The sequence below is a fragment of the Wolbachia endosymbiont of Zygogramma bicolorata genome, from assembly GCF_051130665.1.
In the GTDB taxonomy this organism is placed as follows: Bacteria; Pseudomonadota; Alphaproteobacteria; order Rickettsiales; family Anaplasmataceae; genus Wolbachia.
On sequence record NZ_CP149530.1, the window covers coordinates 1 to 230,686 of the forward strand.

The 230,686-nt window shown below is 35.7% G+C and carries 194 protein-coding genes, 4 tRNA genes and 8 pseudogenes; 94 read left to right on the forward strand and 112 right to left on the reverse strand.

Annotated elements, in window-relative coordinates; translation table 11 throughout:
* Positions 1 to 77: 77 nt before the first annotated feature.
* Positions 78 to 1,092, forward strand: a protein-coding gene (locus WKH12_RS00005; RefSeq protein WP_434732009.1) for an IS630 family transposase whose coding sequence is annotated in 2 segments (ribosomal slippage) — positions 78 to 542 and positions 544 to 1,092 — 1,014 coding nt in all. Because the reading frame shifts where the segments join, the coding sequence is not laid out codon by codon here.
* Between the two features lie 414 nt (positions 1,093 to 1,506).
* Here WKH12_RS00005 and ltrA (WKH12_RS00010) read toward each other — a convergent pair.
* The 4 genes from ltrA (WKH12_RS00010) to WKH12_RS00025 form a co-directional block, all read right to left on the reverse strand.
* Positions 1,507 to 2,850 (reverse strand): group II intron reverse transcriptase/maturase, encoded by a 1,344-nt coding sequence (ltrA, locus tag WKH12_RS00010; RefSeq protein WP_434732173.1) that lies wholly within the window; start codon positions 2,848 to 2,850, stop codon positions 1,507 to 1,509.
* Positions 2,851 to 3,287: 437 nt separating this feature from the next.
* On the reverse strand, positions 3,288 to 3,695 hold the full coding sequence (locus WKH12_RS00015; protein WP_434732314.1) for an Asp-tRNA(Asn)/Glu-tRNA(Gln) amidotransferase subunit GatC: 408 nt from the start codon (positions 3,693 to 3,695) through the stop codon (positions 3,288 to 3,290).
* Positions 3,685 to 4,611 (reverse strand): ribose-phosphate diphosphokinase, encoded by a 927-nt coding sequence (locus WKH12_RS00020; RefSeq protein WP_253309402.1) that lies wholly within the window; start codon positions 4,609 to 4,611, stop codon positions 3,685 to 3,687. Before WKH12_RS00020 ends, WKH12_RS00015 begins: the two co-directional genes overlap by 11 nt.
* Before the next feature lie 351 nt (positions 4,612 to 4,962).
* Positions 4,963 to 5,160, reverse strand: coding sequence for a hypothetical protein (locus WKH12_RS00025; protein ID WP_434732315.1), 198 nt, complete (start codon positions 5,158 to 5,160; stop codon positions 4,963 to 4,965).
* Between the two features lie 180 nt (positions 5,161 to 5,340).
* Between WKH12_RS00025 and sdhA the strand changes: the two genes are divergently transcribed.
* Positions 5,341 to 7,146, forward strand: coding sequence for a succinate dehydrogenase flavoprotein subunit (sdhA, locus tag WKH12_RS00030; protein ID WP_434732316.1), 1,806 nt, complete (start codon positions 5,341 to 5,343; stop codon positions 7,144 to 7,146).
* Here the strand turns inward: sdhA and WKH12_RS00035 are convergent, their stop codons facing one another.
* The 6 genes from WKH12_RS00035 to WKH12_RS00060 form a co-directional block, all read right to left on the reverse strand.
* On the reverse strand, positions 7,147 to 9,006 hold the full coding sequence (locus tag WKH12_RS00035) for an ankyrin repeat domain-containing protein (RefSeq protein WP_434732317.1): 1,860 nt from the start codon (positions 9,004 to 9,006) through the stop codon (positions 7,147 to 7,149).
* A 170-nt stretch (positions 9,007 to 9,176) separates the two neighbouring features.
* A complete protein-coding gene (locus WKH12_RS00040) occupies positions 9,177 to 9,395 on the reverse strand; it encodes a hypothetical protein (RefSeq protein WP_434732318.1) in 219 nt (72 codons plus the stop codon).
* Between the two features lie 313 nt (positions 9,396 to 9,708).
* A complete protein-coding gene (locus tag WKH12_RS00045; protein ID WP_434732319.1) occupies positions 9,709 to 12,255 on the reverse strand; it encodes an ankyrin repeat domain-containing protein in 2,547 nt (848 codons plus the stop codon).
* 444 nt (positions 12,256 to 12,699) lie between these two features.
* On the reverse strand, positions 12,700 to 13,308 hold the full coding sequence (gmk, locus tag WKH12_RS00050) for a guanylate kinase (protein ID WP_253308926.1): 609 nt from the start codon (positions 13,306 to 13,308) through the stop codon (positions 12,700 to 12,702).
* The gene (locus tag WKH12_RS00055) at positions 13,292 to 15,097 is read right to left on the reverse strand and encodes a pentapeptide repeat-containing protein (protein WP_264736380.1); all 1,806 of its coding nucleotides are present in this window, start codon (positions 15,095 to 15,097) and stop codon (positions 13,292 to 13,294) included. The genes gmk and WKH12_RS00055 overlap by 17 nt, the downstream gene beginning before the upstream one ends.
* Positions 15,090 to 16,298 (reverse strand): ankyrin repeat domain-containing protein, encoded by a 1,209-nt coding sequence (locus tag WKH12_RS00060; RefSeq protein ID WP_434732320.1) that lies wholly within the window; start codon positions 16,296 to 16,298, stop codon positions 15,090 to 15,092. The genes WKH12_RS00055 and WKH12_RS00060 overlap by 8 nt, the downstream gene beginning before the upstream one ends.
* Positions 16,299 to 16,612: 314 nt before the next feature.
* On the opposite strand from WKH12_RS00060, the gene WKH12_RS00065 reads away from it, so the two are divergent.
* The 3 genes from WKH12_RS00065 to WKH12_RS00075 all read left to right on the forward strand — a co-directional run bounded on the left by WKH12_RS00065 (position 16,613) and on the right by WKH12_RS00075 (position 18,089).
* Positions 16,613 to 17,272, forward strand: a complete 660-nt coding sequence (locus WKH12_RS00065; protein ID WP_434732321.1) for a JAB domain-containing protein — start codon at positions 16,613 to 16,615, stop codon at positions 17,270 to 17,272.
* 102 nt (positions 17,273 to 17,374) lie between these two features.
* Complete coding sequence (locus tag WKH12_RS00070; protein WP_006012370.1) at positions 17,375 to 17,704, forward strand: helix-turn-helix domain-containing protein; 330 nt, start codon at positions 17,375 to 17,377, stop codon at positions 17,702 to 17,704.
* Between the two features lie 22 nt (positions 17,705 to 17,726).
* Positions 17,727 to 18,089, forward strand: coding sequence for a helix-turn-helix domain-containing protein (locus tag WKH12_RS00075; protein WP_264736091.1), 363 nt, complete (start codon positions 17,727 to 17,729; stop codon positions 18,087 to 18,089).
* Between the two features lie 180 nt (positions 18,090 to 18,269).
* Here the strand turns inward: WKH12_RS00075 and WKH12_RS00080 are convergent, their stop codons facing one another.
* The gene (locus tag WKH12_RS00080) at positions 18,270 to 19,316 is read right to left on the reverse strand and encodes a hypothetical protein (protein WP_434732322.1); all 1,047 of its coding nucleotides are present in this window, start codon (positions 19,314 to 19,316) and stop codon (positions 18,270 to 18,272) included.
* Positions 19,317 to 19,396: 80 nt separating this feature from the next.
* Here WKH12_RS00080 and WKH12_RS00085 point away from each other — a divergent pair.
* A protein-coding gene (locus WKH12_RS00085) for an IS630 family transposase (protein ID WP_434732323.1) occupies positions 19,397 to 20,411 on the forward strand; the annotation gives its coding sequence in 2 pieces (ribosomal slippage) (positions 19,397 to 19,861 and positions 19,863 to 20,411; 1,014 coding nt in all).
* On the opposite strand, the gene WKH12_RS00090 is transcribed toward WKH12_RS00085, so the two are convergent.
* On the reverse strand, positions 20,406 to 22,961 hold the full coding sequence (locus tag WKH12_RS00090) for a glycoside hydrolase/phage tail family protein (RefSeq protein WP_434732324.1): 2,556 nt from the start codon (positions 22,959 to 22,961) through the stop codon (positions 20,406 to 20,408). The genes WKH12_RS00085 and WKH12_RS00090 overlap by 6 nt on opposite strands.
* Positions 22,962 to 23,366: 405 nt before the next feature.
* Here WKH12_RS00090 and WKH12_RS00095 point away from each other — a divergent pair, with 405 nt between their 5' ends.
* A complete protein-coding gene (locus WKH12_RS00095) occupies positions 23,367 to 24,407 on the forward strand; it encodes a hypothetical protein (RefSeq protein ID WP_434732325.1) in 1,041 nt (346 codons plus the stop codon).
* Between the two features lie 5 nt (positions 24,408 to 24,412).
* Here the strand turns inward: WKH12_RS00095 and dcd are convergent, their stop codons facing one another.
* Positions 24,413 to 24,970 carry a dCTP deaminase gene (gene dcd / locus WKH12_RS00100; RefSeq protein ID WP_434732326.1) on the reverse strand — a complete coding sequence of 186 codons (558 nt, stop codon included), beginning with the start codon at positions 24,968 to 24,970 and terminating at the stop codon, positions 24,413 to 24,415.
* A 468-nt stretch (positions 24,971 to 25,438) separates the two neighbouring features.
* Between dcd and WKH12_RS00105 the strand changes: the two genes are divergently transcribed.
* Positions 25,439 to 26,455 carry a substrate-binding domain-containing protein gene (locus WKH12_RS00105; protein WP_434732327.1) on the forward strand — a complete coding sequence of 339 codons (1,017 nt, stop codon included), beginning with the start codon at positions 25,439 to 25,441 and terminating at the stop codon, positions 26,453 to 26,455.
* Between the two features lie 290 nt (positions 26,456 to 26,745).
* Here the strand turns inward: WKH12_RS00105 and WKH12_RS00110 are convergent, their stop codons facing one another.
* Positions 26,746 to 27,693 carry an ankyrin repeat domain-containing protein gene (locus tag WKH12_RS00110; RefSeq protein WP_434732328.1) on the reverse strand — a complete coding sequence of 316 codons (948 nt, stop codon included), beginning with the start codon at positions 27,691 to 27,693 and terminating at the stop codon, positions 26,746 to 26,748.
* A gap of 82 nt (positions 27,694 to 27,775) precedes the next feature.
* Here WKH12_RS00110 and WKH12_RS00115 point away from each other — a divergent pair, with 82 nt between their 5' ends.
* Positions 27,776 to 28,114, forward strand: coding sequence for a helix-turn-helix domain-containing protein (locus WKH12_RS00115; protein WP_434732329.1), 339 nt, complete (start codon positions 27,776 to 27,778; stop codon positions 28,112 to 28,114).
* Here WKH12_RS00115 and WKH12_RS00120 read toward each other — a convergent pair.
* Positions 28,105 to 28,380 (reverse strand): annotated as a pseudogene (locus WKH12_RS00120) (transposase); the annotation flags it as partial. The gene WKH12_RS00115 and the pseudogene WKH12_RS00120 overlap by 10 nt on opposite strands.
* An 84-nt stretch (positions 28,381 to 28,464) precedes the next feature.
* Between WKH12_RS00120 and tnpC (WKH12_RS00125) the strand changes: the two are divergent.
* Positions 28,465 to 29,820, forward strand: a complete 1,356-nt coding sequence (gene tnpC / locus WKH12_RS00125) for an IS66 family transposase (RefSeq protein ID WP_434732010.1) — start codon at positions 28,465 to 28,467, stop codon at positions 29,818 to 29,820.
* Between the two features lie 114 nt (positions 29,821 to 29,934).
* Here the strand turns inward: tnpC (WKH12_RS00125) and mgtE are convergent, their stop codons facing one another.
* On the reverse strand, positions 29,935 to 31,305 hold the full coding sequence (gene mgtE, locus WKH12_RS00130; RefSeq protein WP_434732330.1) for a magnesium transporter: 1,371 nt from the start codon (positions 31,303 to 31,305) through the stop codon (positions 29,935 to 29,937).
* Between the two features lie 154 nt (positions 31,306 to 31,459).
* On the opposite strand from mgtE, the gene prfB reads away from it, so the two are divergent.
* From prfB to WKH12_RS00145, 3 genes are all read left to right on the forward strand, one after another.
* A protein-coding gene (gene prfB, locus WKH12_RS00135) for a peptide chain release factor 2 (RefSeq protein ID WP_434732331.1) occupies positions 31,460 to 32,564 on the forward strand; the annotation gives its coding sequence in 2 pieces (ribosomal slippage) (positions 31,460 to 31,534 and positions 31,536 to 32,564; 1,104 coding nt in all).
* 64 nt (positions 32,565 to 32,628) lie between these two features.
* The gene (locus tag WKH12_RS00140; RefSeq protein WP_434732332.1) at positions 32,629 to 32,799 is read left to right on the forward strand and encodes a hypothetical protein; all 171 of its coding nucleotides are present in this window, start codon (positions 32,629 to 32,631) and stop codon (positions 32,797 to 32,799) included.
* Between the two features lie 11 nt (positions 32,800 to 32,810).
* The gene (locus tag WKH12_RS00145; protein ID WP_434732333.1) at positions 32,811 to 33,164 is read left to right on the forward strand and encodes an ankyrin repeat domain-containing protein; all 354 of its coding nucleotides are present in this window, start codon (positions 32,811 to 32,813) and stop codon (positions 33,162 to 33,164) included.
* 91 nt (positions 33,165 to 33,255) lie between these two features.
* On the opposite strand, the gene ltrA (WKH12_RS00150) is transcribed toward WKH12_RS00145, so the two are convergent.
* A complete protein-coding gene (gene ltrA, locus WKH12_RS00150; protein ID WP_434732173.1) occupies positions 33,256 to 34,599 on the reverse strand; it encodes a group II intron reverse transcriptase/maturase in 1,344 nt (447 codons plus the stop codon).
* 336 nt (positions 34,600 to 34,935) lie between these two features.
* Between ltrA (WKH12_RS00150) and WKH12_RS00155 the strand changes: the two genes are divergently transcribed.
* The 6 genes from WKH12_RS00155 to WKH12_RS00180 are packed head-to-tail and all read left to right on the forward strand — an operon-like array spanning position 34,936 to position 38,607.
* The gene (locus WKH12_RS00155) at positions 34,936 to 35,208 is read left to right on the forward strand and encodes a hypothetical protein (protein ID WP_434732334.1); all 273 of its coding nucleotides are present in this window, start codon (positions 34,936 to 34,938) and stop codon (positions 35,206 to 35,208) included.
* Complete coding sequence (locus WKH12_RS00160; protein WP_434732335.1) at positions 35,178 to 35,519, forward strand: DciA family protein; 342 nt, start codon at positions 35,178 to 35,180, stop codon at positions 35,517 to 35,519. The genes WKH12_RS00155 and WKH12_RS00160 overlap by 31 nt, the downstream gene beginning before the upstream one ends.
* 37 nt (positions 35,520 to 35,556) lie before the next feature.
* Positions 35,557 to 35,871 (forward strand): 50S ribosomal protein L28, encoded by a 315-nt coding sequence (gene rpmB, locus WKH12_RS00165; RefSeq protein WP_434732336.1) that lies wholly within the window; start codon positions 35,557 to 35,559, stop codon positions 35,869 to 35,871.
* Positions 35,864 to 36,727, forward strand: a complete 864-nt coding sequence (gene lipA / locus WKH12_RS00170) for a lipoyl synthase (RefSeq protein WP_264732375.1) — start codon at positions 35,864 to 35,866, stop codon at positions 36,725 to 36,727. Before rpmB ends, lipA begins: the two co-directional genes overlap by 8 nt.
* Before the next feature lie 60 nt (positions 36,728 to 36,787).
* Complete coding sequence (ubiE, locus tag WKH12_RS00175; protein WP_253308943.1) at positions 36,788 to 37,504, forward strand: bifunctional demethylmenaquinone methyltransferase/2-methoxy-6-polyprenyl-1,4-benzoquinol methylase UbiE; 717 nt, start codon at positions 36,788 to 36,790, stop codon at positions 37,502 to 37,504.
* Positions 37,501 to 38,607 carry an FtsW/RodA/SpoVE family cell cycle protein gene (locus WKH12_RS00180; RefSeq protein ID WP_434732337.1) on the forward strand — a complete coding sequence of 369 codons (1,107 nt, stop codon included), beginning with the start codon at positions 37,501 to 37,503 and terminating at the stop codon, positions 38,605 to 38,607. Before ubiE ends, WKH12_RS00180 begins: the two co-directional genes overlap by 4 nt.
* 587 nt (positions 38,608 to 39,194) lie before the next feature.
* Here WKH12_RS00180 and WKH12_RS00185 read toward each other — a convergent pair.
* Positions 39,195 to 39,737: an ankyrin repeat domain-containing protein gene (locus WKH12_RS00185; RefSeq protein WP_434732338.1), complete on the reverse strand. Its 543-nt coding sequence runs from the start codon at positions 39,735 to 39,737 to the stop codon at positions 39,195 to 39,197.
* A complete protein-coding gene (locus WKH12_RS00190; RefSeq protein ID WP_264732366.1) occupies positions 39,718 to 39,942 on the reverse strand; it encodes a hypothetical protein in 225 nt (74 codons plus the stop codon). The genes WKH12_RS00185 and WKH12_RS00190 overlap by 20 nt, the downstream gene beginning before the upstream one ends.
* A gap of 135 nt (positions 39,943 to 40,077) precedes the next feature.
* On the opposite strand from WKH12_RS00190, the gene tnpC (WKH12_RS00195) reads away from it, so the two are divergent.
* Positions 40,078 to 41,433 (forward strand): IS66 family transposase, encoded by a 1,356-nt coding sequence (tnpC, locus tag WKH12_RS00195; protein ID WP_434732010.1) that lies wholly within the window; start codon positions 40,078 to 40,080, stop codon positions 41,431 to 41,433.
* A gap of 333 nt (positions 41,434 to 41,766) precedes the next feature.
* On the opposite strand, the gene WKH12_RS00200 is transcribed toward tnpC (WKH12_RS00195), so the two are convergent.
* Positions 41,767 to 41,913 (reverse strand): GIY-YIG nuclease family protein, encoded by a 147-nt coding sequence (locus tag WKH12_RS00200; protein WP_410529922.1) that lies wholly within the window; start codon positions 41,911 to 41,913, stop codon positions 41,767 to 41,769.
* Between the two features lie 169 nt (positions 41,914 to 42,082).
* Between WKH12_RS00200 and rmuC the strand changes: the two genes are divergently transcribed.
* The gene (rmuC, locus tag WKH12_RS00205; protein WP_434732339.1) at positions 42,083 to 43,414 is read left to right on the forward strand and encodes a DNA recombination protein RmuC; all 1,332 of its coding nucleotides are present in this window, start codon (positions 42,083 to 42,085) and stop codon (positions 43,412 to 43,414) included.
* 379 nt (positions 43,415 to 43,793) lie between these two features.
* On the opposite strand, the gene pstB is transcribed toward rmuC, so the two are convergent.
* The 3 genes from pstB to WKH12_RS00220 all read right to left on the reverse strand — a co-directional run bounded on the left by pstB (position 43,794) and on the right by WKH12_RS00220 (position 46,704).
* Positions 43,794 to 44,552: a phosphate ABC transporter ATP-binding protein PstB gene (gene pstB / locus WKH12_RS00210; RefSeq protein WP_264735555.1), complete on the reverse strand. Its 759-nt coding sequence runs from the start codon at positions 44,550 to 44,552 to the stop codon at positions 43,794 to 43,796.
* Positions 44,549 to 45,343: a 4-hydroxy-tetrahydrodipicolinate reductase gene (dapB, locus tag WKH12_RS00215; RefSeq protein WP_434732340.1), complete on the reverse strand. Its 795-nt coding sequence runs from the start codon at positions 45,341 to 45,343 to the stop codon at positions 44,549 to 44,551. Before dapB ends, pstB begins: the two co-directional genes overlap by 4 nt.
* A 470-nt stretch (positions 45,344 to 45,813) precedes the next feature.
* Positions 45,814 to 46,704, reverse strand: coding sequence for an Rpn family recombination-promoting nuclease/putative transposase (locus WKH12_RS00220; protein WP_434732671.1), 891 nt, complete (start codon positions 46,702 to 46,704; stop codon positions 45,814 to 45,816).
* 456 nt (positions 46,705 to 47,160) lie between these two features.
* Here WKH12_RS00220 and ltrA (WKH12_RS00225) point away from each other — a divergent pair, with 456 nt between their 5' ends.
* Positions 47,161 to 48,504: a group II intron reverse transcriptase/maturase gene (gene ltrA, locus WKH12_RS00225; protein WP_434732173.1), complete on the forward strand. Its 1,344-nt coding sequence runs from the start codon at positions 47,161 to 47,163 to the stop codon at positions 48,502 to 48,504.
* Between the two features lie 91 nt (positions 48,505 to 48,595).
* On the opposite strand, the gene WKH12_RS00230 is transcribed toward ltrA (WKH12_RS00225), so the two are convergent.
* The 4 genes from WKH12_RS00230 to WKH12_RS00245 form a co-directional block, all read right to left on the reverse strand.
* Positions 48,596 to 50,497 (reverse strand): ankyrin repeat domain-containing protein, encoded by a 1,902-nt coding sequence (locus tag WKH12_RS00230; RefSeq protein ID WP_434732341.1) that lies wholly within the window; start codon positions 50,495 to 50,497, stop codon positions 48,596 to 48,598.
* Complete coding sequence (locus WKH12_RS00235) at positions 50,467 to 51,033, reverse strand: ankyrin repeat domain-containing protein (protein ID WP_434732342.1); 567 nt, start codon at positions 51,031 to 51,033, stop codon at positions 50,467 to 50,469. Before WKH12_RS00235 ends, WKH12_RS00230 begins: the two co-directional genes overlap by 31 nt.
* A 58-nt stretch (positions 51,034 to 51,091) precedes the next feature.
* Positions 51,092 to 52,276: a multidrug effflux MFS transporter gene (locus tag WKH12_RS00240; protein ID WP_434732672.1), complete on the reverse strand. Its 1,185-nt coding sequence runs from the start codon at positions 52,274 to 52,276 to the stop codon at positions 51,092 to 51,094.
* 418 nt (positions 52,277 to 52,694) lie between these two features.
* On the reverse strand, positions 52,695 to 53,300 hold the full coding sequence (locus tag WKH12_RS00245) for a GTA baseplate fiber-binding domain-containing protein (RefSeq protein WP_434732343.1): 606 nt from the start codon (positions 53,298 to 53,300) through the stop codon (positions 52,695 to 52,697).
* Positions 53,301 to 53,430: 130 nt separating this feature from the next.
* Here WKH12_RS00245 and WKH12_RS00250 point away from each other — a divergent pair.
* Positions 53,431 to 54,445, forward strand: a protein-coding gene (locus WKH12_RS00250; RefSeq protein WP_434732009.1) for an IS630 family transposase whose coding sequence is annotated in 2 segments (ribosomal slippage) — positions 53,431 to 53,895 and positions 53,897 to 54,445 — 1,014 coding nt in all. Because the reading frame shifts where the segments join, the coding sequence is not laid out codon by codon here.
* Positions 54,446 to 54,928: 483 nt separating this feature from the next.
* Here WKH12_RS00250 and WKH12_RS00255 read toward each other — a convergent pair.
* Positions 54,929 to 56,026, reverse strand: coding sequence for a leucine-rich repeat domain-containing protein (locus tag WKH12_RS00255; RefSeq protein ID WP_434732344.1), 1,098 nt, complete (start codon positions 56,024 to 56,026; stop codon positions 54,929 to 54,931).
* Between the two features lie 285 nt (positions 56,027 to 56,311).
* On the opposite strand from WKH12_RS00255, the gene WKH12_RS00260 reads away from it, so the two are divergent.
* On the forward strand, positions 56,312 to 62,392 hold the full coding sequence (locus tag WKH12_RS00260) for a tetratricopeptide repeat protein (RefSeq protein ID WP_434732345.1): 6,081 nt from the start codon (positions 56,312 to 56,314) through the stop codon (positions 62,390 to 62,392).
* A 428-nt stretch (positions 62,393 to 62,820) separates the two neighbouring features.
* The gene (locus tag WKH12_RS00265; protein ID WP_434732346.1) at positions 62,821 to 63,354 is read left to right on the forward strand and encodes a latrotoxin-related protein; all 534 of its coding nucleotides are present in this window, start codon (positions 62,821 to 62,823) and stop codon (positions 63,352 to 63,354) included.
* 4 nt (positions 63,355 to 63,358) lie between these two features.
* On the opposite strand, the pseudogene WKH12_RS00270 reads toward WKH12_RS00265, so the two are convergent.
* A pseudogene (locus WKH12_RS00270) lies at positions 63,359 to 63,955 on the reverse strand (Rpn family recombination-promoting nuclease/putative transposase); the annotation flags it as partial.
* Between the two features lie 121 nt (positions 63,956 to 64,076).
* On the opposite strand from WKH12_RS00270, the gene WKH12_RS00275 reads away from it, so the two are divergent.
* Positions 64,077 to 65,099, forward strand: coding sequence for an IS110 family RNA-guided transposase (locus WKH12_RS00275; RefSeq protein ID WP_264735342.1), 1,023 nt, complete (start codon positions 64,077 to 64,079; stop codon positions 65,097 to 65,099).
* A 271-nt stretch (positions 65,100 to 65,370) separates the two neighbouring features.
* Here the strand turns inward: WKH12_RS00275 and WKH12_RS00280 are convergent.
* From WKH12_RS00280 to WKH12_RS00290, 3 genes and pseudogenes are all read right to left on the reverse strand, one after another.
* Positions 65,371 to 65,529 (reverse strand): annotated as a pseudogene (locus tag WKH12_RS00280) (Rpn family recombination-promoting nuclease/putative transposase); the annotation flags it as partial.
* Positions 65,526 to 67,073 (reverse strand): group II intron reverse transcriptase/maturase, encoded by a 1,548-nt coding sequence (gene ltrA, locus WKH12_RS00285; protein WP_434732347.1) that lies wholly within the window; start codon positions 67,071 to 67,073, stop codon positions 65,526 to 65,528. The gene ltrA (WKH12_RS00285) and the pseudogene WKH12_RS00280, both read right to left, overlap by 4 nt.
* 634 nt (positions 67,074 to 67,707) lie before the next feature.
* Positions 67,708 to 67,950, reverse strand: a pseudogene (locus tag WKH12_RS00290) (PD-(D/E)XK nuclease family transposase); the annotation flags it as partial.
* 456 nt (positions 67,951 to 68,406) lie between these two features.
* Between WKH12_RS00290 and ltrA (WKH12_RS00295) the strand changes: the two are divergent.
* Entirely contained in the window at positions 68,407 to 69,750 is a 1,344-nt protein-coding gene (gene ltrA / locus WKH12_RS00295; protein ID WP_434732173.1) for a group II intron reverse transcriptase/maturase, read from the forward strand.
* Between the two features lie 165 nt (positions 69,751 to 69,915).
* Positions 69,916 to 70,674, forward strand: a complete 759-nt coding sequence (locus WKH12_RS00300) for a recombinase zinc ribbon domain-containing protein (RefSeq protein ID WP_434732348.1) — start codon at positions 69,916 to 69,918, stop codon at positions 70,672 to 70,674.
* Between the two features lie 26 nt (positions 70,675 to 70,700).
* Here WKH12_RS00300 and ychF read toward each other — a convergent pair whose 3' ends face one another.
* The gene (ychF, locus tag WKH12_RS00305) at positions 70,701 to 71,795 is read right to left on the reverse strand and encodes a redox-regulated ATPase YchF (protein ID WP_434732349.1); all 1,095 of its coding nucleotides are present in this window, start codon (positions 71,793 to 71,795) and stop codon (positions 70,701 to 70,703) included.
* 118 nt (positions 71,796 to 71,913) lie between these two features.
* Here ychF and WKH12_RS00310 point away from each other — a divergent pair, with 118 nt between their 5' ends.
* Both WKH12_RS00310 and WKH12_RS00315 read left to right on the forward strand, forming a co-directional pair.
* Positions 71,914 to 72,867 carry an OTU domain-containing protein gene (locus WKH12_RS00310; protein ID WP_434732350.1) on the forward strand — a complete coding sequence of 318 codons (954 nt, stop codon included), beginning with the start codon at positions 71,914 to 71,916 and terminating at the stop codon, positions 72,865 to 72,867.
* A gap of 82 nt (positions 72,868 to 72,949) precedes the next feature.
* On the forward strand, positions 72,950 to 74,122 hold the full coding sequence (locus WKH12_RS00315; protein WP_434732351.1) for a CCA tRNA nucleotidyltransferase: 1,173 nt from the start codon (positions 72,950 to 72,952) through the stop codon (positions 74,120 to 74,122).
* On the opposite strand, the gene WKH12_RS00320 is transcribed toward WKH12_RS00315, so the two are convergent.
* The 7 genes from WKH12_RS00320 to WKH12_RS00350 form a co-directional block, all read right to left on the reverse strand.
* Complete coding sequence (locus WKH12_RS00320) at positions 74,106 to 75,053, reverse strand: hypothetical protein (RefSeq protein WP_434732352.1); 948 nt, start codon at positions 75,051 to 75,053, stop codon at positions 74,106 to 74,108. The genes WKH12_RS00315 and WKH12_RS00320 overlap by 17 nt on opposite strands.
* Positions 75,038 to 75,190: a hypothetical protein gene (locus tag WKH12_RS00325; RefSeq protein WP_434732353.1), complete on the reverse strand. Its 153-nt coding sequence runs from the start codon at positions 75,188 to 75,190 to the stop codon at positions 75,038 to 75,040. The genes WKH12_RS00320 and WKH12_RS00325 overlap by 16 nt, the downstream gene beginning before the upstream one ends.
* Before the next feature lie 3 nt (positions 75,191 to 75,193).
* A protein-coding gene (locus WKH12_RS00330; RefSeq protein WP_434732061.1) for an IS630 family transposase occupies positions 75,194 to 76,208 on the reverse strand; the annotation gives its coding sequence in 2 pieces (ribosomal slippage) (positions 75,194 to 75,742 and positions 75,744 to 76,208; 1,014 coding nt in all).
* Positions 76,209 to 77,059: 851 nt separating this feature from the next.
* Positions 77,060 to 77,344, reverse strand: a complete 285-nt coding sequence (locus WKH12_RS00335; protein WP_434732354.1) for a type II toxin-antitoxin system RelE family toxin — start codon at positions 77,342 to 77,344, stop codon at positions 77,060 to 77,062.
* A complete protein-coding gene (locus tag WKH12_RS00340) occupies positions 77,328 to 77,534 on the reverse strand; it encodes a DUF6290 family protein (protein WP_434732355.1) in 207 nt (68 codons plus the stop codon). Before WKH12_RS00340 ends, WKH12_RS00335 begins: the two co-directional genes overlap by 17 nt.
* A 236-nt stretch (positions 77,535 to 77,770) precedes the next feature.
* Entirely contained in the window at positions 77,771 to 78,079 is a 309-nt protein-coding gene (locus tag WKH12_RS00345; protein WP_434732356.1) for a type II toxin-antitoxin system RelE family toxin, read from the reverse strand.
* The gene (locus WKH12_RS00350; protein ID WP_264735863.1) at positions 78,060 to 78,275 is read right to left on the reverse strand and encodes a hypothetical protein; all 216 of its coding nucleotides are present in this window, start codon (positions 78,273 to 78,275) and stop codon (positions 78,060 to 78,062) included. The genes WKH12_RS00345 and WKH12_RS00350 overlap by 20 nt, the downstream gene beginning before the upstream one ends.
* A 176-nt stretch (positions 78,276 to 78,451) precedes the next feature.
* Here WKH12_RS00350 and WKH12_RS00355 point away from each other — a divergent pair.
* A pseudogene (locus WKH12_RS00355) lies at positions 78,452 to 78,880 on the forward strand (Rpn family recombination-promoting nuclease/putative transposase); the annotation flags it as partial.
* Here WKH12_RS00355 and WKH12_RS00360 read toward each other — a convergent pair.
* From WKH12_RS00360 to WKH12_RS00370, 3 genes are all read right to left on the reverse strand, one after another.
* Positions 78,881 to 79,895 (reverse strand): IS630 family transposase gene (locus WKH12_RS00360; protein WP_434732009.1). Its coding sequence is split into 2 segments (ribosomal slippage): positions 78,881 to 79,429 and positions 79,431 to 79,895, totalling 1,014 coding nucleotides; the frame shifts between segments, so codons are not numbered across the junction.
* Between the two features lie 76 nt (positions 79,896 to 79,971).
* Positions 79,972 to 81,303, reverse strand: a complete 1,332-nt coding sequence (locus WKH12_RS00365; protein ID WP_434732357.1) for a coiled-coil domain-containing protein — start codon at positions 81,301 to 81,303, stop codon at positions 79,972 to 79,974.
* 135 nt (positions 81,304 to 81,438) lie between these two features.
* Positions 81,439 to 81,972 (reverse strand): HK97 family phage prohead protease, encoded by a 534-nt coding sequence (locus WKH12_RS00370; protein WP_253309059.1) that lies wholly within the window; start codon positions 81,970 to 81,972, stop codon positions 81,439 to 81,441.
* A gap of 1,041 nt (positions 81,973 to 83,013) precedes the next feature.
* On the opposite strand from WKH12_RS00370, the gene WKH12_RS00375 reads away from it, so the two are divergent.
* The 4 genes from WKH12_RS00375 (at position 83,014) to WKH12_RS00390 (ending at position 88,170) form a co-directional block, all read left to right on the forward strand.
* Entirely contained in the window at positions 83,014 to 84,111 is a 1,098-nt protein-coding gene (locus WKH12_RS00375) for a type I glyceraldehyde-3-phosphate dehydrogenase (protein WP_434732358.1), read from the forward strand.
* Positions 84,108 to 84,866: a twin-arginine translocase subunit TatC gene (tatC, locus tag WKH12_RS00380; RefSeq protein WP_434732359.1), complete on the forward strand. Its 759-nt coding sequence runs from the start codon at positions 84,108 to 84,110 to the stop codon at positions 84,864 to 84,866. Before WKH12_RS00375 ends, tatC begins: the two co-directional genes overlap by 4 nt.
* A 149-nt stretch (positions 84,867 to 85,015) precedes the next feature.
* The gene (locus WKH12_RS00385; protein WP_434732360.1) at positions 85,016 to 85,390 is read left to right on the forward strand and encodes a hypothetical protein; all 375 of its coding nucleotides are present in this window, start codon (positions 85,016 to 85,018) and stop codon (positions 85,388 to 85,390) included.
* Between the two features lie 587 nt (positions 85,391 to 85,977).
* Entirely contained in the window at positions 85,978 to 88,170 is a 2,193-nt protein-coding gene (locus tag WKH12_RS00390; RefSeq protein ID WP_434732361.1) for a hypothetical protein, read from the forward strand.
* 163 nt (positions 88,171 to 88,333) lie between these two features.
* Here the strand turns inward: WKH12_RS00390 and WKH12_RS00395 are convergent, their stop codons facing one another.
* The 8 genes from WKH12_RS00395 to WKH12_RS00430 all read right to left on the reverse strand — a co-directional run bounded on the left by WKH12_RS00395 (position 88,334) and on the right by WKH12_RS00430 (position 101,281).
* On the reverse strand, positions 88,334 to 91,450 hold the full coding sequence (locus WKH12_RS00395) for a YhdP family protein (RefSeq protein WP_434732362.1): 3,117 nt from the start codon (positions 91,448 to 91,450) through the stop codon (positions 88,334 to 88,336).
* Positions 91,443 to 91,880 carry a ribonuclease HI gene (rnhA, locus tag WKH12_RS00400; RefSeq protein ID WP_253309066.1) on the reverse strand — a complete coding sequence of 146 codons (438 nt, stop codon included), beginning with the start codon at positions 91,878 to 91,880 and terminating at the stop codon, positions 91,443 to 91,445. Before rnhA ends, WKH12_RS00395 begins: the two co-directional genes overlap by 8 nt.
* Before the next feature lie 175 nt (positions 91,881 to 92,055).
* Positions 92,056 to 92,943, reverse strand: a complete 888-nt coding sequence (locus tag WKH12_RS00405) for a heme o synthase (protein WP_434732363.1) — start codon at positions 92,941 to 92,943, stop codon at positions 92,056 to 92,058.
* A gap of 1 nt (position 92,944) precedes the next feature.
* On the reverse strand, positions 92,945 to 94,495 hold the full coding sequence (ctaD, locus tag WKH12_RS00410; protein ID WP_434732364.1) for a cytochrome c oxidase subunit I: 1,551 nt from the start codon (positions 94,493 to 94,495) through the stop codon (positions 92,945 to 92,947).
* A 15-nt stretch (positions 94,496 to 94,510) separates the two neighbouring features.
* Positions 94,511 to 95,275: a cytochrome c oxidase subunit II gene (gene coxB / locus WKH12_RS00415; RefSeq protein ID WP_182182743.1), complete on the reverse strand. Its 765-nt coding sequence runs from the start codon at positions 95,273 to 95,275 to the stop codon at positions 94,511 to 94,513.
* Positions 95,276 to 95,818: 543 nt separating this feature from the next.
* Entirely contained in the window at positions 95,819 to 97,339 is a 1,521-nt protein-coding gene (locus tag WKH12_RS00420; protein WP_434732365.1) for an HlyD family type I secretion periplasmic adaptor subunit, read from the reverse strand.
* Between the two features lie 207 nt (positions 97,340 to 97,546).
* Positions 97,547 to 98,561 (reverse strand): IS630 family transposase gene (locus WKH12_RS00425; RefSeq protein WP_434732009.1). Its coding sequence is split into 2 segments (ribosomal slippage): positions 97,547 to 98,095 and positions 98,097 to 98,561, totalling 1,014 coding nucleotides; the frame shifts between segments, so codons are not numbered across the junction.
* A 575-nt stretch (positions 98,562 to 99,136) separates the two neighbouring features.
* Complete coding sequence (locus WKH12_RS00430; protein WP_434732366.1) at positions 99,137 to 101,281, reverse strand: transketolase family protein; 2,145 nt, start codon at positions 101,279 to 101,281, stop codon at positions 99,137 to 99,139.
* A gap of 113 nt (positions 101,282 to 101,394) precedes the next feature.
* Between WKH12_RS00430 and rpsD the strand changes: the two genes are divergently transcribed.
* From rpsD to iscX, 3 genes are all read left to right on the forward strand, one after another.
* The gene (gene rpsD / locus WKH12_RS00435; protein ID WP_096616967.1) at positions 101,395 to 102,009 is read left to right on the forward strand and encodes a 30S ribosomal protein S4; all 615 of its coding nucleotides are present in this window, start codon (positions 101,395 to 101,397) and stop codon (positions 102,007 to 102,009) included.
* Between the two features lie 10 nt (positions 102,010 to 102,019).
* Positions 102,020 to 102,106, forward strand: a tRNA-Leu gene (locus tag WKH12_RS00440).
* 30 nt (positions 102,107 to 102,136) lie between these two features.
* Entirely contained in the window at positions 102,137 to 102,331 is a 195-nt protein-coding gene (gene iscX / locus WKH12_RS00445) for a Fe-S cluster assembly protein IscX (RefSeq protein ID WP_253308941.1), read from the forward strand.
* A gap of 617 nt (positions 102,332 to 102,948) precedes the next feature.
* Here iscX and tnpC (WKH12_RS00450) read toward each other — a convergent pair.
* Positions 102,949 to 104,316 (reverse strand): IS66 family transposase, encoded by a 1,368-nt coding sequence (gene tnpC, locus WKH12_RS00450; RefSeq protein ID WP_434732367.1) that lies wholly within the window; start codon positions 104,314 to 104,316, stop codon positions 102,949 to 102,951.
* A gap of 49 nt (positions 104,317 to 104,365) precedes the next feature.
* On the reverse strand, positions 104,366 to 105,700 hold the full coding sequence (gene ltrA / locus WKH12_RS00455) for a group II intron reverse transcriptase/maturase (protein ID WP_434732368.1): 1,335 nt from the start codon (positions 105,698 to 105,700) through the stop codon (positions 104,366 to 104,368).
* Positions 105,701 to 106,036: 336 nt separating this feature from the next.
* Here ltrA (WKH12_RS00455) and WKH12_RS00460 point away from each other — a divergent pair, with 336 nt between their 5' ends.
* Complete coding sequence (locus WKH12_RS00460) at positions 106,037 to 106,219, forward strand: hypothetical protein (protein WP_434732369.1); 183 nt, start codon at positions 106,037 to 106,039, stop codon at positions 106,217 to 106,219.
* Positions 106,209 to 107,207 carry an ankyrin repeat domain-containing protein gene (locus WKH12_RS00465; protein WP_434732370.1) on the forward strand — a complete coding sequence of 333 codons (999 nt, stop codon included), beginning with the start codon at positions 106,209 to 106,211 and terminating at the stop codon, positions 107,205 to 107,207. Before WKH12_RS00460 ends, WKH12_RS00465 begins: the two co-directional genes overlap by 11 nt.
* Before the next feature lie 23 nt (positions 107,208 to 107,230).
* Here the strand turns inward: WKH12_RS00465 and WKH12_RS00470 are convergent, their stop codons facing one another.
* Positions 107,231 to 107,440, reverse strand: coding sequence for a hypothetical protein (locus tag WKH12_RS00470; protein WP_434732371.1), 210 nt, complete (start codon positions 107,438 to 107,440; stop codon positions 107,231 to 107,233).
* A 336-nt stretch (positions 107,441 to 107,776) separates the two neighbouring features.
* Here WKH12_RS00470 and ltrA (WKH12_RS00475) point away from each other — a divergent pair, with 336 nt between their 5' ends.
* A complete protein-coding gene (gene ltrA, locus WKH12_RS00475; RefSeq protein WP_434732173.1) occupies positions 107,777 to 109,120 on the forward strand; it encodes a group II intron reverse transcriptase/maturase in 1,344 nt (447 codons plus the stop codon).
* A gap of 47 nt (positions 109,121 to 109,167) precedes the next feature.
* Here ltrA (WKH12_RS00475) and WKH12_RS00480 read toward each other — a convergent pair whose 3' ends face one another.
* The 3 genes from WKH12_RS00480 to WKH12_RS00490 all read right to left on the reverse strand — a co-directional run bounded on the left by WKH12_RS00480 (position 109,168) and on the right by WKH12_RS00490 (position 111,109).
* Positions 109,168 to 109,563 (reverse strand): DMT family transporter, encoded by a 396-nt coding sequence (locus tag WKH12_RS00480; RefSeq protein ID WP_434732372.1) that lies wholly within the window; start codon positions 109,561 to 109,563, stop codon positions 109,168 to 109,170.
* 16 nt (positions 109,564 to 109,579) lie between these two features.
* On the reverse strand, positions 109,580 to 109,894 hold the full coding sequence (locus tag WKH12_RS00485) for a DMT family transporter (protein ID WP_434732373.1): 315 nt from the start codon (positions 109,892 to 109,894) through the stop codon (positions 109,580 to 109,582).
* 108 nt (positions 109,895 to 110,002) lie between these two features.
* Positions 110,003 to 111,109, reverse strand: coding sequence for a D-alanyl-D-alanine carboxypeptidase family protein (locus WKH12_RS00490; RefSeq protein ID WP_264732408.1), 1,107 nt, complete (start codon positions 111,107 to 111,109; stop codon positions 110,003 to 110,005).
* Positions 111,110 to 112,191: 1,082 nt separating this feature from the next.
* On the opposite strand from WKH12_RS00490, the gene WKH12_RS00495 reads away from it, so the two are divergent.
* The 3 genes from WKH12_RS00495 (at position 112,192) to WKH12_RS00505 (ending at position 114,068) form a co-directional block, all read left to right on the forward strand.
* The gene (locus WKH12_RS00495) at positions 112,192 to 112,725 is read left to right on the forward strand and encodes a JAB domain-containing protein (RefSeq protein WP_434732374.1); all 534 of its coding nucleotides are present in this window, start codon (positions 112,192 to 112,194) and stop codon (positions 112,723 to 112,725) included.
* Between the two features lie 53 nt (positions 112,726 to 112,778).
* Positions 112,779 to 113,793 (forward strand): IS630 family transposase gene (locus WKH12_RS00500; protein ID WP_434732009.1). Its coding sequence is split into 2 segments (ribosomal slippage): positions 112,779 to 113,243 and positions 113,245 to 113,793, totalling 1,014 coding nucleotides; the frame shifts between segments, so codons are not numbered across the junction.
* Entirely contained in the window at positions 113,790 to 114,068 is a 279-nt protein-coding gene (locus WKH12_RS00505; protein WP_434732375.1) for a GIY-YIG nuclease family protein, read from the forward strand. The genes WKH12_RS00500 and WKH12_RS00505 overlap by 4 nt, the downstream gene beginning before the upstream one ends.
* A gap of 543 nt (positions 114,069 to 114,611) precedes the next feature.
* On the opposite strand, the gene WKH12_RS00510 is transcribed toward WKH12_RS00505, so the two are convergent.
* A complete protein-coding gene (locus tag WKH12_RS00510; RefSeq protein WP_434732673.1) occupies positions 114,612 to 118,205 on the reverse strand; it encodes a UvrD-helicase domain-containing protein in 3,594 nt (1,197 codons plus the stop codon).
* An 81-nt stretch (positions 118,206 to 118,286) separates the two neighbouring features.
* Between WKH12_RS00510 and WKH12_RS00515 the strand changes: the two genes are divergently transcribed.
* The 5 genes from WKH12_RS00515 (at position 118,287) to holA (ending at position 121,667) form a co-directional block, all read left to right on the forward strand.
* Positions 118,287 to 119,153, forward strand: a complete 867-nt coding sequence (locus tag WKH12_RS00515) for a 4-(cytidine 5'-diphospho)-2-C-methyl-D-erythritol kinase (RefSeq protein WP_434732376.1) — start codon at positions 118,287 to 118,289, stop codon at positions 119,151 to 119,153.
* 4 nt (positions 119,154 to 119,157) lie between these two features.
* The gene (locus tag WKH12_RS00520; protein WP_253307338.1) at positions 119,158 to 119,514 is read left to right on the forward strand and encodes an Mth938-like domain-containing protein; all 357 of its coding nucleotides are present in this window, start codon (positions 119,158 to 119,160) and stop codon (positions 119,512 to 119,514) included.
* A gap of 1 nt (position 119,515) precedes the next feature.
* Positions 119,516 to 120,325, forward strand: a complete 810-nt coding sequence (locus tag WKH12_RS00525; RefSeq protein ID WP_253307337.1) for a metal ABC transporter permease — start codon at positions 119,516 to 119,518, stop codon at positions 120,323 to 120,325.
* Positions 120,326 to 120,456: 131 nt separating this feature from the next.
* Positions 120,457 to 120,645, forward strand: coding sequence for a hypothetical protein (locus WKH12_RS00530; protein WP_096618007.1), 189 nt, complete (start codon positions 120,457 to 120,459; stop codon positions 120,643 to 120,645).
* Positions 120,646 to 120,650: 5 nt separating this feature from the next.
* Positions 120,651 to 121,667: a DNA polymerase III subunit delta gene (gene holA / locus WKH12_RS00535; protein WP_253307336.1), complete on the forward strand. Its 1,017-nt coding sequence runs from the start codon at positions 120,651 to 120,653 to the stop codon at positions 121,665 to 121,667.
* A 533-nt stretch (positions 121,668 to 122,200) separates the two neighbouring features.
* On the opposite strand, the gene ltrA (WKH12_RS00540) is transcribed toward holA, so the two are convergent.
* Positions 122,201 to 123,544 carry a group II intron reverse transcriptase/maturase gene (gene ltrA, locus WKH12_RS00540; protein WP_434732173.1) on the reverse strand — a complete coding sequence of 448 codons (1,344 nt, stop codon included), beginning with the start codon at positions 123,542 to 123,544 and terminating at the stop codon, positions 122,201 to 122,203.
* Positions 123,545 to 123,620: 76 nt separating this feature from the next.
* Positions 123,621 to 124,635, reverse strand: a protein-coding gene (locus WKH12_RS00545; RefSeq protein WP_434732009.1) for an IS630 family transposase whose coding sequence is annotated in 2 segments (ribosomal slippage) — positions 123,621 to 124,169 and positions 124,171 to 124,635 — 1,014 coding nt in all. Because the reading frame shifts where the segments join, the coding sequence is not laid out codon by codon here.
* A gap of 75 nt (positions 124,636 to 124,710) precedes the next feature.
* Here WKH12_RS00545 and WKH12_RS00550 point away from each other — a divergent pair.
* On the forward strand, positions 124,711 to 125,628 hold the full coding sequence (locus WKH12_RS00550) for an ankyrin repeat domain-containing protein (protein WP_434732674.1): 918 nt from the start codon (positions 124,711 to 124,713) through the stop codon (positions 125,626 to 125,628).
* Positions 125,629 to 125,631: 3 nt separating this feature from the next.
* Here the strand turns inward: WKH12_RS00550 and secA are convergent, their stop codons facing one another.
* The 3 genes from secA to odhB form a co-directional block, all read right to left on the reverse strand.
* Entirely contained in the window at positions 125,632 to 128,292 is a 2,661-nt protein-coding gene (gene secA / locus WKH12_RS00555) for a preprotein translocase subunit SecA (RefSeq protein ID WP_434732377.1), read from the reverse strand.
* 236 nt (positions 128,293 to 128,528) lie between these two features.
* Complete coding sequence (locus WKH12_RS00560) at positions 128,529 to 129,416, reverse strand: aminoglycoside phosphotransferase family protein (RefSeq protein WP_341822259.1); 888 nt, start codon at positions 129,414 to 129,416, stop codon at positions 128,529 to 128,531.
* Positions 129,417 to 129,519: 103 nt separating this feature from the next.
* Positions 129,520 to 130,692: a 2-oxoglutarate dehydrogenase complex dihydrolipoyllysine-residue succinyltransferase gene (gene odhB / locus WKH12_RS00565; RefSeq protein ID WP_434732378.1), complete on the reverse strand. Its 1,173-nt coding sequence runs from the start codon at positions 130,690 to 130,692 to the stop codon at positions 129,520 to 129,522.
* A gap of 262 nt (positions 130,693 to 130,954) precedes the next feature.
* Between odhB and WKH12_RS00570 the strand changes: the two genes are divergently transcribed.
* Entirely contained in the window at positions 130,955 to 131,662 is a 708-nt protein-coding gene (locus WKH12_RS00570; protein ID WP_434732379.1) for a pyridoxine 5'-phosphate synthase, read from the forward strand.
* Here the strand turns inward: WKH12_RS00570 and WKH12_RS00575 are convergent.
* From WKH12_RS00575 to rplM, 3 genes are all read right to left on the reverse strand, one after another.
* On the reverse strand, positions 131,655 to 131,966 hold the full coding sequence (locus WKH12_RS00575; RefSeq protein WP_264688310.1) for an HU family DNA-binding protein: 312 nt from the start codon (positions 131,964 to 131,966) through the stop codon (positions 131,655 to 131,657). The two genes, WKH12_RS00570 and WKH12_RS00575, sit on opposite strands and share 8 nt — an antisense overlap.
* A gap of 145 nt (positions 131,967 to 132,111) precedes the next feature.
* Positions 132,112 to 132,567, reverse strand: coding sequence for a 30S ribosomal protein S9 (gene rpsI, locus WKH12_RS00580; protein ID WP_341822254.1), 456 nt, complete (start codon positions 132,565 to 132,567; stop codon positions 132,112 to 132,114).
* A 10-nt stretch (positions 132,568 to 132,577) separates the two neighbouring features.
* Entirely contained in the window at positions 132,578 to 133,036 is a 459-nt protein-coding gene (gene rplM, locus WKH12_RS00585; protein WP_253309391.1) for a 50S ribosomal protein L13, read from the reverse strand.
* Positions 133,037 to 133,168: 132 nt separating this feature from the next.
* Here rplM and WKH12_RS00590 point away from each other — a divergent pair, with 132 nt between their 5' ends.
* The 10 genes from WKH12_RS00590 to tnpC (WKH12_RS00635) all read left to right on the forward strand — a co-directional run bounded on the left by WKH12_RS00590 (position 133,169) and on the right by tnpC (WKH12_RS00635) (position 142,129).
* Complete coding sequence (locus tag WKH12_RS00590) at positions 133,169 to 134,404, forward strand: TolC family protein (RefSeq protein WP_434732380.1); 1,236 nt, start codon at positions 133,169 to 133,171, stop codon at positions 134,402 to 134,404.
* A gap of 19 nt (positions 134,405 to 134,423) precedes the next feature.
* A complete protein-coding gene (locus WKH12_RS00595) occupies positions 134,424 to 134,999 on the forward strand; it encodes a PopZ family protein (RefSeq protein ID WP_434732381.1) in 576 nt (191 codons plus the stop codon).
* A 76-nt stretch (positions 135,000 to 135,075) separates the two neighbouring features.
* Positions 135,076 to 135,654 carry an RlmE family RNA methyltransferase gene (locus WKH12_RS00600; RefSeq protein WP_434732382.1) on the forward strand — a complete coding sequence of 193 codons (579 nt, stop codon included), beginning with the start codon at positions 135,076 to 135,078 and terminating at the stop codon, positions 135,652 to 135,654.
* An 869-nt stretch (positions 135,655 to 136,523) separates the two neighbouring features.
* Positions 136,524 to 136,868, forward strand: coding sequence for a hypothetical protein (locus WKH12_RS00605; protein ID WP_434732383.1), 345 nt, complete (start codon positions 136,524 to 136,526; stop codon positions 136,866 to 136,868).
* Between the two features lie 75 nt (positions 136,869 to 136,943).
* Positions 136,944 to 138,002 carry an AAA family ATPase gene (locus tag WKH12_RS00610; protein WP_434732384.1) on the forward strand — a complete coding sequence of 353 codons (1,059 nt, stop codon included), beginning with the start codon at positions 136,944 to 136,946 and terminating at the stop codon, positions 138,000 to 138,002.
* A gap of 439 nt (positions 138,003 to 138,441) precedes the next feature.
* Entirely contained in the window at positions 138,442 to 138,753 is a 312-nt protein-coding gene (locus WKH12_RS00615; protein ID WP_007548422.1) for an ECH_0659 family protein, read from the forward strand.
* A gap of 320 nt (positions 138,754 to 139,073) precedes the next feature.
* Complete coding sequence (locus WKH12_RS00620; RefSeq protein ID WP_264688316.1) at positions 139,074 to 139,622, forward strand: head-tail connector protein; 549 nt, start codon at positions 139,074 to 139,076, stop codon at positions 139,620 to 139,622.
* A 435-nt stretch (positions 139,623 to 140,057) separates the two neighbouring features.
* Positions 140,058 to 140,468 (forward strand): DUF3168 domain-containing protein, encoded by a 411-nt coding sequence (locus tag WKH12_RS00625; protein WP_434732385.1) that lies wholly within the window; start codon positions 140,058 to 140,060, stop codon positions 140,466 to 140,468.
* Complete coding sequence (locus WKH12_RS00630; protein WP_434732386.1) at positions 140,443 to 140,742, forward strand: phage tail tube protein; 300 nt, start codon at positions 140,443 to 140,445, stop codon at positions 140,740 to 140,742. Before WKH12_RS00625 ends, WKH12_RS00630 begins: the two co-directional genes overlap by 26 nt.
* Positions 140,743 to 140,773: 31 nt before the next feature.
* A complete protein-coding gene (tnpC, locus tag WKH12_RS00635; RefSeq protein WP_434732010.1) occupies positions 140,774 to 142,129 on the forward strand; it encodes an IS66 family transposase in 1,356 nt (451 codons plus the stop codon).
* Positions 142,130 to 142,161: 32 nt separating this feature from the next.
* Here the strand turns inward: tnpC (WKH12_RS00635) and nusB are convergent, their stop codons facing one another.
* From nusB to yidC, 3 genes are read right to left on the reverse strand one after another with little or no spacing between them, the layout of a single operon-like run.
* Positions 142,162 to 142,623, reverse strand: coding sequence for a transcription antitermination factor NusB (nusB, locus tag WKH12_RS00640; RefSeq protein ID WP_434732387.1), 462 nt, complete (start codon positions 142,621 to 142,623; stop codon positions 142,162 to 142,164).
* Positions 142,623 to 143,051: a 6,7-dimethyl-8-ribityllumazine synthase gene (locus tag WKH12_RS00645; RefSeq protein ID WP_341822721.1), complete on the reverse strand. Its 429-nt coding sequence runs from the start codon at positions 143,049 to 143,051 to the stop codon at positions 142,623 to 142,625. The genes nusB and WKH12_RS00645 overlap by 1 nt, the downstream gene beginning before the upstream one ends.
* Positions 143,029 to 144,738: a membrane protein insertase YidC gene (yidC, locus tag WKH12_RS00650; protein WP_434732388.1), complete on the reverse strand. Its 1,710-nt coding sequence runs from the start codon at positions 144,736 to 144,738 to the stop codon at positions 143,029 to 143,031. The genes WKH12_RS00645 and yidC overlap by 23 nt, the downstream gene beginning before the upstream one ends.
* Positions 144,739 to 145,169: 431 nt before the next feature.
* Here yidC and WKH12_RS00655 point away from each other — a divergent pair, with 431 nt between their 5' ends.
* The gene (locus tag WKH12_RS00655) at positions 145,170 to 145,685 is read left to right on the forward strand and encodes a TIGR02281 family clan AA aspartic protease (protein WP_182182693.1); all 516 of its coding nucleotides are present in this window, start codon (positions 145,170 to 145,172) and stop codon (positions 145,683 to 145,685) included.
* Between the two features lie 6 nt (positions 145,686 to 145,691).
* On the opposite strand, the gene secF is transcribed toward WKH12_RS00655, so the two are convergent.
* From secF to WKH12_RS00670, 3 genes are all read right to left on the reverse strand, one after another.
* Entirely contained in the window at positions 145,692 to 146,567 is an 876-nt protein-coding gene (gene secF / locus WKH12_RS00660) for a protein translocase subunit SecF (protein ID WP_434732389.1), read from the reverse strand.
* A gap of 1,103 nt (positions 146,568 to 147,670) precedes the next feature.
* A protein-coding gene (locus WKH12_RS00665; RefSeq protein WP_434732009.1) for an IS630 family transposase occupies positions 147,671 to 148,685 on the reverse strand; the annotation gives its coding sequence in 2 pieces (ribosomal slippage) (positions 147,671 to 148,219 and positions 148,221 to 148,685; 1,014 coding nt in all).
* Positions 148,686 to 148,738: 53 nt separating this feature from the next.
* Positions 148,739 to 148,963 carry a hypothetical protein gene (locus WKH12_RS00670; protein ID WP_434732390.1) on the reverse strand — a complete coding sequence of 75 codons (225 nt, stop codon included), beginning with the start codon at positions 148,961 to 148,963 and terminating at the stop codon, positions 148,739 to 148,741.
* Between the two features lie 2 nt (positions 148,964 to 148,965).
* Here WKH12_RS00670 and WKH12_RS00675 point away from each other — a divergent pair, with 2 nt between their 5' ends.
* On the forward strand, positions 148,966 to 149,190 hold the full coding sequence (locus WKH12_RS00675; protein WP_253309672.1) for an ankyrin repeat domain-containing protein: 225 nt from the start codon (positions 148,966 to 148,968) through the stop codon (positions 149,188 to 149,190).
* Between the two features lie 89 nt (positions 149,191 to 149,279).
* On the opposite strand, the gene WKH12_RS00680 is transcribed toward WKH12_RS00675, so the two are convergent.
* From WKH12_RS00680 to WKH12_RS00700, 5 genes and pseudogenes are all read right to left on the reverse strand, one after another.
* The gene (locus tag WKH12_RS00680) at positions 149,280 to 150,458 is read right to left on the reverse strand and encodes a WD_0033/WD_0034 family tandem repeat-containing protein (protein ID WP_434732391.1); all 1,179 of its coding nucleotides are present in this window, start codon (positions 150,456 to 150,458) and stop codon (positions 149,280 to 149,282) included.
* A 375-nt stretch (positions 150,459 to 150,833) separates the two neighbouring features.
* A pseudogene (locus WKH12_RS00685) lies at positions 150,834 to 150,970 on the reverse strand (IS4-like element ISWosp8 family transposase); the annotation flags it as partial.
* 204 nt (positions 150,971 to 151,174) lie between these two features.
* Complete coding sequence (gene glmS / locus WKH12_RS00690) at positions 151,175 to 152,986, reverse strand: glutamine--fructose-6-phosphate transaminase (isomerizing) (RefSeq protein ID WP_434732392.1); 1,812 nt, start codon at positions 152,984 to 152,986, stop codon at positions 151,175 to 151,177.
* A gap of 32 nt (positions 152,987 to 153,018) precedes the next feature.
* Positions 153,019 to 153,465 (reverse strand): preprotein translocase subunit YajC, encoded by a 447-nt coding sequence (yajC, locus tag WKH12_RS00695; protein WP_253302548.1) that lies wholly within the window; start codon positions 153,463 to 153,465, stop codon positions 153,019 to 153,021.
* A 132-nt stretch (positions 153,466 to 153,597) separates the two neighbouring features.
* Positions 153,598 to 153,674 (reverse strand) — tRNA-Asp (locus WKH12_RS00700).
* A gap of 191 nt (positions 153,675 to 153,865) precedes the next feature.
* On the opposite strand from WKH12_RS00700, the gene rpsB reads away from it, so the two are divergent.
* From rpsB to WKH12_RS00730, 6 genes are all read left to right on the forward strand, one after another.
* Positions 153,866 to 154,714 carry a 30S ribosomal protein S2 gene (rpsB, locus tag WKH12_RS00705; protein ID WP_341822394.1) on the forward strand — a complete coding sequence of 283 codons (849 nt, stop codon included), beginning with the start codon at positions 153,866 to 153,868 and terminating at the stop codon, positions 154,712 to 154,714.
* The gene (gene tsf / locus WKH12_RS00710; RefSeq protein ID WP_434732393.1) at positions 154,695 to 155,555 is read left to right on the forward strand and encodes a translation elongation factor Ts; all 861 of its coding nucleotides are present in this window, start codon (positions 154,695 to 154,697) and stop codon (positions 155,553 to 155,555) included. Before rpsB ends, tsf begins: the two co-directional genes overlap by 20 nt.
* A gap of 10 nt (positions 155,556 to 155,565) precedes the next feature.
* A complete protein-coding gene (pyrH, locus tag WKH12_RS00715) occupies positions 155,566 to 156,300 on the forward strand; it encodes a UMP kinase (RefSeq protein ID WP_434732394.1) in 735 nt (244 codons plus the stop codon).
* Positions 156,301 to 156,307: 7 nt separating this feature from the next.
* Entirely contained in the window at positions 156,308 to 156,865 is a 558-nt protein-coding gene (gene frr / locus WKH12_RS00720) for a ribosome recycling factor (RefSeq protein WP_164224746.1), read from the forward strand.
* A 510-nt stretch (positions 156,866 to 157,375) separates the two neighbouring features.
* A complete protein-coding gene (gene uppS / locus WKH12_RS00725) occupies positions 157,376 to 158,071 on the forward strand; it encodes a polyprenyl diphosphate synthase (RefSeq protein ID WP_434732395.1) in 696 nt (231 codons plus the stop codon).
* Positions 158,061 to 158,687 carry a phosphatidate cytidylyltransferase gene (locus tag WKH12_RS00730; RefSeq protein WP_264732170.1) on the forward strand — a complete coding sequence of 209 codons (627 nt, stop codon included), beginning with the start codon at positions 158,061 to 158,063 and terminating at the stop codon, positions 158,685 to 158,687. The genes uppS and WKH12_RS00730 overlap by 11 nt, the downstream gene beginning before the upstream one ends.
* Positions 158,688 to 158,711: 24 nt before the next feature.
* Here the strand turns inward: WKH12_RS00730 and WKH12_RS00735 are convergent, their stop codons facing one another.
* Positions 158,712 to 158,903 (reverse strand): zinc-finger domain-containing protein, encoded by a 192-nt coding sequence (locus tag WKH12_RS00735; RefSeq protein WP_341820626.1) that lies wholly within the window; start codon positions 158,901 to 158,903, stop codon positions 158,712 to 158,714.
* A 68-nt stretch (positions 158,904 to 158,971) separates the two neighbouring features.
* Positions 158,972 to 159,478 carry a pantetheine-phosphate adenylyltransferase gene (gene coaD, locus WKH12_RS00740; protein WP_253309665.1) on the reverse strand — a complete coding sequence of 169 codons (507 nt, stop codon included), beginning with the start codon at positions 159,476 to 159,478 and terminating at the stop codon, positions 158,972 to 158,974.
* Positions 159,479 to 159,559: 81 nt separating this feature from the next.
* Here coaD and WKH12_RS00745 point away from each other — a divergent pair.
* The 3 genes from WKH12_RS00745 (at position 159,560) to WKH12_RS00755 (ending at position 162,169) form a co-directional block, all read left to right on the forward strand.
* Positions 159,560 to 159,632 (forward strand) — tRNA-Phe (locus tag WKH12_RS00745).
* 90 nt (positions 159,633 to 159,722) lie between these two features.
* On the forward strand, positions 159,723 to 160,724 hold the full coding sequence (locus WKH12_RS00750; RefSeq protein ID WP_434732396.1) for a gamma-glutamyl-gamma-aminobutyrate hydrolase family protein: 1,002 nt from the start codon (positions 159,723 to 159,725) through the stop codon (positions 160,722 to 160,724).
* 430 nt (positions 160,725 to 161,154) lie between these two features.
* Positions 161,155 to 162,169 (forward strand): IS630 family transposase gene (locus WKH12_RS00755; RefSeq protein WP_434732397.1). Its coding sequence is split into 2 segments (ribosomal slippage): positions 161,155 to 161,619 and positions 161,621 to 162,169, totalling 1,014 coding nucleotides; the frame shifts between segments, so codons are not numbered across the junction.
* Between the two features lie 122 nt (positions 162,170 to 162,291).
* On the opposite strand, the gene tnpC (WKH12_RS00760) is transcribed toward WKH12_RS00755, so the two are convergent.
* From tnpC (WKH12_RS00760) to WKH12_RS00780, 5 genes are all read right to left on the reverse strand, one after another.
* On the reverse strand, positions 162,292 to 163,647 hold the full coding sequence (tnpC, locus tag WKH12_RS00760; protein ID WP_434732082.1) for an IS66 family transposase: 1,356 nt from the start codon (positions 163,645 to 163,647) through the stop codon (positions 162,292 to 162,294).
* Positions 163,648 to 163,942: 295 nt separating this feature from the next.
* Positions 163,943 to 164,611: an orotidine-5'-phosphate decarboxylase gene (pyrF, locus tag WKH12_RS00765; RefSeq protein WP_434732398.1), complete on the reverse strand. Its 669-nt coding sequence runs from the start codon at positions 164,609 to 164,611 to the stop codon at positions 163,943 to 163,945.
* Positions 164,612 to 164,647: 36 nt separating this feature from the next.
* A complete protein-coding gene (locus WKH12_RS00770) occupies positions 164,648 to 166,009 on the reverse strand; it encodes a coiled-coil domain-containing protein (RefSeq protein ID WP_434732399.1) in 1,362 nt (453 codons plus the stop codon).
* Between the two features lie 90 nt (positions 166,010 to 166,099).
* Entirely contained in the window at positions 166,100 to 167,899 is a 1,800-nt protein-coding gene (locus tag WKH12_RS00775; protein ID WP_434732400.1) for a coiled-coil domain-containing protein, read from the reverse strand.
* A gap of 65 nt (positions 167,900 to 167,964) precedes the next feature.
* Entirely contained in the window at positions 167,965 to 170,613 is a 2,649-nt protein-coding gene (locus WKH12_RS00780) for a valine--tRNA ligase (RefSeq protein WP_434732401.1), read from the reverse strand.
* A 637-nt stretch (positions 170,614 to 171,250) separates the two neighbouring features.
* Here WKH12_RS00780 and WKH12_RS00785 point away from each other — a divergent pair.
* A complete protein-coding gene (locus WKH12_RS00785; RefSeq protein ID WP_434732402.1) occupies positions 171,251 to 172,507 on the forward strand; it encodes a DNA topoisomerase 2-like domain-containing protein in 1,257 nt (418 codons plus the stop codon).
* Positions 172,508 to 172,607: 100 nt separating this feature from the next.
* Here WKH12_RS00785 and tnpC (WKH12_RS00790) read toward each other — a convergent pair whose 3' ends face one another.
* Positions 172,608 to 173,963: an IS66 family transposase gene (gene tnpC, locus WKH12_RS00790; protein ID WP_434732087.1), complete on the reverse strand. Its 1,356-nt coding sequence runs from the start codon at positions 173,961 to 173,963 to the stop codon at positions 172,608 to 172,610.
* Positions 173,964 to 174,407: 444 nt separating this feature from the next.
* Between tnpC (WKH12_RS00790) and WKH12_RS00795 the strand changes: the two genes are divergently transcribed.
* Together WKH12_RS00795 and tnpC (WKH12_RS00800) are read left to right on the forward strand one after the other, a co-directional pair.
* Entirely contained in the window at positions 174,408 to 175,682 is a 1,275-nt protein-coding gene (locus tag WKH12_RS00795; protein WP_434732403.1) for an MFS transporter, read from the forward strand.
* A gap of 232 nt (positions 175,683 to 175,914) precedes the next feature.
* The gene (tnpC, locus tag WKH12_RS00800) at positions 175,915 to 177,270 is read left to right on the forward strand and encodes an IS66 family transposase (RefSeq protein WP_434732010.1); all 1,356 of its coding nucleotides are present in this window, start codon (positions 175,915 to 175,917) and stop codon (positions 177,268 to 177,270) included.
* 136 nt (positions 177,271 to 177,406) lie between these two features.
* Here tnpC (WKH12_RS00800) and WKH12_RS00805 read toward each other — a convergent pair whose 3' ends face one another.
* The 7 genes from WKH12_RS00805 to WKH12_RS00835 all read right to left on the reverse strand — a co-directional run bounded on the left by WKH12_RS00805 (position 177,407) and on the right by WKH12_RS00835 (position 183,988).
* Positions 177,407 to 178,657: a citrate synthase gene (locus tag WKH12_RS00805; RefSeq protein WP_253309349.1), complete on the reverse strand. Its 1,251-nt coding sequence runs from the start codon at positions 178,655 to 178,657 to the stop codon at positions 177,407 to 177,409.
* Between the two features lie 80 nt (positions 178,658 to 178,737).
* Positions 178,738 to 179,007 carry a 30S ribosomal protein S20 gene (gene rpsT, locus WKH12_RS00810; protein ID WP_006279236.1) on the reverse strand — a complete coding sequence of 90 codons (270 nt, stop codon included), beginning with the start codon at positions 179,005 to 179,007 and terminating at the stop codon, positions 178,738 to 178,740.
* 51 nt (positions 179,008 to 179,058) lie between these two features.
* The gene (locus WKH12_RS00815) at positions 179,059 to 179,784 is read right to left on the reverse strand and encodes a lysophospholipid acyltransferase family protein (RefSeq protein ID WP_319604560.1); all 726 of its coding nucleotides are present in this window, start codon (positions 179,782 to 179,784) and stop codon (positions 179,059 to 179,061) included.
* Positions 179,785 to 179,839: 55 nt separating this feature from the next.
* The gene (locus tag WKH12_RS00820; protein WP_434732404.1) at positions 179,840 to 180,826 is read right to left on the reverse strand and encodes a tyrosine-type recombinase/integrase; all 987 of its coding nucleotides are present in this window, start codon (positions 180,824 to 180,826) and stop codon (positions 179,840 to 179,842) included.
* A gap of 365 nt (positions 180,827 to 181,191) precedes the next feature.
* Entirely contained in the window at positions 181,192 to 181,827 is a 636-nt protein-coding gene (locus WKH12_RS00825; RefSeq protein ID WP_253309351.1) for a DnaA ATPase domain-containing protein, read from the reverse strand.
* Between the two features lie 129 nt (positions 181,828 to 181,956).
* Positions 181,957 to 183,030, reverse strand: a complete 1,074-nt coding sequence (locus WKH12_RS00830) for an AI-2E family transporter (protein WP_434732405.1) — start codon at positions 183,028 to 183,030, stop codon at positions 181,957 to 181,959.
* Between the two features lie 49 nt (positions 183,031 to 183,079).
* The gene (locus tag WKH12_RS00835) at positions 183,080 to 183,988 is read right to left on the reverse strand and encodes a PGAP1-like alpha/beta domain-containing protein (protein WP_434732406.1); all 909 of its coding nucleotides are present in this window, start codon (positions 183,986 to 183,988) and stop codon (positions 183,080 to 183,082) included.
* Positions 183,989 to 184,072: 84 nt separating this feature from the next.
* On the opposite strand from WKH12_RS00835, the gene ispF reads away from it, so the two are divergent.
* Together ispF and tnpC (WKH12_RS00845) are read left to right on the forward strand one after the other, a co-directional pair.
* Positions 184,073 to 185,410, forward strand: a complete 1,338-nt coding sequence (gene ispF, locus WKH12_RS00840) for a 2-C-methyl-D-erythritol 2,4-cyclodiphosphate synthase (protein WP_434732407.1) — start codon at positions 184,073 to 184,075, stop codon at positions 185,408 to 185,410.
* A gap of 384 nt (positions 185,411 to 185,794) precedes the next feature.
* Entirely contained in the window at positions 185,795 to 187,150 is a 1,356-nt protein-coding gene (gene tnpC / locus WKH12_RS00845) for an IS66 family transposase (protein WP_434732010.1), read from the forward strand.
* Positions 187,151 to 187,266: 116 nt separating this feature from the next.
* Here the strand turns inward: tnpC (WKH12_RS00845) and ubiH are convergent, their stop codons facing one another.
* From ubiH to WKH12_RS00880, 7 genes are all read right to left on the reverse strand, one after another.
* Positions 187,267 to 188,415, reverse strand: coding sequence for a 2-octaprenyl-6-methoxyphenyl hydroxylase (gene ubiH / locus WKH12_RS00850; protein ID WP_253309980.1), 1,149 nt, complete (start codon positions 188,413 to 188,415; stop codon positions 187,267 to 187,269).
* Between the two features lie 552 nt (positions 188,416 to 188,967).
* A complete protein-coding gene (locus tag WKH12_RS00855; protein ID WP_434732408.1) occupies positions 188,968 to 189,978 on the reverse strand; it encodes an Mrp/NBP35 family ATP-binding protein in 1,011 nt (336 codons plus the stop codon).
* 521 nt (positions 189,979 to 190,499) lie between these two features.
* The gene (typA, locus tag WKH12_RS00860) at positions 190,500 to 192,329 is read right to left on the reverse strand and encodes a translational GTPase TypA (protein ID WP_253309662.1); all 1,830 of its coding nucleotides are present in this window, start codon (positions 192,327 to 192,329) and stop codon (positions 190,500 to 190,502) included.
* A gap of 105 nt (positions 192,330 to 192,434) precedes the next feature.
* Entirely contained in the window at positions 192,435 to 193,031 is a 597-nt protein-coding gene (gene pyrE, locus WKH12_RS00865; protein WP_434732409.1) for an orotate phosphoribosyltransferase, read from the reverse strand.
* 3 nt (positions 193,032 to 193,034) lie between these two features.
* Positions 193,035 to 194,219, reverse strand: coding sequence for a dicarboxylate/amino acid:cation symporter (locus tag WKH12_RS00870; protein WP_264732084.1), 1,185 nt, complete (start codon positions 194,217 to 194,219; stop codon positions 193,035 to 193,037).
* Between the two features lie 208 nt (positions 194,220 to 194,427).
* Complete coding sequence (locus WKH12_RS00875) at positions 194,428 to 195,753, reverse strand: dihydroorotase (RefSeq protein ID WP_264688260.1); 1,326 nt, start codon at positions 195,751 to 195,753, stop codon at positions 194,428 to 194,430.
* Between the two features lie 122 nt (positions 195,754 to 195,875).
* The gene (locus WKH12_RS00880; protein ID WP_434732410.1) at positions 195,876 to 197,117 is read right to left on the reverse strand and encodes a hypothetical protein; all 1,242 of its coding nucleotides are present in this window, start codon (positions 197,115 to 197,117) and stop codon (positions 195,876 to 195,878) included.
* Positions 197,118 to 197,305: 188 nt separating this feature from the next.
* Here WKH12_RS00880 and WKH12_RS00885 point away from each other — a divergent pair, with 188 nt between their 5' ends.
* The gene (locus WKH12_RS00885) at positions 197,306 to 199,249 is read left to right on the forward strand and encodes a heme lyase CcmF/NrfE family subunit (RefSeq protein WP_434732411.1); all 1,944 of its coding nucleotides are present in this window, start codon (positions 197,306 to 197,308) and stop codon (positions 199,247 to 199,249) included.
* Between the two features lie 589 nt (positions 199,250 to 199,838).
* Positions 199,839 to 200,853, forward strand: a protein-coding gene (locus WKH12_RS00890) for an IS630 family transposase (RefSeq protein ID WP_434732061.1) whose coding sequence is annotated in 2 segments (ribosomal slippage) — positions 199,839 to 200,303 and positions 200,305 to 200,853 — 1,014 coding nt in all. Because the reading frame shifts where the segments join, the coding sequence is not laid out codon by codon here.
* On the opposite strand, the gene WKH12_RS00895 is transcribed toward WKH12_RS00890, so the two are convergent.
* Positions 200,810 to 201,358, reverse strand: coding sequence for a hypothetical protein (locus WKH12_RS00895; protein WP_434732412.1), 549 nt, complete (start codon positions 201,356 to 201,358; stop codon positions 200,810 to 200,812). The genes WKH12_RS00890 and WKH12_RS00895 overlap by 44 nt on opposite strands.
* Positions 201,359 to 201,523: 165 nt before the next feature.
* A complete protein-coding gene (gene ltrA / locus WKH12_RS00900) occupies positions 201,524 to 202,867 on the reverse strand; it encodes a group II intron reverse transcriptase/maturase (protein ID WP_434732173.1) in 1,344 nt (447 codons plus the stop codon).
* A gap of 456 nt (positions 202,868 to 203,323) precedes the next feature.
* Here ltrA (WKH12_RS00900) and WKH12_RS00905 point away from each other — a divergent pair.
* The 5 genes and pseudogenes from WKH12_RS00905 to WKH12_RS00925 form a co-directional block, all read left to right on the forward strand.
* Positions 203,324 to 203,566: pseudogene (locus tag WKH12_RS00905) on the forward strand (PD-(D/E)XK nuclease family transposase); the annotation flags it as partial.
* Between the two features lie 634 nt (positions 203,567 to 204,200).
* Entirely contained in the window at positions 204,201 to 205,748 is a 1,548-nt protein-coding gene (ltrA, locus tag WKH12_RS00910; protein WP_434732347.1) for a group II intron reverse transcriptase/maturase, read from the forward strand.
* Positions 205,745 to 206,554, forward strand: a complete 810-nt coding sequence (locus WKH12_RS00915) for an Rpn family recombination-promoting nuclease/putative transposase (protein ID WP_434732413.1) — start codon at positions 205,745 to 205,747, stop codon at positions 206,552 to 206,554. The genes ltrA (WKH12_RS00910) and WKH12_RS00915 overlap by 4 nt, the downstream gene beginning before the upstream one ends.
* Positions 206,551 to 207,075 (forward strand): pyrimidine dimer DNA glycosylase/endonuclease V, encoded by a 525-nt coding sequence (locus WKH12_RS00920; RefSeq protein WP_253309106.1) that lies wholly within the window; start codon positions 206,551 to 206,553, stop codon positions 207,073 to 207,075. Before WKH12_RS00915 ends, WKH12_RS00920 begins: the two co-directional genes overlap by 4 nt.
* The gene (locus WKH12_RS00925) at positions 207,048 to 207,272 is read left to right on the forward strand and encodes a hypothetical protein (protein WP_434732414.1); all 225 of its coding nucleotides are present in this window, start codon (positions 207,048 to 207,050) and stop codon (positions 207,270 to 207,272) included. The genes WKH12_RS00920 and WKH12_RS00925 overlap by 28 nt, the downstream gene beginning before the upstream one ends.
* 81 nt (positions 207,273 to 207,353) lie before the next feature.
* Here WKH12_RS00925 and WKH12_RS00930 read toward each other — a convergent pair whose 3' ends face one another.
* The 5 genes from WKH12_RS00930 to WKH12_RS00950 form a co-directional block, all read right to left on the reverse strand.
* Complete coding sequence (locus WKH12_RS00930; protein WP_434732675.1) at positions 207,354 to 207,734, reverse strand: hypothetical protein; 381 nt, start codon at positions 207,732 to 207,734, stop codon at positions 207,354 to 207,356.
* Between the two features lie 729 nt (positions 207,735 to 208,463).
* Positions 208,464 to 210,227 (reverse strand): hypothetical protein, encoded by a 1,764-nt coding sequence (locus WKH12_RS00935; RefSeq protein ID WP_434732415.1) that lies wholly within the window; start codon positions 210,225 to 210,227, stop codon positions 208,464 to 208,466.
* Between the two features lie 59 nt (positions 210,228 to 210,286).
* Positions 210,287 to 210,979, reverse strand: coding sequence for a hypothetical protein (locus tag WKH12_RS00940; RefSeq protein WP_434732416.1), 693 nt, complete (start codon positions 210,977 to 210,979; stop codon positions 210,287 to 210,289).
* A 16-nt stretch (positions 210,980 to 210,995) separates the two neighbouring features.
* The gene (locus tag WKH12_RS00945) at positions 210,996 to 211,250 is read right to left on the reverse strand and encodes a DUF1016 N-terminal domain-containing protein (protein ID WP_434732417.1); all 255 of its coding nucleotides are present in this window, start codon (positions 211,248 to 211,250) and stop codon (positions 210,996 to 210,998) included.
* A gap of 163 nt (positions 211,251 to 211,413) precedes the next feature.
* The gene (locus tag WKH12_RS00950) at positions 211,414 to 212,100 is read right to left on the reverse strand and encodes a TerC family protein (protein WP_434732418.1); all 687 of its coding nucleotides are present in this window, start codon (positions 212,098 to 212,100) and stop codon (positions 211,414 to 211,416) included.
* 268 nt (positions 212,101 to 212,368) lie between these two features.
* Between WKH12_RS00950 and WKH12_RS00955 the strand changes: the two genes are divergently transcribed.
* The 3 genes from WKH12_RS00955 to mutS all read left to right on the forward strand — a co-directional run bounded on the left by WKH12_RS00955 (position 212,369) and on the right by mutS (position 217,590).
* Positions 212,369 to 213,526, forward strand: a complete 1,158-nt coding sequence (locus tag WKH12_RS00955) for a Fic family protein (RefSeq protein ID WP_264732317.1) — start codon at positions 212,369 to 212,371, stop codon at positions 213,524 to 213,526.
* Between the two features lie 185 nt (positions 213,527 to 213,711).
* The gene (locus WKH12_RS00960) at positions 213,712 to 214,539 is read left to right on the forward strand and encodes an ankyrin repeat domain-containing protein (RefSeq protein ID WP_341822468.1); all 828 of its coding nucleotides are present in this window, start codon (positions 213,712 to 213,714) and stop codon (positions 214,537 to 214,539) included.
* A gap of 537 nt (positions 214,540 to 215,076) precedes the next feature.
* Positions 215,077 to 217,590, forward strand: a complete 2,514-nt coding sequence (gene mutS / locus WKH12_RS00965; protein WP_434732419.1) for a DNA mismatch repair protein MutS — start codon at positions 215,077 to 215,079, stop codon at positions 217,588 to 217,590.
* Between the two features lie 186 nt (positions 217,591 to 217,776).
* Here mutS and WKH12_RS00970 read toward each other — a convergent pair whose 3' ends face one another.
* Together WKH12_RS00970 and WKH12_RS00975 are read right to left on the reverse strand one after the other, a co-directional pair.
* On the reverse strand, positions 217,777 to 218,940 hold the full coding sequence (locus WKH12_RS00970) for a porin (RefSeq protein WP_434732420.1): 1,164 nt from the start codon (positions 218,938 to 218,940) through the stop codon (positions 217,777 to 217,779).
* 62 nt (positions 218,941 to 219,002) lie between these two features.
* Entirely contained in the window at positions 219,003 to 219,818 is an 816-nt protein-coding gene (locus WKH12_RS00975; RefSeq protein WP_434732421.1) for a hypothetical protein, read from the reverse strand.
* 859 nt (positions 219,819 to 220,677) lie between these two features.
* Here WKH12_RS00975 and WKH12_RS00980 point away from each other — a divergent pair.
* From WKH12_RS00980 to WKH12_RS00995, 4 genes are all read left to right on the forward strand, one after another.
* A tRNA-Arg gene (locus WKH12_RS00980) sits at positions 220,678 to 220,755 on the forward strand.
* A gap of 82 nt (positions 220,756 to 220,837) precedes the next feature.
* Positions 220,838 to 221,956 carry a molecular chaperone DnaJ gene (gene dnaJ / locus WKH12_RS00985; protein ID WP_434732422.1) on the forward strand — a complete coding sequence of 373 codons (1,119 nt, stop codon included), beginning with the start codon at positions 220,838 to 220,840 and terminating at the stop codon, positions 221,954 to 221,956.
* A 241-nt stretch (positions 221,957 to 222,197) separates the two neighbouring features.
* Positions 222,198 to 223,832, forward strand: a complete 1,635-nt coding sequence (locus tag WKH12_RS00990; protein ID WP_434732423.1) for a ribonuclease J — start codon at positions 222,198 to 222,200, stop codon at positions 223,830 to 223,832.
* A gap of 9 nt (positions 223,833 to 223,841) precedes the next feature.
* On the forward strand, positions 223,842 to 225,104 hold the full coding sequence (locus WKH12_RS00995) for a Tol-Pal system protein TolB (protein ID WP_253309121.1): 1,263 nt from the start codon (positions 223,842 to 223,844) through the stop codon (positions 225,102 to 225,104).
* On the opposite strand, the gene WKH12_RS01000 is transcribed toward WKH12_RS00995, so the two are convergent.
* Positions 225,095 to 225,259: a hypothetical protein gene (locus tag WKH12_RS01000; protein WP_434732424.1), complete on the reverse strand. Its 165-nt coding sequence runs from the start codon at positions 225,257 to 225,259 to the stop codon at positions 225,095 to 225,097. The genes WKH12_RS00995 and WKH12_RS01000 overlap by 10 nt on opposite strands.
* Before the next feature lie 93 nt (positions 225,260 to 225,352).
* Here WKH12_RS01000 and WKH12_RS01005 point away from each other — a divergent pair.
* Positions 225,353 to 225,631, forward strand: a pseudogene (locus WKH12_RS01005) (IS66 family transposase); the annotation flags it as partial.
* Positions 225,632 to 225,683: 52 nt separating this feature from the next.
* Here WKH12_RS01005 and WKH12_RS01010 read toward each other — a convergent pair.
* Positions 225,684 to 226,277: a Maf family nucleotide pyrophosphatase gene (locus WKH12_RS01010; protein WP_064125248.1), complete on the reverse strand. Its 594-nt coding sequence runs from the start codon at positions 226,275 to 226,277 to the stop codon at positions 225,684 to 225,686.
* Positions 226,255 to 226,518, reverse strand: a complete 264-nt coding sequence (gene infA, locus WKH12_RS01015; protein ID WP_164224845.1) for a translation initiation factor IF-1 — start codon at positions 226,516 to 226,518, stop codon at positions 226,255 to 226,257. Before infA ends, WKH12_RS01010 begins: the two co-directional genes overlap by 23 nt.
* Positions 226,519 to 226,982: 464 nt before the next feature.
* Between infA and WKH12_RS01020 the strand changes: the two genes are divergently transcribed.
* Positions 226,983 to 227,997, forward strand: a protein-coding gene (locus WKH12_RS01020; RefSeq protein WP_434732009.1) for an IS630 family transposase whose coding sequence is annotated in 2 segments (ribosomal slippage) — positions 226,983 to 227,447 and positions 227,449 to 227,997 — 1,014 coding nt in all. Because the reading frame shifts where the segments join, the coding sequence is not laid out codon by codon here.
* Here the strand turns inward: WKH12_RS01020 and WKH12_RS01025 are convergent.
* The gene (locus WKH12_RS01025; protein WP_434732425.1) at positions 227,988 to 229,067 is read right to left on the reverse strand and encodes a hypothetical protein; all 1,080 of its coding nucleotides are present in this window, start codon (positions 229,065 to 229,067) and stop codon (positions 227,988 to 227,990) included. The genes WKH12_RS01020 and WKH12_RS01025 overlap by 10 nt on opposite strands.
* Positions 229,068 to 229,137: 70 nt before the next feature.
* Between WKH12_RS01025 and tnpC (WKH12_RS01030) the strand changes: the two genes are divergently transcribed.
* Positions 229,138 to 230,493, forward strand: a complete 1,356-nt coding sequence (tnpC, locus tag WKH12_RS01030; protein ID WP_434732010.1) for an IS66 family transposase — start codon at positions 229,138 to 229,140, stop codon at positions 230,491 to 230,493.
* Positions 230,494 to 230,686: the final 193 nt, after the last annotated feature.

The window sequence follows — 230,686 nt, forward strand, 5'->3', positions numbered from 1 at the left end:
ATACCAATTCCTAAAAATAAATAGAGGAATAAAGAAAAATTTCTAAAATAGAATAATTTAAGAATTAGTGGGGAGTTATGGCAGGAAAAAGTAAAGCAATAGGAGAAGAATTATATAATAAGTGTAACCTGGAATTAAAGAAGCACGGCATAAGAGGAGAGATAGGAAGAAGATTACAGGCAATAATATCTGCAAAAGAATATGGAATAACAAAAGTTGCTCAAATATACCGAATTACTAGAACTACATTGATGAAGTGGATTACAAGATTTAAGGAAGGAGGAGTCAATGCGTTTAAAATACAACCAGGACGTGGAGTAAAGCCGAAGTTGAGCTACAAGCAGCAAGAAGAAATTAAAAATGTCATAGCAGAAGAAGGAGCCAACCTAACGGCTAAGAAATTAAAAATCATAATTGAGAAAATGTTTTCTATTGAGGTAAGTAAGTCTACAGCACATAGACTGATGCAAAAGTTAGGTTTTTCGTATATTACTCCAAGGCCTGTGCACAATAAACAGGATAAAAATAAACAAGAAGAGTTTAAAAAAAAATCTTAATGAAACTATTGTCACGTATCCCGAAAAAGAGCTATTTTTCTTCGATGAGTCGCGGTTTGGCACACATTCAAAGATTGGACACGGGTGGTTTAAAAAAGGCATTAGGACACAGGTTAAGGTAAAATTAGGTAGGCAAAACTTTTATCTCTATAGTGCAGTTAATCCTAGAAATCGAGAGAGTTCTAGCTTATTCGTACCAAACGTCAATACTGATTGTATGAATATATTCCTTGAGCAGATGTCACAATATTTAGGAACAAGGGAGGCATTTCTTGTTGTGGATTGTGCAGGATGGCATAGATCCAAAGGTTTAAAAATACCACAAAATATTACCTTAATCTATTTACCTCCATATTCACCAGAGTTAAATCCAGTAGAGCGTTTATGGCAATATTTGAAAGACAATCTCATTAAAAATAGAATATATGACTCTGTTAGTTTATTGGAGGATACTGTATGTGCATTCATTCGTAATATTACGGAAAGTTCGATCAAAACCATTTGTTCTGTGAGTTATTTGCCTACTTATTTATGAGATTTGGTATTACCCCTCCATATTATTTAAAGCAATATCTGATAATAAAGAAAATCATGTGGCAAGTAAACTATAGCTAAAGTGACTTAGGTTTACCTACAATTTCAAAAACAACAAATTCGTTATTCCGCTACTTGTTAGCGCCGCGGCGGTATGACGTAGGGAAACCTTCTTGGGTTAGCTATACCTGTTTTGCCACTCTGCTGAACGGATACTTTGAAAGTAGATCTATTATAGAATTGATATGAGCCTTATTTTACTCTAATCGTTTATAACCTGTAGGGTCGAGAACTGGCGCGCCTACTTTAGGGTTTGGTGGCTGATCCATTGTTTTCACAATAGGCCTCAATCCAAATTCCCATGTTAACGTTTCCAGCTCCCGCCTCGTCAAACGCAGCATGCGGTTTTCCCGCACTACGCTTTCCTAGCAGATTCTTTACCAAAGTTTATCACATATTGTACTGGTGATGCTTTCGGTTTGTAATACCTTATTCTGTAGTCTGAATATAGACCCAGCGTTTTGTATATCCATTCGCTACTCCACTTCTTCCACCCAAACCCTTTCTTTGCTTTCCTGGCTCGCATTAAGTTGCGTCTTACCTTCTTTTCCACCCAATGTTTTACGTAATTGAACTTTCGACCAGAGTTCCCTATCCTAAAGTAGTTTACCCACCCTCTCAATATCGGATTGATGTCATGTATCACTCTTTTTATCGGTTGCGATTTATAGCGCCGAAATATTTCCTTCAACTTGCGTAGCAGGTTTGTTCGTGCTTTCATCTGCGGTGTTTTCCTGACATTCCATTTTCCTTGTCTTGTGATATTCTCTTGAAAATCAAACCCTAGGAAGCTAAATGTTTCTCCTTTCTTTAGGTTGATGACTTTTGTCTTTTCTTCATTTACGCTCACTTCTAGTTTTGCTAATTCTTCTTCCAACCTTCTGTATACTGCTCTTTCTAGCCATTCCCGTTTCGGGTGTTCACTAATCAGTATCACTAAATCGTCTGCCCATCTGGCATATTCCATACGTTGGTACTTTCCTTCTTTGGTCACCTCTTTTGCTTTCTCCAACATTTTATCTACCTCATTTAGGTATATATTGCTTAGTAGTGGCGAAAGTGGTGATCCTTGTGCTATTCCTCGTTTTCCTCCTGTTTTGAGGATTAGCTTAATCATGCGCATGATTTCTTTGTCATTTATTCTTTTGGCAATCTTTTCCATCAGAATATGATGTCGCACATTGTCGAAGTAGGATTTCAGATCTACGTCAATTACTTTTGTATTGCCTTTGATTGCTGCTTCCGTTACTTTTTGTACTGCTTCATGCGCATTACGCTTAGGTCTATACCCGTATGATCCTTTTTGGAAGTCTGATTCGAATATCGGTTCAAGTATTAGCTTCAGTGCTGTTTGCACTATTCTATCCCGGATGCAGGGTATGTTCAACTTTCTGAATTTTCCTCCAGATTTTGGTATTTCCTTCCTCCGGTTCCTATTTGGGCTATAGGTCTTGGTTATTAGTTCGTGTCTTATTTGTTGAAGATACTTTTCTAAGCCTTCTGCCTCTATCGATTCGAATGTCATCCCATCTATTCCTGGTGCCCCATTACTCTTCTTTGTTAGCTTATATGCTTCCTCCAGTGTCTCCATCTTACAGACGTGAACATAGATTCCCCAGAATCGCCATTCCGGTTCTGCTTTCGCTTTGATATATATCTTTCTTCTCAGGTCTTGTAATTTTATTGGCATTTTTATCATTTTTACCTTTACCTTCCTTTTGTTAAAAGATTTCTACTAGCAGGGTGCCTTTGCTCCATGAGCGTTACCTCACTTCTTCACTACTACGCACCCATCTGCCACCCTCTCATCTTCAGTTCACTTCCTGTTTTCCAGTTATAGAACCTACCTCTCCAAGGTATTTCTCCTTGGGATGAGGAGGGCTTCTCCAGTTGCTTTGTATGTCCTCATTGCCATGCCGTTACTAACACCCCGCTGAAGTAGACCTATCGTTTCATTCGTTTTTCGTCTGGTCTATTCTGTCTTCGCCAGTACCAAGATGGCTCGACCTTCAGAATATTCCTTTCGAGGCAATCTGTGTATTCGCTTTCGCTACGGCCTGGTAATTCGCCATTATCCTACGATAATGTTGTCGGTAGGCTTCAACATTTTGGTTTCCCTCCATGCTGCTACCCAAGCTACAGGATTCCGACTTTTATCCTGGTAGGTCTATCTCCTACTGAACAATACTTGCCTTCTCTGGACGCACTTGGCACTACGAAATACCCATGCTCAGGTTTTGTATTGGACAATATCTCTTCTTTAATGTTTTGAGAATTTATAACATCATCGCGTACATGAATGTCCTTGTCTATACTGCCATAACGCATAGGAGAAACACCTTCAGTATTAACTTGTAATAAAGTATCATGTATCCAATCCAGCATTGTCAGTTCTTTGGAGTAGTGATCAATCTCGTCATTTGATAACTTAATCCTTACAAGCTGTGCAATTTTAAGCATTTCTTCCTTGGTAATTGTTATTTTTCTCTTATTTGCAAATTCTATTAGTGAAGTAATAACGTCTTCTGTTGACTTAGCTGGCATCTTTACCTCCTTGGATGAAGTGAGTTAAAATATCTACGACCGAAACAACTTCTATTTTACCAGTTTTTTCAAGTTTGTGAAGTATAGTATCCGTAATCACTAATTTATCTAAAGAAGAGGAAGAAATTTTTTCAACTGCACTTCCTGAAAGCACGCCATGTGTGATGCATGAAATTACGGACTTTGCTCCGCAATTTTTTAAAGCAAGGGCTGCATTACACAATGTTCCACCAGAGTCAACTATATCATCAACAATGACACAATTTTTATTCGCAACTTCTCCTATTATGTTCATTACTTGAGATGTGCCTGCTTTCTCCCTATATTTATCTACTACAATAATCTTATCACTTAACCCTATCTTGTACTTTTCCTCTAAAGTCTTTGCAAAAGCACGTGCTCTGCCAATTGCACCAACATCAGGTGCAACAATTGCCAAATTTTCCGTGTGTATACAGTCAACAAATGCTTCAAAGCAGTTCAAATTAGTTATCGGTACATCAAAGAATCCTTCAATTTGACTTGAGTGCAAATCAATCACTGCAACACTACTTGCACCTGCAGTTTGAATAAGATTTGCAACTAATTTGGCATTTAAAGCAGATTGCATATCATTGTTCTTGATAATTCTATCTTGTCTGCTATATCCATAATAAGGAATAATTACTACTATCCTTTTGGCTCCTAATCTATTTACTGCATCAATTATAAGCAGAAGCTCCATGAGGTTATCATTCACAGGGGGAGAAAGAGATTGTACTATGTATACTTCTTGATTATATAGATCATTTGCTACTTCTACATTTACCTCGCCATCGGTAAACTTTGATATCCAAGCAGAGGATGGTTGAACATCTAGCCGGTTAACTACTGATTCCCCTAATTCTTTACTAGCATTACCTATTATTATCTTCATAATATACCAATTGAGCTTGTAAGATTATACAGAAATTATGAAATAATTGAAATGTAAGTTTCTTTATCTAGCATTCTTGTCGGCAAATTAGGTACCTCTTGTACAATGACCTGTCATTTTCACGCATTGTTTCAATATACAGACCCAAATTGAAACAACTATACAAAATCCTGCTTATGTTTCAAGATAAATGACTTTAATGAAATATAATTTACCTTACCACTTCGTTTTGATTCTCCAGTTCAACATAGGATAAATTACTCATACATTCTCCTAGTATTTCCTCCTTTTTATCATTATCTAGTCCACTGCTAAACCCCTGACACTTTTTCTCAAGAGCTAAGCGTGTAGCTATCTTACTGTTTCAGACGATAATTCCGGCAACTCATTACGAATCTTTTCCTGCTCTTCCTCAGAGAAATTGCCAAGGTTTTCCCTGGCCATTTCAGAAAATTTTTGAGTAATCGTTTCTTTTATCATTCCACCAACTTCCTGTTCATTTAGTGTAATAACTACCGATGGATGCAAGCCAGATAAAGACTCAACCATTTTATTGTATGTTCCACCTGAAGTAAGTAAAATAGCGAGGTTTAAATGGCATTAAGATCAAAATTATTGGATGAAAAAGTGGTTCACTAATAATGAGAATTGGTATTAGCTATAGAAAACTTGTATAGATTTTTTCTACTTCTGTGATATCATAAGCCTGTAATGATAAAATAAGCAAATATGGATAAGTCAGCGTATGAGATCATAGAACATGAGTATGATGTGGTAGTAGTGGGTGCAGGTGGAGCAGGGCTCAGAGCAACGCTTGGGATGGCTGCAACTAATTTTTCAGTTGCCTGCACTTCTAAAATTTTCCCTACACGAAGTCATACAGTTGCAGCACAAGGCGGAATTAGTGCAGCTTTAGGTAATATTGGTGAAGACGATTGGCGCTGGCATGCATATGACACAATAAAAGGTTCAGACTGGCTTGGTGATCAAGATGCAATAGAATATATGTGTAAAAACGCTGCTAAAGCTGTTATTGAACTTGAAAATTTTGGCGTACCTTTTTCTCGTACAGAAGATGGCAAAATATACCAGCGCTCTTTTGGTGGAATGACAACTCACTTTGGTAAAGGAAAATCAGCGCAGCGCACTTGTGCGGCAGCAGACAAGACTGGGCACGCAATCCTTCACACTCTATATCAGCAGTGTCTTAAATTCAACGCTGAATTTTTTGTTGAATACTTTGTGATTGATTTAATTATGGATAGCGAAACCGGAGCATGTTGCGGAGTTCTTGCTTGGTCGCTATGCGACGGCACATTACATAAATTTCGTGCGCATAAAGTGGTGCTAGCAACAGGTGGATATGGACGTGTTTATTTCTCTGCAACAAGTGCGCATACCTGCACAGGTGATGGTAATGGCATGGTGGTGAGAGCTGGGTTACCACTTGAAGATATGGAATTTGTACAATTTCATCCAACAGGAATATATGGCTCAGGGTGCTTGATGACAGAAGGGTGCCGTGGAGAAGGGGGGTACCTCGTTAATTCTCAGGGCGAAAAGTTTATGGAACGTTACGCACCAAAAGCAAAAGATTTAGCTTCCCGTGATGTGGTAAGTCGTGCAATAACAATTGAAATTAGAGAGGGAAGGGGAGTTGGACCGAAAAAAGATCACATGTATTTAACTATAGCGCATCTTGATCCGGAAGTAATAAAACTCAGATTGCCGGGCATCAGCGAAACCGCAAGAACTTTTGCTGGAGTTGATGTCACTAAAGATCCAATACCGGTCATTCCGACTGTTCACTATAACATGGGTGGCATTCCAACCAATTATCATGGAGAAGTGATCACGCTGAAGCAAGGTAAGGAAGAAGTGGTAGATGGACTATTTGCAATTGGAGAAGCTGCATGTGTCTCTGTGCACGGTGCAAATCGACTTGGTTCTAACTCACTTCTTGATCTTGTGGTTTTTGGTAGAGCTGCAGCGCTCAGAGCAAAAGAGAAACTAAAATCCGGTACACCACATAAAAAATTGAGCTCAGATTGTACAGATTGGATAATAGATAGGTTTAATAAAATGCGATTTGCTTCTGGGAAGCTCAAAGTAGCAAAAATACGCAGCGAAATGCAGAACACTATGCAAAAGTACGCATCAGTGTTCCGTGTTGCTGAAGTTTTAGAAGAAGGTAAAAAAGCTATAAAAAAGGTAGCAAAAATGATGCCTGATGTTTCACTTGAGGATCGCAGTATGATATGGAACAGTGATTTAGTTGAAGCACTGGAGCTTGCTAACATGATCCCACAAGCGGTTATTACCATGGAATGCGCAGCCAATCGAGAGGAGAGTAGAGGTGCTCATGCTCGTGAAGATTTTCCTGAGCGTGATGATAAAAACTGGATGAAACACACCATAGCGTGGCTTGAAGAAAAGAAAGGTCAAATTAACGTAAAAATTGATTATAAAAAAGTGGCTGAAAAAACTCTGAGCGATGAAATTGACTTCATCGCTCCGGAAAAGAGGGTATACTAGTTATATTGTTAACCCATCTGCGGGAGATTTTGTTGATGTATCTTTCATTTCACTTTTTGGATTTCTTGCACGCTTTGTCTGTCGGTCATTGTCAGTAGAGTTCTTTGTTTTATTAGTTAGTTTTTCAAAACATTTCTTAACACCACTAAACCCTAAAGTGAGAGCAAGACATGTAGCTATAGCAATAGCTGCGAGGAATAAAGCGGCAAGGGCCCCAATGTAACCCTGAGAGACACCATATGCTACAGCTGAAATGAAAATAACCGTTGTTATGGATATTAATGTTTGACGGGTTCTCTTTGCTGGATCTATGTACTTTCCAGCAGCAGATACTGCTTTTCCTGTAGTAGATGCTGTTTTTTCTATAAAAGAACCTGCTTTTTCAATGCCAGACTGACATTTTTTTGAAGCAGTTTTACAGTGGTATTTTTCCTCGAGTTTCTCCTTTAGCTCTCTAACCTTTTTTTGTGCTTCTTGTGTAATTCTTGGATATTCTTTTAAATTAAGTAAAGTTAGATAATACTTTTTAGTATCAAATGTTTGACCTTCCAACTCTAGAGAACAGGGATCAGCGCCCATTTCTAGCAGCATTGCACAAAACTTTGTTGTATTGCTACAACTAACTGTTGAATCAAAAATTGTTCCTTGCTTTAGATATTCAATTTTTTCTTTCCTTGCTTTTGTTTTTAGCACCGCTTGTAGAGGCGTGTCTTCTTTCTGGTTGGTAGCATCTACAGCTTCTCTCAATTTATCTTGAGATATCACTTCTTTTTCTACTAAATTCAAAATTAACTCCAAATATGCAACTTTTTGCTCTCCTTTAAGTAAAGCAACATGATGTAAAGCATTGTTACCATCTGTGTCTTTAAGGCTAATATCCGCCCCTTTTTCCAATAGTTCTTTAAAAAGTTTTTTATCATTATTTTTAATTACTGAATGTAATAGATAATTGTTGTTACTATCTGGAGTATTTATAGTATATGGTATAATTTCTTTGATTTTTGTTTCTGTATTGGTTTTTATTTCTGGCTTTAATTTAGATTTCTTTCCTTGCTCTGCTAATTTTTCTAAGAAGTTAAGATAATATATTTTTTGTTTTTCGCTTAACTCCTGTAATTCTTCTTTAGACAACTGCAAATCATCAATATTTGCTCCTAATTTGAGCAATTGTATAGCAGATACTATTGTATTGTCGTAGTGTGGTATAAGTTTTTTAAAAGGTGTTAAAGTTTTTCTAGGTGTAGTCTCAAAACTATGTTTTTCTTTTGTTACTTTACTAAGTAACAATGCTTGCAGTGGTGTTTGACCGTTGCCATTTTTATCGTTTACAGCTTTTTCAAGTTGTGCTTTAAGTTGCTCTTTTCCTTCCTTCTTACTCACATCTAGTACTGTATTTAAAAAATCAAACTTTTGTTTTTTCTCTAATTGTGTAACTATTAGGTGTAAAATATTATTTTCCTTTTTATCTTTTACACTGCTAATATCCGTGCAACCTTTCAGATATTCTCTAAATTTCCCTTGATCTCCATTTTTGATTACTTTGAATATTGGCTGCTCCTTATCAGTATATTGAACACTGCTGTTCATTATTCCGTTCTCTACTTCTTGGTCTTCATTTGCTGTGTGGAAAATTGGTATACCCGAAATGTGGTCTTTCTCGTCAGCATGATCATCTTCAGCTTCGCTACTGTTGCCGCTTTCAATTCCACTGTCTTCACTTTTACCCGTTATCCCGTTCTCTACTTCTTGATCTTCACTTATTGTGTTAGCACTACTGATTGAATGCTTCTTACTAGCGTCATGATTATCTTCAGCTTCGCCACTGTTGCCGCTTTCGGTTTCACTGTCTTTACTCTCCATACTCCCTCTACGACTTTGAGCAATGTTATCAGGATTGCTGCTCTGGCTAATAATTCCTGAAATTACTTGTTCTATTTCCTTTTTTTTGCTTGGTCTAGTTTATTTGATTGTTTTATTTCTTCATTCAACGCTGGAAGAAAGTGTTGGATATAATACTCATAATATTCTTTTTATTTTTCCGGTAATTCTCCTAATTTGGTCAATACTTCGGTTAATACCTTAGGAGTAGCCCCTTTCTTGAACAATCTCTTGCATTCTCTGAGAGTACTGTCTTTTCCAACTTCTGGGTGTAGGTGTTTGTGCTTTCCTTTTGTTACTTTTTTCGTTATAATGCTCAATAATTCATTGTTGTGTACTAACTCACTAGATGTAGAATTTTCTTTTGTCATACCAAAGCCTCACTAAAAACTAACTATTTGTGTATCTTTGTAGTTGTAAGTGTCAACAATTTGAGGTTGAGAACTAACAACTAAAAAGCTAGATTTAAATTTTAAAATGTTGTATATGTAATTGAAATACAGGCAGAAGAGCGTTTCTGCTAGTATCATAGTTAAACCTCACTTCAACGATTATCTACTATTTTAAATGTTTAGTTTTAAGAAAGGATAAATATTGGTATATAGCTAAAGTGAACAGGTGCAAAATGTGCTATACCGCGGCGCTAACGAGTAGCGGAATGACGGCATATCAAATTGTAGCTAGCTATAGAACGTTCCCTACTAGCTTATTCATGAATTGACGTAGTATTGATACATCGCTCATTTTAGTAGCTGGATTTTCTGTATATTCTGATTGACTTGATGATTTTTGTACCTCTTGCTCTTCTAAATCGTTGGACTTATTTTCTATATCCTTAACAGAGTTATTGCATTGTGTATCATTTTTTGGTGCGTTATCTTGAAGTGTAAGTTGCTTTTCTTCAGTAAACTTTCCTTTAATTTTTCCAAATCCTTCATAAATATTTTCTAAATTCAAGTAAATAAGATAACAAACTCCAATAACTGCTATAATAGATGAGGCAGTTGCAATTGTAATACTTCCTTGAGAAGCGCTGAATATTACCGCACAGGCTAAAGCAGTAAATACAAGCGTTGTCACTACTTTACAAACAACATTATTGACATACTTCACAATATCGCGTGCTTTTAACTTCTTGCCAAAATTGCACTTCAGTTCAGTTCTCATATCATCTGGAATAAGCGCTCTACCCATTGATTTCTCTATTCCTTTTATAATTTTATAATACTCTTTGCTCCATAATCTTTCGGGTAGTATTAACTGCTTTGGGTCAACACCATTTTGCACTAATTTTACACAGAACTTGATCGTGTTATCACGGCTCTTAGGATTGACCAAATTATGTTTATCTTTTGTCGTCTTAGTAATTAGCGCTACTTGTAGTGGTGTGCGTTCTTTTTCGTTAGTGGCGTTTGCAGCTTTACTAAATTTCTCTTTTTCCACCGAATTTAAAATCAACTCTAAACATGTAACTTTTTGTTCTCCTTTGAATGAAGCAATATAGTGCAGAGCATTTTTTTCATCTTTATCTTGCACAGTAATATCTGCACCATTTTGTAAAAATAACTCTAAGGCTTTATATCTATTTGTTTTTTCAAATTTTCTATCTGTACATGATCGATCCTCATTCTTTTCTTTTATATGCTGAAGCAACTGATGAAGAGGTGTTTGTTCTTCCTTGTTAGTAGTATTTACAGCATTACTAAATCTATCTTTATCTGAAATCAACTTCAAACATGTAACTTTTTGTTCTCCTTTGAATGAAGCAATATAGTGCAGAGCATTTTTTTCATCTTTATCTTGCACAGTAATATCTGCACCATTTTGTAGAAATAACTCTAAGGCTTGATACCTGCCAGTATCCTTAAATTCTTTTTTTACTACATTTTTTATTTTATCTTTCAATGAAGATTCTTTACTCTTTTCTTGTATGCACTGGAGTACCTGGTGGAGCGGTGTTTGCCCTTCTTTTTTATCATTTACAGCTTTTATAAATTGTTCTTTTTGGCTTGCTTCTAGCAATATATGGAGAAGTTCAAGTTTTTGTTTTGTTTCAGGTTTAACAATCAAGTGTAAAGCATTATTATCATCTGTGTCTTTAAGGCTAATATCTGCCCCTTTTTGCAATAGTTCTTTAAAAAGTTCTTTATCATTATTTTTAATTGCTAAATGTAATTGATAATTATCATTACTATCTGGAGTATTTATGGTACGTGGTATAATTTCTTTAATTTTTGCTTCTGTATTGATTTTTATTTCTGGCTTTAATTTAGATTTCTTTCCTTGCTCTGCTAATTTTTCTAAGAAATTACGATAGTATGTCTTTTGCTCTTCTTTTAAGCCTTGTAATTCTTTTGTAGATAATCCTAAATTATCAGAGCTGGCTCCATGCTCTAACAATTTTGTAAGAAACTTAAGTGTGTTATCATTATTTTGGATCGTATGAGACTCATGTTTTTCTTTTGTTATCTTGTTAATTAGTGCCACCTGAAGAGCGTCCTGATTTTCACTATTAATGAGTTGTGCTAAATCTTCCTTGGTGACCGTTTTTATTAGGATACCCAGAAACTTGCATTTCTGTTTCTTTTCGAGCGATGCAATAAGGTGTAAAATATTATTTCCTTTTTCATCTTTTATGCTGCTAATATCCGTACAATCTTTTAGATATTCTCTAAATTTCCTGTTATTTCCATTTTTGATCGCTTTTAGTAATTGAACATTATTATTCGTTATTCCGTTGCTTATTTCTACTTCATGATCATCTTCAACATCTCTACCGTAGCCACTCTCTGTTTCACTGTCCCTACGATCATTTTGGTTGTGGGTAAAACAATATTTGCTATTACAAGTAATTTCTGAAATTGCTTGCTTTACTCGCTCTTTTGTTTCATTTGGTGTTTTTTTCGATCGTTCTATCACTTCATCTAGCACTGGAAGGAAGCATTGGACATAATACCTATAATATTTTTCTTGTTCTCTAAGTGATTCTTCTAATTTAGTTAATACTTCAGAGCTAGCACCTTCCTCAAATAACCTTTCGCACTTCTTGAGGGTTCCATCTTGACCTCTTGGTTTTTCACGCTTGTGTTCTTCTTTTTTTACCTTTCTCTCTATAGTGCAGTGCAATTGCTCGTCTTTTCTATCCTGCTCTCGCTTTTGCTTTTTATTTTTATCTATGCATTCACCTAATTTATCTGCATTAGTAGTTAGTGCGCTTAGATCTATACCCATACTAAAACCCCAATATTAAAAGCTATTTAAGTTGTCAGCACTAAACTAACAACCAAGAAGTTTGACTTTTAAATTGAGCTAAACGTTGTGTATGTGATCAAAATATAGGTGGAAAGGCAGAAAACTAGTTTCTATTAGAAAATCTGTTATCATAGTCAAATCCTCACTTGAACAGTTGTCTACTATTTTAACCATTTAATCTTAAAAAATAATAAATATAGCTAAAGTGAGTAACTGCGAAACGTGCTACTGGCTAAAATATAGCTAAACTGACTTACGACAATTTGAAAAACCGTCATTCCGCTACTCGTTAGCGCCGCGGCGGTATGACGGTCCGCTACGTGTTAGCGGAATCTATGCTGAGATACCGCGAATGAATCGCGGTATGACGGTTCGCGGCGGTATAGCTATAGGATAAGAAACTATAGCTGCAGATCGATGCTTTTATAAATCTTCCAGACTTGGTTTTTCTTTTAGTTTTTTAAGTCTTTCTTTATTTAGTATGGAGCTTATCTCTTCTACACTTTTATCAATATCATCATTGATTATTACATAATCATATTTATCACGTTTGCTTATCTCTTTTTGAGCTTCGGCTAATCTGCGCTCTATTTCGTCCGCACTGTTGCTATTACGCTTTTGCAGGCGTAACCTCAGCTCTTCCATTGAAGGGGGAAGTATAAAAACACTTACAACTTTTTTTCTCATGAGCTTGAATAAGTGAAATGCCCCTTGCCAGTCTATGCTTAGTAAAACGCTTATTCCACTGCTTAAGTTTTGCTCTATAAAATCTCTTGGTATACCATAAAAATTCTCAAAAACTTTGGCGTATTCAAGCATCTGACCAGCTTCGCATAACTCGTGAAATTTTTCTTCGGTAACGAAAAAATAGTCTTTTCCATTTATTTCGCCAGAGCGAGGCTTGCGCGTAGTCGTAGAAACAGACCTAACTAAATTAGTTGATCGCTCAAGTAATTTTTCTGATATAGTAGTTTTTCCAGCTCCAGAAGGAGAGGATAGAACCAATAATATGCCCTCACTTTTTATGGTCATTTTTCTTTGCATTTTTTAATATGGCGCTTTTTGGATCAGAGTTTAAAAAGCTAGAACCTTCTAAATTAGAATTTGATAAGTTGGTGCCAATGAGAGAAGAGTTATCAAAGACAGTATAGCGCAAATCGGTTTTTTCAAGATTTGCCTTATTCAAATTAACGTTTACAAACTTTGCTCTACTCAATGTTGAATTAGAAAAATCAGCATTTTCTAAATTCATATTCTTAAATTCAAAGTAAGAATAATTTACATTAAATTTTTCACCCTGTGATATTTTCTCTTGCAAATCTCCAATTGAAGTTATAGCATTTTCTAACCCTGCAAGTTTTTTCTGCCCTTGATTGTCAATCAAAATTGAATTATCAAACTTGCAATCTGTTAAATGAGCATCAGCAACTGAACTTTTATATATGCTTGAAGAGTGAAAAGACATATCACTAATTGTTGAATTGCTCAAATTGCTAAGAAAAAAGCTAGTTTTCCTAAAGGCATTAGCGTGAAGCAAAGAAGATCTGAAATCGCTTTCAATAAAATTTGAATTAGTTACTTTTAAATTGGACCAGCTCGAATTATCAGCTAATAAATTAAAGAATGTTGAATTTTCTATTTCACTGGAATCAATATTATGGTGAAAAAGTGTACTGTTATAAACTTGAGAGTCTTGGATTTTTATCTTATACATTGAAGTTGTAGAAAGGTCTGAATCTTCTATCTTCGCAGAGGTGAATAGTGAATGGTCAAAAAATGAGCCATTCATGTCAGAATTCGCAACTTTAGTATTATGAAACTTTCCGTGACGAATGTCAGCATTAGAGACATTAACTTGATGCAGTTCACTAAAACTAAAATCAATATTGGATAAATCAGCATCCTGAAGACTTGCTCCAAAAACATATACATGTTTTATCTTGGAACCATTTAGTATAGATTGAACAAAACTTGAATTATCGTCATTCACATAGGAAATTTGTGTGTTGCTTAAATTAGCTTCGTCGAAGTTACTGTTAATTATGATAGAAGAATTAAGGCAGGCATCGGAAAGATTGCTACCTGTAAAGTCTGATTCTTTTAACTCTGCACCATATATGTTAGCATTTTTTAATGAAGAAAATTGTATCTTTAATTTATATGCATCCACTCCAAAGAAACTTGCATTATCAAGGTTATTTTTCTGCATAACAGTATCGTTTATTTCACTATCATTAAAATTTACGTAGCTAACATTCGAGTTTGATAAATTGGAGAGATTCATTTGCACATTCGAGAAATTAGTATGCAAACCAATTACGTTGTGCATACTTACTTTTTTGAGATCGGAACTGATAAAATCAGCATAACTAACATGAGACTGATCAAATACGATATCTGTTAAGTTTGCAGAAACAAATTTTGTAAAACTCAAATTTGTACCTTTTATTTTAATGCCACGTAAATTAGCATTGGAGAAATTAGCACCACGTAAATCAACATCAATGAAAGACACGTCGGATAAATCGGTGTTAGAAAAATCAGCACCAATCAGACTTACTCCATCAAAAACAGATCCACTTAGGTACAATTGGCTAAAATTAGCTCCATTTAAGTTAGAGCCAAAACCTTTCTTAAAATCTTCTGGCACGCCCTCTTTGTGGCACTGCACCAAAAATTCAGCAAAGTCTTTTTTACTGTAAGATACGTATTTTGCATCATGTAGAGCGTTTAAAAAATCACTAATCTGATTTTTTTCATCATTTGTTTCGTTTCCATAACATAAATGACCAACTAAAATTAATATCAAAAATCTAATCATCTTGCTTATCGCACTGCGACTCATTGTTTTCTTTCGTTTTCACAGCCCAATCGTAAATTGCTGAGCTTTCTTTATTGTCTATTTTTCTATCCTCCAAAAGGTGTGGCATCATTTCGGCAATCGCATTTATTATATTGATCTGCTTTTTTTCGATTGCTATATCAATTGGGGATTGAAAATTATTATTAACTACTCTAAGATCAGCGCCTTGTAATAAGAGAAAGCGCACTATGTCTACCTCACCTTGTTTAACTGAATAAATGAGAGGAGTATCACCCAATTTATTTCTAAACCTTAGTATCTCTTGAGTTGTTAATCCAATTTTTTCTAGCTTACTCATTATTCCTCTTAAGCAAGGTAAGTTATTTTTCTTAATACAGTAAAAAAATTGCTTACTGTAATCATCAATAAATACAGTTGTAGGAAGATGCTCATTAAGGCTATCATATTGTCGTTTATATATTGACTTGCTTTGTATATCTTTATGACCCCATTCTTTTATTGGTTCTCTGTTTAGCTTTGTCCATTTTTGTAAATTTTTCTTTTCACTTTGCTCTTCTTCATCTTTTTTAGTTATAGGTTTTACTCTATTGCGGTCCTTAGAATTATTGTTTGTTTCTTTCACTTTTTTTTCTTCAAACTGATTCTCTACTTTTTCTTTTTTTCCCTCTAATAATTGACTCGCATCACTTTTTGAAAGTTCATTATCTTTTATATCAATCTTCTGATCAGCTTGTAGATTTTTTTGCGGGTCAGTTGTATTCTCATTTAAATCAGCACTTAAAGGCAAAGGCTCTGGTTTCAAATCTTTATTCACTTCTTTATTGGCCACATTTGGTAAATTTCGAGCAAATTCGCCTGTACTTTCTTCTAGCTGGCCATTTGGCAAATCTTTATCAATCCTTTCACCTTCACTTATAGTTTTTTCAACCACAGAAGCTTTATTCTCGTTGTGTTGCAGCTTCTCTTTATCGGTTACTCTTTTGCTCTCAGCCTCTTGTGTTTGTTTAGCATCGACGTTGCTTTTCAACTCATCTTTTTGATTTGTGCTATCTTGCTTCCTTACACCTACATTTTCGTTTTTATGAACTGATTCAATTTTCTTTTCTTCAAATTGCTCTACAGCAAATAGGCTCAGTGATCCAAATACAACAACTAATAATACAAAGTATAAAATACTCTTCATAAATATTCCAAGCATAAGCTTAATTAAGATGATACTATAATCAAATGATTAATCTACAGTAAAAAATGCCTTAGGATTTAATTTATAAAAAAACAATAGATTTTTTGTATCTGTTCAGGGGCATCGCAAATATTGAAGCAAAGTGGTCAGTGCTTACTGTACGAACATTGTGATTTGAGAGCAATCTCCGCTAGGGAGGATGTCATCCCAGTGCTCAAGCAACAAGGACAACATTGCAAATTTAGAGTTCAAAAGGGTTATTCCTCGAGAACTACTGCGTCAGAAAGCTGGCGCTGAATTTGTATATAATGTTGATCTTGGAGGTTTTTATGAATAATAGTGAGAGAAAAGAGAAGTTAGAAACTCGCATTCTATCAAGTAGAGGCAGGTCTTTACTTGACCATGAGCTACTGGAACGTACTCTATCTGAATATGCAGAAGGAAGAGAAGTGGCAAAAAGGCTAATTGAGCTCTTTAGTAGTTTAGGAAGGGTAATTAATGCTGATTTTCATGAGCTAAAAAACGTTACAGGAATGAATGATGGAGCAATAGCAAATATCTTTTGTCTGAAAGAGATTTTTGATAGGATACTGAAAGGTAAGTTAAAAAAATTGTCAATTCTTGATAATAGAGAAGAGCTACTAAAATACTTTAAAGCAGCAATAGGGCAGTCACGAAAGGAAAGCTTACGAGTGGTATACTTAGATCGAAGTGGTTATTTAATATATGAGTATATTCAAGACTGTGGAACTATAGACAGAGTACCTCTGTATGTGAGGGAAATAATAAAACAGGGATTACTGATTGATGCAGCATCTGTTGCAATTTCACATAATCATCCAAGTGGAGATATAGAACCATCAAAAGAGGATGAGGATAACACACTTACATTAGCTGCAACCTGCGAAAATGTAGGAATGAAATTGATAGACCATATAATCGTAACACAGAAGAGCCACTTTAGTTTTTATGATAGTGGTTTATTGTAATCTGTAGACCGGAAGGAAAGTTCTCCAACTTTCCTTCTTTTTTTCACTTCATAAATTAAAAAATTCAATATAAGCTTGAACAGCTAAAATTAGTAATAAAAAGTGGAATTAGGCAAAAAAATAAAGGAACTTAGGTTATACTGTGGCTTGACACAAACTGAATTAGGAAAAAGAATAGGTGTTTCATATAGACAGATACAAAGGTACGAAAATGGTTCAAATTGCATTTTAGCCAGTAGACTGTATGACTTAGCAAAAGCCCTATCGATTAATGTTGCTGATTTTTTTACTGATATGCACGCCGACTCACATGAAAGTTACGATGAAGAAATACTAAAACTAGTCAAAGGATATAACGAAATTAAGAGCAAAAGGTTACGTAGTGTAGTTTATATATTGGTAAAATCTTTTTCTCAAAGTGATAATACATAGCTAATATTACCTGATATGTAAAATGACCATACAACATCCTATCGATAAGCAAATAGCTGAAAGAATAAGAAAAAGAAGGCTAATATGTGGTTTTAGCCAAAGGGACTTAGGAAAAAAGCTTGGAATTTCATTTCAGCATATACAAGGATATGAAACTGGAGAGGTAAGGCTTGTAGTTGATAGATTGTATAATTTGGCAGAAGCTTTGTACGTTGATATGTCATATTTTTTTACCAAAGCCTCTGAAGACTTGCATGATAAGGCCTTTCACAGCGATGTAGGCAGCGAAGAAATATCAAGATTAGTAAGAGAATATAGAAAAATTAAAGATGAAACATTGCGTGATATTGTGCATTTAGTGATAAAGGCTATTGCTAACAAATAGTACAAATTTTAAAGTTCAGGTATTTTTTATAATATAAAACACTTCTACAAGCAATACTAATTAAAGTAAATTATTTATGGTAAATTGGATTAAGTTTTAAAAACCACTTTACTTTGTAATAGTTAACCATTTATTTCTGATATACAAGTAGCTATGTGAAACATAGCCACTTGTCTCCAATCAAGAACGTCCTACGGATGTCGTTTTGTTGTCTTTTAATTTATTCACCCAAGAAAAGGTCTCACTACTTTTAGAATTTTGGTCGCCCCACCTTCCACATCTAGTAAAACTGCCTTTTTCTACTGCTTCTTTAACAGACATTCCACCAAATAAACAACCCTTTCCTACGATTTCTCCTATTTCTTGCAACTCGTTCCACATTTCTTCATCTTCTACCTCAACTTGTACTTGATGATAGTCTTCTGTGTCATGATATACCATTAAATTTAGCTCTCCTAGGCTAGTGCAAAGTGTTACTGTAAAAGCGCTGTTATCGGATATATCTACGTAATTTCTTTTACCGTCTTTCCCGGTTTTGACCTCAACTTCACCATCACCTATTTTTATGATACTACCGCCAAGGTTTAAGTCTCCTTTACTTAAGCCCAAATTTTTTGCACCTTCTACAACTTTGGCAACATCAACTATGCAGCTATGTGAAAATTCAATATAGAAGGTCTTATTATCGATTTCTACATCTTCAACAGTTCCTTCTATAGTAGCGTCTTCTCCAACTTCCCTAAGTTTCTTGAGCCTACTATATATTTGTGGCTCAATTTCTTTTTGCACTTTTTGATACATTTCAGCTATTTTCTTATCAACTTGTACATTAAAATCTGCTCCATGTAAGGCTAACTTTCTGATTATATCTTCTTGTTTATTTTCTTTGAATTCATCACGATACATCTTAAACATTGTAACTTTAGCGAAGCCAAAGCCATCTTCATTGGCAGCATTTATTCTTATTCCTAAGTCCAAAGCTTCATCGATAACTTTACTTAACTCGTTTATATTTTTAGCTGCAATAGCTTTTTCCAGGAATTCATTTAGTTTCATATTTTCATATTCACTTAGTCTTATCCTGCATAAAGCTGATCGAAATGGATTGAGCTCCTCAGGATATGTTAAGACAGGTAATTTACTAATCTTTTTATTTGCTGTTGGAGCAGCTTTTACAAAATTAGGTAATAACCCTTCTTTTGCTATTTGCTCTACTGCTTTTAACATTTTATACCAATTCCTAAAAATAAATAGAGGAATAAAGAAAAATTTCTAAAATAGAATAATTTAAGAATTAGTGGGGAGTTATGGCAGGAAAAAGTAAAGCAATAGGAGAAGAATTATATAATAAGTGTAACCTGGAATTAAAGAAGCACGGCATAAGAGGAGAGATAGGAAGAAGATTACAGGCAATAATATCTGCAAAAGAATATGGAATAACAAAAGTTGCTCAAATATACCGAATTACTAGAACTACATTGATGAAGTGGATTACAAGATTTAAGGAAGGAGGAGTCAATGCGTTTAAAATACAACCAGGACGTGGAGTAAAGCCGAAGTTGAGCTACAAGCAGCAAGAAGAAATTAAAAATGTCATAGCAGAAGAAGGAGCCAACCTAACGGCTAAGAAATTAAAAATCATAATTGAGAAAATGTTTTCTATTGAGGTAAGTAAGTCTACAGCACATAGACTGATGCAAAAGTTAGGTTTTTCGTATATTACTCCAAGGCCTGTGCACAATAAACAGGATAAAAATAAACAAGAAGAGTTTAAAAAAAAATCTTAATGAAACTATTGTCACGTATCCCGAAAAAGAGCTATTTTTCTTCGATGAGTCGCGGTTTGGCACACATTCAAAGATTGGACACGGGTGGTTTAAAAAAGGCATTAGGACACAGGTTAAGGTAAAATTAGGTAGGCAAAACTTTTATCTCTATAGTGCAGTTAATCCTAGAAATGGAGAGAGTTCTAGCTTATTCGTACCAAACGTCAATACTGATTGTATGAATATATTCCTTGAGCAGATGTCACAATATTTAGGAACAAGGGAGGCATTTCTTGTTGTGGATTGTGCAGGATGGCATAGATCCAAAGGTTTAAAAATACCACAAAATATTACCTTAATCTATTTACCTCCATATTCACCAGAGTTAAATCCAGTAGAGCGTTTATGGCAATATTTGAAAGACAATCTCATTAAAAATAGAATATATGACTCTGTTAGTTTATTGGAGGATACTGTATGTGCATTCATTCGTGATATTACGGAAAGTTCGATCAAAACCATTTGTTCTGTGAGTTATTTGCCTACTTATTTATGAGATTTGGTATAAAATCGTTATGACATCACTTGGCGCAAGCCATGCATATTTTATCGGTAGCTTGAAATTGTATATATTTCTCTCTTGCCACGAAGAATAAAGTAAAACTTCAGCGATATTTTGTGCCTCTCCCTCCTCCATAATGAGCGGTATTTCAACTGTTGCAGCAGTGCCTTGCTTTGGCAACTCAGCATATTTAACATCAATTGGATAGCCAAAATTGCGATTAAAATAAACGACGTTAACTTTATTGTTTAAATCCAGTTGACTAATATTAACAAGTTTTGAATTGTTACTGAAAACCGTTTCACCAATTGGCATTACAGTTGTAACTCCCCTGCCCTTTTGGACAAATTTCAGTTTAGAGCCCTGTTCAACCACATCAAAAAAATAGCAACTTTGCAGCATTTTAATAATTGAACGTACGGGTTGCTGGTCATTTATTACATATCCAGACAATAACCCTTTGACGTTGCTTGTATCGAACTGATTGCTTTTTAAACCTGTTTTTTGTAACAGATCCAATAAAACATCGGAAATATTAAGCTGTGAAAGCTTTCCCTGAATCCAATGTCCTGTCTGCCAGTTATGGCAGTCAGCCCACACATCACACAAATTGGGAAAGTAAGGAAATGGCCTTGCATCCCATGCCCAGAGAAACATTTTTTCTACCATTTCTGAGCTTTGCCACTTCTTTAGCGTTCCTTCAATTGCAATTTTTTGTGAAAGAAAGCTCACCTCTCCGTTTGAATATCGTGGATATTTGCTCTCTATGCTGCCTTTGTCAACAAACACATTTGGCTCATTAGTGCAGCCGTTCATACTGGGAAATCCATATTCAGTAAACCATATTTTTTTCATTTTTGGTTGCCATTTTGTTTTACTACCACCGGGGTTTATGTGAGTTTCACTCCACCATTTCTCTATATTTTTCCACGCATACCTGCTGTCGTTATACTTTACTTTTTCAGGCTCACTTTTTGAGTAATCATAGAAATAATCATACCCCACTCCACTGCTCCAACCACCCATTACATCTTCCGCAGAATAGCCAAAAGGAGGCTCTGGACCATCAGTCAGTGGAAAATAAGCATCTATGCCAACAACGTCGATGTACTGTGAAGACCACAGTTCATCCATATTATACCAACCATCATATGAGTGGTATTTGCTCCAATCCGCAGCGTAAGTTACTGTTACTTCTTTTCCAAGATCAAGTTTTATCTGCTTTGCAAGCTTAACTAGCTCTGCCACTGCAGGGTAATTACCTTTTTCATCTCTGATTTTGGTAAGTTCAACAAATTCAGAACCAATGATAAACCCTTCCACTTTAGTTTGTTTGGCAATGCTTGCATAATGCTCTATAAATTTGTTGTACTGATTCTTAAAAAAATCACTTATATCTTGAGGAGCCCCGCTCAATCTTCCTCGCCACTCTTTGTTCTTTGTATCAAGTAAGGGCATCGGATAGAGCATCACCTTGTAGCCTCTGCTGTGTAGCTCTTCTATATATCTTATTAGCGCTGAATCACTAACTGTGCCACCATATCTTGGGTTTCCATTATCATCTTTTGAAATTAGCTGAGCATCATCTCTGGTACTACTTCCTACTTGCCAATCATCAGGTAATATTGCGGAATCATCTTGAAATTCAACTGCAGGGTATATTTTACAATCTTTAATGTTCAGATCATTCACAAACCAATTGACTACTACCGATACCCACTCAACATTTGGTAAATCTCCCTTTAATTGATCCAAAAAAAGCACTGCATCGCTCTTTTTAGTGTGGTTGTTATGATTTACCCTTTGTGCTAGCCCATATGGGATATATTGGTTGCTGCTTATTCTCTCTTGCGCGATTTTCTTCTGTATTTTTGTATCATATACAAACTCTCCTGAGCCTGGTATTATATTGATATTCTGAATATTTTCTACTACTGAAAATCCGCTAGGCTTTAATATAGTCTGCACTTCAAATGTGAATACCGGAACGCGGTTATTATAGTCTGCTAAAGGAAAATTCTTGATGACTATGTAAGATATTCCCCTATAAGCCGGCACACCTTCGATTGACGACATAAATGGATCAGGATTTTGGTCTTCTGTACCGCGGTAAAAAGTATAATCTATTTCATCAAAGCTAAGTGATGTTGTATCTGCCCAGATTCTGTTTAATTTTTCTACTTTCCCCTTGCAGATCGCAATTGCAAGCGTTGCATAGTAATTATACTCAACATTCATACCTCTTCCAATTTTGCTTTTGGTGGTTATCGCCTCTTCTTTTATTGGCTGTGACCAAATAATGTTCCCTGCAATGCGAGCAGTGCCATAGATAATTGGTATCGTCCTTCCATAGGTTGAGGTTTGAACTTGCAGATTTTTTAGTCTCGCACCATGCGTTACTTTCTGCTCAGCATCAAGGCTAAACATCGCACCATCAAGCTGCGCACCAAGAAGAGCACCGAGTTCTGAGCCGATAATCTGGCCAATTGGACCAAAAATGCTGCCTGCTTGACCAAAAATTGATGATAAAATTATTGTGGACATGATAATCCTTCTTTTTGTTTCTATAGTTAATGTAGGCTCTACGTCATACCGCCGCGGATAGATCCCGCTAACAAGCAGCGGGATGACGAGCTTATCGTTATGCCGCCGCGAACCGTCATACCGCGATTCATTCGCGGTATCTCGGCATAGATTCCGCTAACTAGTAGCGGAATGACGAATTTGTCGTTTTACAGCCACTTGGATGACAATTTGCCACTAAATAGTAGGAAATTCAATAGCTTACAATGAATAGTTGAAGTTTTTAATTAAGAAAAACACACGAGTAAATCATGTAGCTATAATCATTGTAAGCAACAATGAAAAAGTGCGGAAGTAGAAATTTGAGTTGACAAAATAAGAAAAAATATAGTATATTAAAAATATTGATACTAACTTAAACTAATTATGCCAGCAGTAGTAAATACACCAGACAACATACAAAGACCGTCAAAATTAAAAAAAGCAAAAGAAATTCTGCTAGCTCCTGTAAGGTGGCTAATCACAGGTTTATTTGGTTTATTTGTAGTACTTTTTATAATATTTGTTATTCCTCTCCTGGTGTTTTTCTTAATCGCCAAGGTATTGAGTAAGCTATATCTTTTTGCAGGAGGCAAAATGCCGGAATGGTTAGAGCAAGGAACTGAAGCATTTATGGAGGCAGCACGTATCCCACAAACAACGCATGATACTAATGTAAATGATGCAATTAATATTAACGTTCAAAAGCTAAAAGAAAACTATGGCGAGCCTGATGTTGATGATAAGTTTATAGAGGAAATAGAAGGATTTATTGATCAGTTAGAGTGCATAGCAAATGGCACACAAAAAGCTGCAGATAAAGATCAACTTACAGAAGATGAGAAAAAACATGCACTTGAGTGCTTGGAGCGTATAAAAAATAACCCTGGTACACATAGTGGAAGCGGGTTAACATTGAAGCAAGTTTTAAATTTAGCTTGGAAGGCTTGCAACGATCAAACTAGAGCAAATGCTGATCATAATATAGATATTAATACCCGCATATCACAGAGAAAATATCAACTGGTTAAACATTTAGTAGAATCGCAAACAGAATACGGAGTGCATGGTGGTCGTGGTTCAAGTGCATGTTTTACTGGTGCCTTCAACAGTATTGTCTCTTCCTTGTACACTTTTGAAGAGTTTTCCTTCTTGCAAAAAGCAGATAAGAATACTATAAAGCAGGAATTTGAAAATGAGCTGCAAAAAAAGGGAGAAGAACTATTTAATCAGCTTTCCAATGATAAAGAAAAAAAAGAAGTTGCAGAAGCTTTAAGTAATCCTTCTACAAATTTCTTTTCAAGCTATGTAGAGTCATTTAAAAACCACTCTGCACGTGCAGTTTTAGGTGATAAAGAATGCGACAAATTAGTTAAAACTCATCTTAGTAATCTTCAGTACAATAGCACAATATCTTGCTTTACCTAAAGTAATCACTTTACCAGCGGCAAAGTGATACCATGCTGATTCATATATTTTCCTTTCATATCATCATATGATTTTTCACACTCACTTTCGCCGCTTAAAAATACGAATTGGCATGCGCCTTCATTAGCGTAAATTTTTGCAGGAAGTGGGGTGGTGTTTGAGAATTCGAGTGTGACATGACCTTCCCATCCAGGTTCTAAGGGAGTAACGTTTACTATAATTCCACACCTTGCGTAAGTTGATTTACCAACACAAATGACCAGTACATTTCTTGGTATACGAAAATATTCCACTGTGCTTGCAAGCACAAAGCTATTTGGTGGAATTATGCATACGTCTGTTTCTTTATCTATAAAACTATTCTCAGAGAAATTTTTAGGGTCCACGATGGCTGAATTAACGTTAGTAAAAATTTTAAATTTATTATCCACTCTTGCATCATACCCATAAGACGATAGTCCGAAAGATATAACACCTTTGCTGCTTTTGTGATCCACAAAAGGCTCTATCATTCCAAAATTTTCAGCTTTTTCTCTGATCCATTTATCTGGCATAATTGCCATAATTGCCCCTTAAAGTTGTGTAATACTTACAATAATATAAAATAAAATTTAAATGTAAACTGTAGCTTTTGTCATGCAAGTAGCTTGTATCAAATCACAATGTTCGTACAGTTATGCGCATGGCGCTGGGATGACAATGGATTATTAACTAACAAATTGTACTTCGTCACATGGTAAACGATGTCATTCCAGTGCTTGACACTGGAATCCAGAAAACTTAACTTTACACCAGGTAATAAGAACTGGATCCCAGTGTCTGGGAACTGGGATGACATCCTCCTAGTGAAAATTGCTCTCAAATCACAATGTTCGTACAGTAAGCTGCTTGCAGACACCATTGTTACAATGTTCATGCAATTGAAATAGCGGTCAATTGGATTAGCTATAGGTCAATCACAAGAGAAAATTAAAGCTTTTCAGTTTGATTTTTTGTTACAATAATTAGATTTATGTTCTTAGCTAAAAACAATGTTTAGAAAATTTCTCCTGATTTTTGTATTCGTATTATTCACGCCGCTGTCAAATGCTGATGCCAGGAAATACATCAGAATTGTTGGATCTTCAACCGTTTTTCCTTTTATCTCATTTGTAGCCGAGGAGTTCAATCGTGTATTCTCTTTTAAGACTCCAGTTGTGGAATCGATAGGAAGTGGATCAGGGTTCAAAATGTTTTGCTCAGGAATAGGGGAAGACACGCCAGACATCACCACTTCATCTCGCCCTATGAAGGAAGTAGAAAGAGAACTATGTAAAAGAAATAAAATTAATGAAGTGATAGAGATCATCATTGGCTATGATGGAATTGTCATTGCAAATTCAAATCAAAGCCATAGATTTGATTTCACAAAGAAGAACTTATTTGAAACTTTATCTGCATATTCTCAAGAAAATGATAAATTAGTAAAAAATAATAAGAAGTTTTGGTCTGATGTAAATCAAGCCTTACCAAAAACAGAAATTGAAATTTATGGTCCACATCAAAATACAGGCACATACGAAACTTTGGTTAATTCTATTATGTTCAATCAATATTCATGCATGAACTCGAGAATTTTCAAAGAGAATTATAAAGATCAGGAAGAAAGAAAGAAAGCATGTGGTAATATAAGGGATGACGGAAGGTATATAGAAGTTGGAATTAATGAAAACATAATAATACAAAAATTGAAAAGTAACAAGAACGCTTTAGGGATATTTAGTTTTAGCTTTTTAATGAGGAATCAAGATAAAATACAAGGGAGCACAATTGCAGGAATTGAGCCAACTTACGAAAATATATCATCGGGAAAATATATATTAGCAAGACCTCTATACCTTTATATAAAGAAAGAACACCTGGATACTGTTGATGGATTAAGAGAATTCATAAAAGAAATTATAGATTCGATCGGCATTGAAGATGGGTACCTATCTAGGCTTGGTCTAATCCCACTTTCAAGTGAAGACATGAAAAAAGCTTCAGCAAAAGTTTATGATATAAAGTGACGGCAACACTTCTTGTATCCGTTCAGGATAGCGGCAAGGTAGTATAACCATAGAGTAAAAGTGAGTTTACAACAAATGGTGTCATGCAAGTAGCTGACACTGGAATCTAATTTCACTTTATGATGGTGTCATTCCAGTGCTTGACACTGGAATCCAGGAAACTTAACTTTACACCAGGTAATAAAAACTGGATCCCAGTGTCTGGGCACTGGGATGACACCCTCCTGGTAGCACAACGTTCGTACAGTTGTGTGTCAGCTACTCGGATGACAGTAGATAATGTAAGAAGTCTATTGATTCAATAACTGCTCGTTTTTGTCAAATACCTTGTCTACACTTGGATTTTCCACTTTCTCACGAACCTTAGCAATACCAGCACCCATTAATATAACTGCTGCCAAAACTGTTAAAGCCAGTGCAACTGCAGGATACGCTAGCACATAGGCTGCAACAGCACCAGCTACGCATAGTCCAGTAACACCTAGAGCAATCTTCCCTTTGTGTTCACTCCAGAAGGTTGTATCGTTTTTTTCTGGGGTTGTGTTGTCAGTAGTAGATTGAGTATTTGCGTTGCCACCATTTACTGGGGTTTGTCCGCCAGTAGACTTCGCACCTTTTTGTCCCTTTTCTTTTGAAGGAGCCTTTAGAGTATTGATTATCTCTTCCATGTCTTCTTTCTTTATCCTTGGATCGGGTTGATGGAACTCAGCCCACTTTAATAGAGACATTCCATTTGCCTGTATGTTAACATTAGCCCCTGCTTCTTTTAGAGCCTTGAATACCCTTAAATTGCCACGCTCAACAGCCTTAACTATTGTATTATTTACATTTTCATCCGCTGCGCTAACATGAGCGTCTACTTTTCCTATTAGAAGATCTACTAGCTCTTTATGTTTAGGATCGCCATATTCCTTTTCAATAGCAATAATCAATGGAGTCAATCCATCTACACCCACTGCATTAACATCAGCCCCTACTTTTATTAGAAAATTTGCCACCTTTGAATCTTCACGGTTAAAAGCAGCTGTTAATAATGTGTGTTTAGATTCTACTCCGTTATTAACAGTAGTAAACACATGATCAAAACTAAATTTCCCTTTTTCCCACTCTTTATATGCATCTGAATCTGGTGATAATTGACTTTTTATTGCTTCAATTACGTTATCTTGATTCAGACTGCTGTTAGCACTTGCGGACTTTAATGCTTTGTATATTGTTGAAAACTGTTCATACTCCATATTTTATACCAATTCCTAAAAATAAATAGAGGAATAAAGAAAAATTTCTAAAATAGAATAATTTAAGAATTAGTGGGGAGTTATGGCAGGAAAAAGTAAAGCAATAGGAGAAGAATTATATAATAAGTGTAACCTGGAATTAAAGAAGCACGGCATAAGAGGAGAGATAGGAAGAAGATTACAGGCAATAATATCTGCAAAAGAATATGGAATAACAAAAGTTGCTCAAATATACCGAATTACTAGAACTACATTGATGAAGTGGATTACAAGATTTAAGGAAGGAGGAGTCAATGCGTTTAAAATACAACCAGGACGTGGAGTAAAGCCGAAGTTGAGCTACAAGCAGCAAGAAGAAATTAAAAATGTCATAGCAGAAGAAGGAGCCAACCTAACGGCTAATACCAAATCTCATAAATAAGTAGGCAAATAACTCACAGAACAAATGGTTTTGATCGAACTTTCCGTAATATTACGAATGAATGCACATACAGTATCCTCCAATAAACTAACAGAGTCATATATTCTATTTTTAATGAGATTGTCTTTCAAATATTGCCATAAACGCTCTACTGGATTTAACTCTGGTGAATATGGAGGTAAATAGATTAAGGTAATATTTTGTGGTATTTTTAAACCTTTGGATCTATGCCATCCTGCACAATCCACAACAAGAAATGCCTCCCTTGGTAACCGTTCACGGAGATAAGGTGGTTTACAAAGTAAGTATAAAAGTGTAAAGAGATAGGAAGCTAAATATGGAATGGGTAAATGACAACAGTGCTGCAAGAAAAGGTTGTAGCAGAAAACGCTAATCTCAAGGAAGAAATAAAAGCACTGATCAGAGAAAATGATAGCTTGAAAGCAAAAATAGTTGAATTAGAAGACAAATTGGGCTTAAATTCGCAAAATTCATCGCTGCCACCATCACGAGATATATATCGTAAGAAAGCAAAAAAGAAAAGTGATAAAAAACCAGGAGGTCAGCCAGGACATAAGGTGCATAAGCGTGAATTAATGGCTGCAGACGAGGTAGTGAGATGCACAATTGATACAATTTGTATGTGTGGAGGTAAGATTACTTTAGAAGATGAAATTATTCATCAGAAGGCAGAGTTGCCAGAAATTAAGCCAATTGTAACTGAGTACAGGTTGCAAAGAGGACATTGTAGAGTATGTAATAAAAGAATTACAGCAAATTTACCCGAAGGTGTTGCAAGAGATTTTCTAGGACCCAATGCTAAAACAGTTATAAGCAGCCTTAGCGGCTTTTTTATTAACTCAAAAAGAGAGGTACAGCAAATTTTGGGCAGTATTTTTAATCTAAATATAAGCCTTGGTTTAGTCTCAAATACTGAACGCAGGGTATCGAAGAAGTGTGCATCTGAATATGAGAAAATGAAGGAAGAGTTGCAAGGAAGCGAGTATTTGCATATAGACGAAACAGGGCACAGAAATCAAGGAAAGAGAGGCTGGAGTTGGGTAATAACAAACAAAGCGTTGACACTTCTGAAGGTAAGCGAGTCTCGTGGTAAGAAGGTGTTGAAGAGTTTACTGCCAGAATATGATGGTATATTTGTGAGCGATAGATACGCTGTATACAATTACTTCAATCGTGAAAATAGACAGATATGTTGGGCACATCTGGCAAGAGATTTTGAGAGATTTGCCCATAGTAAAAATGTTGAAGTGAGCAAAATTGGCCAAGCACTAAAATCGCTCAGCAATAAGGTGTTTGTAGTAGATAAGGCAAAAAAACAAAATTTGATAGATAATTTGAGATTTTATCGACTGGTGCGAAAAATTCGGAAAAGGGTAAAACATTTTTTACGTAAAATGACGAGGGTTGCAAATAGCACTCAAGCTTCAAGAATGGCCGCTAAGATGTTACGATCTGAGGATATGATGTGGAAGTTTTTAAGAAAACCTGAAGTGATAGAAACAACTAATAACCTTGCAGAACGGCAAATTAGACGGTACGTAATTTATCGTAAAAACAGCTTTTTCACCTGGTCAGAACGTGGAGAAAGATTCGTGGAAAGAATGTTGTCGATATTTTTGACATCACGTCTAAATGGCCAGAACCCCTTTCAAAAGCTACAGAATCTAGTAGCTGTCACTGCTTAGTTCTTTAATTCATTCTCACAATCCGTGAACGGTTACGTACAGTTTACCTTTAAAAATGAATGTTCGTACAGCTATGGAATAAATCGCGGTATGACGTGTTAGCTATAGATAGTATCAGCTGTTTAATAAAAAGATCGTAGCTAAACCAAGAAACATAAGAGCTGAGAGAATATCAGTTGTTGCCGATGTTAGGATTGAAGAAGAAACTGCAGGGTCAGACTTTAAACGGTGAAGCATTATAGGAATGAAAGCTCCGATGAACGTTGCAATAATTGACATCATAATCATGGAGACCACAAAAATCATCTCCACTTTGAAATTGTGAAATCTTATTGCTAATACTACGAGTGAAATGGTAGATAAAATTACCCCGTTTATAAGACCTATTAAAAATTCTTTCATCAGTACTCTTTTTGCATTTTGCTCAGTTAGATATTTTGTTGCGATTGCCCGGATGGTTAGCGTTACTGTTTGGGATCCTGCATTTCCGCTCATTGATGCAATTATCGGCATGATTATTGGCAGTACTATAAAACTTTTTATTACATCATCGAAAAAGCCAACTACTATGGAACACATTGTTGCAGCTAAGAGGTTAAACAGTAACCAAGGTAGCCTTTTAATTATAGTTTTATGTATAGGGGCATTTATATCGGCTTTAGAAGATACACCGCTTATTTTGAGTACATCCTCTTCTGTTTCTTGTTGAACAACTTTTATCACATCTTCAATTAAGATCACACCAATAATTTTACCATTCTTATTTACTACCGGAGCCGATAATAGAGAGTAATCTTTAAATATTCTTGCTACTTCCTCTTGGTCTACTCCAGTTTTAATGATTTTTATGTCATGATCCATTATCTCTTTTATTATTGTGTCTCCTGAGTGAGATATTACCTTATTTAAATTAACACTGCCTATAGGCTCTAATTTTGAGTTGATAATGAATATCTGGTGAAATCTTTCTGGTATTTTTTTATAGTTGCGCAAGAATTCCATTAGCTGATTTATCGTCCAATAATATGGAGCTATAACCATATTTTTATGTATCAACCTTCCTGCACTTTCTTCTGGGTATGATAACAATTCCTCTACTAATTTTTGAGTTGCATTGGGTAAGTAGTTAAGTATGTTTTCTATAGACTTTCTATCCAAATCTTTCACTATGGTTACTATATCTTCTACATCAAGGAGCATTAGTAACTTTGCTGTATTTTCTATTCCCAATGTTTCTATGATCTCTCTTTGTAAATCTGGCACTACATGCACTAGGGCATCACTTAACAAATGTTGATCGAGGATATTAACTAATTTCTCCCTGTGATCACTGATTGAAGTAGATAAAAAATAAGCTAACTGAACGCTATCTATCGTTTTTACAATATTACAAACATTTTCTAGCTCCTCGTTATCAAGTGACTCTATTAAGTCATCAATAGCCTTTTTGTCTAAACCATAATGAGAACTTATTTTAATATTCATTACTTTACCTTGTTTTTTAATAAATATACACACTTGATTTCCTTAAACATTAAAGTATAATGAAATTATTTTGAATTAACTATCATATGGTTAAATTTCTATTTTGTTTGCTGTTATTGTTAATAATAGTAAATATATTAAAATCTAAAGTATAATGAAAACTTATTCAGAAATTTTCGAATACTTTCAAGGCTTAAATAAAAGTATTTCTCTTATCAGGAGGTGTCTTTGACATAGAAAAATTAAAGTTGCGTCTTGAAGAGCTGGATTCCCAAGCGTCGAATGATAATCTGTGGCAAGACAATCGAAAGGCACAAGAAATTTTAAAAGAACGTTCTAAAATTAATAATGACGTAGAGTTGTTTTTAAAGTTGGAAAGCGATTACAACGATGCCATTAGCTTAATGAAGTCTGCTATTGATGAGAATGATGAAGAATTTTTCTCTGAAGTTGAAAGTGAATTAGCTAAGCTAGAGAAATTAATCAAACTTAAAGAGACAGAATCCTTATTTACTGGTGAAGCAGATAACAATAACTGCTTTTTAGAAATCCACTCAGGAGCTGGTGGAACAGAGAGCAATGATTGGGCTGAAATGCTGATGCGCATGTATGTAAGATGGGCAGAAATTTATCACAACTTTAAAGTTGAAGTTGTAGAAAAATTAGAAGGAGAGTCGGTTGGTATAAAGTCTGCAATGATAAAAATCGTTGGAGAAAAAGCTTATGGGTGGGCAAAAAGTGAAAGTGGAATTCACAGGCTGGTTAGAATATCGCCGTTTGATGCAAATGGTAAACGTCATACCAGTTTTGCAAGTGTAGGAGTAACTCCAGTGATAGAAGATTCAATTGATATTGCTGTGGATGAAAAGGATCTAAAGATCGACACCTACCGTGCTTCCGGAGCAGGCGGTCAGCACGTGAACAAGACTGAAAGTGCGGTACGCATTACGCATATTCCAACTGGTGTTGTAGTTCAATGCCAAAATGGTCGTTCTCAACACAGAAATAAGGATGAGGCATTAAAATTACTTAAAGGACGTTTGTACCAAATTGAACTGGAAAAAAAAGAACAAAAGATGGCTGAAGAATATGGTAAAAAATGCGATATAGGCTGGGGCAATCAGATCAGATCGTACGTTATCCATCCATATCAAATGGTGAAGGATTTAAGAACTGGACATGAAGTGGGTAATATAAATTCTGTTTTTGATGGTAATATAGATTGTTTCATAGTTAGTGTGCTTACTAAGCAAAATTAGGTAGGGTTGACTTTCTTGTCATAATATATGATAATTAAAATATTGTTAAAGTAGGAGTAAAGTTATGACAATTGAACACGAGCAGTGGGAAAGAATGCTAAGTGCAATTGATGCTGACAAAAATTTAAGTAAAGATAACGTAATTGGGAAGATAAAAGAGAAATTATCACAATATTCAGATGAATATAAAGAGTGGGAAGGAGCTGGTTTTGGTGTAAACCACTATTTGCAGTAGAATATGGATTATTGCATTTAGCTATCCACAATAATTTAGAAAATGTGGTGAATGCTCTATTGGGAGTAGAAGGAATCAATGCTAATGCAAAAAATGGATATGGAGACACTCCTTTATGTAAGGCTGCTCGCCGTGGCTGCACTAAAACAATAAGAGCTCTAATAGACAACGGAGCAGATGTTAATGAAAAAGATAATCATGAATGTACTCCTTTGCATTTGGCTTGTGAAAATGGTCAAACAGAAGTAGTAAATCTCCTATTGAAAAGAGAAGATATAGATGTTAATGCAATAAGTAAAGATGGGTATACTCCTTTACATGTAGGGTCGAGAACTGGCGCGCCTACTTTAGGGTTTGGTGGCTGATCCATTGTTTTCACAATAGGCCTCAATCCAAATTCCCATGTTAACGTTTCCAGCTCCCGCCTCGTCAAACGCAGCATGCGGTTTTCCCGCACTACGCTTTCCTAGCAGATTCTTTACCAAAGTTTATCACATATTGTACTGGTGATGCTTTCGGTTTGTAATACCTTATTCTGTAGTCTGAATATAGACCCAGCGTTTTGTATATCCATTCGCTACTCCACTTCTTCCACCCAAACCCTTTCTTTGCTTTCCTGGCTCGCATTAAGTTGCGTCTTACCTTCTTTTCCACCCAATGTTTTACGTAATTGAACTTTCGACCAGAGTTCCCTATCCTAAAGTAGTTTACCCACCCTCTCAATATCGGATTGATGTCATGTATCACTCTTTTTATCGGTTGCGATTTATAGCGCCGAAATATTTCCTTCAACTTGCGTAGCAGGTTTGTTCGTGCTTTCATCTGCGGTGTTTTCCTGACATTCCATTTTCCTTGTCTTGTGATATTCTCTTGAAAATCAAACCCTAGGAAGCTAAATGTTTCTCCTTTCTTTAGGTTGATGACTTTTGTCTTTTCTTCATTTACGCTCACTTCTAGTTTTGCTAATTCTTCTTCCAACCTTCTGTATACTGCTCTTTCTAGCCATTCCCGTTTCGGGTGTTCACTAATCAGTATCACTAAATCGTCTGCCCATCTGGCATATTCCATACGTTGGTACTTTCCTTCTTTGGTCACCTCTTTTGCTTTCTCCAACATTTTATCTACCTCATTTAGGTATATATTGCTTAGTAGTGGCGAAAGTGGTGATCCTTGTGCTATTCCTCGTTTTCCTCCTGTTTTGAGGATTAGCTTAATCATGCGCATGATTTCTTTGTCATTTATTCTTTTGGCAATCTTTTCCATCAGAATATGATGTCGCACATTGTCGAAGTAGGATTTCAGATCTACGTCAATTACTTTTGTATTGCCTTTGATTGCTGCTTCCGTTACTTTTTGTACTGCTTCATGCGCATTACGCTTAGGTCTATACCCGTATGATCCTTTTTGGAAGTCTGATTCGAATATCGGTTCAAGTATTAGCTTCAGTGCTGTTTGCACTATTCTATCCCGGATGCAGGGTATGTTCAACTTTCTGAATTTTCCTCCAGATTTTGGTATTTCCTTCCTCCGGTTCCTATTTGGGCTATAGGTCTTGGTTATTAGTTCGTGTCTTATTTGTTGAAGATACTTTTCTAAGCCTTCTGCCTCTATCGATTCGAATGTCATCCCATCTATTCCTGGTGCCCCATTACTCTTCTTTGTTAGCTTATATGCTTCTTCCAGTGTCTCCATCTTACAGACGTGAACATAGATTCCCCAGAATCGCCATTCCGGTTCTGCTTTCGCTTTGATATATATCTTTCTTCTCAGGTCTTGTAATTTTATTGGCATTTTTATCATTTTTACCTTTACCTTCCTTTTGTTAAAAGATTTCTACTAGCAGGGTGCCTTTGCTCCATGAGCGTTACCTCACTTCTTCACTACTACGCACCCATCTGCCACCCTCTCATCTTCAGTTCACTTCCTGTTTTCCAGTTATAGAACCTACCTCTCCAAGGTATTTCTCCTTGGGATGAGGAGGGCTTCTCCAGTTGCTTTGTATGTCCTCATTGCCATGCCGTTACTAACACCCCGCTGAAGTAGACCTATCGTTTCATTCGTTTTTCGTCTGGTCTATTCTGTCTTCGCCAGTACCAAGATGGCTCGACCTTCAGAATATTCCTTTCGAGGCAATCTGTGTATTCGCTTTCGCTACGGCCTGGTAATTCGCCATTATCCTACGATAATGTTGTCGGTAGGCTTCAACATTTTGGTTTCCCTCCATGCTGCTACCCAAGCTACAGGATTCCGACTTTTATCCTGGTAGGTCTATCTCCTACTGAACAATACTTGCCTTCTCTGGACGCACTTGGCACTGAGGAAATCCAATGTAGTAGTAAACCTTACTTATTTAGTTATACTAGAAACAAAACAGAAAAATGCTCAAACGTAGCGGTCCAAAAAAAATAAAGTCTATAATTGAAAATTACGCATTAAAATGCATGAAAAATAAGATTAGCAAAAATGAAATACGTCTGATTTTAAACTGGCGAAATATAGTAGGGAAAGAAATAGCAGAGTGTACAAAACCGAAAAAGATCTCATATGCACAGAATGTAAATTCGGGTGTATTGCATCTAGTAGTAACAAATGGCAGTAAAGCATTAGAAATTCAGCATATGATTTCTATTATAATAGAAAAAATTACGATATTTTTTGGCTACAAAGCAGTATATGGTATAAAAATTAAGCAAGAGAGTATTGACTATTTGACTATATAAGGTAATCTAAGTACATAGAATAATTTGGTATATTGAAGTGAGTAGAGTTTGTGAATTAACAAATAGAAAAAAATCTTTTGGTAATAAGGTATCACATTCGAATCGTAAAACAAAGCGTACCTTTCTTTTAAATTTACATAAGGTTACGTTGACAAGTGATATATTGAATAAAAAGTTTAGATTTCGTGTGGCAACAAGAACTTTGAGAACTATAGATTACAAAGGTGATTTAGATGCTTTTTTGCTCAACACAAGAACGATTAAACTAAGTGAAAAAGCGCAGAAGATAAAAAGAAGGTTGAAAAAATTTTTAGTAAAGCAAGAGGTAGAGTTAGCCGTTTCAGATGCATAGCAAACCTCAATGGCTCAGAGCAAAAGCTCCGACCGGTGAAGTATTCAATGAAACTTTAAACATCGTTAAACTGCATAACTTACATACGGTATGTGAAGAAGCTGCATGTCCAAATATTGGTGAATGTTGGAATAAACGTCATGCTACTGTGATGATTCTTGGTTCTGTTTGTACTCGTGCTTGTGCATTTTGCAACGTTGCAACTGGCATTCCTGATAAACTAGACCCTCATGAGCCAGAAAATTTAGCAAAAGCGATAAAAAAGTTAAACTTAAAACATGTTGTCATTACCTCTGTTGATCGTGATGATTTACCAGATGGTGGCGCAAATCAGTTTATACAGTGCATAGAAGAAATTAGAAAGATAACTTCAGAAACAACAATAGAGATTTTAACTCCTGATTTTTTAAATAAGAAAGGAGCATTTGAAGCAATTGCTGTTGCATCACCTGATGTCTATAACCACAATATTGAAACAGTGCCGAGATTGTATGCAAAAATAAGACCACGAGCTCGCTATTTTCATTCACTATATTTGTTGAAGATGGTAAAGCAGATTAATCCTAAAGTTTTCACAAAGTCAGGGCTTATGGTTGGTCTTGGAGAAACAAAAGAGGAAATACTTCAGGTTATGGACGATTTGCGCAGTGCTGAGGTTGATTTTATTACAATTGGTCAATATCTACAACCAACTCCAAAACATGCAAAACTTGATAGGTATGTTACCCCAGAGGAATTTGAGCATTATAAATACGTTGCTTACTCCAAAGGTTTCTTAGTGGTTGCATCAAGCCCACTAACTCGGTCATCATACCACGCTGAAGAAGATTTCAACAGGCTCAAGGCCTGTCGTTGACATTTGTGTTAATTCAAATTAATTTTTACTAATTATAAAGGAGTTGAGCGACTTTACGTAATGTCTACTATAAAAATCGAGAAGAAATCACAATTAGTTAAAGAGGTATTCGATTCCGTGGCAAGTCGCTACGACACCATGAATGATATAATGAGCCTCGGAATGCACAGATTATGGAAAGATAAGATGGTAAATAGTGTGCATTTTACAAAAAACTCTAAGATTTTAGATATTGCTGGAGGAACTGGAGATATAGCAATAAGAATAGTAAGAAAAGAGCCAAGTGCTAAGGTTACAGTATGTGACATAAATCAAAATATGCTAAGCAGAGGACGTGATAAAGCTATAAATTCAAACCAAATTAATTTTGATTGGGTATGTGCGAATGCAGAAAGTTTACCATTTGAAGACTCCGAATTTGATTATTGCACAATAGCTTTTGGCATTCGAAATGTTTCTGACCGCAAGAAGGCTTTAAATGAGGCGCACAGGGTATTAAAACCACATGGAAAATTTATCTGCTTAGAATTTGCCCCTATGCACTATCAAAATGAGATATTTACCAAACTTTATGACTTATATTCATTTAAAGTAATTCCTAAAATTGGCAGCATAGTTGCTAAAGACAGGAGTTCTTATGAATATTTAGTGAAGAGCATTAGAGAGTTTCCAACTCAGGCTGATTTTAAAATGGAAATTGAAGAGGTAGGCTTTAAGAATGTTGAGTTTCATAATATGAGCTATGGAATAGTGGCATTACACATTGGAACAAAATGAATATTAAATTCTGGTATAGAACGCTGGATTATTATCTCATCCTTCCAGTGTTTTTTTTGCTCACTATAAGCTTCATTCTTGTTTATTCAGCAAGCCCTGTAATTGCGCAGCGTCTTTCTTTACCACAAGATTATTTTATACGGCGCCATACAATTTATATAGTCCTGTCACTAATTACCCTGGTGACATTTTCTTTTCTCAACACAAGAACTATACTTAACCTCTCATTCGCAGGTTTCATTTTATTTACTATTTTAGTGGCAGCTGCGATAATACTTGGTATAGAGGTAAAAGGTGCGAAACGATGGTTACATATTGTCAAAATTTCAGTTCAACCATCTGAGTTCGTAAGGCCATTTTTTTCTGTTGTTATAGCTAGTATCTTAGCCAGCGGAATGAAGTTTAAAATGCACATATCAATCATAATATTTCTGTTAGTTTTTGTGTTGTTACTTTTGCAACCTGATTTCAGTATGTCCATGCTTTTAACATATTCTTTTATTGGTCAAATGTTTATTGCATGTATACCACTTTTATACTTTCTATGCATAATAGGAATGGCCACAACTGGAACTACAATAGCTTACTTATGCCTCCCACATATAAAGCAAAGGATTTACAATTTTGTCTTTTTTACGCAACGCGATAACTTTCAAGTCACAAAATCATTAGAAGCATTCAAAAGAGGTCAATTAACTGGAGTTGGACCTGGTGAAGGTAGCGTAAAAACCTCTCTTCCTGATTGTCATACAGATTTTGTGTTTTCTGTTTTAGCAGAAGAATTTGGTTTGATTACGTGCTTAGCCACATTGATGTTATTTGGCATCATTTCCGCCCGCTTGCTTTACGTTGCATATAGAGAAAATGAATTATTCAATCTATTGGTGATTCTTGGTATCTCAATTCAATTCATCACACAATTCATAATAAACACAGGGGTAACATTGAGTGTTTTTCCCACCACCGGCATAACCCTGCCACTACTTAGCTATGGTGGTTCTTCTCTTTTATCTTCGAGCATCGCACTTGGCATAATGCTGTCTTTCAGTAGAAATCAAGCTATCGCATTAAAGTTTCGTGAGCGTATTATGCTTGTGGGCTAGTGGTCACCCGCTCACAACTATTATTGGTATCCCTCCAAAATGGGTATCTGTTCAGATGAGTGGCAAGAGATATTATGAAATCTGAAAGAGTTATGCATAGCTGTACGAACATTCATTTTTGAAGGTAAATTGCACAGCAAATGGTGTCATTCCAGTCTGGAATCCAGAAATTTTGCTTATAACTGAGCTGATGAGCTAAAGGTAGTTGTCTTACGCTAAAACAAACGTTTTTAATTAAGTTGCATAGAAGCTGGATCCCAGTGTCTGGGCACTGCCCACTGGTGGCCCAAACTACAACGTTCGTACAGTTGTGCGTGGCGCTAACACGTAGCGGGATGACAGCAGTCCTACGTCATACCGTCACGGTATCTCTAGATCCCGCTAACACGTAGCGGGATGAAGGTTGTCAGGGTGTCATCCAAGTAGCCTCTTTCTTGTCATCCCAGTGCCCAGACACTGGGATCCAGCAGATCAAGCTTCCTGCTCATTCCCAGTTATGCCTTGTTCTTCTTCCACTTCTTGTAAAGGAGTAATACCTTTTGTTTTTTCTAGATGATCAGCCTTTGCATTAACATTTGCCCTATTTGCTATAAGAATTTTGCTATCTTTGTATGACCTTGTTCACCAGCACAATGTAGAGGAGTATATCCTTTAAATTCTGCTACATTAGCCTTTGCATCAACCTTCGCCCCGTTTTTTACTAGAATTTCTACTATCTCTGTATGGCCCTTTATAGCAGCGCAATGTAAAGGAGTCATCCCTTTGTATTCTACATCAACACTTGCATCATTTTCTATTAGAAGGTTTACTATTTTTTCATAGCCACATAAAGCAGCTAAATGCAATAACGTAAATCGATTATATGCTATTAGTATATCATCTTTAATTTTAAATAGGTAATCTACATCAAAACCAGCTTCTTCCCATTTCTTATATTCTTCTGGATATTTCTTTAATTCCTCTTTTATTTTGTCAATTAGCTTTCCTAGATTAAAAGGATCAACTGTAAGGCGTTTCTTTATGGCCTCCTGAACCATTAATTTAATCTTTGCCGGAAGAGCTGGAATTTCTTTTTCAATAACATTTTTTAAGAATTTTATAGTGTAAGTTTTATTTCCAGATGTTTTCATCATCCTCTACTTCTTCTTCACCTTCAGAGAGGCGATCGTCAGCTATTTGGGATAGCTCTACATCTTCTTCGAACTCTTCTTCCACTAAATCTACTAAGACTTCAGGGATAGTTTTATTTTGAATCTCTGCCATTTCTGTAAGATACTGAGCCAATTTACTGTCAAAACTTACATTAACATTGAGCTTTTTTTGACTGTGAGCCATATATTAACCAAAAAATACTACTATAAACTATAACATTTTTACTTAATTTTGTCGTAACCGTTCACGGAGATAAGGTGGTTTACAAAGTAAGTATAAAAGTGTAAAGAGATAGGAAGCTAAATATGGAATGGGTAAATGACAACAGTGCTGCAAGAAAAGGTTGTAGCAGAAAACGCTAATCTCAAGGAAGAAATAAAAGCACTGATCAGAGAAAATGATAGCTTGAAAGCAAAAATAGTTGAATTAGAAGACAAATTGGGCTTAAATTCGCAAAATTCATCGCTGCCACCATCACGAGATATATATCGTAAGAAAGCAAAAAAGAAAAGTGATAAAAAACCAGGAGGTCAGCCAGGACATAAGGTGCATAAGCGTGAATTAATGGCTGCAGACGAGGTAGTGAGATGCACAATTGATACAATTTGTATGTGTGGAGGTAAGATTACTTTAGAAGATGAAATTATTCATCAGAAGGCAGAGTTGCCAGAAATTAAGCCAATTGTAACTGAGTACAGGTTGCAAAGAGGACATTGTAGAGTATGTAATAAAAGAATTACAGCAAATTTACCCGAAGGTGTTGCAAGAGATTTTCTAGGACCCAATGCTAAAACAGTTATAAGCAGCCTTAGCGGCTTTTTTATTAACTCAAAAAGAGAGGTACAGCAAATTTTGGGCAGTATTTTTAATCTAAATATAAGCCTTGGTTTAGTCTCAAATACTGAACGCAGGGTATCGAAGAAGTGTGCATCTGAATATGAGAAAATGAAGGAAGAGTTGCAAGGAAGCGAGTATTTGCATATAGACGAAACAGGGCACAGAAATCAAGGAAAGAGAGGCTGGAGTTGGGTAATAACAAACAAAGCGTTGACACTTCTGAAGGTAAGCGAGTCTCGTGGTAAGAAGGTGTTGAAGAGTTTACTGCCAGAATATGATGGTATATTTGTGAGCGATAGATACGCTGTATACAATTACTTCAATCGTGAAAATAGACAGATATGTTGGGCACATCTGGCAAGAGATTTTGAGAGATTTGCCCATAGTAAAAATGTTGAAGTGAGCAAAATTGGCCAAGCACTAAAATCGCTCAGCAATAAGGTGTTTGTAGTAGATAAGGCAAAAAAACAAAATTTGATAGATAATTTGAGATTTTATCGACTGGTGCGAAAAATTCGGAAAAGGGTAAAACATTTTTTACGTAAAATGACGAGGGTTGCAAATAGCACTCAAGCTTCAAGAATGGCCGCTAAGATGTTACGATCTGAGGATATGATGTGGAAGTTTTTAAGAAAACCTGAAGTGATAGAAACAACTAATAACCTTGCAGAACGGCAAATTAGACGGTACGTAATTTATCGTAAAAACAGCTTTTTCACCTGGTCAGAACGTGGAGAAAGATTCGTGGAAAGAATGTTGTCGATATTTTTGACATCACGTCTAAATGGCCAGAACCCCTTTCAAAAGCTACAGAATCTAGTAGCTGTCACTGCTTAGTTCTTTAATTCATTCTCACAATCCGTGAACGGTTACAATCATTGTAGCAAACTCTTCAAAAAGAGCACCTCTTTAGGTGTTCTTTTTTTTATATTATACTATATAAATAAGTACGTCATACCGTGCAAACTGTATGAACGTTGTCATCCCAGCTCCTACTTGTGTCATCCCAGTGCGTGACACTGGGATCTCATTTCGTGATTTCATAATATAAATTATACCAATTTGGGTTTTTTCTTGCAACTAAATCGACTTTCCATTCTCTTTTCCAACTTTTTAAAAGTTTTTCTCTATTAAGAGCCGAATCTACATCTTGAAATTCCTCGAAATAAACTAATTTATGCACATTATATTTCGATGTAAACAGGGAATAACCTTGTTCTTATGCTCCCAAATTCGTTTAATTAAATTCGACGTAACACCTATATATAGAGCCTTATTGTGTCTACTTGCAAGTATATAAATATAATAGTTTTTCATAAAATTTAGATCCCAGTGTCAAGCACTGGGATGACATCAGCGGTTAATATTTTATATACATTTTATAACTAAACTAGACATTCGTACAGTTGTGTGCGGTATGACGTCGTTACTTATAGCTATACACACAAAAATCATATAGAATTGTAAACGCAGTTTTTTTATTCTGATGCTTTTCAATTCTATAGCTCTGGTTGTCTCTCTATTACTATTTTTCTACATTATTGTAAAAAAACTGAGCGAAAAGAAAGCAAACCTTGAGGGTAATTTATGTAAATTAGAGCGTGAGCTTCAAGAAACAAAGCAAACTTTACTTACAAAGAATGAAGAAATAGTTGATTTAAGGGTCAAAAGAGCAGAGCTTGAAGTAACTCTGCAAAAAGAACGTGAGGAAAAGAAAAAGGAAATAGAATTACTAACAAAAGCAGAGGAGAGATTAACAAACACTTTTAAAGCGCTCTCTCTTGATGCTTTGCAGACAAATAACAATAATTTTCTGAACTTAGCAAAGGAAGTAATTGATAGTAAATTAAAAGAAACAGAAAGCGATTTCAAAAAAAGACAAGCAACGATCAACGAAGTTGTAACGCCAATAAAAGAAAAATTAGAAAAATTCGATAACGAAATACGTGAGCTAGAAAAGGAGAGGGTAGGGGCCTATGAAGGTTTAAAGGAGCAAATTGGAGCACTGATGAACCAAACTTCCAGCCTTGCTAATGCCTTGAGAAAGCCCCACATTAGAGGAAAGTGGGGTGAAATGCAACTCAAAAGAGTGGTAGAAATAGCAGGAATGATTGAATATTGCGATTTTTTTACTCAGCCGTCAGTGGTTGATAAAAACGAGGATAATTTATTGCGTCCTGATTTAATAATCAAAATGCCATCTGGAAAGCAAATAATAATAGATGCTAAAGTGCCGCTTGATTCTTACATGGATGCTATATCACAAAATGATTTGCAAATACAAAAGGAGAAATTAAAGAATCATTCCCTGGCAATAAAAAAACACATAAATGACTTGGGTAAAAAAGAGTATTGGAATCAATTTGAAAATACGCCAGAACTTGTGGTGCTTTTCTTAACAGGGGAGGGGGTTTTTAGCGCAGCACTGGAATATGAGCCTGCTTTGATAGAGATTGGAGTGGAAAAAAAAGTGATCATTGCAACACCGATCACTCTAATTGCGTTGCTGAGAGCAATAGCATATGGATGGAAGCAAGAAATGATAGCTGAAAATGCAAAGAAAATCAGTGAACTAGGTCATATTTTATATGAGCGCATTTGCACAATGGGCGAAAACTTTGATAATTTGCGCAGGAGCTTAAAAAGTGCTGTCGATCATTATAATAAAACTGCTGGTTCGCTTGAAGCAAGGGTGTTTCCTGCTGCCCGAGAATTCAATAAGCTTGGTATACATGCAAAAAATAAAAGTTTAAGTGCTGCAAAGGAATTAGAGTCCTTACCGCGCAGTTTACATACTGGGGAATTGAAAGTAGATTAGACTTCTATTGCACTAGCAAACAAAGAAAGTATTGTTTGTGGCGGAAAATTATTACTTAAATATTTCTCACTCAAGTTTCACTTTAGATCTATAGCTAGTGCAAGTCAGTACGTCATACCGCGGCGGTATCTCTATAGCTAACCCAAGAAAGGTTTCCCTACGTCATACCGCCGCGGCGCTAACTAGTAGCGGAATGACGAATTTGTTGTTTTTCAAATTGTAGATAAACCTAAGCCACTTTAGCTATAGATCCCGCTAACAAGCAGCGGGATGACGGTTGTCGGTAAATCTAAGTCAGTTTAGCTATACCATGCTGAATGACAAATACGGCATACGGATACATTTTTTAAAGTAGCCAAGCTACTTTGATGACAGAAATTTAATGATCCAGGATATACTCCTTTGTTAAGGGAGATTGAGCATTTTCGAATATTTCTTGAGTGCTTCCAGACTCAACAATTCTGCCATTATGAAAGAAAATTACACTATCAGATAACTTTTTAGCTTGCTTCATTGAATGAGTTACCATAATTATAGTAAACCTTAATTTCAGCTCTTGTATAAGATTTTCGATTGCATTGGTTGCCATTGGATCAAGAGCGGAGCACGGTTCATCCATTAATAAAATAGTTGGCTTCACTGCAATTGCGCGAGCGATGCATAGCCTCTGTTGTTGGCCACCGGATAAATCGAGTGCACTATCTTGCAATCTGTCTTTTAATTCTTCCCATAAACCAACCTTGGTTAAACTATTTTCCACCATCTCATTCAATTTTTGCTTATCCTTCGCCATAACATGCAGTTTTGGTCCATAAGCAACATTGTCGTATATTGATTTTGGAAAAGGATTTGGCTTTTGAAATACCATGCCAACTTTTGCTCTGAGTAGCACAACATCCATATCGCGTGAATATATATCACCCAGCCCATCGATATCTAATTCACCAACAGTTTTGCATCCAGGTACATAGTCATTCATACGATTAAAACAACGCAAAAATGTTGATTTACCGCACCCGGATGGTCCGATAAAAGTAGTAACTTTTCTTTTATAAATATTCAAATTTATATCGAATAAAACTTGCTTAGAGCCATACCAGAGATTTAAATCTTTAACAGAGGCACGTGTATTGCTCATATCACATCCTGCATTGAATAGAGCCCCGGAATTTCTCTTTTATTTTCATATAGCCATACTGCTGCTTGAACAGCTCCTCTAGCAAATGTTGTGCGATCAATTGCTTTGTGGTTTAGTTCTATCCGTTCATCAGAATTAACAAACATCACGCTGTGATCTCCTATTACTCCACCTCCACGAGATACTGCAAAACCTATTTCCCCCTTTTTTCTTGTGTTTGAACCACTATGTAAATATTGATTGGACTGAAAATCCACTTTTGAAGCGTTAGCAATTGTTTTGCCAAGTTCTATAGCTGTTCCAGATGGTGAATCCTTTTTTAAGTTATGATGCATTTCCCAAATCTCAACGTCATATTCATTACCTAAAAGCTCAGCAGCTTTTTTTACCAATTTCAGCAACACATTAACCCCAACACTCATATTTGCTGACCATAATATTGGAACTTCAGCAGCATACTCTTTTAAATCGACACCTTCTATTCCAGTTGTGCCACTAACCAGCGGTGTTTTAAATTTTACAGCTGCTTTAAGGCAGTCTAACATACATTCTTTAGTTGTAAAATCTATTACAACGTCAGATGACTCAAATATGCCACTCATAGAACTTGTAATTTTAATTCCTAGATTGGAACCGCAGCCTATAATTGGTCCAATATCTAAGCCCATGTACTTACTGCCTGAACGGGCAACAGCACCTGCTATTTCCACTTCGGCATTTGTAATTAATTCATTGAGTATTTTCTTGCCCATTCTGCCTAAGCAGCCTATTACTCCAACTCTGATTTTCATAAAGCTTTTTACGTTTATTAAGAATGTTATGCCTTTTTTTAAGCTCTGTCACTTCTGATCTATATTCTATAGCTGACCCAAGCAACACGTCATGCCGTTGCGGATAGATTCCGCTAACTAGTAGCGGAATGACGATTGTCGGTGAACCTAAGTTACTTTAGCTATAGCTGACCCAAGCAACACGTCATACCGCCGCGGCGCTAACTAGTAGCGGAATGACGGTTTTTCAAATTGTCGGTAAATCTAAGTCAGTTTAGCTATATATGACTCATTTCTTTACTGTAACTTAACAAGAACTGGTCTGTAGCTAATAGTTATTGACAATAAGGGTAATTAACTTTGATAAGAATCTTTTCTGTGTTCAATTGAAGTCTATATGTTCTGGAATATCTATATAGTAAATTATGCGGTAATCGTAGACTACGCTGCCCACTTAAATTATGCCACAAAGGTTTTCCAAGTGTAACCGTTCACAGATTTCCACTTAATTCTTCAATCTCACTAATAGAAAGGCCTGTAAACTTGACAATAGTGTTGACATCAACATTATTAGCCAGCATTGCTTTTGCGACTTCAATTTTCCCTTCAATTTTTCCTTTCTCTATACCTTTTTGTATACCTTTCTCTTCAGCAAGATCAAGTCTGTATTCAAGAATGGCTTCTTCTTTCCGTAGATCCATTATTCTTTCTTCGTAAGCTACTAAATCTTTTTCGTTCCAACGAAACTTGTCTAATTCATCATATGCTAGCTTTATTATTGGCGCTTTTTCTGCTATCTCTTTTAAGTCCTCTTCTGTTGTTTCTTCTGCGTATTTAAAAAAGAAACACCACCTTTCTACTATACTTTCTAACTGCTCTACTTTACTTTTTGAAAATTTGGGCAATTCTATAAAGATAAATTGAAAATCTTTTAAGTAATGGCCGTTAGTTTTTATATCACGTATATTGTGAGTAGAAATATAATCAACTTCTTCGGGAAGTAAGTTACAATTTGATATAGCAATAAAGAAGACTTTCTTTAAATCAATGTAGTTGCCAGATTTATCTAATTGTCTTGAGTAGGCTTTAGCGGCATATAATTGAGCGCGTTTTTCGAAGCCCTTGTCTCTAGCGAGCTGCATTTCTGCTATATATCTATTTCCATGAGAATCCTTGCAGAGAACATCAACAATACTTTGTTTATCAGAGGCAACTTCGGGATCCATAATAGTGCTAAGAAACTCAACTTCTTGTATTGCATTTATCTCAGTAAACCCTAAAATATCGTTCAAAAAGTGGATCAGGATATTCTTATTTTTTTCCGTTCCAAGTGCGTCCAGAGAAGGCAAGTATTGTTCAGTAGGAGATAGACCTACCAGGATAAAAGTCGGAATCCTGTAGCTTGGGTAGCAGCATGGAGGGAAACCAAAATGTTGAAGCCTACCGACAACATTATCGTAGGATAATGGCGAATTACCAGGCCGTAGCGAAAGCGAATACACAGATTGCCTCGAAAGGAATATTCTGAAGGTCGAGCCATCTTGGTACTGGCGAAGACAGAATAGACCAGACGAAAAACGAATGAAACGATAGGTCTACTTCAGCGGGGTGTTAGTAACGGCATGGCAATGAGGACATACAAAGCAACTGGAGAAGCCCTCCTCATCCCAAGGAGAAATACCTTGGAGAGGTAGGTTCTATAACTGGAAAACAGGAAGTGAACTGAAGATGAGAGGGTGGCAGATGGGTGCGTAGTAGTGAAGAAGTGAGGTAACGCTCATGGAGCAAAGGCACCCTGCTAGTAGAAATCTTTTAACAAAAGGAAGGTAAAGGTAAAAATGATAAAAATGCCAATAAAATTACAAGACCTGAGAAGAAAGATATATATCAAAGCGAAAGCAGAACCGGAATGGCGATTCTGGGGAATCTATGTTCACGTCTGTAAGATGGAGACACTGGAAGAAGCATATAAGCTAACAAAGAAGAGTAATGGGGCACCAGGAATAGATGGGATGACATTCGAATCGATAGAGGCAGAAGGCTTAGAAAAGTATCTTCAACAAATAAGACACGAACTAATAACCAAGACCTATAGCCCAAATAGGAACCGGAGGAAGGAAATACCAAAATCTGGAGGAAAATTCAGAAAGTTGAACATACCCTGCATCCGGGATAGAATAGTGCAAACAGCACTGAAGCTAATACTTGAACCGATATTCGAATCAGACTTCCAAAAAGGATCATACGGGTATAGACCTAAGCGTAATGCGCATGAAGCAGTACAAAAAGTAACGGAAGCAGCAATCAAAGGCAATACAAAAGTAATTGACGTAGATCTGAAATCCTACTTCGACAATGTGCGACATCATATTCTGATGGAAAAGATTGCCAAAAGAATAAATGACAAAGAAATCATGCGCATGATTAAGCTAATCCTCAAAACAGGAGGAAAACGAGGAATAGCACAAGGATCACCACTTTCGCCACTACTAAGCAATATATACCTAAATGAGGTAGATAAAATGTTGGAGAAAGCAAAAGAGGTGACCAAAGAAGGAAAGTACCAACGTATGGAATATGCCAGATGGGCAGACGATTTAGTGATACTGATTAGTGAACACCCGAAACGGGAATGGCTAGAAAGAGCAGTATACAGAAGGTTGGAAGAAGAATTAGCAAAACTAGAAGTGAGCGTAAATGAAGAAAAGACAAAAGTCATCAACCTAAAGAAAGGAGAAACATTTAGCTTCCTAGGGTTTGATTTTCAAGAGAATATCACAAGACAAGGAAAATGGAATGTCAGGAAAACACCGCAGATGAAAGCACGAACAAACCTGCTACGCAAGTTGAAGGAAATATTTCGGCGCTATAAATCGCAACCGATAAAAAGAGTGATACATGACATCAATCCGATATTGAGAGGGTGGGTAAACTACTTTAGGATAGGGAACTCTGGTCGAAAGTTCAATTACGTAAAACATTGGGTGGAAAAGAAGGTAAGACGCAACTTAATGCGAGCCAGGAAAGCAAAGAAAGGGTTTGGGTGGAAGAAGTGGAGTAGCGAATGGATATACAAAACGCTGGGTCTATATTCAGACTACAGAATAAGGTATTACAAACCGAAAGCATCACCAGTACAATATGTGATAAACTTTGGTAAAGAATCTGCTAGGAAAGCGTAGTGCGGGAAAACCGCATGCTGCGTTTGACGAGGCGGGAGCTGGAAACGTTAACATGGGAATTTGGATTGAGGCCTATTGTGAAAACAATGGATCAGCCACCAAACCCTAAAGTAGGCGCGCCAGTTCTCGACCCTACATGTAAAGGAGTCTCTTCTTTATCATTTTGTGCATTAACATCTGCCCCTTTACCCAATAGGGCTTTTACTACATCTTTTTTGCCATTTAGAGCAGCCAAATGTAAAGGAGTCTGTCCACTATTATCTTTTGCATTAACATTTGCCTCTTCATCCAATAGGGCTTTTACTACATCTTTTTCGCCATTTAGAGCAGCCAAATGTAAAGGAGTTTCCCCTTTTTCATCTGTTGCATTAACCTGTGCTTTTCCTTCTTTACCCAACAGATTTTTTACATCATCAATATTACCGCTTTTAGCAGCCTCAAGCAGTTTATTATTGGCCTCTTTTACGCTTTGCAATAGATTTTGTATTCCTTTATCATTGGCTAAATTGGAAGGAGTCTCTCCTTCATCATTTTTTGCATTAACATCTGCTCCTTTTCCTAACAGAGTGTTTACTATATCCGTATAGCCCTTTTCAGCAGCCCAATGTAAAGGAGTCTCTTCTTTATCATTTTGTGCATTAACATTTGCCCCTTTATCCAATAGGGCTTTTACTACATCTTTATGGTCATGGTTAGCAGCAAAATGTAAAGGAGTCCATCCACCCTTATTTTGTGCATTAACATTGATCCCATTTACTTTCAGTAGGGCTTCTACTACCTCTTTATAGCCATTGAAAACGGCAAAATGTAAAGGAGTCCATCCATACTTATTTTGTGCATCAACATTTGCCCCTTCACCCAATAGGGCTTTTACTACCTCTTTGTTGTTATTTTGAGCAGCCAAATGTAAAGGAGTTTCCCCTGTTTCATCTGTTGCATTAACCTGTGCTTTTCCTTCTTCACGCAACAGATTTTTTACATCATCAATATTACCGCTTTCAGCAGCCTTAAGCAGTTTATCATTGGCCTCTTTTACGCTTCGCAATAGATTTTGTATTCCTTCATCAGTGGCTAAATTGGAAGGAGTCTCTCCTTTATCATTTTTTGCATTAACATCTGCTCCTTTTCCTAACAGAGTGTTTACTATATCCGTATAGCCCTTTTCAGCAGCCCAATGTAAAGGAGTACTTCCATCTTTATCTACTGCATTAACACTCGCTCCTATACTTATTAGAGCTCTTACTTCATCAACATCACCATTTTTAGCAGCATCAAGTAAAGCAGCATTTTTTAGTAGAGAGTATGTTTCGTTGTTTAAATTAGCGAATCCTCGTGTTTTATTAACATCTGCTCCTTCCTTTATTAGAGCTTTTACTACATCTACACGAACGTATTCAACAGCCAAATATAGAGGAGTCTTTCCATCATTATCTTTTGCATTAACATCTGCTCCTTTTCCTAACAGAGTTTTTACTATATCCGTATAGCCCTTTTCAGCAGCCCAATGTAAAAGAGTCCTTCCATCTCCATCTGCCAGATCAACATCTGCCAACTTACTTAATAGAAGCTGCACTATATCTGTGTATTTATTATCAATAGCCAAATCTAAAGGAATTTTTCCATTTTCCTCTGCTATGTTAATATTGATCCCTTTTGCTTCTGAAAGAACTTCTGCTACATCTACATGACCGTATTGAAGAGCCAAATATATAGGAGTCTCTCCCCTATCACTTTTTGCATTAACATCTGCTCCTTTGACTAATAGAGTGTCTACTATTTCTACATAACCCTTTTCAGCAGCCCAATGTAGAAGAGTCTTTCCGCGATCATCTTTTGCTGCAACATCAACTTTTTCTGTTGTTAATAGCACCTTTACTACACCTTCATGGCCCTTTTCAGCAGCCAAATATAATGCCCGAAAATATTCATTAACATCGATTTCTGCTGTTAATAACACTTTTACTACACCTTCATGGCCATTTTGAGCAGCCAAATATAATACCTTAGAATACGTGCTAATATCGATTTTTCTGCTGTTAATAACACTTTTACTACACCTTCATGACCATCTCTAGCAGCAAAATATAATACTTGAGGATATGTATTAACATCTATTTCTTTTGCTGTTAATAACACTTTTACCACACCTTCATGGCCATTTTGAGCAGCCCAACGTAAAGAATTCATTCCATTTAAACTTTCTACTGCATTAACATCTGCTCCTTTTTTTAATAGAATTTCTACTACATCTTTGTGACCCCCCATAGCAGCAAAAAGCAAGGGAGTTATATCTATACCTGTTTTTGCATTAACATCCGCCCCCTCATTTAATAGAGCATTTACTATATCCGTATGGCCATTTTCAGCAGCGAAGTGTAAAGGAGTCTCTCCTTTATCATTTTGTACATCAACATTTGCCCCTTCACCCAATAGGGCTTTTACTACATCTTTTTCGCCATTTAGAGCAGCCCTATGTAAAGGAGTATTTCCAAAATTATCTGTTACTATATCTTTATTTACATTACTCATCCCACACCTCCATGTAAAATTATATTATCACGGCAAAGCCGTTAATAATCTATGACCTTTATGTTCCTGGATCACGCAAATAATGCGCGTGTTTTTCAGTATATTTGAGCAGGCTGTACATAAGAATCGCAATTGTAGAGCATATTATTGTTAATAGTAAATTTGGTAAAATGCCATAGCGAAAAAATTTTCCTACTATATATATTCCAATAGCCCCAAACATCATATTGCAGAATGAGAGGACTGCACTACCAAGCCCTATACCTTTGATCGTTTCTAAAGCAGAAGTTACGTTATTGCTGATTACTAATGCAAGCCCAATATTGGCTGGAATCCAGGCAACTTGAAGAATTAATATATTTAACTTGTCCGCGAAATAAAAATATACCAATAAACTATCGGATATTATCGGTAACACCAAACCTATTATTAGCATTTTGCTCACCCCTACTTTTGGTACATACCTTCTATTAATTAAAGTTCCAATTATGTAAAATATGACTATGATCGATATGAGGTAGCCAAAATACTGTACTTCAATGCCCATTGATTCAAATATGAACGGGTAGTTAGCAACATATGCCCAAAGCCACATGAAAGTTAATCCATGAATGGCTGAAAACCCAAGGAAACGATAATTTCTAAATATTGATATATATTGCTTGAAGATATTAGTAGTTATGTTAGTTATACTGGTTTCATTTTTATTCACAATGAGTGTTTCTTGTAACTTAAAGTAAATAAAAATAAGCATAGCAATTGCCGCAAGTGATATAATAAAAAACAAAAATTTCCAACTATACCCATGTGAAATTATATAACCGCCCACCACTGGAGCTATTCCAGGTGAGAGTGCCACTACCATATTTAACTTTGAAATTACTCTCGAGTATTCACTACCCGAGTACATATCCCTTATTGCTGCATACCCAACAACACCTGCAACACCAGCCCCTGCTCCTTGTATGAAGCGAATTAGTATCAAGAGCGCAATACTGTCGGCTATATAACACATGATACTTGCTAAAGTAAAAATTGTCATACCAATCAGCATCATTGGACGCCTACCATAATGGTCCGATAATGGACCATAAATTAATCCAGATACTGCAAATCCAACTAGATTCAAGCTAATTGTAAGCTGCACTACACTGCCTTCTACTTTAAAATAATTGGCAATGCTTGGTAGTGCAACTGAGTATAGGTCAGTTGCCATATCGACAATTGCTACAGACAATATCATAATAAGAGAGATGATATTTTGCGAAAGAGCTGTTTTCACTTAATGATTTACTGGATTAAATATACTTGATTATAATATATTTTTTTCATTAGTATAAGTACAATGTTACATAGTAAACGATGTCATTCGAGTAGCGGACACTGTCCTCCTTTGTCATCCCAGTGCCTTGACTACTTGGATCCAGGAATTTTATTAAGTTGGTAAGCATAAAAGTAGCCGTTTTATACAACGTTTTGATGATTATGAAAAAGCTGGATTCCAGTGTCAAGCACTGGAATGACACCCTCCTAGTGGATTCAAATCACAATGTTCGTACAGTTATGTGCTTTGACACTGGAATCTTAAGCTAAAATCATAAAAAGCCTGAATTTCAATATCTTATCTTCAATTATTCAGGTTTAAGTTTAAATACTGAGCATCAATTGTTCAGGACCTTTGCTTCCGTGTTATCCAACGAATCACCATAAGTCACTGCTTTGAGGTAAAATTTTCTCCCTGATTGCACTTCAAAAGAAATTATTGAATCATCAAGTAAGGTAAATTTCTCACCTCCTGTATGCTCATACTCTTTAGTACCTTCTTGCCCTCTAATTAGGTTGCTAAGCTTATATTTATTTTTATCTATGAGTTTAGTACTCTGGAATTTCACTATCTCTTTTCCGATTAATGCTGAATTTGAATCGATAATTCCTAGCAGCTTACCAAAACGTAATACTATTACAAGCCCCTCATCGGTAGATTCCATTACATATCCGTAAGTAGACTGTTTATTTGTGCTTGCGATAGGCTTATAATCCTTATCGTTGTACGAAATAAAGAGTGTTGCTCCTTTCCAATTCTTTTCCTCATTAATTAAAGTAAAGCTTGCGCTATTACCTTTAACATACCGCAAATCTATCATTTCTATGATGGTTTTGCTGATGTGAGAAGGAGGGTATTCCTTCAGCATAAGTGACCTTGTTGAAGGAAAAGAAAGCTTATATATAGAGTGATCATAACCAACGCCAATTACTTGAATGGACATGCTTTCAAATTTTGTTTTTATAATTCTCACCGTATGCTTTTTCTCACCGTCTAATACCAATTCCTAAAAATAAATAGAGGAATAAAGAAAAATTTCTAAAATAGAATAATTTAAGAATTAGTGGGGAGTTATGGCAGGAAAAAGTAAAGCAATAGGAGAAGAATTATATAATAAGTGTAACCTGGAATTAAAGAAGCACGGCATAAGAGGAGAGATAGGAAGAAGATTACAGGCAATAATATCTGCAAAAGAATATGGAATAACAAAAGTTGCTCAAATATACCGAATTACTAGAACTACATTGATGAAGTGGATTACAAGATTTAAGGAAGGAGGAGTCAATGCGTTTAAAATACAACCAGGACGTGGAGTAAAGCCGAAGTTGAGCTACAAGCAGCAAGAAGAAATTAAAAATGTCATAGCAGAAGAAGGAGCCAACCTAACGGCTAAGAAATTAAAAATCATAATTGAGAAAATGTTTTCTATTGAGGTAAGTAAGTCTACAGCACATAGACTGATGCAAAAGTTAGGTTTTTCGTATATTACTCCAAGGCCTGTGCACAATAAACAGGATAAAAATAAACAAGAAGAGTTTAAAAAAAAATCTTAATGAAACTATTGTCACGTATCCCGAAAAAGAGCTATTTTTCTTCGATGAGTCGCGGTTTGGCACACATTCAAAGATTGGACACGGGTGGTTTAAAAAAGGCATTAGGACACAGGTTAAGGTAAAATTAGGTAGGCAAAACTTTTATCTCTATAGTGCAGTTAATCCTAGAAATCGAGAGAGTTCTAGCTTATTCGTACCAAACGTCAATACTGATTGTATGAATATATTCCTTGAGCAGATGTCACAATATTTAGGAACAAGGGAGGCATTTCTTGTTGTGGATTGTGCAGGATGGCATAGATCCAAAGGTTTAAAAATACCACAAAATATTACCTTAATCTATTTACCTCCATATTCACCAGAGTTAAATCCAGTAGAGCGTTTATGGCAATATTTGAAAGACAATCTCATTAAAAATAGAATATATGACTCTGTTAGTTTATTGGAGGATACTGTATGTGCATTCATTCGTAATATTACGGAAAGTTCGATCAAAACCATTTGTTCTGTGAGTTATTTGCCTACTTATTTATGAGATTTGGTATAAGTTCATCTGTTTACGTAAACTTTCCTTTCATATAAAAACAGAATGAACCTGTTATCCACAAATATGTTATCTGCCCAATAAAGCGAAAAATAGTTGAGCAAGCAAAATAATGAAAAGGATTATTGTAATTATTTCTGAATGCATAATTTTCGGCACTCTTGTGGGTTTTTACCACTTAGCAGTATGCAAAATTTTCTCTATCACTCCTTACTAGAAACCTTTTGAAAGAACCCTAGCTACCATCCAGCACATAAAAATATTATGTACGAATAAAAACTAATGCATAATCTCAATGGCAACAGGGCAGATTAAAAAGAGCGTTCTTTGCTTGCAGCTTGATTCCTTTTTGCCTTTCCAATAATTATGGTTAGTATAACTTTTGCATTTTTAGCTTCCATAAACTTCACTGACATTCGAGTCTGCTATTACTTGGTTCTTCTTAATTAGCTATCGCAACAAAGCCGGTAAGAGTTACACCCTATCCATCTCAATATCATTAGATTTTAAAGAGTTTGGCTGGCTACACAATGGCAGTACTTCACCTAACCTGCTACTTGGACCTGGCTGATCATTGTTGATACCACCAGGACTTGACGGGCTTGACGGCCTACAACAGGGAAGAAATTTGCGCATTAAGCTTTTATTAGCACCAGAAAGCTGAGCCCCTTGCTGCTTCTCTCCTTGATTAGAAGATGCTGTTCCTAGCTCTGAGAAAGACTTTCTCTCTAAAGTATCTCTACATGGCATAGTTACCGGTTTTTTATTTTTTATTATAAAGGGAGAAATAAGACTTGAAAGATTACCATTAGCTAATGCCTCTTTACCTAGTTCATCTATATCATCATTATCATATAAATAGAGAGAAGTAAGGGTTGAAAGATTGCCATTAGCTAAGGCCTTTGCACCTTGGTTATCTATATTATTACCCTGTAAATAGAGAGAAGCAAGCTTTGGAAAATTACCATTAGCTAAGGCCTCTGCACCGCTGCCATGAATTTTGTTATTAGATAAATTAAGTTCAGTAAGTTTTGAAAGCTTAGCTAAAGCCTTTGCACCTCGGTTACCAATTTTATTACAAGATAAATCAAGTGCAATAAGGTTTGAAAGCTTAGCTAAGGCCTCTGCACCTTGGCTATAAATTTTGTTACGAGCTAAATCAAGTTCAGTAAGTTTTGAAAGCTCAGCTAAGGCCTTTGCACCTTGGTCACCAATTTTGTTACGAGCTAAATCAAGTTCAGTAAGTTTTGAAAGCTTAGCTAATGCTCTTACACCTTTATCACCAATATTGTTATTCCCCAAATTAAGCTTGGTAAGGTTTGAAAGCTTAGTTAAAGCTTCTGCACCTTGGTCACCTATATTGTTACCACCTAAATAAAGAGAAGTAAGATTTAAAAGATTGCCATTAGCTAATGCTCTTACACCTTCATCACCAATATCTAAATCGACTAGAGAAAGCTTTTTAATGTGTGTATTATTTTGTAAAAAGCTTACCAATCTTTCTATGTCCACTACAGTACCTTTAGCATTTATTCTTAAAGAATCACCTTGAACGAATTGATCAAAATCCATTTTATCCTCAACAACATTACATAACTTATATTAATACTATATATTAGGATAGTAAAACTATAAATCAACCACTTTTTTAAAAAATATTTTTAGCAAAAACATTATGCTAATTAGCTTCACAAAAGATTCCGTTGTTCACTTTTTCCAAAAATCACAAAAAAGTGAGGGTTTGCAAAGCTAATTGACAGGGTTTAAAGATATGCCTAAAATATATTGAATTATTAGTTTTTTATGGTAGGCTGCTAAATACAGTGTTTTTTTTTATTCATAGACTAAGGGGTAATTATGCTAAATACTTCAAAACCTTCCTCTTCTTTCAAGGGAGATGAAGTATCTAAGCCGGTCAAAAAAAGGCAAAAATCTTCCAAAACATCTGCTAAAGAAACTGGAAGTAAATCTACTGGTAGATGTGAACCACTAGCTACAAGTTCTGCAAAAAATGAAGTGAATGCAGAAGGAGAACGTTGGTATGAGTTATTAGAGAAAAAAATAGGTTTGGATATTAATGCGAAAAAGTGGATGAAAGAACATCCAGAGTTGGCTTACAAAAATAAGTCTGAACTACTAATAAGGCTAGCATACGAACTGTGTTTAGCTAAAAATACAGAATATGATCCAGAGAACGAAAATGAAGAACAGAATAATAAATACGCAAAGTTTGATACAAAAAGGATATTTGCATTATTTGAAGTGGCTAATGATCTGATAGAACAATCAGATCGTAAGAATTTCGTGGAATTTGTATGTCAAAAGGGTAACGTGCAGTTATTGGAAATGATTTGTAAACAAGAGGACAAAGATGTAAAAGGAAAGAGTAAGGCAAAAATGCAATACAGATGGAACGAAACTTTTACTGGTTATTCAAAACTAATAGACTTATTACAATATGTAATTGACGATCGATGTTCTCCTGAAATAGTGCTGTGTATTGCAGAAAAGATATATGGAAGAACACATGTTTTGTATAATGGAAAACAGTACCTTGATAGCAACCAAGCTAAAACCATAAAAGGACTCTTCAATTACCAAGGTTCAGTTATACAAGAGTGTTTAAAGGCAGTAATTAAATTAGGTTACAAAGATGTAGTATCAGTAATGTTAAGTGGTGATATTTATCATTGTATTCGCTTAATGAAGTGGAAAGTGTTTCAAGAGAAGCAAGAATTTTGTGAAGCCTACAATATGATAAAAGAAACAGTAGCAGATGTAATAAGTTCATGGGTGGAAGATAAACAATTTTGCAAAAGTTATGTACAAAATTTATTAGACCAAGGAATAGAGATAGATATAAAAAAAATGAGCAATGAAGATCTCGTATATCAAATAGAATATCTAGGAAAAGAGGTGATGGACAAAACCAACATTACCAAAAAAAAATTAATGGAAGAGCTAAAGAAACTAGGACAGGAAAAAGGAGAAGTAAGACTAAGATCAATTGTAGTAGGTAGTTTAATATCAACATTGTTTTTTAAGCATCAAGATGAAGCGATGAAAGGCGAGTCATTTACACTAAAAATCACAAAATGGGAGAAGAATGAAAAAGAAAACGAACTTAATGAATTAAATAAAAAGATAAATAGTGGAGAACCTATAAACGACACAGTATTAGAATTAATCAAATCATTGAACTCAAGTTCTCATTTTTTTTGTAACTGGTTCTTTAGAGAAGTGCTAGCAAAAGTTGTTAATGAGAATTTAGATACGTTACAAGCAGTTTGTACTGCTATATGTAAAGAGCCAATGCAAGAATTGCTAAAGGGTGAAGAAGTTCATGAAAATGTGATTGATGTTTTACAGTTTTTTGGTGTTGAAGTATTACCTATTCAAATCGCAAAGTCAGAAATTCCAAGTAGTTGTGCTAGTATTGCTGATCACTTTATGAAAGATATAAATGTCTATTCTGAAAAAGAAGCAAAAGGGAATTGTAGTAGTGATGAATTAGCTTTTAGTGGATTGACGAGAAAGATTATACGTGATCTCGAGCAAAAGAAGGATCTCACAGATAAAGAGGATTTAATATCTAAGGCAGTGAGTGAGATAAAAAAAGGAATCAATATTCTTGCTGATGGTACTGCGGCTAGTATAGATGCAAAAGATATATTTCTAAGCTTTGAGCTTATTAACGACAAAATAACAAAAGAGAAGCGTAAAGAAATTGTAGAACTTATATGCCAAAAGGGTAACGTGCAGTTATTGGAAATGATTTGTAAACGAGAGGAGAAAGATGCAAAAGGAGACAATAAAAAAGTAGAAAGGCAATACAGATGGAACGGAACTTTTACTGGTTATTCAAAACTAATAGACTTATTACAATATATAATTGACGATCGATGTTCTCCTGAAATAGTGCTGTGTATTGCAGAAAAAATGTATGGAAGAGCACATGTTTTTTGTAATGGAGCACAATACCTTGATAGCAACCAAGCTAAACACATGAGAGGAAACTTTAGTTACCCAGGTTCAGTTGTAAAAGAGTTTTTAAAGAAAACAATTAAATTGGGTTACAAAGATGCAGTATCAGTAATGTTAAGTGGTGATATTTATCATTGTATTCGCTTAATGAAATGGAAGGTGTTTCAAGAGAATCAAGAATTTCGTGAAGCCTACAATATGATAAAAGAAACAGTAGCAGATGTAATAAGTTCATGGGTGAAAGATAAACAATCTTGCAAAAGTTATGTACAAAATTTATTAGACCAAGAAATAGAGACAGAAATGAAGAGAATGAAGCAAGAAGATCTCGTATATCAACTAGAATGTTTAGGAAAAAAGGCAACCGACAAAGACTCCTTTACCCAAGAAAAATTAATGAAAGAGCTAAAGAAACTAGGAAAGGAAAAAGGAGAAGTAAGACTAAGACCGACCGTATTAGGTGCTTTAATATCGACGTTGTTTTTTAAGCATCAAGATAAAGTGATGAAAGGCGAGTCATTTACACTAAAAACTACATTACCGGAGAAGAGTAGAAAAGAAAAGAAACTTAATGAATTAAATCAAAAAATAAGTAGTGAAGAGCCTATAAAAGGCACAGTATTAGAATTAATCAAATCATTGAACTCAAGTTCTCATTTGTCTAATAACTGGTTCTTTAGAGAAGTATTAGCAAAAGTTGTGAATGAGAATTTAGATAAGTTAAAGGCAGTTTGTGCTGCTATATGTAAAGAGCCAATGGAAGAATTGCTAAAGGGTGAGGAAATTCATAAAAATGTAATTGATGTTTTACAGTTTTTTGGTGTTGAAAAAGATTTTTTACTAGAAAGAAGTATACTAGAAAATAGTGATGATGCATTAGTTAGAAATTCACAAGGCGTTGAAGAGACTTTAAGCAATAGATCAGAGAAGAGTATTAGTTCATCAAGTCGACAATCATCTGCTGATCATGATCCACAAAGCAGTACAGTACCTATAAGTCAAGGAGGAAAATCTATACCTTCTGCCGCATCAAAAAAGAGCTGTTCTGCATCAAATCTACCTAGTTCAAGAGTGGCAGAAAAAAATAATGAAGGTGTTATGCAAAATAATTGTGGACAAGGTGGAAATCCTTGTTATAGTATAAATGTGGGTCAGGGAACTTATTACCCAAATATACGAAATGATTTTATGGGAGGCAGAATGCATGGATCGAATCAATGGGAAGCTATATTAGCTGGTGGTTCTAAGAGGAAAATAAAGAAGTCATCTGATGATAAGTTACCAAAAATTAGTTACTTCAAAGATGCTCATTACGAAAGGTATAGAAAAGAATTACTACGTAGGATACTTGATTACAATCAATTGATTGATAGTCTTGCAATACCAGAGGAAGGTTCAGATAAAAAAATGGGTGACTTATCATTGGATAGTTCATTAGACATTTCAAGTATTTTAATGGATCAGTCAAATATTTCAATGGATCAATCTGACCTTGATGATGTTATTCAAGATTACGTTAGAGGAGTTGAGATGTTAAAAAAAGGGCAAGAAAGTGTAGGTAAGGATAAGATTTGTGAGGCGGCGAAGCAGCAACTCCCACATGCAGTGTATGCATATTCAATAATAAAGTTCAAGGAAGTTATGGAAGGTAGTACCACTAATCAGCAAGAGCTGATCAGGGAAGCTGTCAAATATATGAATAATTCAGGGAAGTATTTTTTCCCCTTGAGTAGTTTTGTACTTGGAATGATGGAGTTACACAATATAGAAACTTATGGCAGCTTGATTCAAAGTGAATCAGGAAAGTCATGGAAAATGCATTTTGCTGATGTCTTGCTGGCTACTGAAGGAACCAATTTTAGAGTTGGGATTGAAGCTTCCAAGGTCTTGAGTTGTATTGGATTAAGTAACCCGATTTTTTTTAAGCCAACTGAGTACTTAAATACAATGGGAGAAAAGAAAGCAATAAAAGAATTAGAATGGATGCTCCAGTATGTAAAATATGAGTTGGCGAGAGACATAGTATCAAATGAAAAAAATTCTCATACCGCACAATATCTGCTTCGAGAATTATCTTTAAGTGATTTTGTTGATGCGAAATTTTTGTATGCGGTTGCATTGCTCAGCAATGAACTTGAAGAAATCAAAAAGGAAAAAAAAGTTTGTGATCTTCTTGAATCTGTTAGTCTTGAGCATCAAGAAGCAAAGCTTCTCTTGGGGATATTGCCTTTTAGAAAGGGATATGAATCTGTTAAGAGTAATTATTTTGATTATTTAAGAGAGTATGTAAATGTAACATGTGATAATAAGGATTTAAAGAAAACCCGTCTCAAAGAAAAGGTATCTATTTTTGTTGCTTATGAATATATTAACCGCTACAGTCCTTATGTACCATATAACGAACAAGAGGCTAGAAATATTTTGAAGATGAATGGTTATACTTTGGAGTTGGACAAGTTAGAAAAAATAATACAAGAACGCAAAGCACTGTCTAAAAACGTATTACCTGATGTAGTAGAAACATTAAAAGGTGTCTATTCTATGTTTAAACAAGAGGATAATAGTAAGTCGTATATTCAACAATTATTACCTGTGCTAAAAGAGCTATATAAGGAATTAAAAGGTAGCAAAATAACTATTCAACAATCGGAAAGACTATCATCTATACTACAACAACTAAAGAGCGTAACCTTTCTTAAGGAGGAGGGTTTTTCTCTAATACAGCAACTATGTTATAATTTAAGAAAAGAAGTCGAAAAACAATCAAGTAGTAGTTTTAAAGAAAAAATGTTGCCACTAATAGTAGATCTAGATGAAGGAGTGTTTTTAATAATGAAAGAGCAACGCAAAGTGAATGCTGATGTACAAAAAAGACGTACTTATAGTTTCTCATCTACCAGTACTACTATTACTAGACGATATTCGACTGCTACAACAGTACCGAATAGGAGTGAAGGTGTGTCTAGCATTTTTACGTGTCCTTCAACTCCATCTTCAAAGGTAAAGAGATTGTCTTTGACACGAACAACGAGTAGTCCAGTGCTACCGTCTGTAATACGAGCTCAGAGTACGCGGCTTGATTTTGAAACTACGCTACCAGGAGATGATGATGTATTCTCAGGTTGCAAATTACCTTTCATTGTGAAGTGTATATATGATAATCTAGACGATCCTGAGTTTCTAAATGACATATTTAATTTGGCAGTAGACCATTGCGAGAAATATGAATACGATAAGGCTCTTCCCCTCTATCGTCAAGTACTTGAGAAAAGAGAAAAATGGCTAAAGTATAATAATTTCAATATTATAATGGTTCATCATAATATAGCACTGACGCTTTACGGACTAAAGAGATTTGATGAGGCTTTAGAAATTTTTAGTGAAATGCTTTGCAAGTTAGGCAGGGATAGTTATCATGCTAAAGCAATTAAGAATAACATTAAAGTGATATTAAATCAAGAGGATGAAAGATATTTCATGCAACTTGAGGAAGAACAAGAGCAAGTAAGGTCTCATTTCTCAGAGTCTGCATCAAGTCATTTTCAAAACACATCAACAGTAGATAACGATAAGGGCAGTTGTGGTTCAAGTTTGAGTTCATCATCTGGCTTCGATAGTGGTCTTTCTACTTTCTTAGATAGGCAGAGTATTAGTAAGAGAGGTAAGTCAGGTTCTAAATTGAGTAACTTATCCACTAGAACGGAACAAGAGCAAAGCTCGGGTAATTCAAAACAAAATGTTTCTGAAGTGACAAAATCGAACAAGAGTAGTATTGGAGGAGTATTATGTTGGGATGAAAGTACATCTGAATCCAGCCAATCGTTTTTGCGTAGTAGATCAGTCAGTGGTAAGCTTAGCGCTACAGGTATGTCTAGCTCTCGTCCCTCTAGTAGTCTAGATAATTTAGAAACAGAAAAGCATACAGCTTTTTCTAGAAGTATAGGAAAGAGGTAGATAAAAAAATGTACTTGCGCATTTATAGTATGTAGCTTTGACGTTGAAGGTTAAATGTGAGGCTTTTGTTATGGAGGTAGTTTGTGTAATATCATGTGTGCTTTTTATTATTATCTTGGATGATTCATTAAACTTTTAAGTAAAGAGATAAAGGGGTTTAAAGAGTTAGAGCTGAGATAAAATGTAGTTGTTTAGCTTCGTCAAGGGAAAGGCCAGTAATTTGAGATATATAACATCTGTAGGCATGCTTGCCTTGAGTAGCCACTGCTATTTTAGCTTTCATCCATCTTTTTCATGTCTGATCTTGTAGTGGTGCAAGAGTATCTTCACTAGTGAATGATTTATTTAGTTGGGTAAAAAGCCCAATAGGTAAATCCTAAATCTGAGGAGCTAAGGATTCAATCTCACAAGTTGATGTGCAAATAGATGTGAATGGTACAATAATGTTACTTGATGTGCTCATTAGAAAAGTTACAGGTCAGAAGTATATTTCTACAGCAGATCAGAACTTACCATTACTGGAAGCGCAGGGTTATGCATTAAATATTATAGAGGAATTTGAGAAAATAGTAGAGCAAGCTGCATTAAAAAGTGAGATATCAATGCACCGGTTAAATATTGATTATGTAGAAATGAAGAAAGAGGTTACTGCAAAAATCACGGGTGGTAAATTTAATGAAATTTCAGGAATTTTAAACTCATATATAGAAAAAGCATGTTCTGGAATAGAAGCAGGTAAGTTAAGTCCGAAGAAATTTGATAAGTTTATGGCTACATTTAATAACAAACTAGATGTATCGCTAAATCAATCAATACACCAAATGCTACATAATGAAAATAACGTATTAAAAATGGATAATATAAAAGAACCGCAAAGCTTAGATTTATCTGGACCTAGAACTAGGTTAGATGATGTATTAATTGTGGGCAATGCCAGAGAATTAGTTGCTGGAAGAAGGTAGTAGACTAAAAAGTTTCTTCCTTAAGTTGTGTAATGTCAGCCTGAGGAAGGCCAGTTGTCTGGGAAATAACATCAATAGAAATGCCAGCCTTAAGTAGGTTTTTTGCAACTTCGATTTTTTCTTCTTGTCTACCTTCTTGTCTACCTTTTTGAGTGGCATCATCGAGTTTTTGTTCCAAGATAGCAGCTTCTTTCTGTAAATCCATTACCCTTTCTTCATAAGCTAATAGGTCCTTCTCATTCCAATGGAACTTATCTAATTCATCATATGCTAGCTTTATTATTGGTGACTTTTCTGCTATTTTCCTTAAATCTTCATCTGTTGTTTCTTCTGCATACTTAAAGAAAAAGGACCATCTCTCAACTGTAGTTTCCAACTGCTCTACTTTGCTTTTTGTAAATTTAGGTAGTTCAATAAAGACAAATTGAAAATCTTTTAAATAGTGTCCGTTAGTCTTTATATCGCGTATATTATGAGTGGAAATATAATAAACATCTGAAGGAAAAAGAGTACTATTGGAAATAGCAATAAAGAAAACAGTTTTAAAATCAATGTAATTGCCAGACTGTCTTGAGTAGGCTTTAGCAGCATAAAGTTGGGCACATACTGTAATTGCTGTTGAATGATGGAGAGACATACTCCATTATTTTAACACGAAGTAACGAATTCAGTAGAATAAGTTCTTCAAAAACAATTTAAACTTTTACAGTAGGAGTAGTCTCATGAAATATTATAGCGGATTAGATGTCTCACTCAAAGAAACTTTCATTAGTATCGTTGATGAGAAAGGAAAGATTGTTAAAGAAGGAGTTGTTGCAAGCGAAAGCAAGGCAATAGCAGAGTACTTGCTTGAACAAGGCAAAAATTACGAAACTATAGGAGTAGAAAGTGGACAACTTTCAATATCAATGTGCAAAAAATTAAGGAGTTTTGGCTTGCCAGTAGTTTGTGTAGATGCAAGACATATGGCAGCAGCTTTGTCTGCAAGAATCAATAAAAACGATAAGAATGATGCAAGAGGTATAGCTCAAATGATGAGGGCTGGGCTATATAAAGAAGTACTAGTAAAATCGGATGAATCTTGTCAAATTAAAATAGCACTTGGAAGTAGAAGACAGTTAACATGCAGCTACCAGCAGATTGTTGGGACAATAAGAGGGTTATTAAAAATATACGGGATAAAGCTCGGTCAAGGGTCAAAATTTGAAAGCTTGTCTTTAAGAATAGAAAAAGCAATTAAAGATTTGGATGAAATAAGTAAGGCTTCAATTGGAGCGTTAGTTTGTAGTTTAGAGGCAATAGAGAAGTCATTGGAAAAACTTGACAAGATGCTCTTAGAACAAGGCAAAAAAGATGAGGATTGTAAATTATTAACTACTGCTCCAGGTGTTGGTACTATAGTAGCAATGACATATAAAGCAACAGTGGATAACCCAAATAGATTTGAAAGATCTAGTACAGTTGGAGCGTATATGGGGTTAACACCAAGACAATATGCTTCTGGAGAAATTGATCGGCATGGTAGTATATCAAAAATGGGGCCCATGGAATGTCGAAGTATGTTATATGAAGCTGCACAAGTCTTACTTACAGTTAGTAAGAAAAATTTTAAGTTGAAAAGCTGGGGGTTAAAACTTGCAAGGAAAAAAGGGATGAAGAAAGCAATTGTAGCAGTAGCAAGAAAATTGGCTGTAATTATGCACAGGATGTTGGTCAATAAAACAGAATTTTGTTATTACAATTAAGAGGAGCATAAACAATAATTTTACTCGAGGTAGTAATGCCGATGGAAGGGATAAGCAAGAAAAAACCTTGAAGCCTAGACTTCGTTGGGCACATGTTGCCGTCCACTTCCACCTAACAAGTATAGTGCGGCTTGACAAGTTTGTTGTCATATCAGACCGCGGAGAGAACCATGGAAGCACACTGCTCTTGTATGTAAAATTATTAAAGATTATGTAGGAAATATGTTATTTTGGTTTATATAAAAATTATTGTTGACTTATGTGCAATTAGAGAACGTTTTTCGAAGCCTTTATCACGAGCGAGCTGGTCAGGTAAGGAAGCAGTATTACTACTACTCCCTCCCTTAGAAACGCAGCATGCAGGTTTCCCCACACTACGCTTGAGCCCCTTATCTAAGTTCTTCTTTTCTCGAACCGGCTTGTCTTTCATAAATCCTCAGAATACATCAACTTTAGTGGTGACACTAACAGTAGAGAACCTTCTCTTGAAAAGGAGCTTGCTAACATTCTTGTTCGTTTTACTCTCTCATCAAAATACTTTTTCCATTTTAAGTCAAGGGGATTTGCATCCGCTCTGATTTTAACATGTCGTCTGATAGGTATATCAATCAGCTTTAGCAGTCTTAAATACCGTATCTCTTTTGGTTTGTTCTTGCATATGGGTGCAGCAAAAACCCATTGTCGTTGACCCATTACTTTGAAGTAACGATTCTTTATCCAACGTAATCCTTTACGAGGATGTCTTTTCTTTGCCCATTTCCATAAACTATGCCAAATTTCATTGTCGATTTTTCTAAACGCTTTTTTAGCACACACATGGTGATAGTAAATTCCCCATCCTCTCAGTAGAGAGTTGAGTGACTTAATTACTATAGCCTGAGTGTTCGCTATATTTGCTTTTATCAATGTACGTGCTTTATTCAGAAGTCTTTTAATACTTTCTTTCGAAGGTTTAATAATTAACTTCTTATTATATCTACGTACATTACAACCAAGAAAGTCAAACCCTGTTGTAATAAATGTAATCTTTGTCTTCTCTTCTGACAGAATTAAACCTCGCTCATGAAGAAAAGATGATACTAAAGGCTTAACTTCATTTTCCAGTACTTCATGTGTGAAACCTGAAATAATAAAGTCATCTGCGTACCTAATTACATTCACTCCACTTCTGATTTTTCCTCTTCTTTTGCTACCTAATTTACCAAAGCGACTTTCTAATAACTGTTCAAGACCATCTAAGGTAAAGTTAGCTAGTATTGGAGAAATTATACCTCCTTGCGGAGTGCCAGCAGTTGTGGGATACAAGGTTTTTGACTCTAGGAAACCAGCCTTTAACCAACTATGCAGAATTTTCTTCTCCATAGGAATATGCTTCATAAGCCATTCATGGTTAATGTTGTCAAAGCACCCTTTGATATCACCTTCTAGTATCCATTGTGGTCGATTGCGTCTTGCCAGTAATAAGTGACAAGCAGCAATAGCATCCGCGCAGGATCTTTTAGGTCTAAAGCCATAGGAGTGACGGTCGCTGATCGTTTCAGATACTGGCTCCAGGGCAAACAGATATAATGCTTGCATGGCTCTATCTTTTATCGTTGGTATTCCAAGAGGTCTTCTTTTGCCATTAGATTTACTGATATAAATCCGTTTTAGCGGAGAAGGTTTATATCCTCTTTGCTTTAACTGCTTTATTCCTTGAAATTTAGCATTGCAAGTTGACCATAGTTGACGATCTACACCCGCTGTGTTTTTTCCTTGGTTTTCAGTTACTCTCTTAACAGCCAAAGCTTTTCCGCTAAAAGAGCGTGTGAGAAGATGTTGTAAAGCTTTTACCTTACCCCATCTTCCTTCTTGGACAGCCTTAACAATACGTCTTTGTAGCCTTATAACAACTTTTTGGCACTTCTTCCATGGCAATTGCTTCCATGCTTCGGAGTTGTCGGTAGGTGCACTTACAGCTTTATCTGTAATCATCTGCTTTCCTCCCTTAAGTGGTTAACAAAGTTTCTTGTCACGAGGGACCAAATGGAAGTCTGCTCGTTTTCACGCGAATTAATGTTACAAATTCTATCCATTTCGTTACAAAATGGCATTCGCTTTCTCCATTCTCCTTTACCTGCACTTCCATCAGCATTCCTTGCGGTTTGCTTGCCATGTAGGCGAAAATACAGGCTTACCCTGTTTCTCCAGTCATACAACAGTGGGTTAGGTGGCTTCTCTATACCGGTGGAATTGTTATTTGCGTACATCTAGAAATGAAAAATGTAACTTATCCACATTACCTTTTGGTCAGAGCTTATCAGCATCTTTAGCTCTTTCATCGTATCGGTACTTATAAAGCTTCACTTACGTTCACCATACCACTAAGCCTAGCCCTCCAACCACATGATGCTTGCAGTTTATGCCCCTCTCACGATTGAGCATCTTCTTTTTCAAGAGGAGGTTCATTGTCCGCATCGCTTGGCACCAACCGGTTGCCCGATTCGCACTGATGCATAGACTCAGACGGCAAAACATCTGGTTTAATAAGTTTTAGAATCCTTTCAGTTTCTTTCTGAATGAATTCCTCTCCTTTTAAACAATATGACCGAAGACTTTCAGGTCGCACCATCTCGCAAATGTATTGAGCACCTGTAGAATCTCTACAGAGAACATCAACAATACTTTGCTTTTTAGCGGCGATATCAGGGTCTTGAATAGTACTTAAAAACTCTATATCCTGTATTGCATTTTTGCCAGCAAAACCCAGAATATCATTGAGGAAGTGAATGAGGATATCTTTATTCTTTTCAGTACCAAGTGCGTCCAGAGAAGGCAAGTATTGTTCAGTAGGAGATAGACCTACCAGGATAAAAGTCGGAATCCTGTAGCTTGGGTAGCAGCATGGAGGGAAACCAAAATGTTGAAGCCTACCGACAACATTATCGTAGGATAATGGCGAATTACCAGGCCGTAGCGAAAGCGAATACACAGATTGCCTCGAAAGGAATATTCTGAAGGTCGAGCCATCTTGGTACTGGCGAAGACAGAATAGACCAGACGAAAAACGAATGAAACGATAGGTCTACTTCAGCGGGGTGTTAGTAACGGCATGGCAATGAGGACATACAAAGCAACTGGAGAAGCCCTCCTCATCCCAAGGAGAAATACCTTGGAGAGGTAGGTTCTATAACTGGAAAACAGGAAGTGAACTGAAGATGAGAGGGTGGCAGATGGGTGCGTAGTAGTGAAGAAGTGAGGTAACGCTCATGGAGCAAAGGCACCCTGCTAGTAGAAATCTTTTAACAAAAGGAAGGTAAAGGTAAAAATGATAAAAATGCCAATAAAATTACAAGACCTGAGAAGAAAGATATATATCAAAGCGAAAGCAGAACCGGAATGGCGATTCTGGGGAATCTATGTTCACGTCTGTAAGATGGAGACACTGGAGGAAGCATATAAGCTAACAAAGAAGAGTAATGGGGCACCAGGAATAGATGGGATGACATTCGAATCGATAGAGGCAGAAGGCTTAGAAAAGTATCTTCAACAAATAAGACACGAACTAATAACCAAGACCTATAGCCCAAATAGGAACCGGAGGAAGGAAATACCAAAATCTGGAGGAAAATTCAGAAAGTTGAACATACCCTGCATCCGGGATAGAATAGTGCAAACAGCACTGAAGCTAATACTTGAACCGATATTCGAATCAGACTTCCAAAAAGGATCATACGGGTATAGACCTAAGCGTAATGCGCATGAAGCAGTACAAAAAGTAACGGAAGCAGCAATCAAAGGCAATACAAAAGTAATTGACGTAGATCTGAAATCCTACTTCGACAATGTGCGACATCATATTCTGATGGAAAAGATTGCCAAAAGAATAAATGACAAAGAAATCATGCGCATGATTAAGCTAATCCTCAAAACAGGAGGAAAACGAGGAATAGCACAAGGATCACCACTTTCGCCACTACTAAGCAATATATACCTAAATGAGGTAGATAAAATGTTGGAGAAAGCAAAAGAGGTGACCAAAGAAGGAAAGTACCAACGTATGGAATATGCCAGATGGGCAGACGATTTAGTGATACTGATTAGTGAACACCCGAAACGGGAATGGCTAGAAAGAGCAGTATACAGAAGGTTGGAAGAAGAATTAGCAAAACTAGAAGTGAGCGTAAATGAAGAAAAGACAAAAGTCATCAACCTAAAGAAAGGAGAAACATTTAGCTTCCTAGGGTTTGATTTTCAAGAGAATATCACAAGACAAGGAAAATGGAATGTCAGGAAAACACCGCAGATGAAAGCACGAACAAACCTGCTACGCAAGTTGAAGGAAATATTTCGGCGCTATAAATCGCAACCGATAAAAAGAGTGATACATGACATCAATCCGATATTGAGAGGGTGGGTAAACTACTTTAGGATAGGGAACTCTGGTCGAAAGTTCAATTACGTAAAACATTGGGTGGAAAAGAAGGTAAGACGCAACTTAATGCGAGCCAGGAAAGCAAAGAAAGGGTTTGGGTGGAAGAAGTGGAGTAGCGAATGGATATACAAAACGCTGGGTCTATATTCAGACTACAGAATAAGGTATTACAAACCGAAAGCATCACCAGTACAATATGTGATAAACTTTGGTAAAGAATCTGCTAGGAAAGCGTAGTGCGGGAAAACCGCATGCTGCGTTTGACGAGGCGGGAGCTGGAAACGTTAACATGGGAATTTGGATTGAGGCCTATTGTGAAAACAATGGATCAGCCACCAAACCCTAAAGTAGGCGCGCCAGTTCTCGACCCTACAAATAATCAATGATAATTTATTTAATTCAGTGCAAGCACAACTAGTTGAAAATAGACAAAGGGCAAGAGCACGGAAAAGAAAAGAAACGTTTTTGTTGCGGAGTTTAATGGTATGTCAGCGTTGTCAATATGCCTATCACGGTGCAATGCGTACTAACAATAGAAATAAGTTAATATATTACTACTACCGTTGTTCTGGCTCCAGGTTTAATGGCAACAGAGTATGTGACAACAAATCAATACGTACTGATGTACTCGATACAGTTATATGGGAAGAAGTTAAGAGTATATTAAAAGAGCCAAATAGGATTGCAAATGAATATCAACGTAGATTGTCAGAGAGCAAAAAACCTTTACATAATCAAACACGTGAAAAGCAAGAAAGTAAGCTAAAATTAAGTATCAAAAAATTTATAGATAGCTATGCCAAAGGGTTTATAAGCCAAGAAGAATTTGAGCCAAGAATTACAACAATGAAACAGCATTTGAAAGAAATTGAGGAGGAAAAAGAAAAAGTACTTGATCAAGAGAAATTACAACAAGAATTGAGCCTTGTTACAGATAGCTTGAAAAACTTTTCCTCAAGTGTTGAATCAAAGCTTGATCAAGTAGATTGGCAGACTAAACAAAATATTATTAGAATGTTAATTCATCAAATTGAAATCAACCATAACCACTTGTATATAGTATTTCGAATAAAAAGTCTTGCAAATTTTGATCAAAATAGCCATAATAGAATTATGCAATGTTGTACTAGTCGTACAGACACTGGGATCCAGAAAACTTAACTTTAAATAAGTGGCTGCATAATAAACTACACATTAAACCTAAAGTGCATTATATCACCATCTTGCACGATGTAATCTCTGCCTTCAAAGCGAATTTTTCCTGCGTCTTTGCAAGCTGATTCACTTCCATACTTTATGTAGTCTGCAAAGCTTATAGTTTCTGCTTTTATGAAGCCTTTCTCAAAATCAGTGTGGATTACACCTGCTGCCTTATCAGCTGTTGATCCTATTTTTACTGGCCATGCCCGTGCTTCTTTGGGGCCCACAGTAAAGAAAGTTATCATACTCAGCACTTCATACATAATACGCGCTACTCCATCAAGGCCTGATTCTTGTAAGCCAAATTCTGATAAAAAACTCTGTTTTTCCTCTTCACTATCAAGATTTGCAATATCTGCTTCAAGTTTTGCTGAAATGCAATAAAATTTGCTTTTATTTTCCTCCGCCATTCTCTCTACCTTTTTAGATAATTCATTGCCAGTTATAACATTTGTATCTTCAACATTGCAAACGTACATAACGGGCTTTGTTGTGAGCAATTGAAGTGACTTCATTTCGGCTTCGTCCATGTTTTCCAAACTTCTTGCAGGTTTACCGAGTTTTAAAGTAGCTAATACCTCTTGCATTAATTCAAGTTGTCTCTTTAGCTCTTTATCACCTTGTTTTGCTTTCTTTTCCAATTGAGGAAGCCTTTTTTCTATGCTATCAATATCAGCTAGGATTAATTCCATTTCCACCACTTCAGCATCTGATATTGGATCTATTTTACTGTGTACATGGCTGATATCGTCATCCGTAAAGCACCTGAGCAGATGCACGATGGCATCAACTTCTCTGATATGGCTTAAAAATTTATTGCCGAGTCCTTCACCTTTGCTTGCGCCCTTTACAAGACCTGCAATATCCACAACTTCTAATTGATTATAAATTATCTTCTCTGAACCGGCAATTGCTGCGATTTGTTTCAAACGCTGATCTTTTATCGAAATCTTGCCTATATTTGGCTCGATTGTGCAAAAAGGATAATTTGCAGCTTCGGCTGCACTTGACTCTGTAAGTGCATTAAATAAAGTTGATTTTCCTATGTTTGGTAACCCAACTATACCACAGTTAAAGCTCATATTTGCTATTTAAAGCCATAATTATTGCACAATTTAAGAATTTCTGCTATACTTAATTAGTTACTTATTGACAGTTTTGTTGGTATAGTAATATATAGCTTAAATTAAGGTAAAAATTATGGCTGAATCTAGGAAACGGAAATCATCAAGTGGTTTTCACGGTGTTGAAAGTCCGAAAAGGTTCAAGAACTCAGGGCAAGAAATAGCTTCTTTAAATAGTAATCCTCACCCTGAAAATTTTTATGTAGGGCAAGCAATTGGTAATGGAAGCTGCTTTTTTGATTCATTTAGACAAAGTTTAGAGCAGCAGAAAGAGATAAAGGTTACTGTTGAACAGCTACGGGTGGACTGCAAGGAATTTGCACAAAACAATCCGCCAGAATGGTTTGTACATTCTACTGCTAACAGTTACGATAATGATGGCCAGCGCCGTAATGAGACTGCAAGTGATTATACAGCAAATATCATGGACAACAATAGATGGGGTGATCCTGAAGTTGAAGGTAGAATACTTTGTGGAAAGTATGGTGTGAAATTGCATGTTGTAGAGAGTAACCCATTGCGTGTTGCTGACAATCAACAAGACACGTTCTTGCATCAATTAATAGACAATTCAGGTTCAAAAAATGCAGGTGAATACAATAAAGTTAATTACGACGACAGTAGTGTTTTGCATGTAATAAACAAAGGCTATGCTCATTTCGAACCATTGCTTGATATAAACAAAAGTTTAGCAAAACAACTGCAAGAGGAAACCAAACTTAAACAAGAGCAAGAACAAAAAGATTTCCTATTAGCAAAAAAACTTCAGGTAGATGAGATCTTGGAATATTGTAACGTTTCAAAGGATATCTCTGAGAGAGCAGAGGTTGAAAAGAGATTTGATGAGTTATTGGCAGAAAATGCTAATGGAAAAATTTGTGATGTTGTAGAGCAGTGCGTTAGTGATATAAAGCAGCGCATAGAGCGCTCTGAAGAGCAAAACCCTTCAAGTTTACTAAGTTCAAGATGTGGTACGGAATCGATGGCAGAACAACCATTTCATCAGCAGCAACCAATACTTGTAAAGTAAATCTTCATAGCCCTGTATATTTTTATATAGGGCTTTTGCAAGCATTTCATATAATATGCACTTGCAGTACGTACTAACCTAAATGCAAGTTGACCATGAAACTAGTTTAATCATCGATGCCATAGAGAAATTTGGTGGTGAGGCTAGGCTTGTCGGCGGGTGTGTGAGAGACTCAATTTTGCAGCGTGATGTCCATGATATTGATCTCGCTACCAATTTGCTTCCTGATCAGGTGATGAAAGCGCTAAAACTCCGTAATATAAAAACTATTCCAACTGGCTTAAAACATGGGACTATAACTGCGGTTCTAAATCAAAGATCTTTTGAGATCACAACACTAAGGCATGATGTGAAATGTGATGGCAGGCATGCGAAAGTAGAATTTACTAATAATTGGCAAGCTGATGCTTCAAGGCGTGACTTTACATTTAACGCTCTATATGCAGATAAGCATGGCCATATATATGATTACTTTGGTGGTATAGAGGACTTAAAGGCGCGAAGGTTAAACTTTATAGGCAACGCTGAAGATAGAATTGAAGAAGACTATCTACGTATTTTAAGAGCATTTCGTTTTCATGCAAAAATATGTGTCGGAGATTTGAGTGATGAAATACTAAGCGTATGCAAAAAGCATTCGCATATGATCCAAAACCTCTCTGGAGAGAGAATAAGAGATGAAATACTTAAATTGCTGGAGTGCAATGATCCTTTTCCAACACTTAAGAGCATGCAAGAATCTGATGTTTTGCAAAAGATTATCCCAAAAGAAGTAAAATGCGAAATTCTGTCTTCGTCACTTCTTTTCGGCACTGATGCACTAGTAAAATTAGCGTTACTCCTTAGGACCACCAAAAATGACAGGCTAAGTCTTGGAGAATATGTAAGTAAGTTTCTACGTCTTTCAAACAAGCAAAAGAAAAAGCTGTTATTTTTATTATCCAACGATATCAAAACAGAACTCTCAGAAAAAGAGCAAAAAAAATACATATCTTTATTTGGTAGAGAATTATATTGTGATTTAGTAAAAATTTGTGGTGTTGAGTCTGGAGAAAATGTTGATAAATACATTTCGTTTGCTAATACATTCAATATTCCAAAATTTCCTTTATCTGGCGATGATTTAATAAGTATAGGTCACCAGCCAGGAAAAAGTTTAGGTAGGAGCTTGGAATTGCTAAAACAACATTGGGAAGACAGCTCCTACACTTTAACAAAAGAGGAGCTGGTGCTTTATGCTAAGAGCCTACTCTAACTGCTTTCCGACTGTTCAATGAATGTATGCTTGCAATATTAGTGTGACTCATCGAGGAATTAGGTGTGTATTCTTTTTTAGCTTTTTCTGTTAATTGGTATTCGTTTACTCCTCCTTGAGTTTGATTACACATTTTCTGATCTGGAGATAAAAATTTATCTCTTATGCTTGATGTCAGTTGTAACTCTTGAATCTTATCTGAAAAAAATCTCATTCTAGCTTCTACTAGCTCTTTCACAACAATTTCTTTAAGTAATTTTCCTGAGTCGTTATTATTATTATTTTTGCTATTAAAGCTGTGCAAGATAGAATCTCTAGTTGCAACTGCATCTTTTTCGTTAAAATTTAATTTTTTCATGCATTGCTTAACAGAAGTTAACAACTTGGCTTTTAACGTGTCATCTCGTAGTTCTTTACCTATATTTTTTTCAATGCAATGTTTGTTGACAACTTCTTTAACCTTATCTTCTATGATCTCCCTTGCGGATTGTTTTAAATTACTTTCTAATAATTTAAGTAATTCTTTACTTTCAAATTTTCCACTATTTTTATTTGATAGAGATTTTATGGTTTCATCAAGCACGTTATGGCAAAAGTGCTTTTCTTTAAATTCAGGAAAATTTTCTTTCAACTCTTTATTTTTATCAGATAAAAAGTCATCAAGATTCTTATCCCTAAAAAGCTTATTGGGCAAGTTCCGCAATTTTGAAAGGGTTGATCCACTAGAGCTAGTAGTTGATTTTCCAGTAGATACTGCGCTTACCAAACTCACTGTATCTGACGCTTTAGTTTTTGTTTGTCCTTGTGATTTTTGAGTTTCTTCATCAATATCTTCTAACCTTTTATCAACATCCTTTAACTTTTCTTCCAACTTTTGTTGTTCTTGATTATTTAACAGTTGTTGTTGCATTATTTTTAATTGTTCTTCCATGTTTTCTTTTTCTCCCTGTAGTTTCTTAATATCAGCTCTTGTTCTGCAAGCTTTTCTTGTAACGCTTCATCTGATTCTTTCTTTAATTCTGCCTTTAGTCTTTCTATTTCTTCAGCTTTATTTCCTTCTAATACCAAATCTCATAAATAAGCAGGCAAATAACTCACAGAACAAATGGTTTTGATCGAACTTTCCGTAATATTACGAATGAATGCACATACAGTATCCTCCAATAAACTAACAGAGTCATATATTCTATTTTTAATGAGATTGTCTTTCAAATATTGCCATAAACGCTCTACTGGATTTAACTCTGGTGAATATGGAGGTAAATAGATTAAGGTAATATTTTGTGGTATTTTTAAACCTTTGGATCTATGCCATCCTGCACAATCCACAACAAGAAATGCCTCCCTTGTTCCTAAATATTGTGACATCTGCTCAAGGAATATATTCATACAATCAGTATTGACGTTTGGTACGAATAAGCTAGAACTCTCTCGATTTCTAGGATTAACTGCACTATAGAGATAAAAGTTTTGCCTACCTAATTTTACCTTAACCTGTGTCCTAATGCCTTTTTTAAACCACCCGTGTCCAATCTTTGAATGTGTGCCAAACCGCGACTCATCGAAGAAAAATAGCTCTTTTTCGGGATACGTGACAATAGTTTCATTAAGATTTTTTTTTAAACTCTTCTTGTTTATTTTTATCCTGTTTATTGTGCACAGGCCTTGGAGTAATATACGAAAAACCTAACTTTTGCATCAGTCTATGTGCTGTAGACTTACTTACCTCAATAGAAAACATTTTCTCAATTATGATTTTTAATTTCTTAGCCGTTAGGTTGGCTCCTTCTTCTGCTATGACATTTTTAATTTCTTCTTGCTGCTTGTAGCTCAACTTCGGCTTTACTCCACGTCCTGGTTGTATTTTAAACGCATTGACTCCTCCTTCCTTAAATCTTGTAATCCACTTCATCAATGTAGTTCTAGTAATTCGGTATATTTGAGCAACTTTTGTTATTCCATATTCTTTTGCAGATATTATTGCCTGTAATCTTCTTCCTATCTCTCCTCTTATGCCGTGCTTCTTTAATTCCAGGTTACACTTATTATATAATTCTTCTCCTATTGCTTTACTTTTTCCTGCCATAACTCCCCACTAATTCTTAAATTATTCTATTTTAGAAATTTTTCTTTATTCCTCTATTTATTTTTAGGAATTGGTATTAGTTTATTGGAGGATACTGTATGTGCATTCATTCGTAATATTACGGAAAGTTCGATCAAAACCATTTGTTCTGTGAGTTATTTGCCTACTTATTTATGAGATTTGGTATCAGGATCAAAAATAGCGCCCTTTAGCTAGAAATGCCCTATGAAAACTAGATTTTCTAAAGATACGTACACGTTTTTGCAATAGTTGTTTTACCAGACTCTGTAATGCCCAAAGCAGTTAGAAAATCCTTCTAAGACTGGGGTTATAGAGCGTAAGTACATAAATTGAATTTTATAGTTTCAATATGCAAGAAAAGGTTAAAGATGGCAACACTTACACGAACATTATGATTTGAAAACAGGGTTTTGCACAAAAAAACAAGGCTTGCTGAACTTCCTACAAAAACATAGTTGATCTCTCTGGAATTAAGTAGTTTATCACTTAAACAACTAATTTTATATCTTCATCAACGTCCATCGACCCTGAGCCCTCCTTCCTGATCCATTCTCTACCTTAAACCGGAGGCTCCTCAAACTCTAAATCTTGTTTTCGTCGCCTCTCCCCTAATTATATACTATATTATATATAAAATATAATATAGTATATAATTTATAGGGGGGGTAGCCAAAAAAATGAGTTATTTTTGAGCTGAGCAAAGCCACCTAAGGTAGAGAATGGATCAGGAAGGAGTGGTGTATAAAATATATTTAATGTTTATAGAATATCTTCTAATTGAAACAGGAAAAGTGGTTACGTAAAAAATATATATATGTTTATAGAATGTTTTAATCTCCGTAAATGTATTCTCTATGCTCTATTGCAGTAATTATTACTATACGTTCTGATTTAATTACTCGATAGATCAAGCGGTAATCACCTGTTCGTATTCTACGGTATCCTTTGAATTCACCAAGCAAGGGATCCCCTGACTTCTCAGGGGAAAGCGTAAGGCGCTCTTTTACAATTTCTTTTATCCTTGACCATATTGTCTTAGGAAGGTTTGGAATATCTTTGTGAACTACATTTTCCTCATAACAGATTAAGTAATTATCATCAGTTGATGTCTTCATGCCTAATGAATTTTGCATTTCGAGTGTCGCGTTGAACAGCGAGTTTGGCTATCGCCATATCTTCTTCATTTTCAATTGCTTCTTGTATAAACTGCTCTGCTAGCTCTTGAACTGATTGGTTTTTTACTTTAGCTAGACGAGCAAGGTCTTTTAAAACTTTTTCACTAATATTAACGCCTGGATCTGCCATATGTTTTACCAAAGTCTACTACTATAGCAATTTTACAACATCTTTCTAAACTTTTCAATAAAGAAAATAGTATATAATTTATAGGGGGGTGTACCAAAAAAATGAGTTTTTTTTGAGCTGAGCGAAGCCACCTAAGGTGGAGAATGGATCAGGAAGGAGTGGTGTATAAAATATATTTAATGTTTATAGAATATCTTCTAATTGACACAGGAAAAGTGATTACGTAAAAAATATATTTAATGCCTACTAAGTATCTTCCTAGCCTTCTCGTAAATGGTATCTCTGTGTCCTATTGCAACGATGGTTACTTTGTGTTCTACAGTGTTTACGCGATATATAATGCGATAATTGCTAACTCTTAGCCTTCTATGTCCTTTTAAGCTATGATGTAGCAGCTCACCAAGTTTTATTGGATCAACTGTAAGTCGCTCTCTTACCGCTTTTTTGATTCCTGTCTTTATATTCTCTGGTAAGGATGGTATATCCTCCTCACGAACACTCTTGAGGTATTTGATGGTATATGGTTTATTCCCAGACGTCTTCACTATCTTCTATTTCTTCTGCACCGTCAACGTCATACTCATTAGCAACTGCAGATAACAGAATATCTTCTTCTTCAAGTTCAATTGCCTCTTTGATTAGCCTTTCTGCTAGCTCTTGAGCAGACTGGTTGGAAAGTTTAGCTAAATCAGCAAGATGCTGTGAAGTTTCTTTACTGAGAGCTATACTAGCGTTTGCCATAAGTTTTACCAAAGTCTACTAATAATTATACAGCATTTTTTTTAATTTTTCAATAAAGAAAATGAATTAGGAAAGATGCCTGTATAGGAATACATAATATAACTGTGTAGCAAAAATAAGATTTCTATTTGTAGAAAGTAGTGTATAACCGTTAATATTTTTCGGGCATTTTTACTATGGCTTTGTTAAAATTTCTTGATGCACGAACCGATTGCGCTTTCAAGAGAATATTCGGTACTGAGAGGAATAAAGACATCCTCATTCATTTTCTCAATGATATTTTAGGCTTTACTGGTTTGGCTACTATCCAGAATGTTCAATTTTTAGCTGCCATTTTGGATTTTGAGATTGCCGCTAAAGAGCAGGGCATTTTTGATGTTCTTTGTGAGGACTCTCAAGGTTCCAGTTATATTGTTAAAATGGCATTCACTAAGACCAAAGGTTTTGAGAAATGTGCCCAATATTATGCTGCTAAAACTTACGTAAACCAAATAGATATAGATAAAGTAGATCAAGAGTATCATAAACTCAAGAAAGTTATCTTTATAACTGTTGCTGATTGTATTATTTTTCCAAACAAGAATGAGTACAAGTCATACCAAATCTCATAAATAAGTAGGCAAATAACTCACAGAACAAATGGTTTTGATCGAACTTTCCGTAATATTACGAATGAATGCACATACAGTATCCTCCAATAAACTAACAGAGTCATATATTCTATTTTTAATGAGATTGTCTTTCAAATATTGCCATAAACGCTCTACTGGATTTAACTCTGGTGAATATGGAGGTAAATAGATTAAGGTAATATTTTGTGGTATTTTTAAACCTTTGGATCTATGCCATCCTGCACAATCCACAACAAGAAATGCCTCCCTTGTTCCTAAATATTGTGACATCTGCTCAAGGAATATATTCATACAATCAGTATTGACGTTTGGTACGAATAAGCTAGAACTCTCTCGATTTCTAGGATTAACTGCACTATAGAGATAAAAGTTTTGCCTACCTAATTTTACCTTAACCTGTGTCCTAATGCCTTTTTTAAACCACCCGTGTCCAATCTTTGAATGTGTGCCAAACCGCGACTCATCGAAGAAAAATAGCTCTTTTTCGGGATACGTGACAATAGTTTCATTAAGATTTTTTTTTAAACTCTTCTTGTTTATTTTTATCCTGTTTATTGTGCACAGGCCTTGGAGTAATATACGAAAAACCTAACTTTTGCATCAGTCTATGTGCTGTAGACTTACTTACCTCAATAGAAAACATTTTCTCAATTATGATTTTTAATTTCTTAGCCGTTAGGTTGGCTCCTTCTTCTGCTATGACATTTTTAATTTCTTCTTGCTGCTTGTAGCTCAACTTCGGCTTTACTCCACGTCCTGGTTGTATTTTAAACGCATTGACTCCTCCTTCCTTAAATCTTGTAATCCACTTCATCAATGTAGTTCTAGTAATTCGGTATATTTGAGCAACTTTTGTTATTCCATATTCTTTTGCAGATATTATTGCCTGTAATCTTCTTCCTATCTCTCCTCTTATGCCGTGCTTCTTTAATTCCAGGTTACACTTATTATATAATTCTTCTCCTATTGCTTTACTTTTTCCTGCCATAACTCCCCACTAATTCTTAAATTATTCTATTTTAGAAATTTTTCTTTATTCCTCTATTTATTTTTAGGAATTGGTATTAGATCTGCTTTTCTTCTTCAGTAGCGTTTAGCTGACTGATTAAAATTTTTAATTTATCTTCTAAGTCAACTTTTTTTCCCTGTAGTTGTTGCTCTTGATTATTTAGTGGTAGTTGCTGTGCTAACAATTCCATCACGCTCAAAGAAGTTTTATTTAAGGTATCACCTATTCCAGCTAACTCCCATTCTTTACTTCCTTCTAAGATCTGCACTTGTTCTTGCAACCTAGCAACCTCATTTTCTGAGCTCTTTTTCTCTACTTCAGCAGTTCTTAATTGACTTCCCAAGCTCTCTAATTTGCGTTCTAACTCACGCTGACTTTCCTCATGCATTTTGCGTTCTTCTTTCATAGCTTTTAACTGCTCCTCTTTTTCACTATTTAAAGCATTAATTCTGTCTTTTAATTCAACATTTTCCTTTCTTTCTTGCTTCAATTCTGTTTCTTTTTGCTGTAGAGAACTTATCTTCTCCAGTTGTTCTGTTGACTCCTTCTCTTTTACAGATAAATTTTCCTTGAGTTTTGTTACTTGCGCTTGCAAATCTTCATTATCTTTCTTAACAGCCTCACTTATATCTTTATTTTTACCAATAAGTGACTTAATTAAAGCGTCTTGCTCTCTTATTCTTTTCTCTTGATTAGATATAGTGCGCTGTTGTTCGTTATTTTTAGCCTCCATTTCCTTTTTATCTTGTTCTAGTGCTTCATTTAACCATGTTAAACTATTTATTTTCCTGTCTTTTTCTTTCACCCCTACCAACTCTTCCTCCCGTTTACCTGCATCTTCTGCCAATTCTTTGTGATTCTTTTCAAGTCTTGTAATTGTAAATTTTAATTCTCTATTTTCCTCTTCTAAAAGGAAATTTTGTGAACGTTCAAGTTCTAGTTCCTGACTTATATCTTCCAGTTGTTCATTCAATTCTTCATCCTCCTCTATGCTTACTTCTTCCATACTATCGTATTCTTCATCAATGAATTCATCATTTACTATAGTATCAAAACAACTCTCATCAGTGAACTCACTATTTTCTTCAGTTTGAACCTCTCCATCCTTACTTATTACTTCACTCTGGCTCCCTTTTTCTGCAACCTCAGGTTTTAAGTCAGCTCCAATATTTTTATCCGTTGTTTCAACACATTCGGTCTGCATTGTCGTATCTTGAAATGTTACTTTATTAGATAGAATATTTTCCGCCCATTTGTTCCATTTCTTTGGTAGTATTCGTCCAATCGTTTTTAAGTACAACCAAGCAAATACAGTAGACCAACTGTATTTTTTTTCCTTTCGTTTAACATTAATTTCATAATTAACCGTATTGTTAGTATTTAGCATAAAATTACCTTATTTTTTAACTTCGATTTACAGAAAATTTTAACAGTAGTAAAGTTATATATATTAGTATAAATGTTAAATAAATACTAACGCAGGTATCAAATTATGGTAAAGTCTTTGCCCGCCTAATAAACTTTAAGCAGAAATGTACATGTCTGTAAGTACAGCATTTGCTTTTTCTATCGCTCTTGCTAACATTTCCTGTTCATTGTTCTGATTTTTCACATTGATTACCTGAGCAGCTAAGTTCGCAGGAAAAGTGACCAAACTGACTTCCCATAATTCCACTTGTTTTAACACTCTAGCTCCGCTTTTATGATCAACATCATACTCTATAGGTATATAGCCGATGGAAAGTCCATTGATTACTCCAGTTTTGAGCATTAAGTACGCTTCCTTTGCTTTTTGGATGCCCAAAAGTAAGTGTGCGGTTATATACAGGCCAACATCATTTTCGCAAATATCTATAATATTACCTATAGGTTCACCTGGATTGTGCTGCCAAAGGAGTTTTATTTTATTTCTGTTTAAATTTTCCTTAAATGCTCCGGGTAAGATCAGGTCATTTTGTTTATCAACTATATTAAAAACGCTAGCATAACCAGAAAATACACCGTTTTCTCCTATGCTTTTTATTGACAATGGTGAATAGAGAAATTTCTTATTCATAAAGCCTCCTGTAGTATTGGGAATTTTGTTTGCACAATGCACTGCAATGTCAAATCTATTATATGCCGTTCTCTAAAAAGGGGAAGCACTTTTCTTAGTTACTAAAAACGCTAACTGGAATCCAGATTGGACACTGGGTTATAAAAGTATAGCTTCTACGTCATACCGCCGCGGTATCTCTAGATCCCGCTAACAAGCAGCGGGATGACGATTGTCAGGGTGTCATCCCAGTGCCTCTCTATAATGTCATCCCAGTAGCCCCTATATTGTCATCCCAGTAGCCCCTATAATGTCATCCCAGTGCGTGACACTGGGATCTCATTTTACTTTATGACGGTGTCATCCTAATACCTTCCCCTGTCATCCAAGTAGCTAACACTGGGATCTCATTTTACTTTATGATGATGTTATGAAAGTAGCTGACACTGGGATCCAGAAGACTTAATTTCAACCAAATAATAAAGGCTAGATCCCAGACTGGAATGACATCATAGGGGCACTGGGATGACAGCAGTCCTACGTCATACCGCGATTCATTCCTACGTCATACCGCGATTCATTCGCGGTATCTCTTAACATAGATCCCGCTAACAAGCAGCGGGATGACACCTCTCTTGGGCTCTTTTAGCTACAAACATTAAGAAATTTACCAAATGAAAAAAAAGGCAAAAGAAGCCCCGTGGTGCGAGTTTTGACTCTATATTACTGTAAGTGGCGCTGTAATAATGTGCTAACGCTTAAAATAAGCGCGGTTTGGCTGAATGTAGAAAAAATAAAAAAGACATGCAGCCGCTATAATTTTATGTAATCCGCCAAAAAATACCCTAAGTTTTTTACTGAATTTTGTCATTGAGCCTGCAGGTCAAAAACAAGTTTTGAGTCAGAAATACCCTTAATACTACAATAAGGGGGCTGGCGGAGTTTGTAAAGCAATTTTTTAGCCCTGTCTCCTTGCTATAATGTTCATATCGATAGAAAAGCAAAAGAATAGAATGAAATATCAAGTGATATCCTCTATAATTAAATTTTTTGAATGAAGAGATGACGATTCGTGTAGGAATTAATGGTCTGGGTAGAATAGGCAGAGGCGTATTGCGTGCTATTTTCGAAATAGAAGAATATAGCAAACAAATAGAAGTTGTAGCTGTGAATGGATCGCTCAGTGCAAAGCAGCATGCACATTTGATTAAATATGATTCTGTTCATGGCAAATTCAGTGGTGATATTGACTTTAATGAGTCTCAAAATTGGCTATCTATAAATGGCAGAAAATTTTCTTTATATAGAGAACGGAGCCCTGAAAATATTCCTTGGAATGTTGATGTAATACTTGAATGTACTGGTGCATTTAACAAGCGTGAAGAAGCAATAAGGCACAATGCAGAGAAAGTGATTGTCTCTGCTCCAGTTCCAGATGCTGATGTAACTATAGTTTATGGTGTGAATAATGATATGCTCAAAAAAGAGCATAAAGTAATATCAGCAGGTTCTTGCACTACAAATTGCCTTGCTCCGATTGTGAAAGTCCTACACTCTAATCTAGGTATAAAAAGTGGCTTTATGACTACTATACACGCCTATACGAATGATCAAAATGTTCTTGATGGCAATCATAGAGACTTATGCAGAGCAAGGGCTTGCGGATTATCTATGGTGCCAACTACAACCGGGGCAGCAAAAACAATTGGTTCTATAATTCCTGAATTAAAGGGAAAGCTAGATGGCACTGCCGTCAGAGTTCCAGTTAGCAATGTTTCTATGGTTGATTTTAAATTTACGACTGATAAGAAAGCGACCGTTGAAGAAATCAATGAAATATTTAAGGATGCAGCTCTCTCTTCTACGTCATTCCAGCGCGTGACGCTGGAATCTAATTTCTGGATCCCAGTGTCAGCTACTCGGATGACATCAGAGGGTACTAGGATGACAGAGGGTTCTCCAATGTCAAATGTACTTTCTATATGCACGGAACCTTTAGTTTCAATAGACTTTGTGCATAACCCTTATAGCGCAATTGTGGATTCAACTGGTACATATGTTACAGGCGACATCTGTAGAGTTGCAGCGTGGTATGACAATGAGTGGGCTTTTTCGCTGAGAATGTTAGACATAGCATTATTGAGCCATAGTAAAGTATGAATGGAAACCCAAACAAATATGCTTCATTTTGTGAGCACTTTGCGGAACTCAGAAAAAGAGTTATCTTTTGCTTTCTATTTTTTTGCGTTACTTTTGGTTTTTGTTACTACTTTAAGGAAAATATATACCGTTTTTTACTTGCACCTTTAATAGAAGCAACAAAAGATAGCGAAGGTTTTTCTTTAATTTACACAGACTTAACAGAGGCATTTTTTGTGTATCTTAGAGTCGCAATAATGAGTGCACTTTTGTTTTCTTTTCCTGTGTTTGCATGGCAATTCTATATGTTCTTAGCACCTGGGTTATATAAAAGTGAAAGGACAGTGTTGTTGCCATACTTAATTGCAACCCCGGTTTTATTTGTAACGGGAGCTACTGTAGTCTATTACTATATATTTCCTTTAGCCTGGAAGTTTTTTATCAACTTCGAACACAGTGGTAAATCCTTCGATATACCGATAGAGTTTATGCCATCAGTTAGCGAATATTTAGACCTCGTTCTCCAATTTATGTTTGCATTTGGCACTGCATTTCAAATTCCAGTAATACTCACATTGATGGTGAGAGTAGGGTTACTCACTACACAAAGTTTGTCAAATAAACGCAGAATCGCAATAGTGGTAATTTTTATTATCGCTGCAATCTTAACTCCACCTGATGTATTAAGCCAAGTAGGGCTTGCAATACCTATGCTGATTCTATATGAATTGTCCATTTTGATATGTAGGTATATTGAGAAGAAGGCAAAGGTTTGAATAAATATGTATTTGTAACGTTCTTTTTCGAGCACGAGCACCTTTTTCTTGCTTAAGCGTGTGTGATCATTACTAATAAGACTTTTTGTATTTGATTTTTTACATAAAATATGGAATAATTAAACTTAAGTTTTTATGGAGGTAGCTATATGTCAGGTTTAACAGAGGAACAACGGGTATTATATAATCAATTAAAGAACGCAATTGGGGATTTTGTCGAGGGTTTTGCCAAGGGTTTTAATGATAAAATGAAAGAGAAACATGAGATAGAAACTAAACAAGTAACTAATAAAGCAATAGGAATTGGTATCATTTTTGGTGTTATAGCTGCATTGGTAATCGGTGGTGGATGTGGTGTTGCCGGTGCTCAATTATCAATATTGGCTATAGCTGGCATAGCTGCTGCGCTGGCAGTTGGACTTGTTGCTGGTGGTATTACATATGCAATATCAAAACCTAGTAATAAACTAGATGAACTAAACTTAAACAAAGAGCAAGCGAGCGCTGCTCACTCTAGATACTAATATATAATACTTAAAGAGATACTTTAACACTTTCTCTTAAGTACTAATCTGGAGGTTCGACAAGTTGCTGTTTAAAAGGTTGGGAAGTAGTTTTATTAGCATTGAAAATTACATAATATACATTATGGAAAATAAAATCACATAATATAAGAAGCAATGCTAAAAATAAAATCACATAATATAGCGAACTATAGCTAACCTAAGAAAGGTTTTCCTACGTCATACCGCCGCGGTATCTCTCAGCCGCTAACAAGTAGCGGGATGACGAGCTTATCGTCATCCCGCCGCGAACCGTCATACCGCGATTCATTCGCGGTATCTCGGCATAGATTCCGCTAACAAGTAGCGGGATGACGAATTTGTCGTTTTTCAAATTGTCGGTAAATCTAAGTCAGTTTAGCTATATAAAACATAGTATAAAAAGAGCTATTTCAGCAAAATTTTAAACAAATAAAGTTCATTAGCTTCACAATTGGCACCTTACGAGAAAAGTACATTTGATATACAGATTTAAAATACAAGTTAACGAATTATTATGATTTTTACCAAGATAATAATATAGTAAGGTTTGGTAGTGAGGTATCAAAATGGGAAAATACACTAACGCATGGTTTTATAAGAAAGATAATCAAGATTGTGCAAACGATGGCACTTGTGGGCAAGCTATAACGGATTTTAGGATTGGTGATTCTGATATTTTCTTCTATGATAGTAATGGAACAGTGATTGCGCAGATACCTAAGCTGCCTAATGGAAACTCTATTACATACCGTAATAATTTATATAAAACTGCACAATCAAAAAACTTTAGTGAGAATACAAAATACGTAGGAGTACAAGATGTGCTGCCTAATCAATTTAATTTTGAATACGGAAAGTTGAATTGCGTAATACATTATGACAATGTATCGCAACAAGAGCAGGAGCAAATGAAGCTTGATATTCAAAATGCCTATGAGGCATATAAAGCAAAGTTTTGTATGGATAGTGATACTCAAGTGACTGTGCATACCTATGTTTTTAATAATAGAGATGATTATAGGGGATATGGCACTTTGGTTCCTGGGTTTTCACGGAGTCAATCTTCGCTCAATACTTCTGGTGGGATGACAAATGGAGAAAGCGTATTACTCTATAAAGATGTTTATACGGACAACGTTTTAGCTCATGAATTCGGTCATGTGTTTCAATTTAAGCTTTCCGAAGCAAAAGTAGAGGAGTTAGACCGTATAAATAATCAGCTGATGGCAAATGCAATTGGACTTGAAGTAGAAGAAAAAAATTATAAAGCTATTTGCAAGCAGATGGGTGTAGATGAATATAAAGATCATGGATGGATGTTTCAATTTAAATATAAGGATACAACTGGTCGTATATACCCTCAGGACCTTTCAGAAGAAGAGAAATTTCAAATTATACAACGTGTCAAGAATTCTGGACTAGATGAATATGAAGATCGTGGATCGATGTTTCAATTTAAATATAAAGATACAACTGGTAGTATATACCGCAAGGATCTTTCAGAAGAAGAAAAATTTCAAATTATACAACGTGTCAAGAATTCTGGACTAGATGAATATGAAGACCGTGGATGGATGTTTCAATTTAAATATAAAGATACAACTGGTAGTATATACCGCAAGGATCTTTCAGAAGAAGAAAAATTTCAAATTATACAACGTGTCAAGAATTCTGGACTAGATGAATATAAAGACCGTGGATCGATGTTTAGTTTTAAATACAAAGGTACAACTTATAGTATATACCGCAAGGACCTTTCAGAAGAAGAGAAATTTCAATTTATTCAAGATATAAAGAACTCTCATGAATCGCTCGTTAGTGAATGTGATGGATTGGGGAATGAGAATACAGCTTTATCGATTTACGTTGATGAAAATAAGGAGATAAGTCGAATATATTTTCAAAACTCCGACAAAAATATATTCAAACAGCTAGATAAGACGCTTATAAGCAGAAGTAAGTCTGAAGAAGAGGCAAATGAAAACCGCACGAATCCAGAACCAGAAGAAGAACAAAAAGGCGATGAATACACAGAGTTTACAGGAGTGTTGCAATTTAAGTACAAAGGGACCAATTATGATATACAACACAAAGGTTATCTTTCAGCAGAAAAAGAAAAACTTCAATTTATCAAAGACATTAAGAACTCTCATGAATCGCTCATTAGTGAATGTGATGGATTAAATGAGGGGCCATTAAGTCAGAATGCAACTGTAGTAATTTCTATTGATGAAAATAAGGAGATAAGTCGAATGTATTTTCATAATCCAGACAAGAATATGTCCGAATGGTTAGATAAGACACTTATAAGCAGAAGTAAGTCTGAAGAAGATGTGGATGACACAGATCCAAAACCAGGAAAAGAGCCTGAACCAGAATCAGGAAAAGAACCCAAAGAGGATATAAGCAGAAGTAAACCTGAACAAGAGGTGGAAAAATCAAATGAAGTAGAGCAAAGTAATGTAGATGTAGAAGAGGAAAAAAGTAACCAGCAAGACACTCAGCAACCCAGTAACTTCTTATCCAGTATTATTTTTCCAGCAATTAAATCCGTTATTGATTCTATCTCATCATTCTTTTCATGGTTATTTGAGTCTAAAGAGGAAGAACAATCTGATAACAACCTTTCTTTGCTTAACTTATCAGAAGAACAATCCGATGATAATCTTTCTTTGCTTAAACCTGATGTTAATCACGATGCTGACGAAAATTACGTAGGCAATTACTCAGATTATCACCAACATGATGACCTAATATAGTGAAATAACGAACTTTTATCCCCTACCCTTCTAGTTGTATTTATAACTTTGCAGATATGGGAGGCGATAAAGGGTACTTAAACAACTGGATAAAAAACCAGGTAGATCATTCTGAAATTCTTGCATTTTTGTCCATAATTTTGTTAAACAACTTCCCTTTTGGTCATGTCGAACCAAATTTCTTTTTCACACCACCTTTTAAGCCACCGATGACAGCTTCGTTAGTTTTTGTCATAATGCGATCAAACACTCCCAATAACCTCTTTAATAGGTTTGGAGTTAGCGAAGAGATAAGATCAACAGATACGTTATTGTTTTTGTCATCACCACTTGCTTTATAGTCTATTGAAACGATTCCCCTACTTTTCCCGCCAGTAAGAAGTTTCCCAATTATAGGAATTTTTAACAAAGATTTATTAATTGAATATGCTGGTATTACCTGTCCTTCAACTTGGAATTTATAATTTCTAATGTCGAGCTTACCGCTAGTGCTAATGCCTAATTCCGCCCCTTCAAGCCAAGATTCTTCAATTTCGACAGAGCCATCTTTGTATGAGAAAGGTACATTACATTTATAAAAGTATACACCTTCATCCTTTATAGCATTTACAATACCAGGAAGCGAAGACATCGATAATAAAGTAGTGAGTAGTGGAGCATCTTTGATATAAAAATTACTAATAGATAACATGCCATAATGTTCTTCATTTTCTCTTTGAGGAGATAGATAAAGAGAAAGTTTACCATTTTTGACTGATTTACTAATGCCTAAGGAACGCGAAAGTATACCTGCATTATCCGCATATATTTCGAGCCCTATTCCACTGTATTCCGCTAGTATGTTGCTGCTATCTTCTAGAAACTGTCCTGTAAATTGACTTCCATTGCAATTACCTTTAGTACAGGTTACATTCAGCTTAGCATTTTTGATAACGACGCCTTCTTTCATAATTACATTGTCAACATTCATACTAATTTCTATATCTTTGTTTAATCCATTATTGTTTTTGCCAAGCAAGCCTAAAATATCACTCAAATTGATTTTCTCACCATAAATAGTTATGGCATTTTTTTCCTTACCTGATTCAATTTCTATACTAAAATCATTATCAGGCAATTTAAAACTACTAGAATTTAAATATAAATTTCCATTTCCTACTCTTCCGCTGAATTTTATATCTAGGTCATTTCCTATAACATCTAATTTGTCTATTAACAATTCATCGGCACCTTTTAATTTTACAGAGAACAAAACTTTATTGTGATCTTCAAAACGATTTTTCCACCCAAAATAACTTGAACGTGATTCAAGCTCTGATAAATCCATATTACCATTAACATGTCCCGTCTTATCTTGATTTATCACCGATTCTATATTTGTATTGACATAGCCACCTATATTTTCATCAAAATCAAGTATTTGAGCGGGTAAATCTCCGGTCAAATTCCAGGCAAAACTTTCATTCCTATTGCTACTTTTCAGGTCAAATAATAGCTGTGTGTTATTCACCATACCACTACCATTTAAATCTATAAAGTCACTGCCAAAACTAAGCTTAATGTCATATTTACCAAGACTTGCATTATAGACGGCCAAATTGTCAATTTCAGAATGAAAATTTGCTGAGAAGTCTACTTTTTTGTCATCAGCATTTAGATTAAAAATGCGAAAATTAAATACAGATTTTGCCATTCCACTTACTTTATCCCTTTCAACCTTCACCACATCATCCAGCTTAAATCTTATAGGCTCATATAAACCATACGCATCACTTACAGCTTGGCCATTAATGGTTAGAACTGAATTTTCCTTATTGAGAGATTTCATTTCAATATCACCACCATTAATAGTGAAATTCTGAAACTTAGCGCTATTTGCAGTAATTTTGAGATCGTTATTCTTGATGATCAAATCACCCTTTAATTCCTTTACTTGCTCAAAATCTTCATCAAATTTTACGCTACCATTTTCTATATCAGCAACAATTACAATGTCTGACAGATCGTCATCAACCAAATTGTTAATTTTGCCATTGAAACTTACAATGGTATTTAAAACATCCCCATTAATATTATCACAATACCAGCTTCTAAATTTACTATTCACTACACCATCTGGTACATAAGTACATAAATCCTTTGCAGCAAACTTGCTAATATTAATTCTAAGCAAAGCATGACTTGTACTAAAGTTCATCTTGCCTATTAAAGAGAGATACGTGTCATTTAACTTAAAATGGAAGTTTTTTACACTAATAATTCCATCACTATATGTTAAATTTATATTTACATTAGTTAAGGCCAAATTTTTGTTCAAATAATTTTCTGTATTCAATACGTATATATTTCCATCTACAATTTCATCCTTTTTATTAATTTTCACTGAGAAGCTTCCTTTGAATCCTATATTTTTGTCCAAATTGTAGCTTTTAACTAATGTAGAAAACTCGCTCAATAGTCCCAATTTTAGATTATAAAATGTCCCGTATACATTTAGCAAATTGTTGCGATTTTTTATTGTAATTGATAAATCATCCAAAAATCCCTTTCCATCTTTTGTATTCACATGAATATCTAAAACATTAAAATCTGCCCCCTTCCCTATATATAATTTATCAATAAAAAATTCATCTTCTGTGCTTTTATCAATAGCGATGTTAGTAAATTCAATTTTTGAATCCGCATTTAAGTCAAAAAAAAATTCCCTTATTGTTTTTAATAGATTTTTTGCACTGCTTTCTGTCATCTTGAAATTCTTCCCTGTCATTCCAGCACTCGTCCTTGTCATCCAAGTAGCTTGACTACTTGTTTCTTTTTTTCTAGATTCCAGCGTCACGCGCTGGAATGACACCGAAGGAAGGCGGTTACTATTTAAATAATGATTATCCAAAAGGTCTAATGAGTTTTGCGGATTAACATTAGTTTCTTCTCTCTTGATACATACATGCACATTATCAGCTGAAACCTGAGAGAGATTTGTGCTAGCTTTAAATAAGGAACTTAACTTAAAATGTACAAAAAGCTCAGGAACTTTTATAGTAAAATTAGGGTTTGCTATTGCCAAATCTGTAATGACTAAATACGGATCTTTGCCATCTTTCTGCCAAACAACTGAGGTATTCTCCATATTAACGCTTGAGCCAACAAATATTTTTGATATTTTATGTTTAACATAAAAATTAATATAATTAATATTGATTTCTAAAGGCTTTAAAAAAATAAAGAAGCACAATATGAACAATAAAGCTACGGAAAATAATATAGTAATTTTTTTAAGCATCGATTATTGCTTTTCTTGCTAAAATATCAGCCTCCTCATTATATTTATTGCCACTGTGTGCTTTAACCCACTTCCAATCAATTTCGTGTTGTGAAGCAACGTTGTCTAGCTCTTTCCACAATTCCATATTTTTTACTGATTTTTTATTACTTGTTTTCCAGCCATTCATTTTCCACTTATTTATCCACTCTGTTATGCCATGCTTAATATAAAGACTATCCGTATATAAATTAATATTACAAGAAAATTTCAATACTTTTAGCCCATTGATCACCGCTGTTAACTCCATTTTATTGTTTGTGGTATTTTCTTCTCTACCATAAATGTCTTTTCTATAATCTTGAAATAATATGATAGCTGCCCATCCTCCCGCTCCAGGATTACCAGAACACGCCCCATCCGTGTATATTGTCACTTCTTTCTTACTCATCTTTGTTTATATCGGTTAACAAAGTATATAGTTGCTTTTATGAAAGCACAATTTCTAAAGGTAGTTTAAGCTGCACCTTTAAATTTTATTATAGAAACAAAAAAAAGTGTGACAACGAGCATTACCAAAAGGAAAAGTAAAAAATAGTTTTTATGCTTCTGCCGTTCTTTCATAACTAAAATAAATCAATAGAACAAAAAATAATACTGGCGAATAGGGAAAATAGATAAGAAATTGAATAAGAAAACATTTGTTTCTGTGAGTTGTGGTTCTTGAATTTGAGAATTGATATAGCGTACCAAATAAAGATGCAACCTGCAAAAATTGCCATGCTTAGATAAAGTAAAGCCTTTTTCAAAAATAGAGCTGGAAGCAAGCTGGTTAATACCAGCAACACACTATAAATTAATATATATTTTCTTGTTTTTTCCGGACCATAAACAATATTGAACATAGGAATCGATGCTCTTGCATAGTCTTCAGACTTATTTAAAGATAGGGCCCAAAAGTGTGGTGGAGTCCACATAAAAATTACTAAAAATAAAATGAAACTTTCCCAACTGACAGAATTAGTCACAGCTGCCCAGCCAATCATTGGAGGAAAAGCACCTGCTGCACCACCGATAACGATATTCTGTGGAGTACGCCTTTTTAGCCAAATTGTATATACGAAAACGTAAAATAATATGCTAACTGCAAGCAAAGCAGCAGAAATATAGTTTACTGCTATTGCCATGATAAATACTGACAATATTCCAAGAGTTATACCAAATTCAAGCGCACTTTCTGCAAGAATTCTTCCTGAGGGTATAGGGCGGTTTTTTGTCCTTTCCATGAGCAGATCTATGTCTCTGTCATACCACATATTTATAGCACCTGCAGATCCTGAGCCAAGAGCAACACATATAAGAGATATTAGTGCTAGAAAAGGGTGCATACTACCTGGTGCAGTAACCATACCAGCAACTGCAGTAAATACCACAAGATACATTATCCTTGGCTTCAGCAAACGCCAAAAATCCAGTATTGTTGATTCAACATTTAGCAAAATACTTGTGTACATTCTATTTTACCACTGGTGGCTTTTCGAAAGTATGAAAAGGCGGTGGTGAAGATACTGTCCATTCCAAGGTGTCACCTTCCCAAGGATTATCTCCAGCTTTTTTGCCCCATTTAAAGAGATGTATAACTATAAACACAAAAAACATAACTGAAACAAAGGACATATATGAGCCAATTGAGGATATATAATTCCAAGGGATAAACGCATCAGGATAATCAGGTATACGCCTTGGCATGCCAGCTAATCCTAAGAAATGTTGAGGTAAAAAAGTGATATTGGTACTAATAAAAGTAAGCCAAAAGTGGATTTGACCTAAGCGCTCATTATATTGTTTACCCGACATTTTACCAATCCAATAATAAAAGCCAGCAAAAGCTCCAAATAATGCAGCAAGTGACATGACATAATGGAAGTGAGCAACAACATAGTAGGTATCATGCAGAAGCTTATCTATTCCACCATGAGAAAGAATTATTCCCGTTATGCCACCGCCAACAAACATGAAAATAAAACCTAGTGCAAATAGCATAGGGGTCTTAAACTCAATTGCTCCACCCCACATAGTTGCAATCCAGCTAAAGACTTTTACACCAGTTATAACACCGATAAAAATTGTGGTAGTGCTAAAAAATGCAGCAGCGTCAGCACTAAGCCCAACAGTGAACATATGATGAGCCCACACCATAAAGCCAAATACTGCTATACCTATCATAGCATAAACCATCCCTATGTAACCAAATACAGGTCTGTGAGAAAAAGTTGATACAACCTGACTTATGATGCCAAATGCAGGAAAAATAATTACGTAAACTTCTGGATGACCAAAAAACCAAAATAGATGTTGAAATAACACAGGATCTCCGCCACCGGCAGGATCAAAAAAGGAAGTACCAACACTGCGATCAGTAAGAAGCATAGTTATAGCACCGGCAAGCACTGGTAAGGCAACAATCAACATAAATGCTGTTAGCAAGACAGACCAAACAAACAGTGGCATCTTAGTTAATGACATTCCTTTTGTGCGCATGTTAAATATAGTAACTATAAAGTTGATCGCCCCAACAATTGACGACATACCAGCAACATGAAGTGCAAGTATAGCAATGTCAACTCCTGCACTTGGATGGGACATTACCTGTGATAAAGGTGGATATAAAGTCCAACCTGTACCTGGACCTTCACCAATAAACACTGAGAGAATGAGCAAAATAAAAGATGACACTAATAACCAAAAACTTAAATTATTCATACGAGGAAATGCCATATCTGGTGCGCCAATCATGAGAGGTACAAAGCAGTTACCAAATCCTCCCATGAGGGCTGGCATTATCATAAAAAACACCATTATCAACGCATGCCCTGTAACCATTACGTTATATAATTGATAATTATTGTTAAGTATATTAATGTGCATTAGCTGAGTGCGAATAATCACCGATAATAATCCACCAATAATTCCAGCTAATATGGAAAAAATAATGTACAGTGTCCCTATGTCTTTATGATTAGTGGAAAACAACCAACGCTTTATGCCCTTTGGTACGTCACTCATATCTATACTCCAAATTTAACTCACTAATTTTCTATTTTCAATCCACTTATTAAAATCTTCTTTGCTTACTGCTTCAACAACAATTGGCATAAATCCATGGCCTTGACCACACAATTCATAGCACTGCCCGTAATAAACACCAGACTTTTTGATATTAAACCACGCCTCATTCAGCCTACCTGGTATCGCATCAATTTTTACACCGAAAGCCGGTACTCCCCAGCTGTGTATCACATCTCCTGCTGTAACTTGTAAACGAACGTTAGTATTAATGGGTAAAACGATGTTGTTATCAACAGAGAATAGCTTTAAATCTCCTTCGATAAAGTCTTCTTTTCCCTTAATATAACTATCAAATGACACACCTTGATATTCTGGATATTGGTAACTCCAATACCATTGATGGCCAATAACTTTCAGTGTTATATCAGCTTTCGGTATTTCTTCCTGTAGCTTCAGTAATTTAGCGTTTTCAAAGGCTAATATACCAACAATAATCGTTGGTATAACAAACCAAACAATTTCTAAAAGGACATTGTGGTTAGTTTGGCTTACGTTTGCCACTTTGCTTTTACGAAAGCGAAATACTACATAAGCAAGCAGCGCCCACACAAAAAGCATTATTGCAACCATCACAACCATTACAAACGAATGTGACCTAACTACAGCCTCCATTACTTCAGTTGCAGGAGCAGGAAATCCAAATTGCCAGGAAGTAGGAGCAGAGGCAACAGATATATTTGAGTAAAATATTATCAATAGTGCAAATAACTTCACCATATCTTTTGTTTGTTTTCTATAAAACTAAATGATATACTGTATAATAGTATATATAAACTTACTATGCAAATAGAGATTAGTGATGGTTAATAATTTTTTAGCATTCAATAAGTATAATAGTACAATACTAATTTGAGGAAAAAAGCATTTACATAAATCTATTGTAAGGAAAAATATTATAATATTTTAAATTAAGTATTTACTTTAAGTAAATTCTATAATAAGTTTAATAGTGTCTGTTACTGCTAATAACCCTCTAGCCTCACATCTAAAAGCAGTAACAGACACTATTAAACTTTATGACAAGTTTATAATTTGCAAGATCAAAATCTTACAAGTTCCTTTATTTTATTATACATTGCAGTTTGTTAATTAACTTTTAATGCCTATGGTAGCATTTACAGCTTGGACCAAAAGTTTACGCATTATAGAAAATAATTATAAAAAAACACACTATATTTGTATACCATACAAACTTTTTTCATTCTGCATAGCTGAGTTACTAGATTCTGTAAACGAAATCTTTAGAGAAGCCAAATAGAGCTACCTTTCTATAAAAGACCTATCGACTGTTGCAATTATAGGTGTAAACAAGAATGATAAAAGAGTACGGGATTGAGTAACTATGTACACTTCTGCTGGCATACCAGGGTATAGGTATACATTTTTAAATTGAGCAAGCTCTGACTTTGGTATCACCACGCGCACTGAATAATAACGCCCTAGTCTTGGATCATCAAGAGCATCAGGAGAAATATGGCTTACTATACCACTAATTAAACTTAAACGACGTGCACTGTAAGCACTCAGCCGGACTTTAACCTTTAGCCCTTCTAGCCCATCAATAGAGACTATGTTGCTATCTTTCTTTTGTGCTGACAGTACCTCTTCTATGTTTCTGGTCTGAATTTTAGCATCTATTATTAGGTCATCATCCGATGGCACTACGCTCATGATTGGAACTCCAGATTGTATAACACCACCTTCAGTATGGTATCTTATATCTGTGACTATCCCATCTTGAGGAGATTTAATTATTGTACGTGCTAATGAATCTTCAGCAACCATCAGCCTCTCTTTCAAGTCTGCAATAGACGTACTAACTTCCTTAAGTTCAGCGTTTGCTCTTTCTTGAGAATCATTTCTCATGTTTATAATTTCTAATTCATTCTCTCCAATTTTTTGCTGCACTTGAGATATTGCAGAACGGTAATGTCCAACTCTGCCTTCAATTTCAGCAAACTGTTTTTCTAAAGCTAAAATGTGTGGTTTGCTTATATGGCCACTATCAAGTAATTGTCTTTTTGTTTCCAACTCCTCAGTTATCAAGTCATATTGCTTATGAGCTGCATTTAGTTGAAAGTTTAGCCCAGCTAATTCATCATTTAACTGCTTTATACGTTGTTGCAGTATGTCTGTTTTTCCCAATATGCTCTTTCTCTGAGAGTTGAACAACTTTACTTGATTCTTTATCGCTTTATTTACAAGTTCATCGTGAGATAATTTTTTAACCTCATCAGGAAACTCGAGCGTGTCTAAATCTCCTCTGATTGCAATAAGCCTTGCTTCTGTTGCTAAAAATGATAAGAGCTTCTCTTTGATAATACTTAAATTCGCCTTCTCGTTAACATCACTCAACAAAACTAGAGGCTCATCTTTTTTAACTGCTTGGCTCTCTTTGACTAAAATTTTGCTTATTATTCCTCCGCCCAAGTGTTGAACTATTTTCCTATTTGAAGATACAATAACTTCTCCACTTGCATGCACCGCACCGTCAATTGGAGCTATAGCCGACCAAATACCACCTATCCCAAAAAAGATGAGTATTACTACCAGACCAAAAAATAGTGGTCCCCATGTTACTCTCAGAACTTCATTTACGTTATTACTTTCGCGTTTTAAAATAAAATTTATCACTGCATCAATCAATGCAAACGTCTTATCCAAAAATTTTGGGTACTTCTTCTTTTTATTTTTTGCTCCTTGCATATTTATATTATCACTATGGCCAATCAGGCCTGTCAAAGAAAATCCAGCGCTAAGCTTTTTTAACTTACTTATCATAATACTACTGTGAATTTGTGTTAACTCAAGATAACACACAAAAACAAAGAATCTATAATTTAGGCATTCCATTTAGACTGCAGAGCACCAGAATAAACTATTTAGTAACAATTCCTGCATCAACTATGTTTTTAAAATTTTTTGACGTTTAACTTTATTATAACTTTTCCTTTATTTTGTGAATATCTGAGTTACTTATACCAAATCTCATAAATAAGTAGGCAAATAACTCACAGAACAAATGGTTTTGATCGAACTTTCCGTAATATTACGAATGAATGCACATACAGTATCCTCCAATAAACTAACAGAGTCATATATTCTATTTTTAATGAGATTGTCTTTCAAATATTGCCATAAACGCTCTACTGGATTTAACTCTGGTGAATATGGAGGTAAATAGATTAAGGTAATATTTTGTGGTATTTTTAAACCTTTGGATCTATGCCATCCTGCACAATCCACAACAAGAAATGCCTCCCTTGTTCCTAAATATTGTGACATCTGCTCAAGGAATATATTCATACAATCAGTATTGACGTTTGGTACGAATAAGCTAGAACTCTCTCGATTTCTAGGATTAACTGCACTATAGAGATAAAAGTTTTGCCTACCTAATTTTACCTTAACCTGTGTCCTAATGCCTTTTTTAAACCACCCGTGTCCAATCTTTGAATGTGTGCCAAACCGCGACTCATCGAAGAAAAATAGCTCTTTTTCGGGATACGTGACAATAGTTTCATTAAGATTTTTTTTTAAACTCTTCTTGTTTATTTTTATCCTGTTTATTGTGCACAGGCCTTGGAGTAATATACGAAAAACCTAACTTTTGCATCAGTCTATGTGCTGTAGACTTACTTACCTCAATAGAAAACATTTTCTCAATTATGATTTTTAATTTCTTAGCCGTTAGGTTGGCTCCTTCTTCTGCTATGACATTTTTAATTTCTTCTTGCTGCTTGTAGCTCAACTTCGGCTTTACTCCACGTCCTGGTTGTATTTTAAACGCATTGACTCCTCCTTCCTTAAATCTTGTAATCCACTTCATCAATGTAGTTCTAGTAATTCGGTATATTTGAGCAACTTTTGTTATTCCATATTCTTTTGCAGATATTATTGCCTGTAATCTTCTTCCTATCTCTCCTCTTATGCCGTGCTTCTTTAATTCCAGGTTACACTTATTATATAATTCTTCTCCTATTGCTTTACTTTTTCCTGCCATAACTCCCCACTAATTCTTAAATTATTCTATTTTAGAAATTTTTCTTTATTCCTCTATTTATTTTTAGGAATTGGTATTAGCATAGATCCCGCTAACAAGTAGCGGGATGACGGTTGTCGGTGAACCTAAGTTACTTTAGCTACAAACGTTAAGAAATTTACCAAACGAAAAAAAAGGCAAAAGAAGCCCTAGTCATTGTCTACTTTCAGTATTGGCGTTTTTTAAGTCTTAAACACTGCAATTTAGCTGCTTTTAAATGCAACTCACCTTTGTTTAAATGTTTAAGAAATTTACTAAGCAGAAAAAAAGGCAAAGAAATCCCGTGTTAGCTAGTTGTCACTCTCTAATCCTGCAAATTGGCGTACTATACTGTCTTAAACGACTTATAAGCGCGTTTCAGCTTGTGTAGGTAAAAACCTAGAAATGTTGTGAAGACATAAGGTGCACATAGTGCAAAAAATTAAAAATAAGACGCCAACTACGTTGTTTTCTTGCTGTTTAATCTGCACAGATGAAGATAACTGAATACCTTCAGTTTCATGATAAAGAGGCTGGTAGAGTTTGTCAAGTGGTTTCTATTGAATATATACAGTGGAATGATAAAATTCACACACACATTTTACTACGTGATCGGCGCTGATATTAAAATGCTCATAAAGTGTTTTATAAGGTGCTGATTCTCCAAAGCTTTTCATGCCAATAAATATACCGTTTGAACCTATATATTTATGCCAACCCATTTCACTTCCAGCTTCAATTGCAACTTTGATGCTGTCATTATTTAATATCGCTGCTTTATATTCATCACTTTGCTCATCAAAAAGCCTCCAGCATGGCATAGAAACAACCCTTGTACCTATACCCTTTTCCTGCAATTTCTCCCTTGCTTCAACTGCAATTTCAACCTCGGACCCCGTAGCAAATATTGTCACTTTTAATTCTTTTGAACATTCACACAAAATATATGCACCAAGCTTCGATAGATTAGCAGATTGATCGATATCAAAATAGAATTTGCGCATGTAATTGACATTTTGCCTTGAGAGCGCAAACAGTGCAGGTGACTCTTTTTTTTCGAGTGCAATGCTAACACACTCTAGAGTTTCAACTGCATCGGCTGGCCTAAAAACATATAGATTTGGTATAGCACGAAGAGAGGCTAAATGCTCTATTGGTTGGTGAGTTGGGCCATCTTTTCCCACTCCAATTGAGTCATGAGTCATCACATAGATAACCTGCTGTTTCATCAAAGCTGAAAGACGTATAGCAGGACGACAGTAGTCGGAAAATACCAAAAAAGTGCCACCATAAGGAAGAATCGCGCCGTGAAGTGCCATACCATTCATACATGCTGCCATAGCGTGTTCTCTCACTCCATAGTGGACATAAGAACCACTATAATTATTACTATCTATTACCTGCATGTGCTTATATTTAGTGCAATTTGACCCAGTAAGATCAGCAGAACCGCCGATTAATTCCGGCATATGTTGTGTTAAAAGTTCCATTACCATGCCGAAAGAAGAACGTGTAGCTTCGTTTGGCATTGTCTCGTGTATTTGTTTCTTCAAGTTAGCCAAAACATTATCGATATTGTCTGGTAGACGTTTATCTAACCGTCTTTGAAGTTCTTTATTTTCACTGGATTCCAGTGTCAAGCACTGGAATGACACCGAATTGCTGTTATCTGGCAGACGCTCATCTAGTCGCCTTTGAAGTTCTGCATGATATCCTGTCATCCCAGGATTCTCTTCTGTCATCCCAGTGCTTGACACTGGGATCCATTCTTTTTCTTCTTCACTGGTCACATGCTGGAATGACAATGAATTGTAATTTTGTTTTGCTCTCTCAACAGTTTTCATCCAGGCGTTTTTCACATCTTCTGGCACATGGAATGGCTCGTAATTCCAGTTTAATTTCTCTCTCATCTGTTTGATGTCTTCCTCCGAAAAAGCACCACTGTGAGCAGAGGATGTGCCAGCACGGCTTGAAAATTTTCCGATAATAGTTTTGCAGCAGATCATTGTAGGTTTATCAGACTTTTTTGCTTGCTCTATTGCAAGGGATATGGCATCAAAATCATGGCCATCAATTTTGTCAACATTCCATCCATACGCTAAGAAGCGTTTCTCTACATCATCAGAGCAGGAAAGGCAAGTAGCGCCATCTATAGAGATATCATTATCATCAAAAAGGGCTATTAATTTATTCAATTTAAGATGCCCAGCAAGTGATGCTGCTTCATGGCTTATTCCTTCCATAAGACAGCCATCCCCTAGCATTACGTAAGTGTAGTGATTGATTCTGAATTGCTTTTTAAGGATTGATTCAGCAAGTGCCATGCCAACAGCAGCGGCAAACCCCTGACCGAGCGGGCCTGTTGTTGCCTCTACCCCGGAAGTCAAGCCAAACTCTGGATGACCTGGGGTCTTGGATCCCATTTGCCTAAAGTTTTTTAGCTCATCTATGCTAGTATAACCTGTCAAATATAATATTGAGTATAGTAACATTGACCCATGACCGTTTGATAAAACAAAGCGATCTCTATTGAACCATTTAGAATCATCAGGATTATGATTCAGATATTTAGCAAACAAAACAGTTGCAACATCTGCCATGCCAAGTGGCATACCTGGGTGTCCAGAGTTTGCTTTTTGTACTGCATCAATTGATAAAAAACGGATGGCGTTTGCCATAGATTCCAAATGTGAATGATTCATGTGTTAATAGAAAAACTTAAAAATGAAGTATAAAAGATTATATCAGCAAAAACAAGTTGACACTGAGTGCTAAAATCCTTAATAATCTAAAGTTAAATCGTGAGAGTTTTTATATGACAACTGTTATCACTAGAAAGTATAGGATTAGCCGTAGACTTGGTGTAAATTTATGGGGTAGAGCTAAAGACCCAGTAAACAAAAGGAAATACCCTCCAGGTCAACATGGTATTCTTGGATTCAAGAAGTTATCCGACTTTGGTAAGCAGTTTGCTGCGCATAAGAAATTTAAGTTTTACTATGCGATTTCAAGTAAGCAGCTCAGACGTACATTTTTAGATGCTTATAACAGAAGGGGTTATACGGCTGATAATTTTATCGGTATTTTAGAATCAAGGCTCAGTTCTGTTTTATACCACTCTAGTCTTGTGCCAACAATTTATGCAGCGAAGCAGCTCATATCTCATAAGCACGTTACAGTTAATGATAAGGTGGTCAACATATCGAGTTATCGAGTGAAACCAGGTGATATAATAAAAATAAGAGAAAGGGCAGCAAAAATCCCTGTAGTAGTAGAGGCTGAACAAAAACAAGAGCGCAAGGCTCCGGATTATTTAGAGACAGATAGTAAAGAGCATTCAGTGAAGTATTTGAGGTCACCTCAATATTCTGAGGTTCCTTATTCAGCAGACATGGAAGTCAATTTAGTAGTAGAGTTTTACTCTAGATAGATAAAAAAAAGCCCGTGTGGCGGAATCGGTAGACGCAGCGGACTTAAAATCCGTGGGTTTTGCGACCTTGGGAGTTCAAGTCTCCCCATGGGCACCAATTTAACTTAGCAGATAAATACAAAAAAGTATGAAATGGCTTGATATAGAAGATATTGTAGAAGCTCTAGAGGAAAAATTTCCAGATGAGAATATAATTAATATCAGATTCACTGAGCTTAAAAAAAAGGTCTTGAGTTTAGAGGAATTTGATGATGATGAAAAACGCTGTAACGAGAAAATACTCGAAGCCATTCAAGCAGCTTGGATTGAGGAAAGATCTTAACAAATAAGAAATAACTATCGCTATTAAAAGTTAGCGCGTGACGCTGGAATCCAGAAAAAAAAGAAAAATGGATCCCAGTATCAAGTACTGGGATGACAACAAAAAAGAAGGAGTCTAAAATTCGGACACCGTATATCATTCATTTTAGACAATACTGTACTTTTTAAATCTAATTTAAAATTCACTTAGGTTAATAATAATTTAACTAATTACAATTAAAACAGCTAGAAGGTTAATTATGAGGCAAAGATGGCAGCACAAAAATTTTTGGATGGAACGTGATTACGACTTGCCTGACAAGTGCTACGTTGAGATAAATTTTACATAAAAATACTGCTTTTTACGGTGTGAGGCTAGAGGTTTGTAAAGTAGTTAGAAGGTTGTCATCCCAGTGTTAGCTACTTGGATGTAGGGTCGAGAACTGGCGCGCCTACTTTAGGGTTTGGTGGCTGATCCATTGTTTTCACAATAGGCCTCAATCCAAATTCCCATGTTAACGTTTCCAGCTCCCGCCTCGTCAAACGCAGCATGCGGTTTTCCCGCACTACGCTTTCCTAGCAGATTCTTTACCAAAGTTTATCGTAACCGTTCACGGATTGTGAGAATGAATTAAAGAACTAAGCAGTGACAGCTACTAGATTCTGTAGCTTTTGAAAGGGGTTCTGGCCATTTAGACGTGATGTCAAAAATATCGACAACATTCTTTCCACGAATCTTTCTCCACGTTCTGACCAGGTGAAAAAGCTGTTTTTACGATAAATTACGTACCGTCTAATTTGCCGTTCTGCAAGGTTATTAGTTGTTTCTATCACTTCAGGTTTTCTTAAAAACTTCCACATCATATCCTCAGATCGTAACATCTTAGCGGCCATTCTTGAAGCTTGAGTGCTATTTGCAACCCTCGTCATTTTACGTAAAAAATGTTTTACCCTTTTCCGAATTTTTCGCACCAGTCGATAAAATCTCAAATTATCTATCAAATTTTGTTTTTTTGCCTTATCTACTACAAACACCTTATTGCTGAGCGATTTTAGTGCTTGGCCAATTTTGCTCACTTCAACATTTTTACTATGGGCAAATCTCTCAAAATCTCTTGCCAGATGTGCCCAACATATCTGTCTATTTTCACGATTGAAGTAATTGTATACAGCGTATCTATCGCTCACAAATATACCATCATATTCTGGCAGTAAACTCTTCAACACCTTCTTACCACGAGACTCGCTTACCTTCAGAAGTGTCAACGCTTTGTTTGTTATTACCCAACTCCAGCCTCTCTTTCCTTGATTTCTGTGCCCTGTTTCGTCTATATGCAAATACTCGCTTCCTTGCAACTCTTCCTTCATTTTCTCATATTCAGATGCACACTTCTTCGATACCCTGCGTTCAGTATTTGAGACTAAACCAAGGCTTATATTTAGATTAAAAATACTGCCCAAAATTTGCTGTACCTCTCTTTTTGAGTTAATAAAAAAGCCGCTAAGGCTGCTTATAACTGTTTTAGCATTGGGTCCTAGAAAATCTCTTGCAACACCTTCGGGTAAATTTGCTGTAATTCTTTTATTACATACTCTACAATGTCCTCTTTGCAACCTGTACTCAGTTACAATTGGCTTAATTTCTGGCAACTCTGCCTTCTGATGAATAATTTCATCTTCTAAAGTAATCTTACCTCCACACATACAAATTGTATCAATTGTGCATCTCACTACCTCGTCTGCAGCCATTAATTCACGCTTATGCACCTTATGTCCTGGCTGACCTCCTGGTTTTTTATCACTTTTCTTTTTTGCTTTCTTACGATATATATCTCGTGATGGTGGCAGCGATGAATTTTGCGAATTTAAGCCCAATTTGTCTTCTAATTCAACTATTTTTGCTTTCAAGCTATCATTTTCTCTGATCAGTGCTTTTATTTCTTCCTTGAGATTAGGTTTTCTGCTACAACCTTTTCTTGCAGCACTGTTGTCATTTACCCATTCCATATTTAGCTTCCTATCTCTTTACACTTTTATACTTACTTTGTAAACCACCTTATCTCCGTGAACGGTTACAGTTTATCACATATTGTACTGGTGATGCTTTCGGTTTGTAATACCTTATTCTGTAGTCTGAATATAGACCCAGCGTTTTGTATATCCATTCGCTACTCCACTTCTTCCACCCAAACCCTTTCTTTGCTTTCCTGGCTCGCATTAAGTTGCGTCTTACCTTCTTTTCCACCCAATGTTTTACGTAATTGAACTTTCGACCAGAGTTCCCTATCCTAAAGTAGTTTACCCACCCTCTCAATATCGGATTGATGTCATGTATCACTCTTTTTATCGGTTGCGATTTATAGCGCCGAAATATTTCCTTCAACTTGCGTAGCAGGTTTGTTCGTGCTTTCATCTGCGGTGTTTTCCTGACATTCCATTTTCCTTGTCTTGTGATATTCTCTTGAAAATCAAACCCTAGGAAGCTAAATGTTTCTCCTTTCTTTAGGTTGATGACTTTTGTCTTTTCTTCATTTACGCTCACTTCTAGTTTTGCTAATTCTTCTTCCAACCTTCTGTATACTGCTCTTTCTAGCCATTCCCGTTTCGGGTGTTCACTAATCAGTATCACTAAATCGTCTGCCCATCTGGCATATTCCATACGTTGGTACTTTCCTTCTTTGGTCACCTCTTTTGCTTTCTCCAACATTTTATCTACCTCATTTAGGTATATATTGCTTAGTAGTGGCGAAAGTGGTGATCCTTGTGCTATTCCTCGTTTTCCTCCTGTTTTGAGGATTAGCTTAATCATGCGCATGATTTCTTTGTCATTTATTCTTTTGGCAATCTTTTCCATCAGAATATGATGTCGCACATTGTCGAAGTAGGATTTCAGATCTACGTCAATTACTTTTGTATTGCCTTTGATTGCTGCTTCCGTTACTTTTTGTACTGCTTCATGCGCATTACGCTTAGGTCTATACCCGTATGATCCTTTTTGGAAGTCTGATTCGAATATCGGTTCAAGTATTAGCTTCAGTGCTGTTTGCACTATTCTATCCCGGATGCAGGGTATGTTCAACTTTCTGAATTTTCCTCCAGATTTTGGTATTTCCTTCCTCCGGTTCCTATTTGGGCTATAGGTCTTGGTTATTAGTTCGTGTCTTATTTGTTGAAGATACTTTTCTAAGCCTTCTGCCTCTATCGATTCGAATGTCATCCCATCTATTCCTGGTGCCCCATTACTCTTCTTTGTTAGCTTATATGCTTCTTCCAGTGTCTCCATCTTACAGACGTGAACATAGATTCCCCAGAATCGCCATTCCGGTTCTGCTTTCGCTTTGATATATATCTTTCTTCTCAGGTCTTGTAATTTTATTGGCATTTTTATCATTTTTACCTTTACCTTCCTTTTGTTAAAAGATTTCTACTAGCAGGGTGCCTTTGCTCCATGAGCGTTACCTCACTTCTTCACTACTACGCACCCATCTGCCACCCTCTCATCTTCAGTTCACTTCCTGTTTTCCAGTTATAGAACCTACCTCTCCAAGGTATTTCTCCTTGGGATGAGGAGGGCTTCTCCAGTTGCTTTGTATGTCCTCATTGCCATGCCGTTACTAACACCCCGCTGAAGTAGACCTATCGTTTCATTCGTTTTTCGTCTGGTCTATTCTGTCTTCGCCAGTACCAAGATGGCTCGACCTTCAGAATATTCCTTTCGAGGCAATCTGTGTATTCGCTTTCGCTACGGCCTGGTAATTCGCCATTATCCTACGATAATGTTGTCGGTAGGCTTCAACATTTTGGTTTCCCTCCATGCTGCTACCCAAGCTACAGGATTCCGACTTTTATCCTGGTAGGTCTATCTCCTACTGAACAATACTTGCCTTCTCTGGACGCACTTGGCTACTGAAAAAGGTTACATAGAGATAGTAAAAACTCTAATAGAAGGAGAAGGAGATGTCAAAGCGGTAGATAAATATAGGAATACTCCTTTACATTTGGCTGCTAAAAAAGGTCGCATAGAGATAGTAAAAACTCTAATAGAAGCAGGAGCAAATGTTGATGCAATAGATAGAGATGGACGCACTTCCTTACATTTGGCTATTCAATATGGTTGTAAAGAAACAGTAAAAACTCTAATAGGAGCAGGAGCAAATGTTAATGCAGCAGATGAAGATAAACGCACTCCCTTGCATATAGCTACTCAATTTTGCCGTAAAGAGATAGTAAAAATTCTAGTAGAAGCAAGAGCAAATGTTAATGCAGCAGATAAATATGGATGTACTCCTTTACATTTTGCTGAAGATGCAGAGACAGTAAAAACTCTAATAGGAGCGGGAGCAAATGTTAACGCATTAGATAAAGATAAACGCACTCCCTTGCATAATGCCAAGAATGAAGAGACAGCAAAAGCTCTAATAGGAGCAGGAGCAAAGGTTAATGCAGTAGATAAAGATAAATGCACTCCCTTACATATGGCTGCTCGACGTGGTTGCAAAGAGGTAATTGAGACTTTAATAGGCAAAAGAGCAGATCTTTTGTCAAAGAATAATGATAATAAAATTCCGAGCGATTTTGACAAAAATCATTATATAGTTCGGCATGTGAATTTTCTTTTATCTGAAGAAAGAATGAAACGACATGACCAACAGGGTAAAATATCTCTTGTTGCTTTCAGTTTAACAATATTGTTTGGTACTGCTATAACGATAACACTTTTTGCAACTGGAACAATTACAGCTGGGCTATATCCTGTAATAGGAGCAGTAGTTACAGTTGTAGCAGCAGCATTAGCGGTAGCTTATACTACAGTTAGAATGTTAGAACCTAGTACTAAAATGGATGAAACGAAAGAAGCGCAAAACGTAAATGGGAATGTGCAGGAAGTATTTCCTTAATATAATTCCAATTGTGGGATCTCTTATTCCATTTTATCAACAGTTTGTTTTGCAGTATCAAGTGCGTCCAGAGAAGGCAAGTATTGTTCAGTAGGAGATAGACCTACCAGGATAAAAGTCGGAATCCTGTAGCTTGGGTAGCAGCATGGAGGGAAACCAAAATGTTGAAGCCTACCGACAACATTATCGTAGGATAATGGCGAATCACCAGGCCGTAGCGAAAGCGAATACACAGATTGCCTCGAAAGGAATATTCTGAAGGTCGAGCCATCTTGGTACTGGTGAAGACAGAATAGACCAGACGAAAAACGAATGAAACGATAGGTCTACTTCAGCGGGGTGTTAGTAACGGCATGGCAATGAGGACATACAAAGCAACTGGAGAAGCCCTCCTCATCCCAAGGAGAAATACCTTGGAGAGGTAGATTCTATAACTGGAAAACAGGAAGTGAACTGAAGATGAGAGGGTGGCAGATGGGTGCGTAGTAGTGAAGAAGTGAGGTAACGCTCATGGAGCAAAGGCACCCTGCTAGTAGAAATCTTTTAACAAAAGGAAGGTAAAGGTAAAAATGATAAAAATGCCAATAAAATTACAAGACCTGAGAAGAAAGATATATATCAAAGCGAAAGCAGAACCGGAATGGCGATTCTGGGGAATCTATGTTCACGTCTGTAAGATGGAGACACTGGAAGAAGCATATAAGCTAACAAAGAAGAGTAATGGGGCACCAGGAATAGATGGGATGACATTCGAATCGATAGAGGCAGAAGGCTTAGAAAAGTATCTTCAACAAATAAGACACGAACTAATAACCAAGACCTATAGCCCAAATAGGAACCGGAGGAAGGAAATACCAAAATCTGGAGGAAAATTCAGAAAGTTGAACATACCCTGCATCCGGGATAGAATAGTGCAAACAGCACTGAAGCTAATACTTGAACCGATATTCGAATCAGACTTCCAAAAAGGATCATACGGGTATAGACCTAAGCGTAATGCGCATGAAGCAGTACAAAAAGTAACGGAAGCAGCAATCAAAGGCAATACAAAAGTAATTGACGTAGATCTGAAATCCTACTTCGACAATGTGCGACATCATATTCTGATGGAAAAGATTGCCAAAAGAATAAATGACAAAGAAATCATGCGCATGATTAAGCTAATCCTCAAAACAGGAGGAAAACGAGGAATAGCACAAGGATCACCACTTTCGCCACTACTAAGCAATATATACCTAAATGAGGTAGATAAAATGTTGGAGAAAGCAAAAGAGGTGACCAAAGAAGGAAAGTACCAACGTATGGAATATGCCAGATGGGCAGACGATTTAGTGATACTGATTAGTGAACACCCGAAACGGGAATGGCTAGAAAGAGCAGTATACAGAAGGTTGGAAGAAGAATTAGCAAAACTAGAAGTGAGCGTAAATGAAGAAAAGACAAAAGTCATCAACCTAAAGAAAGGAGAAACATTTAGCTTCCTAGGGTTTGATTTTCAAGAGAATATCACAAGACAAGGAAAATGGAATGTCAGGAAAACACCGCAGATGAAAGCACGAACAAACCTGCTACGCAAGTTGAAGGAAATATTTCGGCGCTATAAATCGCAACCGATAAAAAGAGTGATACATGACATCAATCCGATATTGAGAGGGTGGGTAAACTACTTTAGGATAGGGAACTCTGGTCGAAAGTTCAATTACGTAAAACATTGGGTGGAAAAGAAGGTAAGACGCAACTTAATGCGAGCCAGGAAAGCAAAGAAAGGGTTTGGGTGGAAGAAGTGGAGTAGCGAATGGATATACAAAACGCTGGGTCTATATTCAGACTACAGAATAAGGTATTACAAACCGAAAGCATCACCAGTACAATATGTGATAAACTTTGGTAAAGAATCTGCTAGGAAAGCGTAGTGCGGGAAAACCGCATGCTGCGTTTGACGAGGCGGGAGCTGGAAACGTTAACATGGGAATTTGGATTGAGGCCTATTGTGAAAACAATGGATCAGCCACCAAACCCTAAAGTAGGCGCGCCAGTTCTCGACCCTACACAATTTTAATCCTATAATCCCGAATGTAACTAAAATAAAGCATATTACTTCGAATAAATTAACTGGTTCATTAAATAGGTAAACTCCAAGTATCGAAGCTCCTATAGCACCTACTCCAGTCCAAATTGCATAGCATACTCCGATAGGTATAGAACGTATAGCGAGCGAAAGTAAATACGTACTAAGAGCCATGGAGAGTATGCTAATTATTGATGGTACGAGATGAGTAAATCCACAACTATGCTTAAGTGTTATGACCCAGAACACTTCAATTAGTGACGATAAGAGTAAATATATCCAATTCATGCATAAATTTTTAGGTTTAAATAGAGAGCTTTAGCCCTATGGTTCCTATTACAATTAAAATGATACATAAAACTTGAGATAAATTAATATTCTCTGTGAAAGCGGTTGCACCAATTATAGTTATTCCAATTGTGCATATTCCAGAGGAAACTGGATAGCATACTCTAATAGGTAGAAAGCATGCTGCAAGAGATAAAAAGTAAATGCTAATGATCATAATTACCAATGTTGCAATCGAAGGCACAACTTTAGTAAAACTGTTACTAAACTTTAACGTTACAGCCCACAGTATCTCTAGGATACTAGACAGCAACAAATATAACCAGCACATTTTCGTAACATTTCAATCTTGTATTGTAACAGAAATTGTTAGTTAAAACTACACTAAAGTGCAATAGATCTCTCTTTCGAAATTGCTTTGAAAGCCAATATATTAAACTTAAAATAACATTCTAAAAAACTTTTCTACGAAATTCAATTCCTGTACGTCATTTGCTGCATAAAGAGGTGTAGTTTGTTGCTCAACACCTGGTATTTCTACAAAAACTTTGCCCACTTCTTGACCTTTTTTAATGGGTGCAGGTATCATATCTTTATATTCAATACGCACCTTAATTTGGTCATGCAATTTGCGGTTGTAAGTTATGGTAACATCGTTTGCAACTGTAATAGGCACTTTTTTATCTTTTCCATAGAGAACATTTACTTCCTCAACTACACTGTCTTTAGCAAATATTTTCTTAGTATTAAAATGTTTTAAGGAGTATTGTATCAGTCTTTTTGCTTCTTCTATTCGCTCTTTCTCAGTGTTTAAACCATTTACGACAGCAAAAATTCTCCTATCATTTCGTTTTGCAGATGCTACAATGCCATAACCACCAGCATTTGTATAACCGGTTTTTAAACCGTCAACCCCAATGTCGTGAAAAAGTAGAAGATTTTTATTCTTTTGTGCAATTTCGTTATATGTCAAATATTGTTCAGAAAATAAATCGTAATATTCAGGAAAATCAGTGAAAATCCTTTTTGCCAGCATTACCAAGTCTTTTGCGCTCATAAAATGATCTCCATCTGGCCACCCGCTTGAGTTGACAAAATGACTGTCATTCAGGTTCAAATTTTGTGCAACCTCATTCATTTCAGCCACAAAATTCTCTTCTGATCCTGCAATACCCTCGGCTAGTGTTATGCAGGCATCATTACCTGAGACTATTGTAATTCCTTCGAGTAATTCCCTCACCGTAACGGATTGACCTTCTTTCAAAAACATAGAAGAGCCTTTTCTTTCCCACGCTTTTCTGCTTACTCGAAATTTATCCTCCATATTTATTATTCCAGCTTTTAGATAATCGAAGGCTATATATAAAGTCATTAACTTGCTCATTGAAGATGGGGCCATTTTTTCATCGGAATTATGGTCAAAAATGAACGAGTCTGAAGCTAAATCTAAGACTACTGCTTGCTTTGCTTTGGTTCTAAACTGGTATGAGTATGAAGAAAAAGGAAGTATAAAAACTAATAGCAAAATTACCAATCTGCTTAACATATCTATAATTTTAAATTTACAGTGCACTAATTAATAGTATAATTTTACAGGGGCATTTCAATAGATCTCTTGCATAAAAATTCCTTGACAAACTCCGCCAGCCCCCTTATTATGATAGTGAAGGTATTCAGTTATCTTAATCTGTGCAGATTAAACAGCAAGAAAACAACGTAGTTGGCGTCTTATTTTTAATTTTTTGCACTATGTGCACCTTATGTCTTCACAACATTTCTGGGTTTTTACCTATATAAGCTGAAACGCGCTTATAAGTCGTTTAAGACAGTATAGTACGCCAATTTGCAGGATTAGAGAGTGACAACTAGCTAACACGGGGTTTCTTTTGCCTTTTTTTCTGCTTAGTAAATTTCTTAAACATTTAAACTAAGGTGAGTTGCATTTAAAAGCAGCTAAATCTTGCTTGTCAAGCGTTTAAAACATAAAAAACGCCAATATTTTAAAGCGGATAATAACCACGGGGCTTCTTTTGCCTTTTTTTTTATTTGGTAAATTTCTTAATATTTATAGCAACATGAACAAACATTTGAGAGTAACTTCCGCTAGTAGGGTGTCATCCCAGTGCTTGACACTGGGATCTAGCCTTTATTATGCAGTCACTTGGTTGAAATTAAGTCTTCTGGATCCCAGTGCCCCTATGATGTCATTCCAGCGCGTGACGCTGGAATCTAGTCTTTATTATGCAGCCACTTATTTAAAGTTAAGTTTTCTGGATCCAAGTAGTCAAGCTACTCGGATGACACCTTGACAATCGTCATCCCGCTACGTGTTAGCGGGATCTATGCTAAGAGATACCGCGAATGAATCGCGGTATGACGGTCTGCGGCGATATGACGGTTCGCGGTGGCATGACGATAACTTCGTCATCCCGCTGCTTGTTAGCGGGATCTGCTGAGATACCGCGAATGAATTGCGGTATGACGTAGAGCTCGCGTCAGCTACTTTGATGACACCATTTACTGTCTTCAAAAATGAATGTTCTTACAATTGTGCGTCATGCGCTTTATTAAATATTTTACTTAAAAATCTAACTTCTTATTATACAAGAGATAAGCAATTCACTAATGATGAAAAATTACGAAAAGGGGCATAGAAAGCGCCTAAGAGAGAAAATTATTTTAGATAATGGACAATCATTACTTGATTATGAAGTTTTAGAGCACATTTTATATTCAGCATACAGTAGAATTGATGTAAAGCCGATAGCAAAGAGTTTGATAGAAAATTTTGGCAGTTTGAATAAAGTTTTTAATGCTGACCTGGAAGCACTGCAAAATGTTGATGGTGTCAGCAATGCAGCAATATCTGCCATCTTTTGTGTGAAACAAGCCTTTGTTCGTTCTGCAAGAGAAGAAATAAAAGACCTGCCTATAATCGATAACTGGGAAAAATTGCTTGATTATTTAAGAATAAGCATAGGAAGCCTCAATAAGGAAAATTTTCGCGTCATCTATATGAATAAAAAGTATCGTCTAATAGCGGAAGACCTGCAAAACGTTGGTACAGTAGATCAAATTCCTCTTTATGTCAGAGAGATCATCAAGCGCGCACTTTTGATTGGTTCAACATCCATTGTAATACCAATTCCTAAAAATAAATAGAGGAATAAAGAAAAATTTCTAAAATAGAATAATTTAAGAATTAGTGGGGAGTTATGGCAGGAAAAAGTAAAGCAATAGGAGAAGAATTATATAATAAGTGTAACCTGGAATTAAAGAAGCACGGCATAAGAGGAGAGATAGGAAGAAGATTACAGGCAATAATATCTGCAAAAGAATATGGAATAACAAAAGTTGCTCAAATATACCGAATTACTAGAACTACATTGATGAAGTGGATTACAAGATTTAAGGAAGGAGGAGTCAATGCGTTTAAAATACAACCAGGACGTGGAGTAAAGCCGAAGTTGAGCTACAAGCAGCAAGAAGAAATTAAAAATGTCATAGCAGAAGAAGGAGCCAACCTAACGGCTAAGAAATTAAAAATCATAATTGAGAAAATGTTTTCTATTGAGGTAAGTAAGTCTACAGCACATAGACTGATGCAAAAGTTAGGTTTTTCGTATATTACTCCAAGGCCTGTGCACAATAAACAGGATAAAAATAAACAAGAAGAGTTTAAAAAAAAATCTTAATGAAACTATTGTCACGTATCCCGAAAAAGAGCTATTTTTCTTCGATGAGTCGCGGTTTGGCACACATTCAAAGATTGGACACGGGTGGTTTAAAAAAGGCATTAGGACACAGGTTAAGGTAAAATTAGGTAGGCAAAACTTTTATCTCTATAGTGCAGTTAATCCTAGAAATCGAGAGAGTTCTAGCTTATTCGTACCAAACGTCAATACTGATTGTATGAATATATTCCTTGAGCAGATGTCACAATATTTAGGAACAAGGGAGGCATTTCTTGTTGTGGATTGTGCAGGATGGCATAGATCCAAAGGTTTAAAAATACCACAAAATATTACCTTAATCTATTTACCTCCATATTCACCAGAGTTAAATCCAGTAGAGCGTTTATGGCAATATTTGAAAGACAATCTCATTAAAAATAGAATATATGACTCTGTTAGTTTATTGGAGGATACTGTATGTGCATTCATTCGTAATATTACGGAAAGTTCGATCAAAACCATTTGTTCTGTGAGTTATTTGCCTACTTATTTATGAGATTTGGTATTACAAATAAAGCTAATAGCACATTATGTATTGGTGTAACTGCAAATTTGATCAAGAGGATTTGGGAACACAAAAACAAAATTGTTTCAGGTTTTACATCAAGATATAATGTAAATAAACTTGTATATTTTGAAGAGTTTGAAGATATAAGTTTAGCTATTGCAAGAGAAAGGCGCCTGAAAGAATGGCCAAGGCAGTGGAAAATTAATTTGATCAATCAAAAGAATCCTAGCTGGGTTGACTTATATTACTTAGCTTTAAGATAGCTATGCTGAGATCCCGCTAACACGTAGCGGGATGACGGGAAAGGAGTAGCGGGATGACGGTTCGCGGCGGCATGACGAAAAAGGAGTGGCGGTATGACGGTTTGCGGTGGTATGACAGTTAATTAATTCGTCATCCCGCTACTTGTTAGCGGGATCTATCCGCAGCGGTATGACGTAGGACTGCTGTCATCCCGCTGCTTGTTAGCGGATGAGATACCGCGAATGAATCGCGGTATGACGGTCTGCGGCGGCATGACAGTTAATTAATTCGTCATCCCGCTACTTGTTAGCGGGATCTATCCGCAGCGGTATGACGTAGGACTGCTGTCATCCCGCTGCTTGTTAGCGGATGAGATACCGCGAATGAATCGCGGTATGACGGTTCGCGGCGGCATGACAGTTAATTAATTCGTCATCCCGCTACTTGTTAGCGGGATCTAGAGATACCGCGAATGAATCGCGGTATGACGGTTAAGTAAGGGATCTATGCTAAGAGATACCGCGGGGTATGACGTAGTAGCTATTTCTTGTAATCAAGTTTCGTTAAAGGTCAGATTGAATGGTTAAATCTTCCACCCAAATAACCACACACTCTACTTGCTTGTTTGGATATATTTCTTGTACTAAGGTTTTATAGGTCAGCATTTGCTTTTTTATTTCATTTAATAAGGAAACAGAAACGTTACGGTGTGATTTGTAGTCAATTATGATCGCTTTATCTTGCGTTATGCATAGCCTATCTAGTCGTACTAATACTGGTTCGCCATCGATTATTCCACTCAGTGTAATCTCTGATTTGCCTTCTAAGTCAAACAAATAGCCATATTTTTCATTAAAGGCCAATATTTTACTGTAAATTTCATCCTTATCTTCACTGGTGTTTATATTGTCAAGATATTTTCTGACCCAGTTTTTTCTCCTTTCTTTTTCTATCTTGGGCATATATTGTAATATGCTGTGGATTATTAAGCCTCTTGTATAACTGTCTTTCGTTTCAGCGCTACTTTTTGTCATTCCAGCACTCCTTTTTTTGTCATCCAAGTAGCCAGACACTGGGATCCAGGCTTCTTTTTCTCTGGATTCCAGCATCAAGTGCTGGAATGACACAGGAGAGTGAGTAGCTGATGCTGGTTCTCCTTCTTTTTTACTGGATTCCAGTGTCAAGCACTGGAATGACATTGATAGGTTTGGCGGAAGGGAAATGACTGGAACGTCAAAATAATCACGTTTTTTATAAATGTAAGGGTAGTTTGCGTTCACACATAGCACTTCAACTTTTTCTTTAAATATTGGCTGTAAGTATGCTTGTTTCTTTTCATATGGTTCTCCATACTGAGTGATTAGATCATACCAAGAGCCCTTTTGCACTGGCTCTTTACTTAAGATGTATAACTCATCTTCAGCACGTGTGAGTGCTACATATAATAAACGCAAATATTCGTTATAATCCTCTAGTTTTTTCTCTCTTTTTACTTGATCACAATAAGCGTTATTGTTTTTTCCACACCAAAATGGCACTTCCGTTCCATCAAAGATAATGCTTTCACTGTTTCTTGGCACTGTGTTTGTATCAACCAAAAATACTATGGGAGCTTGCAGACCTTTTGATTTGTGAATTGTCATTATTCGCACAGCATTGCGTTCTGATTGCATATCATTCTTAATCTCCGGGTTATTCTCCTTGATCCACTGAACAAACGCTTGAAGAGATGGGTTTTCAAATTGCAACACAAGGTTCATAAATTCGTCTAGAACCTCGAAGCACTCAAGACCTAGCCTTGCAGCAAATTTCTTCTTACCTGTACGCAATATATGTGTAAATAGTGCAAGAGGAGACTCTATGCGAGATAAGTTAATGAGATAGTTTAATTCACTATAGATAACCACAGAATAATCCTGAATTCTTTCCCATAGTGAATGCTCTTTACGGTCATATGCAATGTTAAATAAATCATCTTCGGTAAAATTGAATAACGGTGATTTTAAAGCATTTGCAAGAGCTAGATCATTTGCCTGGAGGAGTAAAAATTCGGCCAAAGCTATTAAGTCCTGCACGGCTATATAGTCCATAATTCTAAAATAATCTCGGCCTACAACTGGCACGTTTGCTTTTTTAAGTTCGCTTATTATGTAATCAACTAACACGTTTCGTTGCCGTACCAGAATCACAATATCCCTTGGCTCTATATGGCGATCTTTAGCGACTAAAATCCGCCCTTCGTTTAACCAATTGTGAATTCTGTTGGCTATTGTTTGAGCAAGTAATCGGTCTGTTATTATATAATCTTTCCTGCATGTCAGAGGAATTTGTAAAGCTCGCTGTTCTTTCTCTTTACACTTTGGTAACGCTGGCCAAATTTCAATATATCCTTGATCATTTTCTCTATGTGGAACATGTTTTATTTCATTATCAACAAAAGATATTTCTGCGCGGAAGTTATTAAATATTCTATCTACAAGCATTAAAACTTCTGGAGTTGAACGAAATGACTTTTCAAGTTGGCATGATATCCAATCTCTGCCACCAGTTTTCGTATGAAAGTATTGTTGCATGTAGTTGAATAGATGGGGATTTGCTCCTTGAAATCTGTATATGGATTGTTTTACGTCACCAACTACAAATAAGGTTCGCTTTTCATCATTACCGGCAAAAAATTCATCGCAGAGATTTGTTATAATTTTCCACTGGCTGATGCTATTGTCTTGTGCCTCGTCAACAAGGATGTGATCTATTTTTTGATCCAAGTTAAACAATATCCAATCTTTGTAGTTTGGATTGCTGAGAAGATTTGTTGCTAAGCCAATTATATCATTGTAGTCAAGCAGTGCGTTTTTTGATTTTTCGCTACTGTATAGATCAACATATACTTTAAATATACCAAGTAAGCTACTGGTTCTCTTGAATATTTGATAAGAGTTCATGTCTTTTATATGAGTAAACACTACATTCTGAACGCTCTCTATTATTTGCTCTGCATCTCTAAATTTTTCCAAAGTACTTTTTGTTGCAATGGATGATATGCTCTTTTTTTCGTGCGATTCTGATTTGAGAAATACCTTGGCTAAATCTTCTATTCTGGTGTCTTTCCGCTCCATTCCGGTGTCATCCGAGTAGCTGACACTGGGATCCATATTTCTTTTTTTCTGGATTCCAGCGTCACGCGCTGGAATGACAGAGAGTGGTGGAATGATAGGAGATTTTACAAGGAATCTATTACACCAATCATAGAGCATTGCACTATAACTCTGATCTCTTTTACTGCCTTCACTTAATATCTCGGCTAATCTTTTTATGTGCTCAGTCGTTTCACTCTGTAAGTCATGAATTTCATCTGGAGCACTGAGTTTATCTTTGATATATTCTGAATCATTTTCTGATATCGATCTTTTTATACATAAAGTATAAAGCAAATCGCGTAGCTTATTTTCATCAAATTCAGCCGCAATAAGATTGATATCATCCTGCACAGTTTCGTTATGAAGCACTTTATTGAATATGATGGAATGTAATTCTTTACATTCACTCAGCGTACAATTTGGGGCGATGCCAGCTTCTATGGGAAAGTTGGAAATTAATTTGTAACAGAAAGCGTGTATGGTTTGTATAGTTAGACCAAGATTTTCCAATTCAGAGAAAAGCCTTCTTGCTCTTGTTAAATAATCTTTATTTTTTCTGGATCCCAGTGTCACGCACTGGGATGACAAGTAGGGGTGCTGGGATGACAAATAGGGGTGCTGGGATGACGTCGAAGGGTGAGCTACTGGATTTTCACTTAAATCGTGATTATGTGGTGCTATCACCTCAGCATCATTCTCCGTTATTTCTGCGTCATCCCCTGTCATCCCAGTGCGTGACACTGGGATCCAGGTTTCTTTTTTTCTGATTTGCAATAGGTCTAGTTGTTCCAGATCCATTATTAATTCACTTTCTGAGCATATTGCCCACTTACTGAGTATGCTGTGAATGCGATTCTCCATCTCGTTTGCTGCAGCGTTGGTGAACGTTAAGCAGAGAATATTTCTTTTGTTTTCTAATAAAAGTCTCAATACTCTGTCTATTAAGATTTTTGTTTTGCCTGTACCAGCGGACGCATTTACCCATACAGAGAAATTGGGATTTATGGCATTTGATCTCATCAGAAGTGCAAAAACCTTATAGAAATTGACTAAAATAGCATTATACATATAATGTAAAAATAATCTTAGTGAAGATATATAATGAAAAGTTTTTGTGTAAAGGCGCCTGCAAAAATCAATCTTTTTTTGCATGTTGTAAATAAGAAGGAAACAGGATATCACTTGATTGAAGGTTTATTTGTCTTTGCTAATCTTTCTAATTTTTTGGAAATAAAAGTAGGTGAGAAGTATTCTAGATACGATAACTCTACAGTTGAATTTGTAAATTCCGAACTTAGAATTAATAACAGGTACAACACCGTAATGAGAGCAGTTAATCTATTGCTTAGATATGCTCCTGCGCGAACTCAAGTCATTGTAAAGGTTGTGAAAAATATACCAATTGCTGCGGGTTTGGGCAGTGGCTCCTCAGATGCTGGAGCTGTGGTACGCATACTAGGGAAGCTGTGGAAGATTGATAGGACGATTTTAAATGAAATAGCTTTAAGCGTTGGTGCTGATGTTCCTGCGAGTATAGATAGCAAGCCAGTTTTTGTTAGAGGTATTGGTGAAGAGTTGTGTCCCATAAAAAAATTCTCTCTACCCACAAATATAGTACTGGTGAAGCCGAAAAAAAAGTTTTTGAGCACACTAGAGGTATTTTCCAAACATGAAGGAGAATTTTCTGAGCCAATTAAATGGAGCGATGACGCTGAAAAGGATTTGTTGAAGCTTCTTAAAGAGACGAGAAACGATCTTCAAGAGATAGCAGTAAGTCTTGTACCTGAAATTCAGGATGTGATATCAACACTTGAGTCACAAGAAGGCTCTATACTTTCTCGCATGTCAGGCAGTGGTGTATCATGCTTTGGAATATTCGATAGTGAGGAAAATGCAAAAGCTGCTGCAGTTAATATCAGAGAAAAGCAACCAGAATGGTGGGTATGTGACACTCAATTAATAGTTTGACTTTATGCCCTTAATTTCCGAGAATAAAAATCTTATAAATGGTTACAGGGAAGGAAAATTTTTGGTGAATAATAGAGAATATTGCGGCTCAATTATAGTTTTTCCTGAAAAGGTGATTAAATTGAAAGAAAGTGATATAAATAGCAAGGAACATTTTAAATCTTTTTTAACAGAGGAAATAGAAATTTTGATAATAGGTACTGGTAAAACACGCAATATACCAAGTTCTTCAGTGAAGTCCTATCTTATGGAACAAAAAGGTTTAAATTTTGAATTTATGACAACCGGTGCAGCATGCAGAACCCATAACGTTTTAATATCCGAAGATAGATTTGTTGTCAGTTATCTAATAGCCATATAGCATGCTTGAAATGTTTACCCAGGACTTTTTCATCAATAGTCTAGTTGCAGTAGTCGTAATTAGCCTAGTAACAGGCGCTTTAGGATCGTTTATGATATGGCAAAGGTTATCTTATCTTGGTGATAGTTTGTCCCATTCTTCGTTGCTTGGTGTTGCACTTGCTTTAATCTTTAAGATTAGCCCATCGCTTAGCATAATGCTCATTGCAATTACATTTGCTATACTACTTTCTCTTAATTTTAACAGATTATATTCTGCTGATACGATATTGAACATTGTTACCAATGTAGTTTTATCATCGAGTTTAATACTTATGTCTTTTCTTCCATCGGGCAATAATAGTATTATTAGCTCACTGTTTGGTGATATATTAACGCTCGATCAAAGTGATATAATATTGATTTTTTTAATCTCTGTAATAGTTACTTTGATATTAATATTTAGATGGCGTTATTGGTTAATGATTTCAATTAATCAAGATTTAGCAGTAGTTGAGAAGATTAATGTTAATTTTGTTAGACTAGAATTTTTAATCACTCTTGCTATATTTATAGCAATTGCTGCCCAATTAATAGGAATATTACTCATTGCTGCATTTTTGCTAATACCAGCAGCATCTGCAAGGCTCATTTCGAAAACTCCAATGCAGATGATTATTGTTGCAACAGTTTTTTCTGTGATTTCTGGGATATCAGGTCTGATGTTATCTGCAAGTTTTGATTTGTTAACTGGACCTGCAATTATACTTGTTGCAGCCGTATATTTAATTATCGCTTATTTTATAAGGTTAGTATTAAGCAGGTTGGCTTGATTTTAGTCTCGAATGTTAATAATTTTGTAATATACTCATTATAAAACATCACTATCTTAGCACAAAATAGTCTTTGCTATATTATTGTTTATGTGCTAATGATAAGCTGTTAATTTTATGGAGTAAGCAATATGAGCGAAGAAGGATTTTTTTCCAAATATATATCTCAACCTGTGAAAAAATTTTATAATTATATTACAGGAAAAACAGAAGAGTCGGATAATGTGCAGAGTACGGCAGATGATGTGCACAATATTGCGCAAGAAAACTCAGAGTCTTTGGATACTCATGTACAATCAAATGAGAATGATATCATATAGATGGCATGAGGGTCATACCATCCAAAGTTAAAAAATTCCTAGAGAAACCTGATGCTTTAAGTGGTGTGTTAATTCATGGAAGTGATAACAGTAGGGTTGGTTTTTATGTACAAGAAATAATTGCCAATTTGGATGAGTATTCAGTTCAGGTGATGGATTTTGCAATAGTGAATAAGTCACCCGGTTTACTGTTTTCTGAATTGGCAAACATTTCGATGTTTACCAGCAAAAAATTAATTAAGCTGATAAATGTGAGTGGAGGTATATCCAAAGAGTTAAAAAACGTATTGGATTATAACGCAAGTGGTCACTATGTAATGATGGTAGCAAGTGATCTTCCATATAATTCTGCGACTAAAAGTTATATGGAGAGTTCAAAAATTTTTGGTGTGATTGCTTGCTATAAGGACAGCAACAGCAATCTTTATGACATTATATCAAGTTACTTAAAACAAAATGATATAAAATGCACAAATGAGATAATCTACCATTTGCAATCTTACTTTAATCATAGCAAGCTGCCTATATGTTCAGAACTTGAGAAGTTAGTTTTGTACTTAGGGGAGAGAAAAGACCTAAAACTTACTGATATAGAATTATGCTTTTCAACTTCCGGCAACGACTATGCTACACTTGATGATCTATGCTCTGCCATAGCAAGTAAAGATATGTCGCGCTTCATTAGAATTTCTGATGCATTGATATCGCAAGAAAATTTTTCACCGATAGCGCTAATTCGCATTATATCAAATTATTTCCTACGCCTTGAAAACGTTTTGCTGTCAGTGCAAGGTGGAATGAGTGAGCAGGCTGCGATTGATCAGCTAAGCCCTCCATTGTTTTTTAAACAATTGCAGAGCTTTAAATCTCATTTGAAAAGTTTGCAACTTTCAGAACTTAAAAAGATTTTGGAAGAATTGATAAGCTTAGAAGTTACCTGTAAAAAAACTGATTTAGATCATAAAATGATTTTTCAGCAGGTGATTTGTCATATTACAAATACAATTACTTGCTATAGCTAACAAAGATAAGGTGTAACCAGACTGCATTCTGTGATTTTTAGCAAAACACGATCTTTCATTTGAGCTTTCTTCAATTTAAAATAAATACAGAAAATTGCTGCCTATAGCTAAACTGACTTAGATTTACCGACAATTTGAAAAACCGTCATTCCGCTACTAGTTAGCGCCGCGGCGGTATGACGGTTCACGGCGGTATGACGATAACCTCGTCATCCCGCTACTTGTTAGCGGGATCTATGCTAAGAGATACCGCGGCAGCATAGCTATAGCTATCTTCAAAAATATGGTTGAATAATTGTTAATAATAGTGTATAATTATTAATATTTTCAAGCATTTTTGCCATGGCTCTTTCAAAATTTCTCGATCCTCGCAATGATTTGTGTTTCAAAAAAATCTGTAGGGTCGAGAACTGGCGCGCCTACTTTAGGGTTTGGTGGCTGATCCATTGTTTTCACAATAGGCCTCAATCCAAATTCCCATGTTAACGTTTCCAGCTCCCGCCTCGTCAAACGCAGCATGCGGTTTTCCCGCACTACGCTTTCCTAGCAGATTCTTTACCAAAGTTTATCACATATTGTACTGGTGATGCTTTCGGTTTGTAATACCTTATTCTGTAGTCTGAATATAGACCCAGCGTTTTGTATATCCATTCGCTACTCCACTTCTTCCACCCAAACCCTTTCTTTGCTTTCCTGGCTCGCATTAAGTTGCGTCTTACCTTCTTTTCCACCCAATGTTTTACGTAATTGAACTTTCGACCAGAGTTCCCTATCCTAAAGTAGTTTACCCACCCTCTCAATATCGGATTGATGTCATGTATCACTCTTTTTATCGGTTGCGATTTATAGCGCCGAAATATTTCCTTCAACTTGCGTAGCAGGTTTGTTCGTGCTTTCATCTGCGGTGTTTTCCTGACATTCCATTTTCCTTGTCTTGTGATATTCTCTTGAAAATCAAACCCTAGGAAGCTAAATGTTTCTCCTTTCTTTAGGTTGATGACTTTTGTCTTTTCTTCATTTACGCTCACTTCTAGTTTTGCTAATTCTTCTTCCAACCTTCTGTATACTGCTCTTTCTAGCCATTCCCGTTTCGGGTGTTCACTAATCAGTATCACTAAATCGTCTGCCCATCTGGCATATTCCATACGTTGGTACTTTCCTTCTTTGGTCACCTCTTTTGCTTTCTCCAACATTTTATCTACCTCATTTAGGTATATATTGCTTAGTAGTGGCGAAAGTGGTGATCCTTGTGCTATTCCTCGTTTTCCTCCTGTTTTGAGGATTAGCTTAATCATGCGCATGATTTCTTTGTCATTTATTCTTTTGGCAATCTTTTCCATCAGAATATGATGTCGCACATTGTCGAAGTAGGATTTCAGATCTACGTCAATTACTTTTGTATTGCCTTTGATTGCTGCTTCCGTTACTTTTTGTACTGCTTCATGCGCATTACGCTTAGGTCTATACCCGTATGATCCTTTTTGGAAGTCTGATTCGAATATCGGTTCAAGTATTAGCTTCAGTGCTGTTTGCACTATTCTATCCCGGATGCAGGGTATGTTCAACTTTCTGAATTTTCCTCCAGATTTTGGTATTTCCTTCCTCCGGTTCCTATTTGGGCTATAGGTCTTGGTTATTAGTTCGTGTCTTATTTGTTGAAGATACTTTTCTAAGCCTTCTGCCTCTATCGATTCGAATGTCATCCCATCTATTCCTGGTGCCCCATTACTCTTCTTTGTTAGCTTATATGCTTCCTCCAGTGTCTCCATCTTACAGACGTGAACATAGATTCCCCAGAATCGCCATTCCGGTTCTGCTTTCGCTTTGATATATATCTTTCTTCTCAGGTCTTGTAATTTTATTGGCATTTTTATCATTTTTACCTTTACCTTCCTTTTGTTAAAAGATTTCTACTAGCAGGGTGCCTTTGCTCCATGAGCGTTATACCAAATCTCATAAATAAGTAGGCAAATAACTCACAGAACAAATGGTTTTGATCGAACTTTCCGTAATATTACGAATGAATGCACATACAGTATCCTCCAATAAACTAACAGAGTCATATATTCTATTTTTAATGAGATTGTCTTTCAAATATTGCCATAAACGCTCTACTGGATTTAACTCTGGTGAATATGGAGGTAAATAGATTAAGGTAATATTTTGTGGTATTTTTAAACCTTTGGATCTATGCCATCCTGCACAATCCACAACAAGAAATGCCTCCCTTGTTCCTAAATATTGTGACATCTGCTCAAGGAATATATTCATACAATCAGTATTGACGTTTGGTACGAATAAGCTAGAACTCTCTCGATTTCTAGGATTAACTGCACTATAGAGATAAAAGTTTTGCCTACCTAATTTTACCTTAACCTGTGTCCTAATGCCTTTTTTAAACCACCCGTGTCCAATCTTTGAATGTGTGCCAAACCGCGACTCATCGAAGAAAAATAGCTCTTTTTCGGGATACGTGACAATAGTTTCATTAAGATTTTTTTTTAAACTCTTCTTGTTTATTTTTATCCTGTTTATTGTGCACAGGCCTTGGAGTAATATACGAAAAACCTAACTTTTGCATCAGTCTATGTGCTGTAGACTTACTTACCTCAATAGAAAACATTTTCTCAATTATGATTTTTAATTTCTTAGCCGTTAGGTTGGCTCCTTCTTCTGCTATGACATTTTTAATTTCTTCTTGCTGCTTGTAGCTCAACTTCGGCTTTACTCCACGTCCTGGTTGTATTTTAAACGCATTGACTCCTCCTTCCTTAAATCTTGTAATCCACTTCATCAATGTAGTTCTAGTAATTCGGTATATTTGAGCAACTTTTGTTATTCCATATTCTTTTGCAGATATTATTGCCTGTAATCTTCTTCCTATCTCTCCTCTTATGCCGTGCTTCTTTAATTCCAGGTTACACTTATTATATAATTCTTCTCCTATTGCTTTACTTTTTCCTGCCATAACTCCCCACTAATTCTTAAATTATTCTATTTTAGAAATTTTTCTTTATTCCTCTATTTATTTTTAGGAATTGGTATAAGATACTTAACAAAAAACGGAGCTAATGTTAATGTACAAGATGAATGGGAAAAAACCTCCTTACATTATTCTGCTCAGCATGAGCATACACAAGTAGTAGAAGTTTTGCTAGAAGAAGGAGCAGGCGTTAATGCACAAGATGAAGATAAAGGGACTCCTTTGCATTATGCTGCTGAGCACGGGCATACAAAGACAGTGAAACTTCTACTAAAAAATGGAGCTAATATCAATCTACAAGATGAAGGTGAAAGAACTCCTTTGCATTATGCTGCTGAGCACGGGCATATAAAGACAGTGAAACTTCTACTAAAAAATGGAGCTAATATCAATCTACAAGATGAAGGTGGAAGAACTCCTTTGCATTATGCTGCCGGACATGGGCACACGCAAGTAGTAGAAGTTTTGCTAGAAAAAGGAGCAGATGTTAATCTACAAGATAAAGATGGAAAAACTCCTTTGCATTATGCTGCTGATAACGGGTATACACAAATAGCAGAGGCTCTATTAAAAGGAGGTGCGGGTGTTGATGTACAAGATAAAGACGGAAGAACTCCTTTATATTATGCTGTTTATTACACTTATGGTGAACATCCAAGACTAAATTATCAACATCCAAAAGTAGCAAAACTTCTACTAAATTATGGTGCAGACCCATCATTTATTCATAGACCTAAAGCTACAAAAGCAGGAATTACTGTGGGTATATTAGCTGCCATTGTTGCTCCATTAGCACTCATTTATGCTACTGCATTACCTGCACTAGCAATAGTTGGAATTACTGTGGCATCTGCACTGATCGTTGGTGGAATTTCCTATGGGGTTGCGTATAAGTCATCAGAGCATTCATTAAACAGTAAGCTAAGTGAGGTTAGCTGCAGTAATGTTGATGGAAATAAACAAACTGTACAACCATAGTTACTAATTTACCACAGTAACCGCGCCGTGGCAGTGCTTGTATTTCTTTCCGGAGTTGCAAGGACATTTATCGTTTCTTGAGACTTTGGAAAGTCTGCTATTTCTAGCAGAATGTAACCTATTGCCTATCTCTTGGTTGTCTGCCAACTTAAAGTGTGCTAAGCGATGAATGGTGAGTTCCTTCCATTTTTCAAGCATTGACTCAAACATCAAGAAAGCTTCGCGTTTAAATTCATTCAGTGGATCTTTCTGCCCCATGGCACGTAAGCTTATGCTTTGTCTTAAGCTTTCTAAAGTTGAAAGGTGCTCCCTCCATAAATGATCAAGTGTCATTATCATTACTTGCTTCACGATCGTATTCCACAAATCTGTAGTGTGCTGACTGTTGAAATATTTTTCTTTCTCAGTAAAAAATTCTTGTATCTTATCATTTATATAATTCAAAGCTTCTTGTTTGTTTAAAAACTTTGCTAAATCTTCTTTATCAAGCGTTATTCCATACTTTGTATGGAATTCTTTGACTATATCTTCAATATAATCCTCATAATAGCCACTTTGGATTATACCTTCTACTATGCTCTCATTTACTTCGCTATATACTTCAAGTAAATCATTAATTTCGTTGCCTAAGATATTGTTTCTCTGCTTAAAAATAACTTTACGTTGGTTGTTGATTACGTCATCAAACTTAAGCAAAGACTTCCGCACATCATAGTTTCTAGCTTCAACTTTCTTCTGCGCCTTCTCAAGTGCCTTATTGATCCATGGATGATGAATAGCTTCGTTATTCTTTAACCCTACTTTTTGTAAAAAGCTTCTCATTCTATCAGAACCAAATATTCTCATTAGATCATCTTCAAGTGATAAAAAGAACTTAGAAAGTCCAGGATCCCCCTGACGACCAGAACGGCCGCGTAATTGATCATCTATTCTCCTGCTTTCATGTCTTTCGGTTCCAACCACGCATAAACCACCAGCTTTTATAGCAATTTCCTTATCTTTTTTTACTCTTTCGACTATTTCTTGGTATTTTTTTTCTCTTTCATCAGCATTTTTTATCTTCTTTAGCTCTACCTTTGCAATCATTTCAGCGTTTCCACCGAGTTGAATATCAGTTCCACGTCCTGCCATGTTAGTTGCTATAGTGATACTACCTGGCACTCCAGCTTGTGCTATTATGTACGCCTCTTGTTCATGATAACGAGCATTCAATACTGAATGCTTAAGAGAATGGCTTTGCAAAAGCGCAGAAAGCTTCTCAGAGTTTTCGATGCTTACCGTGCCAACAAGGACCGGTTGAAGGCGTTTGTGGCATTCTTCTATAAACTTCAACACAGCATTAAATTTTTCTTTTCCTGTGCCATAAATTTCATCATCAATATCAACTCTTTTTACAGGTACATTGGTTGGAATTTTTACTACATTTAGTCTGTATATATCACGAAACTCTTCTGCCTCTGTTGCTGCTGTTCCAGTCATTCCGGAAAGTTTATTGTACATACGAAAGTAATTCTGAAATGTGACCGATGCTAAAGTTTGGTTTTCATGCTGAATTTCAAGATTCTCCTTCGCTTCAAGTGCCTGATGAAGACCATCGGAATATCTCCTGCCCTCCATCATACGCCCAGTAAATTCATCAATAATCACTACCTTGCCATCCTTTACTATATAATCTTTATCAGCAGTAAACAGCTTATGTGCACGTAATGCTTGGTCTATATAATGAGTCATTATCATGCTGTCAGTATCATAGAGCGAGGAATTTTCAGGAATGAGATTGTATGACCTGAGTAGTTCTTCCACTCGTGAAATACCATCTTCAGTAAGGAACACTGCCCTACCCTTTTCATCCACCTCATAATCAGAGTCAACTAATTTGGTTACTATTTTATTGATATGCTTATATATCTGATTGTTTTTCTCAATCTGGCCAGAAATAATAAGCGGAGTGCGAGCTTCATCAATGAGTATTGAGTCTACTTCATCAACTATTCCGTAGTGAAAGCCTCTCTGAACCATGTCTTCTTGAGAAAATTTCATATTGTCTCGCAGATAATCAAAGGCAAGCTCGTTATTTGTGGAATACACGATATCTGCACTGTAAGCCTCTTTTCTCTCTTCGTCTGTCAAGTTATTCGTGATAAACGCAACAGAAACCCCAAGAGAATTATATAATTTGCTCATCCACTCTGTGTCTCGTTTTGCAAGATAATCGTTAACAGTTACGACGTGCACGCCTTTCCCTTCTAAAGAATTAAGGTATGCAGCTAAAGTTGCAACGAGTGTCTTTCCCTCTCCTGTTTTCATTTCTGATATCATGCCGTTATGGAGCACCATTCCACCGATCAGTTGAACATCGAAGTGTCTCATGTTAAGAAACCTTCGAGAGGCTTCACGCACAACTGCAAATGCAGGTACGAGAAGATCATTTAACGTTTTCCCATTTTTCAATTCCTGTTTGAATTCTTGAGTTTTACCAGCAAGCTCCTCATCAGATAAGCTCTGCATTTCTGTTTCTAATGCATTTATTTGCTGAACAATTTTCCTAAAGGATTTTATTATCTTCTTGTTTGTTGACCCAAATATCTTTCTTATCAAAAAGAATGACAACGTAAAAATGAAAAATATAAGAATGGCTGTCAAAATTAGCGGAGAATCTAGCATAAACTTAAGTAAAGTCTTATTTAATATGAGATTATATTACTAAATGCAGCCTACAGCAATGACATATTAGATTTGGGAAATCTTTTCAAATTAAGAACCTATCACAGGCATTGTTTAGTTTGCTGAAAATGAGTTGTTCGTTTAAGTTGTTAGTTATGCTAGATTAAGAGTAATTCACTTGAGAACAGCAAAGAAAGGTAGGTATGCAAAAATAGAACTGAAAATCTTTGGTTAAACTAAGCTTCTTCATTTAGAATTTCATTAATAATTTTCTGTTGTTTCATAACTTCTGTTGTCTTCCAGTCGCGCATTGTAATTAGTGCCTTCCATAAAGCCCAGCCGCTTGCTCTGGCCCACGTGTCTGGATCTAAACATAGATGTGACTTGAAGATTCTCCGATTTTCGTTGTTCAAAAGTGTCCAGGCAATTACCAAGTCACAGGCTGGATCGCCGACACCCACACATCCAAAATCGATTACAGCAGCTACACATCCATCTTTCGCTAGGATATTCCCGCTTGCAAAGTCACCATGAATCCATACTGGATTCTTGTTCCATCTTGAGCTTATAGCTTTTTCCCAAAAGGACATTATAGTTCTAGCATCAATAAAACCTTGCAATTCCTTAATGGCCGATCTTACCTCTGTGTCATAGACTGATACGTGATCGCCGCGCCAGAAGTTATGGAGTCCAGGATTAGGGCCTCCTTTAACATCAATTTTATGTAACTCATTCAAAAATTGTGCAAGCTGAGAAGCAATAATCTGTAAATCCAGATCATCTATAGACAATGCATTTATGCTTTCCCCTTCGATCCACTTATATATTGACCAATTCCAGGGATAATGCTTTGATGGTTGTCCCATTGCAAGTGGCTTAGGAATAGAAAATGACAAATGTGGTGCAAGTACCTCAAGCCATTTTTGCTCCTTTAGAACTTGTAGCGCATAATCTTCTGCGCTTGGTAGCCTGATCAACATCTCTTCACCCAAGCGAAAAGTTCTATTGTCTATACCACTGAGTTCAACAGGTTTGATCTCTAAGTGAGCCCACTTTGGAAATTGCTGTGCAACAAGTTCGGTAACAAGTAATAACCAAGAGCGACTATCAATTTTTGATGCCATTTGCCGATTTTTCCTATTTTACCATCCGCCTTAGAAACCTTCTGATTCTAGAAAAACTTGCTTGTCATTTTTAATTGCTGACATTGTTTAAGTTAATACCAATTTACACTTCCAAAACTAATCTATTTGGATCTTCTATATAATTTTTTATTTTAACAAGGAAAGTCACTGCTCCTTTGCCATCCACTATTCTGTGGTCGTAAGAGAGAGCGATATACATCATAGGTCTGATTTCTACTGCATTACCCACGGCAACTGGCCTGTTTTGTATTGAATGCATTCCAAGTATTCCAGATTGCGGAGGGTTTATTATCGGAGTGGAAAGAAGCGAACCGTATACTCCGCCGTTTGAAATAGTAAATGTTGCACCTTCCATTTCTGATACTTGTAATTTGCCTTCTCGTGCTTTTTTGCCAAGAGCAACTAAAGTCAACTCAATTTCTGCAAATGACATCTGATCGGCACTCCGAATAACTGGCACAACAAGACCTTTATCGGTGCCAACAGCAACACCTATGTCATAGTAATGTTTATATATGATCTCATCGCCTGAGATCTCAGCGTTAATTTCAGGGATCTCTTTCAGTGCTTGCACCGCTGCCTTTATAAAAAACGACATAAAACCAAGTTTTATTCCATATTTTTTTTCAAAAGTGTCCTTATATTTTGCTCTTAGATCCATGACATTTTTCATGTCAATTTCATTGAACGTGGTCAGTATTGCAGCAGTATTTTGCGATGCCTTCAAACGAGCAGCAATTACTTGTCTTATTTTGCTCATTTTTACTCGTTCCTCTCTTTGCTCTCCACTCACTACACTTTTTGGCAATTCGTATTGTTTTATTGCAGGCTGTTCTGCTTTGTTCATGTGGCCTATCACATCTGCCTTTGTTACTCTGCCTCCCATGCCAGTTCCTTTGACACTTTCTGCATTAATTGCATTTTCTTCCATAATTTTGCGAGCTGATGGAGCATCTTTTTTAGCAGAACTTTCGCTTTTATCTTCTTTTCTCGCTTCCTCTTTTACTTCCCCCACGGAAAACTTCGCTAACAATTGATCAGGACTTATTACATCATCTTCCTTTACGAGAAATTCAGTTATTTGCCCTGAAGCTTCTGCAGTTAATTCAAGTGCTGTTTTGTGAGTCTCAATTTCAAAGATCAAGTCATCTACTTTTACTGCTTCTCCAATATTTTTCTTTGTTTTTACTATACCTTCCGTAACTGACTCACCACCAAGACTTTTTGGCGCTCTGATTTCTATAATTTTGCTCATAAAACAACTTCCGTATAAAACTTTCTATAGATTTATACATGAAAAGAGACATGTAATAAACTAATAAATTCATTGAGGCTTTTATCATTTAGAAGTGACAAACGGATAATATACTCCCAAATGTCATTCCAGCGCGTGATGCTAGGCCATCTTGACACATTTTGCCAACCCCGTCTCTCGGCTATGGTATTGCTAATCAAACAATGACTATGCAAAAGACCTAATAACATGTATAATCCATAAATAATTTTTGAGATAGATTGTGAAACTAGGTGTTAATATTGATCACGTTGCAACCCTCCGCAACGCACGCGGAACTTCCTACCCAGATCTATTGAAAGCAGCAGAAATAGCCATTGACGCTGGAGCAGACTTTATTACTGTACACTTACGAGAAGATAGAAGGCATATTAGAGATGAAGACGTATTTAACCTAAAAAAAAGCATTAGCACTGAGCTAAATCTTGAAATTGCAGCCACGGAAGAAATGCTTGAAATAGCAAAAAAGGTAAAACCCTATTCGATTAGTATAGTACCAGAAAAAAGAGAAGAATTAACAACCGAAGGTGGCCTGGATATCATTAATATGCACAACAAACTTTCTAGTATAATAGAGGAAATGCATAGCTCTAGCATAAAAGTCTCACTGTTTATCGATCCAAATATTAATCAACTAAAATATCTTGAGAAGCTAGAGATAAAACCTGACATAATAGAAATTCACACAGGGGATTACTGTGATAATCCATCAGAGAAAAAGTTACAGTTAATTACTAATGCTGCAGAGTACGTCAATAAATTAGGAATAGAATGCCACGCAGGACATGGCATAACTTATAAACACGCTAAGAAGATGACAAGAATACCTCACATCTCAGCTCTTAACATAGGCCACTATTTAATTAGCGAAGCTGTATTTTATGGCTTACACAGCGTAGTAAAAACAATGAAAATGGTAATGTCTAACTAACTGCTGCTTTTTCCTTCTCATTTAAAATACTTAAAAGAGTTTGGCTTGCTTTAAATTTTACCCTTGTCTTTTCAGGAACAGTCATGATCTCACCATTTTGGGGGTTACGACATTGTTTCTCCTGACTTATAGCAGTAGAAAATGTTCCTATTCCATGCAAACGTATTTCACCTTTCCCATGCAGCTCATCCTTTATTATTTTAATAAACGCATCATGAATCTTGCTCAAATCAGATTTTGTTATATCTATATTCTGACCAGAACAATCTTCCTTTAATTGTTTTATTATATCTTCTTTACTCATAAATTACCTTAATATTGAAAAATCACACAAATAGCATATTATGTTGACACCGATAGTCAACTAAATTCATCACAAAAATAGAGGATATTATACACTTTTGCAAATATTTGTATAATACTTACAAAAAAACACCACTATGAAATAACTATCTCTTAGAAAATTGACACTTTTTCCGAGCTTTATGTTGACCATATTTCTTACGTTCAACAACACGCGAATCTCTAGTTAAGAACTCACCATTACGTAATATAGAATGCAAATCTTGGCTTACACTACTTAAAGCTCTGCTTATTCCATGAGCTAGAGCACCTGCTTGACCAGATAGCCCTCCACCCTTTACAGTTGCGAATACATCATATTTGTCTAACGTAGAAGTTGCTACAAATGGCATTTTCACTATTTGGCACACTGACTCTCTTTTAAAATAAGAAATTAGATCGCCTTTTTTGTTAACACTAAATTTTCCACTTCCCGGCTTTATCCATACTCTTGCTGCAGATTCTTTTCTTCGGCCTGTAGCATATAAACGACCAAGCGAATCAACTGCTGATTTAATTGTCTTTTCTGACCAATCATTATTATTTATTATAGAACTCTTCATTTTTACTCCATTACTTTTTATTTTTACGATTCAAAGAGGCAAAATCTATCTTTTCAGGTTGCTGCCCTTGATGCTTATGCTCTGAACCAGAATAAACATACAAATTTTCAAAGCGTCTACGCGCCATAGGGCCATCATCAAGCATCCTTTTCACTGCCATTTTTATTACACGCTCAGGAAATTTGCCATTTAAAATATTATCTGGAGTAGTTTTCTTCAAACCACCAGAATAACCTGTATGCTTATAGTAAATTTTATCTTTAAGCTTCTTCCCGGTAAAATGCACCTTTTCTGCGTTGATAATAATTACATTATCGCCACAATCCATATGAGGTGTATACTCAGGTTTATGCTTTCCACGCAATAGTGTCGCTACAAATGCTGCAAGCCTTCCTACCACTAATCCTTCCGCATCTATGACAAACCATTTTTTGTCGATTTGTTTCTCTTTTAAGAAAAAAGTTTTCATTGTAATTTAACTAAACAATAGTAAGCTACTATATACTTAATTTCTCAATAGTGTCAACAATATTAGTTATTGATTATTAAAGTAATTTATGTTAGTAATTGATCTGCGTAACCAATATGCACAGGAAGTAGAATGTTTCGATTGATTATTACACTTGCGATAATTTTTGGTACTATAAGTTGCTATGCAACCGATGTGCGAGAAGTTATAAGCAAAGCGATCAAAAATAGCTCAAAAATAAAGTCTCAATTTTACCAATATAAAAGCGCAGAAAAACAGCTTAAGTCTTCTGGGTTAGCTGGATTTTTACCTGACATTAGTTTGCAGTACAATTTTGATAGTAATTTTAATCTTTATAATCAACCTAATTTACCTGGAAAACGTCTGATATTAAGCCAAAGGATAATAGATGGAGGTGGCACCTTTGCCACATTCAGTCGATCAAGTCATCTTCTCAAAGCAGAAAAAATGCGATTTCAGCAATTAAAACAAGAGGTTGCACTTAATGCTGTGAAAGCATATGTCGGTGTTTTACAAAAGACAGAAATATTAAAGCTTAGAGAACATAAAGAACGCGTTTCTTTGGAACATTTGTCAGCTATGAAAAAACGCTTTTCCCTTGGAGAAGTTACTAACGCTGAAGTTTTGCTAGCAAAAGCAAAATTTTCGTCTTCTATATCCGAAAGAGTTGATGCTGAAGGTAAATTAAAATTGGCAAATATTGCTTATTATCATTTGATTGGCGAAGATGCTGATGACCTTTCTGAAGCTAATGATAAACTACCTTCTGTCCCAGAGCTAAATGAATGTTTACAATTAGCAAAAACCAATAATTTATCTCTAAAAGCAGCAGTTTATCAAAAAAGAGCAGCCGGAATGGAAGTGATCGCTGAAAGCTCCAAGTGGCTTCCTTCTTTAAATCTAAGCGCAAGCAAAAATTTTGGGAAGGATGGTGTAAAATTAGACAAGCTATTAGAAAATGTTCATATAGTTTTTACTCTTGATGTTCCAATCTTTAAAAAAGGAGCGAATGCTTTTGGTGTCAGTAAAGCTAAAATGGATGCAAAAAAATCTACCTACGATTATTATGAAACGGTAAAAAATATAGAACAAGCAGTTGTAAATGCTTGGAATAATGTGCTAACAGCAAAAGCCATTATTAAAGCAAGTCAAGAAGCGGAAAAAGCAGCAGCTTTAGCATTGGAAGGAGTTGAGCAAGAGGTAAACTTAAGTTTAAAGAGTACATCTGACCTTTTGGACACTGAAGATGCATTATTTAAAGCACGTTCAGACTTAGTTGAAGCAAAAAGCAATTATGTAACTAGTGTTTATAATTTGCTTTTTATAATAAATAGTATAAATCTCTAAATTTAATGGTATTAGCACTATGCATGATGAACAAGGCAATCAATCTGTAAAAGATATTCTAGAAGATATAAAAAAAGCTATATCGGGTAAAAACGCAAGTAAAGATAAAGCAGAAATAAAGGATGAAAATGATGATGTGCTATGCCTTGAAGAAGAGTATCCAGAAGACATGGAAGAAGATGGCAAAAAAGAAAATGGTAAAGAAGAGGACATTGATAATGATGACCAAAGTGAGGAAATGGCTTGCAACAATAACCAATTTAATGGCCATAGCTACAATTCAGAAGAAAAAAAAGACATTGATTTGTACGATAATATCCAAATGAGTAATAACAAAGCGAGTAATAGCGGCTTACAAGCGCAAAATAATGATCATCTAGTTTTAAAAGAGAATATGGAAGAGATCAAAGCGCTGCTTGGAAAAATGCAAAACGAATTGCAGCATAAACAACAAAAAAGAGCGAATCTTACTGTTGAAGAATTAGTTACATCTCTTTTAAAACCTCAGCTCTCAGAATGGCTGAATAAATATCTACATGCACTGGTAAAAGAAGTAGTTGAAAAAGAGCTCAAAGATATAATCAATAATAAGTAGGGTATTAGCAATAAAAACTAGAGTAAAGACGGCTAGAGGCAGAAAACTATCTTCAACAAGGTGGCTACATCGTCATTTGAATGATCAGTATGTGCGAAAAACTAGCAAGGATGGTTATAGGTCACGCTCAGCATATAAGATGGTAGAAATGGATAATAAATTTAAATTATTCCAAGAAGGGCAAAAAATTATTGATCTTGGTGCTTCTCCTGGTGGATGGTCACAAGTCGCGTCTCAGAAAGGTGCAAATGTAGTTGCTCTTGACATGAAACCAATGAACGCAATTAATGGAGTAGAGTTTATACAATGTGATATTATCAATGGGCTTGAAATTTTAAGAGAAAAATTCAAGGATCAAAAATTTGATGTAATTTTATCTGACATGGCGCCCGAATCTTGTGGTTTAAAATCGTTGGATCATATCAGAATTATGCTTTTATGTGAGGCAGCGCTCAATTTTGCAAAGCATTTCTTGAGCCATGGTGGCACGTTTGTAGTAAAAATTTTCCAAGGAGAATCTGATAAAGATTTTTGTAACGAGCTAAAAAAAATGTTTAAAACAGTAAAATATTTTAAACCAAAGTCAAGTAGATCTGAATCTACAGAAATGTATTTGGTAAGTTTAGGCTTTATTGGCAGCAGACCTCCTATATAATATTAACCCAGGTAGCCCGCAGAAACGAAAAAACTTCCTTGACAAACTCCGCCAGCCCCCTTATCATGAAACTGAAGCTATTTATTTATCTTCTCTGTACAGATTAAATGACAAAAAAACTCACGTATCTGGCATCTCATGTTTAATTTTTTGCACTATGTGCACTCTATGTCTTTATCAAATTTCTAGGTTTTTACCTACACAAGCTGAAATACGCTATTTAAAACATCAAAAAACGCCAACTTAAAAAATGGATAGTGAATAACTAGCTACCCTAGGGTTTCTTTTGCCTTTTTTTCTGTTTAGTAAATTTCTTAATGTTTATAATTTAGATTAGTTGCGGCTTAAAAGCAACTGAATCGCGGTTATTAAACGTTTAGAATAAAAAAACGCCATACTTGAAAGTATAATGTAAGTAATTAGCCAACCACGGGGCTTCTTTTGCCTTTTTTTCTACTTGGTAAATTTCTTAATGTTTGTAGCTAAACGACAATCGTCATCCCGCTGCTTGTTAGCGGGATCTATGCTAAGGAGATACCGCGGCGGTATGACGGGTTAAGTAGGGTGTCATTCCAGTGCTCCTTTTTTTGTCATCCCAGTGCGTGACACTGGGATCTAGCCTTTATTATTTGGTTGTCTTCTGGATTCCAGTGTCAGCTACTTTCATGACATCATCATAAAGTAAAATGAGATCCCAGTGTCACGCACTGGGATGACAGAAGAAGGTGCTGGGATGACAGGGGAGTTGAATGACAACGAATTGGAAGAAAATGTTTATGACTAATTTTTAGATCAAACATCGAATTTCGACAAACTTAACTTTTTTGTGAGACTATTCAGCAATAATAAATAAATTGAGAGGAAAGGTTGTGGCAATAGAAAAGGAAAAGTTTTTTGAAATAATACGCAATGTGAGTGAGAGTAAAGGTTTGAATAAGGATAATTTGCTTGAAAGGATAAGAAATGAGTTACGCAACAAAGATTATGCAGAATACGACAAGTTTAACCGTGGTTTTAGTAAGGAGCATCAATTCAGTATAAAAATTTCAGACAAAATAGAAGATTGGACATTATTGCATCTTGCTGTGGCATGTGACGATTTATTGACAGTAACACTTCTACTAGAAAAGAAAGTAAGTGTTAAAACTCGAGTCAAAAATGGATCTAATGATGGACCAACTGCTTTTGACATTGCTACTTTGAATGGTAATTAAGAGATAATACAGCTTTTACGAAAAGCAAATCCTCAATTAGAAAAGAATAAAGACAAAACTCCAGAAGATTTGGTTGTGAAGGGAAATAATGCAACTGCTGCACTAGAAAATGGTAATAAACGGACCTCTTTAAATTCTACTGATAAAAGTAGTGACAGTACAGTAGATGAGCAATACCCACGTGTTAATGTTAAGAATATAGTAAAAAATTTTGAGTTACCGCAAAAAATAAATGCCACATATAGTAATGAACAGACCTCTATCTCTTTAAATGAAAGTAGTAGTAGTAACGACAGTGGAATATTTACTGAATCAGAAAATGGAGAAGACATTGATGCAAAAAATGAAGAATCAAAAAGTCATGTAACTGAATATCAGAGTAAATTGGAAGCATTGGAGAAAAAAACCCAAGAAGAGAATCAATCACTAAAACAACAAATACAAGATTTAGAAAGTGAAAAAGCAACGCTTAATAGTGAATTAGAAAAAACAAAAACTAAAACAGACGAAGTACCATTAGAAAAAGCGCAAAAGGAACTAACAGAATTGAAAAGTTATATCACTGGACATGGAGCTAGGCTGGACACACTGGAGAAACTCAATGAAGAGAATGAATCACTAAGACAAGAAATAAAAAATCTAAAAAATGAAAACACAACACCTAATAGCGAATTAGAAGAAAACGAAAATAAGCATTCTAAAACAAAAGTGTTGTTAGAAAGAACGCAAAAGGAACTAGAAGAATCAAAAAGTTGCATAGCTGGACATGAGACTAAGTTGAAACAATTCAATAAAGAGAATGAATCACTAAGACAAGAAATAAAAAGTCTAGAGAATGAAAACACAACACTTAAGGGTACAACAAAAACTAAAACAGATGAAGTGTCACTAGAAAAAGTAGGAAAAAGACAAATGTGTTTCTTAAAAGTTGCTTCCGTGAATCTTGTAACTATGTTAGCAGTAGGTGCTATCTTTAGTATAGCTTTCCAATTACCAGTTCTATTAACAATTGCAACTTTTGTAGTATCTGCTTTGATAGCTAGTGGCGTTACATATGCAATATCAACAAAACCTGACACTGAATTAAAAGAAGTGGATATAGGTTCAGCACAACGTGGTGTTTGTAAAACTTAGCACCTACATCTGTACGAACATTGCAGTTTGCAGATGCAAGTAGCTGACACTGGAATCCCAAAAAAAGGATGATGTCATCCCAGTGCTCCTTTTTTTGTCATCCCAGTGCCCAGACACTGGGATCTAGTTCTTACTGTACATTTACTTGGTGTAGAGTTAAGTTTTCTGGATCCCAGTGTCTGGGCACTGGGATGACACCCTTTTGGATGGAAATCAGTGTCAGCTACTTTCATGACACCATTCTTTTTCCTGGATCCCAGTGTCAAGCACTGGGATGACAGGAAAAGGAGGCTACTCAGATGACGGGAAGGGGGTACTTGGATGACACCTATAGCCCTAGCGCGTAAAAGTATTTGCAAGTTACACAGTAGTGTGAATTTTTTACTTCGGTAGTTTTTCATTGTTATTATAATCATAATAGTAGTTGAGTTTAATTGATATGAAAACTTTTACGAAAAATTTTAAAAATAACGAAAAAAAGCTAGAGGAGTTTAATAAGGAAATTGAAGATATAACAACTATAGCTCAAGATAAATTTGCACATGAACTTGAAAATATCGCATATGACAGTGTACAAAAATTTCGCAGTCTGCTTGCTAAAGAGTTAAACTCCATCTTCAATAATATTCATTCTCAAAATGTTAATCTACTAAAATCCAGCCTAGTTGAATATGCTATAAGTTCAAATTTTATCAATAAAAAAGGAGAAACAGCTTTAATACGTTCTCTTCTTAATATATTCATACGATAAAGAATTTATAGCATAATCGTGGTGTCATGAAAGTAGCTCTGTACGAACATTTGTTTGCGAAGAAATATTATAGCCGGTTTTGCCTCAAACACAAAGATGTCATCCCATTGCCCTGACTACTTGGATCCAGAAATTTTGATTAGAGATTAAGTTGGTGAGCACGAAAGTGACTAACCTTATATTAAAAATAACATCTTTGACAGTTAAAGGCTGGATTCCAGTGTCAAGCACTGCCATCATAAAGAAACCAGTGTCAGCCACTGGGATGACAAAATAAGGAGCGTTAGAATGACAAAAATATATTTATAAGGAGCGTTATCATGTCAACAAGATCTACTTCACCAAGAATACATGTGCAACGTAAATCTAAGCCTGAATCTTTTCCAGTTACTTTAGAAGAGGTTAAATCTTTTTTACGCATTGAGAACGATCAAGATGATAAGTTGATTTCAGATCTAATTTTTATGGCAACTGATTATGCTGAGTGGCATATGGAAAAGTCACTGGTGAAACAAACATGGCAAGTTTCATATGAAGATTATGTACCTCGTAGGATCTATTTAAGCTACGGCCCTGTGAGTAAGATAGTATTGGCTACTGCAATGATGTCTAAAGGTCAAGAGAAGAGAACACTTAAGTATTATTTTAGTGATGTAGGGGGCTACGTTGAGTTTTTCAATTATTTGAATGCAATAAGAGTTGATGTTGTATACGAGGCTGGCTATGACAATGTTCCTGAGCAGATAAAACTAGGTATTATGCGGCATGTTTCTGCTATTTACAAAGATCGTGAATCGGGGGTAAGTAGCCATTTGTCTGAAGTGAAGAAGGTGTATTCTCCATTTCGCGAACCAAAGGTTGTTTTGTAGCTCTTTCTTGTCATCCAAACTGGGCTACCTACGTCATACCGTCACGGTATCTCACATAGATCCCGCTAACAAGTAGCGGAATGACAGCAGTCCTACGTCATACCGTCACGGTATCTCACATAGATCCCGCTAACAAGCAGCGGGATGACGAGATAAATACCGTCATACCGCCGCGGTATCTCTTAGCCGCTAACAAGTAGCGGGATGACAGCAGTCCTACGTCATACCGTCACGGTATCTCACATAGATCCCGCTAACAAGCAGCGGGATGACGAGATAAATACCGTCATACCGCCGCGGTATCTCAGCCGCTAACACGTAGCGGAATGACAGCAGTCCTACGTCAGTCACGGTATCTCGGCTGCTAACAAGCAGCGGGATGACGAGTTTGTATCACTGCTTATGTTTTAGCTATATATCTTTCGAGGATTAATCATGGAAAAAATTCAAGCTATAAACGAGTTGTACAGTAGCATTTATGAAGCACTAAAAGCAAACTCTGATTTAAGGAAATATGTTACTAACATTTATGACTACTTACCTAAACAGGTCACCATTCCTTACCTGAGATTGCATGTAGTGAATTATAATAATCTGCACATGCTGTCCAATTTTGCTACAAAGGCAAGATTTTCATGCGACATATATACCCATCATATAGGCAGTATGTTTGCCATTATAAGGCATATTAACTTGATACTTAAGAGTATTAAATATTCTGATAATGAAACTATTTTGGAAAGTAATTGTGCTATGAGTCAGCACGATGAAATTTTACATTCAACAATTAGTTTTGATATTTTAATGAAAGGAGGCGATAATGAGCAAATTACAGCTAAAAATTAAAGATCATGACAATAATTTTATTGTGTTAAATAATATACGAAACCTAAGGTTTACTTTGCGTAATAACAGAGAAGAGGTGAAAGATATTTCTTCTTTTGGCTGGAGAAAAGTGCTCGATTGTGCTGGAAGCAGACACATTACGATAAAAATTAATGGAATTTTAGACTCTGTATTAGCTGATGAATTATTACGTAATTCTGCTATATTAAACTCTAATAATGATGTAACCGTTCACGGAGATAAGGTGGTTTACAAAGTAAGTATAAAAGTGTAAAGAGATAGGAAGCTAAATATGGAATGGGTAAATGACAACAGTGCTGCAAGAAAAGGTTGTAGCAGAAAACGCTAATCTCAAGGAAGAAATAAAAGCACTGATCAGAGAAAATGATAGCTTGAAAGCAAAAATAGTTGAATTAGAAGACAAATTGGGCTTAAATTCGCAAAATTCATCGCTGCCACCATCACGAGATATATATCGTAAGAAAGCAAAAAAGAAAAGTGATAAAAAACCAGGAGGTCAGCCAGGACATAAGGTGCATAAGCGTGAATTAATGGCTGCAGACGAGGTAGTGAGATGCACAATTGATACAATTTGTATGTGTGGAGGTAAGATTACTTTAGAAGATGAAATTATTCATCAGAAGGCAGAGTTGCCAGAAATTAAGCCAATTGTAACTGAGTACAGGTTGCAAAGAGGACATTGTAGAGTATGTAATAAAAGAATTACAGCAAATTTACCCGAAGGTGTTGCAAGAGATTTTCTAGGACCCAATGCTAAAACAGTTATAAGCAGCCTTAGCGGCTTTTTTATTAACTCAAAAAGAGAGGTACAGCAAATTTTGGGCAGTATTTTTAATCTAAATATAAGCCTTGGTTTAGTCTCAAATACTGAACGCAGGGTATCGAAGAAGTGTGCATCTGAATATGAGAAAATGAAGGAAGAGTTGCAAGGAAGCGAGTATTTGCATATAGACGAAACAGGGCACAGAAATCAAGGAAAGAGAGGCTGGAGTTGGGTAATAACAAACAAAGCGTTGACACTTCTGAAGGTAAGCGAGTCTCGTGGTAAGAAGGTGTTGAAGAGTTTACTGCCAGAATATGATGGTATATTTGTGAGCGATAGATACGCTGTATACAATTACTTCAATCGTGAAAATAGACAGATATGTTGGGCACATCTGGCAAGAGATTTTGAGAGATTTGCCCATAGTAAAAATGTTGAAGTGAGCAAAATTGGCCAAGCACTAAAATCGCTCAGCAATAAGGTGTTTGTAGTAGATAAGGCAAAAAAACAAAATTTGATAGATAATTTGAGATTTTATCGACTGGTGCGAAAAATTCGGAAAAGGGTAAAACATTTTTTACGTAAAATGACGAGGGTTGCAAATAGCACTCAAGCTTCAAGAATGGCCGCTAAGATGTTACGATCTGAGGATATGATGTGGAAGTTTTTAAGAAAACCTGAAGTGATAGAAACAACTAATAACCTTGCAGAACGGCAAATTAGACGGTACGTAATTTATCGTAAAAACAGCTTTTTCACCTGGTCAGAACGTGGAGAAAGATTCGTGGAAAGAATGTTGTCGATATTTTTGACATCACGTCTAAATGGCCAGAACCCCTTTCAAAAGCTACAGAATCTAGTAGCTGTCACTGCTTAGTTCTTTAATTCATTCTCACAATCCGTGAACGGTTACGCATCTTTTGCCTTATCCAATAACCCATTAATAAAACCAATTTCGCTTGGTTTATCAAGTAAATCAGATGCAATGTTAGTATATTCATTAATGACAACTGGAACTGGCGTATCACAATTAGCTAACTCACATATTGCAACACGCAAGATAGATAAGCTTATAAGATTTAAACGTGAGAGGGACCAGCTTGGATGTAAATAAGACTCTATTATTTTATCATATTCTTCACTGCTTTTTATAACCTTATATAACAAGTTTTCTAAGAACTGATGTTCAAATTCTTCACATTCAAATATATCTTTCAACTTACTTATGTAGTTCTTAAGCTCACAATTTTCCAGTTTAAAAGTGCTTTTGTTGTAACCTACGAAAATATTTGAATAAGCAACTTGTACAGCAAGAAATCTTGCCGTACTTCTTTTTATGCGCCACTTTTTATCTACTGGTTTTTCCTCCATTATTTTAATTTATTGTGTAAATCTATCATATGCAAAACAGTTGAGGCTGCATGGCCACCAACGTTCTTTTTGTTTTTGTCAGCTCTAACTAGTGCTTTATCTTTGCTGTCAGCGGTAATTACGCCCATACCAAGGGGCATTGCATAATGCATAATAACTTCATTTAAACCTTCGATTACTCCTTTACAAACGTATTGATAATGATCAGTTTCACCGCGAATCACGCACCCAAGAGCTAAATAACCGTCATAATTAGCATTCTTGCTTTTTACTGCAAAGAGAATTGTAGCTGGTATCTCAAATGCACCAGGAACTTCAATTATGTCATAGCTTGCATGACTTTCTTTTAATCTATCGACTGCACCTTCAAGCAAAAGGTTTGCTATTTCAGCATAATAAATTGAATTAACTATTAGTATTTTCGACATTTACTACCACTTTTTTCGTTAAAAACAACTTTATTAATGATTGTTGAATTAAAGTTATAATATTACTAAATATCCAATATATTACCAGGCCGGCAGGAAAAGAAGAAAAAATAAAGACAGAAATGTAAGGTAAAAACTTCATAACATTTACTTGAATATCATCTTTATTGGTTTGATCTTTCTCGCTTAGCTTCTGCTGAATTATCATGGTGGCACCGAAAATTATAGGTAAAATGCCTATAGAAATAGGAAAGTTATAATTAAACAACCCAAATAATGTAAAGATGTTCGTTGGGTCAGGAGCTGAAAGATCCTTAATCCATAAAAAAAAAGGAGCATGTCTCATCTCTATAGTAACAAATAATACTTTATATAGAGCAAAAAATACCGGTATTTGTATTAGCATGGGAAAAATGCTCGAAATTGGGTTTACATTGTTTCTCTTGAACAACGCAATTGTCTCTTTGTGCTGCTTTAAGCTGTCATTTTTATACAACTCTTTTATACGAGTTAATTCAGGCTGCAGGCTTTTCACCTTGAACATCGAAATATATGATCTATTAGATAAGGGAAGCATCAAAAGTTTGATTACTAAAGTCAGCAATAATATTGCTAAGCCAAAATTTTTTAAAACGAAGTTAAAATATTCAAGCAGTAAAAACACTGGCTTGGTTATAAAATAAAGAACACCAAAATCTACAGCTTTATCAAACAAAGGTATATTGAGAGTATCCTTATAAGAATCCAGTAAATTCAACTTTTTTGCTCCAGCAAAAAAATAATTCACATTAGAAACACTTGCGCCAGGAAGTATGCTCTTATAAGGTTTGACAAAATCTACTTGAAATTTATCAATATCATTAGCGTTAGTATGCTTAATGCTTACATTTATTTTATCAGATTTTTCAGGTATGATGGCTGTAAGCCAGTATTTATCAGCAAAACCAAACCAATTTTTTTCACTCGTGCTTGCTTTTATTAAATGTTTTTTGGAAATATCCTTATATTTCCACTCCTCTAGTTTATTATCAAATGCACCCAGTACTCCTTCATGGGATATCCAATAAGATTCGTTGATATTGTCACGTTTACGGTTAATTCTACCATAAGGAACCAAAACTACATTATCTTTTGTATTGTTTTCAATAATTTGCTCAACTTTAAACATGTAGTTATCGTCAAGGCTAATTTTCATTCTAAATAAAATGCCATTTTCATTATCCCAAAATAAATTGACCTCTTTTTGATTGAGTTTATCTGCTTGCCAGACTGTTTTAGAATCTGGAACTTTAATCTTTTCATTCGGATCGAGCCACCCAAATTCTGCGAAATATACATCTTTTGATTCTGCAGGTGACAGTAACACCACTTGTGGAGAAGAAGAACTCGGTTCTAAGTGGTAGTTAGTTAAGATTAAGTCATCAAACCTTGCACCTTTCAAAGAAATTGATCCTTTAATCATGTTATTGGTTAAACTAACCCTCTGTTCTCGAGTGGAATTAATAATTTCAGAACGATTTTGGTGTATTATAGGAGCAAGGTCGTTAAAAGATTCGATATGTTCAATATTTTCAATCAATGGCTGGTTTTGGTTTGCACTAAAAAAATTATCATAAATAATGCGCCAAGATACCATGATCAACATGGAAAGGATAGCTGCTAAAATTAAACTTTTTGCTTCTGACATGAAATTAAATCAAACATATCTTCTTAAAGTGTATATTAAATATTGTACTAAAACAATGAAATTTACTTATTTTTAATAATAACTTTTAACGCTAATCTTAAAAATTTATTGTAATGGCTTCAAATTTTAACGATAAACTGCTCTTTTTAACCCAAGTAGCTAACACTGATTCTTTTTTTCTAGATTCCAGTGTCACGTGCACAATTGTACAAACGTTTGTTTTCGAAGACAGTGTGTTAGCCGGTTTTACCTCAAGTACAAAGGTGTCATCCCAGTGCTTGACACTGGGATCCAGCAAAATTGATTGTGCACTATACAACATTTTCGATGAAATTATCAGAAAACTGGATTCCAGTGTCAAGCACTGGAATGACATCAGGAAGTGCGTTATTAACTTTTTGCTCAAATAATGATTATGCAAGAGGTCTGATATGAACGCGGTGAAAAATCTAGTTATCTGGTTACTAATAATAGCTGCCACTTCAATGCTTATTGATTCACAAAGGGACAAACTAAGCGACAGATTTCTCAGTACTTTTTTACCATATAAAGGGAGAATTCAGAATAGTGGTCAGAATAGTGGAAGTATCGAATTTACGAAATCATACGATGGACACTTTTATATTCAGGCTCAGGTCAATGATCGCAATATAACGTTTTTGCTTGATACCGGAGCAACCGATATTGTTCTATCACAAAAAGACGCATTACATGTTGGTATTAACTTACAAAACGTTCAGGATTTTAAAATATATGAAACTGCGAAAGGTCAAATAAAAGCTGGTGTTGTTCACATCCCTCAGGTTAAAATAGGGAATTTTTTAGTTAATGATGTACAGGCGAGCGTTAACACTCATTCTATGTCTCATTCACTACTTGGAATGAGCTTTTTAAGGTATTTTCATTTCACTATAAGAGATAATAAGTTGATATTATACCGCGACTAAACACTTCTACAATCTACTTATCAAAGCTCTGTAGGTTAATATAGGAGCAGAAATAAATATTGCAGAACAAGTGCCAATCAAAATACCAAAAAAAACGATCAAGCTGAAGTCTCTCACTGCATCTGTGCAGATTAATGTCAAAGGAAGAGCAGCAAGAAGGGTTGTACCCGAGGTTAATATAGTGCGAAATAATGTAGCGTTGATACTTGCATCTACTATCTCACTCATCCGCCCACTTTTACCACTCTTGCAATACTCTCGAATCCGATCGTATATAATTACTGAGTTATTGATTGAATAACCAATGACAGTGAGGAGAGCTGCAACTGATGAAATATTAAACTCAATGCCAGTTAGGCTAATAAAACCAACAGTTAAAATCACGTCATGAATCAGTGCTGTTATTCCACTGAATCCACATTGCCAATTAAATCTAAACCAAACGTAAAAAAATATTCCAACAATCGCGATCAACATGGATAACATTCCTTCAAATATTTGTGTTGAGCTTATTTGTGGGCCAACATAGTCTATTTTACGATAGCTTATTGAGCTACCTAGCTTTTCTTCTAGTATGCTTTTTATCTTTTTGATTTTATCTTCATCTACTTCATCTTTAAAACGCATGACTAAATTATCACCCGCTTTTGAACTCTGCACTGTAAAACCATTTTCTTTTAATGCATCGAGAATAGAGTGATTCTCATCTGAAGATTTTATCTCTATCAAAATTCCGCCTGCAAAGTCTATGCCTAAGTTCACTCCACGCAGCACAACAGTGAGCATTGAAAAGATGATAAGAATAATGCTAACGAGTGCAGTCAAATCCCTATATTTACTAAACTTGATATCGAGATTATCTGGAATGAGTCTAAGTGCCATGCTATTTACTTAAAATAATCACTTGAATTTTATATACTTTTCAAAAAATTCACTAGTTTATTCTGTGATTGGACTTCTCTGTCATCCGAGTAGCTGACACACAACTATACGAACATTAGACTTCTTGCATAACCCAAACTAAGCAGAAAAAAGATACAAGGTGTCATCAAAGTAGCTTGACACTGGTTCCTTTATGACGGCAGTGTCCCTATGATGTCATGCAAGTAACCTCTATGATGTCATTCAAGTAGCTGACACTGGTTTCCATCCAAAAGGGTGTCGTCCCAGTGCCCAGACTACTTGGATCCAGGAAACTTAACTCTACACTAAGTAAATGTACAATAAGAACTAGATTCCAGACTGGAATGACAGCGGTCCTACGTCATACCGCCGCGGTATCTCACATAGATCCCGCTAACAAGTAGCGGGATGACGAATTACTATACCGCCGCGAACCGTCATACCGCCACGAACCGTCATACCGCGATTCATTCGCGGTATCTCTTAGCCGCTAACAAGCAGCGGGATGACGAGGTTATCGTCATGCCACCGCGAACCTTCATACCGCCACGAACCGTCATACCGCGATTCATTCGCGGTATCTCTTAGCCGCTAACAAGCAGCGGGATGACGAGGTTATCGTCATGCCACCGCGAACCGTCATACCGCCACGAACCGTCATACCGCGATTCATTCGCGGTATCTCTTAGCATAGATCCCGCTAACACGTAGCGGGATGACGAATTGCTTAACCGTCATGTCACCGCAGACCGTCATACCGCCGCGGTATCTCTAGATCCCGCTAACAAGCAGCGGGATGACGGTTGTCAAGGTAGTACCTTCCCCCGTCATCCCAGTGCCTTCTTCTGTCATCCCAGTGCGTGACACTGGGATCTCATTTTACTTTATGACGGTGTCATCCTAATACCTTCCCCTTTCATCCCAGTACTGAGATGACACCCTACTTAACCGTCATACTGCCGCGGTATCTCTTAGCCGCTAACACATAGCGGAATGACGAAGTTATCGTCATGCCACCGCGAACCGTCATACCGCCGCGAATCGTCATACCGCCGCGGTATCTCATCCGCTAATACCAAATCTCATAAATAAGTAGGCAAATAACTCACAGAACAAATGGTTTTGATCGAACTTTCCGTAATATTACGAATGAATGCACATACAGTATCCTCCAATAAACTAACAGAGTCATATATTCTATTTTTAATGAGATTGTCTTTCAAATATTGCCATAAACGCTCTACTGGATTTAACTCTGGTGAATATGGAGGTAAATAGATTAAGGTAATATTTTGTGGTATTTTTAAACCTTTGGATCTATGCCATCCTGCACAATCCACAACAAGAAATGCCTCCCTTGTTCCTAAATATTGTGACATCTGCTCAAGGAATATATTCATACAATCAGTATTGACGTTTGGTACGAATAAGCTAGAACTCTCTCGATTTCTAGGATTAACTGCACTATAGAGATAAAAGTTTTGCCTACCTAATTTTACCTTAACCTGTGTCCTAATGCCTTTTTTAAACCACCCGTGTCCAATCTTTGAATGTGTGCCAAACCGCGACTCATCGAAGAAAAATAGCTCTTTTTCGGGATACGTGACAATAGTTTCATTAAGATTTTTTTTTAAACTCTTCTTGTTTATTTTTATCCTGTTTATTGTGCACAGGCCTTGGAGTAATATACGAAAAACCTAACTTTTGCATCAGTCTATGTGCTGTAGACTTACTTACCTCAATAGAAAACATTTTCTCAATTATGATTTTTAATTTCTTAGCCGTTAGGTTGGCTCCTTCTTCTGCTATGACATTTTTAATTTCTTCTTGCTGCTTGTAGCTCAACTTCGGCTTTACTCCACGTCCTGGTTGTATTTTAAACGCATTGACTCCTCCTTCCTTAAATCTTGTAATCCACTTCATCAATGTAGTTCTAGTAATTCGGTATATTTGAGCAACTTTTGTTATTCCATATTCTTTTGCAGATATTATTGCCTGTAATCTTCTTCCTATCTCTCCTCTTATGCCGTGCTTCTTTAATTCCAGGTTACACTTATTATATAATTCTTCTCCTATTGCTTTACTTTTTCCTGCCATAACTCCCCACTAATTCTTAAATTATTCTATTTTAGAAATTTTTCTTTATTCCTCTATTTATTTTTAGGAATTGGTATTATATCGTTAGAAATATACTTTTGGCCTGTAACTTTTCTTATAAATACATCTAATAAAAGAAGTGTACCATTTGTATCAATACCTTGAGCTGTAATAGCTTTAGAAGGTTGGGAATGCTTCATATCTATAGCTGGCTTAAAAGGAGAAGAGATAAACTGAGGAGGCCAACATTCATGCTCAAGCCCAGAATGGTGCAACACCTTTGCACTTTGCTGCTTCTTATGGTCACTTAGATACAGCCAAGTTTCTTGTGGAAAAAGGGGCTAATATTAATGTTGAAGATAATTATAAAAATACCCCTATGGGTTTAGCTATTGCACAAAACAAGCAAGATATTATAGAATTTTTTAATGTACTATTACCTACTCCTAACTCTAGTCTTGAAGGAGTTTCTACCTGTAGTGGCAATACTAGGTTGCAGAAGTGATTTTTGGGAGCTATTCAAAACCTCATACGCTCAAGGTAAGGAGAAATAGCAGGGAAATAAATATTGAGTTAATAATTTAGAGATTCTTCTTAAGAAATTATTTTCTTGATGATTATGATTTTTTGAATATACACTTTTATGTTGGATTCAAAGGAGATTGGATAATAGGTTGTTCCACATCTTCCACTTTCTCGAGCTTGGTATTTGGCTTGAACGAATTGTACAGTGCAAAACCTATACACGCTAATCCAACAATTCCCACAGCTACTGCTACTGTGACATCGATTTTCAAAACATAAAATACAACACCGCTCACCAATAACGCTGTGCCAACAATACCTGCTACGATTGCCTGTCTTTGCCGTGTTGAGGGTCACAGTGTTGCCAGATCCACTACATGGCTCAGCGAAAGATGGGCTGTCAGCTCTATCAACGGAAGTTTGCTCTACAGTAGTTGAATCATTTTGCACTTCTTCGCTGCTTTCACATATAGGTTGAAGATCTTCACTATTTATATTACATAATTTAGTGTCAGTTTCTGTAGCTTTATCAATTACGTGAGTAGCATCTTTATGCTCTATATTTATTACACTATATTTACATACTTCATGCACTTCCTTACTATTTTCATCTTTAGCTGTAGTAGTTTTGGCTGTTACAACAGTGGGCTTCTGGGTTGCTCTCCTATTAACAAGTTCTCCGGAGAATTTTAAGATTTCTTCTACAGCCTCACTATTTTTACGTGCTTCAGCATAGGTAAATGGGGTGTAAGTCATTTCCTCGCCATTTGAATGTTTTATCGTTATTCTTTTTTTGACAATCTCTTTCAAGATACCATTTTCCTCAGAGATCTTTAACACTGCTCTAATCATGTCATTGTCTCTACGTGATATAGCATCTGTAAGTATTGTATGATTTTCTTCCCGACCATCTGAATGTTTTGTGGTCATTTCTTCATTCAGAACTTCCTTTAATAGCTTTTGTTTTTTGGCTTCTTCTAAAAGATCTTTTACAGCTTGATTATTTTTATGACTTATAGCATAATGTAGTAGTGACAACGTCTCCTCTCTACCCTGATATTTGTAAGCTATTTTCGCTAAAAGAATCGTGCTTGCGTTATAGCTGGACTTTTTAAATATTCCATTTCTGAACCTTCCAGCAATACTTTTCCCTTCCTCTATTTCTCTTGCTAGCTTTTGAATATTCTTTCCATCTTTATTTGTTAACTCATATATATCACATACTAATGTCAGTTTTGACTTTTTCATAATGTTTTTCCCCTATTAAGATTTATTGATTTAGTTGTAGTAGTTGCAGTTGCTCGCTCCATAAATTTGGTGCTCTTTTTCAATCAAAGGTGTCTTGCTGCTTGAAATGTTTTCCTTGTAAAAATTTAGCTTATCTTTTACATTGAAACAGCATTAAGACGATTTGCCTTTTTTTGGATGTAGAAATTTTCTAGGAATTGTCTTCTTGAGTTCTATGGTATTTTGTTTAACATTGAAACAAGAGTCTGTTGTCGTTTAATCTGCACAGATTGAAGATAAATGAATACCTTCAATACCATGATAAGGGGGGCTGGCGGAGTTTGTCAAGTAGGTTTTTTCGTCTCTATTCCCAATAAAAGTTCGTTATTGGTTATGCAGGAAGTCTAATACTGTCGTAAAAGAAAGTTTTCTTGTGCGTGTGAAACTTTTTTTCCAACAAAATGGATCTTCTGAAAAGTTTTCGAGTATATTGTATTTTTAATTTGTAAAATAAGATTTTTCCCTTTTTGCATGTTTCACCTAAAAAGGACACATTTTAGACTTCTTTGTTGAAATAAAACAGAAACAAAAGTGCTGTTTATTGCAGCTTTTGGGTAATTTAATGGTAAAAATTTTAGAGAGAAATTTTACACACAATCGCAGACATTTTTCCTTAAGTTGACGCCATTGAGTGAACGGTTACCTTAATTAGAAGTCTAGCTTTAACTTTAAATGGACTACTCAACCGTGACAGACTTAGCTAAATTTCTTGGACAATCGGCATCTAACCCTTTTTTTGCTGCAGTATAGTAAGCAAGGAATTGCATAGCAACACTATAGATGATAGGAGAGATAAAATTATCAGTGTCTGGAAGTTGCACCACATCTGCGCAAACTCCCCTTAGGAATGGCGCTCCTTGCTTATCACTGAAGGCAATTACTTTGCCTTTTCTTGCAATAATCTCTTGTATATTAGATAGCGTTTTAAAGAATAAACTATCATAAGGGATAATTGCTATAACAAGCACAGTAGAGTCTATTAAAGCAATAGAACCGTGCTTCATTTCTCCCGCTGCAATGCCAATGGTATTAATGTATGAAAGCTCTTTTATCTTCAATGCGCCTTCCATTGCAACTCCGTATGAACTTCCTCTGCCGATTAAAATAACGTTATTGTGTTCTAATATACTGCCCGATATATGTTGTATTTGCATCACATTCAAAATGTGCTCAACATACTCGGGAATAGAATTGATAGCACTGCTTAGCTGCTTTATTCTCTCTCCACCCAGTATACCTTTTATTTTTCCAAGCTCCACGGCAAAGCATGCTAAAGTTGCAAGTTGCGCAGAAAAGGTTTTTGTTGAAGCAACACCAATTTCTGGCCCAGCAAGAGTATGTAACACAATATCTGAGATCTTTTCAATGCTGCTGTTAAATGTGTTAGTTATACTAATGATTGTTTGCTTCTGTGATTTCGCATAACGCAGCGCTTCTATGGTATCTGCAGTTTCGCCAGATTGAGAGATGAATAACCCAATGCTGCCTTCTTCTAGCTTGACGTTGCTATACCTAAATTCTGATGAGATTTCTAGATATACTCGAACTTGAGCGACACTTTCCAGCCAATATTTTGCTATTAGCCCGGCAAAATAAGATGACCCGCATCCAACTATAGTAATGTAACTCCGCTCAGAAAACAATTTTTTGTTGACCTCTTTATATTGCTTGTAAAATTGATTTATTGTTTTGTTTAATGCACGCGGTTGCTCAAAAATCTCTTTTAACATGAAGCTAGGATACCCATTTTTGCTAATTAGAAAATCACTTGGACTACTATTTTCTATACTACGTTTAACTTGTGTACCATTGTTGTATATACTAACTCCACTAGATTTTATCACTGCAATGTCGCCATCTTCCAAATACGATATTCTTTCCACAAATGCACTTAAAGCATTAGAGTCAGATGCAGCAAACACTGTGTTACAGTTATAGCCTATTGCTAAAGGCAAATTTCTCTTCGCAACAAATAAGGCATCTGGATATTCTGCAAATAATAAGACCAAGGCAAATGAGCCATGTAAGTTGTTTAAACACTTAAATAGAGAATCAACTGGCGACAATCCTTCATCAAGATATAAGGTTAGCATATTTGGTATGATCTCTGTGTCAGTATCAGTATGGAATAATATTTCCCTTTCTTCTAGACCCTTTTTTAGCAGATTGTAATTCTCAATTATGCCGTTATGAGCAACAACAACATTATTTGTATGAATGGGATGAGCATTTTTAAGGCCTGGAACTCCATGTGTAGCCCAGCGAGTATGTGCTATACCAACTGTACTGTGAGACATCTTGCTTTCATCAACAACTTCATACAATCTTTTAACTTTACCTTCTGATTTTTTGACTTCTATCTCGCCTTTGTTATTTATGATTGCTATACCTGAGGAATCATATCCCCTATATTCCAATTTTTGCAACCCAGTTAGTAAAGTTGGTATTACTGAATCACCGCTACTTACTACACCAAATATTCCGCACACAAATGGATCACCAAATGAACTTTCTTTTAAAGTTATGCAGCATTTTTGCCTTTATCATCTTTTCCCTTTTTACTTTCCTCTGGTGGTTGATTTTTATTCTTTTTATCACTCTTTTCGATTTTGCCTTTTTCAATTGGTTTAGCTGCCACTTTTTGAGTTTCTTTGTTTAAAACTTCAGATATAGCGGACTTTAGGACTTTCACCTCAACTTTTGGTGCTATTTCTATTATAAATTGTGCATTTGCCTCATCAACTTTATTAACTTCACCTATTATCCCGCCAGAAGTAATGACTGTATCACCACGTTTTATTTGATCTATAATTTTTCTATGTTCTTTTAGTTTTTTGTGGTTTGGGCGAATAATGAGAAAATAAAATACCACAAATATTAAAATCAATGGAATAAAACTAGCAAAAGATGCGCCGATACTTGATGCATTGCTAGTTGCATCTGCTGCAAAAACTTCAGAAATGAGCATATTTAATCCTAATTGTTAATGATAAAAACAAACCTATTTAAGTATTAATTACAATACCATGCCATGCCTGGTGAAAACGTTTCTAAATAACGGCAATAATATTGCGGATTTTAGATTATGCTAAAACCACTATGGCGGGAGTGATGAGACTTGAACTCACGACCTCATGCGTGACAGGCATGCGCTCTAACCAACTGAGCTACACCCCCCCTAATTTCTTTTAGCGTTTTCGGGCTTCGACTTTAAAGCTAATAAACATGTTGCCCTTTGTCAATATTTTTTGTTTGCGCTTTGCTGTCTTTTCTATTACTATGTAAATAATTTAATTTCACACATGGCTTGTACAAGTAGTCCCATTAGGGTTATGCCATGGAAGATAAACTATTTGGAGGAATGATATATGACAAATTTGCCTGAAGTCACTGTGCGTGATTTAGCCGAATCTGGTGTACATTTTGGTCACAAAATTAGTCGCTGGAACGCAAAAATGGCTCCATACATATATGGAGTGCATCAAGAAAATCGTATACATATAATTGACTTGCGAAAAACATTACCATTGCTACAGGTGGCCATGAAGGCTTTATATGACGTTGCATCTCAAGGTGGTCGCATTCTATTTGTTGGTACAAAGTTTCAAGCTTTTGATATTATTGCAAGTGAAGCGATTCGTTGTGGTCAATATTATGTGAATCATCGATGGCTTGGTGGTATGCTTACTAATTGGGGCACTGTTTCTTCTTCGATAAAAACCTTGATGCAATATGAGAAAATATTAAATGACGAGGATAGCATTTTAACAAAGAAAGAATTGGGGAACATTGAAAAGAAAAAGCAAAAGCTTGATAAGGCGCTTGGTGGTATTAGAGAAATGGGAGCAATTCCTGATATCTTATTCATCATTGATACTAATAAAGAGCATATTGCGGTTAAGGAGGCTAAAAAGTTAGGAATTCCAATAGTTGCAATACTTGATACTAATTCTGATCCAGATGATATTACTTATCTAATACCTGGAAATGATGACTCAAGAAAATCAATAGAGCTCTATTGTAAATTAGCTACCGACTCTATATTAGCTGGAATAGAGTCTAGTCTAGCAAGATCTGGAGTTAAGATTGATAATATAAAAGGTGATGAGTTTATTCAAGAAAAAGAAGATAGTATTGTGCAAACTAAAAGGAAACGTAGTAAAGTTTACAAAGAAGAAGAAAGGGAGGTAGTAACAAATGAAGATGAATCCAGATAATATAAGGGAATTACGTGATAGGACAGGGCTTGGCTTAAGTGACTGTAAAAAAGCATTAGAAGAATGTGATGGTGACATCAAGAAAGCCGTTGATAAGTTGCGTACAATAGGTCTTGCTAAAGCTGACAAAAAATCTGATAGAGTAGCTTCAGATGGGCTCGTTGCTATGTGTTTGACTGAAAATTATGGTGCATTGGTTGAACTCAATTGCGAAACCGATTTTGTTGCAAGGAATGAGAAATTTGTAGAGTTAGTTTCAAATTTAGCATCAATTGCTCATCAAGAACGCTGTATCAGCGTTGATGAGTTAAAAAATGCCAAGTATGAAAGCATTGGCACAGTGCAGGAAGCTATTATGAATGGTACGTCAGTTCTTGGTGAAAAGTTAGAGTTGAGCAAGCTTTGTTACCTAGAGACTAAGGATGGAGTTGTTGCTGGTTATGTACACGGTGATGTACGTGGTTTAGGTAAAACTGGCGCTTTAGTTGCATTGCAATCACCCGGTGATAAGGCAAAGTTACAGGAAATTGGAAAACAAATAGCGATGCACATAGTTGCTATGAAGCCTGAAGCTTTGTCTATAGATGATTTAGATCAAATGAAGTTGAAAAATGAACGTTCTATAATTGAAGAGCAAGTAAGGAGCTTAAATAAACCTGAAGAAGTAGCAAAAAAAATAGTAGATGGACGAATGGCTAAGTACTATGAAGAAGTTGTTTTACTAGAACAAAAGTTCATAAAAGATGATAAAATGAAGGTTTCTGATTTTATAAAATCAAGCGAGGTGAGCGCTATTAAATTATCTGATTACAAGTTACTTGTTTTGGGCAGTGCAAACTAAATGGCAAGAAATGTCTTCCTTAGCAGATAAAGTAAAATACTCTAGAGTGTTATTGAAGATCTCTGGTGAAGCTTTGATGGGGTCACAGTCTTTTGGTCATGATATGGGAATAATAAGCCAATTATGCAAAGATATAGCTGATGTTAACAGGCTTGGAGTTCAGGTATGTATTGTTGTTGGTGGTGGTAATATCTTTCGTGGCGCATCTGCGTCTTTAAGTGGCTGTGAAAGAGCAAGCAGTGATTATATTGGAATGCTTGCAACTATAATCAATGCTTTAATTTTACAAAACTTTTTAGAAAAAAATTTAGTAGCTTCTAGGGTATTATCTGCAATACCCATGGCTACTGTATGTGAACCTTACATAAGAAGGAAAGCTATTCGTCATTTAGAAAAAGGTAGAGTGGTAATTTTTGCAGCAGGCACAGGCAACCCATTTTTTACTACAGATACAGCTGCAGCCTTACGTGCTGTTGAAATGAATTGTGATGTTATTCTAAAGGGTACACAAGTAAATGGTGTATACTCCGCTGATCCGAAAAAAAATGAGGATGCTGTAATGTATGATAGGCTTTCTTACACGGATTTATTGACTCGTGATTTAAAAGTTATGGATGCATCAGCAACTTCACTTGCTCGTGAGAATTCTATTCCAATTATAGTTTTTTCTTTGAAGGGAGAAAAAATAGTCAATATTATTAAGGGTCAAGGTACTTATACTATAGTTTCAGATTGTAAACAGTAGGTAATTTATGTTAAATGAAATAAAAGCTAAAACAAAAGAAAGAATGCTAAAAACTATTCAGTCCTTTCATGATGATATTAAAGGCGTACGCACTGGTAGAGCTAGCGCATCGTTGCTTGATGGTATAGTTGTAAATATCTATGGTGGACATCAAAAGTTAAATCAGGTTGCAGGCGTTTCAGTTATAGATAACAAAACCCTATCAATTAAAGTTTGGGATATTAATGTTGTAGGTGAAGTGAAAAATGCTATATTAAATGCCAACTTGAATTTAAATCCTGTTGTTGAGGGCAATACCATACGTATAGCTCTTCCGGATTTAACACAAGAAACCCGTGAAAAATTAGTAAAATTATTGCATCAGTTTTCTGAAAATGCGCGGATTGCCATCAGAAATATACGCAGAGATGTTATGGAAGAAATAGAGAAAATGAAGGGAAATAAGGAGATCTCAGAAGATGATTTTCATGGTGCTAAGAAGGAAATACAAAATATTACTGATGATAATATAAAAAAGATTGATGGTGAATTGTCCATCAAAGAAAAGGATATATTGCATCACTAAGGTAATATGAAAGAAACCTTCAGTAGTGAAAAAGAAAAAATTATATGCAAAGGTGTCATGGAGGTAGTCGACACACAACTGTATGAACGTTGCAATATTGCACAGTATTATACAGTAAATGATGTCATTCCAGTGTCCTCTTTTTTGTCATCCCAGTGCCTTTTTTCCCTGTCATCCCAGTGTGTAACACTGGGATACATCTTATTTTCATCATGGACATTATATGCTCTAAGAATCTGTTATCCATTTCCCTCTTTCCTGTCATCCCAGTGCGTGACACTGGGATCTACCTTATTTTCATCATGGACATTATATGCCCCAAGAATCTGTTGTTCATTGCATAATTTGCAAATATTTTTATACTTAGATCCCAGTGTCACGCACTGGGATGACAGGAAAAAGGGCTACTGGGATGACACCTTTCAAGTAGAGATTGCTACTAAATCACTATTTTTGTACAGTGATATGTTAAGCACTCAGATGATATCGGGTGGTTTAGGTGAACTTTAAATGTTGAATCAAGAATCTTTACCGAAACATTTAGCAATTATTATGGATGGTAATGGTAGATGGGCGAACAATCAAGGAAAGGTAAAAATTGATGGTTATAAAAAGGGCAGTGAAGTTGCATACGATATTGCCAAGTATTGTACGGACCTAACCATACCCTACTTAACTTTGTATGCATTCTCTATGGAGAATTGGCTTAGACCCAAAAACGAAACTGACTGTCTATTTGATTTATTTTACTCCGTTTTAACTAATGAAGATAAAGTCAATTTCATTTGCAACTGTAACATTAAGTTGAATTTTATTGGCAATTTAAGTCTGTTATCCAGTAAAATATTGGATCAAATTAAAAAAGCAGAAAAAATGACACATAAGAACGATGGTTTATTACTCACTGTGGCAGTCAGTTACGGAGCAAAGCAAGAAATTACACAAGCTATAAGCAATATTATAAAAGAAAATATTGCTTATGTATCAGAAGAGGAATTTGAAAAATTTCTATATACTAAAGATCTGCCAAAATTGGATTTATTAATTCGCACTGGCGGCGAAAAAAGGTTAAGCAACTTTTTTTTATGGCAAGCAGCTTATGCTGAATTATATTTTTGTGATACTTTATGGCCTGATTTTTCTTGTCAAGATTTGAGCAAAGCATTAGAAGATTATACAAAAAGAGAGAAAAAATATGGTAGATAATAATTTTATAATTAGAATATTATCCTCAATAGTAATATTATTCATATTTTCTTTTGCTACATATTTCAGTGATTTATCGTTTTACCTATTGATTTTTTCAATAGCAGTTTTATCTTCTTTTGAATGGTATAATCTAACCCAAGGAAACAAAATTTTATACGTTTTCGCATTATTATTGATTGCACTACCAAGCGCCTCATTAATATATTTATATAACCTACCACAGGGAAAATACGCATTAGTATGGTTCGTCTTAACCATTTGGGGAATTGACATTACTGCCTACCTATTTGGTAAGAATTTTGGTGGAGCTAAAATTTGCCCAATTCTTAGCCCTGGAAAAACTTGGACAGGACTTCTTGGTGCGATTTTAGCTGGAGTAGTGTGCACAATTTTTGGATCAATATTTTTTGGTCTATTTTCAATTTTTTATTCTCCAATCATTGGCCTTGCAATCGCTATTCTAGCGCAACTTGGCGATTTCACTGAGTCGCTTGTTAAAAGAGCTTACGGTGTTAAAGATAGTGGAAGTATGATACCTGGCCATGGAGGAGTGCTCGATCGTATGGATAGTTTCATTTTTACTGCCCCTCTTCTTGCTATTTACATAAGCTAAGTCTGCAGAAGAAATAAAGTGCCATTAGAGTTCATCCCTAGTCAGCTCCCCAACCGCTTCTACAGTACAGTCATGGACAAACGTCTTTTCACAATAAGGGCAGGCTATTTCCTCTTCTTCTCCCATATCTAAATATATTAATGGATGACCGGAACCCTCATTATTCTCATCACCATGACAACAAACTTTTCTATTATTAACCCTCACTTTTGACATGCTACTCCTTTAGCTTATAACATTTTATATATTGAATATACCCATTCAGAAATAAAAAACAACAAGCACTATTCTCCATTTTTTATCCTATTCAGGTTAATCAATTCGTTTTGAACGCCTTTTGATACAAATTTGCTAACATCTTCTCCTAATCTTGCTATTTCCTTTACAAAACTTGATGAGATAAATTGAGTATCTTCAGAAGCAGGAAGAAATATGGTTTCGATTTCAGGAAGAAGTTTATAATTTACCCAACTCATTTGAAACTCGTAATCAAAATCCGATACTGCTCTTAATCCTCTAATAATAACAGAAGCATTCTGCTCTTTGGCAAACTTCACTAGCAACCCATTAAAAGATATAACATCTGCATCAATTCCTAGCCCTTTGATTTCACTTTCAGCCATGCTTGTGCGTAGCTTTGTGTCAAAGGCAACATGCTTATTAACGTTTTCTGCAACTCCTATTATTAATTTATCGACTAGTTTACACGCTCTTTTGATTATGTCAATATGCCCAAAAGTTATAGGGTCAAATGTGCCAGGGTAGATTCCTATTCTGTTATTAATGTTCATCCTTTATTTTTATATAAACTACTTTAAAAACTTTTGATAGACATAATAACATTTTTTATCTAAAAATGAAAGTATACAGTTGGCCTGATAGCTCAGTTGGTAGAGCAAAGGACTGAAAATCCTTGTGTCGCTGGTTCGATTCCTGCTCAGGCCACCTTCTCTTTCTTGGCAAATTTGCCTTTTTGTTATAAAACGTTCTATAATATGTTATGGTATTAATATAAGTGTTGAGAAGGTAAACTATATGTATAAATGTTATAGTAGAATATTTAACATCTTATTAATTATAGTTCTATTATTAAGCAATGTTACTTATGCTGATGTTAGCGAAAAACCAGCATCTCAACATGTAACCAGAAAAGAAGAACCAGCGTCAACTGCCTTGACGGCAGAAAATACAGTAAATAATGACATAGTTGTTGGTTTGTTGAAAACGGAAGAAGCACATGAGCTTGGGCTATCTCAAAATATCTACGAGATGTTTAATAACTTTGGGGTTAAGACTGTACTGATTGATTATAATAAGATAATTAGCCTTAAAAAAATTCAGACAGAGTCACTTAATCTTGCAAAACAAGATGAAACATTGGCAAAGAAGCTGACATTAGACCGAATAAAAATTGAAGTTGCAAAGTTTATTAAAGAGCACAAAATAAATAGAATATTTATTCCGGATAATTTACACTCAGCACCCACTCCTTGTCGCCAGCTTGTTACTGAAGCAATTGCAAAAATAGTGGATGATAACCCTGCAATTCATTTACTTGGCATATGTGAAGGCATAATGAATGCAAAGGGAATTGAAGTAGTGAGTGTTGTGAGTGATAAAGAGAAGCGAAGATCTCATTTAAAATCAGCATCTAATCCACATAAAGAGGATGCACCTCTCCAGCAGATAAAGATCGTTCCAAACAGTCGTTTAGCGGAATTAGTAGCTAAATTCTTAATACCTAATGAAAATGGCTGGTTTTCAACATATTTTCCAGATGCTCATTCAGGGGCAGTAAGTAATACACCAGAAAATAGAAGAAAATTGGAGTTACTTGGATATAAAGTTGCAGCATTTTCCAGTGATGGGGTAATAGAGGCTATTGAAGATAAGCACGGTAATATTTACTTTCAATGTCATCCAGAAGTCCTTGTTGTAAAATCAGATAAAAACCTCTATTTATCAAATCACAAGGAACGTCAAGTGTCTACACTAGTTGCTATAGCGATTATAAATGATTTTCTTTATCGTGCTTAATGGCTATAGCTTTAGGCTTACCGACGATTTGATAAACGACAAATTCGTCATCCCGCTGCTTGTTATAGCTAAAGTGGCTTAGGTTTACCTACAATTTGATAAACGACAAATTCGTCATCCCGCTGCTTGTTAGCGGGATCTAGAGATACTGCGCACAACTGTACGAACATTCATTTTGAAGGTAAATTGCACAGCAAATGGTGTCATTCCAGTCTGGAATCCAGAAATTTTGCTTATAACTGAGCTGATGAGCTAAAGGTAGTTGTCTTACGCTAAAACAAACGTTTTTAATTAAGTTGCATAGAAGCTGGATCCCAGTGTCTGGGCACTGCCTTCATAAAGGAACCAGTGTCATACCAATTCCTAAAAATAAATAGAGGAATAAAGAAAAATTTCTAAAATAGAATAATTTAAGAATTAGTGGGGAGTTATGGCAGGAAAAAGTAAAGCAATAGGAGAAGAATTATATAATAAGTGTAACCTGGAATTAAAGAAGCACGGCATAAGAGGAGAGATAGGAAGAAGATTACAGGCAATAATATCTCCAAAAGAATATGGAATAACAAAAGTTGCTCAAATATACCGAATTACTAGAACTACATTGATGAAGTGGATTACAAGATTTAAGGAAGGAGGAGTCAATGCGTTTAAAATACAACCAGGACGTGGAGTAAAGCCGAAGTTGAGCTACAAGCAGCAAGAAGAAATTAAAAATGTCATAGCAGAAGAAGGAGCCAACCTAACGGCTAAGAAATTAAAAATCATAATTGAGAAAATGTTTTCTATTGAGGTAAGTAAGTCTACAGCACATAGACTGATGCAAAAGTTAGGTTTTTCGTATATTACTCCAAGGCCTGTGCACAATAAACAGGATAAAAATAAACAAGAAGAGTTTAAAAAAAAATCTTAATGAAACTATTGTCACGTATCCCGAAAAAGAGCTATTTTTCTTCGATGAGTCGCGGTTTGGCACACATTCAAAGATTGGACACGGGTGGTTTAAAAAAGGCATTAGGACACAGGTTAAGGTAAAATTAGGTAGGCAAAACTTTTATCTCTATAGTGCAGTTAATCCTAGAAATCGAGAGAGTTCTAGCTTATTCGTACCAAACGTCAATACTGATTGTATGAATATATTCCTTGAGCAGATGTCACAATATTTAGGAACAAGGGAGGCATTTCTTGTTGTGGATTGTGCAGGATGGCATAGATCCAAAGGTTTAAAAATACCACAAAATATTACCTTAATCTATTTACCTCCATATTCACCAGAGTTAAATCCAGTAGAGCGTTTATGGCAATATTTGAAAGACAATCTCATTAAAAATAGAATATATGACTCTGTTAGTTTATTGGAGGATACTGTATGTGCATTCATTCGTAATATTACGGAAAGTTCGATCAAAACCATTTGTTCTGTGAGTTATTTGCCTACTTATTTATGAGATTTGGTATCAGTTATAAGCAAAATTTCTGGATTCCAGACTGGAATGACATCATCTGTTGTGCAATTTATCTTCAAAAATGAATAGTAACCGTTCACGGATTGTGAGAATGAATTAAAGAACTAAGCAGTGACAGCTACTAGATTCTGTAGCTTTTGAAAGGGGTTCTGGCCATTTAGACGTGATGTCAAAAATATCGACAACATTCTTTCCACGAATCTTTCTCCACGTTCTGACCAGGTGAAAAAGCTGTTTTTACGATAAATTACGTACCGTCTAATTTGCCGTTCTGCAAGGTTATTAGTTGTTTCTATCACTTCAGGTTTTCTTAAAAACTTCCACATCATATCCTCAGATCGTAACATCTTAGCGGCCATTCTTGAAGCTTGAGTGCTATTTGCAACCCTCGTCATTTTACGTAAAAAATGTTTTACCCTTTTCCGAATTTTTCCCACCAGTCGATAAAATCTCAAATTATCTATCAAATTTTGTTTTTTTGCCTTATCTACTACAAACACCTTATTGCTGAGCGATTTTAGTGCTTGGCCAATTTTGCTCACTTCAACATTTTTACTATGGGCAAATCTCTCAAAATCTCTTGCCAGATGTGCCCAACATATCTGTCTATTTTCACGATTGAAGTAATTGTATACAGCGTATCTATCGCTCACAACTATACCATCATATTCTGGCAGTAAACTCTTCAACACCTTCTTACCACGAGACTCGCTTACCTTCAGAAGTGTCAACGCTTTGTTTGTTATTACCCAACTCCAGCCTCTCTTTCCTTGATTTCTGTGCCCTGTTTCGTCTATATGCAAATACTCGCTTCCTTGCAACTCTTCCTTCATTTTCTCATATTCAGATGCACACTTCTTCGATACCCTGCGTTCAGTATTTGAGACTAAACCAAGGCTTATATTTAGATTAAAAATACTGCCCAAAATTTGCTGTACCTCTCTTTTTGAGTTAATAAAAAAGCCGCTAAGGCTGCTTATAACTGTTTTAGCATTGGGTCCTAGAAAATCTCTTGCAACACCTTCGGGTAAATTTGCTGTAATTCTTTTATTACATACTCTACAATCTCCTCTTTGCAACCTGTACTCAGTTACAATTGGCTTAATTTCTGGCAACTCTGCCTTCTGATGAATAATTTCATCTTCTAAAGTAATCTTACCTCCACACATACAAATTGTATCAATTGTGCATCTCACTACCTCGTCTGCAGCCATTAATTCACGCTTATGCACCTTATGTCCTGGCTGACCTCCTGGTTTTTTATCACTTTTCTTTTTTGCTTTCTTACGATATATATCTCGTGATGGTGGCAGCGATGAATTTTGCGAATTTAAGCCCAATTTGTCTTCTAATTCAACTATTTTTGCTTTCAAGCTATCATTTTCTCTGATCAGTGCTTTTATTTCTTCCTTGAGATTAGCGTTTTCTGCTACAACCTTTTCTTGCAGCACTGTTGTCATTTACCCATTCCATATTTAGCTTCCTATCTCTTTACACTTTTATACTTACTTTGTAAACCACCTTATCTCCGTGAACGGTTACAATGAATATTCGTACAGTTATGTGCCCAGACACTGGCATGACATCATTTGTTTATCTGTTGAAAATGTAAATCGGAAAATAGCGTGGCACTTTGTACCACGCTTAGTGATGTAAGCTTAATCCAGTAATTAAATTAAGCGAGGTAAAACAAAAGGTAACAACAATATATAATGTTCGTTTTTTTATGTCAAGCACTTTTTTTATCTGCTTCGATTAGATAAGGGATTTCAATATTAATTCTGCACTACTTGCAGTTTTTGTAATGGGTCTGCCAATGACGATATAATCAGCTCCTAAATTTATTGCTTCTCTTGGTGTTGCTGTTCTTTTTTGGTCGTCATGACTTGGATCTATACGAATTCCTGGAGTAATAATTTTAAAGTCTTCACCGCATTCTCGGCGCACTTCTTGAGCTTCTAGTGCAGAGCAGACTATTCCATGGAGTCCAATCTTTTTTGCAAGTTTTGCAAGCAAAATTACCTGTGATTTTGCCTCTCTTGCTACTCCAAGCTCGTTTAAATCCTCATTGCTCATACTAGTTAGCACTGTCACTCCAATCAGCTTTATTTTTGTGCCTTGCAATACACTTAGCGCTTCTTCAAGCATTTTTGTTCCGCCACTGATGTGCAGAGTTAACATTTCAACACTTAGAACTTTTATTACTTCAACTGTTTTAGCTACAGTGCTCGGAATATCATACAATTTCAGATCTAAAAAAATTGGTACATTGCATTTTGCAACTTCTTGCACTCCAGAGAGACCATGAGCAGCAAAAAATTCTAATCCCAGCTTTACCATGCCAACTTTATTACGTAAGGCATTAGCTAGAGAAATAGCCTTATTTAAGTCTTGTGTATCCAGTGCGCATATTATTGGGTTCATTATCTTGCATAATTTTTTTTATAATAAAGCTAATTATTATGTTTTGCAAATACCTTCACTCTGACTACGTTCATAAGATTCTGTCAATAGTGAATTTGGCAATTTGATCGGGGTGGATGAGCAACTGTTATATCCAGAATCTTCCAGTAAAAAATCAAACGTTTCCTCTGATGGTGATTCACATCTAGAATCTTCACCTGGCATAAATTGCATAATTTCCTTCAATATAAACTTTATTTTTTGAGTCTCCTGTAATATTATTTTTCTACTATGATCTCCGATCGCTTCATTAGCGTTTACCAATTTTTCTACTTCGTCTACCACAGGTTCTAACATTTCCAGTAAATAACCCTTTTTTTCTTCTGCATTTCTCAACAAACCTTCTTCAAGTTGTTCTATTTGAGCGTCTTGCTTCAAAAGTAAATTTTTTAAACCTTTCACTTCGTTATTACAATCTTTTCTTATCCCATCTAACTCAAAAGATTGATTTTTAATTAAATCATCTGCTTTATATAGCTCTTCAAATTTCCTTTTTAATTCTTGAGATAAGTTTTTATTTTTCTGATTAATTTCTTTAAATTTACATTGTAATTCATCTAATTCTACACAAAATTCTTCTTGTCTTTTATGTAATTCTTCTTTTTTTTCACATAATATATGTTTTTCCTTACACAATTTTTCTATTTCCTTATCTAATTTCTCTTTTTCTTTAGATAATTTTTCCATTTCCTTATGCAATTCTTCATTTTTTAATTCTGCATGTTTATTATTGTCTATTTTCCTTTTCAATTCCGTTATGCGTTTTTCTTTTTCAGCTAGATTACCTTCTTTTTCTTGTAAATGTTCACGTAAACGCGAGATTTTAAGATGCAATTCTTCTTCTCGTGCAACAAGCTCATCTTTTTCCTTCGTTATCTTTTTCAATTCGTCTGTTATTTCAAATATGTGATTCGCTTTGGCTTCTAATCTTTTCTCTAAAGATTTTTTTTCTTCAAGAAGAGATTCTCTCTCAACTTCTGACTCATTTACTTTCTGATCCAATTTTTTTGCTCTCTTGTCTAAATTTTGCTTTTCTCGAGTTAATTCACGTGATTGATTCTTTAATTTTTCCACTTCTTTGTTTGCAGCTTTTTCAGCTTCCTTTCCTAGAGTTATTTTATTTTCTAACTCTTGCTCTTTCTGAGCGAATTTACTTCTCTCAACCTCTATTTTTTTATTATTACTAATCATTTTATACGAAAGTGCAAGCACCAAAACAGATAATGCAGCTAAAGCAAGAATTAGAGGAAGAGGCACATTAGAAGTTACAGTAAGCGCTAAAGATGTAAGTAACGTAAGAGTAGCTAAGGAACTAGCTACAAAATAAAATGTGTTAGCTTTGTTAAACAAATTGCTCATTACTCCCCTCCCCTCATGAACAAAACTTCAGCAGTCTTGTATATATTTGTTAAGATTCTCTTATCTGTGGAGGTCCCTGCACTTACATCGTTAAGGTGTGATAGGAATTATTTGTTGCATCTCTAAAAGCGATAAATTAGGGCTGCCGGTACTTGTATTAGGATTTTCGTGATTTAGTTGCTCTGAATTTTCTTTATTCTCATCCTCATCTTCCTTTTTAGGAGATAGAGATTTTCTAGAATATCTTCTTGGTGTGGATGTGCGAGGAGAAAGTGGTTTCGGGAAAGTTAGTCCACTAGCAAGCTTATTTTCACCTGTTCCTTCAAATTCTGATGAATGTTCACTGCTTATATCTAGTTGATTATTTATACCTAACTTTTCATATATAGGTTGCATAAATTTATCAACTGCTTCTTGTTTATAGTCTATATCTTGCATGTATTGTTGTTCTTCTGAACCAGAAAGTCCTTGCTTTACTCTTTCTTTCACTACACTGAGTACAGTGATTTCTTTGTCCTTTAAACATTCTTCCGCTTGTTTTTTGAATTTATCCATATCTGTCTTGTGATTATTTTTCATTTTTTCTAATTCAAAACGAAAGTCTTCTCTTTCTTGTTCTAACTCTTGCTTCTTTTTAGCAAGTGTTTGCTGTGCACCATTCAGTTGCTCGTTCAACGACTTGATTTTCTTACCTAACTCTTCAATTTCGCCTTCTAAATCTTGCTTTTCCTGAGTTAACCCACTTAATTGATTGTTCAATCCCTTCACTTCTCTGCCTACATTTTCTTTAGCTTTTTTTTCTTGAGCTATTCCATCTGTTAACTTTTGTAGCTCACTCTCTAATTCCCCAATTCTACTATTTTCATCGCGTAACTCTTGGTGTTCACGGGAAAGAATTTCCTCCCTATGCTTTAACTGACCTTTTATTTTCGCTTTTAATTCTACAACTTCTTTTTCTAAACGTTGCTTTTCTTGCGTCAAGCTATGCAATTGGCCATTTAATTCACCAATGTTCTTTTCCCTCAATTGTGCTACTAGTTGTTCTTTCTCACCATTTAACTTCTTCACTTTACTCTCTAAATCCTTCTTTTCTCGAGTTAATTCATTTAATTGATCCTTTAACTCCTTCACTTGTTTATTTGCAGCTTCCAATTCTTGACCTTTCCGATTTGATTCTTGTCGTGCATCAGTTAGCTGTTTCTTTTCCTGAGCTAACTTCCTTTCTGATTGTTCTGCTTTCTCCGTTTCTGTTTTTAACTCTGCTTCCAATCGCTCTTTCTCATCATTTAACCTCTTTACTTGACTCTCTAAATCCTTCTTTTCTTGAGTGAATTCATTTAGTTGATTATTCAATTCCTCCACTTCTTTATTTACAGCTTCCAATTCTTGACCTTTCCGATTTGATTCTTGTCGTGCATCAGTTAGCTGTTTCTTTAACTGCTCTATTTCCTTATTTAACCCTTCAATCACTCTGTCTGCATCTTGCTTTTCTCGAGTTAATTCATTTAGTTGATTATTCAATTCCTCCACTTCTTTGCTTGCAGCTTCTTTAGCTTCTTTTTCTAGAGTTATTTTATTTTCTAACTCTTGTACCTTACTCTCAAATTGTTGTTTTACGCTTTCTAACTCTTGCTCTTTTTCAGCAAATTTATTTTTCTCAACCTCTATTTTCTTATTATTACTAATCATCTTGCATGAAAGTGCGAGTATCAAAGTAGATAGTATAGACAAACTCAAGGCAACAGGAAGATCTACATTAAAGACTGCAACTGAAGACAAGAACTCAACATAAGGGGCAACAGCAAGTGTCCAAGATGCAAGCAATACCAAAGTAGCAAAAGCACCAGCTATAAGATATGGTGCATTGGCTTTATTATATAAATCCCCCATTATTATTCCCTCACAACTAAAGTATTATAATAGCATAAATGTCAAGGGAAGCAAAGCTATAAAAATCAGTATAAGTCTATATTCACTATGTATTTCCCGTCTTCAGTTTCAAGCTCAGACTGCATCCACTCTATCATTTCCGCATTGCAAACTGCTTGTAGGTCATTCTGCGCGGATTGATTCAATTTGTCCTCTCGTAGATCTGCTTTTATCACTAATTTCTTTATCAAATGCTTAACTGATACATTATTATCTGCTTTTATCTTTCTGATAATGTTTAATATCTGCACGCAATTGTCTCCCATTTCCTCTGAATATTTATCGTAGATAAGCTCTTCTTTGCTCGGCCAATTACTTTGATTGTGTACAGAATTATAACTATACAACTGGTGGTATATCTCTTCTGTAATGTAAGGCAAAAAAGGTGCAAATAACCGCAAAATAACATTTAACACATACGCCAAGCTTTGTTTTGCACTTAAGGTTGCTTCACTGCTTCCGTACGCGCGTTTTTTTACTAATTCCAAGTAGTTATCACAAAAATCCTTCCAAAAAAATTCCTCTATTACGCCCAAAGCTTCGCAGTATTTAAACTGTAATAGGTTATTCGTTGCTCTTTCTATAACTTTGTATAACTTAGACAATATCCACTTATCTATTGTCTCGTGAGCAGAATTTATGCTCATTACTTGATGCTTTTCCATGAACATGGAAACAAACTTGCTAGCGTTCCAAAGTTTTGTAACTAGGCGCTTGCCAATTTTAAATATATTTTCAGAGTAGACTGTATCAACTCCAAGCCTTGAGTTCGCTGCCCAATAGCGTACTACATCAGCTCCATAAGTTTCAAGTATTACATGAGGAGTGATGATGTTACCTTTTGATTTACTCATCTTTTTCTTATCATCGGCTAAACACCAACCGCTGATCATAATGTTTTTCCAAGGTAAAGAATCTGCATGATAATGTGCTTTCAAAATCGTATAAAAAGCCCAAGTTCTTATTATCTCATGACTCTGGCTGCGCAGATCTGCAGGAAATATTGTATTATAGCGATGATTTGGTAAGCTAAACTCACTGTTTACTGCCAGTGCACTTAGTTGAGGAGTAATTGAACTTGTGGCCCAGGTATCCATTACATCTTGATCTGGGATAACCTCTTCTTTGCTATACCCTTTTGGCAAATCTTTGAGTGGATCTATAGGTAGGTCCTTTATCTCAGCTAGAATAATTTTACCTTCTTCTCCCTTACGTTTGGAATACCACGCTGGAAATGGCACACCAAAATAGCGCTGCCTTGAGATGCACCAGTCCCAATTTAGCCCTTCTATCCACACTTCCATACGTTTACGCATAGTAGCTGGATGCCAGTTGCATTCTTTTACTTTATCTAATACTTGAGCTTTTTGCTCTAAGGTCTTGATAAACCATTGATAAGTAGGCAATATCTCAAGTGGTGCACCAGACCTTTCTGCGCACTTAACAGAATGAGAAATGTTAGTGCTTTCTATTAGTAACTCCTTCTCAGTTAGGATTTCGATCATCTTCTTTCTTGCTGCTGTAACTTTCAATCCATTGATTTCATTGTAGATTCCAGCGTCACGCGCTGGAATGACGCCGGGGTGTGGTGGAATGACGTCTTCTTTTGTCATCTGAGTAGCCCTTTCTCCTGTCATCCGAGTAGCCCCTATGGTGTCATCCCAGTGCCCAGACACTGGGATCCATTCTTCTATTTCCTGGATTCCAGTGCCACCTATGGTGTCATCCCAGTGCCCAGACACTGGGATCCATGCTCTTTCCTTCTGACCATGTGGTGGATGCAGGTTCATCCTCCCATCCTGATCGATGATAATTTTCATCGGCAGATTATGCTTTTGCTGCCAATATATGTCGAGCTCATCACCGAATGTACAACACATAACAAGCCCAGTGCCTTTATCTACTTTAACCTTATCATCAGCTATTATTGGAACTTTTTCCTTTGTTATTGGCACCACGGCTGTTTTTCCGATCAGATGGGTATAGCGTGCATCCTCTGGGTGGCAAAAAACTGCAACGCATGCGGGAAGTAACTCAGGTCGCGTAGTTGCAATATTGATCTGCTCATTTTCGTGAGTAGAGAAAACTATCGTGTTTAAGGATGACTCAAAAACTTTATCTTCTATTTCTGCTTGCGCAATTGCGGTTTTATCAACCGGATCCCAAAGAATAGGTTGCATTTTTCTATATGCATACCCTTTATTATATAGATCGATAAACGACATTTGAGAAAGTGTCACAGTTTCCTTGCTGATCGTGTGATATTCCAAACTCCAGTCATAACTAATGCCGACCGATTTAAATAGTTCCTTAAATTCTTGCTTTGATTTTTCAATAACTTCATGGCACATCTCTATAAATTTTTCTCTGCCAACTTCTTTTGCACGGGTTTTATAGGTTTGTTCAACCAATCTTTCAGTGGGAAGCCCGTTATCATCAAACCCAATTGGATAAAACACATCTTTCCCCAGCATGCGTTGAAACCTTGCAATAAAGTCTGTGTGGCAATAGCTGAATATATGGCCAATATGGAGTTTTCCCGATATTGTTGGTGGAGGTGTGTCTATAGTGAAAGTGTTATCCTTTTCACCATTCCATTTATAAACTTTACTACCTTCCCATAATATGTTGCATTTGTCTTCAACTTCTTTAAAGCCGTATTTTTCTTTTAACATAAATATTTCTCAATTTTAAACCTTAAGCTAGCAACGTCATACCGCGATTCATTCGCGGTATCTAAGCCGCTAACACGTAGCGGAATACTCAACCGTCATACCGCCACGAACCGTCATACCGCGATTCATTCGCGGTATCTCTAGATCCCGCTAACAAGCAGCGGGATGACGAGGTTATCGTCATACCACCACGAACCGTCATACCGCGATTCATTCGCGGTATCTCAGCCGCTAACACGTAGCAGGATACTTAACCGTCATACCGCCGCGGTATCTCTTAGCATAGATCCCGCTAACAAGTAGCGGGATGACGAGGTTATCGTCATACCACCACGAACCGTCATACCGCGATTCATTCGCAGTATCTCAGCCGCTAACACGTAGCAGGATACTTAACCGTCATACCGCCACGAACCGTCATACCGCGATTCATTCGCGGTATCTCTTAGCATAGATCCCGCTAACAAGCAGCGGGATGACGATTGTCGGTAAACCTAAATTACTTTAGCTATAGCACAATTAAGTAAATACGGCTACGCCAAAATTTTACGAGCATAACACACTATGGAAAATATTACTTGACGTTAAGTTTTAAAGGCATCATACTACCTAAATATTATTTATATTAAGGCTTAATATGTTGGATTATGATAGTTTAAGAAATATCGCTAATGTCTTAGATAATGGTACTAATATAAACAAAGAAACAAGAAAACAAATAAAGATTCTTCTAAAAGATATATTAGAAGTAAAAGAGGAAGAAAAAATAGGAGACAAAGTAGTTGAAATAAGAAACAAAGTGAAAGATACTCTAGAAACTGAGTGCATAGATGAAATAAAAGTTACTCTAAAAAATGAAATACAAGAAAAAAAAAATAAACTTGAGCAGATAAAGAAGGAAAAAACAGACTTACAAACTCAATTGGCTAAAGCTGAGGAGGAAAAAAATAAAGCATTAGAAGCTGAAAAGCAGACAGCTAACCAAGCATTGGAAACTAAAACACAAGAATTAGAAACTAAAAACACTGAAGTTGCAAAGTTACAGACAGAATTGGAAGCTAAAGAGAAAGAAATAGCACAACTAAAACAACAACAGGCTGAAATTGAGAAGTTAAAGACTGAAGTTAAGAAGTTAGAGGAGGAAAAACAAACACTAGATGCTGCAAATCAGAAAGCTGAGCAGGAAAAAACAGAATTACAAGCTCAATTGGAGGCAGCTAACACGGAAAAAACAGGCTTACAACAGCAACTAGCAAGTTCAACAGATGAACAGAAAGTTAGCGAAGCAATTGATGGTTTATTTGCTGAAGAGTTAAACAGAGAAATAAAAGGTCTAATTGGATCTACAGATCAAGATTCAAAAGACAAAGTTAAGGGCTTATATGATGGAAAATTAAAGAGCACAATAGAAGATATAATAGGCAGTAATTTATCAAAAATGAAAGATGAAGAGAAGGAGAAATTGCATGAAGAGTTACAAATCAAAATAGAATCTATAATAGGGACTGATCAAAGTAAAAATGCAGATGAAATTGTGGAGTCGATTAAGAAAGAGTTAAAGAACAGTATAATAAATGCAAGTAAGTTCAGTAATGATCGAGTTCAGCAATTAGAGAAGAAAAATAAAGAATTAGAAGCTAAAAACAAAACAACTGAGCAACCAAAACAAAGCAATGCAGCACGGTACACTGCTGGTGTTGGTATGGGTCTTGCTGCTGGACTGATAGCATTTACTGCACTTGAACGTACAGTTAGGTTAGAGATGTTAGTAATGATTGGTATAGCAGTAGCATCTGCACTCGTAGCTGGTAGTATTACATATGTAGCATTACCTAGTACTCAAGTAGATGGAGCGAAAGAACAAGAAGTAAATGAGAATGGGAAAAAGAAGTAACAAAGGCACTGGGCTGAAACCGTCATAAAGGAACCAGCGTCAGCTACTTGGATGACAAGAAGAGGTAACCGTTCACGGATTGTGAGAATGAATTAAAGAACTAAGCAGTGACAGCTACTAGATTCTGTAGCTTTTGAAAGGGGTTCTGGCCATTTAGACGTGATGTCAAAAATATCGACAACATTCTTTCCACGAATCTTTCTCCACGTTCTGACCAGGTGAAAAAGCTGTTTTTACGATAAATTACGTACCGTCTAATTTGCCGTTCTGCAAGGTTATTAGTTGTTTCTATCACTTCAGGTTTTCTTAAAAACTTCCACATCATATCCTCAGATCGTAACATCTTAGCGGCCATTCTTGAAGCTTGAGTACTATTTGCAACCCTCGTCATTTTACGTAAAAAATGTTTTACCCTTTTCCGAATTTTTCCCACCAGTCGATAAAATCTCAAATTATCTATCAAATTTTGTTTTTTTGCCTTATCTACTACAAACACCTTATTGCTGAGCGATTTTAGTGCTTGGCCAATTTTGCTCACTTCAACATTTTTACTATGGGCAAATCTCTCAAAATCTCTTGCCAGATGTGCCCAACATATCTGTCTATTTTCACGATTGAAGTAATTGTATACAGCGTATCTATCGCTCACAAATATACCATCATATTCTGGCAGTAAACTCTTCAACACCTTCTTACCACGAGACTCGCTTACCTTCAGAAGTGTCAACGCTTTGTTTGTTATTACCCAACTCCAGCCTCTCTTTCCTTGATTTCTGTGCCCTGTTTCGTCTATATGCAAATACTCGCTTCCTTGCAACTCTTCCTTCATTTTCTCATATTCAGATGCACACTTCTTCGATACCCTGCGTTCAGTATTTGAGACTAAACCAAGGCTTATATTTAGATTAAAAATACTGCCCAAAATTTGCTGTACCTCTCTTTTTGAGTTAATAAAAAAGCCGCTAAGGCTGCTTATAACTGTTTTAGCATTGGGTCCTAGAAAATCTCTTGCAACACCTTCGGGTAAATTTGCTGTAATTCTTTTATTACATACTCTACAATGTCCTCTTTGCAACCTGTACTCAGTTACAATTGGCTTAATTTCTGGCAACTCTGCCTTCTGATGAATAATTTCATCTTCTAAAGTAATCTTACCTCCACACATACAAATTGTATCAATTGTGCATCTCACTACCTCGTCTGCAGCCATTAATTCACGCTTATGCACCTTATGTCCTGGCTGACCTCCTGGTTTTTTATCACTTTTCTTTTTTGCTTTCTTACGATATATATCTCGTGATGGTGGCAGCGATGAATTTTGCGAATTTAAGCCCAATTTGTCTTCTAATTCAACTATTTTTGCTTTCAAGCTATCATTTTCTCTGATCAGTGCTTTTATTTCTTCCTTGAGATTAGCGTTTTCTGCTACAACCTTTTCTTGCAGCACTGTTGTCATTTACCCATTCCATATTTAGCTTCCTATCTCTTTACACTTTTATACTTACTTTGTAAACCACCTTATCTCCGTGAACGGTTACAAGAAGAGGGCGCTGGGATGACATCATTATAGAGTGAACCAGTGTCACACTACTAGGATGATATCCTGACAATCGTCATCCCGCTACTTGTTAGCAGGATGACGCCTCACCATGTCATTTGAGTAGCGGACACTGGAATGGCTTTGTTGCATCGCTAGCTATGATGGATTAAAGATAAAAAAGATGGAGAATATCAGTAGCTTATTATTCTGGTGTTTATAACAAGAACGGTCAGTGAATACCTAAATTTTAACAATCTCAATTATCACATACCATAACAAAAAAGTCAACCCACACCTTAGGTTGCAAAATCCCAAAAAGCAGCCAGAATAGAATAAGCAAATATTTACGAATTAAATTTAGTGGATAATCACCAAATAAGGGTATTGATATCAACCATACTCTGCAGAATCGCAATATGGTATGACTACATGCTCTTCACTGATTTGATTAACATAATTAGCAGAGAGTTTTGTTTTGCAAAAGATGTCTACAGTAACATACTGCAATTATTTGGAATTGTAGGGCTAGGTGCAATTGTAAGGCCACTTGGTGCATTCATATTTGGTCACGTTGGTGACAGGTATGGAAGGAGGATAGCATTAATAATTACTATCTTGCTAATATCGATACCATCAAGTCTTATTGCATTTATTCCAAGTCACAATCAAGTAGGTATAATTTCTACTATATTGCTTCTTGCAATCCATGTGACACAAGGAATTGCACTTGGTGGTGAACAAGGAAGTTCTGTTTATCTTATAGAACATTTATCCAGTAGGAAAGAGAACTTAGGGATGTATTTTGGAATAATGGGCTTTGGCCGCTCCATTGGTGTCTTGCTTTCTGCGGTGATAGTAATTATCTGCAAAAAAACTACTGATTTTTGTACCTGGGGTTGGAGATTGCCATTTATTTTCTCAGCTATTTTAGGATTAATTAGCGCGTATAGCATATACACATTGGGAGAAACTCCAGCATATGAAAAAAATCGAAAACAAAGAAATTTACCTGATTTGCCAATAATAGAGCTTATAAAGCGCCACAAGAGAGCTCTTATACTTGCTATTTTAATATCTGTACCTGTTAATGTTGCTGTCGGATTTACCATATTTCTTCGAACACTCGCAAAGGAAATAGCATCAGTGGATGTGTATGTAACGACATATATCAACGAAATTGTGCTCATTATAACCAGTGTATTAATGCCGATATCTTCAATAGCGTTTGGAATGTTGGCTGATAAAGTTGGAAAAGAGCGCACTGCAATCTTATTTATAGCAATTACAATGGCACTATGTTGTCCTGCGTTATCTATTGCATATTACTACAAAAATTACCTTATAATTATGCTTAGTGTAATGGCTCTTTCTATAATAGAAAGAGGTATAGTTCCCATAGGAATAGTTGCATCTGAACTCTTTCCCACCAATGTTAGATTTAGTGGTGTGAGCTTATCACGCAACATCTCTTATGCGTTACATGGAGGATTTACTCCTATGGTTTGTATTTGGTTGACTGTAACATTTCCTCAAACAAACCTTGCTGCTGTGCTTTATATAGTCTTCTGCTTGTTGATCAGTGTGGTAGCAATATTGCAAATAAAACCGCAAGATAAAAAATGTGATTGGTCTTAGTTTTCTCTTATGTGATTTGATAGTGATCTCCACCGGAAAAGGGTTTCATCTAAGTAGCTAACACCCTGACAACCGTCATCCCGCTGCTTGTTAGCGGGATCTAGAGATACCGTGACGGTATGACGTAGGACTGCTGTCATTCCAGTCTGGGTAACCGTTCACGGAGATAAGGTGGTTTACAAAGTAAGTATAAAAGTGTAAAGAGATAGGAAGCTAAATATGGAATGGGTAAATGACAACAGTGCTGCAAGAAAAGGTTGTAGCAGAAAACGCTAATCTCAAGGAAGAAATAAAAGCACTGATCAGAGAAAATGATAGCTTGAAAGCAAAAATAGTTGAATTAGAAGACAAATTGGGCTTAAATTCGCAAAATTCATCGCTGCCACCATCACGAGATATATATCGTAAGAAAGCAAAAAAGAAAAGTGATAAAAAACCAGGAGGTCAGCCAGGACATAAGGTGCATAAGCGTGAATTAATGGCTGCAGACGAGGTAGTGAGATGCACAATTGATACAATTTGTATGTGTGGAGGTAAGATTACTTTAGAAGATGAAATTATTCATCAGAAGGCAGAGTTGCCAGAAATTAAGCCAATTGTAACTGAGTACAGGTTGCAAAGAGGACATTGTAGAGTATGTAATAAAAGAATTACAGCAAATTTACCCGAAGGTGTTGCAAGAGATTTTCTAGGACCCAATGCTAAAACAGTTATAAGCAGCCTTAGCGGCTTTTTTATTAACTCAAAAAGAGAGGTACAGCAAATTTTGGGCAGTATTTTTAATCTAAATATAAGCCTTGGTTTAGTCTCAAATACTGAACGCAGGGTATCGAAGAAGTGTGCATCTGAATATGAGAAAATGAAGGAAGAGTTGCAAGGAAGCGAGTATTTGCATATAGACGAAACAGGGCACAGAAATCAAGGAAAGAGAGGCTGGAGTTGGGTAATAACAAACAAAGCGTTGACACTTCTGAAGGTAAGCGAGTCTCGTGGTAAGAAGGTGTTGAAGAGTTTACTGCCAGAATATGATGGTATATTTGTGAGCGATAGATACGCTGTATACAATTACTTCAATCGTGAAAATAGACAGATATGTTGGGCACATCTGGCAAGAGATTTTGAGAGATTTGCCCATAGTAAAAATGTTGAAGTGAGCAAAATTGGCCAAGCACTAAAATCGCTCAGCAATAAGGTGTTTGTAGTAGATAAGGCAAAAAAACAAAATTTGATAGATAATTTGAGATTTTATCGACTGGTGCGAAAAATTCGGAAAAGGGTAAAACATTTTTTACGTAAAATGACGAGGGTTGCAAATAGCACTCAAGCTTCAAGAATGGCCGCTAAGATGTTACGATCTGAGGATATGATGTGGAAGTTTTTAAGAAAACCTGAAGTGATAGAAACAACTAATAACCTTGCAGAACGGCAAATTAGACGGTACGTAATTTATCGTAAAAACAGCTTTTTCACCTGGTCAGAACGTGGAGAAAGATTCGTGGAAAGAATGTTGTCGATATTTTTGACATCACGTCTAAATGGCCAGAACCCCTTTCAAAAGCTACAGAATCTAGTAGCTGTCACTGCTTAGTTCTTTAATTCATTCTCACAATCCGTGAACGGTTACTCTAGAGATACCGTGAATAAATCACGGTATGACGTGTTAGCTATACCTTTTTTCTACTTAGCTTGGGTTATACAAGAAGTCTAATGAAGTGAAAATAAATTTATTTACCAAAATAGAGTTGCCTTGGTCTACAGATCTTAGTTTCTTTATCATTTATCATTTCATACCACTGAGTAACCCAACCAGTGGTTCTTGCAAGTGCAAAAATAGGCGTGAACATATTTGAGGGAATATCGATAGCATTCATTATTATACCTGAGTAAAAATCAACATTTGGATATAACTTACGCACGATAAAATATTCATCCTTTAAAGCTATTTCTTCAAGTTTTTTTGCAATTTTGAGCAATTCATTATTTTGTTCTAGTTTACTTAGAACCTCATGACAAGCGTCTTTCAATATCCGCGCGCGCGGATCATAATTTTTATAAACACGATGTCCAAATCCCATCAATTTAAATGGATCTTTATCATCTTTAGCTTTTTCGATGAATTTATCTATATCTTCACTTTGCTCTATCTCTTTTAGCATATTTATAACTGCTTCATTAGCTCCACCATGTGCTGGTCCCCAAAGTGTAGCAACTCCTGCAGAGAGGCTTGCAAACAGATTAGAGCCAGCCGATCCCACCAATCTGACAGCCGCCGTAGAAGCATTCTGTTCATGATCAGCATGGAGAGTAAATATTTTATCCAGAGCTTTTGCAAAAAGGGCGCTTTTATCATTATCAACAGCATCGCCAAATATCATCTTTAAGAAATTTTCACTGTAACTTAATTCATTGTTAGCATTTATGAATTCCTGATTGTTGATATGCCTATAAATCATTGCAACAATTGCAGGAACTTGTGCTATTGCAGAAATTCCAAAATCTAAATCTTCACCATTGACATTGTTGCCATGTGTTTCATGGTAAGATGCTGACAAATTTGCAAAACATGCAACTAAAATCGACATAGGGTGAGCAGTTTTTGGAAATGCTTTGATTACATTTGTAACTTGCTCTGATACTTTGGATGATTCTTGTATTTTGAGAAGAAATTTTTTGTGTTGCTCTGAACTGGGTAGTTCACCATAGAGTAATAAATAAATCACAGCAGTAAAACTATTATTCTCTGCCAAATCAGCTATATCATGTCCCCTATATTTAAGAACTCCTTCATCTCCATCAATAAATGTAATCGAAGAAGAACATGAAGCTGTGGAAACAAACCCCGGATCATAAGTGAATAATCCTGTCGTCTTATATAAATCCTTGATATTTAACACGTCAGGACCTATTGTTCCACTTAATATGGGTAGCTCAATTTTTAATCCATTACTTAGTTCTAATAGCACTTTTTTATCCATCACTTAAGCTACTTAAATTTTATACAGAATATACAAACTGAAGAGTATATATTAATACAGTTAACTTTACATTAACCGTATTAAGCGGTCATCAATGCTTTTACTTTTGCATTTAAGCGACTTATTTTACGCGCAGCAGTATTCCTATGAATAACACCTTTATTCACACACTTGTGTAAATTAGATTCAGCATTCCGAAATGCCAGAACAACATTTTCTTTGTCGCCAGACTTGATTATATCAACCAATTTTCTAATAGCGGTGCGAGTTTTACTTTTCCGCATCTTATTTATTAAAGTGCGCTTTGCTATTACCTTTATCATTTTTTTAGCACTCTTATGATTTGCCATATATTAATACCTAAAATACTGTACTTTTTTTTTAATTATAAAGTTTTTTTGTTAATTTGCAATATCAGTTTTTTCTATGGTTAATCTACTGCTTCTCTCTTCAATAATTTTTTCTAAACTTTGCAAGAATTCATTTTTGTTTAACCCAGGATATATTGGGGGCAATATTTCTATTACTGCCTTTCCGGGATTCTTTCTCAGAGAAAGTATGCTTTTTGGCCAAAACAAACCAGTGTTTAAAGCAACCGGTAACACAGGAACAGATAATACGCTATATAAAGCAGCAATACCTGGTTGATATTTTATATTTTGGTTTATAGTCGTTCTTGTACCTTCAGGAAATATTATTATGCTTCTATTTTCTTTTATACGCATTTTTGCTAGTTTAATTATATGGCGTATAGAACTGATACCATCTGAACGGTTAATAAAAATCATTTTCAGCGCTATAAGATGTAAACCAATGAATGGAATCCATTTCAATTCACGTTTTAAAATAAAAACCGCTTTTCTAAATAGTAGTATAAAAATAAATGTTTCAAATGGAGATTGGTGTTTAGATGCAATGATAAAAGGTTGCTTAGGAATGTTTTCCATTCCCCTCACTTCATATTTAATGCCACATAATAAACGCAGCATGAATAATACAACTCTCACCGAACAGACGAGGAAAATGGTTATTACATACTCAGGAAAGAAAATTACAGGGAGAGCAATTAAAGTATAGAATACTTCCCATAATATAAGGAAGAAATTAAACAATAAACTTGAAATCACAAACTCACATAAACTTATTTGAATTTAACTTTACTACAAATTAAAAGCAATAAGTTTAATTATTGATCATCTGAGTAATAGGATGCGAATCAGCTAATTTGTCCTTTAACTTTTCGTTAGCAATATGAGTATATATTTGTGTTGTAGAAAGGTTAATATGGCCAAGAACTTTCTGTATTAACACAATATTTGCTCCGCTATCCAGTAGATGGGTAGCAAAAGAATGCCTAATCACGTGTGGAGAGATCTTATTTTCATCAATATTGCATTTTCTTGCTAACTCCTTCATTAATTGACCGACCCTCTGCCTTGTAATTGGTTTATTAGGTTTATCACCTGGGAATAGCCAATCGGATTCCTTTTCGTTAGGGATCAGATTGTCACGAACTGATAAATAATTTCTAAGGCTCTGCAATGCTTGTTCATTAAAAATGATTTGCCTCTCTCTACCACTTTTTCCTTTTATTATTATATAGCATTCTTTGTTATTACTGTTTATTAAATGTGACACTTCACATAACTTCATATCAATTAGTTCAGAAACACGCATTCCAGAAGAGTAAAGGATATCTAAAATCGCACATAGCCTTTTACTGCTTATCTCTTTATTCGATTCGCTTGCTGATTTTCTCACTGCGTCCATTAGCAAAAATATTTCTTCGACACTTAAATACTTAGGCAAAGGACGAGAAACTTTTGGATTCTTTAATTCAGCATCATTAGCCGGTGCTGGATTAAAATCTATTATTCCGTCATTAAATAGACACTTATAGAAATTTTTCATAGCGGATATTTTTCTTGATATAGAGCTACTTTTATATTTTTTTTGTGTACATAGATATTTCACATAATCTTTAATATTGGTTTTGTTTACGCCAACCAAGGTAGTGCCGCTTTCTAATAAAAGTTCTTCAAACTGGTGTAAATCCGAACGATAACTTTCCAGAGTATTTTGTGTAGCGGACCTCTCTGAAGCCAAAGCATCTATGTAATATGTTATGTAAAGATTTTCTTTTTTATTTTGCGACTGTTTATTTTTCATTATCAGCTCCTATATTTATTTCTTTGGCTATAATTTGATTGGAAGTGTTTCCTATGTGTCTTATGAGAAAATATGAGACAAATAAGGCATTTATCAATAGAGTGAACATCACAAACCTTTGCTTTAACCTTTTTTTTAAATTTAATCTTACTCTTATCATAGTTAAATTATAACGTCAAATCTATAAAAAACACCTTATAAAGTGAGCTCTACTATAAATATAGAATACTTCTTAGCTGTATCTATCTATATTTATTATAACATAACATTTATTATAATTCTAACATGGACAGATAGAGATTTCAATTACGTTAGTGTTATGGGTGTTAATAAATTTTTAATATATACCTTTACAAAAGAAGAAATCAAATGGCATCTTTTTTAAATAAAGTGCTAATAAAAGGAACGGTCACATTTGACCCTATAGATTCATTATCTATCTTCTCTATAATTTTATCAATGCTATAGAAAGAACGTTCTATTCTTGCTAAAATATAATTAATCACTTTTAAATCAATTTTTAACTGTTTATCTGAAAATCGTTTTATTAGCATGATTCTTAATAATTCTTCGCTTGCAGGCAAAATTTTTACGCTGATAGTTGATAATATTCGAGAACTTAAATCTCTTAGTTTGAAGTTAAGTTTTTTTGGTGAAATTGAAGAAGTGATTAGCAGCTTCTTATCATTTTCTTTCATGTAATTGTAACAATGTAATAACATTTCTTCATCTTTAATGTTTTGTACGTCTTCTAAAATAAAAGCATCGCTATACCTAATCTCGCTTACAAAGTTATTCACATTGATAAAAATTGCATCGTTTATTGACTGCCAAATATGAGCAAGATGAGTTTTACCAGAGCTTTTAGGTCCAAAAAGAATGAGAGATTTCCAAGATAAATCCTCAATTACTGAATTATATATGTGCTTATTTTCATCTAAGATGATGTAATTTTGCCGACTATAATCAGCTTGATTGTTGTTAAATAAATTTAATTGCACATTAAACCTCTTACGTAACCTCTTTCTGGTAGTAATTTTTGCGCAGAAATTTACTTACGCTCCTCAAATATCTCAGGTATTCTGGGCTCATTTCTCCTCTTACCATAAATTGATTATGCAAAAGGTCTGTTAGCCGTTTTTATAAAGCTCACTTTTAAAATATTTATTGATTGCATATTCTACTGATACATTGAACATTGCTATTATTGGAATAAAAAGTAATATACCTGTAAATCCAAAATATGAAGCGCATATAGTAATTCCCAGAATAATTACAGTTGGATGTATATGAACTTTTTTTCCTATTAATAAAGGAACTAATATGTTTGAATCTATTAATTGTCCAACACCAAATAATAGCAAAACGGCAGCACTTTCAAACCATTCACTAAATTGAGTAATAGCGCTCAAAAACCCAATAATGGTATATAATAATGGTCCTACGTAAGGTATGAACGTTAATATTCCTGATAAAATTCCAATAACAATAGAGTGTTTCAATCCGATTATGCTCAGGCTCACAGAGTAAAAGACCATCATGACAATACATACATTTACCTGCCCCTTTAGATAATTAGATATGATGAAATCCACTTTGGAAAAATAATTTGCAACTTTTTCTCTATAAGAAACAGGAATTAATTTATTAGCTTTTTCTATAATTAAAGGCCAATCACGTAATATATAGAAAAACACTACAGGAGTAATCACCATTAATGATACCGTGTAAATCAAGCTAAAGCTTGAACTTAACACTTGGATTATAAAGTTACTAGCAATATCAAGAGCATTTATGAAATAAGATACATAGTCGCTGTAATTTTCTGCTAGATTTTTAGATAAGTGATCAAATAAGCTATCCTCGATTTTTATATTAAGAAATTCTAATACAGAGGGGATTACTTTAAGTTTTAATGAAGGCACTTTACTCACTAAGAAATTTAATATTGAAGTAATTTGAACATATACAATAGGTAAAACAAATGTTATAACTAGTATAAAAGCTATTAATAAAACAAGTATTATAAAAATTACAGAACATGAACGCGGTATTCTATACTTTTCAAACTTGACTACTAGCGGATTAAACAAATATGCAATAACAATAGACATTAAACATGGAAAAATCATAGGACGCATCAGGAATAACATCCCTATTATAAAAAGGAGTATAAAACAAATAGTTATATGACGTTTTTGCATGCGTTTAGCATAGTCAATTTACTGAAAAATATACAGTTTATTGTAAATACTATCTATTCATTGTTTTATCAATTTTATTAAGTATTAGGTCAATCAAATTTTCACCCAATTCTTGACTGAATAAAACTCCGTTATGTGGATCATCTTCATACCTTTTCGAACTAACAGTCTTGATCAATTTTCCACGTAGCAATACATCATTTTCTATTGCGTGCGCCAATTGTGCAGGTTGTGGTATTAAGTAATCTCTTTTGCTATTAATAACTATTATTGGCATATTCAATTTTCCCTCATCTCGCAACTTTCGTATATCGTTCACTAAATCAAAATCTAGATCTAAAGCCTTTAGCAATTTTTTAAAAATGGATGAGGGCAACATACTTAAAATTTTTGCTTGAGGGATCGGAAAATGCCCTATTGCTGTATGAAAAGAGCTGAAAGTGCTAGTAAAAATAACACTTCCAAGTTTAACGTTTTTGTCTGCAAAGTGCTTCAAAACTGCCGATGCAACTGCTCCTCCAAAGGAATGGCCAAAAAGTATAATGTTTTCAGGCCTCACACCCTTGTCCATTAATTCATTGATTTCTTCTATCGAGGGCTTAAGCAAACTTTGATCTCTATTTATAAAGGGAATAATAATAAGCATTACGGATAAAAAAATGCAAGTTAGAGCAGCTAAGCTTGCTAAACCAACTACTCCAGCTGTTATGGGGCTTATAAGTAGTAATATTGCAATGGGCGCTGATACAGATGCCACGAGGAACAAAAAGCTAACTGCAGCATAAGTTATGTAGTTTTGGAATATAGCCGGATATTTATGTGTATGAGCAATAGCTTTTAGCCTATTTCTGCCACATAAATGCTGTAAGCATTGTTGAGCATTTTTATGATTATCCCCTATTCCATGAAAGAATATAAGGTGTATCTCATTTTCTTTATTACACTTAGTAATGTGCATTCTAGCATCGTATTATATCTTATAAGATAATACACTCTTTTTTTAAAACTGTAAATAACTTGTTACTATACACTTACGCTGAAAATGATAAATATGCACACTAACAGACTTAAGAAATACAAAATAGCAGCATTAATAGTTGCAGCAGGAGTAGGCAGTAGATGCAGTAACACAATTCCTAAGCAGTATACAAAACTTGCAGGTAAATCTGTTTTATTTCATGCAATTAAAAGATTTCTGGCTAACCAATATATAGATTACATAAGAATAGCAATTAATAGAGACCATGAAAGTTTTTATAGGGAAGCAATGGATCTCTTATCCAACCATTATTTAAGTGAAAAATCAGCAGTACACTCCTTGATGTCATTCCAGCGCGTGACGCTGGAATCTAGAAAAAAAGAAAGTATGGATCCAAGTAGTCAAGCTACTTGGATGACAGGAGGTGTAGATACTAAATTACTAAGTCCAATATATGGAGGAGAAAACAGGCAAAATTCAGTTAAACTAGGGCTTGAAAGCTTACAAAAAGTTAACCCAGATTTTGTAGTTATACACGATGCTTGTAGGCCTTTTGTGTCAGATGTTCTGATAGATAACTTGGCTCAGTCCATGATTAATGATCAATATACAGGAGTAGTACCAGCAATAGAAGTCGAAGACACTATGTCATTGGTGGGTAATAATTTCGTTGAATCTACGATTTCAAGAGGAAAACTCAGAGCCATACAAACTCCTCAAATTTTTAATTTCAAAGAATTATTATCGTGCCATCAATCAGACAAAGAATTTACTGACGATTCATCACTAATGGTAGAGCACAAAAAACATGTTGCGATTATTAAAGGTGAGAAAAGCAATTTTAAGTTAACCACAAAAGAGGATATCAATATGGCAAAGCTTCTCTTTGAAGAGCCAAAATTTCGTGTCGGAACTGGTTATGATATACATAAGTTCATTAAAGTTCAAAATGGTGCTGAGAGCTTTATAAAAATTTGCGGTGTGAAAATTGAGCACAACATGGCAATAGAAGCACATTCAGATGGTGATGTTGCAATACATGCAATCGTTGATGCAATACTCGGAGCACTGGGATGTGGCGACATAGGAGAGCACTTTCCTCCTAGTTCCTCTGAATGGAAAGATTGCAATTCATCTCACTTTCTTGACTTTGCTGCTAAAAAAGCAAAGGAAAAAGGGTACAGCGTGTCTAATTTAGATATTACTATAGTTTGTGAGGAGCCTAAAATATCGCCTTACAAAGTAGAAATGAAGAAATTCATATCAAAAGCATTAGAGATTGATGATGAATTCGTAAATGTCAAAGCAACCACTGCAGAAAAATTAGGTTCTCTTGGAAGAAATGAAGGAATAGCAGCATATGCTTCTGTGTTATTGCATACAAACTTTTATTGGGAATAGAAACGAAAAAACTTCCTTGACAAACTCCGCCAACCCCCTTACCATAAACACTGAAGCTATTTATTTATCTTCTCTGTACAGATTAAATGACAAAAAAACTCACGTATCTGGCGTTTCATGTTTAATTTTTTGCACTATGTGCACTCTATGTCTTTATAAAATTTCTAGGTTTTTACCTAATATAAGCTGAAATGCGCTTATAAAGCATTTAAAACATCAAAAAACGCCAACTTAAAAAATGGATAGTGAATAACTAGCTACCCTAGGGTTTCTTTTGCCTTTTTTTCTGTTTAGTAAATTTCGTAACCGTTCACGGAGATAAGGTGGTTTACAAAGTAAGTATAAAAGTGTAAAGAGATAGGAAGCTAAATATGGAATGGGTAAATGACAACAGTGCTGCAAGAAAAGGTTGTAGCAGAAAACGCTAATCTCAAGGAAGAAATAAAAGCACTGATCAGAGAAAATGATAGCTTGAAAGCAAAAATAGTTGAATTAGAAGACAAATTGGGCTTAAATTCGCAAAATTCATCGCTGCCACCATCACGAGATATATATCGTAAGAAAGCAAAAAAGAAAAGTGATAAAAAACCAGGAGGTCAGCCAGGACATAAGGTGCATAAGCGTGAATTAATGGCTGCAGACGAGGTAGTGAGATGCACAATTGATACAATTTGTATGTGTGGAGGTAAGATTACTTTAGAAGATGAAATTATTCATCAGAAGGCAGAGTTGCCAGAAATTAAGCCAATTGTAACTGAGTACAGGTTGCAAAGAGGACATTGTAGAGTATGTAATAAAAGAATTACAGCAAATTTACCCGAAGGTGTTGCAAGAGATTTTCTAGGACCCAATGCTAAAACAGTTATAAGCAGCCTTAGCGGCTTTTTTATTAACTCAAAAAGAGAGGTACAGCAAATTTTGGGCAGTATTTTTAATCTAAATATAAGCCTTGGTTTAGTCTCAAATACTGAACGCAGGGTATCGAAGAAGTGTGCATCTGAATATGAGAAAATGAAGGAAGAGTTGCAAGGAAGCGAGTATTTGCATATAGACGAAACAGGGCACAGAAATCAAGGAAAGAGAGGCTGGAGTTGGGTAATAACAAACAAAGCGTTGACACTTCTGAAGGTAAGCGAGTCTCGTGGTAAGAAGGTGTTGAAGAGTTTACTGCCAGAATATGATGGTATATTTGTGAGCGATAGATACGCTGTATACAATTACTTCAATCGTGAAAATAGACAGATATGTTGGGCACATCTGGCAAGAGATTTTGAGAGATTTGCCCATAGTAAAAATGTTGAAGTGAGCAAAATTGGCCAAGCACTAAAATCGCTCAGCAATAAGGTGTTTGTAGTAGATAAGGCAAAAAAACAAAATTTGATAGATAATTTGAGATTTTATCGACTGGTGCGAAAAATTCGGAAAAGGGTAAAACATTTTTTACGTAAAATGACGAGGGTTGCAAATAGCACTCAAGCTTCAAGAATGGCCGCTAAGATGTTACGATCTGAGGATATGATGTGGAAGTTTTTAAGAAAACCTGAAGTGATAGAAACAACTAATAACCTTGCAGAACGGCAAATTAGACGGTACGTAATTTATCGTAAAAACAGCTTTTTCACCTGGTCAGAACGTGGAGAAAGATTCGTGGAAAGAATGTTGTCGATATTTTTGACATCACGTCTCAATGGCCAGAACCCCTTTCAAAAGCTACAGAATCTAGTAGCTGTCACTGCTTAGTTCTTTAATTCATTCTCACAATCCGTGAACGGTTACCCTGTTAGGCCCAAATTGCAATGTTCGTACAGTTGTGGATACCGCGGCGGTATGACTTGCATTAGCTATAAAATAGTAGTTTATATAAATCCCATAGCATGCCGAATGAAGCTTTTTTTGAGAAAATTTGAATTTTCAACTGCAATCAAGCCAAGATTTCTTAGTGCTTTAGCGCAGAATATTCTGTTGGAGAACATCCTATTTAATCCATCAGTTGCAAGCGCCATTGTAAAATTATCAAAGTATCTGTTACGTGAAATTTTCTTTAATAAATAACTACTGCCAACATCAATACCAGATGCTTTTGCAGCAACTATGTGCTTTATAACACTTTCTACATCTCTAATTCCAAGATTAAGCCCTTGACCTGCAACTGGATGAATTGAATGTGCTGCATCGCCGATAAGCAAAACTCTACCCTTATATAACTTTTTTGCGAAAACAAAACTTAAAGGATAAAGTTTTCTTTCACCCTCTAATTTTATCTCTCCTAAATAAGAACCAAATCTTTTTTTGAGCTCTATAATAAATTCTTCTTCAGACAGATCCATTAGCATTTTTGAAATTCCAGATTTTTCTGTCCAAACTATCGAAGAAGTATAGCCACCCTTCATCGGTAGAATTGCAAATGGACCGCCAGGAAAAAAACGCTCTACAGCTAAGTTTTGGTGATGCAGTTCATGCTTTACATTAAATACTATGCTACTTTGTTTATAATCAAATTTCACTGTCGGTATAGAAAATAACTCTGGTAGTTTAGAGTTTTTGCCTTCAGCGCAGATAAGTAGCGATGATATTAATTCCTGGTTATTATCAAGAATAACTTCCACATATCCTGAATCACAAGCAATTGTTTTATAGGAATGTGGAGAGTATATATTTAGTTTATTCAGAAAATTATTGTTGATTGCATTCCATATAGTAGCATTGTTAATAACATAACCCATTGGTTCTTCACCAACCATTTTATGATTGTAATGCACAGTAACCGCATCTAATATGCATATATCAAGTATTGGCTCAGCTTCGCTTTCTATAAACTGCCAAATCCCTAATTTTTCCAATATTTTTTTCGAGCCTTGAGAAATAGCAAATGCTCGGTTGTCATCTACTACACGTGGTAGACTATTTTTTTCAATCACAGCTACAGACACAGAGTCACAACTGAGGCCAATTGCAGTAATAAGACCAAGCAACCCACCACCTGAAATGATTACATCATAATTCATTTTATTCACGCTAATTGTAAAATTATATTTTATCTATTTTGAAAATAGTTTAAACAAACTTTGTATACTATGAGTAAAAGACTTTAAGGTTTTCCTATATACAAATTAAGTCTCTTAGAACCTGTCTTGAAAATGGCTAAGCATAGAAGTAATCATATTAGATTTCTTGCATAACCCAAACTAAGTAGAAAAAAGGCAACTCCCCTGTCATCCCAGTAGCCCTCTTCTTGTCATCCCAGTAGCCCTTTCTTGTCATCCCAGTGCGTGACACTGGGATCTCATTTTACTTTATAATGATGTCATGGAAGTAGCTGACACTGGAATTCAGAAAAAAGGATGATGTCATTCCAGTCTGGAATCCAGCCTTTCCATAATCATCAAAACGTTGTATTTTAACATAAAACAGCTATTTTTATACTTAATAAAATTCCTGGATCCCAGACTGGGATGACACCCTTCTGGTAGACAATGTTCGTACAGTTGTGGATTCATTCGCGGTATAAATTCCGCTAACTAGTAGCGGAATGACGGTTTTTCAAATTGTAGGTAAACCTAAGCCACTTTAGCTATAACATCTTTAGCAATGTCTTCATAAATCTCTGCCAAATCTTCACTTAGCATTAAAGGATTTCCACAATCAGAAGCATGACATATTTGTGGATCCAGAGGAATCCTGCCTAGGAGTTTGATGCCCAGCTCCTCAGACATTCTTTTTGCGCCGTCTTTTCCAAATATGTATATTTCTGAGTCATTTTGAATGAAATAACTCATATTTTCCACAATTCCAATAACCGGTACGCTGAGCTTTTTAAGCATATCGTAAATTTTGCGAGCATCGATTAAAGAGAGCTCCTGTGGAGTTGAAACTATTATCGCCCCGGTTAAGTTAAAATTTTCCATAAGACTTAAATGCACATCGCCAGTTCCAGGTGGTGTATCAACTATCAAATACTCTATATCGGACCATTTTGTTCCCATGAGAAGATTATAAAGTGCTTTTGTGATCATAGGTCCGCGCCATATTGCTGCACGATCCTTGTCAACAAAATAGCCGATTGAAATAGTATGCAGTCCATACCTTTCTATAGGTATTGCTTTTCCACCCTGTATTTCTGGCTTTAATTTTTCAGTGCTAAGCATTTTAGGAATTGAAGGACCATATATATCTGCATCAACCAGCGCAACTTTATGTTTCAACTTTGCTAATGAGAGAGCAAGATTTAGCGCAACTGTGGACTTACCCACACCGCCTTTACCAGAGGCCACAACGATTATATTTTTCACTCCTTCGATATGTAATTTAGCTTTTTGTTGCCCAGTTTGTTTTTGACCAGTAGCAACCACGATCACTTTTGTCACCCCCGGTATAGCTTTAACAGCTTGCTCACAATTTCTTCTTAATTCTTCGTTTGCTTGCGTGTTACCGGCAACTTCAAGCGCAAAACCAATGTCCCCGCCTTTAATAATGATTGAGGATATTATGCCAAGAGCGATCACATCTTTGCCGCTTTTTTGCTCTATGACTTTTTTTAAGTTCTCTCTTACAATTTCTTCGTTGATCATTAGACCTCTTATATAGCAGATCCCAGTGCGGAACATTTGTTTCGGAAACAGTATGTTAAATGTTATAGCAGGTTTTGCCTAGAACACAAGCCAAGTACTGGTTCACTTTATGACAGTATCATGAAAGTAGCCTCTTTCTTGTCATCCAAGTAGCTTGATACTGGTTTACTTTATGATGATGTCATGAAAGTAGCTGACACTGGTTCTTTTTTTCTAGATCCCAGTGTCACGCACTGGGATGACAAAAAAAGGAGCACTGGAATGACAGCAGTCCCACGTCATACCGCGATTCATTCGCGGTATCTCTTAACATAGATCCCGCTAACACGTAGTGGGATGACGGTTGTCGGTGAACCTAAGTTACTTTAGCTACAAACATTAAGAAATTTACTAAATGAAAAAAAAGGCAAAAGAAGCCCCGTGGTTATTATCCGCTTTAAAATATTGGCGTTTTTTATGTTTTAAACGCTTGACAAGCGAGATAGTACGCTGCTACGAAAATTACCTGCAAAAAGAAACCTCTACTCCTTATTCTTTGCCCTTCCTGCACGCTTACGTTCATTTGGATCAAGGAATTTCTTGCGTAAACGTATAGATTTTGGAGTTACTTCCACCAATTCATCATCATCTATATACGCTATCATATCCTCCAGTGTCATTATCTTTGGAGGAGTGAGTTTTATGGCTTCATCACTACCTGAAGCTCTTACGTTTGTTAATTGCTTACCTTTTAGCACGTTTATCTCCAAATCATTGTCACGGCTATGCTGGCCGACAATCATGCCACAATATACCTTATCCTGTGGCTTGATAAACATAATTCCCCTGTCTTGCAAATTGAAAATTGCATACGCCACAGCCTCACCCTTATCTGTAGAAATTAAAACTCCATTGCGCCTTCCAGAAATTGGACCTTTATGTGGAGCATAACTATGAAATAAACGGTTAATTATGCCTGTGCCCCGAGAATCAGTTAAAAACTCTCCTTGATAACCAATTAATCCTCTTGATGGCACTAAAAACGTTAATCTTGTCCTACCATTACCAGAAGGTCTCATGTCAGTCACTTCACCTTTTCGGAAGCTGAGTTTTTCCATGATGATTCCACTATATTCATCATCTACATCAATTACTACTTCCTCTATAGGTTCAAGTTTTTTGCCATCTTCTTCCTTAAATAGCACGCGAGGGCGTGATACTGAAAGCTCAAAACCTTCTCTCCTCATATTTTCAATTAACACTCCAAGCTGTAGCTCACCACGTCCACCTACTTCAAACGCTTCACCACTTGATGCCAAAGTTACGGTAATTGCAACATTTGTTTCTGCTTCTGCATATAAACGATCCTTTATAACGGTTGAGGTAAGCTTTGTTCCCTCTTGTCCGGCAAAAGGTGAATCATTAACACTCAGAGTAATCGCCATCGTCGGCGGATCAACTGGAGTTGAGCTTACTGCAGTTGTAACCTCTGGTACTGCTATAGTGTCAGAAACTGAAGCTTTCTCAAGTCCTGCAATTGCAATTATGTCTCCCGCCACAGCTTGTTCTACTGGAATACGTTTCAAGCCAGAAAATGAGAGCAACTTAGTTAATCTCCCTCGTTCAATTACTTTACCGTCCAGATCAAGTACCTTAAGATCTGAATTGACTTTTGCAACGCCCTGATAAACCTTTCCTGTCAATATTCTGCCAAGAAACTTATCAGACTCAAGTAGAGTGACCAACATAGCAAAAGGGGCATTTTGATCATAAACAGAAGGTTTTATATAATCTATAACCGTTGAAAATAATGGGCTTAAATCTTTTCTTTCATCAGAAAGCTCCTTAGCACACCAACCATTTCTACCTGAAGCATACAACACTGGAAAATCTAGCTGCTCGTTGGTTGCATCAAGGTTAAAAAATAACTCATATATTTCATTTAATACTTCATCAATTCTGCTGTCTGGTCGGTCGACCTTATTGATTATCACAATTGGCTTCAAATTTGCTTTTAGTGCTTTTGACAACACAAATTTAGTTTGTGGCATGGGACCTTCCGCAGCGTCAACCAGCAGCAACACACCATCTGCCATGCACAATACCCTTTCTACTTCTCCACCAAAGTCTGCGTGCCCTGGCGTATCAATAATATTGATTTTTTCATCACCCCACATTATTGATGTGCATTTTGCAAGTATTGTAATTCCGCGCTCACGTTCTTGGTCGCCACTATCCATAACTCGCTCTTGAACTTCTTGATTCTCACGGAACGTGCCACTTTGTTTTAACATGTTATCAAGCAAAGTAGTTTTACCGTGGTCAACGTGTGCGATTATTGCTATATTACGGATCGATTTAAATTCGTTCATTTTCTATCATTTCAAAATTAATTTAGTAATAAGTATACATAAAATACACTTGGAGTAAATAACTAAAGCTGTGTATAAGTGCTGTGTTTCCAAGATATTATAGGATTACTTTGTTAAATATTCTCTACTCCCAGGTTTTGTTATGGGTAGTTGTTTTAATTCACTTGGAAGTTCTTCCTCGCTGTAGTTTTGGATGTTCAGTTCAATCAAAGATATGACAGGAAAAGGCAGTTTCGTTTCACTATTCCTCTTTATTAAAGAAGCTTCAGCAATGACTTTACCTCCCTCCCCTTCTGCACATTTCACTGCTTCAAGTGAAGATTTGCCTGTGGTTATCACATCCTCGATAAGTAATATTTTCTCACCCTTTTTGATCTTAAATCCACGGCGTAATTCAAACTTGCCATTAACGCGCTCGCAAAACATTGTCTTTATTCCAAGCTGCCTGCCAATCTCATAACCTACAACTATTCCGCCAATTGCAGGAGATAATATTAAATCTATGGAGCTATTTAATTCTTTTTTTATTTTATCTGCTAATAATGCGCAAACTTTCATGGCTCTGCTTGGATTTTCAAAAATCTTCGCACACTGTATGTATGTGTCACTATGCAGCCTGGATGATAAAACAAAATGCCCATGCAAAATTGCTTCTGCTTCTTTAAATTCTTTTATTATTAGGTTGTTTTCGTCTAATATCATTTTTTAAGTTTCACTATTACATTCTTTATTAATTATCTGAGTGATACAAATATCAGACCACACGTTTATTGCAGTTTCAAACATATCGATGATTGTATAAATAGGCAAAATCAGTCCCATAATATGCAGAGGAACATTCATCGACATGAGATAACTGGTTGCCATAAAATAGCACCCCATCGGCACTCCAGCGTTACCAATTGCTGCACTAGTTGCTAAAAAAATCCATATAAACATTTCGCTTAAGGAAAATGCGCATCCATTCATCTCTGCAACAAACATTACAGTGATTAGTATAAATGCAGCACATGCATTCATATTAATTGTTGTGCATATTGGTAAAATAAAGGACGACAATTTCTTTGGCACCTTTAGCTTATTTTGCACACAGTCTATAGTTGTTGGCAATGTTGCACTGGATGATTTAGAAAAAAACGCAAGTGTGAGTGCCGGCATAACCCCTTTCAGCGTTTGAATTGGTGATATGCCTTTATACCACATAAGTAGCGGTAAAATCAGAAATGCCTGCACAAAATTTGCAGACATTATGCAAACAAAATACCATAAAAGACTGTAGAACTCGCTACCACCTTTTAATTCGTGCAAAAAACATGTAATAAAAGACCACACAGCAAGTGGAACAAGCTTTAGTAACCCCTGAGCAATTTTAAGTAACGTATCGAAAAGTGCAGAGAATATTTGATGTAATATGTCCTGCTTTTCTTTTGAAAGTGAAACAATAGCTCCACCCATCAAAAAAGCGATCAATATGCTACCAATAACGTTATTTTCAAGAAAAACTTGCACAAAATTCGAAGGAATGAGTGATTTTAAGTATGAAAAGTAACTGTAATTGTTATTATCCAAACTTCCTATCGTGTTACATATAAAATTTTTTTTCACTGGGTCTATTAGCAGGTAAAACAATAATGCAACAAACGCAGCTATAATAGTTGTAAGCAGCGTATAAAATAGTGTTTTCTTAACTAAGGTTTTAATTTCGATTGAGTCTTTAAGTCCTGAAATTGTGGAAACTATTGATAGAAAAACTAAAGGTAAACTTATTAATTTCAACAAACTAACAAATATGTCACTAAACAGCTTTGCTATTTCAAATATAATCTCACTGTTTAAATAGTAAGCAACTATTGCAAACAGTATAGAAAAGAGTATTGCAAACTTGTGCATTGAAAATAAAACTTCAAAGTAACATTATACAACAATTTTGCTGTTTTGGAATCAGATTGATAGACAAAATAACTTTATAGATTAGGGAAAGATAAGTAACATTTCATTATTAATTAAGTGTTAAAAATATGTCATGCGATGTACTTTAAATTCAGGTGCACTTAGCCCATTCTGGTGATAACAAATTGGAATAGATAAGGTATGATAACTAACTTTTCTGTGAGTATATAGTTTTGCCAGACACAACAGTACGTACCACGTGCCCTTTTACTTTGCGCCCATCGAAAGGGGAATTCTTTGATTTACTAGCAAAGTTGTCAGTTTTAATTTCCCATTCATGATTGAGGTCAACTAAAATTAAGTCTGCAGCAAGGTTTTTTTGTATACGACCACGTGATACGTGTATTATATCTGCAGGCTTATATGTCAATTTTGCAAGCACATCAAGTAGACCCATTTGCCCACTGTGGTAAAGTTCAAGTGAAAGGGGCAGCATTGTTTCAAGGCCAACAATACCAAATGCAGCATTTTCAAGTGGAAGATCTTTAGAATTACGATCATGCGGAGCGTGATCGGTTGCAATGCAATCAATCACACCTGTCTTTAAACCTTCAACCATAGCTAAACGATCTTCTTCAGTGCGAAGCGGCGGGTTCATTTTTGCAATTGCTCCATGTTGTTTTACTATATTTTCAGTCAAAGTGAAGTGATGAGGGGTTACTTCACATGTAACATTTAATCCCAAATCTTTCGCACGTTTAATAGCATCAAGTGAATCTTTTGAAGAGACATGTAGAATATGGTAGTGCACATTTTCCATATCTTTCATGAGCAGTATATCACGATTTACCATAACCGATTCTGACGCACTCAAGATTCCCTTTACTCCCAATTCTTCAGAAATTTTACCTTCGTTGATTGCACCACCTGCTGATAAATTTAAATCTTCTGCATGTTGAGCAATAGGAACACCCAGCATACTTGAATAAAGCAGCGCCTGTCTCATAATCATTGGGTTCATAACTGGCATGCCATCATCAGTGAACCCAACCGCACCTGCTTCCTTTAAAAGTGCCATTTCAGTCAACTTTTCTTCCGAAGTGGTGATTTTAGCGTAAAATTCAACGTTTACATGTGAAGTTTCAAGTGCTCTATATTTCAAATATTTAGCCAAAACAACGCTATCAATTGCTGGAACAGTGTTCGGCTGACAAACTACAGTTGTAACGCCTCCCGCAGCTGCAGATTTGCTGCCTGTATATATAGTTTCTTTATGTTCTTGGCCTGGTTCACGAAAATGTACGTGAATGTCAATAAGGCCTGGCATTAGAACAAGCCCTTTACAGTCTATTGTTTCATCGACCCCACTTGTTGAAAATAATGATTCACCAAAGTCAACAATTTTATCCCCTTCAGTCAATAATGAACCTTTTATATCAAGCTTAGTTTCGGGATCGATAACACGAGCATTAATATATGCAATTTTATAGCCTTCCTTTTGCCCTGTTTGCAGCAAATTCCAAGTTTGAGTCATTATATTTGAGTATCGATTATAAAATAAATCTAAAGTTTTTTTAACAAAACACAACCAAATAAAAACGCAGACTAAAGTTGCGAGAGCTGTCTTGAATTAAAATTGTCCAAAAAATTTGGCTCTTATAACCGAGTTAGCTCAGTTTTAACGTTAATATGAAAAACTCTTAGCTCTGTTGAAGGATTTTCCAGTTGAATATCTAGCTCATTCTGTATGTTCGATAAACAAATCAAAGCTGAGTCAAAATTTTCATCACACTGCTTCTCTTCATGCATACCATCGATTATTTCCTCTAATTCTTCCACATCATCCATTTCTTGCGGCGCACTTTTTAATATCGCTTTTATTTGGTTTAAATTTTGACGAATTTTCTCCTGATATCCAGCAATTCTCTCTTGATATATATCAATTATTTTTTGAAATGCGTTGCCTCTAAATGGATGTTCTTTTTTCTCTTTTATGTAAGAACTTTGAAAATCTTTACAGTTAAGGATTGCTTCTCTATGTTTTTTTATGTCATTAATTGCACTGACTATCGACTTATCTATTTTCTTCAAATTTTCTTCCCGTCCTTCTCTTTTAATTATACTTTTGGATTCATTTTTCATTTGGTTCATTTTGTCATACAGGTTTCTGCATTCTTTGTAAGATACCATTGGTTGTAATATTCCTTCTTCTACACCTTTATTGTAAAAATTCTTCAACTCATCACTTGATAGTATTGTTATAGCATCTTCCCTTTTACCTTGTGATTTAGGATACTTTTTATTCAATGAACTAACATGATTTAACAAGAAATCTTTAACTAGCCCTTCTCTTTTTACTTCGGATAATTTTTCTAGTGTTTCTATATATTTCAGAACTTCCGCAAAGAGCTGTCCACCAGATGGAGCAAATCCTTGAAGTGGTTTACTCTGAGCTTTATAAAAATCGGTTTGTAAAAAATCTTCAGCTTGTTTTTTTATTACTGAAAGTTCATTGAAGGCTTTTTCTGGATTGATTTTTCTCAAAATACCAACAGTTTTTCTAATCGCTTTTTCTCTCTTTTTATTATCTTGCTTTTCATTTAATATCAGATGTTCAGTTTTGGTAAAAGCATTACCTTGATCACTCTTTGCAATGTTACAAACGATGTTTTTTACAACTTTTTCAGTTGCTGCATAATCTATTTCTTTTGCAAAGCAGTCAACAAATGATTGCCAAACTTTTTTATTAACAAGCTTACTTGTCTTATTTTCAAAATCTTCTCTACTTTTGAATCCTAAAATAGTATAGAGATTTTTTTCAACTATTGGTTCGGCATGTTGTTTTGCCACTTTACCTTTTATATTGAATGGAAATTTACTAATCTTAGTTGTACCCACAATGTTACCTCAATATTAACGCTATCTATAAAAGTATAAAGATTTAAGATTTAATATTTAATTTTTAATTAATACTAGCACAGCTAACTACGGGGGCATTATGCTAGCATCAATAGCAAGCGTCAATTAACACTTTAACTTCTAACTTGTCATCAGTAATATTGTTTATATAAAAACTATAATTTTTTATGCCTGAGCTTGGGAATATATTGCTATTGGTAGCCTGCTTATTGTCTTTGACATATTTGTTTTTACCACTTAGTTCTTGTCGGTTTATTACCACTGCCATATTTTTTTGTGTATCAACATCAATGGCTATTTTGATCTACTGCCACATTACAAATGATTTCTCACTCGAAAACGTATATTACCACTCACACACAACAAAACCTTTGATCTATAAGATTTGTGGAGTTTGGGGAAATAAAGAAGGGTCTATGTTGCTTTGGACATTAGTGCTTACCTTTTACCTATTTCTGATGGGTATTTTTACTGATAACGACAGTAAATTGAAGAAAGTATCCTTGATCACCCAAGGCTTGATTTGCTTTTGTTTTTTACTGTTCACTTTACTTGAATCCAGCCCCTTCACTAAAATGCCAAGCGTTGAAAAAGATGGATTGGGTTTTAATCCGATATTGCAAGATATAGGCCTTGCTATTCATCCACCGATATTATATTTGGGGTACCTTGGATTTAGCGTTCCTTTTTCGCTCTCTATAGCTGGATTAATTGCAAATACTGAAGGAAATGTTTGGGCTAAAATTGTCAGGCCTTGGGTACTTATTTCTTGGTCGCTGCTCACTTTGGGCATCAGCTTGGGTAGCTGGTGGGCATATCGCGAACTTGGGTGGGGTGGATTTTGGTTTTGGGATCCAGTGGAAAACGTTTCTTTGATACCGTGGCTAATTGCAGTGGCGCTGACACATTTGTTGCTCGTTGTACGAAATTTCAATACTTTAAGGAATTTCGCTATTTTACTTACGCTTACAACTTTTATATTGAGTGTAACTGGAACATTTCTAGTCCGCTCAGGAATACTCACCTCAGTGCACACGTTTGCAGATGACTCAAGGTATGGACTGTATATATTAGCTCTACTTGGTGTAATTACAGTCAGTAGCTTAGTAATATTTGTAGTGTTTACGAGAAAAAATCGCACATCTTTCCAGTGCTCGACATTGGAATCCAGAAAGAAATCTGCTACTCAAGTGACAGAGGGTAGAAGATTCTTTTCACGCCTTACGATGATGCTGATGAACAATTTATTATTTATTACTGCCTTTTTCATCGTGTTCGTTGGCACTTTATACCCTACAGTGCTTGAGTATTTAACCGGTGAATTAATTTCAGTTGGAGCACCATATTACAATTCTTTATTTAATCCTATTGCACTGGCTATTCTAGTGCTCACCATGATCGGGCAATACTGCCGTTGGCAGGGAAATAGTCTATTGCCAATATTTCGTGAATACAGATTTTCATTCTGTAGTGCTGCAGCTATTTTGCCGTTTATCTTTCACATGGAGCTAATAATTGTGCTATCAATTACTATCTCCATAGCATTATTAATCTTTGTTTTAGAAGCATATAGTAAAAGAATTTGTTTATTTAAGGTAGCATTTGGTGAATCAATTTTATTAGTAAGAAAAGTTTCTAAATCCTACTATGCAATGATGGCAGCTCATGCTGGAGTGGCAATTTTAGTGCTTGGTATAGCTTATTCAGTTGGTTGGCAGGAGAAAAAAGAAAATTACTTAAAAACAGGGGATAGCATAACAGTCAATAAATTTAAAGTTACTTTACGAAATATTGAGCTAATAAAAGAAAAAAATTTCCATGCAGTGAGAGGTACAATGGACATTAGGAATTTGCTGAATAATAAGATATTGGGTGAGATAACCCCTGAATATAGATTTTACCTTGTGGAAGGTCAGAAAAATGTTGAAAGCAGTATCTACCACAATTTATTTTCTGATATTTATGTTGTAATTGGAGAGATTGATAAGAGTAAGAGCAAAATCGCAGCTAAAGTGCACTATAAACCTGGAATGTCTATAATCTGGCTTGGATCCTTTCTCATCGCTTTTGGTTCGCTCCTTGCTGCTTTTCCTTTATTGAGAAGATTTTAATAGGACTCCTTTATACTATAACGAAAAAACTTCCTTGACAAACTCCGCCAGCGCCCTTATCATGGTATTGAAGGTATTCAGTTATCTTCATCTGTGCAGATTAAACAGCAAGAAAACAACGTAGTTGGCGTCTTATTTTTAATTTTTTGCACTATGTGCACCTTATGTCTTCACAATATTTCTAGGTTTTTACCTACACAAGCTGAAACGCGCTTATAAGTCGTTTAAGACAGTATAGTACGCCAATTTGCAGGATTAGAGAGTGACAACTAGCTAACGCGGGGTTTCTTTTGCCTTTTTTTCTGCTTAGTGAATTTCTTAAACATTTATAGCTTAAGTTAGTTGCACTTAAAAGCAGCTAAATTGCAGTGTTTAAGACTTAAAAAACGCCAAATACTGAAAATAGACAATGACTAGGGCTTCTTTTGCCTTTTTTTTGTTTGGTAAATTCCTTAATATTTATAGCTAAACGACAACCGTCATCCCGCTACGTGTTAGCGGGATCTCTTGTTATACCAATTCCTAAAAATAAATAGAGGAATAAAGAAAAATTTCTAAAATAGAATAATTTAAGAATTAGTGGGGAGTTATGGCAGGAAAAAGTAAAGCAATAGGAGAAGAATTATATAATAAGTGTAACCTGGAATTAAAGAAGCACGGCATAAGAGGAGAGATAGGAAGAAGATTACAGGCAATAATATCTGCAAAAGAATATGGAATAACAAAAGTTGCTCAAATATACCGAATTACTAGAACTACATTGATGAAGTGGATTACAAGATTTAAGGAAGGAGGAGTCAATGCGTTTAAAATACAACCAGGACGTGGAGTAAAGCCGAAGTTGAGCTACAAGCAGCAAGAAGAAATTAAAAATGTCATAGCAGAAGAAGGAGCCAACCTAACGGCTAAGAAATTAAAAATCATAATTGAGAAAATGTTTTCTATTGAGGTAAGTAAGTCTACAGCACATAGACTGATGCAAAAGTTAGGTTTTTCGTATATTACTCCAAGGCCTGTGCACAATAAACAGGATAAAAATAAACAAGAAGAGTTTAAAAAAAAATCTTAATGAAACTATTGTCACGTATCCCGAAAAAGAGCTATTTTTCTTCGATGAGTCGCGGTTTGGCACACATTCAAAGATTGGACACGGGTGGTTTAAAAAAGGCATTAGGACACAGGTTAAGGTAAAATTAGGTAGGCAAAACTTTTATCTCTATAGTGCAGTTAATCCTAGAAATCGAGAGAGTTCTAGCTTATTCGTACCAAACGTCAATACTGATTGTATGAATATATTCCTTGAGCAGATGTCACAATATTTAGGAACAAGGGAGGCATTTCTTGTTGTGGATTGTGCAGGATGGCATAGATCCAAAGGTTTAAAAATACCACAAAATATTACCTTAATCTATTTACCTCCATATTCACCAGAGTTAAATCCAGTAGAGCGTTTATGGCAATATTTGAAAGACAATCTCATTAAAAATAGAATATATGACTCTGTTAGTTTATTGGAGGATACTGTATGTGCATTCATTCGTAATATTACGGAAAGTTCGATCAAAACCATTTGTTCTGTGAGTTATTTGCCTGCTTATTTATGAGATTTGGTATTAGACCAATTATTGCAGCAACATTACTATTTATAATAGGGAATAATGTAATTAAAGGTATTATGGTAGCAGCAACATTCACCACGAATGCCCGATTGAATTTTTCTCTTTCATTAGTTTTTGCAATAACATTTACTGTTTTGATAGTGTTTGAAATGCAGCGTCTACTTGATCTAGTAGGGCTAATAACTTTTCCACATCTATTTAGGATCCTTTTCTTTGGTGTTGCAGTTAGGTAAGTCGTAGGATATTCCGCATCAAGTTTGCACATATTTTCAAAGGCCTGCCGCTTGTTAATGCTATCTGCTTCATCAACACTAACCCACAATTTAGGCTTTTCACCGTTTTGCTCTTCAAATTTTCGATCATTCTCTTGCTGTAAAAGCAGATCATGTGTTACTATAATTGTTGTAGGTTCAGTGACTTTCAGCGCATCTTTAATTTCTTGCACAGTTTTAGGTGTTTTAACATCTACAGTAAATGCACCATCTATCATTTTCTTAGCCTGTTCAACTAAATTACCATGTAGGGTCGAGAACTGGCGCGCCTACTTTAGGGTTTGGTGGCTGATCCATTGTTTTCACAATAGGCCTCAATCCAAATTCCCATGTTAACGTTTCCAGCTCCCGCCTCGTCAAACGCAGCATGCGGTTTTCCCGCACTACGCTTTCCTAGCAGATTCTTTACCAAAGTTTATCACATATTGTACTGGTGATGCTTTCGGTTTGTAATACCTTATTCTGTAGTCTGAATATAGACCCAGCGTTTTGTATATCCATTCGCTACTCCACTTCTTCCACCCAAACCCTTTCTTTGCTTTCCTGGCTCGCATTAAGTTGCGTCTTACCTTCTTTTCCACCCAATGTTTTACGTAATTGAACTTTCGACCAGAGTTCCCTATCCTAAAGTAGTTTACCCACCCTCTCAATATCGGATTGATGTCATGTATCACTCTTTTTATCGGTTGCGATTTATAGCGCCGAAATATTTCCTTCAACTTGCGTAGCAGGTTTGTTCGTGCTTTCATCTGCGGTGTTTTCCTGACATTCCATTTTCCTTGTCTTGTGATATTCTCTTGAAAATCAAACCCTAGGAAGCTAAATGTTTCTCCTTTCTTTAGGTTGATGACTTTTGTCTTTTCTTCATTTACGCTCACTTCTAGTTTTGCTAATTCTTCTTCCAACCTTCTGTATACTGCTCTTTCTAGCCATTCCCGTTTCGGGTGTTCACTAATCAGTATCACTAAATCGTCTGCCCATCTGGCATATTCCATACGTTGGTACTTTCCTTCTTTGGTCACCTCTTTTGCTTTCTCCAACATTTTATCTACCTCATTTAGGTATATATTGCTTAGTAGTGGCGAAAGTGGTGATCCTTGTGCTATTCCTCGTTTTCCTCCTGTTTTGAGGATTAGCTTAATCATGCGCATGATTTCTTTGTCATTTATTCTTTTGGCAATCTTTTCCATCAGAATATGATGTCGCACATTGTCGAAGTAGGATTTCAGATCTACGTCAATTACTTTTGTATTGCCTTTGATTGCTGCTTCCGTTACTTTTTGTACTGCTTCATGCGCATTACGCTTAGGTCTATACCCGTATGATCCTTTTTGGAAGTCTGATTCGAATATCGGTTCAAGTATTAGCTTCAGTGCTGTTTGCACTATTCTATCCCGGATGCAGGGTATGTTCAACTTTCTGAATTTTCCTCCAGATTTTGGTATTTCCTTCCTCCGGTTCCTATTTGGGCTATAGGTCTTGGTTATTAGTTCGTGTCTTATTTGTTGAAGATACTTTTCTAAGCCTTCTGCCTCTATCGATTCGAATGTCATCCCATCTATTCCTGGTGCCCCATTACTCTTCTTTGTTAGCTTATATGCTTCCTCCAGTGTCTCCATCTTACAGACGTGAACATAGATTCCCCAGAATCGCCATTCCGGTTCTGCTTTCGCTTTGATATATATCTTTCTTCTCAGGTCTTGTAATTTTATTGGCATTTTTATCATTTTTACCTTTACCTTCCTTTTGTTAAAAGATTTCTACTAGCAGGGTGCCTTTGCTCCATGAGCGTTACCTCACTTCTTCACTACTACGCACCCATCTGCCACCCTCTCATCTTCAGTTCACTTCCTGTTTTCCAGTTATAGAACCTACCTCTCCAAGGTATTTCTCCTTGGGATGAGGAGGGCTTCTCCAGTTGCTTTGTATGTCCTCATTGCCATGCCGTTACTAACACCCCGCTGAAGTAGACCTATCGTTTCATTCGTTTTTCGTCTGGTCTATTCTGTCTTCGCCAGTACCAAGATGGCTCGACCTTCAGAATATTCCTTTCGAGGCAATCTGTGTATTCGCTTTCGCTACGGCCTGGTAATTCGCCATTATCCTACGATAATGTTGTCGGTAGGCTTCAACATTTTGGTTTCCCTCCATGCTGCTACCCAAGCTACAGGATTCCGACTTTTATCCTGGTAGGTCTATCTCCTACTGAACAATACTTGCCTTCTCTGGACGCACTTGGTACTGAAAAGAATAAAGATATCCTCATTCACTTCCTCAATGATATTCTGGGTTTTGCTGGCAAAAATGCAATACAGGATATAGAGTTTTTAAGTACTATTCAAGACCCTGATATCGCCGCTAAAAAGCAAAGTATTGTTGATGTTCTCTGTAGAGATTCTACAGGTGCTCAATACATTTGCGAGATGGTGCGACCTGAAAGTCTTCGGTCATATTGTTTAAAAGGAGAGGAATTCATTCAGAAAGAAACTGAAAGGATTCTAAAACTTATTAAACCAGATGTTTTGCCGTCTGAGTCTATGCATCAGTGCGAATCGGGCAACCGGTTGGTGCCAAGCGATGCGGACAATGAACCTCCTCTTGAAAAAGAAGATGCTCAATCGTGAGAGGGGCATAAACTGCAAGCATCATGTGGTTGGAGGGCTAGGCTTAGTGGTATGGTGAACGTAAGTGAAGCTTTATAAGTACCGATACGATGAAAGAGCTAAAGATGCTGATAAGCTCTGACCAAAAGGTAATGTGGATAAGTTACATTTTTCATTTCTAGATGTACGCAAATAACAATTCCACCGGTATAGAGAAGCCACCTAACCCACTGTTGTATGACTGGAGAAACAGGGTAAGCCTGTATTTTCGCCTACATGGCAAGCAAACCGCAAGGAATGCTGATGGAAGTGCAGGTAAAGGAGAATGGAGAAAGCGAATGCCATTTTGTAACGAAATGGATAGAATTTGTAACATTAATTCGCGTGAAAACGAGCAGACTTCCATTTGGTCCCTCGTGACAAGAAACTTTGTTAACCACTTAAGGGAGGAAAGCAGATGATTACAGATAAAGCTGTAAGTGCACCTACCGACAACTCCGAAGCATGGAAGCAATTGCCATGGAAGAAGTGCCAAAAAGTTGTTATAAGGCTACAAAGACGTATTGTTAAGGCTGTCCAAGAAGGAAGATGGGGTAAGGTAAAAGCTTTACAACATCTTCTCACACGCTCTTTTAGCGGAAAAGCTTTGGCTGTTAAGAGAGTAACTGAAAACCAAGGAAAAAACACAGCGGGTGTAGATCGTCAACTATGGTCAACTTGCAATGCTAAATTTCAAGGAATAAAGCAGTTAAAGCAAAGAGGATATAAACCTTCTCCGCTAAAACGGATTTATATCAGTAAATCTAATGGCAAAAGAAGACCTCTTGGAATACCAACGATAAAAGATAGAGCCATGCAAGCATTATATCTGTTTGCCCTGGAGCCAGTATCTGAAACGATCAGCGACCGTCACTCCTATGGCTTTAGACCTAAAAGATCCTGCGCGGATGCTATTGCTGCTTGTCACTTATTACTGGCAAGACGCAATCGACCACAATGGATACTAGAAGGTGATATCAAAGGGTGCTTTGACAACATTAACCATGAATGGCTTATGAAGCATATTCCTATGGAGAAGAAAATTCTGCATAGTTGGTTAAAGGCTGGTTTCCTAGAGTCAAAAACCTTGTATCCCACAACTGCTGGCACTCCGCAAGGAGGTATAATTTCTCCAATACTAGCTAACTTTACCTTAGATGGTCTTGAACAGTTATTAGAAAGTCGCTTTGGTAAATTAGGTAGCAAAAGAAGAGGAAAAATCAGAAGTGGAGTGAATGTAATTAGGTACGCAGATGACTTTATTATTTCAGGTTTCACACATGAAGTACTGGAAAATGAAGTTAAGCCTTTAGTATCATCTTTTCTTCATGAGCGAGGTTTAATTCTGTCAGAAGAGAAGACAAAGATTACATTTATTACAACAGGGTTTGACTTTCTTGGTTGTAATGTACGTAGATATAATAAGAAGTTAATTATTAAACCTTCGAAAGAAAGTATTAAAAGACTTCTGAATAAAGCACGTACATTGATAAAAGCAAATATAGCGAACACTCAGGCTATAGTAATTAAGTCACTCAACTCTCTACTGAGAGGATGGGGAATTTACTATCACCATGTGTGTGCTAAAAAAGCGTTTAGAAAAATCGACAATGAAATTTGGCATAGTTTATGGAAATGGGCAAAGAAAAGACATCCTCGTAAAGGATTACGTTGGATAAAGAATCGTTACTTCAAAGTAATGGGTCAACGACAATGGGTTTTTGCTGCACCCATATGCAAGAACAAACCAAAAGAGATACGGTATTTAAGACTGCTAAAGCTGATTGATATACCTATCAGACGACATGTTAAAATCAGAGCGGATGCAAATCCCCTTGACTTAAAATGGAAAAAGTATTTTGATGAGAGAGTAAAACGAACAAGAATGTTAGCAAGCTCCTTTTCAAGAGAAGGTTCTCTACTGTTAGTGTCACCACTAAAGTTGATGTATTCTGAGGATTTATGAAAGACAAGCCGGTTCGAGAAAAGAAGAACTTAGATAAGGGGCTCAAGCGTAGTGTGGGGAAACCTGCATGCTGCGTTTCTAAGGGAGGGAGTAGTAGTAATACTGCTTCCTTACCTGACCAGCTCGCTAAAACTAAAGGCTTTGAAAAACGCGCCCAATACTATGCAGCTAAAGCTTATTCAAGACAAGCTGATAAGGGCGATCAATACCATAACCTTAAGGAAATTATCTTCATTGCTATAGCAGATTGTGTACTGTTTCCTAATAAATCTGAGTACAAATCAAAGCATACTATTCGAGATGAAGACACTAATGAACACGATCTAAAAGATTTTTATTTTATATTTATTGAATTGCCAAAATTTCCGAAAACAAAAGAAGATCAGTTAGAAAATATAGTTGAAAAATGGATATACTTCTTTAAATATGCAGATGAGACTAGTGAAGAAGAGCTGGAAAAAATAATAGGTAGTGATGTAATAATTAAAAAGGCCTATGAAGAGCTAAATAGATTCAATTGGTCAAAGAAAGAATTTATTGCCTACGAACAGGAAATAAAACGTATTCTTGATGAACAGGCTGTACTCGCTCAAAAACTCGATGATGCTAAACAAGAAGGTAGACAAGAAGGCATCCAAATCGGTCATGAAAAAGGCAGAAAAGAGGGTGAAAAGCAAGCTAAAATAGCAGTTGCAAAGAATCTACTTAAAGCAGGGGTTTCTATTGATATTATAGCTCAAACTACTGGTCTTACAGTTAACGAAGTCAAAGACTTAAGCTCATTCTATCTTTGGGTGTATAGATGAACATCTTTATACTAGATGAAAACCCAGCAATTGCGGCTCAAATGTTATGTGATAAGCATATAGTAAAAATGCCATTAGAAACTGCTCAATTATTGAGTAATGTTTTTTCAACAGCATTGAAAGTGCCAAATCCTTTTGTCAGTATCATAAATCAGAATATAGAAGTCCCATATAAACTGACTCACAACAATCATCCTTGTTCTTTGTGGGCTAGGCAATCGAAAGGGAATTTTTGTTGGTTGATAGAGTACGGAAGAGAATTATGTAAAGAGTACACTTGGCGATACAAAAGAAAGCATAAATCAGAGGAAGTAATAAATTGGTGTGATAGTAATAAGGATTTACTCATTTTTCGATCAACTGATATGCAAGCTTTTATACAAGCACTGCCGGATCAGTATAAATGCAGCAGTTCTGTGGAAGCTTATAGGAGATATTATCTCAAGGAAAAGATGAGATTTGCTAAGTGGGAAAATGGCAGAGGAGCACCAGATTGGATAATAGGAAATCCTGCTACGTAATACCACAGCTAATACAGCTCATAAATAGAGAAGCCATCCAAATCGGACATGAAAAAAGCATCCTAATCGACGAAGAAAAAGGTGAAATGAAAGCTAAAATAGCAGTGGCAAAAAATTCACTTAAGGCCGTTGTCTCTATAGATGTTATAGCTGAAATCACCGGACTTTCCCTTGACGAAATCAAACAGACTTTCTGATCAATCAACATTAGTTAGAGAAACAGTAGGAGCAAGTAGCCACAAAAAATGCAAACACCTGCTCCTTCCTTCACTCAGGCTCTATCTGATCAATTCAGTAGAATTAGTTGTAATTGATACGTTATTTAAATTGGTTCTAGGACCAGATAGAGCTACAGCTTTATTAGTACTTACTGATGAAGGATCAACATTTGCTTTGTCCAGTAAAGGCATCATTTCTTTCTGCAACATTTGCTCGATTTTACCTTTAAAAGACATTGAGAATTTCTCCTTTTGCTCTAATGCTGAACAAGCTTTTTCTGCATATGAGTACAGCATACCTGAGATTTCATGATAGTTTCCCGCTATGACTTTCTTAAGTACACTTAATTGTACTTCTTGAAAATTAATTTTTAATTGTTGTACCGATATACCACAACGAAAAGCTGCTTGTTTTAGTTCTGCTTCAAACTTATCTACGATATTTAATGAATAGCCTTATGCCTCTTGTAAAGAAATCTGTTTATCTGCTGAAGAAGTATACATTTGTCTTTTACCTCTCTTGGCCAGCAACATATCAGCTAATAGTATTCTTCCATTTATATCAGATTGTGCTGAAATGCTTCTAATGTCTGGCACCACTTTAGTTTTATCGTCAATTCCTTTTACAAATTCTTTATTTACTAAAGGCGCTGATAACTAGAGTCTGCTTGTTGGAAACGCTTTGAAAAGATAATCGACTCATTATGTTTACAAACCAACCTCGGATCTGGAACAAAAGTGGTTTTAAATAAGGTTGATCGATAGAACGACGGCTACGGTTCCCATTCTCTACTTCCATCGAAGAGTTTGCTACTTGAATTGTTTTGTAGTTTCTTTCCTTTACCAAACAATACGTTCGAACTTTTCTATATAATAATTCTACTATACTATAAAGTCAGCTATATTAACCTACTTTTGCCACATTTAGATATGAACTAATTTGTTTGGCTTTGTTGCAACAATTTTGCGTTTTTATTTTCACAACGCTGCTTTTATTTAAATTGTTCTCACAAAGGTAGGTACTTTTTTGTGATTTTTGGAAAAGTAAATGAACAAATTTTTTGTGACGCTAAAGGGACTTGTGTTTTTATAAAAGTAATACTTTTTATGATAAAAAGAGCATACAAAATAATAGCCACAAATCCAAGTTTTTCACAAACTTTAAAACTCTTATCTCCTACAAGAAGGTCCTGCAATTGGTTCATTAGTTACATTGTTAAATACAGAGCTTGGCGCCTGCATATCTTGCAAAACAGTACTGTTATCAACTTCTATTACTACCTTCTCTACCATTTCTTCAACTATTTCATTAATAGTCAAAAAGTTTCTTATACCTACTTCTATCAATTCATCACTAACAGCGCCTTCTCTTACAACTCGTTCTTCATTAAACTTTATTTCTTCCATTATTGCACCTAGCACCTGCTCTGGAGAAAAGTGGTACTCCATAATACACTTCACAATCTTCCGTTTAATCTTTCTTTGATCTTTCAATATTGCTTCCCCTAATTTACTATCCATGTTGAAGTCAGATAACCTTTCCGTAAAAAGATCCTCCTCTTCCTCAATAAGTTCTGCTTTGTGTTTTGCTTGTCTTAATTCTTCTTCTGCTTTCTCTCGTCTTTCTTTCAATTGCTTAGATTCTTCTCTTTGCCATTGGAAAGCTGTTTCCTTGCTTTGAAATCTATTACTCAATAATTCCTCTAAGCGTTTTAACATGAATACTATTACATTTCCTATTTCTTCTTTAGTCGGTACTTTACCTACCTTCGATTCCTTATAGGATCTCTTTACCTCTTCATTTAATTCATTATCATCATTCTTAACATAGGAATTTACCATAGCTCTTGTATGAAATAGTAATTCTCTGTAGGATAACTTATCCTCCTTTATGTTATCTTTATAAGATAATTGATTTTTCTTCTCTATTCTCTCTTCATGCGATGATTCACCCTCTACCTCTTCTTTGCTTTTTTCTTTCAAAACTTCCTTGCTATCTTTACTTTCTTTCAGTATGGAACTTATCTTATCAAGAGCATCTGAGTCGAAACGATAACCATGAAAACTATAGCAATTCTTTTTGTCCTTAAGTAGTTTAGTAGCAAACTTATAGTATGCTTCCATCAAAGTAAAATAGTCTAACATAGGTAGTACAAAATTCTCATCTGGATTCACGCCATAAGATTGCCCTACTAGCATTTCATATTGTTCCTTGCTCTCTTTTAACAACTTTTCTACTGCTTCCTTTATTACCTCAAGCAACTCAGATTTTTCACAACGAGCATTCAAAGACTCTAAGTAATCTACCCAACGTTTATAATATTCCTCCACATACCCATTATAAGCACTATCAAAGTCCTTCCATCTTACTTCTATAACGTTGCTTAAAGACTCAATTTCTTTATATGTTATGTTCTTTATTGCCAACAACTTTTCACAAAGGAATTCAACAGATGCCTTTGCATCTTTTAAGTACCTATTTCTTGCCCTCATCAAAAATTCTTCTTCCTGATCAGCCAAGAAACTCAACTCAAACAAAGCAGAATTTCCATCTATGGACGACACCTTTACTACTCTAGATATATCTTTTTCATCACTACTTAATGTGCTTAATGGTATGCGGTTATACATTCTATACAATAAGTAACAGTCTTTATTGAGAATAAACGTCTCATCCTGCATGATGTATGAATGTATATTCCTCAGAGCTTTTGTAGTCTGGTTAATTATTTTTTGCATTCCTTCATCTTTAACTTTTCCCTTGTCTGAATGGTACTTTAATGATAACGTCTTAAATTGTTTAATAAGACTTTCAAAATATTTGTTATGTTCCTCTTCACTCTTTGTTTTTTTTCTCACTCCACCCAAGCTTTTATCAAGATAAAATGGCATCCACTTTTTTTGCAATAAATCAAGTGCCTGACTTAAACTCACTTCTTTATTATCAACTCTATATATGGTCCTGACTAATTTATCAATCCTACTTGCCTCTTCTAACCTATTTTCTTCCCTATATGCTTCCTGTGCAGTTTCAGGTACTTTTTCATCACTAGAAATAAGATTGTTGCTTGTAGTAATTTTTTACATGAACCTATTATATCAAACCCTAATACCATTTTCCCTCCAAGTTTATGATAACTATAAAGATAACTTAGCCTTGCAACGTAAAGTTGATGCAACGCAACGTTAGTAAATAAGGAATAGGTTAAGCGTGAAGCAATCGAGTAATCATTGTAGTTCACTGCTCTATTTATTTGTTCTTCAGTGATCGTAATATCCTCTATCTTTTTACCCCATGGCCACCACCAATACTGCGGCATTCTCTCTAGTGCTTTCAGCAATTTAACACAATCCTCTTGGCTTACCACCCCAGCCTTTCTTTTTGTCATTTGATAGTCAACGGCAAGTGTAGTTATAATCCCTAGTACTATTAGGCTAGAAGTTACTACTGCAGCAAGATATACCCTGCGTGTTGATACAAATGAAACAAGCCCAGCAGAAAAAGCAACTATAGGAGTGAAAAAAGCTCCAACTCTTATATAGTCTGTGCGATAATCCCTTATCCTATATAACTCATCAAGTAAAATTGGACCAAACTCCCATCCAAATAACCGATACTTTCTACGACTAGATAAGAACTCAACAACATTTTTTTGCCACTCAGGCAAACTGGATGCATGTTTCATCAATTTCTCCCCATTCCTATATTTGCACCATCCGAAACAATGAAGCTCTATCAAACCCACGTCCATATTTAATCTGAAGTTCTTTTGCAAGTTGGGAGATGATTCGTTTGCCATAGTCTGCACGTTTGTACTTTAAGATATCTTGACCAATTCTGAAGCCAATTTCCCAATTTAACAATACTAGAGTAGAATTGAAATGTGTAGCAAGATGATTCTTTGCTCTATCTATTAAATTACTAATATCCCCTAATAAGCTAGTAGTGATATCCATCAACGCTATTTTCAATAAAGAACCATTATAGCACAAAAACTAACTTTCCTAGATTTTAATATGTATGCAAGAGGTTACTTTCACCCCGAAAAAACATTACTACTTCCTCTTATTACCTTAAATCCACAGGAAAATCTCGCTTGAGTGAGGCTATATCTACACACTACGTTTTCTTTATTTTGCTTATAACTTCCACAAGCAGTGCAAACATAAATGAAGAATACAAATATCCTTTTGGTAATTCTATATGAAATCCATGAAGTATGAGGTACACACCGACAAGTAAAATAAATAAGATAGCAATTACTTTTAAACCTGGATTAGATTTGATTAACTGGGCGGTATAACTTGATAAAAACAGCATTGCTAGCATGGAAAATGTAAATGCTGTAGCAATTATTACCATGTTATAAGTTAATGCTATAGCAGTTAATATCGAATCAACTGAAAAAACTAAATCTATTAATATAATTTGTAGCACAACTAAAAAAAATTTTGATTTAACGTTTGCTTTCTTTTTATTTTTCTTACATACAAAGATGTCATCCCATAACTCCATAGAGCTTTTAACAATAAGGAATAATCCCCCTGCAATCATAAGTAAATCCCTTGCTGAAATATTTAGCGATGCAGTGTGAAATATAGGTTTTTGCATTGACAATATAGATGATGTAAAAAATAGTATTACAAAACGCATTAATAGCGCTAATCCAAGGCCCATAAGGCGCACTCTTTCTCTCAGCACATTTTGTACCTTATCTATTGCTAGAGAAATAAAGATTAAATTGTCTACACTAAGTATAGTTTCAAGTAGTGTAAGTGTCAGTAAAGTCCAAGCATCAGCTAGCATTTTTGTCCCAAATTCGGCTCTTCTTACTCTACAATAGATGTGTAAAAATTAAGTGACTTCACTCAGAAGTTTTATAGCAGCTCTCCAGAAAAACAGGATAACTGCTAATATAAAGTTCAGCAGCTTCTTCTATTTTCGTTTTTGAGTAAAATCAATAATAAGAGAGTTTCTTATTTTCATGCACGCAAATAAGATAAAGCCTTATTTTCATTTTTGACTTTATTTGAAAATAATATATACTATAAAAATAGTGTACTAGGTTGAATGAATGTATATTAAAGGATCACCATCAGGCAAAGTATTCGCTGGTTATCAGGCATTTATACCTAACCCCTTGCCACCAAAATTTGAATGGGACAATTATTTAGTTAATAGTCTTTCCAGAGCAGATCATATTTTGGGTATGTTATCCAGGGAAGGAGCTAAATTGCCTAACCCTCATCTTCTCATACGACCCTTTATAGCACGTGAAGCAGTTCTTTCAAGTAGAATCGAGGGAACTCAAGCAACTCTTGGTGAAATTTTGGCTCAAGAAGCAGGTGCTAATGTAGATCGCAATCCCGATGATTTACAAGAAGTACGCAATTATATATCAGCGCTCGATTATGGACTAAAACGTTTACAATCTTTTCCACTGTCGCTTCAGTTGGTTAAAGAAATTCACGGAAAACTTATGCAAGGTGTAAGAGGTTCTCACGCAACTCCAGGAGAATTTCGCCGAGTGCAAAATTGGATTGGAAGCCCAGGATGTACAATAGACACAGCAAAATATGTGCCACCAATGCCAGGTGAATTGATGGGTTGCTTGGACTCTTTTGAAAAGTTTCTACATGATAGAACATTACCCCCACTTATACATATAGCTCTATGTCATTATCAATTTGAAGCGATTCACCCATTCTTGGACGGCAATGGACGTATTGGACGTTTATTAATAACATTACTTCTGATCGAAAGAAAATTATTACCATTACCTCTGTTATACTTAAGTGCATTTTTTGAAGCTACAAAAAGTGAGTATTATGACCAACTTTACAATATAAGCAACAGAGGCACGTGGCATGATTGGTTCTCTTATTTCTTAAATGGTGTAGTACTGCAATCATTGGATGCATTGTCAAGAGCAGAACGAATTAACATTTTGATTGCAAATTGGCAAACTGAAGTTAGTTCTAAAACTGAGGGAGTTGCGAGTGGTATTGTAAGGTATCTCGCTGTAAACCCTTACTTTACTATAAGGAAAGTGGTTGAAAACTTAGGTGTCGTATTTACAACAGCCCAAAGAGCAATCGTAAAGCTTGAAGATTTAGGCATCGTTTCACAAACTTCTCAAGGAAAGAGAGATCGGGTTTATTGTGCAACTGATATTTTGAATATTCTAGAAGAACCAACTAAGATTACAGAGAACTTCGATAGCACATTGTAGCTATTGTGATGAATAAATTCAGCAAACAGCAAGCTTAAAGAGTCTGATCCAATGGACATGCTGAACAAAAAGTAAGGAGCTCCTTTTGGAGAATTATATTAACTTATTAATTAATTGCTTGACTTTTAGCAGGATTTATTATATTATTTATTAATGAGTAATGCAATCAAATCAAGGAGGATAGCATGACTGGTGACGATAACAGAAAAACTTTACAATCGATAATTGCTAGCGAAAATCACAGTATAAATAGAGTTGGAAAGTTAAAAGATTTCCTTAAACAAAACAAAGAAATAACTATTAATAAAGACACATTTGCATATGCTTTACGATACCAAAAAACTACAAAGGAAGCAATAGTACACGAAATTCTGCTTCATTTTATACAAAATCCTGGCGAGCAATCACTAGAACAAGTGATACAATGCTTAGATAGAGCAATAAAACCTAGGATATATGCAAAAAACAACCCAATAAGAAATCTAGATGAGGAACTTCGTACTCATATAAACTTTAAAGATGAAAAGGGAAATACATTACTACATCATGCAGTTATAGGTAAGAAAACTGAAGAAATAATCACCCTTCTTGTTACATATAGTGCAAATCCTTTGATACAAAACGCGGATAATAAAATTCCTTTAGATTTAGCTCAAGGAGAAACAAAAAAAGTGCTTATTAAAAGTATGAAAGAACAAGCTAATACGAAAAAAGAAAGCGCTATGATAGGCAGTTTGGTGCCTGGCGTAATAATTGGTGGTTTTCTTGGTGTTGTACTTGGAGCTGGTGTGTGTGTTGCAGTAAGTCTTTCTGGTGGTATGATACTAGGTGTAATGATAGCACCTGTTCTTGTTGCTAGTATAGCTGTTGGGCTGGCCATGTATTTTTTGAGTCAAGACTATGAACAGGCTAAAGCGATAGAAAAAACTATTAGCACTGTTAGCTCTGAAATATCTGTTGATGGTGCAACTCCCGCAAATGATAAAGAAGGGCCACAACCTACGTATAGCTGACCCAAGCAACACGTCATACCGCGATTCATTCTACAACTGTACGAACATTGTCTAGCAAGGGTGTCATCCCAGCGCCCCTATGATGTCATTCCAGTGCTTGACACTGGGATCCAGAAAAGTTTGCTTGTTCACAAGCAAACTAGCATGGAAAGTAGCTGATCTTACACTAAATGAATGTTTTTGATGAGGTTGCATAGAAGCTGGATTCCAGTGTCAAGCACTGGAATGACACCATTTGCTGTGCAATTTACCTTCAAAAATGAATGTTCGTACAGCTATGGATTCATTCGCGGTATAGATTCCGCTAACTAGTAGCGGAATGACGAATTTTTGTTTTTCAAATTGTCGTAAGTCACTTTAGCTATAATACATACAAGGAGGGTGTCATCCAAGTGTCCTGACTACTTGGATCCAAGAAATTTAATTGTTTTAAATTTTCCCCTCTATACACCTATCTAAAATTTATGTTATTCACATGTGCAATATAATCTATAATAACATTGAATTTATTACCAATACAATATATTAAAAAATATTATGAGCTTTGTGAAAGAAAGAAACACTCCTGTGATGGAGCAATATTTGAACCTGAAAGCTCAATACAAGGATCATCTGCTATTTTATAGGCTAGGAGATTTTTATGAGTTGTTTTTCGATGATGCTATTAAAGCTGCGAAATTGCTGAATATAGTGCTAACCAAGAGGGGCAATTCAAATGGGCAAGAAATACCAATGTGTGGAGTGCCAGCACACAGTAGCGAATCTTACCTACACAAGCTAATAGATTTAGGATTCAAAGTAGCAATCTGTGACCAATTAGAAACTGCTGATGAAGCAAAAAAGAGGGGCTATAAATCCATAGTAAAACGTGATGTAGTACGAGTTGTAACTCCAGGTACAATTATAGAAGATTCGCTACTGGAGGATAAAAGCAATAATTATCTCGCATCCATAGTTGAACAAAATGACGAATATGCTATTAGTTGGCTTGAATTATCAACGGGAAAATTTTTTCACACTTTAACGAATTTGAAAGCTCTAGATAGTGATTTATTGCGTATATCACCAAGAGAATTATTAATTTCTGAAAAATTCACTGAGGACGAAAAAATTAGATCGATTTTAAAAAATTATAAAATATCAATTACACAACACGCACAGAGTTTTTTTGAGTATAGTAAATCTCACAGAACGTTATGCGAGTTTTATAAAATCAGGGAACTTGGGAGTATAGGAAATTTCAGCAAAGTAGAAATCATGGCGTGCGGTGCACTGCTTGAATATGTCAGAGTAACACAAAGGGGCTCCATTCCAAGGCTTGAATTCCCAAAAACCTATAAGCAACAAAATTTCATGCTTATTGATGCTTCAGCAAGGAGAAATCTTGAGTTGTTTTCAACTCAATTTGGTGAAAAGAAAGGTTCACTAATTTCAGTTATTGATCACACAGTTACAGCCTCTGGTGGACGCCTGCTCAAACAAATGCTCGCTTCACCACTTGCTTGCTCCAAGGCAATCAATTTGAGGCTCAGCACCGCTCAATTTTTTGTAAATAATCATGAGCCACGCAGAAAAATACGAGAGATATTATCTAACATTCCGGATATTGAGAGGTCTTTATCGCGCTTAATACTAGGACGTGGTTCACCAAAGGATATGAACCTATTAAAAATAGGCCTAGGAAAAACTTTAGAGTTATCTGAGTTCTTATGTAAAATTGAATCAGGTGAAAATGGATCTCTCCCACAACAATATGTCATCCAAGTAGCTGACACTGGAATCCAGATGCAGATTCCAGCGTCACGCGCTGGAATGACAGTAAAATCAGACGAGAGTGAACTAAGCACAATACATAAAAGTCTTGGTAATCATAAAGATCTATTCGAGCTTCTAAACAGCGCTATACTTGATAATAACCTCAGTTCCGTGAAAGAAGGAGGATTTATCAATCCAAAATACAACTCAGAATTATCTGAGTTATCTTATATATTGAACAACAGTAACAAGTTGGTAACTAAGCTCCGTGAGTCTTATCGCAACCTAACTGGCATTGCCGCACTCAAAATATTACACAACAATATACTTGGTTATTACGTTGAAGTGTCAGCAAATCACAAAATAACTTCGGACATATTTATTCATAGGCAAAGCTTAGCAAATAGCATGCGCTACACTACTAATGAATTGAAAGAACTAGAAAATAAAATTCTTACGGCACGTGATGCTGCAATCGGCTTAGAAGTGAAAATTTTTAGTGAACTGTGTAGTGAAGTCGCTAAAGAATCTGAAAAAATTGCTCTTGCTGCAAATGCTTTGGCAAAACTTGATATTAGAGCCACTTTTGCGGAGCTTGCAGTGCAAAATAATTACGTAAAACCCATTATCGATGACAGTAAAGAGTTCAATATTCGCAATGGAAGACATCCAGTGGTTGAAGTTAACGATAAATTCATTGCAAATAGCATCAATTTAGCTGGTATACATCTAATTACTGGTCCTAATATGGCTGGAAAAAGCACTTTCTTGAGGCAAAACGCTCTCATTGCAGTTTTAGCTCACATGGGGTCATTTGTGCCAGCAGAGAGTGCGCATATTGGAGTGATTGACAAGATATTTAGCAGGGTTGGTGCAACAGATAATATAGCAGCTGGTTATTCTACCTTCATGGTAGAGATGATCGAAACAGCAACGATAGTAAATCAGGCAACAGATCGTTCCTTGGTGATACTTGATGAAATTGGTAGGGGCACAGGAGTGTATGATGGATTATCTATTGCACAGGCAGTGATTGAACATATTCACAATGTAAATAAGTGCCGCGCCATTTTTGCAACTCATTATCATGAATTAACTAAAGTAAGCAAATACTTGAAGAACGTGAAATGTTTTTGTGTAAAAATAAGAGAGTGGAACGGAGAGGTTATCTTTCTACATGAAGTAATTGAAGGCATTGCAGATGAGTCATATGGAATACATGTAGCAAAACTTGCTGGTTTTCCTGATTCTGTTTTAAATAGAGCAAGTGAAGTATTTGAGGAGCTAAAGGCTTAAGAGGAAATTCTGATCTTACCCAGAAAAAGTAGAGAGAACCCTATGATATTATTTTTTGTAACATTGTTATACACGTCATGATAAGGGGGCTGGCAAAATGTGTCAAGTAAGTTTTTCGTTTCTATGTTATCCGCTACTTGGATGACAGAAAAGAGTGCTGGGATGACAGGAGGCAATGTAACCTCATTAAAAACTTAATTTCAGTCCAGTCAAGAGCACATAACCAGAGTTGCTATTTTCTACTTCAGGCTCTTTGGTACTAAATTTTACAATATCGAAATAGTATGAAGTGCCCATAAAAAATGGATATTCAAGGCTTAAAGCATATGATGTTAACTCGTTTGCTGCAATATCCCTACCACTATTGAAATATGTTAAGCTCAATTTACGAGAATCAGAATGGTAAGCAATACCTGCATTCATATAATACGTATTATTTATTTCAGGATTACGCTTCTCACCAGATTTACCGCCATTACCATACGAAAAAATGCAATCAAGATCGAACAATTTTAGCTTCAAACCAAAATTCCAGTGCAGTAATTGATTACGACATTCATAATTTTTAGAAGTTCCATCTGAGCAATCAGTTAAATTTTCTCTTGCAAATCCACTAGTTAAGGCAGTAGTAAAATTTATATCATCTGATAGGCCATTTTTATAGGAAAGGCCAGCAGCAATTAAATTGCTGTACTGTAAGTTATTTTTTCCTGGAACATAACTGAACCCGAGTTGAAAGTTATAGATTTCAGGGGAGATGTAGTTAATTGATGATTGTTTTAACCCTAGTTCGAGTCCATTATAATTACTGTAAATGTTGGGTTTTACCCAAAATACCTTGTCTTTATCATATCCAGGGCCATTATCTCTGTTTTCGTTACCACGCAAATTTGCATAGTTTGTCCAATGACCATTTACTCCTCCAGCAGCTGTATAAATTTTTGAAGTGTTAATTAACATCCCCTGACTAACTAAACTTCTTTTACCATATTCAATTGATCCAAGCACCTGATTTTTAATGATGAAATACCATTCCTCCATGTCTAACTTTTCTATGTCTAACGCTTTTAGGTTTGCAATACCAGAAACTCCTGCCTTAACATTAAACCCCATTTGAGTATTTGGATAAACTTGCTGTAAATAAAGAAAGCGCAAGTATGAATAACTTGAAGTTTTATCCTTAGCCTTAGCATTGAAAGAACCTCTGTTGAAGGCGTAGCCGAATCTCAAATCTATTTTTCCGTCTAGTTCTACATAAAATATTTCCTTATCCAAAATTGTTCTAGAGCTAGCACTACTCTGCAAAAATAATGATGAAAGCAGTGCTACCAGGTAGTACCTTAACTTCATAAATAAACTTAAATTTTTATAAAAATTTAAGTTTAAACTCAATATAAATAAAAAACAACTTTTCAGAAGGCGCCGCTGGTAGATTTTGCTCCCCGTTTTTGAGCTATATTCCCATAAATTATTGATACACTTGGTAATTTTCGCTTTAATAACTGCTTATTAATGGCAGAATGTATACGATTAATTATTTTAGACGTACTTTTTACATCGCAGTTAATCAAAACAAAAAGCACTTTATTCTCATCAATATACCCTAGAAAATCATCACTACGGCAATTTTTACAAAAATGTTCTATGATAACTTTCAGTGCATCATTTGTCTCACTACAGCTACTATTTAAGCCAATCACTCCTATAGCTGCATTAATTTGATGTTGAAAGGCAAAATTTAATATAACGTATAACTCTAGAATAGTAGACTCATTGTTTGGTATATCGAATAAGTCATGGTTTTTATATTTTTTACCCATTAGATATTCATCTCTAAAGATTCCTAATTTATGAGACAAGGTGATATCACGTATCAATAGCTCATAATTTATTTTATTACTAGCAAATTGTGCAGTGCGGAAAACTTTTACTTTTGTCTTTATATCTTCTCCTTTAGCATCAGTTAAGGAAAAACCTATCACTTTAGGTAATACATCAAGTAAATCGTGTCCATTTTCGGTATACTCTAAATAATTCTTCATGTCGTCAGCTGCTCTTGCACTTAAAATATTGATTAACGGCTTATTAAGTAAATTCCCTTCCTCGTATTTTAACAAATTCCTTGCGGCTTGATTGAGCCCTAAAATTAATACGTTTTTTTTCTTATTATCCTGACAAACAGATACCACAGCATCATCTTTCCTTCTTGCAGTTATGAAATCATCCATACTTTCATTCTATACAGCATATTTATAAGTATAATAAGATTATATTAAAATTTACTTACTTATTAATATGCTTGATTAGATATAGATAAAATGTCATACGGGATGGCTTTGTTAGCTATTTTAGGTGGTAATAAATGGATAGTCAAGCAAAATTACATTTGTAACTTTGCTTGACTTATCCGTTTTTTTTATATCTTTATTACAATCATAACCTCTAGCTCTGAGTTATACCCCTTTGTTACATTGTATTAGATGGAAGTAGAACAAGTCACGTTTAGTTGTTCTGAAAGATCTACTATAGCTAACTGAAAAAAGGTTACCCCAGAAGGGATAAAAAGGTATAAAATGGCTTTAGATAAGGTAGAATGATGCCAAAGTGAGAATCTGAGGGGACGTGTTTTGAAAGTAGGAAGCTTGTGCTGTTTACCCAGTCTTACCAGTGTGGGGTTTAGCTATCCTTGGCGTTAATTCTCTCGTATGTTTTGCTGGTGGTTTAGCTTTTCATATGAAGCATGAGAAAGAATCAGACAATATTGAGGAGGCTGAAGAAGCAGTTAGGAATTATGGACCACCTCCTCCTTACTCTCCTCCTTATAGTGAATTTAATAATTCTAATTCGGAACAGCAGTTTGGGAATTGTGAGGGGTTCTAAACCCACAACTATACGAACATTGCAATTTCAGATCCCAGTGCCTTGACTACAAATGTTCGTATAGTTGTGAGCTTGACCATAAAATGATTCTTAAGAAAACAAATGCAATTTTTTGCAGGTTTCACGTATGATAAAAATTAACAGTTTTATTTTTAGCCAAATTAATTGAATCAAGCTACAAAACCTGCTAAAGTTAACTTTATGAAAGCACCCTTAGCTCAGTTGGATTAGAGCATTTGACTACGGATCAAAAGGTCGGGCGTTCAAGTCGCTCAGGGTGCACCACATTTTATAGGAAACAGAAGTCACACTTGAAATTAATATATGCAATACCTATCTTTAAAGGTTAAACACTAAACTATTATATATGAGCAAAAAAGACTACTATGATCTGCTGGAAGTAGGAAGAAATGCCAGTATTGATGAGATAAAAAAAGCGTATAAAAAATTAGCGTTAAAATATCATCCTGATAGAAATCCTGGCAATCAAGAAGCAGAGGAAAAATTTAAAGAAGTAACAGCTGCATATGAAGTTCTATCTGACTCTGAGAAAAGGGCAAGCTATGACCGTTATGGCCACGAAGGTGCTTCTGGTGGGTTTCAAGGCTTTAGCTCTGCAGGAGATTTTAGCGACATATTCAATGACTTCTTTGGTGGAGGATTCGGTGGTGGTGCAAGTAGATCAAGAGCAAAGAGGAGCACAACAGGAGTGTCTGGAGCAAACCTACGTTATGATCTTGAAATTACCTTAGAAGATGCATTTAAAGGAATACAAGCGCCTATACATTATGTGACAAATGTAAAATGTGACACATGCCAAGGCACAGGTAGCGAAGGAGCAATTAAACCAGTTCAGTGCCCCACATGCCAGGGAAGCGGTAGGATTAGAACTCAACAAGGCTTTTTTACCATCGAAAGAACATGTACTACATGCTATGGGGAAGGAGAAATAATACAAAATAAATGTAAGAAATGTGGTGGAAGTGGAAGTAGAAGAGATGAAGTAAATATATCCGTTTCAATTCCAAAGGGCATAGAAGAAGGAGCTAAGGTAAGGATAAGTGGTAAAGGAGAAGCTGGAGCAAGAGGAGGAAAAAGTGGAGATTTATACGTATACGTGAAAATAGCTCCCCATAAAATCTTTACTCGAAATAAGGCAGATTTACACTGTAAAGTACCTATAAGAATGACACTAGCTGTGCTTGGTGGTGAAATTGATGTTCAGTCAATTGATGGAACTAAAATAAAAGTAAAAGTTCCAGAGAGCACTCAAACTGGTACCAAGTTACGTTGTAAGGAGAAGGGTATGCCGCATATGAGTTCACATGTTCGCGGTGATTTGTATGTACAGGTAATAGTTGAGACCTTAAATCTAAAAAGTTTAACCAAAAAGCAAATTGAGCTATTAAAAGCGTTTGAAGAAGAGGAAAATGCAAATGTACAACAACGATCTGAAGGGTTTTTTAGTAAAGTAAAAAAAAAATAAGAAATCTGCTAAATGACATGAAGGGATAACTGTTTACGAATTTTCACTTAAGTCCCGCAATTCTCTTCGCCAATTTGGATGCCTTGCTGTCTGTCTTTTTCAGAGCAAAGTCAATTTTGTATTCAAAAATGGCTTCTTTTTTACGTAGACCTCTCAGTTACTTAAAACTATGTAAAAGCAATAAATTTCTTTATTTAAGGTCAAAGTTTTGCTATTCTCAGGTTTTAATAATTTAAATTTAATGAATATAAACAAAAATGAGTTTTTATTTCTTCCGCTTGGGGGAGTAGGAAGAATCGGGATGAATGTTAGCCTATATCATTATCAAGGTAAGTGGATTATGATCGACCTTGGTGTTGGTTTTGCAGATGAAACTATGCCAGGTGTTGAGCTGCTCATTGCTGATGTAGATTTTATTGCTCAAAGAAAAAAAGATTTGCTTGGAATAATAATTACACATGCACATGAGGACCACTGCGGTGCAGTGCCCCACTTGTGGGAAGAGTTGCAGTGCCCCATATATACAACAAAGTTTACGGTTAATTTTCTTAGGGAGAAACTAAAGGAGTTTCGATTAGAAGATACAGTACCTGTGAAAGAGGTGGACATAAATGGCAGCACAAATTTGGGTCCTTTTACCGTCGAGTTTATAAATATAACTCATTCAATTCCTGAGGCAAATTCAATATTAATTAGCACTGAAATGGGTAGTGCACTCCATACCGGAGACTGGAAATTTGATCCAAAACCTGTTGTTGGATTAACTTCTAATATAGAGCGTCTAAAAGAAATTGGCGATAAAGGTGACCTGCTTGCAGCAATTTGCGATTCAACCAATATATTAAGCAAGCATCACCCTGAGTCAGAAGGTGAAATTTATAATAACATTTATAACATAATAAAGCGGTCTAAAAAATTAGTTGCTGTTTCGCTATTTGCTTCAAATGTGGCACGAATTGAAACGATAAGCCAAGCTGCAAAAGCACTAAATAGAAAAGTAGTTTTACTTGGTAGATCTTTATGGAGAATAGTGAAGGTTGCGCAAGATAGTGGTTATTTAACTGATTTTCCTCAGTTTCTTGAAGCAAAGGAAGCAGTAAATTTTCCAAGGGAAAAACTGGTGCTACTTTGCACAGGTTGTCAAGGTGAGCCACTGGCAGCAACTTCAAGGCTTGCTAATAAGAGTCATCAAGCATTTAAAATGCAGCAAGGTGATACCATGATCTTTTCGTCAAAAATCATTCCTGGAAATGAAACTCGTGCGCACAACATGCTCAATGCCTTTATTGAGATGGGGGTAGAAGTTGTTACTGAAAAAACAGAGCATGTTCATGCTTCTGGGCATCCAACAAGAGAAGAGTTAAAGGAAATGTATTCTTTAATAAAACCGAAGATGTCTATTCCAGTTCACGGCGAATATATTCACACGCATGCACATGTAAAATTTGCTAAAGAGTGCGGTGTGGCAAAAGCAATAATGATTGCACCAGGTGATATTGTTAATTTGGAGAACGGAGAAAAAGTTGATTCAATCGATGTTGACTACTTTGGTATTGATGGTATGCTGCTACGTCATCCGGAGAGCAGTGTTATAAAAATGCGTAAAAGAATGAGAGATGCCGGAGTTATTGTGGTAATAGCAGTTGTAAACAAGAAAAATAAATTGCTTACTAAACCGAAAGTATTTGTACCTGGTGTTTTTGAAGTGCTAGAAGATGCAGCTATTATACAGAAAATTGTCAAGAAAGTTGAGTCGTTGTTTAGTTTGCAGCCAACAAAAAAAATTAAAAATAAGATTGAAAGTTCAATATTGAGTATCTTAAAGGAATATTTACTAAAAAGACCTATAATTGAAGTCCAGATAGAACAGGTATGAAATGAAAGAATGAAGTTATTCGTTCAATTAATATTGCTTGTTTCGTTATTTATTCCTTATTTTACAAAAGCTGCTTTATATGTTGATATAAAAAAAAGCAGTGTTGGTAACATTGGTCTTGTTGTATCTAAATGTACATGTAAAACAGCGCTGGAAAGCGAATTAAGCGAAAATATTGCAAAGGTAATAGGAACAAATTTATCTAATTGTGGCTTATTTAATGTAAAACGTGGCGCGGAAGCTGAATTTAAATCTTGGAAAAGCGATACTGTAGTCACAGTAAGTTTAAGCGAAGTATCTGGTAGTGCATTAGAGCTATCATTTCGTTTATTTGACACTTTTACAAAAAGAGAATTACTTACTCAGTCAGTTGTTTTTCCAGCAAAAGACTGGAGAAAAATTGGTCACCTCGTTTCGGATGTGATACATGATAGATTGATTGGTGAGAAAGGGCACTTCAACACAAAAATCACGTATATTGCTGAAGAAAAAGATAGCAATTATAAATCCGTACGTAAAATTGCTGTGATGAATCAAGATGGAAGTAATATAAAATACTTAACAAATGGCGATAGATTTGTGTCAACACCGAGATTCTCACCAAATGGAAAGGGTATTGTTTATATCTCATACGCAAATGGTAAAAGTTATATAGTATTAAAAAATTTAAAAGACCACACTGAATCAATAATCAGCGCATTTGAAGGAGTTATTTCTGCACCAAGATTTTCTCCTGATGGTAAATCTCTTTTAATTTCCCACTCATTGGGTGGTGAAACGAATATATTATCTTTGGATTTAAGTAGTAAACGGACAAAAAAAATTACTAAAGGTTCAGCTATAAGCACTTCTCCCTCTTTTTCTCCAGATCAAAAGTATATGGTTTTTAGTTCCGATATGAGTGGGAGTCAGCAGCTGTATGTTATCGATTTTACTAACAAAAGTAAAAAACCTAAAAGAATTAGTTTTGGAAGTGGAAGATATGCTACGCCTGTTTGGTCGCCAAAAGGAGATCTGATAGCTTTCACAAAGATTCAGTCAGGAAAATTTTACATAGGAGTTATGAAGCCAGATGGCAAAGAAGAACGTCTACTTTCAGAAGGGCATAAAATTGAATCTCCGGCATGGCTACCAAATGGTAGAGAAATCATTTTCACAAGAACAGAATCACCAAGCAACTCTAAACTATATTTAGTAGACTTAGTAAAGAAAAATCAAAAAATGGTTTCCACTCCCACAAATGCTTCTTTACCGGATTGGTCTTATTCTTGAACTACTGAGCTGCATGCTCCACAGCATTGATTTATTGCCACATTAACAAGATATCCCGCTACACTACCTACTATAGTACCAGCGATTCCTGACAACACAACAGTTGCAATTACTCCAATAGCAGCAATTTCAGGTATAATTCCCATTGTAGCCATTGTGGCTCCTATAGCGCCAAACAATAATGCTGAGCTTATAATTATCCAGCTCCTCCCTGAAGATTGTTTTTGTGGAGAATTATGTATTAAGATGTATATGAACAAGTAGAGAGAGCAAGCAAAGTTTTGCATATTGATGAAACTAGCCATTATTCTAAAGGTAAACTTGGCTGGTGCTGGGTGTTTGCTAATAATGAAGCAAGCCTTATTAAATTAGCAGACACAAGAGGAGTTAAGTTTCTAGAGAGTAGTACATTTTCTAGTTATAAGAATTTGGTTGTTACCGATAGGTATGCGGTTTACAACTACTTCAGTGACGAAAAAAGACAGATTTGTTGGGCACACTTGTTAAGGGATTTCGAAAGGCTATCTACCCACTTTAAATGGTGCTATATTGGGCCTTAACTTGACGCGTATGGTTTATTTAACACTCCCGGTTAAAATAATTACTTAGCAAACAATAGGTTTCATGTAATGGTAACCCTATAACGGAAGAGTAGGAGCCGCGTAAGAACAATACGAACATCCCAGCTAGGCCTTGTATATTGCATCCCCCTGCCCTATTTTTCCACTCTTCTGATGCTAAATAATACTTAATTTCTTGTTCACTGAGACGTTTAAATTTCACTATTGTAACCACAGTTCTAATATGTTGTTTAGATTGATCGGGAGTTAATAGACACACACTGGTATATACTCTATGCCTTCTTCCTGATAACAAGCGGATGCATTTTTCTGCTTGCTCAACGTTTTCAGCTTTAAGCAATATCCTTCTACCACAAGCAACAACTGTATCAACACCAAGCACAAAGTAATTTGGATTTGAACTTTGTATTTTCTCAGCTTTACTTTTTGCCATACGGATTGAGTAATCCTTCGGAAGTTCCTTTTTTAAAGGGGCTTCATCTATGTCTGCTGGCAAAATTAAACCTGGCTCAATATTTATTTGTTTTAGTAAAGCTATACGCCTTTTCGATGATGAAGCAAGAATAAGATTATTTAGAGATCGTTCTGTCACTTGTACCTTTAAGCCTTCTAATGATCCGACCTTTTTTCGCATTCCTATCGTAAATGCTCATCTCAACTAACACCCTATCCCCGATAATGATGCGTATTTTACTTCTTCTCACTTTCCCTGATACATGACAGATAATCTCATGTTCATTGTCCAGTTTCACTCTAAATTCTGCTGCAGGTAGTAAAGCAGTTACTGCCCCTTCCACTTCAAAAATTGTTTTCGATTTCTCGTCTTTTATCATATGTTATATTATAATTTAATAATCTTTTTCAGTCTACTATAGATTTTAAATTATTATCAACACAAAAGACTTTTTGCACCCCACTTAAGTATTTCTCTTGCAACTTAACCCCAACCATCTTCACAATAATGCGAGAGGAAGGTGAGCTACCTACCTACGTTTCTACTCCTTGCCTGTGCTCTGATAGGACTTACGGACCCTAGGACTAGAACTGAACTACAAGGATGATTATCACAATTCTCCTCATTGCTATCATATGCGCTATCATTGTCCCCTTCCTGTGGAACATAAGACTTATTATCAGATTCACTATCAAAGCTTAAAGATCTGGATAACTCTATCTTCTTTCGTGGAACATTATCAGGCTCACTAGAAATGTCTCCTGTTATACCAATTCCTAAAAATAAATAGAGGAATAAAGAAAAATTTCTAAAATAGAATAATTTAAGAATTAGTGGGGAGTTATGGCAGGAAAAAGTAAAGCAATAGGAGAAGAATTATATAATAAGTGTAACCTGGAATTAAAGAAGCACGGCATAAGAGGAGAGATAGGAAGAAGATTACAGGCAATAATATCTGCAAAAGAATATGGAATAACAAAAGTTGCTCAAATATACCGAATTACTAGAACTACATTGATGAAGTGGATTACAAGATTTAAGGAAGGAGGAGTCAATGCGTTTAAAATACAACCAGGACGTGGAGTAAAGCCGAAGTTGAGCTACAAGCAGCAAGAAGAAATTAAAAATGTCATAGCAGAAGAAGGAGCCAACCTAACGGCTAAGAAATTAAAAATCATAATTGAGAAAATGTTTTCTATTGAGGTAAGTAAGTCTACAGCACATAGACTGATGCAAAAGTTAGGTTTTTCGTATATTACTCCAAGGCCTGTGCACAATAAACAGGATAAAAATAAACAAGAAGAGTTTAAAAAAAAATCTTAATGAAACTATTGTCACGTATCCCGAAAAAGAGCTATTTTTCTTCGATGAGTCGCGGTTTGGCACACATTCAAAGATTGGACACGGGTGGTTTAAAAAAGGCATTAGGACACAGGTTAAGGTAAAATTAGGTAGGCAAAACTTTTATCTCTATAGTGCAGTTAATCCTAGAAATCGAGAGAGTTCTAGCTTATTCGTACCAAACGTCAATACTGATTGTATGAATATATTCCTTGAGCAGATGTCACAATATTTAGGAACAAGGGAGGCATTTCTTGTTGTGGATTGTGCAGGATGGCATAGATCCAAAGGTTTAAAAATACCACAAAATATTACCTTAATCTATTTACCTCCATATTCACCAGAGTTAAATCCAGTAGAGCGTTTATGGCAATATTTGAAAGACAATCTCATTAAAAATAGAATATATGACTCTGTTAGTTTATTGGAGGATACTGTATGTGCATTCATTCGTAATATTACGGAAAGTTCGATCAAAACCATTTGTTCTGTGAGTTATTTGCCTACTTATTTATGAGATTTGGTATTAGAAAGCTTTTCAAATCTCTGATGATTGAAAATTGCGATGTTTTCTTCACTTATTGCAGTTACAATAAAACTGTCTTGACCATTGTCTTTAACGTACAATTGCTCTATAGAATCTGCAAATTCGCAAATAGTAAAGTTCGATTTTGATCCATTCTTAACAAGACTTGTTAAATGTAACGTTTGTTTATCAGACAACCGCTCTTCTGCAAGAAAGGCAACTAGATCATTGCCTTCAGTTCGCTTTACATACTGCAAAAAGCTTATTTCATATTCACTAGAAAAAGATGACGCTGTATTTATCTGACAATTTTTCTTACCAAGCAAACATTCATCTTCCTTTCTACTTTTCAGATCCTCAACCACTTTAGCCATATCAAATTTGAAAATACGTGTTTTTCTCACCTCTTGATCCCCAATAATTTTTCTGCTCACTTGCGCATAAAGCATCGTGTTTCCATTTAATGCCAATTGCCCCGGATTATCAAAATTGAACAATTTTCTTTCTGTAACACCACTTTTTCCATTTAATGCTTTAAATTTTTCACTTCCATTTGACTCTAAGTACCAAGAAACTAAAATTTGATCCTTTAAGTTATGAGCAATTACAATTACATCACCATTACCAACTTTCACTGCTTTTGGTTGAAAGTAACTATTGCCCACATTTGCAAGACTATTATTATCAATATTCTTTTGTAATTTTGTTTTACCTAAATGTTCAACTGAAGGAGTATTAACTGATTGTTTAATTCCGTAAGTGTTAAAAGATAAGCCTTTAACGTATTTTTCTCCTTCTTCGCCAATTCCTTCTTCAGGAAAGACAATTCCAACTTTATCTGTTTCAGGTGAATCTTCTATTAATGTGAGAGACAATTGATCTTTGAATTCATTTACTACGCTAACATTTGTACCCCATTCGTATGTTTTTGATTGATATAATGGACTAATAAGTAATTTTACTTTACTGCTCCCATTACCATTATCTTGATAGCTAAGTCCATAAGCGACTCCATCTCCTTCAATCAACCCTACGTTTGCTGGGTTAAAGTAACCGTTCACGGAGATAAGGTGGTTTACAAAGTAAGTATAAAAGTGTAAAGAGATAGGAAGCTAAATATGGAATGGGTAAATGACAACAGTGCTGCAAGAAAAGGTTGTAGCAGAAAACGCTAATCTCAAGGAAGAAATAAAAGCACTGATCAGAGAAAATGATAGCTTGAAAGCAAAAATAGTTGAATTAGAAGACAAATTGGGCTTAAATTCGCAAAATTCATCGCTGCCACCATCACGAGATATATATCGTAAGAAAGCAAAAAAGAAAAGTGATAAAAAACCAGGAGGTCAGCCAGGACATAAGGTGCATAAGCGTGAATTAATGGCTGCAGACGAGGTAGTGAGATGCACAATTGATACAATTTGTATGTGTGGAGGTAAGATTACTTTAGAAGATGAAATTATTCATCAGAAGGCAGAGTTGCCAGAAATTAAGCCAATTGTAACTGAGTACAGGTTGCAAAGAGGACATTGTAGAGTATGTAATAAAAGAATTACAGCAAATTTACCCGAAGGTGTTGCAAGAGATTTTCTAGGACCCAATGCTAAAACAGTTATAAGCAGCCTTAGCGGCTTTTTTATTAACTCAAAAAGAGAGGTACAGCAAATTTTGGGCAGTATTTTTAATCTAAATATAAGCCTTGGTTTAGTCTCAAATACTGAACGCAGGGTATCGAAGAAGTGTGCATCTGAATATGAGAAAATGAAGGAAGAGTTGCAAGGAAGCGAGTATTTGCATATAGACGAAACAGGGCACAGAAATCAAGGAAAGAGAGGCTGGAGTTGGGTAATAACAAACAAAGCGTTGACACTTCTGAAGGTAAGCGAGTCTCGTGGTAAGAAGGTGTTGAAGAGTTTACTGCCAGAATATGATGGTATATTTGTGAGCGATAGATACGCTGTATACAATTACTTCAATCGTGAAAATAGACAGATATGTTGGGCACATCTGGCAAGAGATTTTGAGAGATTTGCCCATAGTAAAAATGTTGAAGTGAGCAAAATTGGCCAAGCACTAAAATCGCTCAGCAATAAGGTGTTTGTAGTAGATAAGGCAAAAAAACAAAATTTGATAGATAATTTGAGATTTTATCGACTGGTGCGAAAAATTCGGAAAAGGGTAAAACATTTTTTACGTAAAATGACGAGGGTTGCAAATAGCACTCAAGCTTCAAGAATGGCCGCTAAGATGTTACGATCTGAGGATATGATGTGGAAGTTTTTAAGAAAACCTGAAGTGATAGAAACAACTAATAACCTTGCAGAACGGCAAATTAGACGGTACGTAATTTATCGTAAAAACAGCTTTTTCACCTGGTCAGAACGTGGAGAAAGATTCGTGGAAAGAATGTTGTCGATATTTTTGACATCACGTCTAAATGGCCAGAACCCCTTTCAAAAGCTACAGAATCTAGTAGCTGTCACTGCTTAGTTCTTTAATTCATTCTCACAATCCGTGAACGGTTACGACCTGCAGGCTCAATGACAAAATTCAGTAAAAAACTCAGGTATTTATTGGCGGATTACATAAAATTATAGCGGCTGCATGTCTTTTTTATTTTTTCTACATTCAGCCAAATCGCGCTTATTTTAAGCGTTAGCACATTATTACAGCGCCACTTACA

Bases quoted from the DNA above. Each gene is read 5' to 3' on its own strand.
- WKH12_RS00095 (WP_434732325.1), top strand. From the start codon at position 23,367: ATGCCAGCAGTAGTAAATACACCAGACAACATACAAAGACCGTCAAAA.
- WKH12_RS00310 (WP_434732350.1), top strand. From the start codon at position 71,914: ATGGCTGAATCTAGGAAACGGAAATCATCAAGTGGTTTTCACGGTGTT.
- tnpC (WP_434732087.1), bottom strand. From the start codon at position 173,963: ATGACAACAGTGCTGCAAGAAAAGGTTGTAGCAGAAAACGCTAATCTC.
- WKH12_RS00960 (WP_341822468.1), top strand. From the start codon at position 213,712: ATGACTGGTGACGATAACAGAAAAACTTTACAATCGATAATTGCTAGC.
- WKH12_RS00405 (WP_434732363.1), bottom strand. From the start codon at position 92,943: ATGTACACAAGTATTTTGCTAAATGTTGAATCAACAATACTGGATTTT.
- ltrA (WP_434732173.1), top strand. From the start codon at position 68,407: ATGATAAAAATGCCAATAAAATTACAAGACCTGAGAAGAAAGATATAT.
- mutS (WP_434732419.1), top strand. From the start codon at position 215,077: ATGAGCTTTGTGAAAGAAAGAAACACTCCTGTGATGGAGCAATATTTG.
- lipA (WP_264732375.1), top strand. From the start codon at position 35,864: ATGCATAGCAAACCTCAATGGCTCAGAGCAAAAGCTCCGACCGGTGAA.
- WKH12_RS00115 (WP_434732329.1), top strand. From the start codon at position 27,776: ATGGCAGGAAAAAGTAAAGCAATAGGAGAAGAATTATATAATAAGTGT.
- nusB (WP_434732387.1), bottom strand. From the start codon at position 142,623: ATGGAGGAAAAACCAGTAGATAAAAAGTGGCGCATAAAAAGAAGTACG.
- typA (WP_253309662.1), bottom strand. From the start codon at position 192,329: ATGAACGAATTTAAATCGATCCGTAATATAGCAATAATCGCACACGTT.
- WKH12_RS00885 (WP_434732411.1), top strand. From the start codon at position 197,306: ATGCCTGAGCTTGGGAATATATTGCTATTGGTAGCCTGCTTATTGTCT.
- WKH12_RS00045 (WP_434732319.1), bottom strand. From the start codon at position 12,255: ATGGGTATAGATCTAAGCGCACTAACTACTAATGCAGATAAATTAGGT.
- WKH12_RS00955 (WP_264732317.1), top strand. From the start codon at position 212,369: ATGTATATTAAAGGATCACCATCAGGCAAAGTATTCGCTGGTTATCAG.
- tnpC (WP_434732010.1), top strand. From the start codon at position 140,774: ATGACAACAGTGCTGCAAGAAAAGGTTGTAGCAGAAAACGCTAATCTC.
- WKH12_RS00970 (WP_434732420.1), bottom strand. From the start codon at position 218,940: ATGAAGTTAAGGTACTACCTGGTAGCACTGCTTTCATCATTATTTTTG.
- rpsB (WP_341822394.1), top strand. From the start codon at position 153,866: ATGACAAATTTGCCTGAAGTCACTGTGCGTGATTTAGCCGAATCTGGT.
- rplM (WP_253309391.1), bottom strand. From the start codon at position 133,036: ATGAAAACTTTTTTCTTAAAAGAGAAACAAATCGACAAAAAATGGTTT.
- pyrF (WP_434732398.1), bottom strand. From the start codon at position 164,611: ATGAACCCAATAATATGCGCACTGGATACACAAGACTTAAATAAGGCT.
- WKH12_RS00390 (WP_434732361.1), top strand. From the start codon at position 85,978: ATGGGAAAATACACTAACGCATGGTTTTATAAGAAAGATAATCAAGAT.
- WKH12_RS00770 (WP_434732399.1), bottom strand. From the start codon at position 166,009: ATGAGCAATTTGTTTAACAAAGCTAACACATTTTATTTTGTAGCTAGT.
- WKH12_RS00575 (WP_264688310.1), bottom strand. From the start codon at position 131,966: ATGAGTAAAGAAGATATAATAAAACAATTAAAGGAAGATTGTTCTGGT.
- WKH12_RS00995 (WP_253309121.1), top strand. From the start codon at position 223,842: ATGAAGTTATTCGTTCAATTAATATTGCTTGTTTCGTTATTTATTCCT.
- WKH12_RS00950 (WP_434732418.1), bottom strand. From the start codon at position 212,100: ATGCTAGCTGATGCTTGGACTTTACTGACACTTACACTACTTGAAACT.
- WKH12_RS00075 (WP_264736091.1), top strand. From the start codon at position 17,727: ATGACCATACAACATCCTATCGATAAGCAAATAGCTGAAAGAATAAGA.
- WKH12_RS00655 (WP_182182693.1), top strand. From the start codon at position 145,170: ATGAACGCGGTGAAAAATCTAGTTATCTGGTTACTAATAATAGCTGCC.
- WKH12_RS00870 (WP_264732084.1), bottom strand. From the start codon at position 194,219: ATGCACAAGTTTGCAATACTCTTTTCTATACTGTTTGCAATAGTTGCT.
- WKH12_RS00975 (WP_434732421.1), bottom strand. From the start codon at position 219,818: ATGGATGATTTCATAACTGCAAGAAGGAAAGATGATGCTGTGGTATCT.
- WKH12_RS00260 (WP_434732345.1), top strand. From the start codon at position 56,312: ATGCTAAATACTTCAAAACCTTCCTCTTCTTTCAAGGGAGATGAAGTA.
- pstB (WP_264735555.1), bottom strand. From the start codon at position 44,552: ATGAGCAATACACGTGCCTCTGTTAAAGATTTAAATCTCTGGTATGGC.
- ychF (WP_434732349.1), bottom strand. From the start codon at position 71,795: ATGAGCTTTAACTGTGGTATAGTTGGGTTACCAAACATAGGAAAATCA.
- WKH12_RS00775 (WP_434732400.1), bottom strand. From the start codon at position 167,899: ATGGGGGATTTATATAATAAAGCCAATGCACCATATCTTATAGCTGGT.
- sdhA (WP_434732316.1), top strand. From the start codon at position 5,341: ATGGATAAGTCAGCGTATGAGATCATAGAACATGAGTATGATGTGGTA.
- WKH12_RS00780 (WP_434732401.1), bottom strand. From the start codon at position 170,613: ATGTTAAAAGAAAAATACGGCTTTAAAGAAGTTGAAGACAAATGCAAC.
- WKH12_RS00370 (WP_253309059.1), bottom strand. From the start codon at position 81,972: ATGAATAAGAAATTTCTCTATTCACCATTGTCAATAAAAAGCATAGGA.
- WKH12_RS00625 (WP_434732385.1), top strand. From the start codon at position 140,058: ATGGAAAAAATTCAAGCTATAAACGAGTTGTACAGTAGCATTTATGAA.
- ltrA (WP_434732368.1), bottom strand. From the start codon at position 105,700: ATGATAAAAATGCCAATAAAATTACAAGACCTGAGAAGAAAGATATAT.
- WKH12_RS00855 (WP_434732408.1), bottom strand. From the start codon at position 189,978: ATGATCAACGAAGAAATTGTAAGAGAGAACTTAAAAAAAGTCATAGAG.
- ltrA (WP_434732173.1), bottom strand. From the start codon at position 2,850: ATGATAAAAATGCCAATAAAATTACAAGACCTGAGAAGAAAGATATAT.
- WKH12_RS00350 (WP_264735863.1), bottom strand. From the start codon at position 78,275: ATGGCAAACGCTAGTATAGCTCTCAGTAAAGAAACTTCACAGCATCTT.
- WKH12_RS00485 (WP_434732373.1), bottom strand. From the start codon at position 109,894: ATGTGCTGGTTATATTTGTTGCTGTCTAGTATCCTAGAGATACTGTGG.
- WKH12_RS00420 (WP_434732365.1), bottom strand. From the start codon at position 97,339: ATGATAAGTAAGTTAAAAAAGCTTAGCGCTGGATTTTCTTTGACAGGC.
- WKH12_RS00595 (WP_434732381.1), top strand. From the start codon at position 134,424: ATGCATGATGAACAAGGCAATCAATCTGTAAAAGATATTCTAGAAGAT.
- tnpC (WP_434732010.1), top strand. From the start codon at position 40,078: ATGACAACAGTGCTGCAAGAAAAGGTTGTAGCAGAAAACGCTAATCTC.
- WKH12_RS00315 (WP_434732351.1), top strand. From the start codon at position 72,950: ATGCAAGTTGACCATGAAACTAGTTTAATCATCGATGCCATAGAGAAA.
- WKH12_RS00505 (WP_434732375.1), top strand. From the start codon at position 113,790: ATGAGATTTGGTATTACAAATAAAGCTAATAGCACATTATGTATTGGT.
- WKH12_RS00365 (WP_434732357.1), bottom strand. From the start codon at position 81,303: ATGCTAAATACTAACAATACGGTTAATTATGAAATTAATGTTAAACGA.
- rnhA (WP_253309066.1), bottom strand. From the start codon at position 91,880: ATGAGTAAGAAAGAAGTGACAATATACACGGATGGGGCGTGTTCTGGT.
- WKH12_RS00785 (WP_434732402.1), top strand. From the start codon at position 171,251: ATGTTGGATTATGATAGTTTAAGAAATATCGCTAATGTCTTAGATAAT.
- WKH12_RS00055 (WP_264736380.1), bottom strand. From the start codon at position 15,097: ATGATTAGATTTTTGATATTAATTTTAGTTGGTCATTTATGTTATGGA.
- WKH12_RS00035 (WP_434732317.1), bottom strand. From the start codon at position 9,006: ATGGAGAGTAAAGACAGTGAAACCGAAAGCGGCAACAGTGGCGAAGCT.
- WKH12_RS00560 (WP_341822259.1), bottom strand. From the start codon at position 129,416: ATGGCATCAAAAATTGATAGTCGCTCTTGGTTATTACTTGTTACCGAA.
- rpsI (WP_341822254.1), bottom strand. From the start codon at position 132,567: ATGAAGAGTTCTATAATAAATAATAATGATTGGTCAGAAAAGACAATT.
- ltrA (WP_434732347.1), top strand. From the start codon at position 204,201: ATGATTACAGATAAAGCTGTAAGTGCACCTACCGACAACTCCGAAGCA.
- coaD (WP_253309665.1), bottom strand. From the start codon at position 159,478: ATGAACATTAATAACAGAATAGGAATCTACCCTGGCACATTTGACCCT.
- rpsD (WP_096616967.1), top strand. From the start codon at position 101,395: ATGACAACTGTTATCACTAGAAAGTATAGGATTAGCCGTAGACTTGGT.
- ltrA (WP_434732173.1), top strand. From the start codon at position 107,777: ATGATAAAAATGCCAATAAAATTACAAGACCTGAGAAGAAAGATATAT.
- WKH12_RS00920 (WP_253309106.1), top strand. From the start codon at position 206,551: ATGAACATCTTTATACTAGATGAAAACCCAGCAATTGCGGCTCAAATG.
- tatC (WP_434732359.1), top strand. From the start codon at position 84,108: ATGAATGGAAACCCAAACAAATATGCTTCATTTTGTGAGCACTTTGCG.
- WKH12_RS00340 (WP_434732355.1), bottom strand. From the start codon at position 77,534: ATGGCAGATCCAGGCGTTAATATTAGTGAAAAAGTTTTAAAAGACCTT.
- WKH12_RS00630 (WP_434732386.1), top strand. From the start codon at position 140,443: ATGAGCAAATTACAGCTAAAAATTAAAGATCATGACAATAATTTTATT.
- gmk (WP_253308926.1), bottom strand. From the start codon at position 13,308: ATGACCATAAAAAGTGAGGGCATATTATTGGTTCTATCCTCTCCTTCT.
- tnpC (WP_434732010.1), top strand. From the start codon at position 185,795: ATGACAACAGTGCTGCAAGAAAAGGTTGTAGCAGAAAACGCTAATCTC.
- dnaJ (WP_434732422.1), top strand. From the start codon at position 220,838: ATGAGCAAAAAAGACTACTATGATCTGCTGGAAGTAGGAAGAAATGCC.
- ctaD (WP_434732364.1), bottom strand. From the start codon at position 94,495: ATGAGTGACGTACCAAAGGGCATAAAGCGTTGGTTGTTTTCCACTAAT.
- WKH12_RS00620 (WP_264688316.1), top strand. From the start codon at position 139,074: ATGTCAACAAGATCTACTTCACCAAGAATACATGTGCAACGTAAATCT.
- WKH12_RS01000 (WP_434732424.1), bottom strand. From the start codon at position 225,259: ATGGCTACAATGGGAATTATACCTGAAATTGCTGCTATTGGAGTAATT.
- holA (WP_253307336.1), top strand. From the start codon at position 120,651: ATGAGGGTCATACCATCCAAAGTTAAAAAATTCCTAGAGAAACCTGAT.
- WKH12_RS00490 (WP_264732408.1), bottom strand. From the start codon at position 111,109: ATGTTAAGCAGATTGGTAATTTTGCTATTAGTTTTTATACTTCCTTTT.
- WKH12_RS00940 (WP_434732416.1), bottom strand. From the start codon at position 210,979: ATGAAACATGCATCCAGTTTGCCTGAGTGGCAAAAAAATGTTGTTGAG.
- WKH12_RS00530 (WP_096618007.1), top strand. From the start codon at position 120,457: ATGAGCGAAGAAGGATTTTTTTCCAAATATATATCTCAACCTGTGAAA.
- iscX (WP_253308941.1), top strand. From the start codon at position 102,137: ATGAAATGGCTTGATATAGAAGATATTGTAGAAGCTCTAGAGGAAAAA.
- WKH12_RS00180 (WP_434732337.1), top strand. From the start codon at position 37,501: ATGAATATTAAATTCTGGTATAGAACGCTGGATTATTATCTCATCCTT.
- WKH12_RS00990 (WP_434732423.1), top strand. From the start codon at position 222,198: ATGAATATAAACAAAAATGAGTTTTTATTTCTTCCGCTTGGGGGAGTA.
- WKH12_RS00895 (WP_434732412.1), bottom strand. From the start codon at position 201,358: ATGATAGATGGTGCATTTACTGTAGATGTTAAAACACCTAAAACTGTG.
- tnpC (WP_434732010.1), top strand. From the start codon at position 229,138: ATGACAACAGTGCTGCAAGAAAAGGTTGTAGCAGAAAACGCTAATCTC.
- WKH12_RS00750 (WP_434732396.1), top strand. From the start codon at position 159,723: ATGTATAAATGTTATAGTAGAATATTTAACATCTTATTAATTATAGTT.
- WKH12_RS00110 (WP_434732328.1), bottom strand. From the start codon at position 27,693: ATGGAGTATGAACAGTTTTCAACAATATACAAAGCATTAAAGTCCGCA.
- WKH12_RS00730 (WP_264732170.1), top strand. From the start codon at position 158,061: ATGGTAGATAATAATTTTATAATTAGAATATTATCCTCAATAGTAATA.
- ltrA (WP_434732173.1), bottom strand. From the start codon at position 123,544: ATGATAAAAATGCCAATAAAATTACAAGACCTGAGAAGAAAGATATAT.
- WKH12_RS00235 (WP_434732342.1), bottom strand. From the start codon at position 51,033: ATGAGTAATGTAAATAAAGATATAGTAACAGATAATTTTGGAAATACT.
- WKH12_RS00200 (WP_410529922.1), bottom strand. From the start codon at position 41,913: ATGAAAAACTATTATATTTATATACTTGCAAGTAGACACAATAAGGCT.
- yajC (WP_253302548.1), bottom strand. From the start codon at position 153,465: ATGCTCATTTCTGAAGTTTTTGCAGCAGATGCAACTAGCAATGCATCA.
- WKH12_RS00820 (WP_434732404.1), bottom strand. From the start codon at position 180,826: ATGAAAAATAAACAGTCGCAAAATAAAAAAGAAAATCTTTACATAACA.
- dcd (WP_434732326.1), bottom strand. From the start codon at position 24,970: ATGGCAATTATGCCAGATAAATGGATCAGAGAAAAAGCTGAAAATTTT.
- uppS (WP_434732395.1), top strand. From the start codon at position 157,376: ATGTTGAATCAAGAATCTTTACCGAAACATTTAGCAATTATTATGGAT.
- yidC (WP_434732388.1), bottom strand. From the start codon at position 144,738: ATGTCAGAAGCAAAAAGTTTAATTTTAGCAGCTATCCTTTCCATGTTG.
- WKH12_RS00060 (WP_434732320.1), bottom strand. From the start codon at position 16,298: ATGCTTGGAATATTTATGAAGAGTATTTTATACTTTGTATTATTAGTT.
- ltrA (WP_434732173.1), bottom strand. From the start codon at position 34,599: ATGATAAAAATGCCAATAAAATTACAAGACCTGAGAAGAAAGATATAT.
- coxB (WP_182182743.1), bottom strand. From the start codon at position 95,275: ATGGTGAAGTTATTTGCACTATTGATAATATTTTACTCAAATATATCT.
- tnpC (WP_434732367.1), bottom strand. From the start codon at position 104,316: ATGGAATGGGTAAATGACAACAGTGCTGCAAGAAAAGGTTGTAGCAGA.
- tsf (WP_434732393.1), top strand. From the start codon at position 154,695: ATGAAGATGAATCCAGATAATATAAGGGAATTACGTGATAGGACAGGG.
- secA (WP_434732377.1), bottom strand. From the start codon at position 128,292: ATGCTAGATTCTCCGCTAATTTTGACAGCCATTCTTATATTTTTCATT.
- mgtE (WP_434732330.1), bottom strand. From the start codon at position 31,305: ATGAATATTAAAATAAGTTCTCATTATGGTTTAGACAAAAAGGCTATT.
- WKH12_RS00480 (WP_434732372.1), bottom strand. From the start codon at position 109,563: ATGAATTGGATATATTTACTCTTATCGTCACTAATTGAAGTGTTCTGG.
- WKH12_RS00255 (WP_434732344.1), bottom strand. From the start codon at position 56,026: ATGGATTTTGATCAATTCGTTCAAGGTGATTCTTTAAGAATAAATGCT.
- WKH12_RS00020 (WP_253309402.1), bottom strand. From the start codon at position 4,611: ATGAAGATAATAATAGGTAATGCTAGTAAAGAATTAGGGGAATCAGTA.
- rpsT (WP_006279236.1), bottom strand. From the start codon at position 179,007: ATGGCAAATCATAAGAGTGCTAAAAAAATGATAAAGGTAATAGCAAAG.
- ubiE (WP_253308943.1), top strand. From the start codon at position 36,788: ATGTCTACTATAAAAATCGAGAAGAAATCACAATTAGTTAAAGAGGTA.
- ltrA (WP_434732173.1), top strand. From the start codon at position 47,161: ATGATAAAAATGCCAATAAAATTACAAGACCTGAGAAGAAAGATATAT.
- WKH12_RS00615 (WP_007548422.1), top strand. From the start codon at position 138,442: ATGAAAACTTTTACGAAAAATTTTAAAAATAACGAAAAAAAGCTAGAG.
- WKH12_RS00320 (WP_434732352.1), bottom strand. From the start codon at position 75,053: ATGGAAGAACAATTAAAAATAATGCAACAACAACTGTTAAATAATCAA.
- WKH12_RS00735 (WP_341820626.1), bottom strand. From the start codon at position 158,903: ATGTCAAAAGTGAGGGTTAATAATAGAAAAGTTTGTTGTCATGGTGAT.
- WKH12_RS00190 (WP_264732366.1), bottom strand. From the start codon at position 39,942: ATGGCTCACAGTCAAAAAAAGCTCAATGTTAATGTAAGTTTTGACAGT.
- ltrA (WP_434732347.1), bottom strand. From the start codon at position 67,073: ATGATTACAGATAAAGCTGTAAGTGCACCTACCGACAACTCCGAAGCA.
- WKH12_RS00520 (WP_253307338.1), top strand. From the start codon at position 119,158: ATGCCCTTAATTTCCGAGAATAAAAATCTTATAAATGGTTACAGGGAA.
- WKH12_RS00160 (WP_434732335.1), top strand. From the start codon at position 35,178: ATGCTCAAACGTAGCGGTCCAAAAAAAATAAAGTCTATAATTGAAAAT.
- WKH12_RS00395 (WP_434732362.1), bottom strand. From the start codon at position 91,450: ATGCTTAAAAAAATTACTATATTATTTTCCGTAGCTTTATTGTTCATA.
- WKH12_RS00385 (WP_434732360.1), top strand. From the start codon at position 85,016: ATGTCAGGTTTAACAGAGGAACAACGGGTATTATATAATCAATTAAAG.
- WKH12_RS00835 (WP_434732406.1), bottom strand. From the start codon at position 183,988: ATGCACATTACTAAGTGTAATAAAGAAAATGAGATACACCTTATATTC.
- rmuC (WP_434732339.1), top strand. From the start codon at position 42,083: ATGCTTTTCAATTCTATAGCTCTGGTTGTCTCTCTATTACTATTTTTC.
- WKH12_RS00275 (WP_264735342.1), top strand. From the start codon at position 64,077: ATGAAATATTATAGCGGATTAGATGTCTCACTCAAAGAAACTTTCATT.
- ltrA (WP_434732173.1), bottom strand. From the start codon at position 202,867: ATGATAAAAATGCCAATAAAATTACAAGACCTGAGAAGAAAGATATAT.
- tnpC (WP_434732082.1), bottom strand. From the start codon at position 163,647: ATGACAACAGTGCTGCAAGAAAAGGTTGTAGCAGAAAACGCTAATCTC.
- WKH12_RS00025 (WP_434732315.1), bottom strand. From the start codon at position 5,160: ATGGTTGAGTCTTTATCTGGCTTGCATCCATCGGTAGTTATTACACTA.
- WKH12_RS00140 (WP_434732332.1), top strand. From the start codon at position 32,629: ATGACAATTGAACACGAGCAGTGGGAAAGAATGCTAAGTGCAATTGAT.
- pyrH (WP_434732394.1), top strand. From the start codon at position 155,566: ATGTCTTCCTTAGCAGATAAAGTAAAATACTCTAGAGTGTTATTGAAG.
- WKH12_RS00245 (WP_434732343.1), bottom strand. From the start codon at position 53,300: ATGTCCATTCAAGTAATTGGCGTTGGTTATGATCACTCTATATATAAG.
- WKH12_RS00680 (WP_434732391.1), bottom strand. From the start codon at position 150,458: ATGAAAAAGTCAAAACTGACATTAGTATGTGATATATATGAGTTAACA.
- WKH12_RS00515 (WP_434732376.1), top strand. From the start codon at position 118,287: ATGAAAAGTTTTTGTGTAAAGGCGCCTGCAAAAATCAATCTTTTTTTG.
- WKH12_RS00105 (WP_434732327.1), top strand. From the start codon at position 25,439: ATGTTTAGAAAATTTCTCCTGATTTTTGTATTCGTATTATTCACGCCG.
- WKH12_RS00525 (WP_253307337.1), top strand. From the start codon at position 119,516: ATGCTTGAAATGTTTACCCAGGACTTTTTCATCAATAGTCTAGTTGCA.
- WKH12_RS00430 (WP_434732366.1), bottom strand. From the start codon at position 101,281: ATGAATCATTCACATTTGGAATCTATGGCAAACGCCATCCGTTTTTTA.
- ubiH (WP_253309980.1), bottom strand. From the start codon at position 188,415: ATGAATTATGATGTAATCATTTCAGGTGGTGGGTTGCTTGGTCTTATT.
- WKH12_RS00510 (WP_434732673.1), bottom strand. From the start codon at position 118,205: ATGAGATCAAATGCCATAAATCCCAATTTCTCTGTATGGGTAAATGCG.
- tnpC (WP_434732010.1), top strand. From the start codon at position 175,915: ATGACAACAGTGCTGCAAGAAAAGGTTGTAGCAGAAAACGCTAATCTC.
- odhB (WP_434732378.1), bottom strand. From the start codon at position 130,692: ATGAGCAAAATTATAGAAATCAGAGCGCCAAAAAGTCTTGGTGGTGAG.
- WKH12_RS00335 (WP_434732354.1), bottom strand. From the start codon at position 77,344: ATGAAGACATCAACTGATGATAATTACTTAATCTGTTATGAGGAAAAT.
- dapB (WP_434732340.1), bottom strand. From the start codon at position 45,343: ATGAAAATCAGAGTTGGAGTAATAGGCTGCTTAGGCAGAATGGGCAAG.
- WKH12_RS00945 (WP_434732417.1), bottom strand. From the start codon at position 211,250: ATGGATATCACTACTAGCTTATTAGGGGATATTAGTAATTTAATAGAT.
- WKH12_RS00240 (WP_434732672.1), bottom strand. From the start codon at position 52,276: ATGATATTGTCTGTAGCAATTGTCGATATGGCAACTGACCTATACTCA.
- WKH12_RS00495 (WP_434732374.1), top strand. From the start codon at position 112,192: ATGAAAAATTACGAAAAGGGGCATAGAAAGCGCCTAAGAGAGAAAATT.
- WKH12_RS00590 (WP_434732380.1), top strand. From the start codon at position 133,169: ATGTTTCGATTGATTATTACACTTGCGATAATTTTTGGTACTATAAGT.
- pyrE (WP_434732409.1), bottom strand. From the start codon at position 193,031: ATGATATTAGACGAAAACAACCTAATAATAAAAGAATTTAAAGAAGCA.
- WKH12_RS00185 (WP_434732338.1), bottom strand. From the start codon at position 39,737: ATGAAAACATCTGGAAATAAAACTTACACTATAAAATTCTTAAAAAAT.
- secF (WP_434732389.1), bottom strand. From the start codon at position 146,567: ATGGCACTTAGACTCATTCCAGATAATCTCGATATCAAGTTTAGTAAA.
- WKH12_RS00080 (WP_434732322.1), bottom strand. From the start codon at position 19,316: ATGTTAAAAGCAGTAGAGCAAATAGCAAAAGAAGGGTTATTACCTAAT.
- WKH12_RS00915 (WP_434732413.1), top strand. From the start codon at position 205,745: ATGAAAGACAAGCCGGTTCGAGAAAAGAAGAACTTAGATAAGGGGCTC.
- WKH12_RS00015 (WP_434732314.1), bottom strand. From the start codon at position 3,695: ATGCCAGCTAAGTCAACAGAAGACGTTATTACTTCACTAATAGAATTT.
- WKH12_RS00090 (WP_434732324.1), bottom strand. From the start codon at position 22,961: ATGTCCACAATAATTTTATCATCAATTTTTGGTCAAGCAGGCAGCATT.
- WKH12_RS00040 (WP_434732318.1), bottom strand. From the start codon at position 9,395: ATGACAAAAGAAAATTCTACATCTAGTGAGTTAGTACACAACAATGAA.
- WKH12_RS00375 (WP_434732358.1), top strand. From the start codon at position 83,014: ATGACGATTCGTGTAGGAATTAATGGTCTGGGTAGAATAGGCAGAGGC.
- WKH12_RS00065 (WP_434732321.1), top strand. From the start codon at position 16,613: ATGAATAATAGTGAGAGAAAAGAGAAGTTAGAAACTCGCATTCTATCA.
- ispF (WP_434732407.1), top strand. From the start codon at position 184,073: ATGATAAATATGCACACTAACAGACTTAAGAAATACAAAATAGCAGCA.
- WKH12_RS00875 (WP_264688260.1), bottom strand. From the start codon at position 195,753: ATGACTCAAACTTGGAATTTGCTGCAAACAGGGCAAAAGGAAGGCTAT.
- tnpC (WP_434732010.1), top strand. From the start codon at position 28,465: ATGACAACAGTGCTGCAAGAAAAGGTTGTAGCAGAAAACGCTAATCTC.
- infA (WP_164224845.1), bottom strand. From the start codon at position 226,518: ATGATAAAAGACGAGAAATCGAAAACAATTTTTGAAGTGGAAGGGGCA.
- WKH12_RS00645 (WP_341822721.1), bottom strand. From the start codon at position 143,051: ATGTCGAAAATACTAATAGTTAATTCAATTTATTATGCTGAAATAGCA.
- WKH12_RS00805 (WP_253309349.1), bottom strand. From the start codon at position 178,657: ATGGATAAAAAAGTGCTATTAGAACTAAGTAATGGATTAAAAATTGAG.
- frr (WP_164224746.1), top strand. From the start codon at position 156,308: ATGTTAAATGAAATAAAAGCTAAAACAAAAGAAAGAATGCTAAAAACT.
- WKH12_RS00830 (WP_434732405.1), bottom strand. From the start codon at position 183,030: ATGCAAAAACGTCATATAACTATTTGTTTTATACTCCTTTTTATAATA.